General features: G+C 53.3%; 188 protein-coding genes, 2 tRNA genes, 1 pseudogene and 1 riboswitch (2 of these 192 running past the window's edge). Of the genes and pseudogenes, 99 read left to right on the top strand and 92 right to left on the bottom strand.

Going from position 1 to position 230686, the window contains the following annotated elements:
• The 3 genes from treY to QMG16_RS11960 all read right to left on the bottom strand — a co-directional run.
• A protein-coding gene (treY, locus tag QMG16_RS11970) for a malto-oligosyltrehalose synthase (protein ID WP_281794484.1) crosses the window boundary here: on the bottom strand, positions 1-125 show its beginning. It extends 2749 nt beyond the left edge of the window; 125 of the gene's 2874 nt are visible here — the first part of the coding sequence; its start codon is at positions 123-125; the stop codon falls past the left edge of the window.
• 277 nt (positions 126-402) lie between these two features.
• On the bottom strand, positions 403-2253 hold the full coding sequence (treZ, locus tag QMG16_RS11965; RefSeq protein WP_281794482.1) for a malto-oligosyltrehalose trehalohydrolase: 1851 nt from the start codon (positions 2251-2253) through the stop codon (positions 403-405).
• Positions 2254-2481: 228 nt separating this feature from the next.
• On the bottom strand, positions 2482-3393 hold the full coding sequence (locus QMG16_RS11960; protein ID WP_281794480.1) for a hypothetical protein: 912 nt from the start codon (positions 3391-3393) through the stop codon (positions 2482-2484).
• A gap of 899 nt (positions 3394-4292) precedes the next feature.
• Here QMG16_RS11960 and QMG16_RS11955 point away from each other — a divergent pair.
• Together QMG16_RS11955 and QMG16_RS11950 are read left to right on the top strand one after the other, a co-directional pair.
• Positions 4293-4553 carry a hypothetical protein gene (locus QMG16_RS11955; protein WP_281794478.1) on the top strand — a complete coding sequence of 87 codons (261 nt, stop codon included), beginning with the start codon at positions 4293-4295 and terminating at the stop codon, positions 4551-4553.
• 157 nt (positions 4554-4710) lie between these two features.
• Entirely contained in the window at positions 4711-6021 is a 1311-nt protein-coding gene (locus QMG16_RS11950; protein WP_281794476.1) for a lytic transglycosylase domain-containing protein, read from the top strand.
• A 14-nt stretch (positions 6022-6035) separates the two neighbouring features.
• On the opposite strand, the gene QMG16_RS11945 is transcribed toward QMG16_RS11950, so the two are convergent.
• The 6 genes from QMG16_RS11945 to lpxC form a co-directional block, all read right to left on the bottom strand.
• Positions 6036-6977, bottom strand: coding sequence for a hypothetical protein (locus QMG16_RS11945; RefSeq protein ID WP_281794474.1), 942 nt, complete (start codon positions 6975-6977; stop codon positions 6036-6038).
• Between the two features lie 214 nt (positions 6978-7191).
• A tRNA-Pro gene (locus QMG16_RS11940) sits at positions 7192-7269 on the bottom strand.
• A gap of 139 nt (positions 7270-7408) precedes the next feature.
• A complete protein-coding gene (locus QMG16_RS11935; RefSeq protein WP_281794472.1) occupies positions 7409-8791 on the bottom strand; it encodes a sigma-54-dependent transcriptional regulator in 1383 nt (460 codons plus the stop codon).
• Between the two features lie 129 nt (positions 8792-8920).
• Entirely contained in the window at positions 8921-11074 is a 2154-nt protein-coding gene (locus tag QMG16_RS11930; RefSeq protein ID WP_281794470.1) for a sensor histidine kinase, read from the bottom strand.
• Between the two features lie 66 nt (positions 11075-11140).
• Entirely contained in the window at positions 11141-11641 is a 501-nt protein-coding gene (locus QMG16_RS11925; protein ID WP_281794469.1) for a DUF4390 domain-containing protein, read from the bottom strand.
• Between the two features lie 457 nt (positions 11642-12098).
• Positions 12099-13046: a UDP-3-O-acyl-N-acetylglucosamine deacetylase gene (lpxC, locus tag QMG16_RS11920; protein WP_281794467.1), complete on the bottom strand. Its 948-nt coding sequence runs from the start codon at positions 13044-13046 to the stop codon at positions 12099-12101.
• 377 nt (positions 13047-13423) lie between these two features.
• On the opposite strand from lpxC, the gene thrC reads away from it, so the two are divergent.
• Both thrC and QMG16_RS11910 read left to right on the top strand, forming a co-directional pair.
• On the top strand, positions 13424-14926 hold the full coding sequence (gene thrC / locus QMG16_RS11915; RefSeq protein WP_281794465.1) for a threonine synthase: 1503 nt from the start codon (positions 13424-13426) through the stop codon (positions 14924-14926).
• A 66-nt stretch (positions 14927-14992) separates the two neighbouring features.
• Positions 14993-15550 carry a gamma carbonic anhydrase family protein gene (locus QMG16_RS11910; RefSeq protein WP_281794463.1) on the top strand — a complete coding sequence of 186 codons (558 nt, stop codon included), beginning with the start codon at positions 14993-14995 and terminating at the stop codon, positions 15548-15550.
• A 2-nt stretch (positions 15551-15552) separates the two neighbouring features.
• Here the strand turns inward: QMG16_RS11910 and QMG16_RS11905 are convergent, their stop codons facing one another.
• The 3 genes from QMG16_RS11905 to QMG16_RS11895 all read right to left on the bottom strand — a co-directional run bounded on the left by QMG16_RS11905 (position 15553) and on the right by QMG16_RS11895 (position 16954).
• The gene (locus QMG16_RS11905; protein ID WP_281794462.1) at positions 15553-15798 is read right to left on the bottom strand and encodes a hypothetical protein; all 246 of its coding nucleotides are present in this window, start codon (positions 15796-15798) and stop codon (positions 15553-15555) included.
• Positions 15799-15966: 168 nt separating this feature from the next.
• The gene (locus QMG16_RS11900) at positions 15967-16236 is read right to left on the bottom strand and encodes a hypothetical protein (protein ID WP_281794460.1); all 270 of its coding nucleotides are present in this window, start codon (positions 16234-16236) and stop codon (positions 15967-15969) included.
• A 484-nt stretch (positions 16237-16720) separates the two neighbouring features.
• Positions 16721-16954 (bottom strand): hypothetical protein, encoded by a 234-nt coding sequence (locus QMG16_RS11895; RefSeq protein ID WP_281794458.1) that lies wholly within the window; start codon positions 16952-16954, stop codon positions 16721-16723.
• A gap of 395 nt (positions 16955-17349) precedes the next feature.
• On the opposite strand from QMG16_RS11895, the gene recD2 reads away from it, so the two are divergent.
• Positions 17350-19599, top strand: coding sequence for an SF1B family DNA helicase RecD2 (gene recD2 / locus QMG16_RS11890; protein ID WP_281794457.1), 2250 nt, complete (start codon positions 17350-17352; stop codon positions 19597-19599).
• 147 nt (positions 19600-19746) lie between these two features.
• On the top strand, positions 19747-20733 hold the full coding sequence (moaA, locus tag QMG16_RS11885) for a GTP 3',8-cyclase MoaA (protein WP_281794455.1): 987 nt from the start codon (positions 19747-19749) through the stop codon (positions 20731-20733).
• A 34-nt stretch (positions 20734-20767) separates the two neighbouring features.
• Here the strand turns inward: moaA and QMG16_RS11880 are convergent, their stop codons facing one another.
• The 3 genes from QMG16_RS11880 to QMG16_RS11870 form a co-directional block, all read right to left on the bottom strand.
• On the bottom strand, positions 20768-21739 hold the full coding sequence (locus QMG16_RS11880; RefSeq protein WP_281794454.1) for an ROK family protein: 972 nt from the start codon (positions 21737-21739) through the stop codon (positions 20768-20770).
• A 107-nt stretch (positions 21740-21846) separates the two neighbouring features.
• The gene (locus QMG16_RS11875) at positions 21847-22470 is read right to left on the bottom strand and encodes a hypothetical protein (protein WP_281794453.1); all 624 of its coding nucleotides are present in this window, start codon (positions 22468-22470) and stop codon (positions 21847-21849) included.
• Positions 22471-22626: 156 nt separating this feature from the next.
• Positions 22627-23298 (bottom strand): CBS and ACT domain-containing protein, encoded by a 672-nt coding sequence (locus QMG16_RS11870; RefSeq protein ID WP_281794451.1) that lies wholly within the window; start codon positions 23296-23298, stop codon positions 22627-22629.
• Positions 23299-23411: 113 nt separating this feature from the next.
• On the opposite strand from QMG16_RS11870, the gene QMG16_RS11865 reads away from it, so the two are divergent.
• Complete coding sequence (locus QMG16_RS11865) at positions 23412-23828, top strand: hypothetical protein (RefSeq protein WP_281794449.1); 417 nt, start codon at positions 23412-23414, stop codon at positions 23826-23828.
• 241 nt (positions 23829-24069) lie between these two features.
• Here the strand turns inward: QMG16_RS11865 and QMG16_RS11860 are convergent, their stop codons facing one another.
• Together QMG16_RS11860 and QMG16_RS11855 are read right to left on the bottom strand one after the other, a co-directional pair.
• Positions 24070-25092: a rod shape-determining protein gene (locus QMG16_RS11860; protein WP_281794447.1), complete on the bottom strand. Its 1023-nt coding sequence runs from the start codon at positions 25090-25092 to the stop codon at positions 24070-24072.
• Between the two features lie 88 nt (positions 25093-25180).
• Positions 25181-26629, bottom strand: a complete 1449-nt coding sequence (locus QMG16_RS11855; RefSeq protein ID WP_281794446.1) for a GAF domain-containing protein — start codon at positions 26627-26629, stop codon at positions 25181-25183.
• 153 nt (positions 26630-26782) lie between these two features.
• Between QMG16_RS11855 and mutL the strand changes: the two genes are divergently transcribed.
• The 3 genes from mutL (at position 26783) to QMG16_RS11840 (ending at position 32011) form a co-directional block, all read left to right on the top strand.
• Positions 26783-28606, top strand: a complete 1824-nt coding sequence (gene mutL / locus QMG16_RS11850) for a DNA mismatch repair endonuclease MutL (protein WP_281794444.1) — start codon at positions 26783-26785, stop codon at positions 28604-28606.
• A gap of 34 nt (positions 28607-28640) precedes the next feature.
• On the top strand, positions 28641-29579 hold the full coding sequence (gene miaA, locus QMG16_RS11845; RefSeq protein ID WP_281794442.1) for a tRNA (adenosine(37)-N6)-dimethylallyltransferase MiaA: 939 nt from the start codon (positions 28641-28643) through the stop codon (positions 29577-29579).
• 125 nt (positions 29580-29704) lie between these two features.
• Positions 29705-32011, top strand: coding sequence for a dynamin family protein (locus tag QMG16_RS11840; RefSeq protein WP_281794440.1), 2307 nt, complete (start codon positions 29705-29707; stop codon positions 32009-32011).
• Here QMG16_RS11840 and QMG16_RS11835 read toward each other — a convergent pair.
• A complete protein-coding gene (locus tag QMG16_RS11835; protein WP_281794439.1) occupies positions 31920-32870 on the bottom strand; it encodes an RluA family pseudouridine synthase in 951 nt (316 codons plus the stop codon). The two genes, QMG16_RS11840 and QMG16_RS11835, sit on opposite strands and share 92 nt — an antisense overlap.
• Positions 32857-33228: an FmdB family zinc ribbon protein gene (locus tag QMG16_RS11830; protein WP_281794438.1), complete on the bottom strand. Its 372-nt coding sequence runs from the start codon at positions 33226-33228 to the stop codon at positions 32857-32859. Before QMG16_RS11830 ends, QMG16_RS11835 begins: the two co-directional genes overlap by 14 nt.
• Before the next feature lie 216 nt (positions 33229-33444).
• Here QMG16_RS11830 and hslO point away from each other — a divergent pair, with 216 nt between their 5' ends.
• Both hslO and QMG16_RS11820 read left to right on the top strand, forming a co-directional pair.
• Positions 33445-34326 (top strand): Hsp33 family molecular chaperone HslO, encoded by an 882-nt coding sequence (hslO, locus tag QMG16_RS11825; RefSeq protein ID WP_281794437.1) that lies wholly within the window; start codon positions 33445-33447, stop codon positions 34324-34326.
• A gap of 151 nt (positions 34327-34477) precedes the next feature.
• Positions 34478-36040, top strand: coding sequence for a 2-isopropylmalate synthase (locus QMG16_RS11820; protein ID WP_281794435.1), 1563 nt, complete (start codon positions 34478-34480; stop codon positions 36038-36040).
• Positions 36041-36131: 91 nt separating this feature from the next.
• Here QMG16_RS11820 and QMG16_RS11815 read toward each other — a convergent pair whose 3' ends face one another.
• The gene (locus QMG16_RS11815; protein ID WP_281794433.1) at positions 36132-37301 is read right to left on the bottom strand and encodes a class I SAM-dependent rRNA methyltransferase; all 1170 of its coding nucleotides are present in this window, start codon (positions 37299-37301) and stop codon (positions 36132-36134) included.
• Positions 37302-37378: 77 nt separating this feature from the next.
• The gene (locus QMG16_RS11810) at positions 37379-37648 is read right to left on the bottom strand and encodes a hypothetical protein (RefSeq protein WP_281794431.1); all 270 of its coding nucleotides are present in this window, start codon (positions 37646-37648) and stop codon (positions 37379-37381) included.
• Positions 37649-38346: 698 nt separating this feature from the next.
• On the opposite strand from QMG16_RS11810, the gene QMG16_RS11805 reads away from it, so the two are divergent.
• Complete coding sequence (locus QMG16_RS11805; protein WP_281794430.1) at positions 38347-39000, top strand: LOG family protein; 654 nt, start codon at positions 38347-38349, stop codon at positions 38998-39000.
• Between the two features lie 203 nt (positions 39001-39203).
• On the opposite strand, the gene QMG16_RS11800 is transcribed toward QMG16_RS11805, so the two are convergent.
• Genes QMG16_RS11800 through QMG16_RS11790 form a run of 3 tightly spaced genes read right to left on the bottom strand, consistent with a single transcriptional unit; the run spans position 39204 to position 45152 of the window.
• Positions 39204-40691: an Rne/Rng family ribonuclease gene (locus QMG16_RS11800; protein ID WP_281794428.1), complete on the bottom strand. Its 1488-nt coding sequence runs from the start codon at positions 40689-40691 to the stop codon at positions 39204-39206.
• 1 nt (position 40692) lies between these two features.
• Positions 40693-42072, bottom strand: a complete 1380-nt coding sequence (locus QMG16_RS11795) for a CoA activase (protein WP_281794426.1) — start codon at positions 42070-42072, stop codon at positions 40693-40695.
• Positions 42060-45152 (bottom strand): acyl-CoA dehydratase activase, encoded by a 3093-nt coding sequence (locus tag QMG16_RS11790; protein ID WP_281794424.1) that lies wholly within the window; start codon positions 45150-45152, stop codon positions 42060-42062. The genes QMG16_RS11795 and QMG16_RS11790 overlap by 13 nt, the downstream gene beginning before the upstream one ends.
• A 642-nt stretch (positions 45153-45794) precedes the next feature.
• On the opposite strand from QMG16_RS11790, the gene QMG16_RS11785 reads away from it, so the two are divergent.
• From QMG16_RS11785 to QMG16_RS11770, 4 genes are all read left to right on the top strand, one after another.
• Positions 45795-46634, top strand: a complete 840-nt coding sequence (locus tag QMG16_RS11785; RefSeq protein WP_281794422.1) for an ABC transporter ATP-binding protein — start codon at positions 45795-45797, stop codon at positions 46632-46634.
• Entirely contained in the window at positions 46631-47365 is a 735-nt protein-coding gene (locus QMG16_RS11780) for an ABC transporter permease (protein ID WP_281794420.1), read from the top strand. The genes QMG16_RS11785 and QMG16_RS11780 overlap by 4 nt, the downstream gene beginning before the upstream one ends.
• 272 nt (positions 47366-47637) lie before the next feature.
• Entirely contained in the window at positions 47638-51822 is a 4185-nt protein-coding gene (locus QMG16_RS11775; RefSeq protein ID WP_281794418.1) for a DEAD/DEAH box helicase, read from the top strand.
• A 391-nt stretch (positions 51823-52213) separates the two neighbouring features.
• Positions 52214-53929 (top strand): ABC1 kinase family protein, encoded by a 1716-nt coding sequence (locus QMG16_RS11770; RefSeq protein ID WP_281794416.1) that lies wholly within the window; start codon positions 52214-52216, stop codon positions 53927-53929.
• A 29-nt stretch (positions 53930-53958) separates the two neighbouring features.
• Here the strand turns inward: QMG16_RS11770 and QMG16_RS11765 are convergent, their stop codons facing one another.
• The 3 genes from QMG16_RS11765 to QMG16_RS11755 all read right to left on the bottom strand — a co-directional run bounded on the left by QMG16_RS11765 (position 53959) and on the right by QMG16_RS11755 (position 57254).
• Positions 53959-55056: a hypothetical protein gene (locus QMG16_RS11765; RefSeq protein ID WP_281794414.1), complete on the bottom strand. Its 1098-nt coding sequence runs from the start codon at positions 55054-55056 to the stop codon at positions 53959-53961.
• Between the two features lie 201 nt (positions 55057-55257).
• Positions 55258-56100 carry a 1,4-dihydroxy-6-naphtoate synthase gene (locus QMG16_RS11760; protein ID WP_281794413.1) on the bottom strand — a complete coding sequence of 281 codons (843 nt, stop codon included), beginning with the start codon at positions 56098-56100 and terminating at the stop codon, positions 55258-55260.
• 251 nt (positions 56101-56351) lie between these two features.
• On the bottom strand, positions 56352-57254 hold the full coding sequence (locus QMG16_RS11755; protein ID WP_281794412.1) for a phosphorylase family protein: 903 nt from the start codon (positions 57252-57254) through the stop codon (positions 56352-56354).
• Between the two features lie 647 nt (positions 57255-57901).
• Between QMG16_RS11755 and QMG16_RS11750 the strand changes: the two genes are divergently transcribed.
• The 5 genes from QMG16_RS11750 to QMG16_RS11730 all read left to right on the top strand — a co-directional run bounded on the left by QMG16_RS11750 (position 57902) and on the right by QMG16_RS11730 (position 62610).
• Positions 57902-58372: a nucleotidyltransferase family protein gene (locus tag QMG16_RS11750; RefSeq protein WP_281794411.1), complete on the top strand. Its 471-nt coding sequence runs from the start codon at positions 57902-57904 to the stop codon at positions 58370-58372.
• A complete protein-coding gene (locus QMG16_RS11745) occupies positions 58347-58496 on the top strand; it encodes a hypothetical protein (RefSeq protein ID WP_281794410.1) in 150 nt (49 codons plus the stop codon). The genes QMG16_RS11750 and QMG16_RS11745 overlap by 26 nt, the downstream gene beginning before the upstream one ends.
• 289 nt (positions 58497-58785) lie before the next feature.
• Positions 58786-59844 carry a tRNA dihydrouridine synthase DusB gene (gene dusB / locus QMG16_RS11740; RefSeq protein WP_281794408.1) on the top strand — a complete coding sequence of 353 codons (1059 nt, stop codon included), beginning with the start codon at positions 58786-58788 and terminating at the stop codon, positions 59842-59844.
• Positions 59845-59888: 44 nt separating this feature from the next.
• Positions 59889-61637: a 4-hydroxy-3-methylbut-2-enyl diphosphate reductase gene (ispH, locus tag QMG16_RS11735; RefSeq protein ID WP_281794406.1), complete on the top strand. Its 1749-nt coding sequence runs from the start codon at positions 59889-59891 to the stop codon at positions 61635-61637.
• A 130-nt stretch (positions 61638-61767) separates the two neighbouring features.
• Positions 61768-62610, top strand: a complete 843-nt coding sequence (locus tag QMG16_RS11730) for a glycosyltransferase (protein WP_281794404.1) — start codon at positions 61768-61770, stop codon at positions 62608-62610.
• 25 nt (positions 62611-62635) lie between these two features.
• Here QMG16_RS11730 and QMG16_RS11725 read toward each other — a convergent pair whose 3' ends face one another.
• On the bottom strand, positions 62636-63856 hold the full coding sequence (locus tag QMG16_RS11725; RefSeq protein ID WP_281794402.1) for an ABC transporter substrate-binding protein: 1221 nt from the start codon (positions 63854-63856) through the stop codon (positions 62636-62638).
• The gene (der, locus tag QMG16_RS11720) at positions 63853-65184 is read right to left on the bottom strand and encodes a ribosome biogenesis GTPase Der (protein ID WP_281794400.1); all 1332 of its coding nucleotides are present in this window, start codon (positions 65182-65184) and stop codon (positions 63853-63855) included. Before der ends, QMG16_RS11725 begins: the two co-directional genes overlap by 4 nt.
• Positions 65185-66011: 827 nt before the next feature.
• On the opposite strand from der, the gene QMG16_RS19590 reads away from it, so the two are divergent.
• The 7 genes from QMG16_RS19590 (at position 66012) to QMG16_RS11680 (ending at position 75819) form a co-directional block, all read left to right on the top strand.
• On the top strand, positions 66012-69233 hold the full coding sequence (locus QMG16_RS19590; RefSeq protein ID WP_373878673.1) for an FAD-dependent oxidoreductase: 3222 nt from the start codon (positions 66012-66014) through the stop codon (positions 69231-69233).
• A gap of 139 nt (positions 69234-69372) precedes the next feature.
• Positions 69373-69828 (top strand): hydrogenase iron-sulfur subunit, encoded by a 456-nt coding sequence (locus tag QMG16_RS11705; RefSeq protein WP_281794398.1) that lies wholly within the window; start codon positions 69373-69375, stop codon positions 69826-69828.
• Positions 69829-69877: 49 nt separating this feature from the next.
• Entirely contained in the window at positions 69878-71014 is a 1137-nt protein-coding gene (locus QMG16_RS11700; RefSeq protein ID WP_281794396.1) for a (Fe-S)-binding protein, read from the top strand.
• A gap of 57 nt (positions 71015-71071) precedes the next feature.
• On the top strand, positions 71072-72607 hold the full coding sequence (locus QMG16_RS11695) for a CoB--CoM heterodisulfide reductase iron-sulfur subunit A family protein (RefSeq protein WP_281794395.1): 1536 nt from the start codon (positions 71072-71074) through the stop codon (positions 72605-72607).
• Between the two features lie 14 nt (positions 72608-72621).
• Positions 72622-74319, top strand: coding sequence for a CoB--CoM heterodisulfide reductase iron-sulfur subunit A family protein (locus QMG16_RS11690; protein WP_281794394.1), 1698 nt, complete (start codon positions 72622-72624; stop codon positions 74317-74319).
• 40 nt (positions 74320-74359) lie between these two features.
• Positions 74360-74791 (top strand): hydrogenase iron-sulfur subunit, encoded by a 432-nt coding sequence (locus tag QMG16_RS11685; protein WP_281794393.1) that lies wholly within the window; start codon positions 74360-74362, stop codon positions 74789-74791.
• Between the two features lie 230 nt (positions 74792-75021).
• The gene (locus QMG16_RS11680) at positions 75022-75819 is read left to right on the top strand and encodes a 4Fe-4S binding protein (RefSeq protein WP_281794392.1); all 798 of its coding nucleotides are present in this window, start codon (positions 75022-75024) and stop codon (positions 75817-75819) included.
• 129 nt (positions 75820-75948) lie between these two features.
• Here QMG16_RS11680 and QMG16_RS11675 read toward each other — a convergent pair whose 3' ends face one another.
• The 10 genes from QMG16_RS11675 to rpsB form a co-directional block, all read right to left on the bottom strand.
• Positions 75949-76467 carry a YkgJ family cysteine cluster protein gene (locus QMG16_RS11675; protein WP_281794391.1) on the bottom strand — a complete coding sequence of 173 codons (519 nt, stop codon included), beginning with the start codon at positions 76465-76467 and terminating at the stop codon, positions 75949-75951.
• A gap of 140 nt (positions 76468-76607) precedes the next feature.
• The gene (gene tsaB, locus QMG16_RS11670) at positions 76608-77312 is read right to left on the bottom strand and encodes a tRNA (adenosine(37)-N6)-threonylcarbamoyltransferase complex dimerization subunit type 1 TsaB (protein WP_281794388.1); all 705 of its coding nucleotides are present in this window, start codon (positions 77310-77312) and stop codon (positions 76608-76610) included.
• 22 nt (positions 77313-77334) lie between these two features.
• Entirely contained in the window at positions 77335-78423 is a 1089-nt protein-coding gene (gene rseP, locus QMG16_RS11665; protein ID WP_281794387.1) for an RIP metalloprotease RseP, read from the bottom strand.
• Positions 78424-78533: 110 nt separating this feature from the next.
• Positions 78534-79709 (bottom strand): 1-deoxy-D-xylulose-5-phosphate reductoisomerase, encoded by a 1176-nt coding sequence (locus QMG16_RS11660; RefSeq protein WP_281794386.1) that lies wholly within the window; start codon positions 79707-79709, stop codon positions 78534-78536.
• A 6-nt stretch (positions 79710-79715) separates the two neighbouring features.
• The gene (locus QMG16_RS11655) at positions 79716-80552 is read right to left on the bottom strand and encodes a phosphatidate cytidylyltransferase (protein ID WP_281794385.1); all 837 of its coding nucleotides are present in this window, start codon (positions 80550-80552) and stop codon (positions 79716-79718) included.
• A gap of 81 nt (positions 80553-80633) precedes the next feature.
• Positions 80634-81380, bottom strand: a complete 747-nt coding sequence (gene uppS, locus QMG16_RS11650; protein ID WP_281794384.1) for an undecaprenyl pyrophosphate synthase — start codon at positions 81378-81380, stop codon at positions 80634-80636.
• 2 nt (positions 81381-81382) lie between these two features.
• Positions 81383-81940, bottom strand: coding sequence for a ribosome recycling factor (gene frr / locus QMG16_RS11645; protein ID WP_281794382.1), 558 nt, complete (start codon positions 81938-81940; stop codon positions 81383-81385).
• Complete coding sequence (gene pyrH, locus QMG16_RS11640; protein WP_281794380.1) at positions 81930-82670, bottom strand: UMP kinase; 741 nt, start codon at positions 82668-82670, stop codon at positions 81930-81932. Before pyrH ends, frr begins: the two co-directional genes overlap by 11 nt.
• Positions 82671-82831: 161 nt before the next feature.
• On the bottom strand, positions 82832-83458 hold the full coding sequence (gene tsf / locus QMG16_RS11635; RefSeq protein WP_373878739.1) for a translation elongation factor Ts: 627 nt from the start codon (positions 83456-83458) through the stop codon (positions 82832-82834).
• Positions 83459-83787: 329 nt separating this feature from the next.
• Positions 83788-84588: a 30S ribosomal protein S2 gene (rpsB, locus tag QMG16_RS11630; RefSeq protein WP_281797079.1), complete on the bottom strand. Its 801-nt coding sequence runs from the start codon at positions 84586-84588 to the stop codon at positions 83788-83790.
• A 250-nt stretch (positions 84589-84838) separates the two neighbouring features.
• A riboswitch (cyclic di-GMP riboswitch) is annotated at positions 84839-84924 on the top strand.
• Positions 84925-85298: 374 nt separating this feature from the next.
• Between rpsB and QMG16_RS11625 the strand changes: the two genes are divergently transcribed.
• The 14 genes from QMG16_RS11625 to QMG16_RS11565 all read left to right on the top strand — a co-directional run bounded on the left by QMG16_RS11625 (position 85299) and on the right by QMG16_RS11565 (position 100008).
• On the top strand, positions 85299-86759 hold the full coding sequence (locus QMG16_RS11625; RefSeq protein WP_281794376.1) for a hypothetical protein: 1461 nt from the start codon (positions 85299-85301) through the stop codon (positions 86757-86759).
• A 64-nt stretch (positions 86760-86823) separates the two neighbouring features.
• Entirely contained in the window at positions 86824-87408 is a 585-nt protein-coding gene (locus QMG16_RS11620) for a peptidase associated/transthyretin-like domain-containing protein (protein WP_281794374.1), read from the top strand.
• Positions 87405-89546: a hypothetical protein gene (locus tag QMG16_RS11615; RefSeq protein ID WP_281794372.1), complete on the top strand. Its 2142-nt coding sequence runs from the start codon at positions 87405-87407 to the stop codon at positions 89544-89546. Before QMG16_RS11620 ends, QMG16_RS11615 begins: the two co-directional genes overlap by 4 nt.
• Before the next feature lie 131 nt (positions 89547-89677).
• The gene (locus QMG16_RS11610) at positions 89678-89971 is read left to right on the top strand and encodes a hypothetical protein (RefSeq protein WP_281794371.1); all 294 of its coding nucleotides are present in this window, start codon (positions 89678-89680) and stop codon (positions 89969-89971) included.
• Between the two features lie 627 nt (positions 89972-90598).
• Complete coding sequence (aroF, locus tag QMG16_RS11605) at positions 90599-91621, top strand: 3-deoxy-7-phosphoheptulonate synthase (RefSeq protein ID WP_281794370.1); 1023 nt, start codon at positions 90599-90601, stop codon at positions 91619-91621.
• A gap of 115 nt (positions 91622-91736) precedes the next feature.
• Positions 91737-93212, top strand: coding sequence for an anthranilate synthase component I family protein (locus QMG16_RS11600; protein ID WP_281794369.1), 1476 nt, complete (start codon positions 91737-91739; stop codon positions 93210-93212).
• Positions 93213-93380: 168 nt separating this feature from the next.
• Positions 93381-93956, top strand: a complete 576-nt coding sequence (locus tag QMG16_RS11595; protein WP_281794368.1) for an anthranilate synthase component II — start codon at positions 93381-93383, stop codon at positions 93954-93956.
• Between the two features lie 14 nt (positions 93957-93970).
• The gene (trpD, locus tag QMG16_RS11590; protein ID WP_281794366.1) at positions 93971-94987 is read left to right on the top strand and encodes an anthranilate phosphoribosyltransferase; all 1017 of its coding nucleotides are present in this window, start codon (positions 93971-93973) and stop codon (positions 94985-94987) included.
• Between the two features lie 78 nt (positions 94988-95065).
• Positions 95066-95857, top strand: a complete 792-nt coding sequence (trpC, locus tag QMG16_RS11585; protein WP_281794364.1) for an indole-3-glycerol phosphate synthase TrpC — start codon at positions 95066-95068, stop codon at positions 95855-95857.
• A 3-nt stretch (positions 95858-95860) separates the two neighbouring features.
• Positions 95861-96586, top strand: a complete 726-nt coding sequence (locus QMG16_RS11580) for a phosphoribosylanthranilate isomerase (protein ID WP_281794363.1) — start codon at positions 95861-95863, stop codon at positions 96584-96586.
• The gene (gene trpB / locus QMG16_RS11575) at positions 96583-97815 is read left to right on the top strand and encodes a tryptophan synthase subunit beta (RefSeq protein WP_281794361.1); all 1233 of its coding nucleotides are present in this window, start codon (positions 96583-96585) and stop codon (positions 97813-97815) included. Before QMG16_RS11580 ends, trpB begins: the two co-directional genes overlap by 4 nt.
• 49 nt (positions 97816-97864) lie before the next feature.
• On the top strand, positions 97865-98662 hold the full coding sequence (gene trpA / locus QMG16_RS11570; RefSeq protein WP_281794359.1) for a tryptophan synthase subunit alpha: 798 nt from the start codon (positions 97865-97867) through the stop codon (positions 98660-98662).
• A gap of 256 nt (positions 98663-98918) precedes the next feature.
• Positions 98919-99233, top strand: coding sequence for a zinc ribbon domain-containing protein (locus tag QMG16_RS19585; RefSeq protein ID WP_373878672.1), 315 nt, complete (start codon positions 98919-98921; stop codon positions 99231-99233).
• A gap of 46 nt (positions 99234-99279) precedes the next feature.
• Entirely contained in the window at positions 99280-100008 is a 729-nt protein-coding gene (locus QMG16_RS11565; RefSeq protein ID WP_281794357.1) for a hypothetical protein, read from the top strand.
• Positions 100009-100418: 410 nt separating this feature from the next.
• Here the strand turns inward: QMG16_RS11565 and QMG16_RS11560 are convergent, their stop codons facing one another.
• Positions 100419-101012, bottom strand: coding sequence for a superoxide dismutase (locus QMG16_RS11560; protein ID WP_281794356.1), 594 nt, complete (start codon positions 101010-101012; stop codon positions 100419-100421).
• Positions 101013-101382: 370 nt separating this feature from the next.
• On the opposite strand from QMG16_RS11560, the gene QMG16_RS11555 reads away from it, so the two are divergent.
• The 3 genes from QMG16_RS11555 (at position 101383) to QMG16_RS11545 (ending at position 103815) form a co-directional block, all read left to right on the top strand.
• Positions 101383-102117, top strand: a complete 735-nt coding sequence (locus QMG16_RS11555; RefSeq protein ID WP_281794354.1) for a basic amino acid ABC transporter substrate-binding protein — start codon at positions 101383-101385, stop codon at positions 102115-102117.
• A gap of 185 nt (positions 102118-102302) precedes the next feature.
• Positions 102303-103088, top strand: coding sequence for an amino acid ABC transporter permease (locus tag QMG16_RS11550; protein ID WP_281794352.1), 786 nt, complete (start codon positions 102303-102305; stop codon positions 103086-103088).
• Positions 103075-103815: an amino acid ABC transporter ATP-binding protein gene (locus QMG16_RS11545; protein WP_309298882.1), complete on the top strand. Its 741-nt coding sequence runs from the start codon at positions 103075-103077 to the stop codon at positions 103813-103815. Before QMG16_RS11550 ends, QMG16_RS11545 begins: the two co-directional genes overlap by 14 nt.
• Before the next feature lie 348 nt (positions 103816-104163).
• Here QMG16_RS11545 and QMG16_RS11540 read toward each other — a convergent pair whose 3' ends face one another.
• From QMG16_RS11540 to QMG16_RS11530, 3 genes are all read right to left on the bottom strand, one after another.
• Positions 104164-104346, bottom strand: coding sequence for a type II toxin-antitoxin system HicA family toxin (locus tag QMG16_RS11540; protein WP_281794350.1), 183 nt, complete (start codon positions 104344-104346; stop codon positions 104164-104166).
• Positions 104343-104537, bottom strand: a complete 195-nt coding sequence (locus tag QMG16_RS11535) for a hypothetical protein (RefSeq protein WP_281794348.1) — start codon at positions 104535-104537, stop codon at positions 104343-104345. The genes QMG16_RS11540 and QMG16_RS11535 overlap by 4 nt, the downstream gene beginning before the upstream one ends.
• Positions 104538-104633: 96 nt before the next feature.
• Positions 104634-105566 (bottom strand): reverse transcriptase domain-containing protein, encoded by a 933-nt coding sequence (locus QMG16_RS11530; protein ID WP_281794346.1) that lies wholly within the window; start codon positions 105564-105566, stop codon positions 104634-104636.
• Positions 105567-106047: 481 nt separating this feature from the next.
• Between QMG16_RS11530 and QMG16_RS11525 the strand changes: the two genes are divergently transcribed.
• Both QMG16_RS11525 and QMG16_RS11520 read left to right on the top strand, forming a co-directional pair.
• Positions 106048-106935, top strand: a complete 888-nt coding sequence (locus tag QMG16_RS11525; protein ID WP_281794344.1) for a site-specific integrase — start codon at positions 106048-106050, stop codon at positions 106933-106935.
• Positions 106919-108010, top strand: coding sequence for an IS91 family transposase (locus QMG16_RS11520; protein ID WP_281794343.1), 1092 nt, complete (start codon positions 106919-106921; stop codon positions 108008-108010). The genes QMG16_RS11525 and QMG16_RS11520 overlap by 17 nt, the downstream gene beginning before the upstream one ends.
• A 382-nt stretch (positions 108011-108392) precedes the next feature.
• On the opposite strand, the gene QMG16_RS11515 is transcribed toward QMG16_RS11520, so the two are convergent.
• The 3 genes from QMG16_RS11515 to QMG16_RS11505 form a co-directional block, all read right to left on the bottom strand.
• On the bottom strand, positions 108393-109007 hold the full coding sequence (locus QMG16_RS11515) for a hypothetical protein (RefSeq protein ID WP_281794342.1): 615 nt from the start codon (positions 109005-109007) through the stop codon (positions 108393-108395).
• Positions 109008-109104: 97 nt separating this feature from the next.
• Positions 109105-109686, bottom strand: a complete 582-nt coding sequence (locus tag QMG16_RS11510) for a hypothetical protein (protein ID WP_281794340.1) — start codon at positions 109684-109686, stop codon at positions 109105-109107.
• A 21-nt stretch (positions 109687-109707) separates the two neighbouring features.
• Complete coding sequence (locus QMG16_RS11505; RefSeq protein ID WP_281792066.1) at positions 109708-110469, bottom strand: IS5 family transposase; 762 nt, start codon at positions 110467-110469, stop codon at positions 109708-109710.
• Positions 110470-110699: 230 nt separating this feature from the next.
• Between QMG16_RS11505 and QMG16_RS11500 the strand changes: the two genes are divergently transcribed.
• The gene (locus tag QMG16_RS11500; RefSeq protein WP_281797125.1) at positions 110700-110945 is read left to right on the top strand and encodes a hypothetical protein; all 246 of its coding nucleotides are present in this window, start codon (positions 110700-110702) and stop codon (positions 110943-110945) included.
• Entirely contained in the window at positions 110842-111801 is a 960-nt protein-coding gene (locus QMG16_RS11495; RefSeq protein ID WP_281797077.1) for an IS4 family transposase, read from the top strand. The genes QMG16_RS11500 and QMG16_RS11495 overlap by 104 nt, the downstream gene beginning before the upstream one ends.
• A 163-nt stretch (positions 111802-111964) precedes the next feature.
• Here the strand turns inward: QMG16_RS11495 and QMG16_RS11490 are convergent, their stop codons facing one another.
• From QMG16_RS11490 to QMG16_RS11470, 5 genes are read right to left on the bottom strand one after another with little or no spacing between them, the layout of a single operon-like run.
• A complete protein-coding gene (locus QMG16_RS11490) occupies positions 111965-114925 on the bottom strand; it encodes a DEAD/DEAH box helicase (RefSeq protein ID WP_281794339.1) in 2961 nt (986 codons plus the stop codon).
• On the bottom strand, positions 114922-118251 hold the full coding sequence (locus QMG16_RS11485) for a DEAD/DEAH box helicase (protein WP_281794338.1): 3330 nt from the start codon (positions 118249-118251) through the stop codon (positions 114922-114924). The genes QMG16_RS11490 and QMG16_RS11485 overlap by 4 nt, the downstream gene beginning before the upstream one ends.
• Before the next feature lie 15 nt (positions 118252-118266).
• The gene (locus QMG16_RS11480) at positions 118267-119544 is read right to left on the bottom strand and encodes a BREX system ATP-binding domain-containing protein (protein WP_281794336.1); all 1278 of its coding nucleotides are present in this window, start codon (positions 119542-119544) and stop codon (positions 118267-118269) included.
• Positions 119544-120878, bottom strand: a complete 1335-nt coding sequence (locus QMG16_RS11475; RefSeq protein ID WP_281794334.1) for a BREX system ATP-binding domain-containing protein — start codon at positions 120876-120878, stop codon at positions 119544-119546. The genes QMG16_RS11480 and QMG16_RS11475 overlap by 1 nt, the downstream gene beginning before the upstream one ends.
• Entirely contained in the window at positions 120875-121720 is an 846-nt protein-coding gene (locus QMG16_RS11470; protein ID WP_281794332.1) for a hypothetical protein, read from the bottom strand. Before QMG16_RS11470 ends, QMG16_RS11475 begins: the two co-directional genes overlap by 4 nt.
• 431 nt (positions 121721-122151) lie before the next feature.
• Between QMG16_RS11470 and dfsP the strand changes: the two genes are divergently transcribed.
• Positions 122152-122844, top strand: a complete 693-nt coding sequence (gene dfsP / locus QMG16_RS11465) for a DUF166 family (seleno)protein DfsP (protein WP_373878738.1) — start codon at positions 122152-122154, stop codon at positions 122842-122844.
• A 67-nt stretch (positions 122845-122911) separates the two neighbouring features.
• Here dfsP and QMG16_RS11460 read toward each other — a convergent pair whose 3' ends face one another.
• A complete protein-coding gene (locus tag QMG16_RS11460) occupies positions 122912-124609 on the bottom strand; it encodes a cation:proton antiporter domain-containing protein (protein ID WP_281794328.1) in 1698 nt (565 codons plus the stop codon).
• Between the two features lie 837 nt (positions 124610-125446).
• Here QMG16_RS11460 and QMG16_RS11455 point away from each other — a divergent pair.
• Entirely contained in the window at positions 125447-127282 is a 1836-nt protein-coding gene (locus QMG16_RS11455) for an LTA synthase family protein (RefSeq protein WP_281794326.1), read from the top strand.
• A gap of 136 nt (positions 127283-127418) precedes the next feature.
• On the opposite strand, the gene mtgA is transcribed toward QMG16_RS11455, so the two are convergent.
• On the bottom strand, positions 127419-128201 hold the full coding sequence (mtgA, locus tag QMG16_RS11450) for a monofunctional biosynthetic peptidoglycan transglycosylase (RefSeq protein ID WP_281794325.1): 783 nt from the start codon (positions 128199-128201) through the stop codon (positions 127419-127421).
• A gap of 389 nt (positions 128202-128590) precedes the next feature.
• Here mtgA and QMG16_RS11445 point away from each other — a divergent pair, with 389 nt between their 5' ends.
• A complete protein-coding gene (locus QMG16_RS11445) occupies positions 128591-130168 on the top strand; it encodes an efflux transporter outer membrane subunit (RefSeq protein WP_281794323.1) in 1578 nt (525 codons plus the stop codon).
• Positions 130169-130186: 18 nt separating this feature from the next.
• Here QMG16_RS11445 and QMG16_RS11440 read toward each other — a convergent pair whose 3' ends face one another.
• Positions 130187-130864, bottom strand: a complete 678-nt coding sequence (locus QMG16_RS11440) for a class I SAM-dependent methyltransferase (protein ID WP_281794321.1) — start codon at positions 130862-130864, stop codon at positions 130187-130189.
• Between the two features lie 591 nt (positions 130865-131455).
• Between QMG16_RS11440 and rbp the strand changes: the two genes are divergently transcribed.
• The gene (rbp, locus tag QMG16_RS11435) at positions 131456-131884 is read left to right on the top strand and encodes an RNA-binding regulator (RefSeq protein WP_281794319.1); all 429 of its coding nucleotides are present in this window, start codon (positions 131456-131458) and stop codon (positions 131882-131884) included.
• Positions 131885-132102: 218 nt separating this feature from the next.
• Here rbp and QMG16_RS11430 read toward each other — a convergent pair whose 3' ends face one another.
• Entirely contained in the window at positions 132103-133740 is a 1638-nt protein-coding gene (locus tag QMG16_RS11430) for a hypothetical protein (RefSeq protein WP_281794317.1), read from the bottom strand.
• Between the two features lie 511 nt (positions 133741-134251).
• On the opposite strand from QMG16_RS11430, the gene QMG16_RS11425 reads away from it, so the two are divergent.
• From QMG16_RS11425 to QMG16_RS11365, 13 genes are all read left to right on the top strand, one after another.
• Positions 134252-134818, top strand: coding sequence for a YybH family protein (locus tag QMG16_RS11425; protein ID WP_281794316.1), 567 nt, complete (start codon positions 134252-134254; stop codon positions 134816-134818).
• Between the two features lie 118 nt (positions 134819-134936).
• Positions 134937-135299: a hypothetical protein gene (locus QMG16_RS11420; protein WP_281794314.1), complete on the top strand. Its 363-nt coding sequence runs from the start codon at positions 134937-134939 to the stop codon at positions 135297-135299.
• Positions 135300-135332: 33 nt separating this feature from the next.
• A complete protein-coding gene (locus tag QMG16_RS11415) occupies positions 135333-136154 on the top strand; it encodes a hypothetical protein (protein ID WP_281794313.1) in 822 nt (273 codons plus the stop codon).
• Between the two features lie 5 nt (positions 136155-136159).
• Complete coding sequence (locus QMG16_RS11410) at positions 136160-137353, top strand: radical SAM/SPASM domain-containing protein (protein WP_281794312.1); 1194 nt, start codon at positions 136160-136162, stop codon at positions 137351-137353.
• Positions 137354-137507: 154 nt separating this feature from the next.
• Positions 137508-138797, top strand: a complete 1290-nt coding sequence (locus tag QMG16_RS11405) for an OmpP1/FadL family transporter (RefSeq protein WP_281794310.1) — start codon at positions 137508-137510, stop codon at positions 138795-138797.
• 214 nt (positions 138798-139011) lie between these two features.
• Positions 139012-141378, top strand: a complete 2367-nt coding sequence (locus tag QMG16_RS11400; protein ID WP_281794309.1) for a tetratricopeptide repeat protein — start codon at positions 139012-139014, stop codon at positions 141376-141378.
• Positions 141379-141451: 73 nt separating this feature from the next.
• A complete protein-coding gene (locus tag QMG16_RS11395; protein WP_373878737.1) occupies positions 141452-143965 on the top strand; it encodes an arylsulfatase in 2514 nt (837 codons plus the stop codon).
• Positions 143966-144373: 408 nt separating this feature from the next.
• Complete coding sequence (locus tag QMG16_RS11390; RefSeq protein WP_281794305.1) at positions 144374-145186, top strand: DUF2092 domain-containing protein; 813 nt, start codon at positions 144374-144376, stop codon at positions 145184-145186.
• 2 nt (positions 145187-145188) lie between these two features.
• On the top strand, positions 145189-145932 hold the full coding sequence (locus QMG16_RS11385; protein WP_281794303.1) for a hypothetical protein: 744 nt from the start codon (positions 145189-145191) through the stop codon (positions 145930-145932).
• 201 nt (positions 145933-146133) lie between these two features.
• Positions 146134-146571 carry a hypothetical protein gene (locus QMG16_RS11380; RefSeq protein WP_281794301.1) on the top strand — a complete coding sequence of 146 codons (438 nt, stop codon included), beginning with the start codon at positions 146134-146136 and terminating at the stop codon, positions 146569-146571.
• Positions 146572-146709: 138 nt separating this feature from the next.
• Positions 146710-147969: a paraquat-inducible protein A gene (locus QMG16_RS11375; protein ID WP_281794300.1), complete on the top strand. Its 1260-nt coding sequence runs from the start codon at positions 146710-146712 to the stop codon at positions 147967-147969.
• A complete protein-coding gene (locus QMG16_RS11370) occupies positions 147962-149632 on the top strand; it encodes a PqiB family protein (RefSeq protein ID WP_281794298.1) in 1671 nt (556 codons plus the stop codon). Before QMG16_RS11375 ends, QMG16_RS11370 begins: the two co-directional genes overlap by 8 nt.
• A complete protein-coding gene (locus tag QMG16_RS11365; RefSeq protein WP_281794296.1) occupies positions 149629-150237 on the top strand; it encodes a PqiC family protein in 609 nt (202 codons plus the stop codon). Before QMG16_RS11370 ends, QMG16_RS11365 begins: the two co-directional genes overlap by 4 nt.
• Before the next feature lie 179 nt (positions 150238-150416).
• Here the strand turns inward: QMG16_RS11365 and alr are convergent, their stop codons facing one another.
• From alr to QMG16_RS11345, 4 genes are all read right to left on the bottom strand, one after another.
• Positions 150417-151550 carry an alanine racemase gene (gene alr / locus QMG16_RS11360; protein ID WP_281794294.1) on the bottom strand — a complete coding sequence of 378 codons (1134 nt, stop codon included), beginning with the start codon at positions 151548-151550 and terminating at the stop codon, positions 150417-150419.
• A 44-nt stretch (positions 151551-151594) separates the two neighbouring features.
• On the bottom strand, positions 151595-153571 hold the full coding sequence (locus tag QMG16_RS11355) for an alanine racemase (protein ID WP_281794292.1): 1977 nt from the start codon (positions 153569-153571) through the stop codon (positions 151595-151597).
• A gap of 197 nt (positions 153572-153768) precedes the next feature.
• Positions 153769-154878 carry an ATP-binding protein gene (locus QMG16_RS11350; protein ID WP_281794290.1) on the bottom strand — a complete coding sequence of 370 codons (1110 nt, stop codon included), beginning with the start codon at positions 154876-154878 and terminating at the stop codon, positions 153769-153771.
• A complete protein-coding gene (locus QMG16_RS11345; RefSeq protein WP_281794288.1) occupies positions 154875-155351 on the bottom strand; it encodes a hypothetical protein in 477 nt (158 codons plus the stop codon). Before QMG16_RS11345 ends, QMG16_RS11350 begins: the two co-directional genes overlap by 4 nt.
• A 145-nt stretch (positions 155352-155496) precedes the next feature.
• Between QMG16_RS11345 and QMG16_RS11340 the strand changes: the two are divergent.
• Positions 155497-155793, top strand: a pseudogene (locus QMG16_RS11340) (transposase); the annotation flags it as partial.
• 71 nt (positions 155794-155864) lie between these two features.
• Complete coding sequence (locus QMG16_RS11335; RefSeq protein ID WP_281794284.1) at positions 155865-156833, top strand: REP-associated tyrosine transposase; 969 nt, start codon at positions 155865-155867, stop codon at positions 156831-156833.
• On the opposite strand, the gene oraE is transcribed toward QMG16_RS11335, so the two are convergent.
• The 7 genes from oraE to cmoA form a co-directional block, all read right to left on the bottom strand.
• Positions 156823-159018 (bottom strand): D-ornithine 4,5-aminomutase subunit OraE, encoded by a 2196-nt coding sequence (gene oraE / locus QMG16_RS11330; RefSeq protein ID WP_281794283.1) that lies wholly within the window; start codon positions 159016-159018, stop codon positions 156823-156825. The two genes, QMG16_RS11335 and oraE, sit on opposite strands and share 11 nt — an antisense overlap.
• Positions 159015-159362 (bottom strand): ornithine aminomutase subunit alpha, encoded by a 348-nt coding sequence (locus QMG16_RS11325; RefSeq protein WP_373878736.1) that lies wholly within the window; start codon positions 159360-159362, stop codon positions 159015-159017. The genes oraE and QMG16_RS11325 overlap by 4 nt, the downstream gene beginning before the upstream one ends.
• Positions 159343-160767: a 2-amino-4-oxopentanoate thiolase subunit OrtB gene (gene ortB, locus QMG16_RS11320; RefSeq protein WP_281794280.1), complete on the bottom strand. Its 1425-nt coding sequence runs from the start codon at positions 160765-160767 to the stop codon at positions 159343-159345. Before ortB ends, QMG16_RS11325 begins: the two co-directional genes overlap by 20 nt.
• The gene (gene ortA, locus QMG16_RS11315; RefSeq protein WP_281794278.1) at positions 160764-161078 is read right to left on the bottom strand and encodes a 2-amino-4-oxopentanoate thiolase subunit OrtA; all 315 of its coding nucleotides are present in this window, start codon (positions 161076-161078) and stop codon (positions 160764-160766) included. The genes ortB and ortA overlap by 4 nt, the downstream gene beginning before the upstream one ends.
• Before the next feature lie 19 nt (positions 161079-161097).
• Positions 161098-162138 carry a 2,4-diaminopentanoate dehydrogenase gene (gene ord, locus QMG16_RS11310; RefSeq protein ID WP_281794276.1) on the bottom strand — a complete coding sequence of 347 codons (1041 nt, stop codon included), beginning with the start codon at positions 162136-162138 and terminating at the stop codon, positions 161098-161100.
• A gap of 236 nt (positions 162139-162374) precedes the next feature.
• Positions 162375-163349 carry a tRNA 5-methoxyuridine(34)/uridine 5-oxyacetic acid(34) synthase CmoB gene (cmoB, locus tag QMG16_RS11305; RefSeq protein WP_281794275.1) on the bottom strand — a complete coding sequence of 325 codons (975 nt, stop codon included), beginning with the start codon at positions 163347-163349 and terminating at the stop codon, positions 162375-162377.
• Positions 163350-163381: 32 nt separating this feature from the next.
• Positions 163382-164116, bottom strand: coding sequence for a carboxy-S-adenosyl-L-methionine synthase CmoA (cmoA, locus tag QMG16_RS11300; protein ID WP_281794273.1), 735 nt, complete (start codon positions 164114-164116; stop codon positions 163382-163384).
• Positions 164117-164799: 683 nt separating this feature from the next.
• Between cmoA and QMG16_RS11295 the strand changes: the two genes are divergently transcribed.
• Positions 164800-165747: a prephenate dehydrogenase/arogenate dehydrogenase family protein gene (locus tag QMG16_RS11295; RefSeq protein ID WP_281794271.1), complete on the top strand. Its 948-nt coding sequence runs from the start codon at positions 164800-164802 to the stop codon at positions 165745-165747.
• Between the two features lie 28 nt (positions 165748-165775).
• On the opposite strand, the gene QMG16_RS11290 is transcribed toward QMG16_RS11295, so the two are convergent.
• The gene (locus QMG16_RS11290) at positions 165776-166309 is read right to left on the bottom strand and encodes a metal-dependent transcriptional regulator (RefSeq protein ID WP_281794269.1); all 534 of its coding nucleotides are present in this window, start codon (positions 166307-166309) and stop codon (positions 165776-165778) included.
• 334 nt (positions 166310-166643) lie between these two features.
• Between QMG16_RS11290 and QMG16_RS11285 the strand changes: the two genes are divergently transcribed.
• The 9 genes from QMG16_RS11285 to QMG16_RS11245 all read left to right on the top strand — a co-directional run bounded on the left by QMG16_RS11285 (position 166644) and on the right by QMG16_RS11245 (position 178856).
• Positions 166644-167936: an SEC-C metal-binding domain-containing protein gene (locus QMG16_RS11285; RefSeq protein ID WP_281794267.1), complete on the top strand. Its 1293-nt coding sequence runs from the start codon at positions 166644-166646 to the stop codon at positions 167934-167936.
• A gap of 539 nt (positions 167937-168475) precedes the next feature.
• Positions 168476-168970 carry a hydrogenase maturation protease gene (locus tag QMG16_RS11280; protein ID WP_281794265.1) on the top strand — a complete coding sequence of 165 codons (495 nt, stop codon included), beginning with the start codon at positions 168476-168478 and terminating at the stop codon, positions 168968-168970.
• Positions 168967-170439: a helix-turn-helix domain-containing protein gene (locus QMG16_RS11275; RefSeq protein WP_281794264.1), complete on the top strand. Its 1473-nt coding sequence runs from the start codon at positions 168967-168969 to the stop codon at positions 170437-170439. Before QMG16_RS11280 ends, QMG16_RS11275 begins: the two co-directional genes overlap by 4 nt.
• Positions 170440-170481: 42 nt before the next feature.
• Positions 170482-173553 carry an FAD-dependent oxidoreductase gene (locus QMG16_RS11270; RefSeq protein ID WP_281794262.1) on the top strand — a complete coding sequence of 1024 codons (3072 nt, stop codon included), beginning with the start codon at positions 170482-170484 and terminating at the stop codon, positions 173551-173553.
• A 10-nt stretch (positions 173554-173563) separates the two neighbouring features.
• A complete protein-coding gene (locus tag QMG16_RS11265; RefSeq protein WP_281797075.1) occupies positions 173564-174022 on the top strand; it encodes a hydrogenase iron-sulfur subunit in 459 nt (152 codons plus the stop codon).
• Complete coding sequence (locus tag QMG16_RS11260; protein ID WP_281794260.1) at positions 174007-174951, top strand: NADH-quinone oxidoreductase subunit B family protein; 945 nt, start codon at positions 174007-174009, stop codon at positions 174949-174951. Before QMG16_RS11265 ends, QMG16_RS11260 begins: the two co-directional genes overlap by 16 nt.
• Before the next feature lie 126 nt (positions 174952-175077).
• The gene (locus QMG16_RS11255; protein WP_281794259.1) at positions 175078-176490 is read left to right on the top strand and encodes a Ni/Fe hydrogenase subunit alpha; all 1413 of its coding nucleotides are present in this window, start codon (positions 175078-175080) and stop codon (positions 176488-176490) included.
• A 168-nt stretch (positions 176491-176658) separates the two neighbouring features.
• Entirely contained in the window at positions 176659-176898 is a 240-nt protein-coding gene (locus tag QMG16_RS11250) for a hypothetical protein (protein ID WP_281794258.1), read from the top strand.
• A 287-nt stretch (positions 176899-177185) separates the two neighbouring features.
• A complete protein-coding gene (locus tag QMG16_RS11245) occupies positions 177186-178856 on the top strand; it encodes a capsule assembly Wzi family protein (RefSeq protein ID WP_281794257.1) in 1671 nt (556 codons plus the stop codon).
• Between the two features lie 171 nt (positions 178857-179027).
• Here QMG16_RS11245 and QMG16_RS11240 read toward each other — a convergent pair whose 3' ends face one another.
• Positions 179028-180062 (bottom strand): ABC transporter ATP-binding protein, encoded by a 1035-nt coding sequence (locus QMG16_RS11240; protein ID WP_373878671.1) that lies wholly within the window; start codon positions 180060-180062, stop codon positions 179028-179030.
• Positions 180022-181005 (bottom strand): ABC transporter ATP-binding protein, encoded by a 984-nt coding sequence (locus QMG16_RS11235; RefSeq protein ID WP_281794254.1) that lies wholly within the window; start codon positions 181003-181005, stop codon positions 180022-180024. Before QMG16_RS11235 ends, QMG16_RS11240 begins: the two co-directional genes overlap by 41 nt.
• A gap of 487 nt (positions 181006-181492) precedes the next feature.
• Between QMG16_RS11235 and QMG16_RS11230 the strand changes: the two genes are divergently transcribed.
• The 4 genes from QMG16_RS11230 (at position 181493) to lpdA (ending at position 190260) form a co-directional block, all read left to right on the top strand.
• Positions 181493-184294, top strand: coding sequence for a glycosyltransferase (locus QMG16_RS11230; RefSeq protein WP_281794253.1), 2802 nt, complete (start codon positions 181493-181495; stop codon positions 184292-184294).
• Between the two features lie 438 nt (positions 184295-184732).
• The gene (locus tag QMG16_RS11225) at positions 184733-187456 is read left to right on the top strand and encodes a 2-oxoglutarate dehydrogenase E1 component (protein ID WP_281794252.1); all 2724 of its coding nucleotides are present in this window, start codon (positions 184733-184735) and stop codon (positions 187454-187456) included.
• 63 nt (positions 187457-187519) lie between these two features.
• Positions 187520-188836: a 2-oxoglutarate dehydrogenase complex dihydrolipoyllysine-residue succinyltransferase gene (gene odhB / locus QMG16_RS11220; protein ID WP_281794250.1), complete on the top strand. Its 1317-nt coding sequence runs from the start codon at positions 187520-187522 to the stop codon at positions 188834-188836.
• Between the two features lie 2 nt (positions 188837-188838).
• On the top strand, positions 188839-190260 hold the full coding sequence (gene lpdA, locus QMG16_RS11215) for a dihydrolipoyl dehydrogenase (RefSeq protein ID WP_281794248.1): 1422 nt from the start codon (positions 188839-188841) through the stop codon (positions 190258-190260).
• A gap of 21 nt (positions 190261-190281) precedes the next feature.
• On the opposite strand, the gene QMG16_RS11210 is transcribed toward lpdA, so the two are convergent.
• The 7 genes from QMG16_RS11210 to QMG16_RS11180 all read right to left on the bottom strand — a co-directional run bounded on the left by QMG16_RS11210 (position 190282) and on the right by QMG16_RS11180 (position 195687).
• Positions 190282-190893: a MarC family protein gene (locus QMG16_RS11210; protein ID WP_281794246.1), complete on the bottom strand. Its 612-nt coding sequence runs from the start codon at positions 190891-190893 to the stop codon at positions 190282-190284.
• A gap of 152 nt (positions 190894-191045) precedes the next feature.
• Positions 191046-191237: a hypothetical protein gene (locus QMG16_RS11205; RefSeq protein WP_281794244.1), complete on the bottom strand. Its 192-nt coding sequence runs from the start codon at positions 191235-191237 to the stop codon at positions 191046-191048.
• Positions 191238-191283: 46 nt separating this feature from the next.
• Positions 191284-191760: a YbhB/YbcL family Raf kinase inhibitor-like protein gene (locus QMG16_RS11200; protein WP_373878735.1), complete on the bottom strand. Its 477-nt coding sequence runs from the start codon at positions 191758-191760 to the stop codon at positions 191284-191286.
• 245 nt (positions 191761-192005) lie between these two features.
• The gene (locus tag QMG16_RS11195; RefSeq protein WP_281794241.1) at positions 192006-192503 is read right to left on the bottom strand and encodes a DUF3124 domain-containing protein; all 498 of its coding nucleotides are present in this window, start codon (positions 192501-192503) and stop codon (positions 192006-192008) included.
• Between the two features lie 236 nt (positions 192504-192739).
• Positions 192740-193576, bottom strand: coding sequence for an EFR1 family ferrodoxin (locus QMG16_RS11190; RefSeq protein WP_281794239.1), 837 nt, complete (start codon positions 193574-193576; stop codon positions 192740-192742).
• Between the two features lie 301 nt (positions 193577-193877).
• Positions 193878-194939 carry a hypothetical protein gene (locus QMG16_RS11185; protein WP_281794238.1) on the bottom strand — a complete coding sequence of 354 codons (1062 nt, stop codon included), beginning with the start codon at positions 194937-194939 and terminating at the stop codon, positions 193878-193880.
• Positions 194940-194949: 10 nt separating this feature from the next.
• Entirely contained in the window at positions 194950-195687 is a 738-nt protein-coding gene (locus QMG16_RS11180) for a DUF6345 domain-containing protein (protein ID WP_281794236.1), read from the bottom strand.
• Between the two features lie 726 nt (positions 195688-196413).
• On the opposite strand from QMG16_RS11180, the gene QMG16_RS11175 reads away from it, so the two are divergent.
• From QMG16_RS11175 to QMG16_RS11165, 3 genes are all read left to right on the top strand, one after another.
• On the top strand, positions 196414-197601 hold the full coding sequence (locus tag QMG16_RS11175; protein WP_281794235.1) for a hypothetical protein: 1188 nt from the start codon (positions 196414-196416) through the stop codon (positions 197599-197601).
• A 76-nt stretch (positions 197602-197677) separates the two neighbouring features.
• On the top strand, positions 197678-198859 hold the full coding sequence (locus tag QMG16_RS11170) for a hypothetical protein (RefSeq protein ID WP_281794233.1): 1182 nt from the start codon (positions 197678-197680) through the stop codon (positions 198857-198859).
• A gap of 43 nt (positions 198860-198902) precedes the next feature.
• Complete coding sequence (locus tag QMG16_RS11165) at positions 198903-200078, top strand: acyltransferase family protein (RefSeq protein WP_281794232.1); 1176 nt, start codon at positions 198903-198905, stop codon at positions 200076-200078.
• A 125-nt stretch (positions 200079-200203) separates the two neighbouring features.
• Here the strand turns inward: QMG16_RS11165 and QMG16_RS11160 are convergent, their stop codons facing one another.
• From QMG16_RS11160 to QMG16_RS11145, 4 genes are all read right to left on the bottom strand, one after another.
• Positions 200204-202237: a hypothetical protein gene (locus QMG16_RS11160; protein ID WP_281794230.1), complete on the bottom strand. Its 2034-nt coding sequence runs from the start codon at positions 202235-202237 to the stop codon at positions 200204-200206.
• Between the two features lie 28 nt (positions 202238-202265).
• Complete coding sequence (locus QMG16_RS11155) at positions 202266-202496, bottom strand: hypothetical protein (protein ID WP_281794229.1); 231 nt, start codon at positions 202494-202496, stop codon at positions 202266-202268.
• A gap of 98 nt (positions 202497-202594) precedes the next feature.
• On the bottom strand, positions 202595-203503 hold the full coding sequence (locus tag QMG16_RS11150; protein WP_281794227.1) for a PIG-L deacetylase family protein: 909 nt from the start codon (positions 203501-203503) through the stop codon (positions 202595-202597).
• 327 nt (positions 203504-203830) lie between these two features.
• Positions 203831-205585 (bottom strand): ABC transporter ATP-binding protein, encoded by a 1755-nt coding sequence (locus tag QMG16_RS11145; RefSeq protein WP_281794226.1) that lies wholly within the window; start codon positions 205583-205585, stop codon positions 203831-203833.
• A 752-nt stretch (positions 205586-206337) separates the two neighbouring features.
• Here QMG16_RS11145 and QMG16_RS11140 point away from each other — a divergent pair.
• Positions 206338-207300: a UDP-glucuronic acid decarboxylase family protein gene (locus QMG16_RS11140; protein ID WP_281794224.1), complete on the top strand. Its 963-nt coding sequence runs from the start codon at positions 206338-206340 to the stop codon at positions 207298-207300.
• Between the two features lie 192 nt (positions 207301-207492).
• Positions 207493-208227, top strand: a complete 735-nt coding sequence (locus QMG16_RS11135) for an SIR2 family NAD-dependent protein deacylase (protein ID WP_281794222.1) — start codon at positions 207493-207495, stop codon at positions 208225-208227.
• A gap of 128 nt (positions 208228-208355) precedes the next feature.
• On the opposite strand, the gene QMG16_RS11130 is transcribed toward QMG16_RS11135, so the two are convergent.
• Entirely contained in the window at positions 208356-209015 is a 660-nt protein-coding gene (locus QMG16_RS11130; protein ID WP_281794221.1) for a hypothetical protein, read from the bottom strand.
• 485 nt (positions 209016-209500) lie between these two features.
• Here QMG16_RS11130 and glgP point away from each other — a divergent pair, with 485 nt between their 5' ends.
• Positions 209501-212026 carry an alpha-glucan family phosphorylase gene (gene glgP / locus QMG16_RS11125; RefSeq protein WP_281794219.1) on the top strand — a complete coding sequence of 842 codons (2526 nt, stop codon included), beginning with the start codon at positions 209501-209503 and terminating at the stop codon, positions 212024-212026.
• Between the two features lie 625 nt (positions 212027-212651).
• The gene (locus QMG16_RS11120) at positions 212652-214409 is read left to right on the top strand and encodes a CehA/McbA family metallohydrolase domain-containing protein (RefSeq protein WP_281794218.1); all 1758 of its coding nucleotides are present in this window, start codon (positions 212652-212654) and stop codon (positions 214407-214409) included.
• Positions 214410-215151: 742 nt separating this feature from the next.
• Here QMG16_RS11120 and QMG16_RS11115 read toward each other — a convergent pair.
• Both QMG16_RS11115 and QMG16_RS11110 read right to left on the bottom strand, forming a co-directional pair.
• Positions 215152-215228, bottom strand: a tRNA-Arg gene (locus QMG16_RS11115).
• Between the two features lie 118 nt (positions 215229-215346).
• Positions 215347-216009 (bottom strand): TIGR04211 family SH3 domain-containing protein, encoded by a 663-nt coding sequence (locus QMG16_RS11110; RefSeq protein WP_281794216.1) that lies wholly within the window; start codon positions 216007-216009, stop codon positions 215347-215349.
• Positions 216010-216370: 361 nt separating this feature from the next.
• Between QMG16_RS11110 and QMG16_RS11105 the strand changes: the two genes are divergently transcribed.
• Genes QMG16_RS11105 through QMG16_RS11095 form a run of 3 tightly spaced genes read left to right on the top strand, consistent with a single transcriptional unit; the run spans position 216371 to position 218553 of the window.
• Positions 216371-217213: a TatD family hydrolase gene (locus QMG16_RS11105; protein ID WP_281794214.1), complete on the top strand. Its 843-nt coding sequence runs from the start codon at positions 216371-216373 to the stop codon at positions 217211-217213.
• Positions 217210-217839, top strand: a complete 630-nt coding sequence (locus QMG16_RS11100; protein ID WP_281794213.1) for a Maf family protein — start codon at positions 217210-217212, stop codon at positions 217837-217839. Before QMG16_RS11105 ends, QMG16_RS11100 begins: the two co-directional genes overlap by 4 nt.
• Before the next feature lie 18 nt (positions 217840-217857).
• Positions 217858-218553 (top strand): YggS family pyridoxal phosphate-dependent enzyme, encoded by a 696-nt coding sequence (locus QMG16_RS11095; RefSeq protein WP_281794211.1) that lies wholly within the window; start codon positions 217858-217860, stop codon positions 218551-218553.
• Between the two features lie 77 nt (positions 218554-218630).
• On the opposite strand, the gene rlmB is transcribed toward QMG16_RS11095, so the two are convergent.
• The 9 genes from rlmB to QMG16_RS11050 all read right to left on the bottom strand — a co-directional run bounded on the left by rlmB (position 218631) and on the right by QMG16_RS11050 (position 224437).
• Positions 218631-219443: a 23S rRNA (guanosine(2251)-2'-O)-methyltransferase RlmB gene (gene rlmB / locus QMG16_RS11090; RefSeq protein ID WP_281794209.1), complete on the bottom strand. Its 813-nt coding sequence runs from the start codon at positions 219441-219443 to the stop codon at positions 218631-218633.
• Positions 219444-219547: 104 nt separating this feature from the next.
• Positions 219548-220177, bottom strand: coding sequence for a guanylate kinase (gene gmk, locus QMG16_RS11085; protein WP_281794207.1), 630 nt, complete (start codon positions 220175-220177; stop codon positions 219548-219550).
• Positions 220178-220181: 4 nt separating this feature from the next.
• Positions 220182-220466: a DUF370 domain-containing protein gene (locus tag QMG16_RS11080; RefSeq protein ID WP_281794206.1), complete on the bottom strand. Its 285-nt coding sequence runs from the start codon at positions 220464-220466 to the stop codon at positions 220182-220184.
• A gap of 109 nt (positions 220467-220575) precedes the next feature.
• On the bottom strand, positions 220576-221457 hold the full coding sequence (locus tag QMG16_RS11075; protein WP_281794205.1) for a YicC/YloC family endoribonuclease: 882 nt from the start codon (positions 221455-221457) through the stop codon (positions 220576-220578).
• The gene (locus QMG16_RS11070; protein ID WP_281794204.1) at positions 221454-222017 is read right to left on the bottom strand and encodes a DUF4416 family protein; all 564 of its coding nucleotides are present in this window, start codon (positions 222015-222017) and stop codon (positions 221454-221456) included. The genes QMG16_RS11075 and QMG16_RS11070 overlap by 4 nt, the downstream gene beginning before the upstream one ends.
• Before the next feature lie 295 nt (positions 222018-222312).
• Positions 222313-223329, bottom strand: a complete 1017-nt coding sequence (gene rfaE1, locus QMG16_RS11065) for a D-glycero-beta-D-manno-heptose-7-phosphate kinase (RefSeq protein WP_281794202.1) — start codon at positions 223327-223329, stop codon at positions 222313-222315.
• Positions 223330-223340: 11 nt separating this feature from the next.
• Positions 223341-223514 (bottom strand): Trm112 family protein, encoded by a 174-nt coding sequence (locus tag QMG16_RS11060; RefSeq protein ID WP_281794201.1) that lies wholly within the window; start codon positions 223512-223514, stop codon positions 223341-223343.
• A gap of 105 nt (positions 223515-223619) precedes the next feature.
• Positions 223620-224114: a DivIVA domain-containing protein gene (locus QMG16_RS11055; RefSeq protein WP_281794199.1), complete on the bottom strand. Its 495-nt coding sequence runs from the start codon at positions 224112-224114 to the stop codon at positions 223620-223622.
• A 20-nt stretch (positions 224115-224134) separates the two neighbouring features.
• Entirely contained in the window at positions 224135-224437 is a 303-nt protein-coding gene (locus QMG16_RS11050) for a YggT family protein (protein WP_281794198.1), read from the bottom strand.
• Positions 224438-225259: 822 nt separating this feature from the next.
• Between QMG16_RS11050 and rplU the strand changes: the two genes are divergently transcribed.
• The 6 genes from rplU to nadD all read left to right on the top strand — a co-directional run.
• Positions 225260-225577 carry a 50S ribosomal protein L21 gene (rplU, locus tag QMG16_RS11045; RefSeq protein ID WP_281794197.1) on the top strand — a complete coding sequence of 106 codons (318 nt, stop codon included), beginning with the start codon at positions 225260-225262 and terminating at the stop codon, positions 225575-225577.
• Between the two features lie 61 nt (positions 225578-225638).
• Positions 225639-225905 carry a 50S ribosomal protein L27 gene (gene rpmA / locus QMG16_RS11040; RefSeq protein ID WP_281794196.1) on the top strand — a complete coding sequence of 89 codons (267 nt, stop codon included), beginning with the start codon at positions 225639-225641 and terminating at the stop codon, positions 225903-225905.
• Positions 225906-226366: 461 nt separating this feature from the next.
• Positions 226367-227383, top strand: coding sequence for a GTPase ObgE (gene obgE, locus QMG16_RS11035; protein ID WP_281794194.1), 1017 nt, complete (start codon positions 226367-226369; stop codon positions 227381-227383).
• A gap of 102 nt (positions 227384-227485) precedes the next feature.
• On the top strand, positions 227486-228673 hold the full coding sequence (proB, locus tag QMG16_RS11030) for a glutamate 5-kinase (protein WP_281794193.1): 1188 nt from the start codon (positions 227486-227488) through the stop codon (positions 228671-228673).
• Positions 228666-229916: a glutamate-5-semialdehyde dehydrogenase gene (locus QMG16_RS11025; RefSeq protein ID WP_281794192.1), complete on the top strand. Its 1251-nt coding sequence runs from the start codon at positions 228666-228668 to the stop codon at positions 229914-229916. The genes proB and QMG16_RS11025 overlap by 8 nt, the downstream gene beginning before the upstream one ends.
• A gap of 266 nt (positions 229917-230182) precedes the next feature.
• On the top strand, positions 230183-230686 hold the 5' portion of the coding sequence (gene nadD, locus QMG16_RS11020; protein WP_281794191.1) for a nicotinate-nucleotide adenylyltransferase. 168 nt of this gene lie beyond the right edge of the window; 504 of the gene's 672 nt are visible here — the first part of the coding sequence; it begins with the start codon at positions 230183-230185; its stop codon lies beyond the right edge, outside the window.

The raw sequence follows: 230686 nt of genomic DNA, 5'->3' as shown, positions 1-230686 counted from the left end.
AAAATAGGGGATGCGTAAAGATCGGAAATACCCAGTTCTTCAAGATAATTCAAGATATTCCCGGCATCCTGAAATCCGAATGCCGGATTGAACTGAATCCTGTATGTGGAAATGGGAATCCGCATGTCTTTGTCTTCCTCCCGTTTTCCCAGGAAACACTCCGCTGGAGGTATATGGTGGGTGTGGTGAAAACCAGCTTAAAATCAACCCTCACATCTGAACCACGGAGACACGGAGAGCACGGAGATTTCATTTGAAGGTTTTTCGCTGTGTCCTCCGTATCTCTGTGGTTAATGTGACAATGTCGCAGTAAGAATCCCACCTGCCCAGGATGAAAGAAAGGTTTCTTCATTTGCGAAAATCTGTGCAATCTGCGGATAATAACAGGATGAAAAGGTCCGATCAGGATTCCTCGGGGATTTTCCGGTACACCGCCAACCCATGGGGTCTCATGACAAGAACTTCGGGAGATCGGATTTTTTCAGGGAGCGATGTGCCGGGGCCTCTCCACTTTTCGTGGGAAGAATCCAGGATTTTCTGCCATTCCCCTTCAAAAGAAATTTCGGCAGCTTGAAGGGAAACCTCTTTTGAGTTGAAGCTGAAAAGGCAAACCACCTCGCTTCCCTCGCACCACCGCCGCACGTAAAGGATTTTCCCGTTTTCAAGGCCATGTACATCCAGTCGCCTTCGCGAAAGGGCTTTGAGAGCCGGAATTTCCCGCCTCAGGCGAATGAGTGTTTTGTAAAACTCGAGCAGGACCTTGTGATGCCCTTCCGCTCGCTTTTCCCAGTTGAGCCTGGACCTTAGAAAAGTCTCTTCCCCCGCGGGATCGGGTGGTTCCCCCTTACACAGGAAATCCTTGAATTCCTCTTTGCGACCCTTTCGAACGGCGGCCATGAGGTCTGCATCGCCATGATCGACAAAGTAGAGAAACGGAGCTTCCTCTCCGTACTCCTGCCCCATGAAGAGCAGGGGTACGGCAGGAGCGAGGATCAAGGCTCCTGCGATCACTTTCTCCGCTTCGAAAGAAATCAGGGTCGAAAGCCTTTCACCCAGCATCCGGTTGCCCACCTGGTCGTGATTTTGCGAGGCCACGATGAACTGCTCCGCAGGCCGGTCCACCGCGGAATTTCCGTGCCGCCTTTTCCTGAACCTTGAGTACTGACCGCTGTAGACGAATCCCTCCCTCATGGAATGAACCAGCTGTTCGACTTTTCCGAAGTCGGCATAATAACCGCGACGCTCGCCAGTGAGGAGCGTGTGCAAGCTGTGGTGAAAATCATCAGACCACTGTGCGTCCAGCCCGTATCCCCATTCTGGTCGAGGTCTTATCAGTTTGGCGTCGTTGAGGTCGCTTTCCGCAATGAGGTAGCGCTTCCTTCCGTTCCGGACCGAGAAGGCTTCCACTCTTTCCGCCAGTTCCTGCAGGAAGGGCAGGGCGCTCATGTCCGTGATGGCATGCACCGCATCGAGCCGCAATGCATCGATATGAAAGTATTGGAACCAGTAGATCGCGTTCTGGATAAAGTAGTTTCGGACCTCATCGCTGTGAGCGTCGTCGAAGTTTATGGCTTCGCCCCAGGGCGTCCTGTACTTGGGTGTGAAGTAGGGGCCGAAATCACGAAGGTAATTTCCTTCCGGGCCGAGATGGTTGTAGACGACGTCGAGGGTCACCCCAATGCGGTGCCGATGGCAGGCATTCACGAACCGCTTGAATCCTCCCGGCCCTCCGTAGGAGTTTTGAACGGCGAAAGGCTGGACGCCGTCGTACCCCCAGTTGCGTTCGCCCGGGAACTGGCCGACCGGCATGATTTCCAGGTGGTTTACTCCCAAGTCCTCGAGCTCCTTCAGGCGGGAAATGGCGGCGTCAAATGTCCCCTCGGGCGTAAAAGTTCCTACATGCAATTCGTAAAAGATGGCGTCGGAGAGAGGAATCCCTTTCCAGCTTTCGTCTTCCCACCCGAACTGCTGCTCTATGACCTGGGAGGGGCCGTGGACTCCCAGGGGTTGAAAGCGCGACGCCGGATCCGGACGTTCCCTTTCTCCATTCAGCCTGAAGCAATAAAGACTTCCGGGTTCGGTACCCTTCAGTTGAAGATCGAAATATCCCGAATCCCGCTCTTGCATGGGAATCAGACGTTCATGCGGAGACAGGATATGGAGATCCACTCTTTCGGCAAAAGGCGCCCAAAGACGGAAGCGGCAACGCCCCGCCCCCTCGTGGATCGCTCCAATGTCGACTTCGACATTCACGATTTTAACTCCCCCTTGGCGGAAAATATCAATGTCGCATGGACGCAAATTGTTGCGGTGCGCATCGGATGAAAAAACGCCGCAATCTGCGCCCCAGCAGGGCTTTCAAGAGCCCAAAGCCGAGCATATCCTGAAATCTGGGAGGAAATGTGAATTTTTCCATCGAGATCTTCCTCTGGCTGGAGTTGCTGGTGAATCGCTATTTGTCCTCAATGTCACACGAGGGGATCACAAGAGCGGCGCCAGAGCCTGACGGATGCGTTGTGCCTGAGCATCCGATACCAGGGCCCCTATGGCCGCCTGGTATCGGGGGTGTTCTACCCCGGAGAAAATGTACTGCCAGCGGTAAGCCTTCAGAACGCCCGATCTGAGGATCTCTATTTCCTCCGGGCGAAGTGAGACTCCGCCCGCTTTGAGAAAGTAATCCACATCGGACCCGCTTTGAAGCTGGAGAATGCCGTCGACATCGGCGACGATTCCGATCAATTCATCGACCGCCCGGTCCCTTTCGGCATCTGTGAGTTTCCTGTCTTCCCGGGGCCATTCCAGTTCATCCATGATGGCGTGAGTGGTCTCCTCCTTCCAGTGAAACAGGAATATGTCTTTATAAAGCTCTGAAAGGTTTTCGTCCGGTTCGATGGTTTGCTTGTAATGCTCCTGGGTAAAGAGTTCAATTTCGAGGATCAACCCGAGCACTGCCCAGGTCGAATTTTTCAAAACCGCGGCAGCCACTTGATTCGGGTCCGGAAGAAAACGGTACCCGGCCGGCATCCTGGAGGACATCATGGGTTCGATGCGCCGAAACAGTTCCTGGTGTTTCAGTTCTTCATCGCAGAAGCGCACCAGGGCCTCGAGGGCAACCTGGTCGTCCAGCCAATGATCTCGGGTGATCTCCAGGATTTTGGCGGTGATGAATCGCTCTACAAAACCAAACATGTTGGCATAGGTCCGACCCTGAATTTGGCTGAGAAACCTCTTTTGTTCCTCGTTCAAAAAATCGAATCGATCGACTTTGGAAATGCCGTCGGGCAGGAATTTTTTTGAAAAATCAAACGGTCTTCCCCGGATCACGTCCTTGTCGATATCCCACCGGACCCGTTTTGAAATTTCGATACATTTTGCGTAATCATATTTTTGCATTTTGATTTCCTCCTCATGAAGTGATGTTCCCGAAGAAGAAAGCCTGCTCTGAGATACATCGGGGTTCCGGTTGAGAAGGACATCGAAAACGGGGTGGATTCCGAGTAGATACTGAAGCGATTTGAGCCTGGACAGCGAGTGGCAGGCCGGCACGGGAGCGATCATGCTATGGCATAGCTTCCGGTCGGGTGCGTTCATTTTGATTTGTCGGTCATTCAAGTGTCATCTATTTAATCATTCTGAAACAGGTTTGCCAGGGGAATTGAATCGTTTAAAGGGATGAGAACTTCCGCGCCATGGGAGCCGTTGTCTTGAATGCCCCATCTGCTTCGAGCCTGATGCCGCATTCCTCCGTGGATTCCTTGGTATTCGGTTGAATTTTCGGCCTGGCGAAGGTATCTATCATCATCGGGATGAGTTGTTTCCATGGACGGGAAGAAGCAATTCTGCGAACAAGGTTTTACAGAAATTTTGCTAATGCGTTGACAGCAGATGGGGAAGGATATGATGGATTTTATTTTGCTCTTTTTGGGGGCGACATTCATTTATGCTGGTGTGCTCATGGTGGTGCAAGATTTATACGCCGGTTTTGTGAGTGGAGGGATTGGCATTTGCATGAGCGCCCGTCCCCTCTTTCATATCTGGATTTGGGGAAAAGAATTGCTTGGAATCGGAAGAAGGGGAGGGCGGGTTCGTGGAAACACGAAGCTCCGAATTGTCAGACCTCCTCAGGAGGACGATGAACGCAGGCCCCCGACGGTCCATTGAATGGACGATACGGGAGTTGACGGATTCCAATATTCGGTTATTCATCACTGAGACACGGAGGGAACGGAGAAGGTTTTGGAATTCTTATTGAATTTCTATGCGATCTCTGGTCTCTACTAATGGAGAGGACGATGGGACAGGGTTTATCGACGGAAAAGATGAGATTGCTCTTGGAATTGAAAGATTCTTTGACTCATTTGATGTGCGGTGGGATTCAGGATGATTCGAGCAGGAACGCCATGGAAGCCATGGTGAAAAAATACATCGAAGAAGAAGCCGTAAATTTCACCGAGCGCGAACTGGTGGTCAATTTCAGTACGGTGGAAGAGTCCTTCAAGCTCTTTTTCGGGTATCTGCTGGCCAAGGGCATGGTCGAGGTGGCTGAAAAATAGGTCTCTCACATGAATGGCAGGTTTTTTGCTCAACAGTTCAGCCTGAGATCGTGATCGGTAAAATCTTCCTTTAGGAAATTTCCCCTTCGAGGATGATGAAGGGGGATGTTTTCCGACTCCCAGGCGAAGAAAAAAAGCGCAAAAAATAGGTGGATTGATGAAACCTGAAAAAATATCCAACGCGGTTCCCTTGAACGATGCAGCTGCGAGGGATCTGGAGCGTACGGGAAAAAGAAGCGAAGACTTCGGAGTCCTTCTGGAAAGGAAGTTGGAGGAGAGGACCGGGCCGGGGCCTTTTCTCGAGAGCTTGCCTCATGGCGGGTCCTCATCGATCTTCTTTCCAAGCGAGCGTGCTTACTGGGTGGGTTCGAACCGGGTTCTTGCGGCCTATCAAGAGAATTCCCTTCCATGCCCGTCCAATCGAATACACGGCGTTTCGGTATCCCGGGAAGAGCTTTCGGATAGCCCTTTCGGAGCGAATGCTTCCACTCTTGCGGGAGAGAAAACTGTCAACGAACCCACCGCAGAGGTTTCCTCCACATCCGAACCGGATGCCGGCTTTTCCCGGGTAATCAGTGGGATGAAAGGTTTTTTCAGCCGGCTTTTTTCCCCAAGGAAGAGCGCTGCGTCGCCTGAAACGGCATCCATTGCTTTTTCGGAAGCGGAACCCGGGGGCCGGGAGGCCGCTCCGAAACCTGCGTTTGAATCCCTGGAGCATTTGTTTCAAAGCATCGGAACGCTGTTTGGGTTCCGTTCACGGTGCCGCCACGATTCTGAAAAACAGGAAAACCCGTTTGAAAATGCCTTTGCGGATAATTCGAGAACCGGGAAAGCCCCGGCTGGGAAAGGTGGTGCAAAGCGTGTCGCCACCCGGCAGAATTTGCCCATTCCAGACAATAGGGGTGCGGATTTATCCTTTGGTTTGAAACACGATTCCAAGAAGCATCTTTTGAGACCATCCGGGCGGAATGTCTCCAGCCCCACCGTATCAAGCAACGCAGGCAAAGGGGTCTTATCCATGGGGGGAGAAGGGGATAAAGGCCCTTCCGTTTCCGAACCCAAAAAGGGAATAGCGGAAAGCATGAGGCTCGAAATTCCGCCGAAGATCCTGGAAGTCATTCATGACACAGCCCATAAGTATGATTTGCCTGCCAACCTCGTTGCAGCCCTCATTAAAGTGGAATCCAATTTCAACCCCCGTGCCGTCTCGAAGGATGGCGCTCGAGGCTTGATGCAGTTGATGCCTGATACCGCAAAAAAGATGGAAGTGAAGAACCGTTTCGATATACGGCAGAATGTCGATGGGGGATGCCGTTATTTGAAAGATCTGCTGGAACGTTTCGATGGAAAGCTGGAGCTCGCTGTGGCTGCGTACAATGCGGGCCCCAGGGCGGTTGAGAAGCATAAAGGAATTCCTCCTTACAGGCAGACGCAGCGCTACGTAAGGAAGGTCATGGCCTATTGCTGAAAAGACCCCGTTTTCTAAAAAGCAGAGGACTGTCTCTCGATTATCTTTTGCTTCACATCGATCAGTTTCAGTTGACCGTTTACACGTTGAAGCTTCCAAATATTCTCCGTCTTTCCCATGGATGATTTCTTGTCGTTTTGGACGGAAAAAGCGGTGGTGAATTTCGCGACCCTGATGTCGGGCTGATCCAGAACGATCATTACCACGTCTCCATCGAGAGAGGTGCTTATCTTGTCCCAGTTTTTGAAGTAATACCCCAGGTCCCGCCTGATGTAATCCCTGTCGACAACACCCCGGTCATAGTAATCCACCTTGTCGGCGTAGAAGGGCATTACCGCAGACAGGTCTTTCTTTTCATTCAATTCCAAGAGGCGGCGTACGAATGCGGTGACTTCGTCCCGGCTGATTGTCTGGGACTGTTCCGGCATTCGGGGTTCCTTTTTTTCTTGGAAAACGGTTTGTTTTGAAGATGCCTGCGGTGCAGCGGGTTCAGCGACTTTCGGGGCTGTTTGCTCCCCGGACGGGTTCTTTACCGGTTTTTCCGGAGCACCACCGGCGAATTCTGGCGATACACGCCGTGGTTCTTTGGGACTGGACGCAATAGGTTTTTCATCTGCGGGGACAATTCCAACGAGCAAAGGGTGTTTGTCCTGGCTGAGGTCTCCCTTGGAAGAGTATGTGATGACCGCCTTTTTGTTGAGCAACCGGTCGGCTGTCTTCATGAGGGATTCTTTTTTCCGTTTTTCCATGTGTGTATCAAAATAAAAAATGAGATTGGGCGCATAGACCGAATACTGGTCGACATGGATCAAGGTGGTCTCAATTTCGTGCACATTTGCGGCCGGTGCGGATTCATCTGCAAAGGAATTCCCCATCCATGAGAAAACCCCTGCCAGAACAAGCAATGCGGCAAGGAATAGTATCTTGTGGCTCTTGCTCAATGACTTACGTTTCATTTTTTCCCTCGTTCATGACCTTCAATCGGTTCTGTTTCACGAAAACTATTCGAGACCGTGATTGAAAAGCCGGTCTCATAGATGGTTCCCCTTTACATGCAGGGGAGTGATCCATTTCAGGACGAATAATAAATAATAACGCAATATAGAATAAAAAAGGGCCTCTCTAATAGAGAGACCCTTTTTTATTTCTGGGGTGTTTTGTTCGTTTTCATGGTCGGGACGAGAGGATTTGAACCTCCGCCCTCTTGCACCCCAAGCAAGCGCGCTAACCAGTCTGCGCCACGTCCCGACAACGTGGATGCATAACTAGCACCTATCTGGAAAACTGTCAAGATGCATTCTTTTCGGCAATCTTTATTTTGAAAAATGCATATCCTTTCATTTCTCCCTGTTGAGGGATTCGACGGCGGAAAAGGCAGCGCCCGGGTTCAGCGCATGGGGCGAGCCGCATTGTTTTCACGGATGCCCAGGGCCTTCATTTTGCGGTACAAATGGCTGCGCTCTATCCCTATCTGGACGGCCGTCGAAGAAATATTCCAGGCGTGCTCTTCCAGCTTTCGAAGAAGGTATTCCTTTTCAAAGGAACATCGGGCTTCTTTGAGGGTGGAATACTGGAAATGGTCGTGCTGACGAAGCGGTTTTGAAAGCTGCGCCAGAAAGTCCTGCGGCATATCCTTCGGCCGGATCACCTGCCCCGGCGTCATAATGATCAGACGTTCTATGAAGTTTCTCAATTCCCTCACATTTCCCGGCCAGGAATATTGCTGCAGCAGTGTGATGACCTCCGAAGCGATTTGTTTGCGCCCCATGGCGCTCTCGTTGGCCATTTCATCGACAAAGTCTTCCACCAGCAATGAGATGTCTTCAAGCCTTTCACGCAGAGGTGGCGCATGGATGGGAATGACATTGAGGCGATAGTAGAGGTCCTGGCGGAAGCGCCCCGCCTCTATCTCTTTGCGCAGATCCTTGTTGGTGGCTGCGACCAGTCGGACATCCACCTTGACGGGTCTGGTTCCACCTATGCGTTCAAAGACTTGTTCCTGAATGATTCTGAGGATTTTTGCCTGGGTCCGGAGGCTCATGTCTCCGATCTCGTCCAAAAACAGAGTGCCCCCATTGGCTGTGTCAAATTTACCACGCCTCCGTTCATGGGCCCCCGTGAAGGCTCCTCTTTCGTGGCCGAAGAGTTCGCTTTCGATGAGTTCTTCAGGGATTGCCGCGCAGTTGACCTCCGTCATGGGGCGATGGTTACGCAGGCTCCGGGCATGAATCATTCGGGCCACCAGTTCCTTGCCCGTCCCGTTTTCTCCCGTGATGAGCACCGTAGCGTTGGTGGGGGCAGCCTTAAGAATTTCCGCCCGCAGCTTTTCTATGGCGGGACTCTTTCCCGTGATATGGTTGCGCCCGGTGGCCTTTTGTCGCCAAATGCGATTTTCTTCGGCCAGCCTCTCGAATTCGAGAGCGTTTTGAATGGAAACCAGCATCCGTTCCAGGGAGAGCGGTTTCTCGACAAAATCGAATGCCCCCATGCGGGTCGCCTTGACGGCCGTTTCGATATTTCCGTGCCCTGAAATGATGATGACGGGAAGCTGAGGAAAGGAATGCTTCAGCTCCTGCAGAACCGTGAGTCCGTCCATGCCTGGCATCCAGACGTCCAGCAACACAAGATCGGGAAAGTCTTTTCGGACAGTTTCCAGGGATTCCTCCCCGGAAGTTGCCACACTTACCCTGTAGCCTTCGTCTTCGAGAATCCCCCGGAGGGATTGCAGAATACTGATTTCATCATCCACTATCAGGATCTTCGATTTCATGGCATTTCTCATTTTTTCCTTTCGCAAGGCCCCCTTCCGAGGCTGACACAGGGGGGAATTCATATTGGAAAAATGCTTCTCCTGAAAGCCGCTGTCTTAAAACGGCGCATCGAGGTCCATCGAATTCTGTCACCCAGGTAATTCAATGATGATGACCGTTCCTTGAGGGGTATTGTCACGCACTCTCACAAAGCCATTGTGGTCGGACACGATGCTCGACACAATGGCCAGTCCCAGTCCGGTTCCCTTTTCCTTGGTGGAATAATACGGTTCAAACATTCGAAGTTTGTCTTCCGGGGAGAGGCCGTGCCCCGTATCGGCGCATTCGAGACGCACGATTTTCAGGGCCGGGTCAAAAAAGAGCCGCAGGGTTATGGAGCCATTCTGTCCATCCAGGGCGTGCAGAGCGTTTTCCAGAAGATTGATCATCACTTGTTTGAACTGATTGCGGTCGAGATTGACCGGAGGGATCCTGTTCTTTTCTTCCAGTAGGAAGGAAACATTCGGATGGGTATGCCTGTAGAGGGCGATACCCTCTTCAACGATTTCCGATAAATTGCAAGGGACCGGCTGAACGCGGGGAAGCCTGGCGAATTTGGAAAATTCGTCCACGAGCTGCTTCATGCGGTCAACCTGCTCAATGATCGTTGCCGTGCATTCATCGAAGACCGGAGCTTGCTCATGAATCTGTTCCAGGTAGCGTCTTCGAAGCCGTTGTGCGCACAGGCGAATAGGGGTCAGAGGGTTCTTGATTTCATGAGCGATCCGGCGGGCGACTTCTCGCCATGCGGCCATGCGCTGTGCTTTTTCCAGGTCTGTCAGGTCGTCGAGGACCACTACAACCCCCATGTACCGATCCCGTTCGTCTCGCAAAACAGACACCTTGATGAGCAGGACCATGGGCCGGCTGCCCATCATCACCTGAACTTGCTGCTGAAAATTGATCTGCCGATTCTTGCGGTATTGGTCGAGGAAAGAATGAACGATCTCCATGTGCGCCGGCTGGAGAAATTCCGAATAGAGGCGTCCTCGGGTTTGGTCCGCCTGGAGCCCGAAAGTCGATTCGGCGGATTTGTTCATGGTCATGATCCTTCCCTCTGCATCCACGCTGACCACGCCAGCGGCAATGTCTTTGAGCACGATCTCCATGTAGCGCCGGCGGTCTTCCAGTTCCAGGTTGCTTTGCTGTAGCGCCTTACAGGCATTGGCCAACTGTTCCCGGCTTTCGCGCAGGTCGCCCACCATCTTATTGAAGGAAGTCATCAACATTCCGATTTCGTCCTGCCGTTCCGGTATGAGCCGGATGTTGAATTCACCCTCGGCAATGTGTTGAGTGGCGGAGACGAGGGCCTGGATGGGCGTCGTGATGTTCTTGGCCAGCGAAAATCCAAACCAGATGGCTGCGAAAATGACCAGGAGCGTGACGATGGAAAAGGTAATGAAGTGGGTTTGCTTGAGAGGAATGTGAAGCATTTTGAGTTGGAGATAGTCTTCATAGCCCTTGGTGATGGCGCCCAATTTTTCCGTAATGCTGGGAGGCAGAGTGCGAAGCAGGATCAGACTGCCCCCGGCCTCGAGCCCGGAAAGGTCCCCCGGGGGAAGTTCAATCCGAGTGACCAACCCTTCGGCCCCGTCCTCCAGAGTGATGGTTTCCACTTCCGAAGGAGCGGTGATTCTTCTTGAAATGGAATGATTCAACAGCTCAGGATTGTTCCGCGACAATGGCCCGCTTTGGACCTGCCGGAGCATTTTCCCCTGGGAATCCGCTAGAAAAATTCCATCCAGGTGGTATCGGCCGAGAAGCGCTGCCGCTGGTTTTTCTTCTTCGATATCCGGCGAAAGGGGAGATTTGAGCCATTCCTCTCGAAGTGTCAGGCTGTCGAAGATAAGGTCTTTTTTTTCCTGTTCCAGGTAATCTTTGGCCAGGGCCACCGACTGCTCCAGGGATTGCTCCACCTGATGGCTGAACCAGTAGTCCAGGCTGGAGAAAATGAATTGTGTGGCCAGCCAGAAGAGAGGCAGTGTGGGAATGAAGGTGAGTCCCACGAAGGCGATAACGAGGCGCGTTCGCAGTTTGTGGCCGAGAATGTTGCGCTTTCGTTCGAAGATCAGTTTGACGATGTTGCGCAGCACCAGGTAGGCGAGAAGGAGCAACAGGATGACATTCAGGTTGATGAGTCCAAAGAGGAAGATATTGCCGAAGAGGGGGAGTTCGGGCTGAAGCTGAAAGAACCACCCTTCCAGGAATCCGAAAAAGATGATGAGAATAAAAACGAAAGTCACCCAAAATCGCTCTTGCTTGCGGCGTTTGATTTTGGACGATGTGGGGGATGAGGTCATGGCTTTGACTTAAGGTGAAAAAGTGATTTTTTGCCAATCGGTTTCAAAGTCCCACAGCGAGACAAAGAAAAAAATATAGCGGAAAAAGAGGGGAAGGTGAACTTTCGAGAGCTCGGCCTTCATCCGGAGCTGGTAGGTTTGACCTTCCTGCAATCGCCACAGGGGGATCAGGGGAAGATCTTCCACGGAGCTCATCCATTCTTTGGCTTCTTCAAGGTCTTTTGTGGTGCGCAAACGATCTGGATGTTCCTGGAGTTCGACGCGGTATTCATTCTCGAGCCGGTCATACTTGATCGTTCGCTCGAGAACGATGTTCAAATACTGTGATCGCAGGAAGGGAATTCCAGGCTTTTCCAGAATCAAGCGTATGCGAAAAGTGGTGGGAACGCCGTTACCGATGGCTTCTTCCATTTTGGGAGTGAAACAGTTTTCAATTTTGAAGCTCACTTCCAGATTCTTTCTCTGCATAGTGACGGCAATGTCCACGATATCGGCTTTATTCTTGGCCATGGCGGGTCCCGCTAGAAAGCCGATATAAAGGGCGCACAGACAGCATGAAAGGGATAAGGGCGTTTTTTTTGCCATGATTTAAAAAGCTTGCATTATGGGATTTGAATTCGGCGTGGGGAGAATTCTAGCCAATGGAGGAACGGATGACAAGGAGTTTCTGATCCCGCTCTTTCCAAACGGAGGGGAAGCGGCTGGTTTGATGAAAATCGGGCTGGATCCGCAGATTACGCAGACCAGATAAATCCTTCCGCGGCAGCGAACACACCCCTTCACTTCCCTCCTCGAAGGGGACTAAAGGGGGTGTTCCAAAGTCCACAAGAGATTTCCGGATAGGTTCTGAGCGCGACATTTGTCACATCAACCACAGAGATACAGAGGGCACAGAGAAAAACCTTCCCAATGAAATCTCTGTGTTCTCCGTGTCTCCGTGGTTCAGATGAAATCCGACAATGTCAAGTTAGAGAGGTTTGACCACCTGCTGCAAGGGATCCAGGAAGGTCGGAATTGCAGCGGATGGAAAAAAACAAGTGGGAATGGCTGCGGGGGTCAGGACTGTGAAATATCCGGGCTTGGTCATGAGCTGCTTCAGAAAGCGATTGTGCAGGGCATGCCCCGCCTTATGCACCTCAAAATTGCCGACCATGCGCATTCCCGTCAGAGCCAGATCGCCCACAAAATCCAGGATCTTGTGCCGAACACATTCGTTGGAATAGCGGAAGCCGTCCCGATTCAGAATCCTGTAGTCGTCGAAAACGACGGCATTGTCAAGAGAACCCCCTTGAGCCAGCCCCATGCTTTGAAGCTTTTGGACGTCCTTGAGGAAGCCGAAAGTTCTGGCCCTGGCGATGTCCTTGCGGAAGGTGTCGGTATCGAAGTCCCAGGAATACTCCTGGCGGCCCACCAGGCGATGAGGGAAATCGATGGTGTAGCGGACACGGAGATGCTCCGAAGGGACTGCCTTTATATAGGAATCCCCTTCCTGCACGTAAAACGGCCTCTCGATTTTGAGATACTGGCAGGGAACCCCCTGCTCCCTCGTTCCGGCTTCCTGGACGAGGTCAAGATAATGAGCGGCACTGCCGTCGAATATGGGAACTTCCGGTCCGTCCAGCTCAACCAGCACATTATCTACGCCACTTCCCAGCAATGCGGCCATCAGATGTTCAACAGTGGAAACCGTGACGCCGTTGAACCCGATGCGGGTAGCCAGCATGGTATCCACTACATGGTGATAGTGTGCGATGATGGTCGGGGAACCGGACATGTCCACTCTGCGAAATCTGACCCCGTAGTTTGCAGGCGCAGGTTTCAATTTCATGGAAACCTTTGCGCCGGAATGCAAACCTATCCCCTTACACCGCACCTCGCGTTCGGTAGTGCGTTGTCTGCAAAATTTATAATTCACGCCCCTTTTCCTCCTCGGTCAGGCAGGTGAAGCACTGATTGTGCCAACAGCTGTGTTTTTAGAAACTCTTTTTCTTTTTGCCGGAAGCAGCTGTTTTTCAAAGCTCTTTTACAGAAATTTCATTGGAAGGTCAAGCCGCAGATGGTATGAAATGCTCCGGTAAGTGTTGTATAAAAGAAACAAAAAATCGGGATGTGTATTTTTTTTGCAACAATCCGGACGAAAATTTTGATGACGGGGATTGCGACATTGATCTTGAGTGCCTGATATGGAATATTGGACCGATGTACTCCGTAAACAGACGATGAAAGTGAAAATGGAATGTGGGATTCAGTACCACTTGATGAAAATTGCAAGAGCAACGGGAGTTATAACCCATGAAAACAGAGCAGTTTCCATTGGAGATGCAGCCTTATCTGGTGCCGACACCCAGTGGAAAATACATCTACGAGTGTTCCGGGTGTAAAGGAGAATATGGAATCGAGAAGCTTCTCTATACGTGTCCCGAATGTAAAAGTGTTCTAATGATAAAAGACAGGGAATGGGAACGCCTCAAGGCCATCCCCGGTTCCATGTGGAGAAAGATTTTCGACTATCGAAGCATGTCGACCCTTCCCGCACTTCGAGGTATCTATCGCTACCATGAACTGATCGGTTCCATGATGCCCCTCGATTCCATCATTTGCCTCGGCGAAGGACATACTCCCGTTGTGGCCGCCAACCAACGCCTGGTGCAATGGGTGGGGATTCCTTTTCATTATAAAAACGACGGACAAAACCCCAGCGCCTCTTTTAAAGACAGGGGAATGGCAAGCGCCTTCAGTTATCTCAATTATCTGATTCGAAATCGCGGCATGTCGGATGTCCTGGCCATCTGCGCCTCGACGGGGGATACCTCCGCCGCCGCCGCTCTTTATGCCTCCTATCTTGTAGATGGAGTGAAGTCTGCGGTGCTTTTGCCTCATGGAAAGGTGACCCCCCAGCAATTGGGGCAACCTCTGGGAAGTGGAGCGAAGGTCATAGAAATTCCGGGTGTTTTTGACGACTGCATGAAGATTGTCGAATACCTCTCTGAAAATTTTTCCGTTGCTCTCATGAATTCCAAGAATGCCTGGCGCATTCTGGGGCAGGAATCCTACAGCTACGAAATCGCCCAGGCGTTCGATTACGAAGTGGGCAACCTGGTCGTGGTGGTTCCCATTGGGAATGCCGGCAACATAACGGCTGTTTTACAAGGGTTTCTGAAGCTCTTTGACCTGGGAATCATTGCTTCGCTCCCAACCATCATTGGGGTTCAATCGGAACACGCCAATCCCGTCTACCTCTATTATCTCGAGGCGCAGCCCCAAAAGCGGCAATTCCGTCCGGTGACGGTCCGCCCCAGTGTGGCCCAGGCCGCCATGATAGGAAATCCCGTATCCATGCCGCGGGTGGTGAAGCTCGTGGAGCAGTACCGGGAGCTGGCCGGGGAGGATGCAGTCCAGGTATTGGAAGTGAGCGAACAGGAAATCATGGATGCCATGCTCATGGCCAACCGCAATGGCCATATCTCCTGTACTCAGGGAGGGGAATGCCTGGCGGGAATTCGTAAAGCGGTTCAGGGAAAGATCATTTCGGATGATCGTATCGCCGTCCTGGATGCTACGGCGCATGCTCTCAAATTTGCAGTATTCCAGGAAAAATATTTTTCAGACCGTTTCGAGCCGGAATTTGAGGTGGTTCCCAAAAAAGAACTGCAAAATGCCCCGGTGCTGGTCTCTCCTCCCGAGAGCGTACCGAGTCCAGGGCAGGGAAAACCCCTGGATCCAGAGGAATTCAAAACTTTTGTGGAATATACGGCCAAATCCGTGGCGGATCTCCTGGGGTTGAAAATCCGCTAGCAGAAGGATCGCCTGCTGAGAGGAAGCCCGTCTTTGGCATGTCTCAGGGAAAGGATGAAAATCAGGATGACGAGTGTTCTACCTTACAAAGGAATTCTTCCGACGATAGGAGAGGGGGTGTTTATCGCTCCCGGCGCATGGGTGATCGGTGACGTGGTGATCGGTGAGCGCAGCAGCATCTGGTTCAATACGGTCGTGCGGGGGGACGTCCATTATATCCGTCTTGGCTCGGAAACCAATATTCAGGATAATTGCACCCTTCATGTCACTGGAGGGAAATTCCCCCTGGAAGTGGGGAATCGCGTCACCGTGGGGCATGGAGTGATCCTGCACGGAAGTGTCGTGGACGACGATTGTCTGATCGGTATGGGGGCCATTATTCTGGATGGCTGTAAAATAGGAAAGGGATGCATCATAGCCGCCGGTTCCGTACTTCCCCCCGGCTTCGTGGCGCCCCCCGAATCCATCATCATGGGGTCTCCGGCCCAGGTGAAAAAGAAGGTGTCCGAGGCTCAGCGGGAACTCCACAGGGGAAGCGTTTTACACTACCTGGAACTGACTCAGGATTACCTCAACCCCAAGAATCCCGATGAACATACAAGAATCAAAGGGTTTCTCGGGTAGAATCACTGCCAGTCACTTTTGGCGTTGATGTAAAGGGTGGTTTCTTCCGTGAGAGGGAGTGTCGCTTTGAGAACTCCCCTCTGGATGAGCTCTTTCGCACCCTTGGCTAGATCCTCCTCGGCGCCATTCCAGAGGGGCCTTGCGACCTTCAGGCTGAGGGACTGACCCCGGTCGGAAAGGGCGCTGAGGAGGATATAAAGAGACGTTGCTTCAACACTGGCCTTCAAATCGAAAATAGCTCGGTCCATCCTTTTGACCTTTCATGATATGGAAATTCTTATGCGCCTTCCTCGATTCTCTTGTCGTTTGATCCATCATCGGTTGCCAGCGTAACAGAGACGAATCGGAGTGTCAATCGGGCTGCATTCGGATCCGGAAAAGAAGATCTTACATCTGCTCTTCCGGATCCGGTTAAATCATTGCTTTGCTGCGGGGGTATCCGTGCTTGTCGGGGAAGTTGTCGTCTGCCACGGGCAATTCTGTGCGTTTCTGTAATGCTTCCTGGCCCTTTGGCCGCAGCGGTTTCCTTGACCCGCCTGCATCACCTGGCCCGTACGGGGACAGACCCAGGTACCCTGTTGCTGAGAGGGAGCCGGAGTATTCTGTTGTGCAGAACAAACCATGGGCAGGCTCAAAGATGCCGTCAATGCAAGTACTCCTAGCAGGTAAAACAATTTCTTCTTCATGATTTTTCTCCTTTGTCTGATGTGTCATCGATTGAATTATCGAGTAAACTTCCACGGTTTTTTGCTTTGTATTCCCGCTTGTAGGTATACTTAGGCAGAAAGCATGCCAGTGAGAAGCTTGCTGGTTGTAACTTATTATGATTAATAATAATATTTGTTTCTTTGGCTTCCGTTTTTTGTTGAATTTTGCTTTCTTGATCCCTGTAGATGGATAAAAATTACTCAGATGGTGCATTTATTTAGAGGTCCTGGATAAAATTTATCCATTCTGCACAAGAGGATCCGGGAATAATGCTGAAGGGATTGGCGGATTCCGATATCCCGTTATTCACCACAGAGACACGGAGGGCACGGAGAATATTTTGGAATTCCTATGGAATTCCTCCTGAAAAGGGGAGGGAAAAGAGTGCAGAAATTGAATCGGGATGAGGGGATGGCTTGAAGGGGTACTCAATGAAAGAGGACACTTCGGACGCGCCCTCTTTCAGGCCTGCTGGCTGTTTTCTGAGGCTTTCTTGAAATATCGACGTTTCTTGGATCGACGCGTTGGCCGGGGTTTCAGGAAATCCACTCGTATGTATTCGTGTTTATTGACGAAAGATACGAAGACCTTCTCCATGTTGAGCTCCTTTTGCACCACGGCTCTTATCACTTCAAGGTCAGAATATTTGCTGATGCCATACTCTTGATAATCTTCAGTCTTTATATAAAGAGACATCGGGCTGCCTTTCTCTGCTCAAGATGGAGGTTGAGAACTTCAAGCGCCTTTCACAAACCCGAACCGGTTTATTCAAGGGGAGGTTTATGCCGCAGAGCGCACTCATGCCGACTAAAAAACCCGTTTCATGGCCTCAATTCGACATTGTCACATTCAGAGCCTATCCCCTAAAACACTGGCCTCAACCCCGCTCGTGCTGAGTATCGAAGTACGAACGGAGGAAGCTTTTGGATAAGCTTTAAATAGATATTAACACGCGCTTTGGGATTGTCAAAATATAATAGAGTGCGCGTCGCTGGCTGAAGATGCTAAAATGTTTGTTGTATTTCGGCAGAAGTCCGGCAGCCTGCGCGATGATGAAAGGTTGGCGGATACACACATATTTGGAAGGAAAGATGACTGAAATCATACAGGGAACGGTTGAGCGGGTCACCTACTGCAATGAAGAGAACGGGTATTCCGTGATCAAAGTCCGGATGCCGATGCGCAAGGATCTGGTGTCGGTGGTGGGAAACTTCGTTTCGGTCAATCCCGGTGAAGTGCTGCGAATGGAAGGGGATTGGAGCTTCCATGCCCGGTTTGGTGAACAGTTCAAGGTGGAACGCTACGAAACCGCCGCTCCGGCCACAGTGGAAGGCATCCGTAAATATCTTGGGTCCGGCTTGATCAAGGGTATCGGGCCTGTCATGGCCAAACGAATAGTAAACCGTTTTGGGGACCGGACGCTGGAGGTGATCGATGCGGAGCCGCAAAAACTGGCAGAGGTGGAAGGGATAGGCTCCTACCGCCTGGAGCAGATACGAAAGGCGTGGGAGGATCAAAAAGACATTCGGGACCTCATGGTTTTCCTGCGCAGTCACGGAGTCAGTGCGGCTTTTGCCGCGCGGATCTTCAAGCACTACGGCAAATCGTCCCTGGAAAAAGTTCAGGAAAATCCCTATCGCCTGGCCATGGATGTATCCGGAATAGGATTCATAACGGCCGATAAGGTCGCTCGGAACCTGGGTTTTTCCGTGGATTCCCCCCTGCGGGCGGAAGCAGGCATTCTCTATGTGCTTCAGGAGGCGACTGATGAGGGACATGTGTGTGTCCCGTCATTGTGGCTTATGGAAAAATCCCGAGAACTTCTGGAAATTCCTTCCCCCGTTCTGGAAGAAGCCGTCCTCCGTCTTGTGTCCGAAGGCCGGTTGGTGAAAGAAAATATCCCACGGGGACTCAGCCCGTCTTTTGAATCCGATGCAGCCATTTACCTTCGTGGATACCACATCGCTGAATGCCAGATCGCTCAGCGCCTTCTCTACCTTCAGGCTTTTAAGCCTTTGCAGCGCAAAGTCGACCCCGAGGCCGCCATTGACTGGCTGCGTGATAAGCTGCCCTTCAAACTGGCGCCGTTGCAGGAAGAAGCCGTAAAGAAAGCTCTGACGGAAAAAGTCGTAGTGATCACTGGGGGACCCGGAACGGGAAAAACCACGCTCATTCAGGCTATCCTGGCCATTTACCGGAAACTTGGCGGGCACGTTTGCCTTGCAGCTCCTACGGGGCGGGCGGCCAAGAGGCTGAACGAGTCCACCCGCTATCCAGCCGGCACGCTGCACAGGCTTCTTGAATTCAGTCCTCAGCTGGGAGGTTTTCAGCGAAACGAACAGAAGCCCCTTTCCGCCGACCTGATCATCGTGGATGAGAGCTCCATGTTGGATACGCTTCTCATGCATTACCTGCTCAAGGCGGTTCCAAGCGATGCCACCCTCGTTCTGGTGGGCGATGTGGATCAGCTTCCCTCTGTGGGCCCCGGGAATGTTCTCCGGGACATCATCGCCTCCGAAAGATTTCCCGTCGTGAGACTCACGGAAATCTTTCGGCAGGCTCAAAAGAGCAGCATCGTGACGAATGCCCACCTCATACAGCAGGGGAAGTTTCCGCGACTTCAAAGGGATTCGGAGGACCTCCAGGATTTCTATTTCATCGAAAAGGAAGATCCCGAAGAAGTCTCCAGGATTATTTTGAAGTTGTGTAAGGAGCGTATTCCCGCCCGTTTCGGTCTGGACCCCGTCGAGAGTGTCCAGGTGCTGAGCCCCATGCACAAGGGAATCATCGGAGCGCAGCGTTTGAACACTGTCTTGCAGGAGGCGTTGAATCCCCAGAAGATTTCCATCGAGAGGGGGGGGAGGATCTTTCGCCTCCACGACAAGGTGATGCAGATTCGCAATAACTACGACAAGGATGTCTTCAATGGCGACCTGGGACGGATTCAGAAAATCGACATGGAAAACCAGGAAGTGCAGGTGGAAATCGACGGACGGTCCGTTCCCTACGACTTCTCGGAACTGGACGAACTGGTGCTGGCCTACGCCGTGAGCGTCCACAAGGCTCAGGGAAGCGAATATCCCGCAGTGGTCTTTCCCCTCCTGACACAGCATTATCTCATGCTGCAGCGCAACTTGCTCTATACCGCCATCACGCGGGCCAGGAAACTCGTTGTCATTGTCGGGAGCAAGAAAGCTCTGGCAATCGCGGTTCGCAACAACAAGATGCAGCAGCGCTACACCCTCCTCAGGGAACGGATCATGGGGGGCGGATCTCTTACATCGAATGGGCCGCCGGCCTGTGCCTCGGACTCGGGTTCGGACGAAACAGCCAAGATTTGAGCCCTTGCCACTTGATTAATCCTGGTGGATAGGTAATGTTGTTCGTTATGCCAAACAAAGCCGTTTGGTTCGGTTTTAAAAAGTAACTTGCCGACAGGCCTCTGTCTGACAATCATTGGAATGTCCCACCATGAAAAGGATCGATCCATGTTCCAGCCTCCCACTGATTCCTACCATCGCAGGATAGATTACCTCAGGCTTTCCATCACGGACCGCTGCAACCTGCGTTGTCTCTACTGCATGCCCGCGGGAGGGATCCCGAAGCTGGATCACGATGGAATTCTGAGGTACGAAGAAATCATGCGCATCGCGCGCATCGCCGTGCACATGGGAATTTCAAAGATCCGCATCACGGGGGGCGAGCCCCTGGTACGAAAAGACGTCCTCTATCTTTGTGAGAATGTCGCGAAGATACCCGGGCTGAAGAGCCTGAGCCTCACCACCAACGGTGTGCTGCTTTCGCAATTTGCCGACAGCCTTTTCCGGGTGGGCATCAAACGCATCAATATCAGCCTGGATACGTTGAATCCCGCCAAGTTTGAAATGATCACGCGGCGGAACCTTTTTCACGAGGTCTGGGAGGGCATCGAAGCGGCCCAAAAGGCTGGATTTGCTCCTATCAAACTGAACACGGTAGTGATGCGGGGAGTGAATGACGATGAAATCGAAGACTTGGCCCGTTTGACTTTCCGCTATCCTTTTCACGTGCGATTCATAGAGTTCATGCCCTTTCGCCCCGATGAACAGTGCCGGAAGTTTCTTTCATCGGACGAAATTCTCGACCGCCTGTCGAAGGTCGCTCCCCTTCTTCCCGCTCAAAGCATCAACAGCAACGGCCCGGCCTTGCATTACCGGTTTCCGGGAGCACTGGGGAAAGTGGGAATCATCAGCCCCATCAGCCATCATTTTTGCTCCAGCTGCAATCGGCTGCGGGTGACGTCCGACGGAAAGCTCCGTACCTGCCTCTTCGCATCCGAGGAAACGGACCTGCTCTCTCTTCTCCGCCAGGGGGCGTTGGACGAGGACATCATCCAGCACATGCGTCAGGCTATTGCTCGAAAGCCTGAAAGGCACGCTCTCGGAGATGTCCTCCGCAAATGCATCAGCCGTCCCATGTTCTCCATAGGCGGATAGAAAATAGGGAGAAAGCCCCTCTGCCCGGCAACGATCAAACCGTCAGGTCCATAGCGAGTTTTGCCGCACCCACCAGGGCCGCATCATCCTGCAATGAGCTCCTGAGAATCACCATTTCTTCGGGCGAGAGGAAGCTGGAGTGATTTGCAAGGCTTTCGCGCAGGGGACCGACGAAAAGGTCCCATGATGCGCTGACCCCTCCTCCTATGATGGCGTGACGGATCCCCAGGGCAGTGAAAAGATTGGCAATAGCCAGCCCCAAAGCCCATCCCATGCGGTTGAAGAGTTTCAGGGCGGTGGGGTCTTCCTGTAGTGCACACTCGTAAATGACTTTTGGATTCAGCGCATTCCGTTGCCATTTTTCGAAGAGTGGGCCGTTGCTCAATGCCCCCTGTTCTACGGCTTCTTCGACTCCCTGCATGAGGGCCCTGCCGGATGCGTGGGCTTCCAGGCAGCCTCGCAATCCGCAGTTACAGAGCGGCCCCCCGGGCTGTACGATGATATGGCCGAGTTCTGCTGCAAATCCCAGGTGATCCCCCTCCCACAGGCGGCCTTCCAGAATCAGGCATCCTCCCACCCCTGTCCCCAGCGTGAGACCGACCCAGTTGTCGAGAGCGTGCCCCGCACCGATCCAGTTTTCTCCGATGCCGAAAACGTTGGCATCGTTTTCCATGACTACGGGAATACTCAGCCCCTCTTCCAGTTCGATCCCCAGAGGATAGTTCCGCATACAGGGAATATTGGGAGAGAAAACGACCAGGCCTTCCTTAGCATTGATTTTACCGGCTACGCCCATGCCGATACCCACAACATTTCCTCCCCATTCCGGGGATTTTTGCACCAGCGACCGGCATGTCTCCACGAGTCGTTTGCTGGCATTTTCGGCTCCCGCTGCATTATCGGTAGGGATCTTGTTCAATTGCAGGATTTTGCCCTGCTTGTCTATCAAGGCCGCCCGCATATTGGTGCCGCCTATATCTATGCCGATGAACATCCTTTTTTTCATGGAGACTCCCCTCCTCATATGATGTTACAAAACAATGTTGAAAGACTTTGGGTGCGGCTCTTTTGAGGCGGCGTATGGATTCTCACCCTCTTCGATCCCGCGAAGGTTCAGTTCCCCTGAGATTTGAGGTTTGGCGGCAGAAAACTTTCCGGCAGGTAAAAGACATAGGATTGGGAGAGAATGTCGAATTGTGCATCTGTTTCCGATTCGATCTCGTTGTAGAGAGCTTTGAGGGATTCCGCATTGGCGATTTTATGGCGAAGGAGATTAGGGTTGTGCAGTTCCGTATGCAGGGGGAGGAGAAAGTGCACCACATTTCCTCGCCACACAACGTTGAGCGCTTCACGTTCTTCCAGGATGGTTTTGTAGAAACGCCTCAGAAGGTCCGTGCGGAGGATGGGAGATGAGGCGCCCGTCACGCACTCCATCATGCCCGCCAGGCGATAGACGCGGCGCATCATCACTTCATCGTCTCGGTAGCGAAAGAGGCCCAGAACCGTGTAGTGGTAGCCTCCATCCAATGTAAAGTGATTCGGAACGAATGCGATATGCCTGTGTCCATGGGCGCGGAAAGCTTCCAGCCTGTGGGCTTCATATCGGGTTGATTCCGCCCGTGTACACATCAAGGCGTACCCACCGTGCCAGTCTCCGCGGCGAAATTCCAGTGGGCGGGCGGTGATGAGATTACCCTCTTTGGGAGCTTTACGAGTCAGATCGATGACTTCACCCATGGCCATATTCCGTCGTATGGAAAAGTTGAGCGAAAAAAAGTGGGGAGCCTGGAAGATACATATCAGGCCTTACCCCACGAAATCAGATGAACGAGCATTCTCGAAATAATCTAAGTTAAGTGTTTAAGAATGTTATAAAAATCTTAAAGAGCGGAATCAGGTTTCCAGGTAAGGGGTAGGGTCTTCGACATAATCCACGACCACCTTGAAGCCCGCCTCCTTGAGGACTTGTACGGCACTTTGAAAGTTGGTCTGATTGACGCGCAAAATCAGCTGCCAGTAGTCCGCATGACCGCGCAGGGGAACAAACAACACGCTGCGGATATTGATGTGCGCTTCCGCCATATGCTTGCCGACTTCGGCCAGAACGCCGATGCGGTCTTTGACCAGCAGGGAGAGTCTTTTGCTGTCATCGCTCATGCCCAGGGCAGTCAGGAGGATTTCCGTCAGATCGCTTGTGGTGATGAGTCCGACGAGCCTGTCATCCTTTACGATGGGCAGGGCACCGATTTTGTTGTCGAACATGATGCGCGCAGCACGCTCGATGGTCATGTCGGGTGTTCCCGTGATGACATCTTTGGTCATGACATTTGCTGCAGTGAGTTTTTGCAGCACGTAAGTGAGTTCATGAACACTCAGGGTCGTAGCCGGTGAGGCCCATGCCTGTTTCAAGTCCCGGTCCGTCACGATTCCCAGAAGGTGCGCCTTTCCATCCGTGACTGGAAGATGAGAAATCCTGTGCGTGGTCATCATCTCTCGTGCTTTGAATATGGATGTGTCGGGCGATATGGTGATCAGGTTCGTTTTCATGCTCCAGCCAACATACATTGTCCCCTCCTCATTTTTTTGTTTCAATCATAATTGCGCGTATATAGAATATGGAAACAAAGATTGAAGTGTCAATGTCAAAGTGATTTGCCCCGGCGAAAAGGAGCGAAAAGGTGGCCGAGCACGAAGGAACCGGACGTCAGCAACTTTTTACCAAGCTTTCCAGGGCCATCGAAGAATGGGAAAATTCGCCCTACTATCTCCAGGATGACGAACTGTTTGATTTGGAAGGATTCCTGGTCGATGAAAATGCGGAGGATGTGAAGGTTGAGCTGGAGGAAATCTATGGAACCCCCCTGAACCGGAAGTTCTGGTCTTCGTTTCTCGCTTATCAACGGCTCAAACGGGCCCGCGAAGAAATCAAGGCCCAGGACGCCCTTCAGGAAGAGAAGCGCAAGCGGTACCTGGAAGCGCTGGAAGAAGAAAAGAAAGCCGGCCAGAACAGGCTGAAAGAGTGGTTCCATCAACAGAGGCGGCATCGGATTCGAGTGATCAAGGGTGGACGAAAGGACGACCCCTCCGAGTCTTAGAGGGTGGATCGTCCTTCTGCTTTTCGTAACCGTTCACTACAGAGGACCCAAAGAGCGCAGAGGATAAGGAAAGCTCAGGAACCGGGTGCTTTTTTTCCCTTTCTGCGATATCTGCGCAATGCTGAGGGCGGTGAATGGTTGCTGCTGTCCAGGATGATGGCTTGCAGGGGATGGAGGCATCTTCCGCCCGCAGGGATGGCCTTACATGTTTTGCAGCGGGTCCATTGGAGTCCCTGAGGGGTCAGTTGATGAAGACCTGCCGAAAGAAGTCGACGTGTTCGATGACGCTGCCTGCTCCACGGGCTACGGCGGTGAGAGGGTCATCGGAAATGTTGACTTTGAGGCTGGTGCTTTCGTGCAGCAGCTGATCGAGTCCCCGGATGAGGGCTCCACCACCGGCCAGCCAGAACCCTCTTTCATGAATATCCCCGGCCAGATCGGGAGGTGTTTTCTCCAGGGCCCTCTTTACGGCTTCCACTATGGTCATGATGGGTTCTTTGATGGCTTCGCGGATTTCTTCATCGGTTATGGTGAAGGTCTTGGGGATGCCTGTGAGAATTTCTTTACCCGTTATATCCATGGTTTCGGGTTGAGGTAGAGGGGCGGCCGTGCCGATTTTCATCTTTATATTTTCCGCCAGAACTTCACTGATCACCATCTGGCGTTCCCGCTGAATATATCGCAATATGGCTTCGTTGGCTTCATCTCCGGCCACCCGCACCGACTCGCTGTACGCCACTGCAAACATGGAAATGACCGCCACTTCGGTTGTTCCTCCACCGATATCCACGATCATATTGCCGAAGGGTTGATCAATGGGCAGTCCAGCGCCGATGGCCGCCGCCATGGGTTCTTCGACGAGATGAATGTGGCGGGCGCCCGCCTGTTCCGCCGCCTCAATGACGGCGCGCTTTTCCACAGAAGTGATCCCCGTTGGAACGGCTACTACCAGCCTTGGGCGAATGAACTGTCTTCGGTTCAGGACTTTGGAGAGAAAGTACTTGATCATCACACTGGTGACTTCAAAATCCGCGATGACCCCGTCTTTGAGAGGACGGATGGTTACGATGCGCTGTCCATGACGACCGATGATATTGCGCGCATCGTGCCCGACGGCGATGACCTGGTGAGTATCTTGATTGATGGCCACTACGGAGGGTTCATTGAGAACCACACCTTTCCCGCGCAAGTAAATCAGAGTGTTGGCAGTACCGAGATCCATCGCGAGATCTTTGGAAAAATATGCAAGTAGTCGATTAAACATGTGTGACCCTTTTTTCTGCCGTTCCATTCACGAGTTGCCTTATGACCGCAAAGTCTATAGGCAATGTGTCATCCGGTCAAATATTTTATTATGAGGAGATGTTTTCAATACCGGGATTCAAGCTTGCAAGAAGACGTTGATAAATCAGGGACCATAATTGTTCACTGTTGGAGCCATCCTGGGGAAAGCCCACCCAGGCGATATGGGGGCGTATGCGGGTTCCTCGGAGCTTCCCCGAAAAAAACTGCTGTCCGAAATCCATCAAGCGGGAAATAGGACGCTTGGCTTCCTGGACCGTCATTTCCGGAAAGAGAAAAGCGAATCGATTTTCCGCGATTTGCCCCACGAGAATGTTGGGTGCGAGTTCACCGCAAAGCCCTACGGCCAGTTCCATCTGCCACTGACGCACCTGTTTGGGTGGAAATGTCGTGAAAAGGTTTTGCCAGGGTTCGAACTGAAAGAGAGCCAGAGTAAACGGATTGCTTTTTTGCATGGAACTGGTGACCGCGGAATCCAGTCTGGTTTCGAAAGCCAGGACATTCAAGACGCCCGTGGAAAGGTCGTAAGTTTGGAGCTGTCTGCATTCTTCTTTGAAATAATATTGCTCCAGCAGCAATTGAAAGAAATGCAGCATATGTGTTATAGCCTTCCGGCAATCTGCGCTCCACTCTATGGTTTCTCTGGAGAGAAATGCCAGTACGACGGTCTGTCCCAGAGACATGGGGGCGGGAAGTCCCCATAGGGTTCCATGGTGGGGAAGACCTTCTCCTGAGGAAAAGAGAAAATGCTCCGGGGCATGAGGGTTCAACCGGGAAATCAGGAGAGGTTTCCGTGTCTGGAATATGTGTCCGATCAGTCCTTGCTTCAGCAGAAAATGCTGATGGATGAAATTGCGCGGGACATTGGATGTGACAGCGAATAAGTGGTATCGATCTTCTCCCCGTTCCTGCAGCGCCAGAAAGCCGTATTCGGTCCCGAGAAGCTGCGAGCATTCATTGATGACCATCTGGCAATAGTCTTCAAAGGCTGCTCCCTTGAATGCCGCCTGATCCATACGCTGCCAGAATTCGGCAATGCGCGAATATTCTATCTGCTGTGCGACTCTTTCCTGCTGAACCAGCAACTCCTGAAGAACGGCAGCAAATTCCAGAATCCATTTCTGCTGCTTATCGTTGAAGCCCCACCCGTATTTGGTGTCCACGTAGAGCACTCCCGCACCATCACCCACGGGGACGGCGAGGAGCCCCTTGATGTGTCCCTCTCCCTCACGATAAAAGGGCAATGTCGTAGAGATGGACTGTGTTGACTCCTGCAGTTTATCGATACGAATTCTCTGGTTCGCCTTCTGCACTTGGGAAATGATGCCGCTTTGATCCAGGGGAAGGCTAAGGCCCGGAGAAAGATACCTGCTCAGAGTTTCGACGGCTACCAGGTTGAGGAGACGTTTTTGAGGATCGACGACAAAAAAAGCGGTAGTGTAGGCCTCTAAAATGTTGCTGAGAAGACTGACAAGAGACTGGTAAGGACTGAAACGCATATGGACTCGCCCTTTTAACTATCCTATCTTGATGCTGTAAGACATGGGAGATGTTTGGGGATTGACCCCTTCTAACGATTCAATGAAATTGCATACTGGAACCATCTAAATCTGTCAACAGATTAGAAGAATGAAAAGTAAAGTGAGAACTCAATGAGTAGAATAACGATCTTGCCGGATACCCTCTGCAATCAGATTGCTGCGGGGGAAGTGGTGGAAAGACCCGCCGCCGTCGTCAAGGAACTGGTGGAAAACAGTATCGATGCCGGAAGCCGGAAGATATCTTTGAACCTCCTTCAGGGAGGGCGAAAGGAGATCCGGGTGGTGGACAACGGCGTGGGGATGGACCCCGACGATGCTCTGCTGGCCCTGGAACGCCACGCTACCAGCAAAATCAAGACACTGGATGATTTGCAGGCCATCCATTCACTGGGGTTTCGCGGAGAAGCCCTCCCCAGCATCGCTGCGGTCAGCCGCTTTGAACTCACCACACGGGAAGCCGACGCCCTGTCCGGGAGGCTCATTCGAGTGGAAAGCGGCATTTTGAGGGATATTCGCGAGACGGGGTGCCCACCCGGAACGATGATCACGGTGAGAGACCTCTTCTACAATATTCCCGCCCGCCGCAAATTCCTGAGATCCGTGGAGACGGAAATGGCTCATATCGGGGACCAGTTCCTCCGCCTCGCCATGGCTCACCCGGAGATCCATTTTCAGCTCACTCACCAGGAGCGGCTTCAATACGATTTTCCTAGGGCCGGGGATTTGATCCAGAGAGCCGGACAGGTCCTAGGGTTCGATAAGATCAAAAAGCTGAAACCCTTCTCGGTGCAAACCCCATCCATTCGCCTCGAAGGGCTTGTGAGCCCTCCGGATGTTCAGCGGGCCAGCGGTCATTCCCTGTTTGTCTACGTGAATGGAAGGCCCGTTTGGGATCGCACGGTCAACCGGGCCATCCTGGGGGCTTATGATTCCATGCTCCCCAAGGGCAAGTTTCCCATGGTGGTTCTTTTCATGGAGATTCAGCCGGATCTTGTGGATGTCAATGTCCATCCCACCAAGAGGGAAGTGCGCTTTCGAAACCCCGGTGAGATTCTGGAAACCGTACGCAACGCTCTTCTGAAAGGGCTGCTGGATTCCGGACGCCGAGGTAGCCTTGACGCTCCGCAACGCCCTTTGAGTTCCCATGAGCAGCCGTTGCCCCAAAGGAGCTATTGCCTCAGGGAAACTCAAGTCTCTCTGGAAGATCTTCTGCTCAGGCAAATCGAACGGGAATCTTCATCCAGTCCCGTGCAGGTGAAGGCCTTTCCGGATATGGCTCCGCCTGCAGCACACATGCTTTCGCCATTGGAGGATTCCGAACCCGATGCTTTCCCCGAAGAATCCGCTTCCGGCGGGGAAATGTTTTTTTCCCGGCTGCCCGTTCTCGGACAACTGGCCAATTCCTATATCCTCCTGGAATCCTCCGACGGATTGATCCTGGTGGACCAGCACGCCGCTCATGAAAGGGTGATCTACGACCGGCTCTGTGCGGATGGACCTCAAGAGGCGGGCCAGCGGCTCATGCAATCCGTGGTCCTGGAGCTTCTTCCCAAAGAGGCCCTCATGCTGAAACGGTGGATTCCCTCCTTGAGGGAGATCGGTTTTGAAATCGAATCCTTCGGAGGCAACAGTTTCGTCATTCACACGGTTCCCGCCATTCTCAGCAATCATTCTCCGGATGTCCTCATTCGGGAACTGCTGGAAACGGCTCACGAGGATGAAGATGCGCCGCGATGGGACCTCCTTGCCGGTTTGGCCAAAACGGCCTCCTGTCACGGAGCCATACGCGCCGGCCAGAAACTCAGGACGGAAGAGATACACCATTTGCTGGAAACCCTTGACCGGACACGTATCTCTGCCACATGTCCCCACGGTCGTCCCCTCTGGTTCAAACTTACCCTTGACGAAATTGCCCGGCTTTTCCATCGAACATGAAAGTAGGTTGCAGAAAGAAAATCAGGAAAAAAACATGATTCAACACAGGGAATCCCTTCCCATCATTTTATTGGCCGGTCCTACGGCTGTGGGAAAAACGTTCCTTTCCATGGAACTTGCCAGGCGTCTGGGAACGGAAATCGTGAACGCCGATTCCATGCAGATCTACCGCTATATGAATATAGGAACGGCCAAACCGACCCGGGAGGAGCGGGCATTGGTGCCGCACCACCTTCTGGATGTCGTGGATCCGGATGAGGCTTTCGATGCCGCCCGGTACTTGGAACTGGCCGCTCCCGTTGTGGATGGCTTGCATGCCCGCGGCAAAATCCCCCTGGTTGTGGGGGGAACCGGGCTCTACCTGAAAATCCTCACTCGGGGTATCTGCCCTGCAACACCCGGAAATCCCGACATACGTGAGGCATTGAAACGGGAGGAGAAAGAGCGGGGACTTGCGGAGATGCATGCGGAGCTGCTTCGAGTGGACCCCGTTCTTGGACGGAAAATTCATCCCCATGACCGTCAGCGTGTTCTGCGCGCCCTGGAAGTTTATCGCATAACGGGAATTCCCCTTTCGAGCCGGCAGGAGCAGCATGGGTTTCAGGAAACCATCTATCCGAGCATTAAGGTTTTTTTGTACCGTGAACGCGATGAGATTTACAAACGCATCAACGAACGCGTCCTCATGATGATGGAAGAGGGATTCCTGGACGAAGTACGACATCTCATGGAGATGGGCTTCGGGCCCGAACTCAGGCCCATGCAGTCGCTCGGCTACAAACAACTGGTGCGGCATCTTCTGGGCGAAGGCACACTGGAGGAGGCCGTCGAACAGATTCAACGCGAGACCCGCCGTTACGCCAAACGGCAGATGACCTGGTTCCGGGGAGATCCGGAGTTCCGCTGGTTTCATGTTCACGATGTGGAAGAGATCATGGAATGGATTCAAAACGTTGTGGCGGGCATCTCCTGAAGTATGCCAAAATGTATTTTGGATGCTTTGCCTTGATTTTTGGGAATGTTTCCGGATAAGGTGAAAAAATCTGATGATTTAGGGAAAGAATACGCATAATCACGCCCGTACTACGACGGAGAGCCATGAACGAATATCTGCAATTCAAAGGAAAAATCCAGCAGCGAGTGGAGATGCTTGAAGGCGCCGTCCGCGAATTGGAGTTGTCGGGGTTGGCGAAAAGAGGCGTGCTTTCGCGCTGGTCGGAGTCTTTGGACCAGGTAAAAACTTCCCTGCAGGATTCCCTGGTGCGCATTGCGGTGGTAGGGGCTGTCAAATCGGGCAAGAGCACCCTTATCAATACGCTTCTTGGAAGGGATCTCTTGATGCGGGGAGCAGGAATCATCACGGCGTTCATTACCCGCATTCAGACCAACGGGCGGGTCGGCGGCTGGGTGGAGCTCAAACCATGGGCACAGATTCAAAAAGAGCTCAATGCAAGCCTTCGCATGTTCCCTCTGTACCAGGAAGAGATGTCGGAAAGCGACGCCCTGGACATTCGGTGCGCCGAGGACCGCGAGCGGCTCAAAGCTTTCCTTGACAGAGCTCAGATAGAGTGGCAGCAGAACCTTGGGCGGCTCGACCCCCATTTCATCCTGCTGAAGGGATATCTTGAAGGATACTTTCAGCTCAGGGACGAGATGGACGAGGATGTCCGCCGCCTCGTTTTGGATGAAGATTCCATAGGACGGCACCGGCATTATGTCGGGCGGGAAGGGCAGGCCGTTTACGTTCGGGACATGGAATTGCACTACCCTGTACCCTGGCTGGGGCAGAGGGTGGAAATCGCCGACTGCCAGGGGAGCGACTCTCCCAACTCTCTTCATTTCGAATTGCTTCAGCGGTATCTTTTGAAAAGCCAGTTCATTCTTTATGTGATCAGCAGCCGCACGGGGCTCAGGGAAGCCGATTTCAAGCTCCTGGATTTCATCAAAACCCTTCGCATGTTTCCTCAGACCTTTTTCATTTTGAATGTGGATCTCGATGCACACCCTCATGTGGAGGATTTGAACGCTCTTGTGAATCGGGTCCGAAGCGAGCTCTCCTGGGTGGTTCCCCGGCCGGCTCTTTTCGCCTTTTCGGGGCTCTATCACCTGATCGACCAGCTGCATGAAGAACTTCCCGAACGCGAGGGGCGCCGTCTCGAGTTCTGGAAGGAGGATGCGGCCCTTGCCCGCTGCACGGAAGGCGACTTTGCGGCTTTTCGCGAAGAGATGCGCCGAAGGATTGTCAGTCAGAGAACACGCATTCTACTGGGAAGCGGTCTGAGCCGCCTCAGCATGGTCGCCGCCGGCATACTGGATACGGCTCGAGCCCAAAAGCGATTCATTGATGAAAATCTGGGCAGCCTCAAAGAGTTCACCGGCCAGTTGAAAACGAAGCAGAAAGCGCTGCAGGGAACTCTGAGGACTCTCGAAAACGCCATTGCAGGGCTTCAGGATTCCGTCAAGCAGGAACTGGATCAGGCTGCGGATGGGTATTTTCACCTGAAAGAGGGGCTTCTGGTGGGGGAAACTCTGGATATGGTGGAACATTATCCCATCAGTGAAAAATATTATCGGGAACTGACCGATTACCGCCAATTTTTGCATAAACTTTATCACTTTTATCGCGAATTCAGGCAGTCCATTTCACGGTATTTGGTGGAAAAGGTGAATGTACGGGTGATTGAATTTGCTAAGGAGCAGGAAGCCTTCCTCCATGACAGGCTTTCCGAGTCTTCCCAATCCTTCTGGGCTTTGTTCGGGAGCGCTCTGGAAGACTACCGGCGTGAAATGGCTCAGTTCCAGATCGATCTGCGGGCTCCGGGGGACCTTCGCCACTGTCAATGGCCTTCCATGGAAATGATCATCCCTCCCACCTTCAGTCCCTTCATGGATCAGGAAGCCCTCGGGCCCGGTGTGCTCCTCATGAAGTTCGGACTGGGGTGCTTCACCCGCTTCCTCACGGGCATCAAGTCACGCATGGGAAAGCAAAGAGACCTTCTCCAATGGAGGCCTCAGGAAAGTGAAACCATTCAGGAAGCCGTCAGCCTGGTGAAGTCGGAAACCAAATCGGAACTCCTGCATGCGTTTCAAGAGTACCACAAGAGCTTCAAATTTCGATATCTCCACCGGCTTCTGGATGAGATGACCCGCTTTCTGCTGGAAGAATTTCGATTGCGGGCGGAAATGACGGAACTGGATTTTGTCGGTATTCTCAAGCAAAGCGAAGTGGAGGGAAAAGGACGGGCCGCCATGCGGGACCTTCTGATCCGGACGGTCGAGCTGACCGAGGGCATGGCGGCGGAACTGGATGAACTCAGGTGCCTGGTTCAGCTGGAATGGTTATCGAGTGAGGGGGAGGCCAGTCCGAAGGCACGGGAGCCGTCAGAACCAGTTCCGATTTCGTGATGGGGTGAGGGAGAGTCAGCCGGTAAGCGTGGAGATAAAGCCTTTTGGACGGAGGGCCTCCGTAGAGACGGTCCCCCAGAATGGGATGGCCTGCAGCTGCCAGATGGAGCCGTATTTGATGAGTGCGGCCCGTGAGAGGGCGGGCGCGAAGAAGCGTGTGATCCGCCTCCGCGTGGATGACTTGAAAAGCGGTTTCGGCATGTTTTCCGTGTCCCCTGGGGAAGACGCAGTATCGCCCCCCCTTCCGTCCGATATCCTCGTTTGAAATCCAGCGGGCTTCTGAAGGCTTTCCTTTTACCCACGCCAGATAGTCCTTCTCCACCTTGCGATGTTCAAAGGCTTCTCCCAAGCTGCGGTTGGCCGACCGGTCCAGGGCGAAGACCATGACGCCGCTCGTTTCCTGATCGAGGCGATGGTGGAGAGCGACATAGGGGCTCAAGGCATCTTTCCTTTCGAAATGGCGGAAGAGCGCGGCGAAGAGGTTGTTGTAGCCGTCGGCCGGAGTCTGCTGGCTGGGGACTCCCGGTTCCTTGTCGTAGGCCAGAAGATAGCGATCCCGATACAGGATGCGGCCAGGATCGATTTCATAAAAGCGGTGCACCCCGTTCCACGGCCAATAGAGGCGGATTTCCTCGTTTCCCTTGAGTCGCCGTGTGGGATTTCTTTCCTGTCGACCGTCGACCTGGACCGACCCGAAGTCGATGAGGTCCAGGGCTTCTTCATTGGATATGAGGGCTTCCCCCGCCAGGTGATCCACCAGAGGAACATTGCGGCATGCCATGTCCACATGCCAGTGAGTGAAATGGGGAAGGCCTGCGGAGGGAGGGGCGGGCCTTTTTCCGCCATCAGAAATTGTCATCGGCTGCGCTTCCTCCTGCATCGATGCCGCCTTTGGATTCTTCTTCCATGGCTTCTTCGACCATGGCGTCTACGTCCATATCTTCGCCCAGGTCGTCTCCCATTTCCCGCCCCATGGCCTTCATCCATTTGGCCATGCTTTTGGGATCGTTTTCATCCAGGCTTCCCAGCCGGGAGGGATCCGCCAGACGCTCCAGCCGGGTTTCTTCGGACATGCGTACTCTCACCCGGGATGGAATTCGGTGGATGCCCTCACTGCCGCAGAACTTACAGACTTCCTGAACGGGTTCGGAGACGCGAAAGGTGATGAATTCATTTTTCTTCCCGCAGTGCTTGCAACGGTATTCGTAGATGGGCATAAATCCTGACTCCTTGTTCCTGCAACGCATCCAATCGTTCGAATCCTTTTCCAGATCTTGATTTTATATTTTATTATCCCGATAAGGTTATGGAGACAAGCAAAACGTTCGGCAATTCTCATGCTGAAAAGCTCACACCTCCGACTGAAGCGGGAAGGTGTGTGGGACTGCGTTGAAGCAGGGCGCATCGAAAACCAATCATTGAGGATGAGGAGAATGTCTCAAATGGATTACCTGGTGAGGGTCATTTCCGAGGAAGCAAATGTAAGGGCTCTGGCCTGTGTCACGACCAATCTGGTGAATGAAGTCTGCCTGCGCCACGACACGTATCCTCTGGCCACTGTCGCTCTGGGGCGCGCCCTGGGAGGCGGGGCCCTGATGGGGGCTCTCCTGAAGACGGGGCAGACGGTGGCCCTCAAATTCGAAGGGAACGGCCCTCTCAAAAAAATCATCGTCGAAGCTGAAAGCAACGGGGTGGTCCGTGGCTATGTAGGGGAACCCAAAGCCGATCTTCCTTTAAAGGATGGGAAACTCGATGTGGCAAACGGCCTCGGACGGTCAGGCTTTCTCACGGTGACCAAAGATCTGAGGATGAAAGAACCTTATAAAGGAACGGTGCAGCTTTACACGAGCGAAATCGCCGAAGACCTTGCGTTTTACTTCATCGAATCGGAACAGATTCCATCGGCGGTGGGGTTGGGGGTCTACCTGGAACCGGATGGAAGAGTCTCTGCTGCGGGCGGTTTTCTGATTCAATCCCTTCCCCCTTCGAATGAAGAGATTGTGGATAAGCTGATCAAACAGATCGGCAAGCTGCCATCCATCACCGAACTTCTGCGGAGCGGGAAGACCCCTGAGGATTTGCTCGCGCTTCTTTTCGAGGGCATCCCCTACCATACGCTGGAAAAGCGCGCTATTGCCTTCCGATGCTCCTGCAGCAGGGAGAGGGTCGAAAGGGCGCTTTTTTCCCTGGGGAAGAAGGGGGTCGAATCCCTGCTTGCCGATCGGCAGAAGATCGAAGTTACCTGTGAGTTCTGCCGAGAGCACTATGTCTTCGATCCGGAGGACCTGACATGGATCCGTGGAGAAATGCAGTGATGCAACGTTGACTCCTTGACTCCTTTAACCTTATGCTTTTTTTTTGAAAAAAGTTGACAAGACCCTTTTTGCCTGCAACTATCACGAAAGAAAAGGCGTCAGAAAATCCAGGCCGGAAAGCTGATTGTTCCTAAGAGATGAGGAGGAGCCAATGGGGCAGGTTCTTATTTATGATACCACACTGCGCGACGGCATAAAATCACCGGGGACCATTTTAACGGTCGAAGAAAAGCTTCGAATTGCCAAGCAGCTTGCGCGTCTGCAGGTGGATGTTCTCGATATCGGATTTCCCGCAGCTTCGGAAGAACAGTACACGGTTGCGGAACGGATAGCCAAGGAGATAGAGGGACCGGTGCTGACGGTGCTGGCCCGGGCCACCAATTCGAGAGATTTCGATATTGCCTGGAGTGCCGTCAAAGATGCTCCGCGCGCGAGGATTCATACCTTTGTGCCCGCATCGCGGGAATACCGGGAACACTTCCTGAAAAAAAGCGCGGAACAGGCCCTTGAACTGGCTGTTGCCGCTGTCGAGAAAGCCAAAGGATTTACATCCGATGTGGAATTCTCGCTGGTGGACGCTTTTCGGGCGAATCCCGACGAGGTAGTGCGGTTGGTAAAGGCCGCCATTGAAGCCGGTGCCACTACGATCAATCTGGCCGATACCATCGGATGTGCCGTTCCTGCCGGTGTCAGTAATCTTTTCGGACGCCTGCGCAAAGAAGTGGAGCATTTCAACGAAGTCGTTTTCAGCATCCACTGCCACAACGATTTGGGACTTGCCGTAGCCAATTCTCTCACGGCTGTCACCGAGGGGGCGAAACAGGTTCAGTGTACGGTAAATGGAATAGGTGAACGCGCAGGAAACGCGCCTCTGGAAGAGATAGTGGTAGCCTTGCGTACGCATTCCGCTCATTTCAACGCTCAAACCAATATTCAACTGGACCAGATCTATCCCACATGCCGCCTGCTGAGGCGCCTGACCGGTATCACCATCCAGCCTCATAAGCCGGTAATTGGAGCCAATGTGTTTGTTTATGAATCCATTGTCCCTCAGCTGGCGGATTCCACGGAAAAGCCTCCTTTTGAAATCATCAATCCGCAAGATCTGGGCATTCAGAATGTGGGCGACCTTCTGAACTCGGAAACCAGCCTTGCGGTCTTCAAGACCCGGGCTGCAGAGCTCGGCTATGAAATGGAAGAGCCAAAGCTCGAAGAATGCTATGAAGCTTTCCTGGACTTGGCTGCCAAGAAGGAACTCGTTTACGATGCAGACCTTGAACTGCTCCTGGGGGAAAGAGCGGCTCTGGAACAGGTGCGCTATAGACTCCTTTATCTCAATGTGACTGCCGGTTCCATTTCCGTTCCCAATGCCACGGTCCAGCTGGAGGTGGACGGTCAGGTCGTCCAGGACGCGGGGTTCGGCCACGGACCCGTGGATGCCGCTTTCAAAACCATTTGCAAGATGGTCAAAAGGTTCCCTCGCCTGGTGCGGTATGAAGTCAATGCAGTGACTTCCGGCACGGATGCTCAGGGAGAAGTCACCATCCGCCTGGAGGAAAATGGATGCCTGGTCAACGGGCGCGCCGTGGATACGGACATTGTCCTGGCAAGCGCCAAAGCGCTGGTAGATGGTTTGAATAAATTGGAATCCATGCACGTGGAACCGGTCATTTCAGAATTCACCGACGAGGAAAGTTTTATGCCACGTCTCTAAAATGCGCCGGAACCCAAAAATTGAGACATCCGTAGCAAAAATATGGGATCATCAAATCGGGGCGGTTTTTTACCGCCCCGATTTATTCCTGTCAGAAAGCTTCGAGGAAATAACACTTCAGATAGTGAGTTTCGGGCATGGAGAGCAGAACCGGATGGTCCATGGCCTGGCCTCTCGCTTCCAGGAGCCGCAGCTGCCGGCCGGCAGCCTGAGCCGCTTGCAGGAGCATTTCCCTGAAGAGGCTTTCATTGAGGTGGTAAGAACAGGAGCAACTGACCAGGATTCCACCGGGTTTGAGAGCCATGAGGGCCCGTCGGTTGAGGTCCGTGTATCCCTTTTTGGCTTCCGCCAGGGCACTCCTGGTTTTCACGAATGCGGGCGGATCCACGATGACCACATCGAAGGCATGCCTGTTGGCACCCTTGAGGAAATGAAAGACTTCATCCCTTTGAAACCTGCATGAACTTTCGACTCCGTTGCGCAGGGCATTGTTTGCAGCCTGTGCGATGGCATCGGCGGACTGATCCACTCCCACCACTTCTTCCGCTCCGCCCAAGGCTGCGGAGAGACTCCACGCCCCATTGTAGCAGAAGAGATCCAGGACTTTCTTGCCCCTCACCCAGCGGCGCAGGGCCTGACGGTTATCCCTCTGATCCAGGAAGAGCCCGGTTTTTTGCCCTTCCAGCGGGGATACCTGAAATGCGATTCCATCCACATCCACCCAGTGTTCCGGAGGAATTTCCCCGAAGGCGATGCCTTTTTCCAGGGGAAGCCCTTCGAGGGTTCTCACTTGAGCATCGTGACGAAAGACCAAAACCCGCGGCTGCATGATCTCCATCAGAAGTTCCTGCACCAAAGGTTCCATGAGGGACATTCCCAATGTCGTGATCTGGTAGACCACCATGTCTCCATATCGGTCCACCACCAGCCCCGGCAGGCCGTCCGATTCCCCATAGACAGCACGATAGCACTGGGAATCGGGATATAAAAACTCGGCGCGGCGGGCTATCGCCTTCCGGAGAAGGCTGTGAAAGTAGTCTCGTGAAGGTTTTTGCCCCGCAGGGCATACCAGCCGGACCGCAATCAAAGAACGTGGATTGATGTATCCCGTGCCGAGAGGAACACCTTTGTGTGAAAAGATCTCAACCCAGCTTCCCGGTTCGAAATCCGAAAGGCTGTTCGAAATTTCATTGCTGAAGATCCAACGGTGCCCTTGAAGAATGCGCCTCTCTCTTCCCGGATGGAGTTTGACAGGTTTCATTTTCTATTTCTTGTCCCTTCTAACAAAAAAAGCGCCCGTATGAGGGCGCTCCGGTTTGCCGCTGAAAATCTTTTCCATCAACTGGCTTCAGCTTTGATGGACTCAAGGATGATGTGATAATCTTCAATCATGTCCGCCGAACCCTCTATGACCTCGTAAAGGTCGTCGAGATCCATATTGATGACGGCGTCCTTGTCCGGAGATTCTTCCTTCAGTTCAATCCATATCCAGTCCAAGAGCATTTCTTCAGAATCGTTGTAGCCTTCTTCGTGCTTATCTAGAGATCCATCAGCCAATTTCTTGCTGACATTCTTGATAGCTGCTTTCACAAAATCCTTCATTTCCATTTCAAACGGCCTCCATTATGATTTTGCACCTCAACCCCTCTTTTCCATTGAAATACCGGGAAAAAGAATCCAAATCCCATGGGGTCGACGATTATATCCTAGGCTTCATAGCTTATTTCCCAAGGTGATTCAATCTATTTATCCCCCTATTTCCCGGATTCCTCTCTTTTCAAACTCCTTGCAAAGCATCAGCAATTCCCATTTTGGGTGTCTCCCATGATCTTGTCGTTTCCGACATCTCCCAATACCCTTTCAAAAGGGGGACTTTAGGGAGTTGGCGGATTCCAATATCCAGTTATTCACCACGGAGACATGGAGGGCACAGAGAAGATTTTGGAATTTTTATGGAATTCCTCTGTGATCTTTGTGTCTCCATGGTAGATGGGGGATTTCAAGAGCAATTCTCTCTCTTATCCTAAAAATCCCTTGAGAGGGGGCAATGCATTTAGCTTCTTGCTTTTCCAGGACTCTCTTCTTAATATGACCTCTTTTATCACGATACCATAATGCAGTCCCTGCAAGGGTCTTTCAATGCCGTTCCCCTGAGAATGGACGGCAAAGTGGAGCTTTCGTCCGAATCTTCGTTTCCAGGCCAAAGTAAGGGGGACAAGTTATACTTGATAAAGATCCGGAGCAACATTTTTCAGGGGCATTTTGTCCAATGTGTGAGGTCGAATATGCAGAAGAGGAATTCGCAAATGTCTGAAAAACAGTATCTCATCGATGCCATGACGGTGAGTGATTCATGGAGGCTTTTTAAGATCCTGGCTGAATTGGTAGATGGGTTTGAAACCCTCTCGGACCTGTACCCTGCCGTATCTATTTTTGGTTCAGCCCGTGTGAAACCAGGCGACGAAAACTACGAAAAGACCGTCCTCATTGCTAGAAAACTGGCTCAAAACGGTTATCACATCATCACGGGCGGAGGGCCCGGGATCATGGAAGCCGGCAACAGGGGCGCAGCCGAAGGGGGGGCCAAGTCGGTAGGGCTCAATATCGTGCTTCCCCTGGAGCAGAAACCCAATCCCTACTCGAACCTCAAGATAGACTTCCAGTATTTTTTCGTTCGCAAGGTAATGTTCGTCAAGTATGCTCAGGCCTATGTCGGCATGCCCGGGGGATTCGGCACCATGGATGAGGTCTTCGAGGCGTTGACCCTCATACAAACCAAGCGCATCAAGCCGTTTCCAGTCATACTGGTGGGAAGCGATTACTGGGGAGGGCTGCTGGATTGGGTGCGAAGCAATCTGATCAAGAATGGGTACATATCTCCCGAAGATCTGGACCTTCTCACGGTCCTCGATGATCCCGACGAAGTGGTCCACACCATCAGGCGATATGTGATCGTTTAGGGTGGTAGAGGGTTTCCATGAAATCCATTCGATATGAAAAATCGGTGAAAGGGTGAGTCGGTGAATAGGCTGACTTATTTACCGCCCCACCGGTTTTCGTGGTTCGTTGTAACCCACAGGGTCATGAGGGAGGGCAATAGGTAGAGGGGAGAATCAAAGATCTCCCCTTGTTCTTATCCTTACTTCGAAAAATTTTCGTCCCATCAGGCGCTTGGGGGAGCTTCCTTGAGAACAAATTCCAGATGCCCTTCATGCGGCAAGAGAGAGGAAGATCCTTCAATGGTAATGGTAGCTTTGTAGCGATCTTCCAGATGGATGAGATCCTGTCGCTTTTGGTTGAGCAGATAGTTGGCCACGTCGATGGCAAACGTCCCTTTGATGGATGTCGGCTTTTTCTGCACGAGGGCCAGCCAGATCTTGCGGAAGTAGCAAAGGGCCGTTGCTTCGGGGGAGCGTATCAAGCCGGAGCCCTGGCATGTAGGGCATTCTCTGTAGGACCCTCGAAGGATGTTCAGGCCCAGGTGCTGGCGCGAGAGTTCCAGTAGTCCAAAGCGCGAAATGCGCCCTACCGTGATTTTGGCCTTGTCTTTTTTGATCTCTTCCTTGAGCCGCCGCTCCACATCGCGCATATGCCGGTTTTCGCGCATGTCGATGAAATCGATCACGATCAACCCCCCCAGATCCCGCAGGCGCAGTTGACGGGGAATTTCCGTGGCCGCCTCCATGTTCACCTTGAAGACCATTTCTTCCAGAGCACCGTCGCTGCTTGTTCTACCCGAGTTGACATCTATGGCCACAAGAGCCTCGGTGGGGTCGATGAGCAAATGGCCTCCGGATTTCAGGGGTACCTTCTTGCGAAAGATCTGTTCGATCTGGTCTTCCAGGTTGTACTTGCTGCAAATGGGAGCTTCTTCCTTGTAGAATTTTGCTAGGCGCTGATGCTTGGGGCTGATGATACGCAAGAAATCCTTTACCTGACGAAAGACTTCCCGGTCATCCACCAGGATCGATTTGATATTGGGGGTGAAGTAGTCTCGAATGACCCGTATGGCCAGATCCTGTTCTTTATAGATGATCGCGGGGGCAGGGGTTTCCTGGACGATTTTCTTGATTTCCTCCCAGATCCTCAGAAGATGATTGAGGTCCTTGGCCACTTCGCGTTTGGTTCGGTTTTCCGCGGCCGTGCGAATGATGATTCCCATCTCCTCGGGAATCCTGAGATCACGGGCCAGTTCCTTGAGGCGGTCCCTCTGCGTTTCATTTTCGATCTTCCGGGAAACCCCCCTCTGGGCCTGTCCGGGCATCAGCACCACATCTCTGCCCGCAAGGGAAATATAAGTGGTGAGCAGCGCCCCCTTGTTGCCGATTTCTTCTTTGACTACCTGGACGAGCACTTCCTGGCCCGGCTGAATGACGTTTTGAATGCGAACGGGTTCCACGGGTTCCTTGACATAATATTCCGGATGAATTTCCGGAAAAGGGAGGAAACCGTTCCGTTCTCTTCCGTAATTTACGAAAGCCGCCTGCAAGCTGGGTTGTACGTGTGTGATGATTCCTTTATAGATATTCCCCACGACTTTGCCGCGGGTTGCCGTTTCAATGAAGAAACTTTCCAGGGTCTGCCCTTCGACGAGGGCGACCCGGAATTCTTCCGGGTGAACGGCGTTGATGATCATGGTCTGTTGGCTCATTTCAATGCCTTAAAGTTTGTCCCGTTTTGCGGGATGCCAGATGCTGTCTGGCTTGATAAGCGAAAGTGCGCAGGGCCACCTCCCGATTGGGCTGAATGCCTCCGTCGTAAGGCGCATCGATGTATGGAACCTTCATCTTGTGCAGCAGGGGTTTCAAGACGGCGGTACAAATGGTGCTGGGCATACAGGTGAAGGGAAAGACATTTACGATCCCATCGAATCCGTGATGCACATATTCCAGAGCCCCCCCGATGCTGAGGGCCGCCTCGGTTCCGATATCGAAGCTGTAGAGGCGGTTGCGGTCCAGACGGCGCTCGATACTGCGAATGGTGTGGTCGGCTTCGATGTCCAGATGTTTCAGAGCACACCGATAGACCTGGTTCTGACGTCGGCTCTGGTATAGGATCTCTATTCTGTTGGCCAGCCATTGGCGTGAAATCTGCCGCATCGCTTTGTGGTCGCGGATCTTTTGGGCCAGTTTCCATTGGCGTTGGAGCTTTCTGGCCTGAACGAAAGTAATGAAGTTGATCCATTCTCCAATGGATGCGTCCACCACTTCCGCACCGAAGCGTTCCAGTTGTCGCACGATATTTTGGTTGGAATCCGGATGGCTGCGCAGGTAAATTTCTCCGACAATGCCGATGCGGGGGCGTCTCGGTTGATGTGGATCGATGAAGGAAGCCGCTGTGGCGACAATATCTTCCAGCATCCGGTACATCTTCTTGAAGTTGAGGTCAGCTCCCACCGTTTCAATCATTGAAACCATGGCTTCCAGGGCTTTTTTCATGAATTCGTCGGTCATCCCCGGACGCCACTCGTAGGGACGGACTCTCCAGACGGTCCGGTCCAATACATCGGCAATGATAATAGCCACATAACTGAGTCTCCGGAATGCTGAAGCCCGTTCGGGCGGCATAATGCTCCCCGTGGAATAAGCATCCTCCGTAGACAGATAGACAATGGGGACCTCCTTGAATTCTTCAAAGCGATCCAGAATCAAACGCTGCAGTTTGTTGTACATTCCGAAGCGGCACGGTCCGTCGGCTTCGGGGAGAAAATAAACATATTGTTCTGGGGAGAAGGCGGGCCCGAGGCGTTCCTTCTCCTTGCGAAGATGGTGTAGAATATCGCCCAAAGTGACCTGGCAGGGAAAACATTCCTTGCCCGATGTGAATTCTCTTCCCAGATTCACCCCCTTGTAGGTTTCCATTACGACCGCATCTGTGCCCATAGCGCGGAAACATGCCGCGATCAAATGCGATCCAAAAGGAGCCATTTCCGGGATCAGGAGGGTTTTCCCTGAAACGTCGGAAGGTTTTACTCCGACATCCAGACGATGGAAAGACGATGGGGGAGCAGGTGAGAGGGTTACAGATTCCATACCGCATCTCCTCCTGTTTTGGGGACGCAAAGGTTTTCTTCCGCACGGCAGCTGCGTGTGCTCGACCGCTCCTGAAGATTTTTTACGACATTCCGGTAAGCTTCCACCCGGGTCAGGATTCCCGCTACCGCGCTGTGTTCGTCCAGTTCCAGGATAAGAGCGGGTTTTTCCTTTAAAATGTGCCGATAAAAGTGTTCGATGAAAGAATCCGCTCCACAACTGAAATTGGTGAGGTGTACGCCATACCAGTTGGGGGTACGGGCGATTTTCTTGGCCGCCCGCAGGATCTTTGCGCCGAGGCCCCAATACATTTTGGGAAAATCCTTCAGATCTTCGGAATCCAGATCCAGGTAATCCTGGGGCAGGGCTTTGATCCCTAGCTTGGCGAGATGCCTCCCCAGCTGGAGGTTCAATCTTTCATCGTGCAGGTTGTAAGGCCGGCCCGTAATGATCCAAAGGGGTTCGTCCGGCGGGATCTGTTCGATAAATGCCCGGCCACGGCGAAGCAGTTCTTTACGGAAGTCATCTTGAGCCTTCCACGCCGCGGCTATGATCTGTTCCAAATGTGATGGATTGGGGCTGAGCTGTTTCGGCAAGCTCTTCAGAAAGGGCTCTACGAGGTTTCGCGGGCCGTCTTTCAAGTAGAGCGTCGGCCGAATCAAACGGTGGTCGGGGATCGTCAGGGCAGCCTTTACCATGTACTGCGAGCTCTCCACCAGAGGACAGAAAAAACCGCTCTCATGGGGTTCGGGCGCCGGCATGGTGATGACGTTGGGCAGAAAAAGGTAGTCGGTCCGTTCCATCAGATAACGCACGTGCCCGTGGAATACCTTCACGGGAAAACAGGTTTCCGCCGTCATGCTTTCAACGCCGCTCAATGCCAGTTTTGTGTCGGTCCGCGGACTGAAAACGACCCGGCACCCGAGTCCGGCAAAAAGATGCGACCAGAAAATTCCCCATTCCAGAGCGTGCAAAGCCAGCGGGATCCCAACTGTTGGGCTGGAAGAAGAAGTCTGGCTCTTGGCTGTTTCCGATGGAAACAGCGTCTTCTTTTCCAATGTCTCCTGAAAGAGCTGCTGCCGATCCAGGAAGAAATTCTTTTCGGGAAGCCCATCGTAGCGACTCACTTCGTAGCGCCCGCATTCCCCCCCCCAAATGCTTTTATGGCCTCCGAAATTATAAACCTTCAGCTTGCATTCATTGTGGCATTTTTTGTCCGCCCGACAGATGGTTTCAGAAAATTCCACTTGAATGTGTGCCAGTTCTTCCATCGTGTGGGCGGCATGAGTGATTTTTCCCTGTCGAAAGATTTCACGTACCTCCAGGGCTGCTCCATAGGCTCCCATGACTTCGCGGTGCTTTGGCACCAGAATCGGACGGTTCAGAACATTTTCGAAAGCGGCTACAATTCCCTGGTTGAGCGATGGTCCGCCGAGAAACATCACACGTTCGCCGATAGCCCGCTTTTCCACCACCCGGTTGAGGTAGTTGTAGACGATGGCATAGCAGAGGCCTGCGATGAGGTCTTCCCTCCGGGCTCCCTTCTGAGCATACCCCGCCAGATCGGATTCCATGAAGACCGTGCAGCGTTCCGCCAAATGAACGGGATGGGAAGAGGAAAGGGCGATTTCCTGAAATTCCTGCACGATATTGATCTTCATCTTATTGGCCAGTTCGTGAAGGAAACTGCCTGTCCCCGCGGCGCAGACCTTGTTCATATCGAAGTCGAGGGGATGTGTATCCTCGATGCTGATGTACTTGGAATCCTGGCCCCCGATTTCAAAGATCGTATCGATTTTCGGGTCTACGGCAACGGCGCCCCGTGCGTGGGCGGTGATTTCGTCTATGATAAGATCCGCGCTGAGAAAATCTCCCACTACATTGCGCCCCGATCCCGTGGTGGCGACAGCCATCACGTGGACCTTTTGTCCCACCTCCTGAAGGAGTGTTCGAATGAGGCTCTGGGTGACTTCAATGGGTTTTCCTCGCGTGGGAACATAACATTTGTGAAGAATATTTCCGGCATCGTCGATCAACGCATACTTGGTGGAGGTGGAACCGATATCCACTCCCAGGTATGCGGGAATGGGGCCATTTTCCTGGGATGGCCAGGGGGAAAGGCTGTTGTCGGTATTGAATCGCGTCTTTTTCAGCTCCAACCGGTCGGCATGGGGGAAAAGGAGGTTCGCCGACTTGTCCTTGCGTTCCAGGCGAGAGAGATCCACACGGTTCTGCCTGCCTTCCCGTTGAGTCTGTAAAGCGGTTCCCAATGCTCCCAGGGAAGCATGATAGGGAGGGACTTGAAGATGGGGAAAATAGTGCTGAAAGGCCCGGACTTGAAGCCGGTTCGATGCCATACCGCCGATAAAGACAATGGGTTCCGCCAACTTGCGGTTGCCCACAATGGTGCTCAGGTAATTGGCCGCATTGCCGTAGTGCAATCCCGCGATGATGTTGGGAAGTGTTTCACCCTTGTTCTGCAGATGGATCATGTCGGATTTGGTGAAAACGGTACAGCGGCAGGCGACGGGAGCGGGATAGGTGCTCTTCATCCCCAGGGCGATGAAGTCGTCCAGAGTGCCCTGCAGTTTTTCCTGGTTCATCTCGAAGTCGGCTCCATACATCGACATGGCCAGTCTTTCCGCCTGCTGGTCGATGAATGAACCTGTTCCGGAAGCGCATGGGCCGTTCATATTGAAAGCTTCGATGCGCCACAGGTCCCCTTCATAAGACAGTTGAAAAAGAGCGGCATCCTGACCGCCGATACTGATGATGGTGCGTACGCCTGGAAGGATCTGAGTGACTCCCGCTACTTGGGCAATGGATTCGACTTCGTAGGGGGCTTCAAGGATTTCGGCAAGCATTTGTCCATGGACGCCTGTGAAGGAAACAGACCGAATGTCGTCCATACCTTTCAGGAAAGGGGCCTGGAAAATAGCCTGGAGGATTCCAAGGGTTTCTTCATTGATGAGGCCGAAATGACGGAGGTAGGGAGTTTCCAGGACCACCTGCCGGTGTTCGTCAATCACCATGCAGTTGATGCTCACGGATCCAACATCAATTCCTACATCATATGCCATTCGTACATTCCTTTGTTTTCCACTCCCGCCCGCCGGCGCGGCGCGTTATTCGGTTTATCTCAAAACTTGCTAAGTACTGATCGCCATAAATTCGCGACCATTTGTGTAGAGGGTGAGCGGAAGTTTCTTAAGAGGTGTTTCAACCGGGCGTAAACCTGCTTCCACTATTCAATCCTGTCGCCAAATGAAACTCCAATGGAGATCACAGGCACAAAACAACCGTAATATAAAATTTTTATGATAATCGTTCAATCCTGTATTGAAAATTAAGTTTTCAAAGATTCCAGACTCATACAGCGTTTCCAGATAAAACTCTCTTGACATGAATGCACCATGACGAGAAATTGCTCCGGGTACAAAAAGCGAAGGCACCGGCCGGTGAAGGCTCCCGTTTTTTATGCTCCCATCAATAGAAAGCTTATGGACCGCCGATTCAGGTTTGGCCAAAGTGAATGACTGTTTGAGGGGATATGCGAAAAGAGCGGGCTTGTCAACGGAATTGCCGTTCGGGCGGATAAGAATTTGCCGGTTCCTGTGGGGTTTTCAGAGCCTGCCGGTACATTTTGTCAACATGCATTCCCCGCCCGGGCGGGTAGCGGGGCGACAACCAGAGGCCGGGAATGGAAACGAGATATTCGAAATATGATCCGAATAGAAAACCTGAAGAAGAATTACAAGAGCATCCAGGCGCTCAAAGGAATCCATCTCCATGTCAAGGAAGGTGAATTGTTTGCGTATCTGGGCCCCAACGGTTCCGGGAAGACCACTACCATCAAGATCCTGACGGGCCTCGCCAAGCCGACCTCGGGGGATGCCTATCTGCATGGGTTTCATATTCTGCGGGAGACTCTGGACGCCAAGCGGCAGTGCGGACTGGCACCTCAAACCATCAATCTGGATCATGAACTCACGGTTTATGAAAATCTGAACATTCACGGCAAGCTGTTCCATATGCCCCGCAGAAAACGGATGTCCAGGATCGATGAACTGCTCGAATACGTGGACATCAAAGATCGCAAGAACAGTCCGGTCAAACAGCTTTCAGGAGGAATGAAGCGAAGGGTGATGGTAGCCCGCGCCCTCATGCATTCCCCCAGGATTTTGTTCCTGGATGAGCCGACCGTCGGGCTGGATCCCACCATTCGGAGGAAGATCTGGTCTCTCATCAAGAAAATTCAACAGAACGGGGCGACTATTTTTTTGACGACCCATTACATAGAAGAGGCCGAATTCCTGGCGGATCGCGTGGCTTTTCTGGAAGAGGGGCGCATCGTGGATATCGACGCACCTCAAAACATGATGGCTCGACTGGGAACCTGGGCTTTAGACCGCATCGTGGATGGCGAAATGGAAACCGCCTACTTCAAGGAGAGAGAAGAAGCCAACAGGCACGTCGCGCAGCAGGAAGGAAGCTTTGCTTTGAGAAGGGTGAACCTGGAGGACGTCTTCATTTCCGTTACAGGGAAAAAGGTGCAATCATGAGAGGCTGCCTGGCTATCTACGAGCGGGAACTCCTGATTCTCAGAAAAAAATTTTTCAGGCAGGTGGCGTCCATGTCCGTTGGGCCCCTCCTTTACCTCATCGCTTTTGGTCTTGGAATGGGGAAAGGCGTGGAGGTGCAGGGGCATTCTTATATGGAGTTTCTGATTCCCGGGCTTGTGGCCATGAGCAGCATGATTCAGGCCTTTGCCATTGCCAGCGAAATCAATATAGCCAGGTTTTACTGGCGCATTTTTGAAGAATTTCAGGCGGCCCCCATTCGAAACATTGCCTATGTGACGGGAGAGGTGCTGGCGGGCATCACCCGCGCACTCCTTTCCATCGGAATCATTCTTCTCATTGGTCTCTGTGCCGGGGTTTTCCTTTCCTACAACATCTTTTTTTGGCTCGCCGTCGTCCTCAACAGCTTTCTGTTCGCATCCCTGGCGGTCTGCATGGCGATGCTCGTCAAATCCCATGCGGACCAGGCATTGCTCACCAATTTTTTCATCACTCCCATGGCCTTCCTGGGGGGGACTTTTTTCCCCGTGGACCGCATGCCTCCATGGGCCCAGAAAATTCTCCATTTCCTGCCGCTCACCCATGCCGCCCATGCCATTCGAAGCGCGGCCTTTGGCCTGCCTCCCGAATCCTTTTCTTACCTGCTTCTTGCCATTACGGGATCCATTCTCTTTGTTCTGGCTTTCTATTGCGTCAACAAGGCCAAGGAATAACCCCGGAAGGGCTTCGCAGAAAGGCTGTCTTATTTTACAAAGTGTGCAGAAAAGGCTTCCGAGGAAAGCCGTGCCGCGATCCAAAAGATATTTTCGAGAGTTTAAACTAAAAGAATTATTTGATATATTTTTAATTTGGAATTTCAATCCAGCCTTTTCCCACGTGTTCCGCGCGGGGGAAAAGGCTGCCTTGCCGGGCCGATCTCGTTGCCGAGTGGGTTGAGGTTCCGAATTGTCTTTAAAATGAGTGAAATCAAGAAGGACTCGATTTGTTGAACAACAAGGAAATAAGCGAAACTCTTCTCGAGGCGTACGAAACACTTTCACCCGTCGAAAAAACGATCGTTCAGCTCTGTTCGGTTATCTATGAACCGACGACCCCGGAGATGATTTTCAAGTGTCTTCTCAAAACGGATATCACTTTGGGGAGAGGCAAACAGCAGAAAATCAAATCGGTTGTCCCATATCTGAACCACCTGAGGTCCCTCAAGCTCTTGAACAAGTCTTATCAGTGCCACGACGCTTTTGTGGAAGTGGCCACGAGAAAAGCGCTCGCTACGGCGGCGGATGGTCCTTCCGCTTTCGGGCATTACGGACTCATGGTGAATGCCGTTCAAGGAGTAAAACCCCTCAAAAGTTACTACTCCTACGGCAGTCAGGGGCAGTATTGCTGGGTTGTGATGCGCGATCTTCGTATCGGGATCTATACTCATGACTTCAAGCTGTATTCGGAACGGTTGAACCAAATTTATTCACAGTGTTCCAAAACTTTTACAGAAGTGCATCCTCTGGTTCGAGTATGCAACAATCCTTTTGACGGCGAATGGTTTCGCACGCTCCCCCCCGAACTGCAGCACGAGGCCCTGGTTCAGATATTCTTTATGGCGCTGACTCAGATGGTTCCGGATGAAGATGCGCTTTCATACGCAATGGATGCGAGCAACCGAAGTATCATCCCCGAGGAGAAGAAACCCGTATTGGATTATATCCTGTCTTTCCGGCTCCTCATGGGAGGGCGCCCGGAGGAAGCGCAGCACATACTTTCGGAGATGGGGGACTCTCTTTACAATCTTGGAGTACAGGGCGGGATCCATTTTATGCAGGGCAGAAACGAAGAAGCCATTGAATCTTTTGAATCGGATTTGAAACGGCTTCGCAAATGGTCGGGAAGAAGAAAGGAGTATTTTAGAGGTTTTTTCGGCCCGATCTTCATCCTGGCATTGCTGAAGACGCAGGATACCTCGCATGAAAGGAAAATCGATGGGTATATCGATACCGCTCTTAACAACGAAGGGGAAAATCCCTTTCTTTCTTCGGTTTATAATGCCTTGAAGGTTATGTCCCTCTTGCAGCGCTATGAAGTGGACGTAGCGCGCCTGTTCCTGGCCAGGAATAAAGAATACGGGGAAGGCCTTTCCACGCTTTTTTCCGCCATCGCTTCTTATTGGCTGGAAGGTGAATTGAGTCAGGAAAAGATCGATTTAATCAGTAAAATATTCATAAAGGCCCGCGACAGGGACATGAAGTGGGTTGCCATGGAGTGTGCGGAACTGCTGTCCCGTGCCGAGCAGTCCACCCCCATCCGTTCCAATTATATCCAGAAGATCCGGGAAGAGACGGGAATGCCCTCTTTCGTATCGACCCTCAAAGTAGAAGAAGCATGGAAAAAGGGTCTGAATGCTCTCGTTCACATTTCTTCCCTCGACCGCTCGGACAGTGCGAAATCGGCTCAAGCCCGGCTGGTCTGGCTTGTAGATTACGATGGAGGCAATCTCACCCTGAGGCCCCTCGAACAGAAGCTCACCGCGAAAGGGACCTGGAGCAAGGGCCGCGCCGTTTCGCTCAGCCGGCTGCAAAGCGGTACCAACCTGGACTACATCACGCGCCAGGATCACCTCATTCGAGCCACACTCCACAAGGAATACGATTACTATTACGACTCCGGCTATGAGTTCGACATGGAAAAAGCCCTGCCCGCTCTCGTGGGACATCCATTGATCTTCCTGGAAAAGTCTCCTTCCATAAATGTGGAGTTTGTGAAAGGGGAGCCCGAAATCCTTGTGGAACAAGCCGGATCGAGGATCAGGGTCAAGTTTTCCACGCCCCTGACGGGTGGGAATGTGGAGCTCGTTCGGGAGACTCCCACGAGGTTCAAGGTCATCGAACTTTCCGAAGAACACAAGCGTATTGCAAAGATTCTCGGGGAGAGGGGGTTGAGCGTACCGGAAACGGCTAAAGAAGAGGTGTTGAACGCCATCGGGAGCATTTCGTCCCTGGTCACGGTGCATTCGGATATCGGCGGAAAATCAAAAGACATTGTGGAAGCGGAGGCGGACCCGACGCCCCATCTCCATCTCCTGCCCGCCGGCACGGGCTTCAGACTGGAGATGTTCGTAAAGCCATTCAAAGATGCCGGACCGCATCTCAAGCCCGGAGTCGGAACGGCAAACGTGATTGCCGAAATAGACGGCAAGAGGATGCAGGCTCACAGGGATTTGGTCCTGGAAGAGAGCCTAGCGGAGACCGTGGAGGGGGGGTGCTCCATTCTTTCAAAACTTCCCGAACCCGATCGGCTCTGGTTCCTGGAAGATCCGGAGGATTGTCTCCAGGTGCTGCTGGACCTCAAGGAGATGCAGGAAAAGGGCTCCCTCATCGTGGATTGGCCGGAAGGTGAGAAGCTGAGGGTCACGCGGGAAGTGGCCTGGGACCATCTCCGCATGAAAATCCGTGGCAGGAGCGACTGGTTTGAACTGAGCGGCGACCTGAAGGTGGATGATAACCTGGTTCTCGATATGAAGCAGCTTTTGGAACTCCTGCAGAGCGGCAGGAGCCGCTTCATTCCTTTAGGCGACGGACAATTCCTGGCTCTGACCCGCGAATTCCGCAAAAGACTCGAAGAACTGAACAGCTATTCCGAGAGGCGTGGGAAGGCCCTTCGTGTTCACCCCCTTGCCGCGCTGGCCATCGAAGATTTTACGGATCGTCTCACCCATCTGGATGCGGACGACGCATGGAAGTTTCGCCTCAAACGCATCAAAGACGCTCAGAATTTCGTCCCTGTGGTCCCTTCCACGTTGAAAGCCCAGCTTCGGGATTACCAGGTGGAAGGCTTCAACTGGCTTGCCCGCCTGGCTCACCTGGGGGTCGGAGCTTGCCTGGCCGACGACATGGGCCTTGGCAAAACATTGCAGGCTCTTGCCATCATTCTGGACCGCGCCCCGCAGGGGCCCACCCTCGTGGTGGCCCCTACCTCCGTCTGTATGAACTGGATTTCCGAAGCCAACCGTTTCGCTCCCACTCTGAATCTCATTTCCTTCAGCGGCGGCAACAGGGAGAGCATCGTCAACGATCTGAAGGAAATGGATGTGCTTGTCACGAGCTACGGCCTCCTGCACCAGGAGGCGGAGTTGCTCTCCTCCGTGGAATGGCGCACCATCGTTTTAGACGAGGCTCAGGCCATCAAAAATATCGCCACCAAGCGTTCTCAGGCGGCCATGGGGCTCAAGGGTGAATTCAAGCTCATCACGACAGGCACTCCCATAGAAAACCACCTGGGGGAGTTCTACACCCTCTTCGATTTCATCAATCCCGGCCTTCTGGGATCACAGGATCGTTTCAACGCGCGGTTTGCTATTCCCATTGAAAAATACAAGGATAAGGATGCCGGAAAGCGTCTAAAGAAACTGATCCGGCCCTTCATTTTGAGGCGCATCAAATCGCAGGTTCTGGAAGAACTGCCACCGCGTACCGAGGTGATTCTGCGGGTGGAAATGGGTGTTGAGGAGATGGCTTTTTACGAGGCCTTGAGACGTCAGGCCCTTGAAAAGCTGGAAATGGATCAGGGTCCCCCGGGCCAGAAGCACCTCAAAATTTTGGCCGAGATCATGAAACTGCGGCAGGCCTGCTGCAATCCCAAACTGGTCTTGCCCGAAAGCAATATTTCCAGTTCCAAACTGCAACTCTTCGGAGATGTGGTCTCCGAAATCCTGGAAAGCGGGCACAAGGCTCTCGTCTTCAGCCAGTTTGTGGGGCACCTGTCGCTCATCCGGGAATATCTCGACGAACGGAGCATCGATTACCGCTACCTGGACGGGAGTACTCCCCCCAAGGAAAGGAAAAAGCAGGTGGATGCCTTCCAGGCCGGAAAGGGGGATCTCTTTCTCATCAGTCTCAAGGCGGGCGGATTGGGGCTGAATCTCACCGCGGCGGACTACGTGATCCACATGGACCCCTGGTGGAACCCCGCAGTGGAAGACCAGGCCTCCGACCGTGCCCATCGCATCGGGCAACTCAATCCCGTCACGGTCTACCGGCTGGTGACCCAGAACACCATCGAAGAGAAGATCGTCAAATTGCACCAGGACAAAAGGGATCTGGCCAGCAGCCTTCTGGACGGAAGCGATATCAGCGGCAAGATTTCTGCGGAGGAGCTCCTCAAACTGATCCGGGAAGACTGATGGTTCATGGCTCATAGTTCATAGCTGATGGCTCATGGCTTGTAGATGGAGAAAACATGAGCCAAGCAGCTGCGCAAGAGTTCCTTCACATTTCATGCTCACACGTGTCATGCTCGCAAAGGCGGGCATCCGGTTTTAGAGCCATCTTTCTGGATTCCTGCTTCCGCAGGAATGACGGATAAGATATTAAAAAAATATATGTTTTTGAGTGCTTACTGTGACATTGTCACATGGACTACGGAGACACGAAGGACACAGAGAAAGACCTTTAAATGAAATCTCCGTGTTCTCCGTGTCTCCGTGGTTCAGATGAAATCTGACAATGTCAACTTACAAGACATGAACCCTCAGCCATGAGCCATGAACTACGATCCGCGAAGGAAAAATGGGTATGAAATTTTCCAGAAGATTATCCAGTATAAGGGGAATCAGAAGATTCGGAACCATTACCCGAGTGCTCCTGAAACACGGAATGGGTGACGCGGTGGAACGCCTTTTCAGTGTGAAAGAGAGGAAAACGCGCGGCTCGGAAGATGGAGACATCCTTTTAAAATCCGGATTCCCTTCCCCCAGGCGCATTCGTCTGGTACTGGAAGAGCTGGGGCCGAGCTTTGTCAAACTGGGGCAGCTCATGAGCACGCGGGCCGATCTTTTCCCGCCCGACTACATTGAGGAATTCAAAAAACTTCAGGACCATGTTCCTCCAATCCCCTTCGACGATGTGAAGGGTGTGATCGAAAGGGAACTGAAACGCCCCCTGGACGAGCTCTTTGCCGAGTTCGATCCTCAGTCCATCGCGGCGGCTTCCGTGGGGCAGGTGCACATCGCCAGGCTCTTTACGGGGGAAAAGGTTGCGGTGAAGATCATTCGGCCTGGAATCGATAAAAAGATCCGGGAAGACATCCAGCTCATGTACAACCTGGCGGAAAAAGTCGAAGGCTCCTTTGAAGTCGGAAGAATCATTGGAGCGGTCAATCTCGTGAAGGAGTTCGAACGGATCATCTTCCGGGAGTTGGACATGCTCATCGAGGCTGGAAGCATCGAGAAATTTGCCGGCAATTTCAAAGAAATAGACGAGATTTACATCCCTAAGGTCTACTGGGATCAGACCACAAAATCCGTTCTGGTCATGGAACACATCGATGGTATCAAGATGGACGATGTGGAAACCATTCGAGCCCATGGCATCGATCCCAAAGAAGTGGCCCTCATCGGTCTGCGGTCCTTTTCGCGGCAGCTCATGAAGTTTGGATTTTTCCACGCGGACCCGCATCCCGGAAACACCATCGTCATGTACGACGGCCGCGTGAGCCTGGTTGACTTCGGAATCACCGGCTACCTGGACGACGAAACCATGCGCCAGATCGCCAACCTCTTCCTGGGTTATGCCGAACACGACTACGACATGATCATGGATGCCCTTCAGGAAGCGGGACTCATCAATGAAGAAACCATGGATCTGGCCGCTTTCCGGATCGATCTCAAGGACGTGAGTGAAGCCTTCTACGGGCGCTCCCTCCAGAACATTTCCGTGCGGGATGTCTATGACCAGGTGATGGGGCTGGTGCTCAAGTACCATGTTCATCTTCCGAGAAATCTCATGCTCCTTCTCAAGACCTTCATCCAGACGGAGGCCCTGGGAAAAATTCTCGGCAGCGATGCCAGCATTCTGGAAGTCACCAAACCCTATGCCAGGGAATTGCTCCAGCGGGGGATCGATGCCAGAAGCATGCTGAAGAACATGGGTAGAGACGCCCGTATTACGGGCAATTACATGAAATCGGTGCCCAAGTTCGTCCATGACATCCTGAGGCAGACCGCCAAAGGGAAGCAGCGGGTGGAAATGCAGCACACGGGATTTGAAGACCTGGGTGGGCAGCTGGAAAAAGGGGTGAACCGGCTGACCGTCGGCATGATCATTGCCGCATCCATCATCGCGGGGGCCATGGTTCTCAATTCCGGCCAGAAAATTCTCGATCTCACCATAGATTTCATGGGACTTCAGACCCTTCCCCTCACCGCCCTACTGGGAGTCCTGGGTTACATGGTCGCTACGGTCCTGGGGCTCTGGCTCGTCCTCTCCATTTTTCGTTCCGGGAAATTGTGATCCAAAAATGAAGGGGCAAGTTGTTTCCATCAGCCCAGGCAGAGAAATACCGGCAAAGATTTCGGCAGATTTGCACCTTGCCCGGCACTGTAACCCTTCTTATCCAGGCTTTTCCACAGTTCGTCATGAGTGCAATTTTCGAGGGCAGTGAGGGTCAACGCGGTCTCTCCAAGTTGTGCCGATCCGGCTTTGCTCAAAAAGTTCGTCACCCTTTGACGCAAATTTTCGGCTGACGCTGCAAATTTTTCACGAAGAGTTGTATCCCGCGGGGCGTTCAGCAGATCTTCGAGGCTTTGGAAACAGGATTCTGTATCCTTGGATTTTTCCACTTCTTCCAGTAACTTCCGGTATGTGTCCGTAGGCAGGCAATCCAGTTTGGGGAAGCTGAATAACGGAACCTGAAGTGTTGTGAGCGTGTTTCCGGAACGCTTGAATGCGCTTTCAACCGTTTCCAGAAGATCTTCAAGCACTTCCCGGTTACTGGCCACAAAGATGGGGTGCTCTGCCGGGTTTCTCTTGAAAAACAAACGGAACCAGCAGGTGATTCGCTGCGGGAGCATAAAATTGGAGGCGCTTCTCTCGGAAACAAGAGGTGGTGTCAATGTTCCAAGGGTGTCCTCCCCTTCATCACCGCTCTCGATTCCCAGGATATCTAGGAATTCCTTTTCCAGGTGTTCCACCTGAGCGTAGCTTTTTGAAAGTTCCAGGTCTCTTTCTTCCAGGTCTCGGGCCATTTCCATGAAGACTGCCGCTTCTACGAGGCGCTCCCTTTCGCTCTGCAGGCTTTCAAAACCCTTGCCTTTCAGCTTGCTCTGGATTTCGAGGCGGCTTTCTTCGGAACCTGTGGCGATCCAATCATGGGCCATGGACGCCATGATGCTGTCTCCGCCGCGAAGCCCTGTAAGATCCTGATAACCTTTCAAATGGTGGCCGATCCTCTCCAGTGTTTCGGACTCTTCGATGGTGGGGCAGCCTGAAAAATGTGCTTCCGCCCAGGGTGGGATGAGAGGCGGGCGCAGCACCTGGAGGAATGACATGGGGGGGGAAAGCACGGAAAGGTTTCGAAATCCACCTTCGGACAGGAGCATGCAGGGAAACAAAAAATAGCGCAGAGTGTTTGATCTCATTCTTTTTTCTTTCTCGTTACGGTTGAATTTGAACGCGCAAAGAGAGTTGAGTTCACTCTCATGCGAGACGTATAATTTTAAATTGTAATATGTTCCACATCTTATGCAGTCGATCTTTCCACCTGGATGGAGCGAGGGGGTGAGAGCAGGGCCGGGCAAAGGGGAGGGACAGGTTCTAAATCCACAAAATGTGCTCCTGCCTCAGCTTTGATCCCAAAAAATTCCTTTGGTGGGCATGGGCAGATTCTCCTGCCTGGCGGCCGCTTCCAACAGGAACCGTGTGGCCTGCTCCCCCTCCGCTCCCACATCGACGCTGAAATCGTTGACGAACATATCGATGTGCCTGCGAATGATTTCCGGTTCCATCTCCTGAGCATGGCTTTTTATATAGGGCCAGGCTTCCTGGAGGTTGGTTCTGGTGTAAAGCAGGCTTTCACGAATTTTTGTTTCCACGAAGCGGGCGGCGTCATGCCCCAGGTCTCGTTTCATGACGATTCCCCCCAGAGGAAGCGGAAGCCCCGTCTCCTTTTCCCACCAGCTTCCAAGGTCCAGCACCAGGTGCAGCCCCAGGCCCGAATAGGTGAACCGGCCTTCGTGAATGATGACCCCCGCGTCCACCCGCCCCGCGGCCACAGCAGGCATGATATCGTTGAAAAGCATTTCTACACAGGGTCCGCGGTGCGTTCCCTGCAGTTGAAGGAGCAGATTCGCCGTGGTGAGCTTTCCTGGAATGGCGATGGTTTTGTTCCTGAGCTCCTCCATCGTTGTGGGCCGCTTCGCCACCACCAGGGGACCGCAGCCCCGTCCCATGGCTCCCCCGGCCCTCAGCAGCCAGTAATCCTCCAGGAGACGCAAGATGGCATGGATGGATACCTTGGTGATGTCCAATGCCTTCTGTCGTGCCCGGCGGTTGAGCTCCTCCACGTCGGCCAGCAGGATCTCGAAACGGCAGGGGGCGAGATCGATCCGGCCTTCGGCCAGTGCGTAGAAAATGTAGGTGTCATTGGGGCAGGGTGAATATCCAAGGTTTAGAGACCGTTTCATTTATCCCTCATCTTATTACAGATCCCGACAAATATCCGGTCCAATCTTTTCTGGAGCTCCTCTGCGTCGCCTCCGCTAAGCCGCATTGGCGCACACTCCAAGAACGGGATGGAATGACGTTTTGTGTGGGGAGCAAACGAAGAATCATGTATTCCTCGAGACCCACATCCTCCGGAAAGGGAGCGCCGCCTTCCATGGCGGCGAAAAGTATCCGGCATTTTTGAGGTAGAAGCATACATCGAAATCCTTCATTAAATGATCCGCAGCCAGTTCAAAACGATGCTGCGGCAGTGAAACATGGCTTTTCCCAGTTCCCAGTTTTTCTTGTCCCGGTCTCCCGCCATGTTGCTGATTCCACGGCACTCCATAACGGGTACATCGAATCGGAAACAGGTCTGCGCCACGGCACTGCCTTCCATATTTTCGGCAAATGCTTCATACCGTGAAAAGCGGGCATGCGCAACCTCTGCATCGCCGCTCACCATTCCCACCGTGAGGCTGGGGCCGTATACAAGGCGGAAGCATTTTTCTTTCCGGCCTTCCTTAGAGGACGACGGCTCCAAGCAAGAAGCGGCAGGCAGGCAGGAATCCGATACCCCGGAACAACTCTCATGGAGGCATCTACCGCCATGTCCCTGATCTTTTATTGAATCACGTCCGGGAAGAGGCTGACCGTTCATTCGATACAGCCCTTCAGGCATCTCCTCGTGAACTCTATGAAACAAGGGGGCACGATCCATAGGAAAGGCATCGTAGAATGTTTCTTCCCCCTGGAGCAACAGGGGAAATCCCATCTCCCTCGAGGAATGAATGCCGTCTGTAGTGAGAATGCCCTCATCTCCGCAGAGGGCATTCTGCGTCACCAGGACGTCTCCCACCCGCAACGGCCCTTCAGAGTAGGCTCCCGCGCATCCAACATTGACGACGGTATTTACGGCAAAACGTTCCAGAAGTGCAGCGGTTGTGACGGCCGCATTCACCTTTCCGATTCCCGTTGTTCCCATTATGAGGAAGCGGCCCGCCCATTCGCCCAGCCGAAAAGATTCTCCGCACAATCGATGCGTTCGATATGAACCGAAAAGCTGGAAAAAGGGTTCCATCTCCATGTGAACGGCACCCAGTATGGCAAGACCGATCGTATCAGAGGAATTCATGGGATGTCTGCCCTCTGCTCCGGAATTGGGGGAGATAAAGGCATATTGCTTGCTCCACTCGGAAAAATTCTTTTATCTTCCCATATCAAAAAGGCGCGAGAACCTGACCCGATGGCCATCAGGAAATGCGGCCACTGGAACAGGAGGGTACCTATAAAAAATTTCGTTTTTAGATCCTGTTTGCCAGCATCCTCGAGTATACACTCTCAAATGACATAATTCGAATTGAAATGTTCTGCAAAGGCTTCACAAACTCAAAACAGCCAATTTCCCAGCCGGGACTAATAGGTCGGAATTCCTTCATAGTTCTCATTGCAGCTCTCTCTTTGTTGGGAGTATTGTATCCATAAATGTTGTTTATATGAAAAAAGGCTCATGGTTTATAGCTCATGATAATATCGCTTCTCAAGAGCGCTTCCCGCCTTCCCTGTCGCCTTGCATCGCATTGCCTTTTTTCATTCTTCATTGTGACCGCCCCGTCATTGGGGGATAACCTATAATTGTCATGTGTGTTTGTCGTTCAGGGGCGGATGCGGAGAAGAGCTTTTTCAGCAGGGGAGCCGATTTGCCTTTTTTGGGCCGCCCCGCCGGTTATCCGTTCATTTTGGGGTGCTTTGTGCTTTGCATAAAGAAAGGCATGAGAGTTTATGAATCTCTACGATGAATTTTTCTCGATGATTTCAATGCTCAATAAGCTTGGAATCAGGTATGCGGTAGTAGGTGGCATTGCTCTGGCGTTTCATGGTAGACCTCGGTTCACCAGGGGCGTTGATTTCTTGGTACATCACAAGGATATGGATCTTTTGAAGACGGCTTTAGAGAGGCTGGGTTATGAAGAGACGGCTGAGCCTTGGATGCTGACCAATACAACCCTCATACTTCATCGATTTCTGAAGGTTGAGGGGCATGACGAACTCATGATCGATATTTTGCTGGCCAGTGACGATGAGCATTTGAGGGTGATCCAAGATGCCGTTGTCGCTGAATCGGAGGTAGGGCAGGTGCCAGTTGCCGCGAGGCGGGATATTATCTGGATGAAAAGGTCCCGAAACTCGGATCAGGATCGTGTCGATATTTCGGAGTTAGAAGAAAATGACGAAAATAGAGAAAGCAGTTAAGATTGTCAGTGACCTCTACGAATTCTACCGGAGAATTCCCAAAGTCTCCAGCCACGGCTCAGCGAGAGACGAGAAGTACAACCAGGCACTCCAGCGGACGGCGCGGGAACGTGATCGCCGCTGACCTTTCAGGGGGTCAGTTTCAGGGGGTCAGCCCTTGACATTAGACATAGAGCATCCCCGCTATCTCGCCTGCACGGGAAGTTTTTCATATGGAAGACCATTGTCTGTCTCTTCGTGCACAGGGTCCGAACTGCCTGTTGAAAGAATTCAACTTCCACTGGGCGAAGTGTTTCAAGGGCACAGCCGGATTGCTGGAAGGCAGAGCCCCTTGTTGTCAATGTGCTGCAAAATTGTTAGGATACGCATCTTCTTTGCCGGAAACTCGAATAAAGATGAAAACGGGACAGCAGATGCAATCGAATTCTAACGGATTTCAGCCTTCGCCTCTCCGGATCGGCAATGTGGTCGTGGACCCTCCCTTGATCCTGGCGCCCATGGCGGGTGTGACGGATAAGGTCTATCGCCACCTCATGGCGCAACATGGCGCGGGCATGGTCATGACGGAAATGGTCAGCATTCAGGGGTTAGTGCGGGAGCAGCCCGCCACATGGGAGCTTTGCAATCAGGACCCCCCTGTGAAAGTGCCTCTTTCCGTTCAGCTTTTCGGCCGGGATGCTTCGGTGATGGCGGAGGCGGCAAGACGGCTGGAAGGAAAGGGTGTGGCTCTGCTCGATATCAATGCCGGCTGTCCCGTCAAGAAGGTTGCCAGGCAGGGTGCCGGAGCGAGCCTCATGAAAGACCCCGATCACCTGGCTTTTATGGTGGAAGAGACCAGGAAGGCGGTTTCGATTCCCGTAACGGTGAAAGTCCGTCTGGGTTGGGACGAACGTTCCACAAACGTTGTAGAAGTGGCAAAGCGTCTCGCTTCGGCGGGAGTGGACGCCATTACCGTTCATGGCCGCACCGCCGTTCAGTTTTATGGAGGCAAGGCGGATTGGAGCTGGATTCAGAAGGTCAAGGCGGCTGTGGATATTCCCGTCATTGGAAACGGAGACATCACCAGCCCCTTTCTGGCGGATGAAATGTTTCGGCAAACGGGATGCGACGCCATCATGATCGGCAGGGCAACTCAGGGAAATCCCTGGCTTCTCGGGGTCATCGCCTCCCGTTGGGGATATGCGGTAAACGGGGATCTTCTGCCGGGATGGACGCAATTCCTTGAAACGGTCATGGCTCATGTGGCGGCTTTCAGGGAAAAGAGGCCGAAATCAGCCGGCCATTTCAAGAAGCTGCTCCTCTGGTATTCCAAGGGTTGCCCCGATTCTGCAAGACTCCGCGGCCACTTGTCGCACCTGGACCGGCAGGATGAAATGATGGAAGTATTCCTTCGCTGGGTTCAGGATCTGATGGAGAGGGAGGCGCCTTTCCTGTCGTTCAAAGTCCCCGAGGTGGAGACTGCCGATTGTTGAAACTCGTGCCATTTTAAATTCCTGGAGAGAGAGGACAAATATCGATGCAAGTGATTGTAGCCAGAACGGCGGGTTTTTGTAAGGGGGTGCGGAAAGCTCTGGAGGTGACTCTGGAGGCCATTCAGAAACGTAAGGACGGAGAGAGCATCTGTACCTACGGTCCTCTCATCCACAACAAACAGGTTCTGGCCATGCTGGAGGAAAAGGGAATCCGGGAGGAAAACCACATTGAAAATTGCGCCAACAAACACGTGGTCATACGGGCTCATGGAATTCCGCCTCAGGAACGGCAGGAGCTGCACCGCCTGGGAGCGACTCTTCTCAATGCGACCTGCACACGTGTGGCAAGAGTCCACGGAGTCATCAAACGGCATGCGCGCAGGGGATATCATACGGTCATCACCGGAGATGCGGATCATGCGGAAGTCATCGGCCTGATGGGATACACAGATGGCCGGGGTGTCGTGATCAGCAAGCCCGAACAGGTGGAAGCGCTCCCTGCGGATTGGGATAAGGTGCTCCTGGTGGCCCAGACGACTCAAAACGAAGAGATATTCAATGAAATTCAGGACCGTTTTCTCAAACGCTATCCCAATGGAATCGTCAAAAATACCATCTGCGGGTCAACTCATGAGAGGCAGGCAGAGGTAAGGGAACTCTGCTCCCAGGTGGATGCGATGGTTATCGTTGGGGGGCACCACAGCGGCAACACCGTGAGGCTGGCTGAGATCGCCCGAGAGAGCGGCGTGCCCACCTTCCACATCGAAACGGAAGCCGAACTCGATAGGCTGGAGATGGCCCGTTATTCCCGCGTGGGTGTTTCGGCGGGCGCTTCCACGCCCAACTGGATCATACGGGATGTGGTTCGATTTCTGGAATCCATCCAGCCACAAAATTTTGATTTTAAACATAAAATCAAAACGATACTGAACCTTCTGGTGTACGGCAATTTTTTTGTTGCCCTGGGGGCGGCCTTGCTCCCTTCCATTGCTCACTCCTTGACGGGGCTTTCCGGATCTCTTGCCGAGAGCAGCGGAATGGCGGCTTGTTATGCCTTTGCCATTCACTCACTGAATATTTATCTGGATCGCAATGCCATTCAGCTCAATGACCCGGGACGCGCCGCTTTCTACCACAGATGGCGGTATGCATTCACCGGCCTGAGCATTGCCGCCACCATGGTTTCCCTGTGGCTGGCTCTGAACATCGGGATTCTGACTTTCCTGGCCATGACGGTTTTCGTGCTGCTGGGAGTCCTTTATGCCGTACCCCTGATTTTGCCTGCTCGGTGGCAGAATCTATCCGCTCTCAAAATCAAGGATATTCCCACTTCAAAGACTTTTTCCGTTCCCATAGCGTGGGCCTGTGTTACGGTGCTCCTCCCGCATCTGCCGGACCTTTTCCGGTCGTTTTCCGTTCTGATCTATGCTTTTTGGGTCGTTTTTCTCCTGGTGCTGGCCAGAACGGCTCTCCTCGACCTGCTTGCCGTGCAGGGAGACCGTCTCGTAGGGAAGGAGACGCTGGTGGTCCTGGTGGGGGAAGAGAAGACCAAGCGTTTCATCATGGCAGTGCTCGGACTCCTCTGCCTTTCTCTGCTGGTGGGATCTGCAACCGGCGTAGCGCATTCTTTCGCTCTTTTAATGGTTTTTCTCGTGGGAGTTTATGTCTGGTACCTGGGAGCGTCCTACAGAAATCCTTTGAAAGAAGACCCAACCCATGAGGCATTGATCGAATCGGGTGTGATGGGAATAGGAATGCTGTCACTGCTCTGGAATGCTGTTGTGGGGATTTAGGGGGCGTTCTGCTGCCGTTTCAACCTGACCGGAGGATGGAATCAGGCTTTTCGTCCTGTTTTGATTCACAGATTGCGCAGATTTTCGCGGAAGGAATATTCGGCTTTGATTTGGGATGGATGCCAGGAGCATGGTGACGGTCGTTATTCCCACATATAATCGCAGCCGGTTCGTCCGGGAGGCCGTGGCCTCGGTCCTTGCTCAGAGAGAGGTTTCCATGGAAGTGATCGTGGTGGATGACGGGTCCACGGATGATACCGCTTCTGTGCTGCAGGCTTTCGGCGGAGCCATCGTTTCGGTTTTTCAAGCCCACCGCGGGGTGAGCGCTGCGCGAAACAGGGGCATTCAGATGGCCGGTGGCGAATGGATCGCTTTCCTCGATTCGGATGACCTCTGGCTGCCCGGAAAGCTCAAGGCGCAGCTCGATTTTTTTTCTCAAAATCCCGGGATCCGCATCTGCCAGACGGAAGAAATCTGGATGCGGAATGGGAAGCGCCTGAATCCCAAAAAGCACCATCGGAAACCTCAGGGGCACGCTTTCCCCCTCCTTTTGGAACGTTGCCTCGTAAGCCCTTCGGCTGTTGTCATCCACCGTGAGCTGTTTCAGGAAGTCGGGACATTCGATGAATCTCTACCCGCATGCGAGGATTACGACCTCTGGCTGCGCATCGGGTACCGTTATCCTCTCGGTCTCCTTGATGATTCCCTCATCGTCAAACGGGGAGGGCATGCCGATCAGCTTTCCTTTTCCGTCGAAGCGTTGGATATCTACCGCATCAGGTCGCTGGTCAACCTGCTTCAACGGGAGCCCTTGAATGCGGAGCAGCGGTGCCTCGCTTTCCGTGCTCTCGAGAACAAATGCCGTATTTATGCGACAGGTTGCAGGAAGCGAGGAAAAATGGAGGAAGCGGAATCGGTTCTGTCGCTTCCTCGCAGACTCTCTTTGGAATTGGATAGCCTTGGAAGTGCATAAGACGTTGGGCGGGCGGCTTTTTTCATCATCCCTCCCGGTCCGGCGCGGGAACAAACTTGCCGTCCCGATAAATGGTGACGACCATGGGGCGTTGGATGCGTCCCTCCGTATCGAAGAAAATCTTTCCTGAAACTCCCTGGTAAGGCGCCCCTGCGTTGGTGCCCTTGCGCAGGCGATCCCAGAGCTCTTCCTTGCTCAGAATTCCCTCTTTCAAGGGAGATCCCACCCAGCAAACGGCGTCATAAGCCAGCAGGGCCAGTTCATTCGGTCTTTTCCAGTAAGCCTGCACAAACGCTTTCTGAAAATTTTCCAGGGCGGTATTTCCCGATTCCTTGATCACTACGGGTTTCAGAACATACAGCCGGCCGGCGAAATGCTCCGAAAGGTCCTCCAGGGGCATTCTTTCGTAGCTCTGGGGCAAGAGAAGGCGCCCTTTATAATCCTGTTCCGCGAGGATGTCCGCAACAACTGTTCCCCAAAGAGGGGAGCCGGCCAGCACGACAAGGGATGTTTCCGGATGGAGCTTTTCCGCAATCGTTTTCTGAAGGGAGGGATCGTCTGTCTTACATGGAATCTCCTGAAAATCCAGCATCTTGCTGTTCGCGCCTTTTCGGAACCCCTGAAGAAGGATTTCTCCGTAAGGACTGGGATCAAAAAGGATCGCGGTCTTTTTTCCGTCGGAAAGATCTCCCGCAACCAGAGCCGCGTAACGGCCTTCACTGCTGTCGGATGGAATGAAAGAAACCACCCGGGGTTTGTCGACCAGGTTTTCATGGGAGCCGGCCGGGGCCACAAGGATGATTCCCCGCCGTTCACAATCCGGAATGATTTTTGAGAGAACAGTCATGGGAAGGTGAGTCATCAGCACGGCCGACTTTGGGTTGGAAAGGAATTCCTCTACCGACCGGATGGTTTCAGCATCTTCCTTTCCGCTGTCCAGAACGGTCAGATCTCCATGGACCCCCTGGCTCTGAAGTTCTTTCCAGGCCAGTTCGGCGCCCTGCCTGAAAAATTCACCTTCCCGCTTGAAGGGCCCCGAGAGAGGGGTCACCAGGCCAATGACGGGACGGTCCAGTGGTTCAGATTCACTTTTCATCGTTTCCTGAGCTGGCTGAAATGTCTCTTTTTGGGCTTGAAACCGGGAGAAAACCATGTATGAAACGCTTACTGAAAGGAAGAGCGCCAGCAACAGGATGAGGATGCGCTTTTTCTTGTTCTGCCGTGGTTTGCCCAAATAGTAGTTCACTCCTCTCCCGCTCCTTTCTGTCGTCCTCTGAAGAGCAGACGGATGGGCGTTTTGTCCAGGTTGAACGCCTCCCGAAATTGATTGGTCAAGAACCGTTCATAAGAAAAATGAACCAGGTCGGGATAGTTGCAAAAGAGCACGAACGTGGGTGGACGGACGGATGCCTGGGTGGCATAGTAAAATTTGAGCCGGCGTCCTCCCACCATGGGAGGTTCATGGCGTTGCAGGGATTGTTCGAGGGCGCGGTTGACGATACCTGTGGTGATGCGCTGGTTATACTGGGCGAATACTTCGGAGACGGTAGGGAGGATTTTCGACACCCTTTTGCCCGTCATGGCGGAAAATGTCAAAATGGGGGCGAAGGGAAAGAACCGGAAGCGGTCCCGCACTTCTTCCATGAATCTCTTGGTGCGTTTGGGATCTTTGTCTATGGCGTCCCATTTGTTGATTCCGATCACACAGCCTCGAGCGCGGTCCTGAATGTACCCTGCAATGTGGAGGTCCTGGTCTGTAACTCCTTCAGTGGCATCGATGAGAATGATGGCTATGTGACTGCGTTCAATGCTTTGCAATGCCTTGATGATGCTGATTTTTTCAAGTTTTTCCCTGGTTTTTCCCTTGCGCCGGATTCCTGCGGTATCGATGAGCACAAACCTCTGCCCATGGCGTTCGAAGGCCGTGTCTACGGCATCGCGTGTCGTGCCGGGAATGGGGCTGACAATGACGCGCTGAGTCCCCAGGATCTGGTTCACGAGGGTCGATTTTCCCACGTTGGGACGTCCCACGATGGAAATGCGAATTTCGTTGGTTTCAGTCTCCTCCACTTCTTCCGGAGGGGCGGGAATCAATTCCGCAAGGTCTGTCATCAGTTCGCCGATTCCGAAGCCGTGGGCGGAACTGATGGGATAGAGCCGGTCGATACCCAGTTCATAAAATTCGGCCAGGTGCCTCGTCTGTTCCGGACCGTCGATCTTGTTGACGGCATAGAAAATGGGCTTGGACGTGCGGCGCAGGATGTCCACAAGGAGAGTGTCCTCGGGATGAAGTCCTGTTTTTGCATCGGCCACGAAAAGGATGATGTCGGCTTCTTCCAGTGCCAGCAGGACCTGTTCTCTGGCCTGTTTTTCGATGAAGGAACTGTCGGTGCTCACATAGCCGCCCGTATCGACAAAAGCGAAGGATTTCCCCTCCCATGTGATTTGCGCATAGTTCCGGTCGCGGGTGACTCCGGGGAAATCATCCACAAGAGCACTGGTCTTTCTGCTTATTCTGTTGAACAATGTAGATTTGCCTACATTGGGTCTTCCTACAATTGCCACAAGTGTCATGAGTGCTGCTTTCCTTTGACTGGGATTCACGTTGTTTCTTCAAGATATCTTTTTTTCAGTAAGCTTTTAACAGGTTATGCGGTTAACAGTAAATGGTCAAGGTGGAAGGAGGGAATAGATCTGATCCATGTGAATTATTTGCGGGTAATAGATATGCTCGCACTGGTTGATAATTTTCGATTTAAGTCTGCTCTTTTCAGCCACCGCGCATGTGGAAGATTACCGTGAAAATCCACCGCCTGCGAGTTGGGATTCTTTTCCCGACCTGTGATTTTCATTGTTGGAGGTGAACATTCCGGATGTTCATGACATGTTGGGGAGTGAGTCGTTCTTGAAATCCCCATTTACGCTTCTGCATGATCGATTCGAAATAATTGCATTCCTACAAGAGTTGTGTTAACCTAAGTCCGTCAATTTTGGGTAAATTTGAGAAGTGGTTTTTTTATAGCCTTTTCAGCAAGAATGTGTTTTAAAAATATCGTTTGCTGATCTGAATCGGTTGTGAATAACGTTCAAAGTTCATTTTTCTCGATGCTGTGTTGTGGTGCTTGAATTCTCCTCTCTTATAGACCCGTAGATCCGTTCTTTCCCGAAATCTTACTCCGTCTGGTTTGTTTTCATTTCTCGGTTTCCTTTTTAATTCAGGGTTTGTACGCGGTGATTTCCCCGTTTTATTGAGAAAAGTTCCACAAATCGCCTTTCCTACACCGGATGTCGCTTTTTCTGAAAAAGGCGGCATTCGGATTGTGATCGGCTTCAAGTAAGGCTGGGTTATTCTTCAAGAAAAAGGCCTTTTGCCTCCAAATCTTTTTCGCTCGGGAGGAAGTATGACGACCAGAGAGCTCGGCAAAGGAAACATCGGTTCGGTTTTGGTGATCGGGGGAGGGATCGCGGGGATGCAGGCATCCCTGGACCTGGCCAATTCAGGTTATTATGTTCATCTTGTTGAAAAGGGCCCGGCCATCGGGGGCGGTATGTCTCAGTTGGACAAGACCTTTCCCACCAACGATTGCGCAATGTGAATTATCTCACCCAAGCTGGTCGAGGTCGGCCGGCATCTGAACATCAACCTTCTCACGAATTCAAAATTGGAAAGCCTTGACGGTGAAGAAGGGCATTTCCGGGTCAAAATCCTTCAAAAACCCCGATACGTAGATCTGGACAAGTGTATTTCCTGCGGAGCGTGTGCCGAAAAGTGTCCCACCGTGGTGATAGATGCCTTCAATGAAGGACTTGGCAAACGCAAAGCCATTTACAAATACTATGCGCAGGCCATCCCCTCGGGATATGCCATCGATGCTGAAAACTGCCGTCAACTGGGACACGGCAAGAAGTGCGGCATTTGTGCCAAGGTCTGTCCCGCGGATGCCGTCAATTACGAACAAAAGGAGCAATTGCTGGATTTGGAGGTGGGAGCCGTCATTCTCGCCACGGGATTCAAGTCTTTCGATCCAAGCCGTTTTGATACTTATGCTTACAGCAATCATCCCAACGTGGTTACTGCCATGGAGTTCGAGAGATTGCTGAGTGCGGGTGGGCCCACCGGCGGGCATCTCAAGCGTCCTTCCGATATGGGGATCGGGGAGGAAATTGAAAAGGCTGAGAAAGAGCTTCAAAAATTGCAGAGGCAGTTGAATCAGGCGGAGGAAAAAGGCGGCGAAAAACCTCCTGAAATAATGAAAAAAAAGGAGCATCTCGAGTCCGAGATCGCCAGGCTCAGGAAAAAGCAGGCAGATGCTCATGAACCGAAAAGGATTGCCTGGCTTCAATGCGTGGGGTCGCGCCAGCTGAATAACTGCGACAACGGGTACTGCTCGGGCGTCTGCTGCATGTATGCCATCAAGGAAGCGGTCATCGCCAAGGAACACGCCAAAGGGGACCTGGAGGCCGCCATCTTCTTTATGGACATGCGTACTTACGGGAAGGAGTTCGAACAGTATTACAATCGCGCCAAGGAACTGGGCATCCGTTTTGTGCGTTCCCGTGTTCATAGCGTGGAGAGCGTTGCCGGTTCGGACGATTTGCGCCTTGCTTATGTAAACGACGAAGGCGTCAAGATGGAAGACGAATTCGACCTGGTCGTGCTTTCCACCGGCCTGGAATCTCCTCCCGAGGTTCGAGAGTTGGCCAAGAAGCTGGGTGTAGAACTGAACGATTACAACTTCGTAGCGACGAGCAGCTTTTCTCCGGTGCAGACATCCAGACCGGGGATCTACGCGTGCGGTGTGCTCCAGGGGCCCAAGGACATTCCTTCTTCGGTCATGGAAGCGTCGGCGGTCGCCGGTGCCGCGGCAAGCAAACTCTCCGATGCGCGCCACACCCTGGTTCATGAAAAGACGTTTCCCCCGGAGCGGGACATCAGGGAGGAACCCACGCGTATCGGGGTTTTTGTCTGCAACTGTGGGGTAAACATTTCCAACGTCGTGCGGGTGCCGGAAGTGGTTGAATATGCCAAAACCCTTCCCAATGTCGCCTATGTTCAGGAAAATCTGTTTTCCTGTTCGCAGGATGCCCAGGACAAGCTGGTCCGGGTCATCAAGGAACAGAACCTCAATCGCGTGGTCGTGGCGGCCTGTTCGCCCCGCACCCACGAGCCCCTCTTTCAGGAAACACTGCGCAACAGTTCCCTCAACAAGTACCTTTTCGAACAGGCCAACATTCGGGACCAGTGCTCCTGGGTTCATGCATCCGACCCCGACAGGGCCACGGAAAAGGCAAAGGACCTGGTGCGCATGGCCGTCGCCAGGGCCGCACTCATCGAACCCCTTCCCATGCCCTCGGTTCCGGTCAACCCGGCGGCCCTGGTGGTGGGCGGCGGGGTGGCGGGCATGGTGAGCGCCCTCACTCTAGCCAAACAGGGATTCAAAGCTCACATTGTAGAGGAAAAAGAAAGACTTGGCGGTCATGCCCTCAAGATTCACCGGACCTGGAAAAATGAGAGCGTACCGGATTTCCTGGGCGATCTCATCCGTGAGGTCGAGGAGAATGAGAACATCGATGTCTACTTGGGGGCTCGTGTCAAGAACGCCGGCGGTTTCCTGGGGAATTTCAAAACGACGATTGTTTCAAATGGAAGTGAGAGCGAGCGCGAGTTGGAGCACGGAGTGACCATTCTGGCCACCGGCGCCCATTCCATCAAAACCGACGAGTATCTCTACGGCAAGAACGAGCGGGTTTTCCGCTGGCATGAATTGGACGAGGCCTGGGAGAGCGACCTCGTGAAGAATGCCCGGAGCGCCGTTTTCATTCAATGCGTCGGGTCGCGGGAACCTGATCGCCCTCACTGCAGCAGGCTCTGTTGCACTTTTTCCATTCAAAAGGCGGTTGAACTGAAGGAACGCAATCCGGATATGGATGTCTATGTGCTTTACAGAGACATTCGAACGTACGGAGAACGGGAAGACCTTTACAAGGAAGCCCGCAGGCGCGGCGTGATTTTCATTCGCTATGGGCTGGAACAAAAACCCGTGGTGAAGGAATCCGATGGAGGGGCACTGGAAGTCACCCTGGTGGACCATATACTCCGGCGGCCCATCGTTCTCAGGCCCGATTTCATTACACTGGCCACAGCCATTGAAACGCGGGGAGCTGAAGAGCTGGGTCAACTCTTCAAGGTGCCCCTCAGCCAGGACGGTTTTTTCCTGGAGGTTCACATGAAGCTGAGGCCTGTAGACTTTGCCACGGACGGTATTTTCCTGTGCGGCCTGGCCCATTATCCCAAGCCCATCGATGAAAGCATTGCCCAGGCTCAGGCCGCTGCGGCTCGAGCGGCCACCATCCTCGCACAAAAGAGCATCGAAGTGGAAGGGGTGGTGTCGCAGGTAGACGAAAGCCTTTGCCGGGGGTGCGGAGAATGTGTGCAGGCGTGCCCCTACGGGGCCCCTCAATTGGTGGAGGTGAGCGAAGGCGTGTACGTCTCCAGAATTCAGGAAGCGCTCTGCAAGGGGTGTGGCGCCTGTGCCGTGGCATGCCCGACAGGAGCGGCCGCCATCCGCCATTTTAACGACAAGGAAGTGCTCACCATGGTGGAGGCTGCCCTTTGCAAGTAAGCGGTGCCGGATGAGAGGGGAGTAATGCCGAGCTGTACGCTCTACGAGGCCGTTGCACTCGGCATCCATCCACCCGGTGGGAAATCGGTGTAGAGGGAAACCTGGTAAAAATATGCGGAGAATAGAGGAAGGGACATCAATGAGTACGGAGTTTGAACCCAAATTGATTGCATTTTGCTGCAACTGGTGTGCTTACGCCGGTGCGGATCTGGCGGGAGTCAGTCGGTTGCAATACCCCCCGAACATTCGGGTGATCCGGGTGATGTGTTCCGGCCGGGTTTCTTCGGATTTTATTCTCAAAGCATTTGAATTGGGGGCCGACGGCGTACTGGTCAGCGGTTGACACATCGGGGACTGTCATTACCTGGATGGTAATGTGAAATGTCAGAAAGTGATTGAAGATACCTGGAAAATCCTCAAACTTCTTGGAGTGGATGAAAGGCGCCTTCGTTTGAAATGGATTTCGTCGGCGGAAGGGTCCATCTTTGCGGAAGAGGTGCGTTCTTTCACTCAGTTGCTGAAAGAGTTGGGCAGGAATCCCCTGGCGGAAACGAATACAGGTCCTGAAAGTGAGAGTCTGAAAGCAACGGCCTGAAGTCTTGGCCTCTCGCCTTATGCCCCTTAGCCTGTTGAATGGATATGCTATGAAACTCAGTCAGGAACAAATCAATTATTGTATGGAATGTGGTGTATGCACGGGAAGTTGTCCCGTCAGCCGGGTTCTGCCCACCTTTTCTCCTCGTCAGATGATCAAGCGGACCCTGATGGACCGGGATGAAACGGTATTGCAGGGAAGGGAACTGTGGGCATGTCTCACCTGTGCCCGATGCAGTGTCCGGTGTCCGGTGCAGATCGATTTTCCGGAGTTTGCCCGCACGCACCGCGAATTGGCCAGAAAGGAAGGCAATCTCCCGCATTTGACCCATCATGGGACTCTGCAGGCCATCAGTTCCCTGCAGACGCGCAATGTAAAACAGCATCGCACGGATTGGGCCAAAGAGGTGGGAAAGTTTCAGCCGACGGGAGACATCTTTTATTTTGTCGGTTGCGCCCCTTACTTTGATGTGGCGCTGCCCTTCGGAGGCGGGTCCCTCGAGACGGCTAAGAGCATTCTCGTTATTCTCAACCGGATGGGCATTGTGCCTGTGATGAGTGAGGATGAACGCTGCTGTGGCCATGATGCCTTGTGGAGCGGGGACGAAGCCACCTTCCGAAAGCTCGCCGAGAAAAATCTCGAAGCTATTCGAGCTTCGGGGGCGAAAACGGTTCTCTTCGGGTGCCCTGAGGGTTATACGACTTTCAAGCACCAAATCCCTAAGCATTTTGGGAAACTCCCCTTCGAAGTGCTTCACATCACGGAATTTCTGGCGCAAGAGCTTCCGGGCGCCGGCATTTCGTTTCTGCCGGTATCCGATGAGGATGGCGCCGTCACTTACCAGGATCCTTGCCGCCTGGGGCGCAATGCGGGGATTTATGAGCCTCCAAGGGATCTTTTGAAGCTCATTCCCGAAATTCGCTTTGAAGAGATGGGACGAAACCGGGAAAACGCTCTCTGCTGTGGCACCAGCGCATGGATAGAGTGTACCAAGTGTTCCAAGTCCATGCAGATAGAACGGCTTGAGGAGGCGGTGGGAACAGGGGCTCGAACACTGATCACTACCTGCCCCAAGTGCCGTATTCACCTCACGTGTGCTCAACATGATACGGACATGAACCTGAATATAGCGGATCTTTATACCTTTCTTTTGAAGTACATGGAATTTAAGGGTGAAAAGGAATAATTGGGGTTCTTGCACCCCAATCCCCCCTTTCCTTGGACCCGGAAGGAGATCCTAGTCGTGAATCGGGATGTAGTTGTAATTGGCGGCGGTATTGCGGGTATCCAGGCTTCCCTGGACCTTGCCGAAATGGGATTCAAAGTGAATCTGGTGGAGCGTCTGCCGAGTATTGGCGGTAAAATGGCTCAGCTGGACAAAACATTCCCCACCAATGATTGTGCACTCTGAATTCTGGCTCCGAAACTGATGGATGTCGGTCGACATCCCAACATTCGGTTGCTGGCCTATTCGGAAGTGGAAAAGGTTGAAGGAAAGCTCGGTGATTTTCGGCTCACGGTCCGGAAAAAAGCCCGTTACGTGGACGAGAACAAATGCACGGGCTGTGGAGCATGTGCAGAAAAATGTCCAACAGTCACCAGGGATGCCTTTAACGAGGGACTGGGCACTGCCAAGGCGATTTATCGGTATTTTGCCCAGGGCATTCCTTCGGTATTCACCATCGATGCGACCCAGTGTCGCAATTTTCAGCCTGGAAAAAAATGTGGAGTGTGCGCCAAAGTCTGCCAGGCTGGAGCCATTGACTATACGCAGAAAGACCAGATGCTGGAAGTTGAGGCGGGAGCCATCATCCTGGCCACGGGTTACGACCTTTTTGACGCACGAAGAATTCCGGAATACGGCTACGGGCGTCTCCCCAATGTCGTTACCGCTATCGAGTTCGAGAGGCTTCTATCCGCCAGCGGCCCCACCCATGGTCATCTCTATCGCCTCTCCGATTTGAAGCTCAAGAATGAACTTCCCGAAATGGAGAAGTCCCTTCAGAAGATGGGGCGGGCGCTGGAGCGGTTTGAGAAGCAGTTCAATCTGAGTTCGGACGCATTCTATTCCCAGTATGAATCCGGTTCTCTTCAAGGGGATGAATACGCCAAATGGGCCAACGAGGTAAAGGCCTACCGCAAGCTGGAGAAAGAAGTCGAAGTGGCGCGGGAGAAGGTCGCCCATATCGGTTCTGCCCGCAAGCTGGCTTTCATCCAGTGCGTGGGTTCGCGCGACAACCGGTTCAATCCTCATTGTTCAGGCTTTTGCTGCATGCATGCCATCAAGGAAGCCATCATTGCCTGCGAACACGACCGGGAAGCCGAAGTCTTCATTTTTGGAATGGACATTCGTGCGGTAGGGAAAGGATTCGAGGAATATCGGAACCGTGGAGGCACAGAATCGGGTATCAAATACATACGAAGCCGTGTGGCCGAAATCACGGAGAAAAAAGACCATACCCCCGTGATCTGGTATGAAGACACCATGCTGCGTGAAGTGAAGCAGTTGCCGGTGGACCTGGTGATCTTGGCCACGGCCTGTGAGCAGACGGAATCGGCAAAGAAAATGGCAGAAATAGTAGGGGTTTCCACCAACGAATTCGGTTTCTTTGCGACAAGTCCATCACAGCCGCTGGATACGACGCGTCCCGGTGTCTTTGTGTGTGGTTGCGCTCAAAGCCCCATGGATATTCCGGAATCGGTGGCTCAGGCCAGCAGTGCGGCCGCTCGCGCGGCACAGGTTCTGTCAGGTTCAGGGACGTTGCGTCTTGCATCCTGAAGGAGATCATTTTCATGAACGGAAAGAATGAAAAAATCGGGAATCCGAACCCTGAAGAGCTGCGGATAGGGGTCTTCATCTGCGACTGCGGTTCTAACATTGCCGGCTATCTGGATTGCAAGGCGGTGACCGAATACGCTTCCACGCTGCCAGGCGTGGTGTATACGAAGGAAAACCTCTATACCTGTTCAGAGGCGGGCATTTCGGAAATCCGCAACGGGATTGTGGAGCATAAGCTCAACCGCGTCGTGGTGGCATCCTGTTCGCCCCGCACCCATCAGCCCCTCTTCAAGAGTGCGTGCGCTCAGGCCGGGCTCAATCCGTATCTCTTTGAAATGGTGAATATTCGGGACCAATGTTCCTGGGTGCATATGCAGGAACGTGAAGATGCCACCCAAAAAGCCATGGATCTCGTGCGGATGGGAGTGGCCAAAGCGGCCTTTCTCGAACCTCAGGTGGACATCGAGTCGTCCCTTGTCCGCAGGGCCCTTGTCATCGGCGGCGGTCTGGCCGGTCTTTCGGCTGCGGAGGCTTTGGCCGACATGGGCATGGAAGTGATGGTCGTGGAAAAAGAACCGCAACTGGGAGGACTTCTGAGGCGTATCAACCTCCTTGCGCCCCAGAAGCAGAAGGCATCGGAACTCGTTGAAGAAGTGATCCAACGGGTCACATCGAAACCCAATCTGAAAATCTACCTCTCGTCTCAGGTGACCGCTGTGGAAGGGGTCATCGGAATGTACGAAGCCACGGTGCGCGACGAAAAAGGGTCGGAAGTCGTGGAAACGGTGGGCTGTATCGTAGTGGCTACGGGTGCGCAGCCCCTCAAGCCCGTCGGACTCTATGGCTACAACGGTCAGAACGTCATCACTCAGATAGAACTGGAAGAAAAACTCAGCAAGGGCCCTCTCGATGCCAAACGGATCGTCATGATCCAGTGCGTTGGGGCAAGGTCGCCCGAGCGACCCTACTGTTCCAGGATCTGTTGCCTCACGGCAGTGAAAAATGCTCTCTACATCAAAGAACAGAATCCCGATGCGTATGTGCATATTCTCTATCGCGATATGCAGATGTACGGGTCGGACAATGAGCGAATGTTCTGGGAATCGCGCGGAAAGGGGGTCCATTATGATGTGTACGATGTCACCCGCCCGCCCGTGGTGAAGGATGGTGTGGTAGAAGTCTATCAACCCCTCATGGGAGAAGTGGAGAAGATTCCATTTGATCTGCTCGTTCTCTCCACCCCCTTGGTGGCTAATGAAGATGTTCCGGCCATTTCCCAGCTCATGCGCATTCCCATAGATCAAAATCACTTTTTCCTCGAAGCCCATGCCAAGCTGCGTCCCCTGGATTTTGCAACGGACGGAATTTTTCTTTGCGGAACCGCCCGCTACCCTGCGACGGTTCCCGAAGCGCGGGCACAGGGACTTGGCGCCGCATCGAGAGCCGGTACTGTTCTTTTCAAGGATAAGCTGATTACGAGCCCTCTGGTGGCGGAAATCAATGCCGATACCTGTGTGGGGTGTAAAGGATGTCTGGAAGTCTGCCCGTATGGAGCCATTCAGTTTGTCGCGGAAAAGGGCGTTTGCCGGGTGAATACGATTTTGTGCAAGGGATGCGGAAATTGTGCGTCAACCTGTCCCTCGCAAAGTGTTACCCTCAAAGGGTTTACTCCGAGACAGCTCCTGTCTCAGATTCGGGTCATGGTATGCTGATGATTCTGTCCGGTATCGATCGGGCAAGAAAGGGTTTTATATGAGTGAAAGCGGGTTTGAACCCAAGATATTGTGTTTTCTCTGTACCTGGTGAGCATACGCCGCTGCTGACCTGGCTGGGGTCAGTCGTATGCAGTACCCGTCGAATGTCCGGATCATCCGAGTGATGTGTTCCGCGAGCGTATCCCCGCACCATATCCTGCGGGCGTTTCAGGAGGGCGTAGACGGTGTCTACGTCGGTGGGTGACACCTCGGAGACTGCCATTACCTGTACGGTAATTATTCGACCAAAAAGCGAGTGCAATTTTTGAAGCAATTGTTGGCTTTCAGTGGAATAGAGGAGGAGCGGCTTCGCGCCAAATGGGTTTCTTCGGCTGAAGCTCCGGAATTTGCCGCCGAGATCAGGGACTTTGTGGATACCCTCAGAAAATTGGGTCCGTCTCCGCTCAGAAAGCTGAAAAAAGCGGGATAAGACACAGCAAACATCGAAGCGCATCAGCAATTTTTTCTCATGGGCTATCTCCAGAATGTCGCAGGACCTGTTTGCTTTATGATGTTGCTCATGGATCCATTTTGTTTAAAATCGAAAGAGATCGTTCCCATGGGTCTTAATGTCCAGAACATCTGGGCAGGAAATATCGTTTGGCGTGAGGTCCGGATGGGGATGGATTGTGAAAATCATGTGAGAGATAAAGGCGGAACATGAAACAGAAAGTCATCGATCGCGTAAAAGAACTTTTGGGAGAGGGGAAAATCCAGGGTTTTCTCGGGCTTCGAGAACAGAACGGACACATTCAGCCGCACCTCTTCACGAAGCCGGAGGAACTTGAGGATCTCAGTCTCGGGGATAAAAATAAACCGGGCGATGCACGTTATCCTCTCAATATGATGCTCATCCATTTGGCCCAAAGTTATCCTGATGCAACTTTCGCAGTTCTGGTGCGGGGCTGCGATGAACGGGGGCTGATCGAACTCTATAAGTGGAATCAATTACAAGAAGAACGGGTGATCCCCATTGGGATCGCATGCGGTGCGGAACTGGCTCAGGCGTGTTCCTGCAGCAAGCCTTACCCGGACCAGTGTGTTGCTGGGGAGAAAACCGAGGGCGTGGCAGGCAATCCCAGAGTGCAGGAGATCGACTCCATGACCGTTGAGGATCGGTTCCGGTACTGGATGGCCCAGTTCGACCGGTGTATCAAATGTTATGGCTGCCGTAACATTTGCCCCATGTGTTTTTGCAAGGAATGCAGTCTGGAAGAACCTGAACTGATTCAAAAGGGAGAACTTCCCACGGAGAATCCCATTTTTCACCTGACCCGTGCGATTCATATGATCGGCCGCTGCATCGACTGTGGGCTGTGTGAAGAAGCCTGCCCTGCGGATATCCCTTTGCGCACTCTCTACAAGAAAGTGGCGGATATCATCGCTGTGGACACGGGTTTTCGAGTGGGGGAAAATCGGCATGAAAAATGCCCCATGAACGTATTGGGCGCTTCCTGATAAAGATCTTTCGGAAACCTCCTGTGGACTTTGGAATACCCCCCTTCAATTCCCCCCTCGAGGGGGGACTAAAGGGGGGTGTTTCGATGATGCTGACTGCTGTGGTTCAACAGACAGCAGGACAAGATCTCATCCGGCATCAATCAAACGTAACAAGAGACGGCATGTTCGATCCACCCATTTACGGTCCGAGAGTCTCTTAAAATCGGGATCGTTCATCAGAAACTCACATTCCTCTTTTTCAAATGCTCTGCAGGGATGGGATCGCCACGGATGAATGGAACACAGGCTTGAGCCGGTGCTTTTTTCTTCCCAGAGAAAGGGGCAGAAGCGATGCCCCCTGCCGAGCCCCTCTCCAAAAATCCTCTGCCAGCGGACGGGAATGAGTGTTTCCTCAGGGAAATCAGGAAACCCGCTGGCTACTTCGCAGCATCCCCCACAATGAGTGCAGTAAGAGATCGCATCCGGTGGAGTTCCATCCTCTATGTGGATTTCCTTTTTTAAATGCTTTCGGTATTGGGGAGCCAAGGACATCCAGTTCCTGACTTCAAGGAAGAATGCGCCTCTCTCCTCGAGCAGCCTCCTGATTTTTGCCTTTTGCAGGCGGGGAGGGGAGTGTTTCCAGCCGGCTTCTTCAGTCAGTGTCATCACGTTCCGCATGAAAAATGTGGTTGGAAAAAATGGATGAGCCAGGGCTTTCAAGACGCCCCGGCGGATCTTCTTTCCCCTGCAGGCAATCCTCATCTTTCCGATAAAGAATTTGAAAAATGCTTCTCTTTCCATGATGCCTATGAGGAACGGGTGGTTAAGTGAGGGTTTTGTATTTCCGCCTCTGAGGGGCGCACATAGAGCGGAACGCTCGCCATGGGGTTTTCAGCTTCCCCTGCCTGGAATTTAGCATGAGCCAGTTCTGCTACGAAGCTTGCCCGGATTACGTGGAAAGGAGCAGGAGCTTCCAGCGCAAAGTCTCCGAGGAGGTCTATGAGAATATCCCGATAGAGGAGCCATCCGTCACCGCAGAAGATTGTAGGACCTTTGACGTGATCGGGAACACGTTCCGGGGAGAGCACGAAATGCCTCTCCTTCAGAAGAGGAAAGCCCTTCCCGTCGGGTTGATAGAAGGCGCAGTAGACTTCTTTTTTGCGTGCATCAATAATGCTGCAGACAGGCAGACGGGAGAAGCGGAAAGGGGCCGCAAGGGCATCCAGGGAAGGGATTCCTGCATAAGGCTTCTGTAATGTCCATGCAAGAGTCTTTAAAGTCGTCAGACCAATCCTGAGACCTGTAAAACTACCGGGGCCGGTGGTCACAGCAAAGCCTTCCACCTGATCCAGGGTCCAACCAACCTTTTGCAGCACAAAGTCGATGTTTTTCAAGAGGAGGCGATTATGCGTTATGTTCGATTGGAGGATCCATTCAGCTATAACGCGACGACCTTCCAATAGCGCGACACTGCCTGTGGCAGTGGAAGTATCTGCAGCAAGAATTTTCATGATGAAGGTTTTGAATGCCTGCCTACGGCATGAAATCGGGTTTATGGCCGGGGAGCAATCTCATGATATCGTTGTAAAAGACGAAAAGCATGAGAACGAGCAAAATGATCATACCGATCTTCTGTGCGGTTTCGATTTTCTTCTCGCTGAGAGGTCTCCCCATGATCGCTTCGAGAGTGAAAAACAGGATGTGCCCCCCATCCAGAACAGGAATGGGAAGCAAGTTCAAAACAGCCAAGTTGACACTGATGAGAGCCATGAAGTTGATCAGGTTGATGAAACCTTCCTGGGCCTGCTGCCCCGCCATCTGGGCTATGAGAATGGGGCCGCCCAAAGTTTTTACCGAGATGACGCCTTCAACCATTTTCACGACAGTAAGGAAAAACAGCTTGCTCAAGTTCCATGTCTGAAGGAGACTGTAATACCCGGCGTAAAGAGGATTGACTTTCTCGATGGCGACTTTGCCGGATGCCGTGACACCCATGACCGGTCGTTTGATCGGTTCACCGAAGAGATTCTTGACTTCGGTTACAGAGGGAGTCACTTGAAATGTCATGATTTTTTGATCGCGTTCTATCGTCAGGGTAAGAGGATTTTCCCCCGATCGTTCAATGATGCTCGAGAGATCATCCCATGTTTTTATGGGCTTGGCGTTGATGGAGAGCACCTTGTCTCCCGCCAGGATGCCTGCCTTTTTCGCAGGGGAGTTTGCAGCTACCGAACCGATTTCCGGGGTAAGCTGCGGAATGCCTGAAAAGGCATAGATCAGGGCGAAAATAAAGATGGCGAGGATAAAATTCGAAAGGGGGCCGGCCAATACAATGCAAATCCGCTTGAAAACGGGTTGGGCGGAAAAGCTGGTAGCGACTTCTTCTTCGCTCACTTCATCTTCCGCGCCTTCTCCCAGCATCTTCACATAGCCCCCCAATGGGATGAGGGAAAGGCGATATTCCGTACCTCCTCTTGTGATACCGATGAGCTTCGGGCCAAAACCGAGAGAAAAACGCAGTACGGTCACACCGGACCATTTGGCGACGAGAAAATGGCCCAATTCATGGACGAAGATCAGCACACCCAAAACGACAACCGTTGAAACAATCGCTGTCAGCAAGATACTGTCCTTATTTTAAATTAACGCCGATGACCCATGGTCGGTCATGAAAGTTAATCATAACATAATTTTCAAGAGGAAGTGAAATCAGCAACGATTTGTGATCCTGATCAACGCTTCGAGAGGCTTTGTGCCAGACGTCCAGCCTCTTCTCTTGCCCAGCGGTCCGCCTCGATGATCCTTTCAAGGGTGAGGGAGCCCGAGGCCTTATGCTTGTTCATAGTTGTTTCGATGAGATAGGGAATGTCGGAAAAGCCTATTTGCCCGTCGAGAAAAGAGTGAACTGCCACCTCATTGGCCGCATTCAAAACCGCAGGAAGCGTGGAACCCTTCTTGCTCGCATCATAGGCGAGACGAAGGCATGGAAATTTCTCCATATCCGGCGGATAGAAAGTAAGTTTTCCCAGACGGAAGAGGTCGAGATGAGGCCCTTGGACGGGGATGCGGTCGGGATAGGAGAGAGCATAGGCGATGGGGATTTTCATGTCCGGCATACCCAATTGAGCAATGACCGACCCATCGATGTATTCGACCATGGAATGGATGATGCTCTCGGGATGGATATGTACGGCGATCTGGTCCACTGGAACGTCGAACAGCCACCTGGCTTCTATGACTTCCAGGCCCTTGTTCATAAGTGTGGCGGAATCAATGGTGATCTTGCGTCCCATGGACCAGTTGGGGTGACAGAGTGCTGCTTCGGGTGTAACCTTTTCAAGCTCTTCTGCACCTTTGTTGAAAAAAGGTCCCCCGGATGCAGTGAGGAGAATGCGCTTGAGGGCACTGCGATGATTTCCCTGGAGAGACTGAAAAATGGCGCTGTGTTCACTGTCCACGGGGAGAATCCGAACGTTCTTCTCGGCGGCAAGGGCCATCACGATTTCACCGGCTATGACCAAAGTCTCCTTGTTTGCCAGCGCAATATGTTTGCCGGCTTCGATGGCCGCCAGAGTGGGCAGGAGCCCGGCAGCCCCCACCATGGCTGAGACCAGCATTTCGGCTTCGGGTATCGTCGCTACCCGTTTGTAGCCTTCGGGGCCGAATACGATCTGCGGGGGGGTGTTGAGATCCCTCAGGGATTGGCTCAGTTTATCGGCAAGCTCCTCGTCCATGACTGAAACCAGACGTGGGCAAAATTCTTCGATTTGTTCTCGAAGCAGTGTGATGTTGCGTCCGGCAGCCAACGCGGCTACCTCGAATCGGTCAGGAAATTGCCGAACAACCTCTAGAGTGCTTACTCCTATGGAACCCGTACATCCAAGAATAGTCAGATTTTTCTGGTTCATGATTTTCTATGGTAATCCTTGATCCAGCCACTGCAGGAAAAACCAGGTGGCGGGAAAAGCAAAAAAAAGGCTGTCCAGGCGGTCCAGCAGGCCACCGTGTCCTGGAAGAAGGTTGCTGGAATCCTTCTTGCCGTAGAGTCTCTTCATCAGGGATTCCACCAGGTCGCCAAGTTGCCCGACGATGGCGAGAAATCCGCTTAGAAAAAGGAATTCCCCGATGCTGGCGGTGCCAATGAAAAGAATGCCGAACAAGGTCCCGAAAAGGAGGCTGGCAAGCAGCCCCCCGGCCGATCCCTCCAGGGTTTTCTTCGGGCTGACTCGTTCATAGAGTTTATGCTGCCCCAGGCGTTTCCCTGTATAAAAGGCTCCCGCATCACTTGCGACGATCACGATGAGTGTAAAAAATATCCAGGGTCTTCCTTGATCGGCTTGTCCGATGAGCAATACATATGAGAGGAGGTAGGGGATGTAAAGCCAGCCCAGACTGAGCCGGGAGAGCTTGGCGATTCCCTGCGAATCCTGGGGAGAAAAGAAGAGCAAAGTGAGAAAGCCCGCAAAAAGACAGAAAACGAGGGCGCTATGGAGCCCGGTCGCACCTCCCATGGCCGCAGCCGATGGAAAGACAAGGCCCAGCAGAATATAACCGAATCTCCAGTGTTGAGGCAGCTCGGAAGGGAGAACCATCCTTTGATATTCCCAGAGGCCGACCCCTGCGGCCAGGCCCAGCAGGAGACACCAGCTCCAATACGGCCCGAAGGCCAGCAGAATGAGCACGGGGATGGCCATCGACAATCCCGTTACCAATCGCTGTTTATGAGAATTCCACTGGCGCCAGTCCCACATGAGTTAATCCTGAGAGGGTTTGATCCTGCAGAAAACGAGCGAGGCAACGCCTTGCCCGTGGGAAAAGAAACGTTTTCGAGATCAGTTTGCGAGTTCCCTTTTGACTTGATCTCCGGTTTTTCCAAAGCGGCGTTCTCTTCCCTGGTAATCGGTCAGCGCTTCCATAAACTGATTCTCGCGAAAATCGGGCCAGAGAATTTCGGTGGTGTAGAGTTCCGCATAGGCCAACTGCCAGAGCAGAAAATTGCTGACCCGGTATTCTCCGCCCGTACGAATGATAAGATCCGGATCGGGGTATTGGGCCGTGAAGAGATAGTTGGAAAAGAGTTCGGAGGTGAGATCGCCCGGCTGATGGCGGCCTTCCTGAACATCGATGGCAAAGAGTCGTGCCGCCCTCACGATTTCCTGCCGACCGCCGTAATTGATGGCGAGGCTGAGATTCAACTTGTCAAACCCGGCGGTGTGCGCCACAGCGGTCTGCAGCTTTTTGAAGACCTCTTCCGGAATACCGTCGGGGTCTCCGATGTGTCGCAGCCGGATTTCCTTATCTACCATCTCTGGGAGCTCGGATTCCAGGAAGCGATTGAGAAGGTGCCAGAGGGCTGAAACTTCCGTCAGTGGTCTTTGCCAGTTTTCTTTGGAAAAGGCATAGAGAGTCAGATAGGGAATTTCCAGTTTTCGGCAGCATCGCACCACTTCCCTGACGGAGTTGGCTCCCTCCTCATGGCCGAAAACCCGGTTTCGGAGTCTCTGCCGCGCCCATCGCCCATTTCCGTCCATGATGATTGCCACATGACGTGGAAGCTTATTGGGATCGATTCGATACATCCTCAAATTTCCAGAATTTCTTTTTCTTTGGCATTATAAATTTCATCGACCTTCTTGATGAATTCGTCGGTTATTTTCTGAGTCTCATCCTGAGCCTTGAACCCTTCATCTTCGGAGATCTCTTTTTCTTTCTTGAGGTCCTTGATCATTTCATTCACATCCCGCCGGATGTTGCGAACCGCCACTTTGCTCTCTTCGGCCATTTTCTTGGCGAGCTTCACCAGTTCTTTGCGGCGGTCGGCTGTGAGTACGGGAATGTTGATGCGAATGATTTTACCGTCGTTCATGGGAGTGAGCCCCAACTCGGATTTCAGGATGGCTTTCTCCACTTCGGCGATGACGGTAGTGTCCCATGGCTGAATCGTAATGGTGCGGGGTTCGGGGACCGTCAGTGTGGCCAGCTGATTGAGGGGGGTCGGTGTTCCGTAATATTCCACACGAATCCCGTCCACCAGAGAGACCGATGCTCTACCTGTACGCAGTCTCTTATATTCTTGTTCCAGGTTTTCCAGAGCCTTAGTCATACGATCCCGGGCATCTGCATAAATATCATTCAACATGGTCAAATCCCTCCACCACGGTTCCTATGGGGTCCCCTAAAATCACTCTCTTGATGTTGCCTTTCTTCAGCAGGTTGAAAACGATGATGCGCATGTTCTGGTCTCGTGCAAGAGATATGGCTGTGGCATCCATGACGCCGAGGTTTTTCTGGAGTACTTCAGAAAAACTGATGCGGTCGAACTTTACCGCCGAGGGATCTTTTTCAGGGTCGGTTGGATAGACGCCGTCCACTCGAGTGGCTTTCATCAGAACGGATGCGCCGATTTCGATGGCTCGAAGGGCTGCGGTTGTATCTGTCGTGAAGAAAGGAAGGCCGGTTCCCGCTGCGAAAATGACAACACGGCCTTTTTCCAAATGACGTATGGCACGGCGGCGAATGTAGGGTTCGGCCACTTCTTTCATATCAATGGCCGATTGCACGCGTGTGGCAATACCCACTTTTTCCAGGGCCTGCTGCAATGCCAGACCGTTCATCACCGTAGCGAGCATGCCCATATAATCGGCGGTGGAACGATCCATCCCGCGGGAGGCTCCGGAAACGCCCCGGAAGATGTTTCCCCCTCCAATCACCACCGCCACCTCGACCCCCAGTTCGTGAATTTCGCCAACCTGCTCGGCGACTTCCCCCAGCACATGAGAATCGATCCCGTAGGGTTCTCTTCCCATCAGTGCCTCACCGCTCAGTTTCAAAAGAATCCTTTGATACAGAGGTTTTTCCGTCTGATTCATTCTTGTATCCCTATGGCTTTATTTTGTCCACTTCTTCCCCGTGCCCGTCCTCATGAGAGGAAGGGCACTGAAATTTTCTTACATCCGGTGCGGGGAGAAGAATTCACAGGGCTGCGATGGATTCCTTCCGACGCTGTGATGATGCAGTTGCATCCGGCGGACTATTCGCCCAACTGATACCTGGCAAAGCGGCGGATAATGATCTTTTCCCCAATCTTTGCCACCAGTTCGTTCAGGTAGTCCTGAATCGTCTTGTCGGGGTCCTTGACATAGGCCTGCTTCATGAGAACGGATTCCTCGTAAAATTTGCGCATCTTGCCCTCGACCATTTTTTCGAGGATATTTTCGGGCTTGCCGGATTCCCTTGCCTGCTCCAGGTAAATGGCGCGTTCTCTTTCCACTATATCCTGGGGGACATCTTCTTCGACGATGGCCAAGGGGTTTGCGGCTGCAATGTGCATGGCCACATTCTTGGCGAATTCATTGAAATCTTCGCTCTTGGCGGCAAAATCCGTTTCGCAGTTGACTTCGATGAGGACTCCTATGCGCCCCCCTCCATGGATGTAGGAGTGGATCACCCCTTCCATGGCTTCCTTGCCAGCGCGTTTCATGGCCTTGGCCAGACCCTTCTTGCGAAGCAGGTCGATGGCTTTTTCCATGTCGCCGCCGGTATCCGCGAGCGCCTTCTTGCAGTCCATCATACCGACGTTTGTCTTTTCCCTCAGTTCCTTGACCATTCCAGCTGTGATTTCCAAGAGATTCCTCCTTGAATATTCTATGTAACCCATGAGCGAGATCTGAACGATCTTCAACATTTTCCCGGATGAGAGTTGTTTGCAGTAAAAGTCATCATAACTTCAGCATTATTTGTGGGTGGGGCAGGAGTCTCACACCACGCGGCGGCCCGGATCGGTTAAGGGGGACTTGAGCGGTCCCCTCCCTGAATGAAGATTCCGAACCCAATCCCGCCTTTTTACCTGCACACAATCTTTCCATAGCCTGGTAGGAAAATTGGAGAGGATCTATCAACAATGCATTTCATACAGGAGACCCGAAAACTTGAAAAAGAGACCCCGGAGGGGGTCTCCATCAGGTTGCTCAAGATCGGAGATCGTTTCTATTCGTTTTTGGATTCTTCGCTGACGATTTCTACTTCAGGCCCGCTTTCTTCTTCCTTGAGGATTTGACCTGCTGGAACCTCTTCCAGGGATTCCATGCCCTTGTCCTGTTCAGCCTGCTGCTTTTCGGCAAATTCCCGTCTGCCATCGATGCATGCGTCGGCGATTTTGGATGCCATGAGGCTGATAGCGCGAATGGCATCGTCGTTGCCGGGAATGACATAGTCGATCATGTCCGGATCACAGTTGGTATCGACCACGGCGACAACGGGGATACCCAGGCGGTTGGCCTCCTGAACAGCGATGTTTTCCCTGTGAGTGTCCACGACAAAAAGAGCTCCCGGCAGCCGGGTCATCTCCTTGATGCCCCCCAGGTTCTTTTCCAGCTTGGTGCGTTCATTCAACAGCTTGATGACTTCTATCTTGGGAAAGCGGTTGATGCTGCCATCTTCAACCATCGCATCCAGCTCTTTCAAACGGTCGATTCTCAGCTTGATGGTTTTGAAGTTGGTGAGCATCCCGCCGAGCCAGCGTTGATTGACATAGTACATCCCGGCCCTTTGGGCTTCCTGGGCGATGGTATCACGGGCCTGCTGCTTGGTTCCCACAAAGAGTACGCTTTCTCCGGCCGCCGCGGTTTGTGACACAAACCGGTAAGCCGTGTGAAAAAGCCTGACCGTACGCTGCAGGTCGATGATATAGATCCCGTTGCGCGCACCAAAGATGTAGGGTTTCATTTTGGGGTTCCAACGGCGTGTCTGGTGGCCGAAATGAACACCCGCTTCCAACAATTGTTTCATACCCACTACTGCCACATTCATCTCCTTCTGGTTGTGACCTCCACCCCCTTTTGAACTTCCCGCGAACCATCTCGTCGGGCACCAAAAGGTTTGAGGGGGTGTGCGGCTTAAGTAAATCGCACCCTTCTAACATGTTTGGAGAAAAGGAGGCAACAGAAAAAACAGTCTATTCGCCGACCTCCGGAATGACCTTGAAAGTTGATTTCAAGAGCCTCATATAGTAAACGTGAATTATCAATTTTCTTCACTCGTTTGAAAAAGGCAAACCATTCGAAAGAACGGGACGCAAAGCTTCTGACCTAAGTCCTTAGGGGATAGGGTAGCAGGGTTGCCGGGCGAGCACAGCACCTCCGACCTGTGCCGCACATTTGGTGAGCAATATGTGGTCGGTCTGAGGGGTGTTGCCACCCCAACATTTTTTTTCGCATTTAAATTCATCAACACGCTGTCCTGCATTCAGCATCTTTGCTGACTCTCTTTTTCCGCTTTCGTCCGGCCTGCCTTGTGCTGTTTTTGTCTGGAGACGCTCTCTGGATCGAGGCCGATCTGCCTTTTTATGCTGCCCTGCCCCTATGGTGAAATCCGTCAACCGAGTGCAGTGATCCCGATATGAAGAAAGCTTCTCTCGCCGTGTACCCTTTCCTGACGAAAGGTTTCAGTTCATTCAGGTCAATGACTTCTTTCCGAATTGTTCCAGGAGGAGAAAAACCATGCTCAAGAAGTTGCTTCGTCTGCCCGTCATCCCTTTATTTGCGATCTTTTTCATTCAACCCGTCTTGGGAGGGGAGTCCACTGTTTTTGGGCCTGCCTGTTTTGAACGCGGTGCAGGCACGCCGGCAACCGAAAGCAAGACATTCGTCAGTCCTTTCAGTGGCCCCGGTTATGTTCTGAAAGTCCATAACGGCGATAATCAAAGTGAAAATCGCACATCCGGCGCCACCATCGCCTTGAATGGACAGACGGTCGTGAAACCCTCAGATTTCAACCAGCAGATCGAATGGATCGAACGAATGGTTCCTTTAAGCCTTACCAATGAATTGGCTGTAACCCTCGCAGGACCTCCCGGAAGCTTCATCACACTCACCATCACGGGGGAACATCCAGTGCCCGAGGTTAGTCTTTCTGGCTTTCCTGAAACGATCCACAGAGGGGACCCCACCACCTTGAGCTGGAATTCGACGAATGCAGCAAGCTGTACGATCGACCAAGGCATAGGAAATGTTCCTCTGACGGGTTCGGTCAGCGTCTCTTCTGCCCAGACCACCCGTTACACGATCACGGTCAAGGGTCCTGGAGGAACGGCAACAGCCTCTGTGACCGTCACGGTAGTGAGCCCGATTTCACTGGCGATCACCTCTCCTTTGGATGGCGAACCGGTGAGAGGCGCCAAGGCGCTCGTTGAAGGAACCATTGTTCACAGGAAAGGCGCCGAGACCGGAGTTACCGTTAACGGAGTTCCGGCCGTCATCTACGACGGCAAATTCATTGCAAACGAGGTCCCGCTCCAGAAAGGGGAGAACTCGATTACGGCCGCTGCAACTGATGCAAATGGCAACAGCCTGAGCGCATCGATCACTCTGAATGCCGAGACCTCGGCCGATTGCGTCAGGATCGAATCCGTCGCCTACTGGGGTGTATCGCCATTTGAAACGACCCTGATCGTCAGGGGCGCGCACCAGGAGCCGTCTCTCACCCACACCGGCCCCGGACCGGTTGAATTCCTTTCGAGCACAAATGAAGAAGAATACCCGATAAGGATCACTACGGAGGGCGTCTATCATTTCACCGCAGAAGCCCCGGACGCTCAGGGTGAGACGTGTTCGAATACCCTCGCAATCGTTGTGCTCAACAAGGCTGATCTGGACGGGCTGCTTCGGGCGAAGTGGAGCGGCATGAAGTCCAAGCTGGCCCTCGGGGAAATCGAACAGGCCCTGAGCTATTTCCGGGAGGGGTCGAAAGAGGATTATCGGCAGATTTTCACCGCTCTTGCTGCCAATCTTCCCAGGCTCGTCTCCGGCATGCAGGATATCGAGATGATCGGTGCCGAAGACGGTAGAGCCAAATATCGGATCAGACGGGTTCATGCCGTCGATGGTAAGCCGGTGACCATCACGTACAATATCTACTTCATATTGGATGAAGACGGACTGTGGAAACTGGATCGGTTCTAGCGGAATGGAGCAGATCCCCCTTGAACGGCAGGGGGAGGACCGGCAGGGGAGAGGAGATCGTGCGATGCGTCATAAAACGAAGATGAGGCTTGTCTGGATCATTCTGGCAGGGTTAGTGCTGACGGCGGTCGGTCCCTGTACCATAACCCACAAGTATGGCCCCTACTCCGGAAAAGTGATCGAGAAAGAGACGGGGGACCCCATAGAGGGGGCATACGTGCTGATGATCTTCTATACGGAGATGTATACTCCGGGGGGGTTCGTAAGCAAATTCGTCGAGACCAGGGATGCCACGACGGACAAAAACGGCGAATTTAAAATAGGAGCTTACAGGGCATGGGCTTTCAGGTTCCCGCAAAGATGGAAGAAGGATTGCTTCGTTACGATCTTCAAGCCGGGTTATGGAGCCTTCCCTAACAATGCTAGTCTCATACCGGAGTATATTCCATTCTATTCAATTCCAGCAAAGGACCATGTAAAAGTCTCATTGCCAAGATTAAGAACATACGAGGATCGGTTGAATAATCTGCATTCCATCCCACCTGTTGGTATACCTGATGAGAAACTAAATAGTCTAATGAAGTTGATAGATAAAGAATACAACAACTTAGGATTTGGAAACAGGGATCGAAAGGGGATGAAGAGATGAAGAGCCGTTTTAGGATGCTTTTGCTGGTCAGCCTTTTGTTTCTTGTTCAGAGACAACCATTTTCCTTTGCCTATGATGTGGATGTAGTGCATCCCAACATAAATCAGGTTGCTGCCTCCAAATCTAATTTGGATACGTTTATGAAACGTCAGCTTGGCTTTGGGGCTGGCATAGAAACCGAGTTCCAAGGTAAGAAAGTCTGGATATGGTTCAGAGAAGGAGGCAGTCTTGAGGATGACGATGCCCGCTGGTTGAACCATTTCCACGACCCGCTGAAGTCATGGGATAGCTCGGGGCTGGATATGCCTTTATTTCCCACGGGTATATCATCACTGGTCTGGGCGCAGAGCTCGGATGATCCGGAAGGTTACACCTACAACGGATTTTCCTGGATTGCGGCAAGGAAGTCATACTACAGGGCTCTTATCACTGGTTCCGAAACCGATTGGGCGCTCACTTTTCAGGCAGTCGGGCGGTTGATGCATTTGGTTTCCGACGCTGCCGTTCCCGCACATGTGAGGAATGACCCGCATCCCTCTGGCGATCCTTACGAGGCATGGACAGCGGCCAATGGTAAGATGGATGACGATCTTAACTCTAAGCTTAACTACAAGAGTCCCTATCCCGTCGATACCGGCATATTCAACAGAGCGGTCCACGATTCCACATCCGATTCCCTGGCGCCGGTATCCATCTCCGCTTTATGGGACCAGGATGTCTATGTTCCGGGAGGGAGCCCTTCAGACGGTCTTGTGGGCCTTGCCGAGTACACGAACGCGTATTTCTTCAGCGAGGACACTAGAACCCATGAGTATCCGCATCCCAACTTAACGGATACCGATTTTCCTTCTACTGATTGGAGAAATCCGGAACAGGTCGATGAGAAGGATGGCGTCATCGAGAATAAAATCTATCTGCATCACTTAACGACAGATAGACCGTATCGTGTTGCCGCAGCAAGCTATTGGTTGTGGGATTGTCTTCCGCCTCAAACTTGTTGGGGCTATAGTTGGCTCCTCGATGACAAGGTGTATGAAGACTATGCGGGGAGGCTTATCCCCCGTGCGGTAGGCTATTCGGCGGCGCTCCTCGATTATTTTTTCCGCGAGACGATAGAAATCACCGCCGGCTCGGACGGAATCTATGCGCTCTACAACCCCAATGACCCCGCAGGAGACTTCGGGGGATTCGGAACGATTACCCTCAAGGCACGCAACAGCAGTGCGTATGCTGGCGAGGTCATGAGTGACGGGACAATTGAGCTCATTGTCAAATACAGGGTTGCCACAAGCGATCCCTTTGTTTCGGCCTGGGTTCCTGTGAGCGAACCGCTCCCGAACATTGTCGCTCCCGAGAGAAACGGAGTCCGTTCGATCCCGAACGACCACTTTGTGGAACTTGTATTCGATCTTCCACAAATCATACCGAAGGAGGCCACGGACCTCTATATCCAGGTAATCTACAAGGGCGTCATCGGTGCGGAACAGGAGGGCGTGGCCATGGGATTCAAGGATATCGGCGAACCGACCCCCTACGATATCTTCAACAATATGGACTGGGTTTGTATCAACGGTTCCTGGATCCCCGCAGGAAGCCAAACTGCTGTAAACCTGGCCGATGCCGATGGAAACGGGAGAGTGGATTCGAATGAGTGGGATATCTTCCCTCACGACTTGAACAATCTCGGTGTCAGGTATTTCCCTTCCGATGCTCCTCTATACCCTCCTCCGGCTCATTTCAGTGTCGTCACCCTTGGACCCGGCCGGTCTTACCGCGTATTCGTCCTTGGCGATGCCTATTTTGGGTCCGGCGTATCGTCATGCTCCAACAGCCCAACCAGTTCGTATGGTTGTATCGACCATGGCCGGCACGGCGGCTTTCTTGGGACAGTCAGGGTCTACCCCAGCTTGAAACGTCAGACGGATTGGTACTACAAACCGGAGGAATGCGCCCCTTACGGTTTGAGCCCACCCTGTGAAGTGTCCTGGTGGCCGATGTTTTTAACATTCAGAGGAAAAGACGGTTTTTGGGCGCTTAGAAATCATTACCAGATCTTCCCGCCCGGCAGCGCCTGCTCCTGGGACACGCTGCTCCCAACGCCGCCGCAACCGGGACAGAGTCCGTGCACGGGGCAGTGATCGTCCTGAAAGGACTCTCTACGATTCATCCCTTGGAGCAAGCCGGCTCGCTTCGATCGAGCCGAGCCAAATGGCCGAAAGTCAAATCGAAATGCGTTCACAGACAACTGCCTTCAAGAAAGGAGTAACCCATGTATAAGCTCATGGCCCTGATCACGCTGCTGATGCTCACGCTCTCTTCTCCAGCCTACTGCAGGAAATTCAAAGTGCGGAGTGTCGAACATCCCTCCAGAAAAGCCGTTCTGGTTGACAACGATACGGGAGAGGAATGGCTTGTAGGGGAAGGAGACAGCATGGAGGGATGGATCGTCCGTAAGATAGGCCCAACCCACATAATCCTTTTTCATCAGATAGATGAACATCGGGGAGAAAAGGTGATGGTACCTGCAGTACCCATGGTTGAAGAGGCAATCCCTACAAGGTGAGAATCTCCAGTAGAACCATAGATTGCCAGGGGGGCCTGTGCCTGGGTTCAGTAAGCAAGGAACGCCCATTATGGTATGATTTTTTTGACCCTTTACCCAAAACACAACCATCGAGTACTCATTGGGGCCTGATGTCCCGAACAAAATGAACTACCAGTAACATTTTGCTCCGACCCGTGATGCCTGGTTTCAGCAGGGCTCCCCTTTCGCCTCCGGGGAGCACTATATCGAATATCCAGGGATTGAAAAAATGGTTGACAAATTTTATTTGTTTTGGTTACAGTTATCCAAAATGTCAAAACTTAAAAAGGATTGAATGAATGTCTGAATGTCTGATCACGAAAACCTGTTTTTGGCGTTGGTGGCGTAAATCCGGCAGGGAGGTGTGCGCCGTCAAGATCTAGCCTGATCAGAATATCAGCTGAATGAATAGATCATGGGGACTGTGGGCCACACCTGGCTCACAGTCCTTTTTTTGTTTTTCCAGAGGGGATTGTGGGAACTTCACACAATCCCCTCTTTCTTTTTGTGATTTTGGAAAACTCAAAGGTTTACCGGGTGGCGCCGCAGGACCTGGACAAAAGAAAACAAGCCGTTAACGAAACATAAACGCAGGGGAGTCAAAAGATGCTGATCGTCATGAACAAAAAAGCTTCACCTTCGGAGATCGATGCAGTGGTATCCGTCATAGAGGCAAAGGGATACACGGCGCGGCCCATGCCGGGGGGGCAGAGAGTGGCCATATGCGTGCTGCACAATCCGGGACCGGTGGAAGCCGGCCCTTTTCTGAGTATGCCGGGAGTCAAGGAAGTCATTCCCGTGACCCATCCGTACAAACTGGTGAGTCGTGAATCCCAACCCGAGGATTCGGTCATTGATGTCGGCGGCGTGAAGATCGGCAACGGCCACCTGGTGATGATCGCCGGCCCCTGTGCCATCGAGAGCGAAGAGCAGGCCCTGACCATCGCTCACAAGGTCAAGGCGGCGGGAGCGGAGCTCTTCAGGGGGGGCGCCTTCAAACCCAGAACGTCTCCCTATGCATTCCAGGGACTCGGCGAAGAAGGCTTGAAGATCCTCGCCAAAGTCCGTGCGGAAACGGGCATGCCTGTTGTGACGGAAGCCATGGACCACGATGTGTTCGACCTGGTGGAAGAATATGCCGATGTGATTCAGATCGGCACGAGGAACATGCAAAATTTCAGCCTGCTTCGACGCGCCGGCCGGGCCAGGAAGCCGGTCGTCCTCAAACGCGGCATGGCCGCTACCATAGAAGAATGGCTGATGGCCGCCGAATACATCATGGAAGGCGGAAATTCCGACGTGATTCTCTGTGAGCGGGGAGTACGCACTTTCGCGCACCACAGCCGAAACACTTTGGACCTTTCCGCCATTCCGGTGGTTCGCAAGGAAAGCCATCTTCCCATCATCGTGGATCCGAGCCACGCAGCCGGACGCCGCGACCAGGTGATCCCCTTGAGCCGGGCTTCCGTTGCCGTGGGGTGTCACGGATTGATGGTGGAAGTACATCACCAGCCCGAAAAGGCTCTGAGTGACGGGGCTCAATCGCTCTATCCCGAACAGTTTGAAAGCCTGATGCAACAGATCAAACCCATTTTTGAAATCTTTCGCCCCCTGGGAAACCTGGATTGATTTCCAGGAATGTGAAGAAAAAGAGGTTTTCGTAAGGAGCCTTCCGAGAGACATCGGAGGGGTACCCTGAAACCGGGCAGGAATCAAACGATCAGCCGTCAAAAGCAGAGGCCATATGAAACTCAAATTATATCCCGAAAAAAAAGAATTTTTGAAATTGACCGAGCGGGGAAACCTCATTCCTGTCTGTCTGGACATCCTGGCGGACACGGAAACACCTCTTTCCGCTCTTGCGAAGATCTATGACGGCAAGGGGCCGGTTTTCCTCCTGGAAAGTGTGGAAGGTGGGGAACGCTGGGGCCGGTACAGCTTCCTGGGACTTTCCTCTCGCTGTACCGTTCGCGTCTACCGCGAAAAAGTGGTGGTGGAGGAAGGGAGCGCACGCCGTGAAGTGCTCCACCACGGGGATCCCCTCTCCGTCATGCGTTCCCTCATGTCGGGTTACCGGCCGGTTTCCCTTCCCGGGCTTCCCCGTTTTTGGGGCGGGATGGTGGGTTTCCTCACTTATGAAGCGGTTTCCTTCTTCGAAGAAATCCCCAATCGTTGTTCGGATGAGACGCTCCTGGCTCATTTCGTGATTCCCGACCAGTTGTTTGTGTTCGACAATATCCGCCACACACTCTCTCTTGTGGCCTATGCCATGGTCGACGGCGAGGACCCGGGAGAGGTCTACGATGCAGCCTTGAAAACCATCGACTTCATGCAGGGGCTGCTCAGGAAGCCTTTGCCCGAAGAGCGAGCCATGGAGGAGTGTCCTCTGAAACTCGAGCCCATTGTAGAGCCCGAATCCTTCCGCAACCAGGTGAGCCGCATCAAAGAATACATCACCGACGGCGATGTGATTCAGACAGTGCTCTCTCAGCCTTTTGTGTGCACTCCCCCGCCCGACCCCTGGCTGCTTTACCGCGCTCAACGCTACGTCAATCCATCTCCTTACATGTACTTTCTCCATTTCGGCGATTCGGTGCTGGTGGGCTCTTCCCCCGAAACCATGGTGCGGTTGGAAAACGGTGTGGCGACTCTTCGCCCCATTGCTGGTACGCGTCCCCGTGGAAAAACGGAACAGAACGACCGGGCCCTGGCGGACGAACTCCTTCAGGACCCCAAAGAACGGGCCGAGCATCTGATGCTCGTGGATCTCGGGAGAAACGACCTGGGCCGTGTGGCTGAAATTGGAACGGTCCAGGTGACGGACCTCATGGTGGTGGAACGCTATTCCCATGTGATGCATCTTGTTTCCAACATCACCTGTGACCTGAAGACGGGTTCCGACGCATGGGACCTGCTCAAGGCGACCTTTCCGGCGGGGACTCTTACGGGAGCCCCCAAAGTGCGGGCCATGGAAATCATCGCCGAACTGGAAAAGGAACCCAGGGGGGCTTACGGTGGCGCCATCGGATATGTTTCCTTCACGGGGAACATGGATCTGGCCATCACCATTCGAACAGCGTGCATACAGGATGGGCGCCTCACAGTGCGGGCCGGGGCCGGAATCGTGGCTGATTCGGATCCCGAGAGGGAGCGTCAGGAAACGATCAATAAGGCCATGTCCATTCAGAGGGCGCTGCAACTGATCTGTCAGAACAAATGAGGCAACGAAGGCCTCTCGATCGTTGTCGTATTCAAAGCATAATATAAAAGCCATTCCGGAAAACTTCCTTGGCAGCGGACACCCCCTTCAATTCCCCCCTGGAGGTGGAACTAAGGGGAGGGCCAAAGTCCACAGGAGGTTTCCGGATAGGTTCTAAGGGAGAACCCCATGATCGTAATGCTCGATAATTATGATTCTTTTACATATAATTTGGTCCAGTATCTTCAGATGCTGGGAGCGGACGTTCAGGTTTACCGCAACGACAGGATTTCCGTTGAAGAGATCCGGGCCATGAATCCCGAGGGGATCGTGATCTCTCCCGGCCCCTGCCGCCCTGAGGGTGCCGGGATTTCCGTCGCTTTGATTCAGGCCTTTTCGGGAAAAGTACCCCTTCTGGGAGTGTGCCTGGGGCACCAGGCCATCGCGGTTGCTTTCGGTGGGAGCGTGGTACACGCCAAACAGTTGATGCATGGAAAAGTCTCTTCGGTGCAGGCGGACGGCAAGGCCCTTTTCAAAGGAATAGCCAGTCCCTTCCAGGCCATGCGCTATCATTCCCTGGCCGTTTCACGCGAGAGTTTCCCCGAGTGTCTGGAGGTGACGGCGGAATCGGAAGACGGTGAAATCATGGGAATCCGTCACCGGGAACATCCCACGGAAGGCATTCAATTCCATCCCGAATCCATTATGACTCCCGTAGGAAAACGGCTGCTTCGCAATTTCCTCAACCGAACCAAAACACGATAAGGAGCAAACCGCCAATGTTTCAAGACAGCCTCAAGAAAATCATTCAAAGACATGACCTGGACGAAGCGGAAATGGCTTATGTCATGACGGAAATAATGTCCGGCAACTGTACGGACGCTCAAATCGGGGCACTCATGGGCGCTCTGGCCACCAAGGGCGAGACCTTTTCGGAACTGGCTGGAGCGGCCCGGGCCATGCGGCGCAAAGCCACTCGCATCCAGACGACAGCGGACACGGTGGTGGATACCTGCGGAACGGGCGGGGACCGGGCGGGGACGTTCAATATTTCTACCACGGCCGCCTTTGTGGTGGCCGGCTGCGGAGTCACGGTCGCAAAACACGGCAATCGGTCCGTTTCCAGCAAGTGCGGCAGCGCGGACCTTCTGGAGGCCCTGGGGGTGCGGTTGGATGTGGCTCCGGAAGTTGTGGAGGAAGCCATCGAAGAGATCGGGATCGGTTTTCTCTTCGCCCCGGTCTTTCATGGGGCCATGCGCCATGCGGCCCGGGCCAGGAAGGAGGTGGGCGTGCGTTCCATTTTCAATATGCTGGGGCCGCTCACGAACCCCGCCGGCGCCAACTGCCAGTTGCTCGGAGTCTATGCTCCCGGACTGACAGAAATGTTCGCCCAGGCTCTGCGCCTTTTGGGAACGCGGCGGGCTTTCGTGGTGCATGGACACGACGGGCTGGATGAAATCACCGTCTGTGCCCCCACCCGGGTTTCCGAACTCAAGGACGGCATGATTCGAACCTACGATATCACTCCGCAGCAGCTTCTGGGAAGGCAGGCTCGCCCCCAGGATCTCGCAGGGGGCGATGCCGCCGAAAACGCGGAGATTTCGCGCCGGATTCTGGCAGGTGAAAAAGGTCCCAAACGGGACGTGGTGGTGGTGAATGCTGCGGGGGCTCTCATTGCTGCAGGCGTGGCGGCCGATTTTCCCGAAGGCATTCAGAAAGCGGAAGCGGCCATTGATAGTGGAGCCGCGAGTGCCAAGCTCGATGCTCTCGTGCGCTATACCAACGAAAATGCCTGAAATGCTCAATAAGAATTCCAATGAATCCCTTTTTGCTTCAGATGGCCTCATTCTTACCAGGCGGAGAGCGAGATTGAAATGTCACAGGATTTTTTGAGCAAGATCCTTGAAAAGAAAAAAGAGGAAGTGGAAGCGGCTCGAAGGATGATTCCCGAAGACCGCCTCAAGGAAGCGGCGCAAAAGCCCAGAGAGCGGCATTCGCTTTTGAAAAGACTCTCTGCGCCCGGGCCGTATGGAACGAATATTATCGCTGAAATCAAGCGGGGATCCCCGTCGCGCGGAGCCATTCGGGCGGACCTCGATCCGCAGGCGTATGCAAGATCCTACGAAAAGGCGGGAGCTGCAGCCATTTCGGTGCTCACGGACGAGTCGTTTTTCATGGGCAGCCCGGAGGACCTGAAAAAGGTGCGTGCTGCGGTAGATCTTCCTCTTTTGCGTAAGGACTTTGTGATTTCTCCCTACCAGATCTACGAAGCCGTGGTTTGGGGCGCGGATGCCGTGTTGCTCATCGTGAGGGCCCTCTCCCCGGATCTGCTCAAAACATGCATCGAGCTGAGCCGGGAGTTGGGCCTAGATGCTCTGGTGGAAGTCCATTCGGAAAAGGAGCTCGAGACAGCGACGCGGGCCGGAGCGCGCCTGGTGGGAATCAACAACCGGGATCTCACTACTTTCAAGACGGACATTCGGACCTCGGTGCGGCTCTCCCGCCTTCTCGAATCCCATCAGGTGGCCGTTGCCGAGAGCGGAATCCATGAACGGGCTCAAATCGAGGAGCTTCTGGATGCGGGAATATGGAACTTTCTCATTGGCGAGAGCCTGGTGAAGGCGCCTGATCCGGAACCCGTTCTGAGAAGTTTCCTGGGGCAGTGAAAAATGAAACCATTCGATTCTCAAAAGGATGTTCGTGGAGCGCGGTATGAAAGATCGCTTTTTGCGTCGGGCATGACGCCGCAGGTGAAGATCTGCGGGTTGAAGCGCGTGGAGGAGGCTCTCGCCTGTGTGGAATTCGGGGCAAGCGCCGTCGGCTGTGTGTTCTACCCGCCAAGCCCGCGCTTTGTGAGCGACGAAGAGGCCCGCGCCGTCTGTTCGGTCTTGCCGCCCGAGGTTTGTGGAGTGGGCGTCTTCGTGGATGCATCCTTTCGCGACATTATGAAAAAAGTGGAACGATGCGGGCTCAAAGGGATCCAGTTGCACGGCAGGGAATCCCCGGAGTTTGTGATGCGGTTGCTTCAGGAGGGGCTCCTGGTCATCAAGGGGGTGTACGTGAATGGAATACCTTCCCTTGAAGCGGCGGAATCTTTTGGAGCATCGGCGTATCTGGTGGAATGCGGTGGAGGGGCCCTCCCCGGTGGGAACGCTCTCCAGTGGGATTGGGGAGCAGCCCTGGATTTTTCAAGAAAACATCCGACCGTTTTGGCGGGTGGTCTCAATCCTGAAAATGTCGCCCAGGCCATCGGTGCGGCTTCCCCCGATGCGGTGGACGTGAGCTCCGGGGTGGAAGCCGAGCCGGGCAGAAAAGATATGGACAAAGTGAAACGATTTCTGGAGGCGGTCTCTCGGAGCACCTGTTCCAGAAAACCGAGGAGGATTTTCAAATGAAGACGTCAGTCCAAACAGCGACGAAAATTCAGCTGTCTCGAACCATTACGGCTCTTCCCGACCTCAAGGGGCATTTCGGTGTTTTCGGGGGCAGGTATGTGGGAGAGACTCTCATGCCGGCGCTCCTGGAACTGGAGGCAGCCTACGAAACCATGAGCCGGGAGCCCGCTTTTCAGGAGGAGCTTCAGGAGCTTCTGAAACACTATGCGGGGCGCCCCACGCCTCTGTTTCTTGCCAAACGGCTCAGTGCCAAAGTCGGTGGAGCCGCCATTTACCTCAAGCGTGAAGATCTGGCCCACACCGGTGCTCACAAGATCAACAATACTTTGGGGCAGGCCCTTCTGGCCCGCTGGATGGGAAAAAAGAAGGTGATCGCCGAAACGGGTGCCGGTCAGCACGGTGTGGCCACGGCGACGGCTGCGGCGCTCTTCGGCATGGAATGCCGCATCTTCATGGGGGAAGAGGATATTCGGCGTCAGGCGGCCAATGTGCAGCGCATGCGGTTGCTGGGGGCGGAAGTGGAATCCGTATCCTCGGGAACGGGGACTTTGAAGGATGCCATGAATGAGGCCATGCGCTACTGGGTGGGGGCGGTTCGGGACACCTTTTACGTGATCGGTTCCGTGGCGGGGCCGCATCCCTACCCCAAAATGGTTCGAGATTTCCAACGAGTCATCGGGGACGAGGCGAAACAGCAGATCCTGCAGGCCGAAGGGCGCCTGCCCGACATACTCGTGGCCTGTGTGGGCGGTGGAAGCAACGCCATGGGCCTTTTCTATCCCTTTATCGAGGATCCCGTGGAAATGGTGGGAGCCGAAGCAGCGGGGCTCGGTGTTGCCACAGGGAAACATGCTGCGACCCTGGGGGCCGGAACGGTGGGGGTGCTTCACGGTTCCAAATCGTACGTGCTGCAGGATGCCGACGGCCAGATTCAGGAAGCCCATTCCATCTCTGCCGGCCTGGACTACCCGGGAGTCGGGCCGGAACATTCCTACTTCAAGGATTCCGGGCGGGCCCGTTACGAAGCGGTGGATGATTTTCAGGCTCTGGCGGCTTTCAAGGAACTCTGTGCGATGGAAGGGATCATTCCCGCGCTGGAAAGTTCCCATGCCCTGGCACAGGCCATGATCGAGGCCGCCAAACGGCCCCAGTCGGATATCATGATTGTCTGCCTGTCGGGTCGGGGAGACAAAGACCTTGGAATCGTTTCGGAACACATGAACAAATGAGGGTGCTTTTTTTCGGAATGGAGACTCATTAAAAGAGAGAGGAAATCTCGTGAATCGCATACAAACGACTTTTGAAACGTTACGCCAAAAGGGCGAAAAGGCTCTGGTGGGATTTGTATCCGCAGGCGATCCCTCCGTGGAAAAATCCCTGGCCATCATCAAAGCCATGTGCAGGGAGGGGGTGGACATCCTGGAACTGGGCGTTCCCTTTTCCGATCCCACCGCCGATGGCCCGGTCATCCAGCGGTCTTCCTCACGAGCTCTGAAAGCAGGGATCAATCTTGGAAAAGTTCTTGAAATGACCCGTGAAATCCGTAGGGAAACGGAAATCCCCATTGTTCTTTTCAGTTACTACAATCCCATTCTCGCCTATGGCGCCGCACGCTTTTACAAAGATGCCCTCGATGCAGGGGCTGACGGGGTCCTCGTGGTCGACCTGCCGCCGGAAGAGTCGGAAGAGATGACTTCTCAATGGGCCGGAAACGACTTGGACCTCATTCGCCTTGTAGCTCCAACCACGCCGCCGGATCGCATGTCCGCCATTGCCGATGGGGCGTCCGGCTTTTTATACCTCGTTTCCATGACGGGAGTTACGGGCAGCGGCGGCCTGGATTTGGCAGAGATCTCCGCAGTGACGGAAACTCTCAAGTCCCGCTGCAATGGAATCCCCATCTGTGTCGGCTTCGGCATTTCCACGCCGGAACAGGTTCGAGCCATAGGCGTTCTGGCAGACGGCATCGTGGTGGGCAGCGCCTTTGAACGGCTCATAGAAAACAATCTCGAAGATCCGAACCTGGCGGACAAGGTGGGTGCAGCGGTAAAGGCTCTCAAAGAGGCCACCCGCTGAAAAGTTCTTGATCTGTCCCACGGCGACGGAGGGTTATATCTCACAAGACCTGTGGGGCAGACTTTGCAGACTGCCTTCAAAAAGTGGATTTCCAGGTGATTTTTTTCCCCTCTTGTCTTCATATCGGCACATTCTTTCCCTATTTTTTATTTCGATCACTGATCCAATAGCCATTCTCGGCAATGTGTGTTATAAAATGCGGCTAGTTTTTGGTGCTTGAGCAGGGTTGCCTCCCGACAGGTGGAGTAGAGAGACTATGTTTTTCTTTATAGGGGGAATTCAACCTAAGACTGTTGAGCTGGAAGAAATTCCAAGGCTTTGTCCAGCTTGTGGATTGGCTCAGGCGCGGTTGCGACGGGTGGACTACTATTTGAGCCTTTTTTTTATTCCTTTGTTCCCTGTGAAGCGTGGAGAGCCCGTTCTCATTTGTGACCGTTGTGGCGCCGTATCCTCGCCGGATGCCCCTTTTGACGCGCGTCCTTCAGTATTGAGCAAAAAAGAGTGCCCTCAGTGTGGACAGCCTCTGGATCCGACATTCAAGTATTGTCCGCATTGCGGGAGCCGGATATAGATGGTCATTAAAGATTGCGAAAATGTGAATCCTGCGGGTGAGAAAGATGAAAAATAGCAAAAATGTTCTGTACTTTCCAAGAATTGCCGAACCTAATATCGAAAGCGTTTTAACGGAGTTTCTGCGGGATCAACAGAAGCGGTTGAAGACTCGGTCGTTTCACCGTTATGAGGAAGTGATCGATTTGCTTCGGCACTGCCTCAACGGGTATGGGTATCACGAGCTGGATAATTCTTCGGATATCGCTCTTTACGAGAAGCTTTACTTTCAGAAAAACCGGGAATTTTGCGTCATCTTCGGTCCGGACAAAATCCTTCCGTCTCTTTCGAATTTTATGAATTATTTCATGATACGCAAAGTCATGGCATCCGAAGCGCTCCTCCAGGTGACGGGGACCGTGGTCAAAAAACTGATCAAGTGGCTTGAAGAGCAGGGATATATCGATAGGGAATACGCTTTGCGTGGGCTGCGTATAGCTACCGAAGCCGCGAGAGAATTGCCTGCTGCCGAACGGCTGGCAAGGCTCCTCTATGAGTTCGCTCAGAATCACGCGCCCCGCTACTGGACATCCGAACTGGACGACTATTTCATTCTCGAGAAGGTCCGCCCGGGAATTCTTCTGCTTTCAGGGTCCACGGTGTCCGGGGTTGTGGAAGTGAGGGTTCCCAAGGAAATTACAGATCATTGCAGGGAGGGCTGGCAGATCAACCTGCTTCTCGGAAAAACCCGAAACGGATGGTGCATTCTGGAAACGGGGAATGTTTATCCCAGCTAGGAGCGGTCGGGTACGGACCGATATCAATTACGCAGTCACATGTTTTCTGGTATTCACGCCTGATCCCCCTGCGGATACGGGAAGGATTAGGTTCGGCGAGTGTGCCTCGCCCACCGTCTGAAGGCTTTGTTTCATTTTTTGTTGTGACCTTTCCGGTCATGGGAATCAATGAAAATCCCCCTGTAAATGCCTTGCATGAAGGGCCCTTTTTATTTACGTGAGACCTTCCTGCCGTAAAGGGCGACTGCACAGGGGGATGAAGCAGTTCAGGCTATTCTTCTGCGCCTTCTGCGATTCTTAAAGCCTATCCGAAAACTTTTCTCGGCGACGAACACCCCCCTTTCATTCCCCCTCGAGGGGGGGACTAAGGGGGGTGTTCCAAAGTCCACAGGAGGTTTCCGGGCAGGTTCTTACCCAAAACACGAATTCACGAAATCCCAGTTGATCAATTTATCAACAAATGTGATGAGATAATCGGGCCTTCTGTTCTGGTAATCCAGGTAATAGGCATGCTCCCAGACATCTACCACCAGCACCGGCTTCATTCCCTGAACGAGAGGATTCTCGGCATTGGGGGTCTTGGTTACCTGAAGACGGTCTCCATTAAGGACCAGCCATGCCCAGCCGCTGCCGAACTGTGTGGCGCCGGCAGTCTTGAATTCCTCCACGAATTTTTCGTAGCTTCCAAAATCCGCATTGATCTTCTGAGCGATAGCTCCGGTGGGAGTGCCACCCCCGTTTGGCTTCATGCATTTCCAGTAGAAGGTATGATTCCACACCTGGGCTGCATTGTTGAAAATGCCGGCTTTGGAGGCATCTCCCGCCACTTTTTTGATGATCTCTTCCAAATCCAGATTGGCCAGATCAGTTCCTTCTATCAGTTTGTTCGTGTTGTCTACATATGCCTTGTGGTGCTTGTCGTGGTGAAATTCCAAGGTTCTGGCGCTGAGGTAGGGTTCCAGGGCGTTTTTTGCGTAAGGCAGATCGGGTAACGTGATGGCCATAATTCCTCCTCTAATAAAGTTAATGGTTGTTTTCCAAAACAGTTTCGAGACGGACAATGGATTGAGGCGCGAGAAAGATATGAAGACTGCCGAACAAAGCTTATGAGCATATTCTAAGATAACATTGCGCCATCTGTCTCTCCGCTCTGATGCACAATCGTTCAATTCTATTAAGCATCGTCTGAGAGAAGCTCAAGAGTCTTACTGAAAATGAAAGGAATGGAATGATCTTGACATAGTCCGTGTGCTCTGTTTATATCTTTTGACCTCATTAGGAGGGCACGTCCTGAGACTTTGGACAAAAGTATTCCAACCTGTTTTACTTACCGCACCCAATAAAAAAAATTCATCGAAGGGGGAGGGGCGAATAATGATGAAGAGAGTTCTGTTGACGCTCATCGCGGCTGTCATGCTGACATCTTCTGTCTGGGCGAAAACCATTGTCGTTGCACAGGATGCCACTTGGCCACCCATGGAATTCATGAACGACCAGAAAGAAATCATTGGCTTTGATACGGACTATGTTCGGGCTGTAGCCAAAGAAGCCGGTTTTGATGTGGTTTTCAAGAATGTGGCATGGGATGGTATATTTGCCGGCCTGGATGCGGGGCAGTATGACGCTGTTTGCTCGTCGGTCACCATTACCGAAGAGAGAAAGAATGCAATGGATTTTGGAATTCCCTACTTCAAAGTGCGTCAGGCTCTCGTCGTTCCCAAAGAATCCACTGCAAAGACCCTCGAAGAAATGAAAGGCAAAACCGTGGGCGCCCAGATCGGCACCACCGGCTACTTTGCCATCAAGAAAATCGAAGGGGTTACGGCCAAGTCTTATGACGAAATCGGGCTCGCCATGGAAGATTTGTTCAGCAACCGCATAGACGGTGTGGTCTGCGACGATCCCGTAGCAGCCCAGTATGCTCTTCAGAAGGCAGAGTATGCGGCAAAACTGAAAATAGCCGCCGTTCTGGATACCGGCGATGAGTATTATGGAATAGCCGTCAAAAAGGGAAACAAGGAAGTCCTCGACCTCATCAACAAAGGCATCGCAGCGGTACAGGCCAAAGGTATCGATAAGGAACTTCGCGCCAAATGGATGGGGCAATAGGCTGTCGAATTCAATGTCTAAGGGATAAATGAACAATAAGCGCGCTCGAGAATCCAATGCTCGGCGCGCTTTTGCGTGTATGCCCATTGCACCGTTTGGAAAGGCGCGGCGAAGCCCGTTTTACCTGCAAGGATTATTCTTGCTGTTTTTGCAGTGCATGATTCATTTGAGAAAAGTCGGAAGCGATGCCTATAGACAAAAAGATCATCGATGTCACGGATGGTGCGGCCATTCCGAGAAAAAAAGATGCCGGGCTCTTTTCCGCCTGGCGTATCTCTTTTGTGGGGGCTTTGATCATTCTCGGCAGTCTGGTTTTTTTCCAGCCGGACCCCTACCTCAAGATCGTCAAGTTCTTGCCCGATGGGATACTCATCACCTTCGAAGTCACCTTCTTTTCCATCGTTTTCGCCGTATTCCTGGGGCTCATCACCGGCCTTGGCCGCATATCGAAGAATGCTCTCATCAATGCCGTTGCATCGACTTATGTGGAAGTCGTCCGGGGGATTCCGCTTCTCGTTCAGCTCTTCTACATCTATTATGCCCTGGGAAGATTCGTGCGACTGCCGGATATGGTGGCGGCCATCATCGCCATGTCCCTGTGCTACGGCGCTTACATGGGAGAAGTCTTCCGGGCGGGTATAGAATCCATCGACAAGGGGCAGATGGAAGCCGCCCGGTCGCTCGGATTCAACCGGACTCAGACTATGTTCTACGTTATCCTGCCCCAGGCGTGGCGGACCATTCTTCCTCCTGTGGGCAATGAGTTCATCGCCCTTCTCAAGGATACCTCCCTTGTCTCCATCCTGGCGGTAGCGGACATGCTGCGCCGGGGAAGGGAATTTGCTTCGGAAACATTCACCTACTTTGAAACCTATACCGTCATTGCCCTGGTTTATCTTTTGATCACGCTCCTCCTTTCCAAGCTTGTAAGCCTCATGGAAGAAAAGCTGAATTACTATGACCGATCCTAAGCCCATCATCACCATTGAAAACGTCAATAAATATTTCGGGCAGTTGAAGGCTCTCAACAACGTTTCTCTCTCGGTCCGGCCGGGTGAGAAAGTGGTCATCATCGGTCCCAGCGGTTCTGGGAAAAGCACTCTTCTGCGTACGATCAACCGCCTGGAAGAAATCGATTCCGGACGGATCATCGTGGATGGTTTCGATATCATGGACAAGCAAAATGATATCAACCGGATCCGGATGGAAGTGGGAATGGTCTTTCAGAATTTCAATCTTTTTCCCCACAAGACAGTTCTCCAGAACCTGACTCTCGCTCCCACGAAGCTCAAGAAAATCCCCTTGGCGGAAGCTGAAGAGAACGGCCGGCGCCTTCTGCGGAAAGTGGGGATCGAGGAAAAGGCCAATGTCTATCCTGCGCAGCTTTCCGGGGGACAGCAGCAGCGGGTCGCCATCGCTCGGGCTCTGGCCATGAACCCTAAGATCATGCTCTTCGATGAACCGACTTCCGCGCTGGATCCCGAGATGATCGGCGAGGTACTGGACGTCATGGTCCATCTGGCCCGCGAGGGGATGACCATGGTGGTGGTGACCCATGAAATGGGGTTTGCGAGGGAAGTGGCGGACCTCGTGGTTTTCATGGACCAGGGGGAGATCCTGGAGGTGGGAACTCCCGAACATTTCTTCCAGGAATGTCAGCATTCTAGGGCCAAAAAATTCCTCAGCCAGATCCTGTAAGAAATCGGGGTCAGCCCTTGACATAGGACATACACTGAAATCAACAAACGATTGCACTCTTTTCGCAGGGTATTTCTTGACGCGATATTGGTGAAGGAATCCAGTGTGTGCTATAAATACAGGCCTACCGCACCTATGCAAAATGGCAAAATGCCGCTGAATAATTGTGACATAGGACCCAATCCACGCTTTCCGGTACTCTCCATCAAGCTTTCGAAACAGTACCAATCATGGGCTTGAGCATCCTAACACGAAGCCAACTGGCCGGGCGCCACGGAACCACCCAATCAGCCTCGCCACATTCCCGCCCGCTCTGGTTGAGCGGCAGGTTCGACTCTGTCACCGTGTTCATTTTATGAGACCGAGGTGCTTCTTGATGTGTTTGGCCAAAGCATCATCGATCTCGGTGTGTCGCGGCACTGGCTGCTTCCGGCTGGTTGCCGGATTGAGGTAAATGTCGTGATTTGTCCCATGGCGGTGCAGGTTACAGCCTGCTTCCGTGAGTTGACGGATCAATTCAGCGCGCTTCATACAACAATAATATCTTTGATCTGATAGCCATCGGGAACATCTTCCATAACCATCATCCTATAGGCATCCTTCAAGTTTTCCTCTAATTCCTCGAGGGTTTCTCCTTGGGTCATGATTTCCGGGTGCTCAAGGAGTTTTCCCAGCCAGAATTTCTCACTCTTCCAATAGATCATAGTAAAACGCTTGCTCATGTTACTTTTCCTTCTCGACTTGGATGGGTCTTTTACAGGCTCTGAGGGACGGAAGACATTGAGCGACTCCCCTATGAACAATAACCATTGGCATCGTCACTGCATCTCACTGTTCCAAATCGTCCGATATGCTTTCCACTTGAGTCGCCATCTTTCTTCCCAAAGCGACTGCCGAAGCCTCTGCGGCTTGCTCATAAATCGACTTCTTCCATGACTCGGGCAGATCCTGAAGTCCTGCCTCCCAAAGAGCTTGAAATACCTTTGGCTTGGCATGGGTATCGAACATGCTTTATTTACCTTGAGCTTCAGCTTGCAGGAAAGATATCGGGTGATGCTCTCCATTACCCTCTGCCCTGCTCGAAGGCTCCGCACGTAAATGTTACAATCATCAGCATATCTCGCGAATCGGTGTCCTCGTTTCTCCAACTCCCGTTCCAACTCGTCCAGGAGCAGATTACTGAGTAGCGGGGAAAGTGGGCCGCCCTGCGGGGTACCCTCTACCGTCTCATGCAACGCATCGTCATCCAGGACTCCTGCTTTCAGGAAACTTCGGATCAGCGTGAGAAGGCATTGATCCTTCACCCACTTGGATACCTCACTCAAAAGCTTATCGTGGTTGACTCGGTCGAAAAACTTTTCCAAGTCCATATCCACAGTGTACCCATAACCACTTCTCAGATGCTTCTGCGTCCATTTGAGGGCCTGATGGGCGCTGGGTCCGGGGCGAAAACCTAAGCTCGACTTCGAAAACGCCTTGTCCCGTTCAGGCTGCAATATCTGCAAAACCGCTTGCTGGATCAGTCGATCCACGGCTGTGGGAACTCCTAATTTTTTTACACCTCCACCGGGCTTTGGTCTATTCACCCTTTTGACCGGTTGAGGTTCATAGGTGCCCGCAAGCAATGTCTCCCGAAGGTATGGCCCCAACTCCTTCACCGTCATCCCATCTATGCCGGGACTCCCGCCATTTCTCAGAACCTGTTTGTACGCCTTCAGCAGATTGCCTTCACTGACAATCTGCTCCATCATCTGCATTTCTTGCAACGGACTCTCGGTTGCAATTTCAACATAAACCTGTGGCTGCCCTTCTTCCCGAAGGGCAGCCACATTTGAATTGCCGGCTTACAGTTCATCCGATCTTGCTCCAATCATCCACTCCTACCGTTCAGGCCTTCAGTTTCCTGGTTTCCGGCTCGCATATCTGTTCTCTCCGCCTTTCGGCTTGCGGAGTGCCTCACTAGCTTCGCCTGTCAGCAAACCTAATATGCCCTCTGCTGACTCCTGCACAGCGGTCAGACTCGATTGCTCTTGCCTCAGTTCTCTCCTCCGGTTGCAGGCTGTTGTTCAAGTAAGCCGCTACGAGGCAGGTTTACCCGACGCTCCTAATCCTTGTCATCTCGTCAACATCCCTGCCTTGCCAGCCAATTTGCAGTAACCCTGATGGATTCATGGTAACCTTCCTACACGCAGTTCTTCGTCCAATTCCACATCAAAAATAAGGAGAGTTACCATGAAAGACTATTACGAGAAGTCCATCAGAGCCCTTCAGCTCGCCGGAATGAGCGAGCTCACTCAAGAGTGCTACACGCGCGCAGTACGTCTGCTTGTAGACTTCTACAAGAAGCCCCCCGATCAGATCAGCGAGTCCGAACTGGAAGACTACTTTCTCCACCGCAGAAACACCGACAAATGGTCTGCCGCCACACTTCGTATCGCATACAGTGGCATCAAGTTCTTTTTTGTCAACGTGCTTCAACGCGACTGGCACATTTTTGCCTATCTGAAGGCCAAGCGGGAACAAAAACTTCCCTGCATTCTAAGTAAAGAAGAGGTCTTCTCCATCCTGCATCACCTCACCACTTTCCACAACTACGTCTTCCATTCCACTGTGTATGCCTGCGGGTTAAGGATTTCCGAAGCCCTCGCCCTGCAAGTATCCGACATAGACGGCAAACGCATGATGATCCATGTCCACCGCGGCAAGGGAGCAAAGGACCGCTATGTTCCCCTTCCTCAAGACACCTATCAGTTGCTCCGCAGGTATTGGGTAACTCACAGAAATCCCGTCTTCATCTTCCCTGCCCTGGGCAGAGGAGGAAACGAAGGACCAACCGCCAAAACGCATATGGCTCTTGACAGTGCGCAGGGAGCCTTTCGACGGGCCAAGTTCGCCGCCGGCATTACCAAGCGGCGAATATCTGTCCACAGTCTTTGCCATTGCTATGCCACCCACCTCCTGGAAGCCGGCGTCAACCCCAGAATCATCCAAAGATATATGGGGCATGCAAGCCTCGAAACCACCATGATCTATTTTCATCTCACCCAAAAGGGAACGGAAGATGCCTGCAGGATCATCAACACCACCATGAAGGGGTTCCATTATGGCGACAATCAGTGAGATCTTCCGTACCTTCAGCCCCGAGTATGTCGATCGCTTTGGAGACTCCATGCCTCAGGAGCATCGCAAAGCAATGAATGCCATCATCGACTGCCGCACCGAAGCGGCCGGCATTGCCGTTTATGAGTGTCAAGAGTGTGGAGAGCTCCATAGGGTCAACAGATCCTGTGGGAATCGCCATTGTCCAACCTGCCAGAATCACAAAACCAGCCAATGGCTGCAAAGACAGATGCAACGGCAGCTTCCCGGACACCATTTCATGATGACCTTCACCGTTCCCGAAGGATTGCGACGCTTCATACGATCCAACCAGCGGGTGGGCTATTCCGCCCTGTTCACGACCTCATCGGACGCCATCAAAAAACTGGCCAGGGATAAAAAGCACATGGGAGGAGACCTTCCAGGTTTTTTCGGGGTCCTCCACACCTGGGGACGCACCCAGGAGTACCATCCCCACATCCATTATGTGGTTGCAGGAGGAGCCCTGTCGATCAGGGATCGCACCTGGCATCCCTCGCGCATAGACTTTTATCTGCCGGTAAGGGCACTCTCAAAAATCTTTAGAGCCAAGTTCAAGGATGCAATGATAAAGGCCGGGCTCTTCGAGCATATCCCCGCCGAGGTCTGGCTCCAAGATTGGAACGTCAATTGTCAGGCAGTGGGTGAAAGCCAAGCCAGCCTGAAGTATTTGGCTCCCTACGTCTTTAAGGTGGCGATCTCCAATCATCGCATTGTGAAAGTCGAAGAGCAGACCGTCTTTTTCCGCTACCGCAAAACTCACAGTAACCGGTGGCGCACCATGGCCCTGGATGCCATGGAGTTTATGAGACGGTTTCTGCAGCATGTGCTTCCAACCGGGTTCATGAAGGTCCGTTACTACGGATTCTTGAATCCCAATTGCAAAGTCGAGCTCGATACCGTTTCTACTCTGATCGAGCTCTCCCGCGGCTTTGAGATCAGCAGGCCGGAAGTTGAGATCGAGCCATGGAAGCCCATCACTTGCAGCAAGTGCGGTGGAACCCTCAAGCTGCGGGTGATTATTTTGCCCTGTGGGACTGTGATCAAGCCTGGATAGGCTCCAGTCGCCGCATCACAAGACATCTACATGATCTTTGAATCTTCGCTTCAAACAGATCCTTGAAGCGACACACTTGAGGTACGCCCAATCAATGAAGATTACTCAAATAAACCCCTATCGTGAAGGCTCTCTGATGCGCTGAATGAGTCTGGCTTGACCACAATCACGGCAATCTGCTTGCTTATCTTCCCCCAAATTGGCTGGAAACCGTGAACCTTTCATTGCTTCCAGTCAATCGACTCTCCTGCAAATCGAACCAATACCCTATACCAGAATCGATGCTAGTCCGGGCTTCTTGAACAATGGATAGAGGGGAGCAATAGAGGGGTGGGGAAAAGCATCCCACCCCTCTATTGCTCCCCTCTATCCTTGTAGGTTCTCACAGACCGAGCCCTTTGTCCGCGCCGTATCGCCATAGAATTACATCAACTGCGTGACGTGACATTCCGTATTTATCGCTAAGGAAAGCTACAAGTTCTTCTACCGATGTCGCGCAAGCGTCTGCTGCTCGAACAAGCCAAACATCAGGCTTTGCTTCATCTGCCAAGCCTATATTTTTAGCGAGGTGAAACTTTGTGATTGGTCCAATTCCAGGCAGCTCCTCAAGCATGTCAGTACCTGCATTCTGTAGGCGTTTCTTGAAGGCAGAAAATCCCTCTTTTGCAATAGCTTTGCTACCCTCTAAAAATGAACTCGCCTTCCGTTCATTGTTGAAGACGGCAAGAACAGGCTTTATAGATTTCATTTTGGCTAGACCTTCCAGTTCAAACTCTTTGAAAGCCGACTTTAGATTTGGAAAGATTGCCTCAATCGTTGACACTTTGAATCCGCTTGCATAGACAACCCAGCAGTATTCAGAAAGAAACCGTTTTGCTCTCAAGTTTTTGAATGTTTCTGGGGTAATGGAATTTGCCCAATCAACTTCATCCGCGTGCTCTGCCTCACAATAGGCTTTCGCAGATTCAAACATTTGTATTGCTGCATTTTGCTTCATGAATCCTTCCTGCGGCTAACGTGAAGTTCTGCGGACCCAAAAGCGGAGCGAAGCGAAGCTTTTGAGGGTCGGCTGGAGCAACTCGTTATGTGTTCAATCACGGGTTCGTTTGGAAAAGATTAGTTCCTTGTGACCTAAACCTATCATTCCATACGAGATCAAAAAATATACGCGCTTCCAGGCCAAGTCTGTCGGCTTTCTTCCGCAGGAAGATTTGGACTTGTGTGTATTTTGATCTTGTTGTGACATCCTTAAATGTAAAATTGCGCCGAAGTCCGAGGCTAAAAAGTTCGGAGTCAGAAAAAACGAATTCTGATTGAAACATCTGGCTATCCAGCGGCAGAAATAAGTGTTTTGTAACATCTGGCCTCAATAGCTCAAAATCCTCGCCCATTGACACCATGTGCTCTAAAACAATATCTACTGGTTTCCGGATCTTGTTATAAGATTGAAGCTGAGTTTTGACGATATTGTTACTTAATCCATCGATCAAGCGTTTGCAGATTTCATCAGAATATTTGTCAAGATCGTCGTCACTTTTTACCTTACTGAGGTTCGATATGATTTCTTGTTTGCTTCTCGTAAAAAATAAGTCAAAAACATCCTTTGCCCCTGGTTTTGCCTTGTCTATCCGGTGAAAACCACGATATGTGTTGGATGCCAAACTACCCGTTGCCAAGCTATAGGTTCTGTTGACATTTCACCTCAACCAGATGAGAGCTGCGACAAAGCCAAGAAAGCCCAAGAAGCTTCTGTCGAGCTTGTCGAATCTGGAGAAAATGCGTCTGAAATGTTTGATCTTGCTCATAAAGCACTCGATCAGATGTCGTTCGCGGTAGCGGCATTGGTCGTATTCGCGGGGCTCTTTGCGATTGGACCGGGGTGGAATCACAGCAGTAGCTCCAGATTGGGTGATCGCCTGGACGAAGGCATCCGAATCATAGCCCTTGTCTCCCAGTGCATGAGCGAAGGTGAAGCCCTCGATAAGAGCCGGTCCCTGTTCGATGTCACTCTTCTGACCGGGAGTGAGAATGAACCTCAGGGGATTTCCCAAGCCATCTACCGCTACGTGGATCTTGGTGGAAAAACCTCCTCGGCTGCGCCCGAGAGCCTGTGTCTCTTGTCCACCGGATCTTTTGAGGGCTCCGGCAGCACAGGGATGGGCACGAACAATGGTGCTGTCAAACATGAAGTTCTCCATATCGGGATCATCTATGAAGTGCTCGTGCATTCTGGAGAAGATACCCTTGTTACACCAGCGGGCGAATCGTTTATAGACACTGTTCCAGTTACCGAATTTCTCCGGGAGCAGTCTCCACTGAGCACCACTTCGTGTAATCCAAAGGAGTGCCTCAATGAAAAGACGGCAATCACCTTCTTCTCCTACGTAAACATCCACACAGGAGCGAAGGAATTGGAGGATCTTCAACCATGTTTCATCTTGTAGTAGTGCTGTTGACATCTATTAATTAGAACCCAAATGTCAACAGAACCTAGTAAGTCAATTGAGGTCTTGGTCTAAAGAAGACCCGCTCCCCGGTCTTGTTGATTTGCTTGACAAGTTCGTGCTCTTTCATTTCTTTCCCCCAGCCTGACTACCGGACACTTTTTGGGGTGATCCGAAGGGGGGCTTGCCTGACGGGATAAGCTTTGATTTTGACGGAGAACTTCAGAATCAAAGAGGAAGCCCCCATGAGTGATACCCAGAAACGCCACCGTGCAGTGAGAAATGCTTTGAAAAGAATGTACCCGGGAGCCCCCAAGGGTAATCTGGCCCGACACCTGAACACCTTGGCCTCCATGATCGGTGGGATCGTTGGCAGCCAAAGTACGAATCTTCCCGACGTGGCCAAGAAAGCGACGGTCGAGCCATACGCCAACAAGAAGCGCCAACCGGGAGAGCCGTGTCAAACGGTTTTCCCGCTGGATAGACAATGAGCGCATCAGCCAGGAAATCTACTTCATGCCCTTTGCTCAGATCCTGATCGCAGCTTTGGCGGGCATGCCTCTCGTTCTGGCCATCGACGGGAGTGCTGTCGGCATGGGATGCACAGCCTTGGTCATCGGCATTGTCTACAAAAAGAGACTGTTTCCCCTGGCGTGGATCGTCAGAGAAGGTAAGAAGGGGCATTTCCCTGAAGAAATCCATCTTGAACTTCTCGATCGTGTTCACTCCATCCTTCCCGCCGAGGCTCAAATCATCCTGGTAGGGGACGGGGAATTTGATGGTGTTGACTACCAAAAGACCGTCAACCAATGGGGCTGGCAGTATGTATCACGTACAGCTTCAACCATCATGCTCAGCACGGAGGATCACGAGTTCTCCTTTGAGGACATGGCCTGCAACCTCCAGGCGGGAGAAACGCTCGTTGCTCCCCAAGTCTCTTTTTCCAGGGAGGAATATGGGCCTGTTACGGCCATCGCCTGGTGGGGAAATGGCTACAAGGAGCCCATCTTTCTCGTCACCAACATGGAATCCGTCGAAGACGCCTGTAGTGTTTACAAAAAGCGATTTAAAATCGAAACGTTCTTTTCCGATCAGAAAAGCCGTGGTTTCTACCTGCACAAGAGCCATTTATCCGATCCAGCCCGCTTGGGCCGTCTGATGATCGCAGCGTGCCTGGCCTACTACTGGATCATCTGTTTGGGAGTCGAGGCCGTGCGCCAAGGCTGGCACACGATCTTTCACCGAAAGCATCGGTGTGATCTGAGTCTCTTTCAGATTGGACTCAATGCACTTGAGTACCTGATCGAAAAAGGTAGGGCCATCCCTGTTGCCTTCAACTTGGGCTAAGCGGCCATCTCATGGCCGCTCCCCCTGAAAAGTGTCCGGTAATGAGATTTGCAACACAAATTATCACAAGCGTGGCACTGGATCAACGGCATTTTCGGGGCAATTCCCCCATCTTCGTCAATGATGTTCCTCTGGTAGTGGAGTCGTAAGGTTCCCCCTCTTTTCAATCTCTGTTCCATGCAAACAGGCTCTTCTTATCTTTGCAATGCTGGAGGAATTGTTTGAAACAGGCGTTGGCCGCCAGGGCTTCTTCATTCTGCGGTACCGTCAGAAAAAAGGAGCGGCTTCCGACGACGATCAGCTTATGCCTGGCGCGGGTGATGGCAACATTGAAGCGGTTGGGATTGTTTAGGAATTCGCTCATGACATGGTCGGGGTCGGAAGTCGTCGTGGAGAAGAGGATCACGTCCCGTTCCGCCCCCTGGAGCCTTTCCACGGTGTCGATGACCGGAAGTGCATCGTCGCTCTCCTGAAGGAGTTGGCTCAGGCGGTTCGCCATGGCGTTGTTCTGGGCCCGGTGGGGAGAAATGAGCGCCAGGCGGTTCGGGCCGAGTCCATGGTGGGTCATCAAGCGGTGGGCCAGTTGAACCATGATTTCCACTTCTGGGTCCGATTTCTGGTAGTTGCCCTGGTGGTCGGTGAGGACGAGGGCAATGGGTTTTTCCGGATCGAGGATGCGGTTTATCAGGCCTCTGTGAAGCGATTCATTCCCGTCCCGAGACGATGAAGCGGGAAAGGAAGTAAGTTCGAGCCTGGACGCCGCGTTGCGGGGGTCGCTCTGGAGTGTGCTCTCGTACCACATGCGACTGGGAAAGGCGCAGAGTTCAGCGTTCATGCGATAGGTGCGATCCAGCCGCACCCGGTGCTCCGGACCATAGCGATCCAGGAGCAGCCCGAGAATCGACCGGTGGACATCCGGAGAGGCCGCTTCGTATCTTCCCAGCACGATGGGGGGCAACTGCTTCACGTCGCCGAGAAAAAGGAAGTTTCCTTTGCCGTAGAGGAGGCTGAGGAGCGCATGGGGGAGGAGCACCTGCGAAGCCTCGTCGAAAACAATCCAGTCGAAGACTTGGGGGAACGTTCCATTCCTGCCGTCCAGGAGATTGTAAAGTCCGAATCCCGTGGAACCCAGAATGAGATAAGGACTTCCCGAAATGTCTTCGGCGTTGTTCAGGGGCTCGATCCGAATGCCGGGCCACCCGGACGATCCATCCTGTGCATTTCCGCCCGCTTCCCCTTCTTTGTAACGCCCCCATTTCATGATACGCCCTCGAAATCCTTTGATCCGGTGGCGGTTGACGAGATTCACTACCTTTTCAAGCATCCCGTCGATGGCCTGGTGGGTCAGGGCGCTCACCGCGATGCGAAGGGGTTCGCCCGTCTCCTGGGCTTGCAGTATGAGGGCGATGAGAATCCAGGCCAGAAGATGGGTCTTTCCCGTGCCGGGCGGCCCCTCGATGAGGCTCACCCGCTTGCGGAAAGGAAGTTCGAGGGCCGCCCGCTGTGCCGCGTTGAGCCCTGAAACGGGTTCGAAGCTTTGCATCCAGTTCCGCACCCACAAAAACTTTTCCCGTTCTTGTTCCAAGGGACTCTGCAAAAATCTCCCTTGCCCCTTTGGGTTCGGAGGCGGGCAGGTTCCTTGAAACAGCCGCATATCTTTCAAGAACACCCCCCTGAGTTCCCCCTCAAGGGGGGAATTGAAAGGGGATGTTACCTCAGAAAAGGGTGAGTTTCCCGATTTTTCCCAAGGCTGTTCACCCTTGAATCCTTTGGGAGAGCGGACCGGGGTGAGGGGGACGGGAATAAACTCCGGATGCCCTTCACCGGCGAGGAGCTTCAGAACGGAATGCCTCCCCTCGGCAGAGGATTCCGTGGAGAATATCGCGCGGACGGCGTGGGTGAGCTTCGGATGGTTCCAGTCGGTCAGGTCCTCTTCCAGGGAATAGGCCAGTTGCCTGTTCAGAGGCAGCCTGCCCTGGCGGGCGAGCACCGACAATTTCCCGGCCGCAGGGTTATAGTCGGCCAGAATGACCGGGAAGCCGCCCTGGATGTCCTGGGTGCCGACGACCGCCAGCTTGAGAAAATCCCCCTCCCGAAACTTGGAGAGTTCGTTTTCGGGTTCCATTTGAAAATGGTAAAGGAAACGCCCTTCCTCGTCGAGGGATGTTCGAAGGAATGTCAGCGGCCCGATGGCTCGAAAGCGATCCACCCGTTCCGCCAGGGAATATTCCTGCAGGGCGAGGATATTTTCCTCGCGCAGCCGTTTTTCTTCTTCAAGAAAATGAAGATAATGCGCTCCGGGCGAGCGCCCTTCGGCGGGTTCTTCCCCCCATTCCGTCTGTTCCCAATCGCTTTCGAGGTGCGGATGCGCCCACTTCCAGACCTTTTCCTGCAGGGCAAGAAGGGCTTCGTGGTAGCGGATGAGCTCGCTTCGCCGCTTTTCGTCCTCTTCCCATTCCTCCCGGGGGATATACGGCTCTGGGTCCGGGTGGAAAAGGCTTTCCGGCATTCGGGGGAAAAGGTCCGCCATGTTCTCTTTTTCCGTGGAAGAGGTCAGGCCCAGGACATGATCCAGGGCGAAAAGAGTCAACCTGCCGGGAATGGGAAGGTCGAAGCGCTCCCGGATCAGACGGCGAAGGTCCGTATGATGGCAACGCCCCGGTTCCCAGAGAAAACTGAGCCGGTTGGGACTTCCTGCCTCTTCTGCCCATTCCCGGAGTCCTTGCCAGGTTCCTTCCCCAAAATGGAAAAGGTGCGGTCCCTTTCCATCGGCAATGGATTTTTTCCAGGCCGTCAGAAACCGGTTCGAAAACGACTGCCGGACAGCAGGCAGTTCGTCTTCCCTTACAATCGCCCAGCAGGCGGCATCGACCACTCTTCCTCCTTCATCCACGGCACGATAGGCCAGGACCTGCGGCAGCCCCAAAACGGGGTCCCGCACCAGGTTTACAAAGAAGGCCGTGGAAAGGTTCATTGGGAAAAGCCGTGTTCCAGGATCCCGAAGGTAGATCTGCCGGGTCTTGAGAGCATGAAGACATTCTTTGAGCCTCTCCCTCTGGTGGGGAGTGAAGGATGCGCCTTTATGGCTGTCAGGCGGTGTTGCCGATGCAGCTTTATCTTTCATGAAACGATTTCCTCAAACCAACTCGAAGCATCGTCGATGCTTTTGAATCCGAGCCGCCTCATTTTTTCGAGCGCTCCGGGGCTCAGCCGGGGCAGGAACTGGATCTCTTCGTCCAGCAGGGCCTCCCGGTAACAGGTTTCAAAATAGGGGCAGGTCGTGCAGTGTTCCTGAAGCCGCCAGGTCGCCTCGGACGGGGAGCGTTGGAGCACTGCCGCCATGTTTTGGAAAAGTGCGGGGAATGCGGCCAGGTATGGATCGAGATCGAAGCGATGAATGACGGGTTCCACGCTTCCCCGGGCCGGCCGGGTGATGAGAAAACCGGCATTGGAGACCCGGGCGGAAAAAAGAGCCCCTTGGGAATGCATCCAATCCTTCAAGAGCAGGGCATAAAAGGCCACCTGCCATTTCTGGCTGTAATAGGGGAGGGGGCTGTCCTTGATGTCCCCGACCTCCAGGAGGGGGCCGTCGGGTGCCAGGGATATTCGAATGAGGTCCGGAATGCCGATGCCCTCTATCCGTGCCGGCAAGGAATCCATTTGGAGCTCAGGTTGGGGCTCTGGCCCCGGGTCACCCTGAGAGGATGCATCGGTCTCATGGATCTGCGGTTCATAATGATCTGCCAGGAGAGATGGGACAAGGAGCACCGCCTGGGCGATGCAGGCGGATTCTTTGGGCCGGATGCGTTGAATGGCGTATTCCATTTGCCTGCGGGTTTCGTCGAGACGTTCTTTCAGGGAGCGCGGTTTGCCGTCTTTATCCGTTTCTTCGATGACGATGAGAGTCTCGTGCGCCTGCCGGATATGGTCGAGGACGCGCTTTTCGTGCAGGAGCCCCCGTTCGGTTCGCACCGTTTCGAGGTCCGTATCCACTCGCACTCTTCCCGGGGGCTGCGCCTCGGGGGGCAGAAAATGGAAGCTCAGCCAGCGCCGGCACTGCTCGTGGCGCATGTATTCGCCGACCATCGTTCCGGTGAGGGGGCGTGAAAGGTGTCTTAGGCCCGGCTGCAGGGTAAAGGAAGGCCTTCCCTCGTGGATGGACCATCGTTCTTTTTCAAGGGCGAGGAGGGGGATCGAGTCCGCCACCTGCAGAAAAACCGGTTCCCGGTTCACCGGTTGCTCCCGGTATGGGTCGAGGCAGCCGGGATCGCCGGATACGACTTCCGAGGAGAGGGTCAAATACCGCGAAAAAGCTTCAAATACGCGGCGGTCATAGAGAAAATCCGTCAATTCTTCCACGAGGAGGGGAGGCGGCAGCGCATCGCAAAAAGTATTGAGGGGGAAAAGGGCCCGGAGCATTCGCAGGTGCTCCCTGACCCAGCGCTCCAGTGCGTCGCGGTCCAGGGGCAGTGACAAATCTTTGAAGGGAATACGGTGGGAAGAGGTGATCCCGATTTCATCCGAGGTGATGTAGAGGTCTTCCAGCGTTCCCATGTCCCGTGCAATGGTGTAGCGGAGAATCAGGTTCCCCAGGGAGCCCAGGAAAGTCCGATAGCGGTAGAAGCCGCCCCGCTCCCGCAGGACTTCGATGCCGTTTGCCAGGATCGCCGTGCGCCGGTTCCTCTCCAGTTCTTCCTGCAGCAGTCTGCGGGTTCGGGCGAAGAGACCGAGAGCGGTCGCGTCCGCCGTTTCCTCCGGCGATTTCAAAATGGCCCGTATGGATTGGGCCACCTCGAAGGAAACCTGAAAACCGGCTCCGAGCCATAAAATCTCCTTGTCGTCTATCTGCTCGGCAGGCTGCGCCAGAACGCGTTTCCGTTCTCCTGCATCCACGATCTGCAGGATCTGGATGCGCTTGCCCGCCAGATGGACGCGGTCTCCCGGTTCCAACTGGCGAACGATGGATCGGGGAAGATCGGCGACGGCTTTGCCCTCCAGTTCCAGCAGGTAGTCCTCTTCCGTTTCCGGAAAGTTGCTCCAGATTTTTCGATCCAGGAGAGCGTTCCTGTAGCGCCATCCGCCGTGGAAAAGCGCCCTGCTCCCGACTTCTTGAAGTTTGCCCTTCGAGCTTATCCGGAAATCTTCCTTGTTCCTCAGCCATCCCTGCTTTTCCATGGAGTCGAAAAGGAGCTCCAGGGTCTCCCTGTGGTCCGGAAAGAGCGCCTGCATGGCCGGAAGGGAAAGGTGCTTTTTTTCGTAAAGGCAGGAAAGGATCTGCTGGACCATCACGCTGGGGGAGCGGTTGGGCAGTGGTTTTTCGACGGCCCCGCGCCGTGCCAGCCGCAGCAGGGCCAGGAATCGGAGCAGTTCTTCGCCGGCCCGTTCTCCCCGGCAGATTCCCCAGAAGTGGGTGTGGCTCCGGCGTCGATTGGATCTCCCGATGCGCTGCAAAAAGGCGGATACGGAATCGGGAGGTCCGAAAAGAAGGACCGCGTCCACGTCCCCGATATCGATGCCCAGTTCGAGGGTGCTCGTAGCGATGCAAAGAGCCCGGTCCCGACGGCGGAAACGGTTTTCTATTCCCCGGCGTTCTTTTGGCTTGAGGTTGGAATAATGGAGTTCGGCGACCCCTTGAAAACGTCCCTCCCGGCCGAGAATGGAGTACAGACGGTCGCACTGTCCGCGGCTGTTGGCAAAGAGCAGCGCCTTCCGGTACTTCCAGGTATCGTGGAGATCGTTCAGGAGGGCGACGAGTTCTTCTTCCCGCTTGATATGGATGAGGTGGGGAACAATCTCGCGCTGCAAGGTGCTCAGGAGGTGCACGGCATCGGGGCGAAAACCGAAAAAATCCATGATGGCCCCGACGTCGGAAATGGTGGCCGAAAGGGCGATCTTCTGCACCGGGGCGCCGATGCGGCGTTCCAGGCGCTGGAGCAGGCAGGCCAGCTGTCTGCCCCTGTACTGGTGTACGAGAGGGTGCACCTCATCGATGATCACCGTGCGCACTCGCTGTACAAAACGCTGCAACTCTTTGTTCGAGCTTCCCATGAGGACGTCGAGGGATTCCGGGGTGGTGAGCATCAGGTGAGGGTGTCCGCCGCCGGTCCGTTTGGCGTCGCCCGTGCGGATTCCGAAATTCAATCCCAGGCGTTGACCGAGTATGGGAGCAAGGCGCCGCTCCAGGTCAATGGCCAGTGCGCGCGTGGGAACGATGTAGAGAACGGCGTCAGCCCCTTTTGACCGGATCACCTTTTCGATACAGGGAGCCAGGACGGCTTCGGTCTTGCCCGACCCCGTGGCCGACTGCACCACCAGGTCGCGGCCGGCGAGCACGGGTTCGATGGCCTCCTTCTGGATGGAGTGCAGGTGTGAAAAACTCCCGTAAAAAGTCCGGTAGGTGTTGGGGAGCAGTAAAAGGGGGGAGTCGAATGTGTCGTGAGCTGAAGGCATAGGATACAAAGCTTTTTATAAAACCTGCTCCTGGTACGCCAGGTCCAGGCAATCCACCAGGGCCTTCAGCTTGAGACGGGTTTCCTGGCGGCTCATGGTGCTGAGCCGGTTGGCCATCTCCCGGTGCACCTCCGCTTCGGGAGGCTGCCAGCGGTAGGCCCTGGCATGGAGGTCCATCAGCTTCCGGGAGAGATCTTCCCATTCCTCGCGAGACAGATCGCTCAGCCGGTAAACCGTGAGTTCCCTCCATTCTTGGGCGTAGTTTCGATCGAAATAGGGAATTTCCACCTCTCCCCGTACCCTGACCTGGTCATAATCCTCCTGCCGCACCTGGTGGAAAAAATCTTCGGTGAAGGCAAAGACGGGATAGAGGAACGAGGGATCGGGCTCTTCTGGCGAAAAGAAGCGGTGCAAAAGCTTGTAGGCCTTGCTGCGAAGGAGAACGTTCGCCTGCACGATGGATTCTCCTTCATCGAAGAGAAGGACCCAGCCCCGGTAGCCCATGTTGCGCAAGAGGCGACCCAATGACCGGGTCATTTGGAAGAAGGGTTCCGTGCCGCAAAGGGTCAGAGGCGCTTCCTTGAAGAAGGGAACCCGGCGGTATTTGAAGACGTTTCGCAGGCGATGATACGGTACGGTTTCGCCGGCCAGTGCGCGGGCCAGAAGAACGGGAAATTCCTTCGGGCGGAACGCAGCATGTTTTTTCAGCCGCTTTTCCTTCTCGGAAAGGGGGAGGTTCCTGTGAGCCATGGCCACCAGTACCGATTTGAAAAGATGCGGCATTTCTTTGGGAAGCACATCGGCCGGAGCGTTGACAGGATCTTGACTTTCCGCCATCTGCTGCTGGGCCCACCTCTTCCACTGAACGATGAACGACGCCTCGGTGTCGGGAAACCTTAGGCCGGCCGTCAGCGCCCGGTAGACTTCGCGAAAGTTCTGAAAGGGGACCTCCCGGGGATCCAGGTTGACCATGCTGGTCACGAAGCCTTCCCTCGATGCCCGGTCCTGAATGTAGGTGAGGCTGTGTGATTTGCCCTGTCCGTAGGCCCCCACGACGCAAAGGTGGGGAGATTTTCCTGCGTCCACCGCCCGGAATCCCCGTTCGGTTTCTTCCCTCAGGCGATTCTCATGGGCCGTCAGGAGTCGAACGGCGACGGGATCGAAGAGCCCCTCACGAAGCCGTTCCACGGCGCGGCGGATGCGGAAATCGCTTTCCCTTTCCAGGGCTTCCCGAAAGGATCTGTTTTCCCTGTCCGATGCCTGAATTCCCCCGCCTTGAAGTATGCTTTCCATCACGTATCCCACCTGGGTTGAAGTTGTTCCATCTTTTCCTGTTCCATCTCCCGCCGGCTGGTGAGGATCTGCTCCGTGAGGTCCAACGTCTCATCGGGGGCCTCCCCCTGTTCGGCCATGTCCAGGATGCGGATCACCTGTTTGATAAAAAGGCGCACTTCGCTCAGAAGCCCCATCTGTTTTTGATGCATGCAGATCTGTTCGATGAGGTTTTCCTTCACTATTTCTTTTGCTTCCCAGCGGTAGGAGATTTCGTGAATGCGACGCAGGGCAAGCCCCAGTTCAATGAGCTCCGAAGTCTCGAGGGGGGTCTTGTGCAGATCGATGAGGATACTGCGGTAGTTCAGCCGCTTGCTCTCGCCGATGGAACGAACGCGGCTCCATAGGGCATCGTAGGATTTGAAGCCCTTCTCGGAAAGAATGACGTCGGGGATGATGGAAAAGAAAATATGGAGATGCCGCGCCTGTTCCGTGTTGTCTATGAGGAGGCGGACGTTTTCGTAAGCCGCATTTCGGACGGAGGTCGACTGCGCGACGACGGTTTCCAGTTCATCCAGGAGCAGGATGAGCCCCTTGTAGCCGAGGTACTTGAGGAAAGCCATGAGAGAGCCGAGGAAGCGCTTGCTGTTGGTTTTGTTGAGGGATTCGAAGATCTGAAACGGCTTCAGGTCCTTCTTGGCGACCTTTCCCCCTTCGAACCACTGATAAAGGACTTCGCGTTTCTGAAGGCGCTCTTCCTCCATTTCCCCTTCCTGCGGGGGAGTCAGGCGGTTTTCGAGCAGGCTCATGATTCCGTTGGCAAAATTGGCCTCCATGCCGGGAAGGGCGCGAAGCTCCTCACCCGTGAGGAGCAATTTTTCTTGCAGGGAAGGCCCTTCCTCCAGCGCCATGCCCAATGCCAGGCTGTCGGCCCATGCGTTCAGAAGGCTTCGGATGCCGGCTTCCTCCACCTTCAGGCTCCCGCCTGTCCCGGAACCTGCCGGGACCCGGAGTTGTTTGACGATTTCTCTGTAGACGATTTCAAACTTCTGCATGGGCACTTCGCGTGTGAGAACCACGAAGGAAACGGCAAAGCCCTTCTCCAGGGCCATATGGCGGATGACCGACATGAAGTGGGTTTTCCCGTCTCCATAGTCGCCGTTGATGAAGCGGACCTTGGCCCCGCCTTCCGCGATGTAGTGATCCAGATCGTCTTCTATGAAGGTCAGCCAGTTTTCGCGTCCCACGGTGAAAAAGGAGACATAGTCCATGGGGACGCTTCCCTTCCGGAGTTCCTCGATAATGGCCCTGGCCTGGAAAGGCTTCAATGCGTCGATTTGTTCTTTGGGTATCATGGTTCGGCTTTCTGAAAAGAGATTCCGGTGATCTGGCGCTTTTCGCCGTCGCTGTCGATGAGCCAGAGGGAATTGTTTCTTCCCGGCCTCAACTGCAGGGCGTATCCATCGGACGTTCCGCCCGTGCCCGCCTGAAAATAGCGCCAGAGATCCACGGCAAACTGGTCCAGGCTGTAGCCCCGGAATTTTCCTTTGTCCATGTCCTGAAAGAAGACTTTGCTCTGGAGAGACATGACATATTCGAAATAGAATCGCTGGATGGGAACGGAGTCTCCCTCCGCCCAGCCTTCCTTCTTGAGGATTTCACCATAAGTCTGCCGGAGGCTGTCGATGAAGGCTTGAGGATCGTAAGGACGGTCGTAGAGTTCGCGCTTGGCCCTGAGGAGCGCCGAAATGATCCGCTTGGGATCGATGGATTTGAGGACTTTTTTGTTGATGGTCGTGGTCCGTTTGCTGAAATCCACCGTTCCTTCTATTCCCTTCAGGCAACTGAGGCGGGGAAAATCGATCTCCAGGGGAAGACCGGCCTCTTCGGCCCGTGCCAAGAGATCTTCAATGAAATGGATGCGGTACCGTTCCACTTTTTCATCGGCGTAGGTTCTCAGTTGACCGAAAATCCTCCCGCAGCCCTCGAGCCCCTCTTCCCGCTCTATTTCTTCCACCATTTTGCTCTGAAGGAGTTCATCGAGCAAAATGAAATCGTCTCGACCGGCGCAGCGCATGCACTGATTGATGAACTCGGCCATCCGCTGCCGTTGCATCACCTGTTTTTGATAGGGCTTGAGTATCTCCGAAAGGTCATCCTGAATTTCCTGGAGGAATGATTCGCTGTTATCCATCATATCTCTGGGGTCCTTTAAATTGGGTTAGGCATGGGCTACGAGTTATGAACCATGAGCTTTTTCATATAAAAAAACCACAGAGACACGGAGGGCACGGAGAAAGACCTTCAAATGAAATCTTTTTATTCTCCGTGTCTCTGTGGTTCAGATGAAATCCGACAATGTCAAGTTAATAATCATAACAAAGCTTCGGCCCTGGATCATCAAGATTCTCGAAAGTTATCTGGTGTGATTCTTCCCCTTGGTTGCATCCGGTCAAAGATTTGGGCCGGTGTGGACCCGCTTGTTCACAAAAGGCATCAAATCATATATGATTTCCGGCAACCCCGAAACATGCTCCAGGGGAGGGGCAAAGCACCCCCTGAATGGGCGACGTATGTGCCTTTGAATCCTAACGATAAAAATTTCAAGGACGGATCATGGACGATAGAATGGCAAGGGAGGAAACGGAAGCCCGGGGAGTTCAAAAAATAGTGGTCTTTCAGCAAAACGGTAGTGGTGAATCCAAGATCGCAGGCATTGGAAGATTTGGAGGAGAGCTTTTTCTCCTGGAAGTGCTCTCCATCGATGGCGCACTCCCTCCTATTATCGATGATCCCGAGGAATACCTTCCCGAATCGTTTCATGCGGACCTGGTGCTGGACTTCCTGCGCCATCCAGACCTCTCTTATGAGCTGGCGAAACGGTGCGCGCAACGCTCCATACCCGTCATTGCCTCCGGAAAGAAACTGGAAATCAAGGAAGCTCTGACGCCTCCCACCTGATGTGGTCTGGCCCGGCAGGTCGGCCTGGGCAAGTACGGCGAGCGCTTTGGCGCTCCGGATTTCGAGGCGGCTTTGGATGCGGAAGGGCATATCCTTTCCCTGCGAGTGATTCGCGGTGCTCCATGCGGTGCCACCTGGGATGCGGCGGAGCGCGTCCTGGGAATGGCTGCGGAGGAGGCCATAGTTCGAATCGGCCTCGAGACCCAATTCTTTTGCACCGCCAATCCCTCCGGGTGGGATCCCCTGTACGGCAAAAGCCCGGTCCATTTTGCCGGAGAAGTGCATAAGAATGGTCTCAAGCGGGCGGTGGAAAGTTGCCTCCAGCCGCACAAAATCGTTCAAGAAAAAGGCGGCTCATAATCGCTTTCTCACTTCTTGACAGGATATATGGAGTCGAACCTCTGCACCGTTGACCGTCTCCATAGGCTTACGGTCGAACCGAGGCGCTTATCAAGGCCAGGAAATCCGTGAAGCTTTGCATGCGAAGGACGCGGCTGAGCATGTGGGGGTCGCGAAAGAGCCGCGCCAGTTCGGAAGTGATCTCGAGTTGTGCGCTGGGATCGGCGGCCGGCGTGAGAATAAGAAAGATCGCATGCGCCAGCTTATCGTCCGGCGCGTCGAAGTCGATTCCTGTGTCGGAAAACCCGACTACCACCAAAGATTCTTGCAGTCCTTCGATGCGGGCGTGTGGGAGCGCCACTCCATTTCCAATACCGGTGCTGAGCGCTTCTTCCCGCGTCCAGACGGCCGCTTCCAGAGCTTCGGCATCCAGCCCTACCGCTTCCCCCACCGCCGCTGTCATCTCTTGGATGGCCTCGCGAGGGGAGCCGGCCTTTAGTTCCCGCAGAAAAAGCTTCGATGAGAGGGCATCCCGCAGCCGCCACTTTTTTGTAGGCCGGAGAATGAGCCGCATGGCCGGGCCGCCCATCATCGATGTGGCCATCGCCATGATGACCAGGGCCACAAACAGCCGCTGACGGATGATCCCTGCTTCCAGGGCCAATAGTCCCACAATGATCCCCATCGCACCGACGGAAACCATGGCAAAACCGACCGCCCGGGCTTCGCGGGGAGGCATTCCGCCCCACCGCGCCCCCAGGATGCCGCCGGCAAGTTTGCCCACGCAGGTGATCAGCAGCACCGTCAGCACCAGCGGACCGTCGAAGTAAGTCAGAAAATTCACCTTGAGTCCGATACTCGCGAAGAAGATGGGAGCAAAAATGAATGACACGAACTGTTCAATAGTAGCCCGGGTGCGCTCGCGCAGGTGGGAGGAATCGCCCACAGCGGCGCCCACGAGGAAGGCTCCGAAAATTGCATGAATTCCGATCCATTCCATACAGGCCGCTCCCAGCATCCCAAGGATCAGCGCAAAGCTCAGTTCGCCGCCCGGCCACCGGGTGTAGGCCTGCACAAAGGGCAACGCCTTGTGAATCAGCCAGCGGCCGAGCGTGAGCATTGCCCCTACAAAAGCCAGTGTCAGCGCAATCGTCAGCATGATGCTGTGGCCGCTCCCGGCTGGGTTGCCCATGAGTCCTAAAACAACGGCGAAAACGATCCAGCCGGCAAGATCGTTGAAGATTGCTGCGCTGACGACCACCATCCCTATATCGCTGCGGTAAAGGTCCATGTCCATAAGCGTTTTGGCAATGATGGGCAGTGCGGTGATGGAGATGGCAATCGCCAAAAACAAGGCAAATATCATTGGATCGGCATCCGGTTGCCGACCAAGAGCCTGCGGCGCCAGCCAGGCGGCGGCAAAGCCTAAAAGAAATGGAATGGCGATGCTGGCTATCCCGACCTTGCAGCCGACCCTGCCTTGCCTCCAGATAGTTGACAGATCCACCTCTATGCCCGCAACCATCAAGAACAACACAATGGCCAGAGTCGCTATGGCCTCCAATGCTATGGCGTTTGGCCCCTGCGGGGGAAAGAGAAATGCGCTGAACTCGGGCGCTATGCTTCCCAGGACGGTCGGGCCCAGCAGAACTCCAGCGAACAGTTCTCCCAATACCGCGGGTTGGCGCAATCGCTGAGCCAGTTCGCCCAGCACACGGGCCATGCCGAGCAAAATTCCCAGAGAGAGGAACAAAACCATGAAATGATGCTGCGTCAGATTTTCCATCGCGTCGCTTTCAATACAGTGGATGGAATTTAGGGATCTTACCTGTTTTCCTGGTGGACATTGAATAACATGCCCATTTCGCATCGGCATTCGACTCAATATGGATCGAAGGAGCGATTTTTTCAGCTTCCAAATTTTTGCTCTATAATATCGGGTAAATCCTTGAATGTCTAACGTGAAAGCCGGACCTGAAGTCCGTTGCGGACCGGGGTGACCCATTCGTCCAGGCGATAATGTCCCATACGTGCAAAGTGTCCATTCCCTCAAGGGACCTGCGCCGCACGGAAATGGATCGATTTTGCGGTAAAATTTTGTATCGATAGCCATTTTTCTTAAAATTATATATTTGAGTCGGCATTGTCGGATATCCTCTGAGAGGATGTCTGAAAATTCCCCCCTTGAGGGGGGGGTAGGGGGTGTCAAGATTTCGCGAACCAGAAAAACACCCCCCTTGGCCCCCCTCAAGGGGGGAATCGAAGCAGGTTCGGCTCCCAAGCAGAGGAATTTTCAGACAGCCTCTAAACCACAGAGACATGGAGGACACACAGAGATTTCATTGGTGTTTCTCTGGGTCCTCCGTGTCTCTGTGGTTAATAGAGTGCATGAAAGACTGCGGTCTCAGTGCGGCTCAATCTCGATTCGCTCGGAAAAAGCAGGTTGTTGAATGTCTTGTGCTTGATATCAACTTCCCGTTGTTTTATTTGTGGGTAATATTTGGTGAATCGGGATATTCATTTTCACTTTTTCCAGTCCAGGGGAGTTTTCAATTCGGCACCCATGGGTTGTCTTGGATCTCTATAGAACGAGCATGCATTGATCGTAGGCAAGGAATCCTCCATGAATTCATTGGTAAAATTGTTTCTGTTCCTCGTCGCGGGGATTGTGTCCCTGGCGCTGCAGGAAGGGCTTGCACAAAGCGGTGCGGCTAAACTCCTGGCATGGCTTCAGGCCTATCCCCATCTCGCCCTTTTCAACTTGTTTCTCATTTACAGTCTCATGGTTCTAGGGGTTGCGATAGTGGGCAAATGGATACCCGGAACAATCGTTTCCTTTGCGCTGTTGACTGTCCTTTCACTGATCAATTACGCAAAACTGGTGAACCTGCACGCCCCATTTTTTGCCTGGGACCTTTTCTATTTCGAGCAGATCATCGTTTTGCTGCCGGCCCTGCCCATCAAGGCAATGCTTTTCCCGACGGCTCTCTCGGTCGGTGTCGCCAGCGGGGCATGTCTTTATGGTCTCGTCAAATGGGAGCAATTTATCGGCATCAAACAGCGTCTGCTCCTGTGCGTTCTGCCTTTCATCGTTTTAGGAACGCCGATCTACTATCGTCATTTGCCGGTGAACATACTGTCTCGCCTGAGGATAGAAAACACCACATGGAACCAGCGCGCAAATTATGCGAGGAATGGTTTCTTGCTGGCCTTCAGCTTGAATTTTCAACCCTTATTGATTGATGAACCGTCGGGCTATGGTGCTGAAGAGGTACGTACTCTCTTGCAGTCCACAACGCCGCCCCCTTCTGCCGCACCTCCGGAAACTGCCGCCGAAGCTGTCAATCTGTTGATTTTTGTTAATGAATCTTTTTCTGATTTGCGCTATGTCCGGTACACTCCGGCTGAGGACCCGCTAGAGAATTTCAAGCAGCTCCGGTTGCGATTCCCCGGTTTTTACATGATTTCCCCGGTATTCGGCGGGAACACGAGTGTTTCCGAGTTCGAGATCCTGACGGGGTTGAGCAATGCTTTTTTACCTCCCGGCGCCATTCCATTTGATCACTACCTGAACAGGGATACTCCCTCCATTGCCCGAATACTCAAGGACCATGGCTACCGAACCACTGCGATTCACCCTTATCATGACTGGTTCTGGAACAGAGCCCATGCCTATCCAAGGCTCGGATTCGATGAATTCATTTCGCTGAAGGACTTCAAGGGAGCTCAGGAGCGGGGCTGGTTCATTTCGGATGAAGCCCTTGTCGACAAGATCATTGCGAAAATCCAAAACGGTGCCGGCGATCCTTTCTTCATCTACGCACTGTCGATTCAGAATCATGGGACGTATGCCCCCCATCGTTATGCGACCGGCGAAATCGATGTTAAGGGAGATTTTTCAAAGGAGTTGCAGCTTTCCTTGCAGACTTACGCGACCGGTTTGCGGGATGCAGACCGCGCCCTGGGGCGGTTGGTGAGGTATCTGGAAACCCGACCGGAGCCGATCATCCTGCTTTTTTGCGGGGACCATTTGCCAAGTTTCGGTCCGGAGTTTGCCTTATACCGCGAATCTGGAAGCGTTGTCTCTGAACCTGGCGAATACAACTACGAGGAGCTATACCGGATGGCCGGCGTTCCCTGCGCGACTTGGACGAATCGACCGAAATTGCTGGATGATTTAGATGTCCCGTCCCATCTCAGCCCCATTTACCTTGCGCCGACGTTGTTGCGCCGAATGAATATCGAACTGCCTTCCTACATGGACTATCTGGTTCAGGGCATAAAGGATTATCCTGTCATCCATCGCGAGTTTTTCCAGCAAAAAGATGGCAGCCTGGTGGATTTTTCAGAGGTGAGGGACAATCCATTCCTTCAGGGACTGGGAATATTGCAGTATGATATTTTATTTGGTGAGAGATATTCCTGGCCCAGTCACTCCGGAGGGCAGTCATTGTTTTAAGGGGCGCTTTTTGTTGACATCATGGTTGAATTTGTTTGCATGTACGATTTTCATTTATGTACGAGCCGTGGGGTCACTGCTGTTTGAGCACCTGTTTTTATAGGGCTTCAGTATCTCCGATGGAACATGGTTTTTTTCATTCGGTAAGATTCTTCAGATACGCGTCCCCCAGGTTCCTCATCTGTTTTTCGATATGCCGCGCTCGCCTCATTACATACTTCGAAGGCGCTTTGACTTTATATTTTTGAGGATTGGGCAGGACTGCGGCGAGAAGCGCTGATTCGCTCTTGGTGAGTTCCCCGGGCTGCTTCTTAAAAAAAGCCTGCCCGGCTGCATGCACTCCGTAAATGCCGTCTCCGAATTCTACGACGTTGAGGTAGATTTCCAGAATGCGTTTCTTGGGCCACATCAGTTCCAGCAAAACCGTGAAATAGGCTTCGAACCCTTTGCGGATGTAGCTCCTTCCGTTCCAGAGGAAAAGATTCTTGGCCACCTGCTGGGTGATGGTGCTTGCTCCCCGGTAGCGCCCCCTTTTTTGTCCATCCTTCAATGCGTCGGCAATGGACTTGAAGTCGAATCCCCAGTGATACGGGAATTTCTGGTCTTCCGAAGCGACCACCGCAAGGGCCACACAGGGTGAAATTTTATCAATTTTTATCCAGTTATATTGAATGGATACTTTTTGGTCGGCATTGAAGAGCCCCGCAAAAAACCTTTCCACCATGAAAGCGGTCGTAGGGGGTGGGATAAAACGGAGGATGAGAATGACTCCCAGGGAGAGGAATACAAAAAGCAGGGTTACTTTCCCGAAGAGTCCGAAGAAATTGTTGAATTTCTTCTTCTTTTGATTGGATACCGTCTTCTTGAGAGATCTGTTTTCTGCCGGTTGCGGGCTTTTCGTTTTTCTTCTTATCAACATCAGCTTTCAAATGAGAGGATCGGTGTTTGATTTGGATTGCCCCCATCCAAGGGGCTCGTGCTCATGCGGAGATGTATCAAAAACTTATTCTTAGCTTACTGAATCCTATATTTCTACCATATAGTTTCATGGAAGCATGATAGAGTCAGCCGGGAAAGGATACTTCACCACATGCATGACCTTTGGTCATGTTGACGTTTGAGCATAGAAGGTACGTTATGGTAGTATTTTGGGCAGCAAGTATCTGAAAAATCAAGGGGGAGGATATGCAGCGTCCGGGCGAAGCCATCAAATGTTCATCGGCGGGAAAAAACTGTAAAAAACGTTCCAGCCTCTGCCTTTGCCTATATCCGCCAAGTCTTTCACGGTCGATTTTTCAGGCACGATTCATGGTGGGGGTTATTCTGCTTTTTCTGACTTTTGGATGCACCACTGTTGGACCTGATTTTACAAAGCCTTCGGCTCCCATAGCCGGTGAGTGGATTGAAGAGGGGAACCCCAAGGTCAAGACGGAACCGGTCAACTATAGCGACTGGTGGACTGTTTTTGGCGATCCCGTGCTCGACTTCCTCATCAAGACCGCATACGATGAAAACCTTGATTTACAAGTTGCCGGACTCCGCATTCTTGAGGCTCGTGCCCAATTGGGAATTGCAGTGGGGAATCAGTTTCCTCAGGTGCAAGAGGTAGGAGCCAGCTATTCGTATAATGAAATCAGCAAGAATGCTCCTGGTTCGGCCGGAGGGGACCTTCATCTTCAGACCTACAGCTATGCCCTCGACGCCAGTTGGGAGTTGGATTTCTGGGGGAAATTCCGTCGAGCGGTAGAATCTTCCGACGCGGCGCTCATTGCCTCCATTGCTGATTACGATGATGTTCTGGTTTCTCTCACTGCCGAGGTGGCATCCACGTATGTTTTGATCCGGATTTTCCAGGAACGGTTGGCGGTCGCCAGAGAAAACGTCAAAATCCAGGAGAATTCCTTTGAACTTACAAACGTGCTCTACACCAACGGGGCGGTGACTCAACTGGATTATCAGCAGGCCAAGAGCCTTCTCCGGGAGACTCAGGCTTTGGTCCCCACCCTCGAAGCGGGTCTTCGGCAGGCTCAAAATGCTCTCTGTATTCTGCTTGCCATACCTCCAAGAGATTTGAGCGAACTTCTTGAAGGTTCCAAGACGATTCCCAAAGTGCCTTCCGAAGTAGCTGTCGGTGTTCCAGCGCAGCTCCTTCTCCGGCGTCCGGATATTCGCCGTGCAGAGCTTCAGGCTGCAGCGCAATGTGCTCAAATCGGTGTTGCAAAAGCTGAGCTCTTCCCTCAAATTTCCATTCTTGGAACATTCGGCTTCGAATCGAGCGATTCTCCTTTCACGCAAGCGGGCGGGAGTGACTTCAGCGATCTTTTCAGCTGGCAGAGTTTCACCATGTCTACGGGCCCATCCATTCAGTGGCCTGTTTTGAACTACGGGCGAATCAAGAACAATGTTCGCGTTCAGGACGCGCGCTTCCAGCAGCTCCTGGTCGTCTACCGAAAGACGGTTTTGCAGGCGGCACGGGAAGTTGAAGATTCCCTCATCGGCTTCCTGCAGGCACAGGAGCTGGTTGCATTCCTTTCCGAGAGTGTAGAGGCGGCAAAGCGTGCCGTGGAGGTTTCCCTGATTCAGTATCGTGAAGGGGCTGCGGACTACACACGGGTCCTCAACTCGCAGCAGTTCCTCGTGCAGGCTGAGGATCGCCTGGTACAGAGCAGGGGTGCCGTTCCCACCAATCTCATTAGCCTTTACAAGGCGTTGGGAGGCGGCTGGCAGATGCGCGAAGGGAAAGGCTTCGTTTCGGAAGAGACCATTAAAACCATGGAATCGAGAACGGATTGGGGAAATCTGCTGCCCCCGAGAGATCTTCCGAAGAACCTGGATGTTCCTCCCGCAGCGGATGTTCGCAGTCTTCCCCGCATGCCGGACTGGTAGGAACCTGAGGAAAATTTTTCAGCGGCTGATCCTGGGTGCTATTGCATACACTGTTGTTTTCTGAAGGTATTTCCCAACAAGGTCGACATCTGAAGGGGCCTGGTAAGATGCGAGAGGTTCGACGGGGGTATCCTTGATATTGCCCCGCGAAGGGTCTCCCAAGAGGATTTTCATGCCACGTGCCGTCAGTGCCGCGAACCACGAGAGAACTGAGCGGCTAAAAGCGGGATCATAGAACATATCGCCCGCAAGAAGGACATCGAAGCCCGTCAGAGGGTCTCCCACAAGGTCCCGCGTTGTGGTCTCCATGGAAACACCATTGACAAGGGCGTTCAGTCGGGTCGCTTCCACTGCCAATGGATCGATATCTGAAGCAAGCAGAAAAGCGGCGCCGGACATCATGGCAGCAACAGCCTCTACGCCACAGCCGGCTCCGAAGTCAATCACGCGTTTTCCTGCAACCTCTTCCGGATGGTCCAGAAGATATCGCGCCAGGGCCTGTCCTCCGGCCCAGCAAAACCCCCAGTAGGGATCCCCGATTCCAAGCCTTTCAATATCGGGTTCCGTTGCGTGCCAGAGGGGGCAGGAATCTGTGATCAGGTGCAGTTGGATCTCGGGGCAGAGATGCGGCGGTGTGAGCTGTGTGTTTTCGAGAATGAAAACTTTTCTTTTGCTTGGGGTCTGGCCGATCTTCATGGGTATCCTTATATATAAAAAAAGCTCATGGTTCATAGCTCATGGCTCATGATAACATCGCTTTTCAAGAGCATTTCCCGCTTTCCATATTGGCTTGCATCTCTTTGCCTTTTTCATTTTTCGTTGTGACCGTTCCGGTCATGGGGGTTACTTGAATCGCAAAGTGCCGATGGTTGGGGGCGGAAAATAAAAGCGCGATTCAGTCTAGAATATCCTTCTCCCAGGGGCAATAGATAGTTCCGACAAGGCGGGCAATTCGTTTTTTCTCCTTGGGAACTCTTGGAATTTCAGGATCAAGTCGACGCTATTTCAAATCTTTCCTCAATGTCGCCTCTTGTTGCTTGATTTGCTTGGACTTTACAGGTTAATATATTCCAAAGATATTACGGCGATTATCTTGTTCACATGTCTCATCTCCACCATGTCTATGGACCTTTGAGGGAAAGTGTCACTGCGCCGATTTCACTTTCACCCAAAACTTGGCAATGCCTCAGAGTGGCTATTTTCGGTGAATGCTCCTGCCGACATGCAGGGCGGGCAAATTTATCGGGATCAGTTACCGGCATTTCTTTCTGAAAGAGAAGGATTTTTATGAATATTTACGTAGGGAATTTGTCTTTTAAGACCACAGAAGAGGGATTGCAGAAGTTTTTTGAATCGTTTGGCGAAGTGAGTTCGGCCAAGATCGTTACAGACAGATACACCGGGAAATCCCGTGGATTTGGCTTTGTAGAAATGCCGAACCGTGAAGAGGCTCTGGCCGCTATCGGCGGACTCAATGGCAAAGAATTGGATGGCTTTGCGCTCACGGTCAACGAAGCCAAGCCGCGTGAAGGTGGTGGCGGAAGACCGGGAGGCGGTCCTCGCGGCGGCTACGGTGGTGGGCAGCGTGGTGGCTACGGTGGCGGCGGCCGCAGCGGTGGAGGACCAGGAGGCGGTCATCGCGGCGGCGGATATGGCGGTGGGGGAGGTAAAGGCGGCAGGGGCGGCGACAGAGGTGGAAGTCGTCGGGCCTACTGATCCTCAAGATCTGCCGGGTGATGGTAAATATATTGAATGAATGATTCGACAGGGTCATAAGGGGCATGGTTGGTCATGCTCCTTATTTGCTTTGAGCCTGTCGCCTCTGCAATCTTCTCCATGTCTCCGTGGTGAATAACGGCCTATTGGAATCCGCTTGGCTTTCGCGATTTCTTCTCACTACCATGGCTCCCAGCCTACGCTCCACTCGGGATGGCTCACGTCTTGAGCCCCGCTTTTCGCAGACCATCGAGAGTGGCTTCGATCAGGGAAGGGGGCTTGACATAAAAGCCGATCAGGCGGGACCCACAAGTGGGGAAGTCCGGCCGCAACACGAGCAGCCTGTCAATTTCCGATCCAGCCTCCGACTCCCTTCCCATTTGACCCAGGGCGGCGGCCTGCAGCAGCGGGTCCCAGAAGAGCTGGGCCATGTTGAATTGTCGAGCCTCTCGAAAGGCTTCCGGGTACCTTCCTTGTCGATAGCAGTCGAAATAGGGTGCAAGGTGATACCAGCCCGGAAAATGGGGATTCAGCTCAATCCCTTTTTCCAGCAGAGCAAGACCGTGTTCCCAGTCACCATACAGTGCCGTTGCCCACCCGATAAAACCGATGATGGCTGGATTGTTGGGATTGAGGGCAACACATTCCTCAGCCTCCCGGAAAAAATTGTCTTTGTCGTTCTGTAAAAACAGGACAAAGGCAAGAATAGCGCGGACCAACTGGTTCCCGGGGTCCAGAGAGGCTCCTTTACGAGCCATGGCCATGGCCGTCTCAAGGGTTGTCTTCATCTGAGAGTGTCCCAGGGCATAGTTGTTGGCGTAGAGGTTCGCGAGAAGGGACCAGGCAAGTCCACTCTCCGGCTCTTCGACAGCAGCATCCTCCAGTGCCTTGAATGCTCTTGCGAAAGCCTCCGCAGACAGTGATGTTTGATAATGGTGGTACCTGAGCAATGCGTCGTAAGCGGTCAACGTCCCTGGTGGTTTTTTTTGGGATTCCTTGGACAGTTGTGTGGAGATGATTCCAAACAGGTCCCCAACCTTACTCGCCACCCTCCTGCCGATATCTTCCTGCAAGGTGATGAGGCTTTCAGCTCTAAGCTCACGGCGATATTGTTCCCCCCAGATTTGCAATCCGGTCGTCGTGTCGATCAATCCAACAGAGATTTTTACCTGATCGGCTTCCTTGCGCACACTTCCCTCCACAAGAAACCGAGCCCCCAACCTCTGCCCCATCTCCCTGGCGCAAGCCTTCACTCCCTTCATTTGAAGGGTGGAGTGACTGGCTACGACGCGGAGGTTCTGAAACCGTGCAAGCTCACGGGTAAACTCTTCGCTCAAACCGTCGGTGAAGTATTCCTGTCCCGGGTCCCCTGTCAGGTTGACCAAAGGCATGACGGCCACTGATGGTCCATGGGATAGGGTGAACGCAGGACCTCCCCGTTCCGGCCGGGATCCTCCCTTGCCGGATTCCGGAGTGGAAAACCTATGGAACCTCGGCTCATAACTTCCCTTGGGTATTTCGATTTTCACCGGATCTTGCACGCCATAGGACAGGTAATAGCGTTCCAGCGCCCGGCGAAGTCGCCCGGCCTGGATGCGAACAACAGAATCTTTCTGGCCGTCAAAGTTCTCGTTCCTGCCGAACACCTCGGTGGCCACCGTATAACCCTTGATTTCATGGCTTTGCCCAGCCAGGACTTTTTCCACCACAAAGGAGAGAAAGCTTCGCAGCACAGGCCTCCGGGCAAACTCCGGGCTTGCAAGCACCGTTGCGAGCTGACCTCTAATGATCTCCTCGGGGAACTCCCTGTCACTGCCCAGGGCAGTTGGGGGGGAGCCTGACTGCTCTGCACTCATTGGGAAATCCTTGTGGTGGAGAGACGTCAAACCGACATGTTTTACACGATGTCACCAGCAGGCGCAGGTTCAATCCTGTCACCCATTGTAACTGTTACATACCCTATGTAACATTTAAATTCATGCAATGTTTTTTTAACTTGTAATTCATTAAACTTGAAGCAAGAACTCAAAAATCAGAGTTGCCCGTCCTGATTTCGGCCGTTTTGACTCGTTGGCCTTCCCGACTTCGTTCTCGTTTGGCGCGTCAATCCATCTTACTTACACAGAACGCTTTCTGACGATCATGTTTCGACTCCTGGTGAGAAAAGCTCTTCGAGCAGTTGGCATGCGTGCATCTTTTCTTCCGTCCGGGCTGTGAGCGAGCCGAAGGGCCTCCTTCCGCAATCTTTGGCGACAACGATTGGGGAGACATTGATGACAAGCAAAACCCCATGTCTTGTATTACTCCCTGGAAGACGAAATGGGCTGCCGGTAATGAAGTGAGTAGGGGACTCCATGAAAGTTCCCTATGACCGGGAAACCGGATTTCGATTTTCGCTCATCACCCACACGAAAAGAGAGGAAAGATTATGGTCTTGAAAAAGGTTTGCTTTTTATAGTGCTGGTCTCCTTTGCCATGGTTTCGCCCTGCTTTGCGCGAAAGCCGGACACAAATGCCAATGCCGATGTCAAGGCCCTGGTGATGGAGCACAACAAGGCGTTCAATGCCCAGGATCTCAAGGGAGTGATGGAAACCTACGCACCCGGCCCGAACGTCGTGCTTATGGGCACCGGCCCGGGAGAGATTTACGTGGGAGAAGAAGCCATCGGGGGAGCCTACAATCAGTTTTTCAACAGGTTCGACGCAAATACCTTGAATTTTAAATACGATTGGATTCATGCCGCCTCCAGGGGCAATTTTGCCTGGTTTGCCGCTACGATCAACATGGAGGGCATGGTGAAGAACGAAAAAAGGGAGCGTGCGTTCAACATGTCCGGTGCTCTCGAAAGGATCAAGGGCAAATGGCGAATTGTGAGTATGCACTTTTCCAGACTGGGTGCTGAGCAGCAGCAAGGTGCCGAGCAACCCAAATAATACTGATGCGAATGCGGCATCTAAAGACAATGCGTCCGGTTGTTGTCGGAGGAGCCGGAGACTACTTTTTTGCCGCCTTCTTGGCTGGGTTCATTCGATGGAGAAATGGAGGCTGGGTATGGATAAGGATTTCAAAGGGCCGCAGAGTGAGGAAAACGGCAAAAGAGAAGAAGAGTTGATGGATCGAAGGGGGTTTCTGCTCGGGCTCGGGAAGTGGTCGATGGTCGTCATTGGAAGCGTTCTTTTGGGAGACGCACTGTTGGGGGCGGAGCGGGAGGCGAGCGCCGGAGCCTGGGCCAACCGTGTCGGGGGTGGCGGCTGGGCGAACCGTGTAGGTGGCGGAGGTGCTGTGGTCACGCCCGGTGGCGCCTGGGCGAATCGAGTCGTAGGGGGCGGCGCCTGGGCGAATGGTGGGGGGGCCTGGGTCAATCGAGGTGGCGCCTGGGCCAATCGCGGGGGTGCCTGGGTCAATCGGTTTTAACGTGAGAAGAAGCATCTTCCAGGATGAACGACCATGACGGATTCTGTTGTCTACAACATTCCTGTCTCAATGGTTGAGACATACGCCGGTCGAAGCCTGATCGTCCGCTCCCGGGACCCTGCAGAGATCGTGGAAGGGCTTTCCATGGAAGATCTGGCAAGGGTTTCGTATGTCCAGGTGCTTTCCATTCACCCTGATCTTGAGCGATTGACGCTATGGGGACAGAATATTCCCGTAGATCTGGTGGTTCAAGATCCGGAAAGGGATCTCCCCCTGCTTTATCAGTGCTCGCCGCTCCTGGCCAGGCACCCGGTCCGCGTGAGTGTCCCCGTCGCTCCCGGGTTCAGCAAAGTGGTGAAGCTTGCGGTTTCATTGAACTTTGCGGTTAAGTTGCAAGTATTCCAACCCGATCCGTTCCTCTTTGAAGAGCTGTCACGGGCAGCGCACTGGTATCTGCGTCATGCCACGGTTTCTCAACCCATTGAATATTTCCACAGCCTGTTCCTGGCTTTCTATCGGGGAGACCCTGTGACCCTTTGGGCCATACAGGAAGAAGACCCTTCTCATAATCGTTACATCACGGATGAGGGAAAGGAGACTCTTTCCAAACGATTCGCGGAGGGCGATTTGAAAGGTGAAGTCACCTCGTTTGTGACGCGATTCAGAGACGAGCTCATTGCTGAAGAACGCGAGTGCAGCAGTTGCGAGTTCCTTGGGAATTGTTCCTGCTATTTCAAATGGCCCAGCCGGGAATATCGATGTGACGGCGTGAAGGCCCTCTTTGAGACCATCAAGGACGCGGCAGAGGAGCTGCGAGGGGATCTTGCGGCATTTCACTCCATGGGCGGAAAGTAACGGTCATGACAGGCGACCATTTTTCTCTCATCCTCCTTCCTACTTTGAACTGCAACGCCGAATGCGATTACTGCTTCGAGACCAAGACCAACCATCGCCTCGGCCTGGATCAGCTTTCGGAAGTGGCACACAAGGTCATGGATTACTTGAGTCGGAACCATATCGAATTCCTGTCCATTTACTGGCAGGGAGGAGAGGTCATGACCCTGCCTCCCGAATGGTTTGAAGCGGCTAACGAAATCATTCAGAGAATTGCCGATGGGAGAAACAAGGGGGTTGGCCATTTCCTCCAGTCCAACATGATCGCATACGGCAAGAAATGGAATAGGGTGCTCTCGGAAATGTTCGGAAACAGTGTGGGCTCTTCCATGGACTTTCCCAATCTCCATAGAAAACTCAAAAATGGTGGCGCCAGGGAATACGAGAGGGTTTGGACCCGGAACATGCGGGAGGCCGTCGATGCCGGCATCGAAGTCGGAGTCATATCGATCCCCAATGAACAGACTCTCGAGCTGGGCGCGGAGCGCTTTTATTCCCATTTCGTCGATGATCTGGGAATCCGTGATCTTCAGATCAATACGCCCTTTCCAGGAGGGTCTCTTAACGATGTGAAGAAAGGCTTTCCCCTGGACCACCATCGGCTGACCCGGTTTTTTGTGGATCTTGCAACCATCTGGTTTGAACGGGGCTTTCAGAAGGGTGTGAGGATCGGTCCTTTCAGTAAGCTGATGGATTATTTCCTCCGCGGGAACAAGGACTTCGTCTGCATCTGGCGGGAAAACTGCGTCAACGAGTTCGTCTGCATCGACCCGAGAGGACACGTCGCTCAATGCGACTGCTGGGTGACGAGTTACCCGGAATTTCGGTTCGGCAATATCTTTGACGATGTCGGCCTGTCCGATCTGTTGAAGAACAGCCCTGCCCGCCGAAGCCTCCAGTTGCGACCCGGCCTGTTGATCCAGAGAGAGGATTGCCTGGAGTGCGACTATCTGAGCATTTGCCACGGAGGCTGCCCGGTGCGGGCGTACACGGTCCACGGCGACATATTTCGCAAAGATCCTTATTGTCTGCTCTACAGAAATCTTTTTCAGATGATGCAGGAGATGACGGTAAAGCCACAACCGAGAATCGGTTCACCACCAGCCAAACCCCAAGGACAAGGAGAATCAAAAGATAAGGTTGCATACCGGCAAGTATAGAACGGCTTCGGCTTGTTTGGTGACAGCCATCCTGTCGTTCATCTTAGGAGCTGTAAAAGAATAACTTCCTGTTGAGGGTTAATTTTTTACAGCCCCTTATTGTTCCTGACCGGTTGGAGGGGCCATTGGGAGAAAGCAAAAGAGGAGGGAATTTATGAAATCGCTTTTGTTCTGCACCTTTGCTCTGGGAATATTTTTGAAGTTCGTGTCAGGAATGGCCTGGGCGGGTGGGCTGATTGTCTATGAGAACGATTCCCCCACTACCGGTACGGCTTCGGCAGGCTGGGCTGCACTTGCGGACGATGCGTCCACCTCCTTTACCAATCCGGCCGGAATGACCCGTTTGGACCGTTCACAACTGCTCGTGGGAGCGCAACCGATGATTATTACGTCAGAATTTAATTCCGGTCCTTATACGAGGTTAGCCGGCGGCGGCGGTGAAGGAGGCAATGCAGGCGGGGTTTTGCCTTCACTGGGTGGTTACTACGTTCACAGCCTTTCTGATTGCTTCAAACTGGGCATCGGCTCGCTTTCCTACTTCGGAGCCGCAATTGATTACGGCGATACCTGGGTAGGACGGTATCGAGTCGAAAAATCGACTTTCCTAACCGCTGCACTTTCTCCATCCGCGGCATATCGAGTCAACGATTGGTTTTCCGTCGGAGCCATGTTCAACGTGGTGTATGGATATCTGAGCAATGACGTGGGCATCAATAACCTTCAGGATAGCCTTTCGGACGGAAAGCTTCAATACAAGGACGAAGATTTCGGCTTCGGTGGCGGGGTTGGGGTGCTCTTCGAACCGACCCGAAGTACCCGCTTGGGTGTGACGTACTATTCGCCGGTAGATCTTACCTTCACGGACACTCCGTCCTTTGAGAATACGGGGCCGATTTTGACCCGGCTATTGACCCAAAGAAGTCTTATCGGCAGTGAGCTGGAACTGGACTTTACCATTCCTCAATGGATCATGATGAGCCTTTATCAACAGGTCAATGATAAGCTGGCGTTTGTGGCGAATTTTGGCTGGCAGGACTGGAGCGAGTTCGGCGATGTGGATATCTCTTTGACTGTTGATCCCGTCAATCCAGGAAGCCTGACGGCGAACCTGAAAATGCAGGATACTTATCATTTTGCTCTGGGGGGGCAGTATCGAATCGCGCAACCCTGGCTTCTTTCTCTTGGTTTTGCCTATGATACCTCTCCGCTGAGTGATGCCAATCGCTCGGCGTCTCTTCCTCTCGATCGCAACATTCGCTACGCTGCAGGGATCCAGTACGATTGGAATAAAAACCTGACGCTGGGCCTTGCCTATGAATACATAGACCTCGGCTCCGCCAACCTCGCACAGTTGGGTCTCCCGGCCGTGCGCGGAACGCTGCAAGGGGACTACGATCCCAACAACATCAATGTCGTCAATTTGAACCTGGTTTATAGATTTTGAGCCGGAGCTTAGCCGTACTTAGAGCCTATCCGAAAACCTACCTCGGCAGCGGACACCCCCCTTTCATTCCCCCCCTCGAGGGGGGACCAAGGGGGGTGTCGCAAAGTCCACAGGTGGTTTCTGGATAGGTTCTTAGACCGTGTCCCTTACCCGATCGACTGCTCCTTGAAGAAGATAGAAGCGCTGCTCAAACCCTCAAGGAAAGGTGGCTTTAATGAAAACATTGAAATCGCCCATGATGGTTCTTCTCGCCATGATTCTTATGGGTTCAGCAGTGGTGGCGGCTGAAAAGAAACAGAACACACGCCCGCCTGCCTCCGGTTTTGCCGGTTCGGTGAGCTGTCGGGGATGTCATGAGAGATTTTATCAGCTCTGGTCTACGTCGTTGCATGGCCTCGCCATGCAGCCCTATACGCCTGAATTTGCCAAAGCCCGGCTTACTCAGCAGCAGAATGCAGTGGTGATCGGGGAATTTAAGTATCAGGCCGATCTCAAAGGCGGTGTGGTCATTGAAACGGCTCCAAAGGGGAAAAAGAAGTATCCGATCGAACATGTCCTCGGCGGAAAGAATGTTTGTTACTTCCTGACGCCTTTCCCTAAGGGGAGACTCCAGACCCTGCCGGTTGCCTATGATCTGAACAAGAGGGAATGGTTCGATACGGCTGCCAGTGGAATACGCCACTTCCCGGCAGGGGAGACGGATCGGCCGGTTCACTGGAAGGAATCGCCCTACACCTTCAACACCGCGTGTTACTCCTGCCATGTGAGTCAGCTCTTGACGAACTATGATCTCAAGACCGACAGGTACAAGACTACCTGGGCGGAACCGGGCATCAATTGTGAGTCTTGCCACGGCCCCTCGGTAGAGCACAACCGGGTTTTCCGGGAGACCCCCGAGGGACGGAAGCTCCAGGATCCCAAGATCATCAGTTGGAAGAATTTCACACCTGAGCAAAAAAACGCTGCATGCTCCATATGTCATGCAAAGATGTCCGTAATCGCGGAAAACTTTGAGCCGGGTGATCGATTCTTCGACCATTTCGATCTCGCGACGCTGGAGGACCCCGACTTTTACCCCGACGGTCGAGACCTGGGAGAGAACTACACGTACACCTCATGGATGATGAGTCCATGTGGCAAGGCCGGGACACTCCATTGTGTAATCTGCCATACTTCGAGCGGCCGCTACCGGTTTAAAGCCGACGAGAAGGCAAACGAGGCCTGCATGCCCTGTCACGAGAAAAACGTGAAGGATGCACCGGTTCATACGCATCACAAGGAGGGGAGTGCGGGAAACAAGTGCATCTCCTGCCACATGCCCATGACCTCCTTTGCTCGAATGAACCGGACCGACCACTCGATGCTGCCGCCCACACCCGCGGCGACACTTGCCTTCAAGTCGCCGAATGCCTGCAACATCTGCCATACCGATAAGGATGCCGCCTGGGCCGACAGGGTCGTCCGTGAATGGCGCCCGCGGGACTATCAGGCGCCGCTGCTCGCACGGGCATCTCTCGTTGACGCCGGGCGCAGGCGGGACTGGAGCAAGCTTCCGGAGATGCTGAGCTACGTGATGAGCAAGGACCGTGACGAGGTTTTTGCGACATCGCTCATCCGTATCATCCCGGCTTCCGGGGACCCTCGGGTCGTTCCGGTGCTGATCGAGGCCATTGAGGACCCTTCGCCCCTTGTGCGCTCTGCAGCTGCCGCCGCCCTGCAAAATGTACCCACGAAAGAAACCGTGCAAGCCCTTGTAGATGCGACCGGGGATGACTATCGCCTCGTTCGTGTTCGGGCTGCCGCGTCTCTTGCAGGATATCAAAACATTCCCCTGGATGATGCTCAAAAGAAAACTGTCGAATCAGCAACCAGGGAGTACCTCTCCTCGATCCTCTCCCGCCCAGACCAGTGGAGCTCCCATTACAATATGGGCAACTACTACATGGATCGCGGTGACATCAAGTCGGCCCTTGCCTCGTATGACACGGCCCTGAAGTTGGAGCCGCATGCGCTGCGGGCCATGGTCAACGAATCCATGGCGTATGCCCGCCTGGGCGAGAACCGGAAGGCAGGCGACATGCTTCGGAAGGCATTGAAGATGGCGCCCGACAATGCTGAGGCAAACTTCAACATGGGGTTGCTCAAGGCCGAAGAGAACGACACGCAGGGGGCGGAGAGGCATCTCAAAGCGGCACTCAAAGCCGATCCCCAGATGGCCCAGGCGGCGTACAACCTCTGCGTGATTCTCTCCAGGGACCGTATCGATGAGGCGATCGGTTTCTGCCGGCAGGCAACGGAGCTCAGGCCCGGCGAGCCCAGGTACGCTTATACCCTGGCATTTTATCAGGAGCAGAAAGGAGACAGCGGGAGCGCAGCCATGGTGTTGGAGGACCTTGTAGACAGGATTCCCGTTCACTCAGATTCCTATCTCCTTCTTGGCAGCATCTATGAAAAGCAGGGGAAGAAGGAAGAAGCAGAGAGGATCTACAAAAGGGCATTGGAGACCAAGGGGATTCCGGACATCTACAAGTATTCCATTGCGGTGCGGCTGAATTCGCTGAAGCAGGAGAATGAACCATAGGATAGGAAAGGAGAAGAGCATGAAATCAAGAAAAGAAACCTTGAGAGTAGTGATCGCTGTGGTTGACTTCACCATGGTGTTCATTGTTGCTGCTTTACTGGCAAGCATGCCGGTCATGGCCCAGCAGGTGACCGGCGAGCTGGGCTCGCCCAGCGCCACCACCACCATCGATGGAAAGCAGCTCCCGGCGCCCGACCCGAAGTTCGGAGGTGTGATCGAGGAGGACGCCCTCAAGTCCAAAGCCTGGTGGGCGCCGCGCATTGTGCCTCCCAAGAAGGCGCCCAACATCCTGCTCATCATGACCGACGACTCGGGCTTCGGCGTGCCGAGCACCTTCGGTGGCGTCATCCCGACCCCGACGATGGATCGCATTGCAAAGACAGGGCTGCGCTACAACAACATCCACTCTACGGCCCTCTGCTCGCCGACACGCGCGGCGCTCATCACCGGCCGCAATCATCATTCGGCCGGCTTTGGCGTGATCTCCGAGCAATCCACAGGCTTCCCGGGCTACAACAGCATCATCCCCAGGGATAAGGCCACCATCGGCCGCATCCTCAAGGAAAACGGTTATGCCACCTCGTGGTTCGGCAAGGACCACAATACGCCCGCCTTTGCCGCCAGTCAGGCCGGTCCGTTCGACCAATGGCCGACCGGCATGGGCTTCGAGTATTTCTACGGGTTCGTGGGTGGCGATGCGAACCAGTGGCAGCCGAACCTTTTCCGCAACACGACGCAAATCTACCCTTTTGAGGGCAAGCCGGAATGGAACCTGATTACCGGCATGGCCGACGACGCTATCGATTATTTGAACCGGATCAACCAGATCGATCCGAGCAAGCCGTTCTTCCTCTATTACGTCCCCGGTGCCACGCACGCGCCGCATCACCCGACCAAGGAATGGGTCGAGAAGATTCAGGCCATGCACCTCTTCGACGACGGCTGGAACAAGCTGCGCGAGCGGATTTTCGAGAACCAGAAGCGCCTCGGCGTGATCCCTAAAGACACCCAGCTGGAGCCCTGGCCCACGAAGGTCCTCAAGAACTGGGACGATTTGACGCCCGAGGAGAAGAAGCTTTTCATTAAGCAAGCCGAGATATTCGCCGCTTATGAAGCCTACACCGACCACGAAATCGGCCGGGTCATTCAGGCCGTGGAGGACATGGGAAAGCTCGACGACACGCTCATCATCTACATCAACGGCGACAACGGCACGAGCGCCGAAGGGGGCCCGCTCGGCACACCCAACGAAGTGGCCTTCTTCAACGGCGTCAACCAGATGCCGGTGGATGTTCAGATGAAGTGGTACGACGTGTGGGGAACCGAACAGACCTACAACCACATGTCTGCCGGCTGGTCCTGGGCCTTTGACACGCCGTTCACCTGGTTCAAGCAGAATGCCTCGAAGCTCGGCGGGGTCCGTCAGTGCATGGCGGTCTCCTGGCCCGGCCACATCAAGGATCAGGGGGGGCTGCGCGAGCAGTTCATGCACATCATCGACGTGATGCCTACCCTCCTCGAGCTCACCGGCATCCCCGCGCCCGAATACGTGGACGGCATCAAGCAGGCGCCCATCGAAGGCACGAGCTTCGCCTACACGTTCGACGAGAAGAACGCCAAGGCACCGTCACGGCACAAGACCCAATATTTCGAAATGTTTGGCCAGTGGGCCCTGTATCACGACGGCTGGCTGTTGAGCACCCAGGTGAACCGCGCGCCGTGGGAGGCCTTTGGCGCCGCCAACCCCGACCCGCTCAACAACCAGGTGCTCGAGCTCTACGACCTGAACAAAGACTTCAGCCAGTCTCAGAACCTCGCCGACAAGCATCCGGAGAAGGTGGAGGAGATGAAGAAGATGTTCATCGAGGAGGCGAAAAAGCACCAGGTCTTCCCGCTGGACGCCTCGGTCGCGGCTCGCATCGTGGCTCCGCGCCCGAACATCACCGCCGGTCGCACCGAGTTTGTCTATACCTGCCCGATGGTCGGCCTGCCGCAGGGCGATTCCCCAATGTTGCTTAATTCCTCCTATACCATCACGGCGGACATCACTGTTCCTGAAGGTGGTGCGGAAGGCATGATCCTGACCTCCGGCGGACGGTTTGCCGGTTACGGCTTCTACCTGCTCAAGGGCAAGCCGGTGTTCCTGTGGAATCTCATTGACTTGAAGCGCGTGAAGTGGGAGGGACCGGAGGCGCTCACAGCCGGCAAGCACACCCTCGAGTTCGATTTCAAATACGACGGCCTCGGCATCGGCACGCTCGCTTACAACAACATGAGCGGTCTTGGCCGTTCCGGCACCGGCACGCTCAAGGTGGACGGCAAGGCGGTCCAAACCATTACCCTGCCGCACACGCTGCCGATGATCCTGCAATGGGATGAAAGCTTCGACATCGGTTCCGACACCCTGACCGGGGTGAACGACGCCGACTACCTGCCGCCGTTCCCGCTGACCGCAAAACTCGATAAGCTGACGATCAAGGTGGACCGTCCAAAACTTACGGAGGAGGACGTCAAGAAGCTCGAAAATGCGGAAGCGATCGCGGTTGACGGCAGTCCGATTCATCATCTGCAGAGCGGGCCGCAATAGTGCCGCATCACAGCGCAAACCGCGGCGGAGCTTCGGTTGTTAAACGCACGGGCCGCTCTCGGCGAGGTGCGGCCCACCGTTTATGGTCAACTCGCTCATCACCCCCGGCTTTGGCGGTCGATTCTATTTTACGACCGGCAGGGGATTTATCGTATTGCAGGTTATGCCGAAACGATTGAATCGTGTCTGAACGTGTCCTAATCGAACGCCAGCTTGAATTTCAGTCGGCGGTCTTGAAAGCCTTGTATCGATATATATCTTAATAGTTAAACCTAAGCATCTGATCAGAAGTTATTTAACACTCTCGAGCCTTATTGATTATGTCATTCCGGCATGCTTTTAGCCGGAATCCAGTCTCACGACAAATTCTCTGGATACCGGCTTACGCCGGTATGAAGGAGTTGGACAATGAAGAGAATAAAATTAGGGATGTTGTTTGCGTGGGTTCTAACTCTGTTGTTGGTTGGTGCACCCTTGCATGCTCAGGAAGGCGGCACTGCTGATATGGAAAAGAGCGGGGAGCAGGCGATGGCTGTCGCAAAGCGGATGGCTGAGTTCCTGTCCAAGGCCCAGAGCTTTAGTGTTACTGTGGATACCGGGTTCGATGTGGTTCAGGATTCCGGACAGAAGATCGAGTTCGGCGAAATACGGAACATAGTGCTCCGCCGCCCTGACCATCTTCGCATCGACGAGACGAAGCGCAACGGTGTAAAGGGCGGAATGATGTTCGACGGTAAGGACCTTGTCGTCTTCAACTTGAAGGCAAACGTCTATGCGACGGATGCCAGAACCGACAAACCCGGAACGGTGGACGAGGCCATTGCCCACTTCATCAATGATCTCGATATGCGGCTGCCCCTGGCCGAGCTGGTGGACAGCAATCTACCCAAGATGTTGGAGGCTGGCGTGCGCGAAGCCGCCTACGTCGAGCAGTCACAGATTGCGGGCGTTCCCTGCGACCACATAGCGTTGCGTGGGAAGAAGGCGGACTTGCAGTTGTGGGTTGCGCAGGGTGATCAACCCCTGCCGTGCCGACTCGTGATTACTTACACTCGTGAAGACGGCCGCCCGCAGTACTGGGCTCAGTTCAGTGACTGGAATCTCTCACCCAAGGCCCCCAATTCGTTGTTTGTCTTTACACCGCCCAAGGGCGCGGTGAAGATTGCGTTTTCCCCACGGATGATTCAGCCCGTAGGAACAGGAATGAAAGAAGGGAAATAACCATGAAAACTAAAATATTGGGACACCTTATAACTTGGAGTGGCCTCTTCCTGATGATCGTTTTTGTGGCCACGCAAGGGGAAGCCTTTCGTGGAGGCGGTGGAGGATTTTCCCGGGGTGGTTTTGCCGGTGGAGGGCATTTCGGTGGAGAGGGTGGATTCGGTGGCGGCGGCTGGGGAGGTGCCGAGTCGAGAGGCGGTGGTTGGGGAGGTGGTGACCGTTTTTCAGGTAGCGGAGTCGCAAGCAGCGGGAATTGGCAGGCCGATCGCTCCAGCATGGAGTCCGGCCGCCAGTCCACGGCAGAACAAATGCAGTCCAGTGCCCAGTCCAGCCGGGAATCCGGTCGTGAATCCTGGCAAAGTTATGGACAACAGGCTCAACAAAGCCGACAAAGCTATGGAGAGCAAGCCCAGCAAAGCCGACAAAGCTATGGGCAACAACAGGCGCAATCCTGGCAAAGCTATGGGCAGCAGGCTCAGCAAAGCCGACAGAGCTGGGCGGACGACTACCATCCTGGATACTATGGTGGTTATGGCTATGGCTACGGCGGCACGTACGCAGCCGGGGCCGTTACCGGTATGGCCGTGGGTAGCGTCTTGACGGCTTCTGCGTTCAATGCGCTGGCGGTCCCTCCAAGCATGATGGTTGTGAACGGTATTACCTACTATCAGTCCGGCTCGACCTGGTACCAGCCTGTATATCAAGGGGACCAGGTAACTTATGTAATTGTGAATCCTCCACAATAAGGGAGGCGGTGAGTGTGACCCCCAGATTATTCCGAGGGGAGCCGATGCGGAGTAACTTCTGAATATGCGTTCGTGGCAGCGGCACGCACACTATGGGCGCCAAATATTTTCATTACAAAACAAGTTATTCAACACTACCCAATTGAAAGGAGACTTCAAATGAAAAGAACGACTTCTACATGCCATTTGAGGAACAAAAGAATGATCAACATCTTTTTTTTCCTTGTTCTGATCGTGGCAATGGCACTGAGCGCGGCGGCCGTTGCCGAAGAGAAAACGCCTTCGGGAACGGTGGAAATCAACGAATACGAACTGGCCTATATTTTCAACGGCCAGATGGGTGGAGGAAAATTACAGTTCCAGGGAAATACCTATGATTTTAAGCTGGGAGGGGTTGGCGTCGGAGGAATCGGAGCCTCTCATATAAGCGCTTACGGCGATGTGTATAACCTTACGGATGTGTCGCAATTTCCAGGAACATATGTTCAGGCGAGTGTCGGTTATTCTGCGACCGACCAGGGAGAAGGGCATCTCTGGCTCCAAAACGGAAATGGTGTCGTTTTGCACCTGACAACAAGCCAGCAAGGACTGGGACTCACCGCAGGAGCCGATGGAATTCAAATAATGATGAAGCAATAAGCCGGCTGGAGGTTTCAATTGATGTTGGGATCGATGGATTCTTTATCGAGGCAAGAGAGGGGGAGTATGCTCAAAATGGTGGCAGGCTTGCTTCCGAGTTAGGATTTTAGCGTCTCTATCGAGAGAATACAAACACGTATGAATCTTGTTCATGCAGGCAAAAGACCGTTGATTCGTTGCCAGGAATGCGATGAGCTTTTTGTCGTTCCCGATGCGCCGGATAAGACAACGGTCAAGTGCGCTCGCTGCGGTGCCGTGCTTTATAAACGAAATACACGCAGTATTGCCAACGCATTCATATTCAACCTCACAGCGCTGATTCTGCTGTTGCTTGCCAATAGCTTTCCGTTCCTTTCCATGTCCATCGAAGGGAGTGTGCAAACCAGCAAACTCATTTCCGGCGCATTGGCCGTGTATCGCCAGGGGATGTGGGAAGTCGGCCTGTTGGTTCTTCTGGTCATGATTGTCGTACCCTTGGCAAAGATCCTGACCAACCTGTACGTACTGGCTCCACTCCATTTCGGCCGGCGTGCCCCGTTTGCTGAACAGGCTGCCCGGCTTGTGGAACTGATCAGCCCCTGGTCGATGGCGGAGGTCTTTCTGCTTGGCGTGCTGGTAACGTGCGTGAAGCTGGCAGATTTGGGGACCATAAAGGTCGGTGTTGCTCTTTTCTGCTTCGTTGCCATGATCGTGGCGATGGCGGCCGGCGATGCCGCCAACGAACCGCGTGAAGTTTGGGAGCGGTTGGAACGCTCGCGGCCGCAACCATTGCCCGATCCCCGAGAGCGAAAGCGGCTGCTCAGCTGTCACGTATGTCACCTGGTTTGCCGTGTCGATCCCCACACAGAGGATGAATCGGCTTTCTGTCCCCGGTGTGGTGCAACGCTTCACCAGCGTAAACCGGACAGCCTCAACCGGACCTGGGCACTGGTCATTGCTGCGGCGATTCTTTACATTCCCGCCAATGTTTATCCGGTGATGACGGTGGTCTCTTTCGGCAAGCCTTTCGTCAACACCATTCTAGGCGGTGTCCAGGAACTGATCAGCTCTGGGATGTGGCCGCTGGCTGTGCTGGTCTTCTTTGCAAGCATTACTGTACCCATGCTGAAACTGGTCGGCCTCATTTTCCTTCTCATCTCGATACACCGCAGATCGCGCTGGAGGCCGGCAGACAGGACGCGTCTTTACCGGATCATCGATGCCGTAGGACGCTGGTCGATGGTCGATATCTTCGTTCTTGCAATCACAGCAGCCCTCGTACAAATGGGCTCGATTGCTACAATCGTTCCCGGGGTCGGTGCGATGGCCTTTGCCTCCGTCGTCGTACTGACAATCTTCGCTGCCATGAGTTTCGATCCGCGTCTGATCTGGGACGCAGCTGGAGCCAATCGTGACTGAAGAGAAGCCTGCCGTCTCACAGGATGATTTGCCGCAAGCGGCTATTGTCGAGAAAAGACGCTTGCCGTCGATCGTCTGGCTCATTCCGCTGGTCGCCTTTCTCATCGGGGTTTGGCTCGTCTACAAAACCTACTCCGAGAAAGGCCCAACCATTACCATTGCTTTTGAAACGGCCTCAGGCCTGGAGGTTGGCAAGACCAGGATCAAGTATCGTGACGTCGACCTTGGTCTTGTCGATTCGGTTGACCTCAGTAAAGATCTTAGCCGGGTGGTGGTCACCGCTGAAATGCGCAAGGAGATTGCCGACCAACTGCGTGAGGGAACCACTTTCTGGATCGTTGAGCCACGATTGACGGCATCGGGGGTTTCAGGCCTCGGCACTCTGGTTTCCGGCACCTACATTGCCATGCGCCCGGGACCGGGTAAAGCAGCAAGGAAATTCACCGGCCTCACTGAGCCGCCTGTGCTGACCGTGGATGTTCCCGGATCCAGATATAAGCTTCATGCTTCCAAGGTCGGATCGATTTCAGCGGGGTCGGGCATTTATTATCGTGGCATCCAGGTCGGCCAGGTCCTCGGCTATTCTCTCGATGACGACGGCCGCGGCGTTACCTTTACTGCCTTTATCGCGGCGCCGCACGATAAACTTGTCAGGGATCGGAGCCGTTTCTGGAATGCCAGCGGCGTCGACATGTCGCTTACTTCGAGTGGAGTGACCGTCCGTACCGAGTCGCTGCAATCCGTGCTGACCGGCGGTATTGCCTTCGATACCGCTCGTGAGTTCAGCCATACCGAGCAGAGTCCCGAAGGCAAGGGGTTTCCACTCTACGAGTCGTTCAGTCAGGCTGAAGAAGCCGGCTTTCACCTCAGACGGCCATTCCTGATCTATTTCAATGGCCAGTCCCTTTCCGGGCTGGATGTGGGGGCGCCGGTTTTGTTTTACGGCATCAAGGTCGGGCAGGTTAGCGACGTTCGCATCATGATCGATCCAAAAACCGGGCTGATAAAAGTTCCGGTGACGGTCGAAATGGAACCGCAACGGCTGAATTTTACGGGCGCATTTTCCATGACAGAAGCGGAAATGGAGTCTTTGCACTGGAAATACATGAAGGAATGGGTACACAAAGGCCTGCGAGCGCAGTTGCAGTCCGGCAATCTCCTGACCGGACAACAGGTGATCGCTCTCAAGTTTTTTCCTAAGGCTGCCCCGGCGGAGCTTGATACAAGTGGAAAGATCCCGGTTATCCCGTCGGAACCGTCGGAATTCAAAGAACTCAGCACCCAGGCAAGTAATTTCCTGGCTAAACTCGAGTCGCTCCCGCTGCAGGAACTGATAAACGATCTGCGCCATACAATCCAGTCAACGGACCGGCTGATCAATTCGAAATCGGTAAAGGATGCGGTGACTTCCTTGAAAGAGGTTGGTCCCCTGCTCGATAGTCTGAAAGCAACGTCGGATACCGCCCGCAAAACATTAGCCAAGGCAGAGACGGTGATGACCGACGCCGACCGGATGGTCGGTGAGGACTCCCAACTGCGCTACGGCCTGGTTCAGATGATAAAGGAGCTGACGGATACCAGCCGAGCTGTGAGGACCTTGGCGGATACGCTGCAGCGTCATCCGGAGGCATTGATTCGAGGGAAGGAGGGTTCCAAAAAATGATGAACCGAAAGAGATGCCTCTTGCTTGCACTGTTGATGCTGTCACTCGCTTTGACCGCCTGCAGAAGCCCGCAGACCTGTTTTTATACGCTTACAAGCGTCGTTGATCCAGGCGTGAATATACAGGCACATTCCCCTCTGACGATCGGAATCGGACCGGTCAGCATCGCAGGCTATACCGACCGGCCGGAGATCGTTATCCGTGAGAGTCCCTATGTTGTTCGTCTGCGGGACTTTCGGCAATGGGCTGAACCGCTTGCCAATGGGCTGCCGGCCGTTTTGCTTCAAAATATTGCGAATCTTATGCCCGGCGACCGCGTCGATGCCTTTCCTCAGGCAACGCCGTCACCGCTCGATTACCGTGTCCAGGTCGATTTTACCCGCTTTGATGTCAGCAAAAGCGGGCAGGCAACGCTCGCTGCCCGTTGGCAGATCTTTGACGGCAAAACCGGGCAACTGGCATTTTCACGCACATCCACGGTCAGCGAGCAGGCGGCCGATACCAGTGCGGACGCCGCTGTTGCTGCGCTCAGCCGGACAGTGGGGAAGCTGGCCGTAGAGATCGCAGAGCAAGTTGCGATGCTCGCCGCCACTTCCACCTCCTGAGCGGCTTTGAACCTGAATTAACTCCCATGACCGGAACGGTCACAACGAAAAATGAAAAAGGCAAAGAGATGCAAGCCAATGTGGAAAGCGGGAAACGCTCTTGAAAAGCGATGTTATCATGAGCCATGAGCTATGAACCATGAGCCTTTTTTCATATAAACCTTGAGCCATATAAGCCCCTAAGCCTTCAAGGGGATTCGAGGCACGCGTTTCGCGATGTTGGTCACAATTTCATAATTGATGGTGCCAAGAGTTTGGGCAAGATCATCCACCGTGATTTCATCGTTGCCCTGTTTTCCCACGATGACGGCTTCATTTCCCGGTTCCACCCTGCCGCGGAGCGCGGTCACATCCACCAGGCATTGATCCATACAAATCCTCCCCACCTGTGGGCATCGGATCCCATGAATCAAGAATTGCAGTTTATTGGAGAGCAGCCGGCTCATTCCATCTCCGTAACCCAGAGGGATGGTCGCGATCAGAGACGGAGTTTGAGTATGAAAGGTGTGCCCGTAGCTCAGCCCCGTTCCAGCGGGTACCTCCTTCAGAAAAGTGATGCGGCTTTTCCATTCGAGGACCGGTTTGAGTTCCTTTACCCGTGGGTTCAACATGGAAAGAGACGGTTTCAGACCATAGATGGATATCCCCGGGCGTGCGGCATCGAAGTAAGCATCCGGCAGATCGAAGATAGCCGCACTGTTGGCGAAATGATACACGCTGATTCCGTATCCTCTGGATGCTTCTTTCACCTGCCGAAACAGGTCGATCTGGCGTACGGCAAAGGATTTGTCCTCTTCGTCGGCCATGGGGAAATGACTCATGATGCCCTTTACAGTGACCTCGGGGTAGTCACGGCAACGATCGAGAAACTCAACGACCTGATCCGGGCGAATCCCCACGCGGCCCATGCCGGTATCCACCTTGAGATGTACTGCAACCTTTTTCCCCGTTCTGGAAGCGACCCTTGCGATCCCTTCCACCATTTCAAGAGTGCAGACGACGGGTTCGCATCCGTAGGCCACCAGGTACTCACTGTTTTCCGGTAAAGTGGCTGAGAGTACGATGAACGTTGCGTTCAGCCCCGCTTCCTTCAGATCGATGGCTTCCGAAACATGAGCGACGCACAGGGTTTCATATCCCATGTCCATGAGATGGCGGCCGACGATTTCTGCGCCATGGCCGTACGCATTGGCTTTGATGGCCGGCCAGAGGGGGCGGTCGCCTACCAGGCTTTGAAGCAGATTCATGTTGTGGGTGAGATGATCGAGGTGGATGAATGCCTGAGTCAGATGACTCGACCGATGATGATCCAAGATAGGCCTCCTGCTGTGATCGCCTTGCAGTATTCAGAGATTGTTTACACTGTTCCAAGAATCTTCTTTCCAAACAAGGAAAGAATATACTCCACTGCGGTTCGCTCTGTGGAGCCATTTTTGTCCCTCTCCTGAGAGAAACCTACCACCGCCAAGGATCGAAGAAGTTCCGACCGGGCGATCATTTCCATCACGAGGTGCCCCTCCCGGTAGGAGAGGCCGCCTTTGGCAGGCTGAAGGACTGCGGGTGCCACGCCGGGATCTAAAACATCCATGTTCAGGTTCAAATGAATGCCCGCGGTGCCCATTCCCGCAGTATGCAGAGCACGATCCGCGACCTCGCGTATCCCAAGGGCATCGATCTCTTCCATGGTGTAGACGGTTATGCCTGAGTGGATGATCCGTTGAGCTTCCTCGTCCTCTACTTCCCGCAGGCCGATCAAAACGACCTGTTCCGGTTGGAGGCAGGGTTGAATGCCTGCAAGCGCCGCAGTTGTGCCCACGTCGAAGCCAAGAGCTGATCCAAGTGCCGAGTGCCGAAGGGGCACATCGGTACGGGGGGGCATGAAGCCGCCGTGAGCGCTGAGAATGATCGTGCCGCAGGACGGCAGAAATCGGGCCAATCCCTGGTAGACACCAAGGCAATGCCCGGGATCATTTGCCAGAACCAGGGGAATGCAATCTTGCGCAAGAGCTTCGACCACCCCATCAGCCACTGCCGGTGCCATTTCAAGGATCTGCCGGTTTTCCGCGGAAGGGGAATGCCTTTCATGGCTCTGCGTTTCTCCTCCCGAGGGAGAGGAGATGTTCTTTTTTATGACATTCGAATATCCCAGAACTTTCAAGCCCTTCTCAAGTCTTTCAATATCAAATACCGTGAAGGGGGCTTTACCGTTGGCTCCCCTGATACACAAAATCATCACCCCGGCACGAAGTCGTTCCATTTCGAGACCTCTCAGAGGGCGTTTTTCCACATACTGGGAAGTCATGGCAGCCAAAAGTGCCCCGTAGTTCATGGAAAAGGCCAGGTCCTCCCCCAGATGAACGGCTTTTTGTGCCCGTGTGACGTCCAAGATGAGGTGGTCGCTGGATGCGCCGAGGATGGAAAGTCCTAGATCCACCGGCTTGATGCCTTCGATGTCGACATCTTCCCGCCCGATGTTCAATATGGCCCGGATCATCTCACCCTTATCTTCAAAAACGGGTTTACCTCCGAATGCGTCCTCGCTTGTCGGCCCGATGGGCATGGATGGCTTTTCTTTCAACTCGATCACTTCCGCATGGAGCATAAACGCATCCTGAAAGGTGCCGGGCCAGGCGGTCCGGTTTATGGTTTCGCGGCCAAGGAGAATCCCTTCGCCGATACGCACGTGATTGATCCGCTTGGGCATCTTACCCGAAGCAATGAGGTTGAGTGCGCTCGAATTCCCACCTGAAATATACTGCAGATCGATGCTGAAACTCTTTTCGATCATGCAGGCGTATTCGACCAGCCGGTTCATGTTTTCTGCCGTGGGAATTACACCTCCGTAACAACTGAGATTCGTTCCGAGACCCACGATGCGGATTCCGGGAAGGCCCACTGCGTCACGGACAAACGGGAGAAGATCGTCCGGCCACACTCCCTCGCGAAGGTCGCCAAGATCGACCATGATGATGATCTTATGAACCAGCCCTCTGCGGCATGCGGCATCCGAAAGTGCCGAGATCACTGGGAGTTCTGAATTCAGACTGATATCTGCCGAGGCTACGATATCGTCAGCCCCTGAAAGGGGTGGGATCCTGAGAAGCATGAAGGAAGTGTTGACTCCATTGGCTTTCAGGCGGTGAATATTCTTCATTCTGGATTCGCCGATGGAAGAGACGCCGCCGCGAAGCATGGCTTTGGCCACCTGGGGCATGCCGCAGGTCACCTTGGTGACACCGGTGACTTCAATGCCGTGTGCCCTGCAGAGCCGGGTTATTGTACGGGCATTGTGTTCAATTTTTTCAAGATCGATGGTGATGTAGGGTCCGTACATGTTCTTTTTTCCAAGGGACTCGCCGGTTTTTTCAAGAGAAAAATTCACTCGGCCCAGATCTGATGTGATGAAAATCAGGCTGAATTGATCCGCAAATTAAGCAGATTTTGGAAGATTAAGAGATCATCTATCTTGGGTTGGCGGGATTATTTAGCCTGCTCAATCTGCGGATGAAAACGGAATGGAAAAGTCCAATTTCAAGGGCTGACCCCTGAAAGGGGAAGAGAGATGAAAAAGGTTGTCCCCTCTCCCTCTTTGGTTTCAAACGTGATGCGCCCTTCATGAGTTTCAATCATTTCTTTGGCGTATGACAAACCGAGCCCGGATGCCAGCTTCTTGGTGCTGAAAAGCGGTTCGAATATCTTGTTTTGTATCTCCGCTGCAATTCCCTGACCGTGATCCTGGATAGTGAATACGACGCAGTCTCCTTCCTGAAACATCCGCAGTGAAACTTCGCCATGCTGTGGAGAGGCTTCAATGGCATTTACAAAAACCTCCTTGAGCGCCATGACGATCGAATCCTTGTCAACGATCAGCTGTGCTTTGACCGGCTCTTTCTCTGTCAGCACCCTCACCTGCGCAAGTCGGGCTTTACCTTGGACCGACTCTAACAATGCTTCAAAGATCAGATCGGGATTTGTCTCTTGCAGTTCGGTAGCCATCTCATGACCCGCCTTGAGGATCCCCGCCACCAGCTGCTCCAGCTTTTCTGTTTCCGCCAGGATGATTTCCAGTTTCGGACCCAGTTCGAAGTCACAGGCAAATTTACGCTGCAGGATTTTGACAAACCCGCCTATGGAGAGTATGGGGTTTCTCGTCTCGTGAGCCAGGAGGGAGGCCATGCGGGCGGCTGTGGCGCGCCTTTCCAAGCGGATAATCTTTTCCTGGTCCTCCTTGATTTCCTGGTAGGCTTTTTCCAGTTTGTCATAGGCTTCAGTGATTTTTTTTGCGTAGTTCTGAACGACATAAAACGTTTTCTCGACCTTGTGGTAATAAAAGGTAATGGAGGCGATAAACATAAAGGTGGCTGTATTGATTGCCCCGCTAATGGGCGCGATTTTTTCCCATGCAGATTGTTTTCCCATGGAGATAAGAACGATCTTGGCGATATGTCCCGCGCCTCTGCCTATGGAAAAAGCGGAAAAGACCAATGCCAGGACGACCAGGTAGGACCAGATCAGATTCTCCGGGTCCTTCCTCGATATTTTGAAAGCATAGCGCAGCGACAGGAAAGCAAAAATGATCATTACGCTCGAGCCGAACAGATCCACGGCCCAGACAGGCCAAATCGGCAATCCACTGATCATTTCTGCTCCTCATACAAGGTTTTGATGCCCCAAAAGAAGAAAAGAATGGCGGGCATGCAAATGAGATGGTCGAATTTTAAAATGTAAAAAGGAATTCCAATCCTTGCGGGCGCTTCCGCTAGAACCTGATGCCAGACCCCGGCCTTTCCTGTAAAAGACGGAGCCGGCATGAGCTCTTCCAGGATGTGCCCTACAAAGGCGTAGAGGTTCCAAAGAAAAAAGAACGCACAGGAAATCTTGATGCGATTCCAGCCTTTTCCTGTAAGCAGTGGATTGCGATGCAGTCTTGAAAATAGAAAAGCGGCGGCGGCCAAAAAAAGAAGGTGTCCCAGCTGGTGAATGTAAAGACCCTCAGGAGCCTTATGAGTCTGGGTGGCGTAAGCCGGCAGGGCGGCAACAAACAAACTGAAAATGACGATGCATGTAATGAGTCCGGACACCCTGCTGGTCCACTTGAGTCTTCTACGCCACATTAATGCAACCTCATATTATTTTGATTTTTAAGCCACAAGTATGAATGAAATCCCTCACAATGCAACCATTTTTGTATCCATGGGGTCAGCCCTTGACTTGAGACATTCCCCATGCTAAAGGTTTCGCTTATATGGGAGGTTTTTCATGGCGAGACCTTTGCGGATTCAACACGAAGGCGCTTTTTATCACGTCACGAGTCGCGGAAATGAGCGCAAGAGGATCTTTTTTTCCAAGGCGGATTACGATCGGTTCAAAACCTATCTTGAGGAAGCGCGGGAAAAGTACGCATACCGCCTCCACTGCTATGTCCTGATGCCCAATCATTATCATCTGCTCATTGAAACCCCCGGAGGAAATTTGAGCAAGGTGATGCATTACATCAACGGATCCTACACCAACTACATCAACAGGAGAAAAGGCCGGACGGGGCATCTTTTCCAGTATCCATGGGGTCAGCCCTTGACTTGAGACATTCCCCATGCTAAAGGTTTCGCTTATATGGGAGGTTTTTCATGGCGAGACCTTTGCGGATTCAACACGAAGGCGCTTTTTATCACGTCACGAGTCGCGGAAATGAGCGCAAGAGGATCTTTTTTTCCAAGGCGGATTACGATCGGTTCAAAACCTATCTTGAAGAAGCGCGGGAAAAGTACGCATACCGCCTCCACTGCTATGTCCTGATGCCCAATCATTATCATCTGCTCATTGAAACCCCCGGAGGAAATTTGAGCAAGGTGATGCATTACATCAACGGATCCTACACCAACTACATCAACAGGAGAAAAGGCCGGACGGGGCATCTTTTCCAGGGCAGATACAAAGCCATCCTGGTGGATAAGGACAACTACCTCCTGGAATTGAGCCGATATGTCCACCTGAATCCGGTAAGAGCGGGGATAGTCGAAAGACCCGAGGCCTATCCTTACAGCAGTTACAAGTCATTTATTCAAAAAGAGGGGGAAGAGATAGTTTATCGGGATCTTATCCTGGCAATGCTTGCGAGCGACCCGGCTTTGGCCCGGAGTAAATATCGTGCCTTTATAGAGAGCGCTATATCGGAAGAGCTGGAGAGTCCTTTGAAGGATGTCTACGGGGGAGCGATTCTGGGCGGAGAGAATTTTATTCGGAAGACTCTGGGGCGGCTGAAGGATGAAACCCTGAGCAAAGAGGAGGTATCGTCCCGGCGTGAGCTGCAAAAATCGATGGGAGCTGAAGAGATATTGAAAATAGTGTCGCATCATTTGGGGATCTCCATCGAAGATCTGGCAGTGCAGAAGGATGACAAGAGGGACCTGACGATTTATTTACTCAAAAAGTATACGGGGCTGACCAACCGCCGGATCGGAGATTTGTTTGGCGGTTTGAGCTATTCCGCAGTTGCGAAGGTGTATGCGAGGTTCCCGGAAAAGGCCGAGAAAGATAGCGCACTTGGCAAATTGCTGGCTGTGTTCTCCCTTGCAATTTCCAATGTCAAGGGCTGACCCCACTAAGGTTTCTGACAATGAATGTGGCCACCTGGCGCCCCTTGGCGCCCCTTCCGAATCCTGCGTCCATGCCGCAGGCCCTGGCCATTTCGTCGGTCACCTGGGTGCCGCCGGCGATGAGGAGCACCTTATTCCGCAAGCCCCGTTCGACGGCCAGGTCATGGAGTTTTTTCATGTTGGTCTTGTGAATGTCGTTGTGAGTTACTATGGTGGAGATCAAAACAATGCGTGCGCCCGTCTCCTCAACGGCATCCAGGACCCGGGAAAGAGAAACCGAAGTTCCCAGGTAGTGGCATTGGAAGCCGTACCTTTCAATGCCTCCATGCTTGATGTCCAGAATCTCTCTCAATCCGACGGAATGTTCATCCTGCCCCACTGTGGCCCCCACGACATGGATGTCTCTTGGCCGGACATAGGCCTCGATTTCCTTGTCGGGTAAGCTTTCCTCTTTTTTCTGAAGGACCAGTTCATCCCTTTTCACCGCATAATCGAGCCTTCCCTTGACCTCAAAGAGGCTTCCTTCCGCAGGGTGCATGAGCCGCCTGCTGATCACTTCCGGGTTCAAGAGCCCCATTTTTTCCGCCATCTTGAGGGCCGCCGCTTCCGCCACTTCGGGTTCCTCGGGGATAAAAAGGGTGACGCACACTATACCGTCCCCGGACCATTCGACTTCGGGCCGCACCCATCCGGCGGCTTTTTCCTCGAGGGGTTTTTCAAGGCGTTTGTGTACATTGTCCATTGGGTCCAGTTCATCGATATACTGAATCTTGGAGGGATCACAGAGGGTGCATCCCCCGTATGAACCGCAAGGCTTTTCGTCCTTTGGTGCATAAACGTTGTCACCGAAATGGCAGCAGACGGGAGCGCCGTAATCGGGTTCACGCTTTATGATGGAATCGGCGGCAACTCCGCCGTGGGGATCTCGGACGATTCCATCTCCCTTTCTTTCGGGAAAACAACCCGAATCCACGAAATGCCCTTCTTCCACCGCAGCAAAATAACCTCCCGCTTCAAGGATTTCCTCCAGGAAAAGAACGGCGCGTTCCTTCAATTCCCGAACCTTTTCAGGCAGGCTGCCCTCCCTTTTCAGTTCGACCATCTCCATGAGTCCGTCCGTTCCCATGAGGGTCTGCCGGCCGGTATTCACTCCCAGGATGTTGTTGTAATGCCAGGGCACGTTGCGTCCTTCATCCGGGGTGATGGTGCTCTGAATGTCGGTGGGAGTCATGCTGGTAATCAATGTGTCGAGCACATGGGTGATGGTCGCTTCGGCCATGTCCGCTTCCATGTACCGTGTGTTCTGTTGAGCACGGAATTTGAACCCCTTGAAAATCTCCCGGAGCGCCACGGCATAGGGGAGGTCGAGACGCATTTTGGGTGCGGGGGGTGCAGTGGGAGGGACCGTGGAAAGAGCGATGAATTCCCTCGGCATGCCTACCGCCAGGGAAAATGCCGCATTGACGGCGTGCTGCACGAAGAGCTCCGGCATGACCTTCCAGGCTTCTTTGGCCGTGGCATTGGCATTATGCGCCCCGTCGATCTGAAGGATTCCCGCTCCGGCCATGATCGTTTTGGCTTCGGCGGCATCCACGAAGGAACGGTGCATGTTGATGTTTCTGTAGAGCACGTTGTACTGGGGGTCCTGGTGGGCTCCATTTACACCTTCTTCAGCAAACATGACGGCAATTTCCGGGCCCGCGACTCCGCTCACGTAGGAATGGAAGTTGATGGGCCTCCCCACCTCCTCCTCGATGGCGTCCAGGGCTTTGCGCGTTGCTCGAAGCTGCTTTCTCGTGATGGGGATTCCACCCACTCCCTCCGGTGTGCCTTCAATGAGTCCGTCGAAGTGCGACTGGCCCACGGTGCGGATGACCATGATGTGGTCCGCTCCGTGCCATGCCGCCATGCGCATGCGCCGGATATCGTCTTCGAACCGCCCGGATGCGATTTCCGTCGTGATCACCACATCGCATTGAGGATCTATGTTCCCCAGGTGCCGGGCTGAAGGAAGCGGCACGGAATTTTTGAGGTTTTGCGACGTTTCCTTGAAGACGAAGGGGCCGATCTCCTGGTTTTCAATATGCCTGCGCCAGCTCCATCCCTTTCGCTTGGGGCGGTATTTGTCCAAATCCTCGAGCACTTCCTGGATGTCGATTTTCTTTTCCGGGACCAGGGATTTCATCCTGCCACCTCCTCCCAATATTTTCCGTCCATCAATGCAAGCCCAGCCTCCCGTACGGCAATGCCCTTCTTTCGTGCGAGCCGAAGGATGAGGTTCCCCGCGCCGTGGCCGAGAATTCCCTTCTCGAGCATAGTATTGACGATGGACTTTGCTTCCAGACTGGAAAAGCCCATCCGCAGGAGCACCGACCGTTCGATGGAAGGAGAAGTATGGGTTTTGGCTTCCTCCACGAGGGGCTGAACGATCTGATTCACCAAAGTCCAAAAATACGTGTGCAGTTCCTCATCGGACATTTTTTCTAAATGTTGTCGCCGGGTTTTGAAGTCATCCGCTCTTTCCGTAATGCTCATGAATCACCTCCCGAACATAGTCCTGAGTTGATTTTGTATCGGCTGCCAAAAATCGCACATCGGTTTCGGTGGGAAACCGCTTCTCCCCAAGGGAATGAAGGGCATTTCGCAGGTAGGACCTTCTGAGCCGGTCCAGGTCCACATCCACGGCCTCAATTTGAGCGGGATGCTCCGGGATGACGATGGATTTTCCCGGCTTGCTCGCTCCGGGATCCCCACGCACCACCTCAATGCCCATTTGTTTTGCGAGATTCAATTGTGCGGATGGATGCTTGCCGGCTCCCGTGTATTCGGTTTCCTGCACGACGATGATCTGGTCCCGCTCCATCCGTCGCGCCATGGCAAATGCGGCGGCGAGCGAGGTGTTTCCCGCCGGGCCGCGTTCCAGTCCCTCGATTTCAGCGAGGACCTGCGTGATATAAAAGACCTCTCCTTGAGTCACTGTAACGAAGCGGTCCATGTAACGAAGGGCCCGTGCCGCGTTTCTCGGCACGTCCGCCCTGTCGGGCCAGGTGGAAAAGGGAATGGAAAAGCCCGTATGGCCGGTGGTGAAGGACTTGCGATTGAAATCGCGGTCCGAAGCCATATGGAGGCCGGAAAGGTCCACGCTTGCGGCAACCACTCGGGTCTCCGCCGCACCCGCTTTCAGGAGCCCTCGGGCCGTGCCCGTGACGTTCCCGCCCCCCGCATGCGTGGCGACCACCACATCGGGAAATCTTCCCTCCCCAGTCTGGATCTGCAGGGCGAGCTCATAGCCCAGGGTTTCGATTCCGAGGATGGAGTAGGGGGTGTAGAGGGAAGCGTTGAAGTACCCGGTTTCTTTGAGCACCGCAAGAAAGACGTAAAAGAGTTCCGGACCTACGGAGAGCCGGACGACTTCCGCTCCGTATGCTTCGCAGGCCCTCGTTTTTTCAGCGATTTCCGGCTGCGCGACCCCTTTGCTGTCAAAGGCTTCCTGCACGATGATGCATCGAAGGCCCGCTTTCGCCGCCTGTGAAGCCACCGCCGCACCGTAGTTGCCGCTCGTCGCCGCGGCAATTCCTCTGTAGCCGCGCTTTTTCGCTTCATGAGCTGAAAGGGAGGCCCTGCGGTCCTTGAACGACCCCGAAGGGTTGGCTGCTTCGTCCTTTAAAAAGATGCGCGCTCCCATTCCCGGCTTGGAAACGGCGCGGGCAAGCCCGGTGAGATTCCTGAGTTCGACCATGGGGGTGTTGCCCACTCCGGTCTCGCTCTGGATGGAACGGATCGTTTGAAGGTCATAACCGGTGTCGGCGAGCAGCCTTTCGTAATCGAAGGAAAGGGGGCCAGTGATGTATCGAGCGTAATCGATGCCGACGGAAGAGCGCATGATTTCTGTGCGCTGAGCCATTATGGATTCATAGCTATCGCGGGGATTCATTGTGCCTGCCCCTTTTCCCTGAGAATCGCCCGTACTTCGCCTCCTATGCGTGAGAGTTCGGGAATCGGGGAACCAAACATGTGCGTGTACGGCGGATTGACCGCTGTGAGTTTTCCCCTGAGCGTCCGGCCGGCGGGCGTGACGATTTCAGCTTCCCCGCCCACCACGGCGTCATGGACCAGAAATCCCTTGACCTTCATTTCCAGAGGGACCCTTTGCGTGTCCTCGGGAACCTGTGGAGCTCTTTCACCCTTTTCCAGCACGATGCCGTGAATTTCAACCCAGGAACCTTTCTCTGCGCGTTCAGCCATTGGCCGTCTCCCTTCGATTTTATTGGAGCAGTGTACGTATGTCCCCCATGAAGGCTGCGGGTACGGGGAGATCCGCCATGGATTTCAGCCCGGGGGGAGCATTGACGACATGGGGAATCATGTTGACGGCCAGGGCGATCGTGCCGATACCACCGGGGATTTCCGGACTGCCGGAAAAATGGACATTGGGCTCGCCCTCTATTTTTATGGAATCCCCCGTTTCGACGCCTTCCAGGTGTGGGTGCACCTGTTGAGGGTGCACCAGGTGGATGACCGGATTGCCGTCACGATAGGCCAGTGCAGTGTGGTTACAGCCTGCGGTGAGCCCCGGTTCGATTTTCACGAAAGGGGTTTCGCGCTTCACCCTGGAAACGATGGGGCTGCGGATCTCTTCGATCCTGTCGATTTCCCAGCCGAGAGCTTTGGCAATCATGCCGATGGATTCGGGAAATCCCATGTGTCCGACGATGGAACCCTCCGCCACGCCTTTTTGGAACGCTTCAGGGGTGACACCCACTCCCTGGGCCGCCAGAACGGATGGGCCGTAAGGAGAGAGGTCGTTCACCCGCTTTGCCGTAATGGATTCCACTTTCCAGCACACGCCTGTGAGAGCGATCACCAGAAGATCGAGCACGAATCCCGGGTTGATGCCGGTTCCGAGGACGGTCACTTTCTTTTGCAGAGCGAGCGCATGGAGTTCTTTGGCGATGAGCGGGGATTGGCAGGCGGGATATGCCATTTCTTCTGCAATGGAAATGACGTTTGCTCCCTGGTGAAGAGCGGTTCTGATTTCTTCCGCAGCCTCGGAGACCCTGGAGCATGTGGCCTGGATCACCACGTGAGCTTTTGCCTTTTTCAGCAGAGCCGGAAGGTCGTTCGATATTTTGATCCCGATTTCCTCTGCAAGTCCCACTGCCTTTCCGATATCGATCCCTGCCCGGTCGGTTCTACGACCGTAAACGCCGGTCAGCTCCAGCCCTTTTTTTTGAAAGAGAAGCCGGATGATGCCGCAGCCCATCCGCCCTGTACCCAATACGGCAACTTTCAGAGGTCCTTGCATGTAAACAGCCTCCCGTGGTCTGCTTCAAGCGTTGCGGATGCAAAGGTGTTATGGTCTTTTGTTAGGCATTGATGGAGGGAAAAGCATCTCTTTTGGAAGAAAAAATTTTGAAACGATAAGCCTCACCTGCCCCGGCAGAATGAAGGGAAGGGAAAGAGCGGACAGAGTCTGTTTGGGGAATCCGGGGAGCGTGGGAAAAAGAGTCGGAAATCCTGGTTTTGAAAAAATCTCATTCGTCAGGGGCAGGTGGCCAGAAAGATTGCCCTTCTCGGCGCCGGCAATCCTTCCACGGTCAGCCGGCGGTCTTTCGGGTCGAGATAATCGGGCAGGGATTCGTAGGTCATCCAGCCGGTAGAGCGCTGTTCTTCGGTGGTGGTCTCACAGACATTGACCAGCCGGACATCCTTGAAGCTGCAGCGTTTCAGCCAGAGTTCGAGGGTGGGGCAGGAGGGGATGAACCATACATTGCGCATCTTTGCATAGCGGCCTTCCGGAACCAGCACTTCCCCGGTTTTTCCCTCGATGACCAGTGTTTCCAGAATGAGTTCCCCGCCGCTTCGAAGGCAGGATCTCAATTCCATCAAGTGGTCGATGGGGGAGCGGCGGTGATACAGCACCCCCATGGAAAAGACACTGTCAAACCCTCCCGGATTCTGCGGCAGGGCCTCGATACCGAGGGGAAGCAGATGGACCCGGTCATCGCGCACGAAACGCTGCAGTGCTCTGAACTGCGCAATGAACAACAGGTAGGGATCTATGCCGACAACGAGTTGAGCTCCGGCGCCTGCCATGCGCCAGCAGTGATAACCGTTGCCGCAGCCCACATCCAGTACCAGCCTGCCCTTCAGCGGTCGAATGTGGTCGCGGAGGCGTTCCCATTTCCAGTCCGAACGCCATTCCGTATCGATATGGATGCCGAAGACCGAATAGGGTCCCTTCCGCCAGGGGTGAAGCTGCCGCAGCAGTTTTTCAAGGTTCTCCCGGTCCAGGGGATCGCAGTCGGTGGCATTCCCGATGCGCACGGTGCCGGTATTCAGATCCACGGATGAGGGTGTCAGTTGAGGCATTTGCTCGATGATGGACTCCCACCTGGGCCAGTCGCCGTGGGGTGAGTCGTTGAAAGCTCTTGCCACTTTGGAAGGCAGGATCTGGAACCACGGAGCCAGCGGCGTTTGTTCTATTTTTTGGTACAGGCCGGTATAATCGATCATTTTCGCGCAAAGAGGGAGGCAAAATTGAGGCATTAAAACCACACGTCGCACCGGGCGAAACCGGCGGCGAGCAGACGCTCCCGGTGTTCGGTCAGAGTCTCCGGAATCAGTACCTTCTCCAGCGCTGCGCGCTTTTGACTGATTTCAAGATCGCTGTAGCCGTTGTCTTTCTTGAACGCATAGTGCATTTCCGTGTGGAATGTCTGCTGTTTGAGATCGGAAAAACGGATCTTTTCCGAGAGAATCAAAATTCCTCCCGGCAACAGACCTTGGTAAATGTTCGAGAGCGCCTGGAGGCGCTGTTCCGGATGAATGAACTGCAAAATGAAGTTGAGGACCACCACCGAGGCGTTTCGAATTTTGACATCCAGGATATCGGTGCACAGGATATCGACGGGGGGGGCGGAAGCGTCGGCATCGATATTTTGCCGGCAGCGTCTGATCATGGCCTCGGAATTGTCCACCGCAACGATGCGGCAGCCGGGCTGGTGCAGGCGCCTGCGCATGGAGAGCGTGGCGGCTCCCAGGGAGCATCCGAGATCATAGCAGGTGCTGTTTGGCTGTGCGTAGCGGCCGGCCAGGACGCCGATCAGGGAGGTGATCGTGTCGTATCCCGGCACGGATCTCTGAATCATATCGGGGAATACATCCGCAACGGTTTCGTCGAAGACGAAATCCCCTATTTTTTCTCGCGGCGCCGCATAAACGGAGTCGCGAGACCGGTTGCGTTCTTTCGGGAAATTTTGATGAGATTCTGGTGCATTCATTGCGCTGCTGCATTCCACCTTTTTGATTACTTTGAATATAAGTTAACGAGTTCTGAGCTTATAATAAAGTGGAACGGACAAAGCAAGAGGCTCCGTAGTTCCGTCACCAATTCTCATTTTGAAAACCTCCCCCCCCTTGAGGAGGGAGATTTAGTATAAAATCCTCCTTATGAAGGGGGATTGAGGAGGATGCCGGAAATGCCAATCATGAGAGCCATCCAAAAAATGAGAATTGCTGAAAACCTTCAAAAGGTTCTTGACAACCCGGGTTTGTTTTGTTTAAGAATCAGCTGACATTGATACGAAACAGCGAGGGAACTGAATGCGCACTCTGCATGCCTGTTATTATTGCTATTATTGCAGCGGCTCTTACCGTGGTGTTCGGGGTGCACGCAGCGACTAGGCTCTAAGCGAAAAGCATATAAGCCGTGGGGATCCCGAAGATGCCCACGGCTTTTTTTGTCCGGTTTTCAAAACGTTCAGGCCGTGGGTAAGAAATTGCTCGCGGCTTTTGTTTTGGGAGAGAAAGCGATATCTCTGCCCTGGCAGAAGCGATTTTTGCACAGAGATCATGAGCTTTTAAACGTACTCCGGGAGGAGAAAGTCCCGAGCGGCAAAAGTCCTGCCGCCCGATGGAACGGGAATCTGCTGCGAATCCATGTGCATCGCAGAAAGGAAAGGTTATGTCAGACAGTAAGGTTTTGTCCGATTTTGATGCCTTGAAGAATGCGGCACCCTCTTCGCGATGGGGGCCTGGAGCTCGCATGGGAGTCATCGGGGGCAGGGGGGAAATGGGCCGCCTGTTCGCTCGCTTTTTTGAAGAGTGGGGGTACAGGATTTCGGTTGCAGATCGTTCCACGGTGCCTGGCAACCGGGAGGTGGTGGAAAATTCGGACGTTGTCCTGTTTGCCGTGCCTCTCCATGAGACGGTAGCCGTCATACGCGAACTGATTCCTTATGTCCGCCCGGACCAGCTGCTGATGGATCTTACGAGTCTCAAGGAACCCCCCATCCGGGAGATGCTGCGCTCTCAAGCCAGCGTCGTGGGCCTTCACCCCATGTTTGGCGGACGCATTTCCTCCTTCAAAGGTCAAACCCTTGTGGCTTGTCCCGTTCGCATCGAACCTGCGGATTGGGCCTGCCTGCGCCGTCTTTTCGAGGAGAGAGGGGTGAAGGTCAAGGAGGCCACGCCCCGGGAGCACGACCGCATGATGAGCATCATCCAGGTGCTTTTTCACATGACCACCATGCTTACGGGGAGAGTGCTTCGGGATTATGGGGTGGATATAGCCGAAACGATGGAATACACAAGCCCCAGTTATCGCCTGGAGATGAATATGCTCGGGAGAATTTTCGCCCAGAATGGAGCGCTCTATTCGGCCATCACTCAGATGAATCCCTACACGAAAGAAATTCTCGGGTTGCTGAGGGAAGGGCTCGACCGCTATGAGGAATGGTACGACCAGCAAAACCTGGACGCTTTTGTGGAAGATTTCCAGCGGAGCGCCGAGCACCTGGGAGACTTCACCCGTAGAGCTTATCAGGAAAGTGCCGCGATTCTCGATTTTACAGTACAGCTGGCCAATTCAAACCAACCCGATACAAAGCAGGTTGCGGATCGCTCGGGATGATTTTTGCTGAAGGGAATGGTCAGGCAGGTCAAGAGGATGCTTCAGTCTTGTCTTCCGGACAATCGACCTTATCCATGCATACTTTGAGGCAGTTTTCACAGTTGGATGTTTGAATGCCTTTTTTGCAGTAGCGTGCGAAGGCCTCAAACCAGTCAATCCCCGTGCGTGGGCAGATTTGGATGAACTCCAAAAAACGGACCAGCCGATCTATGGCCACGGGATCGATGGCATGTTCGATGCGGCAGGCATTTGCCTCGGCGTCGTCGGGATTCATCTGAAGGGCCGTCAGGAAAAATTCCTTGAGCGTATCATGGCGGCGGATGATGTCTTTGGCGATATTGCGCCCAGTGGCTGTGAGAGTGATGTAACTGTAAGGACTGTAGTTGATCAGCCCTCGACTCGCCAAAGCCTTCAACGCTCCCGTCACGGAGGCTCGCTGAACATTCATTTGGTCGGCGATATCTTTTGCGCGCGCCACGCGATTCGACTGCTCCAGGTGGAAGATGACTTCCAGGTAGTCTTCCAGGCTGGCAGAAAGCCCTTCCGCAATATCAGAGATCATCTCTCGTCCCTCTCTTCATTGAAATTTTCAACTTCAGCTTATCCATTTCCTACCGGTGCGTCAAGGCCCATTGGAGGTGAAATCCCTTTCCTGTGCCTGCCAGTGGGATGGCCTTCGGAACATGGCGGAGGTTTCCGTCCGTTCCTGGAGCCTGTCGGCATTTCGGGTATGTGCAAGAATTTTTGTGAGATTATTCGTGTGAGCGCTGATAGTTTTGACAGAAACGGGAAAAGCTGTTAAAAAGCCTTGCACATTGAACCCTTACGTGAGAGGATGGACCGTTTGAAGATGGTCGCGCCCAAACACGCCATACTATATTTGAAAGGAACAGGAAATGGAAAGCAACCAGCAGTCCCCTCAGAATCCCCTTCGACCTGTAATAGAATTGCTTCAGGGCGGTGACCCCGATGCCATTGCTTCAAAGTATAACATGAGCCGGGAGGAATTGGAAAAGCTGCTCCGCGAGTACCAGGAATCCCGGCGGCAGATGGCCCTTGCGGATCATCTTGTCATCCACAAGGCGGGGCGAAATGACCCATGCCCCTGTGGATCGGGGAAGAAATACAAGAAATGCTGCCTTCCCAAACATGAGGAAGCCCGCAAGAGGATGCCTCCCGACCGGTTGCAGGAAATGGAGGAGCAGGCCAAGCGTAAGGAAAGGTTGGAAAAAGATGTCGAAAAAGGCTTCGACCTGCTGTTTTCCCAGGAGTTTGAGAAGGCTCAACGCCTTGCAGAGCGTCTCCTTGAATCCTACCCCGACGAGGATCGGCTCCATGATATCACCGTGATGACCGCATTGGTTCAGGGGGATTACGACAGAGCCTTCCACATCGCGCGTGAACGGTGGCAGGTGGCTCAGGAAGAAAAGGCCTACTATCAGGAAAACGGGTTCCATAAGAGAGAAGGAGTGGAAAAGAAAAACCTTGTCTATTTCTATTCCCCGTCGACCTGGCTGGAAAAATTCTGGATCGCTCAGCGGGCGCGAGTCTACCGCGACCTGTTTCCCTCAAACGATGATCAGCGGCTGAAGAAACTGGTGGATGGCCTCAAAGCCGCAAATGATCCCAAGAGATTTCCGGGCCGCCAGGAAGAGGGATATGAAATGCGGCGCCGGGCTCTGGCGGGCAACCTGGATCAGTTGGAGCAGGAGGGGCCCAGCGCCATTCCTTACCTTTTGCCGCTGACGTATTCCTTTTCCTGGGCGAGCCTTTTTATACCTGATCTTCTCTATGCCTACGGCAGCGACGAGAGCATTCTTCTGCTGGCGGAACTTTCCATGTTCCGGTTTCCCTATTTTGCTCAGAAGTGCCTGGTAAATCTTGAGAAACTTGGAGATCGCGCCATTCCCGTGATTGAAAAGGTGCTTTCGGAAAACCCGGCCTTCGATGAGCTCAAGGTGGGATTGATCAGTGTTCTCGGGAACCTGGAGACCCCGGAAAGCTTCCGCATTTTGGTTTCTCTCACGGAACATGAGAATCCTTACATAGTGAATTTTGTCGCGCAAGCCCTCGGAAATCACAAAAACCCCGAAGCCTTGCCTTACCTGGAGAAGGCCAGGGAGCGGGTGGGGGAACTCAGCAAAATCGCCGGAGCCATCAAGGATCTGGCGGGGGAATTGAACCGGTAGAATTTTAAAATTTCAGCGTAAACGAGGTTGCTTCAGGCTGCTTGTACCCCCTGATGGCTTATCTGAAAAGTGTGTCCCGGACCGTCCCCCTGCGAAAGGGGGGATGGTCTTTTATTTTCTTGATTTTTTATCTTTCATATTTTTGAGTTTTCCGCACCTCTTTTTCTCCTTTGAAAACCTTCTTTTCTTTTTCAAGAGAATTGGCGGATTTCAATATCCCGCTATTCACCACGGAGACACGGAGAGCACATCGCGTAGGTCGCATTGAGTTTCGAAACGCAACCTACGCACTGCGCATTCACTCCCCAAACTTCCCCTTTCAAACCTTTCCCGATTCGAAGAGCACGTATGGTCCGTTCATTTGATGTATGCGGGTGCTTGCCGGTCCGTTGCAAACAGAGTTTTTTCAAAAAAGAAACCTGTTGACACAACATTGCTTGAATAATATTTGTGATCCGAAGATTGCACAACCTGCACAAAATGCCTGTGGCTTGGGCTGGAATGTGCAGACCTCAGAAAGATTTTTGTCGGATTATTCCATGATTCAAGAAATTTTCAGTCATCCCGTCCTCATTTTCGGATGCGGAAACACGCTCCTGGGAGACGATGGGTTTGGACCGGGTGTGATCGAACATCTTCTTCAGGATTATGTTCTTCCTGATCATGTCTTTGCCGTGGATGTGGGGACGGGTGTTCGCAATGTGCTGCTCGATTTGCTTCTGATGCCCGAAAAGCCCCGAAAAATCTTCATCGTGGACGCGGTCATCCAGGCCAACCGCAAGGCGGGAGAACTCTTCGAGATAGAGCTTGAGCAGATTCCTCTTTATCAGAATGCCGCTTTTTCATTGCATCGGTTTCCTTCGGTGAATTTGCTTACGGAGCTTCGGGATGCTGCAGGCGTTGAGGTCAGAATCCTGGCGGTGCAGGCCAAACATATACCTGCAGAGGTGTCTCCGGGGCTCTCGGCGGAAGTCGATGCCTCCCTTCGCGGTGCCTGTCTATGGCTTTTGGATCATGTGAAGGAGGGAGCATGATCGTCATTCGTGTGGGAGAGCTGGCAAAGCATCTGGGCGTCCATCGCAATACGGTGCGCAACTGGGTGAACAGTGGGAAACTCCCTGCCCGAAGTGTTGCCGGGAAACGCTATCTCATATCTGAAAGCGATTTTGCAAAGCTCTGTGAAGAATTTGGGATAGACCGGTCCTCCATGAAATTGAAGTTCGTGCCAGGCAAACCTGTCATGAGCCGTGAAATGACCTTCCCGCCGGAAGATCTCAAGGGGGTCGGAAAACGTTCTCAGCGCCTTCTCCCTACTGCCCAGTGGGGAGATGTATGTCTCACGTGCGGCAGTTGCGCCGGTGCCTGTCCCATTTCCGGTGTGGATGGCCTCGATCCGCTCAAAGCCGTTCGCATGGCCATACTGGGGCGTGAGGAGGAGTTGATCGCATCCCAATGGCCCTGGAAATGCACGCTTTGCGGCAAGTGTGAGGAGGCCTGTCCCATGAACGTCGAAATCGTGGCCCTTTTACGTACTGTTCGAGGACTGCGGGACCGCAAGAAGGTTCCGGGGGCTCTCCAAAAGGGTGTGCTCTTGTGTCTGGAGAAGGGCAACAACCTGGGTATTCCCAAGGAGGATTTTCTTTCTTTGCTCCAGGAAATGGGGCGCGAGATGCGGGAAGAAGGATATGCCGGCTTTGAAGTCCCTGTCGATGCGAAAGGGGCAAACCTCCTGGTGACTGTGAATTCCAAGGAGGCTTTTGCCGAACCTGAAAGCATGAAGTTCTGGTGGAAGATTTTTTATGCCGCCGGGGAATCCTGGACCGTTCCTTCGGAATACTGGGAGGGGCTCAACTGGGGGCTCTACACGGGAGACGATGAAGCTATGAAAACCATGGTGGGGCGATTGGTGGAAAACATGCACCGCCTGGAGTGTAAGACGCTTCTCCTGCCGCAATGCGGTCACGCTTATTACGCAACCCGTTATGGATTGAATCGCTGGTTCAAGGAAGATTTGAAGCATTTCAGAGTCCTCTCCGTTGTGGATCTCCTTGTGCAATATCTTGAGCAAGAACGCATTCATGTGGAACCGTCGCTTCCTTCTGATCTGACCACCTATCATGATCCCTGTCACTATGGTCGAAAGTCGCTGAAGGCGTTCGGGCAGGGCTACTTTGAGGAACCACGAAGGATCGTTCGGCAGTGTGCTCCAAATTTTGTGGATATGGTTCCCGACAGGGAAGGAAGCTACTGTTGTGGTGCGGGCGGAGGAGCCTGGGCCACGCCTTTCAAGGAGGAGCGGGTTTTCCATGGGAGGCTCAAAGCCAGGCAGATCCAAACCAGCGGGGCAAAATGGGTGGTGACTGCCTGTCAGAACTGCAGGGACCAGATCCTTCGAAGTCTCAAGAAAGAGTACGACCTCGATATCGGAGTGAAATACCTTTGGGAGTTGGTGGCCGATTCCCTTATTTTCAAGAATTCCAAACCCTCGGGTTCTTCTCCCTGAGAAGAGAATGGATCTCGATCCCGACTGTGGGAGCGCGTCGAAATGATTTTACAGGAAAAAACCGGTGCAGTCATGGTGGTGGGCGGCGGTATCGCAGGCATGCAGGCCGCCCTGGATCTGGCCAACAGCGGCTTTTATGTCTACCTGGTGGAACGGACAGGCGCAATAGGCGGGTCCATGACCCAGTTGGACAAAGTCTTTCCCACCAACGATTGTTCGGTCTGAATCCTCTCACCCAGACTGGTCGAGTGCGGTCGGCACTTGAATATCGAGTTGATGACCCTGACGGAGGTGGAGCAGGTCGAGGGGGAAGTGGGGCATTTTGTAGTCAGCCTCAAGGAACATCCACGCTACGTGGATAAGGAAAAATGCATCGCCTGTGGAGAATGCGCGCGGGTTTGCCCCCGTGAAGTCAAAGACGGGTACAACGAAGGAATCAAGGTCCGCAAGGCAATTTATCTGAAGTATCCTCAAGCGGTTCCCCTCAAATATCAGATCGATCCGCAGGAATGTATTGGAATACAGGGGGGCAAGTGCGGGGCGTGTGAGAAGGCCTGCCCTGCCGGAGCGGTCCGTTTGAATGACGCTCCTCGACATGTGACCCTCGAAGTCGGTTCCATCATCCTTTCTCCGGGCTTCCAGACGTTTGACCCCAAAGGTGCCCGCACCTGGGGATATGGCCTTTTGCCCAACGTGGTCAAGTCCATGGAACTGGAACGTATTCTCTCGGCGTCGGGACCTACGAGAGGGCGGCTCATCCGGCCCGGGGACGGCAGGAAGGTCAAAAAGATGGCTTTTCTGCAGTGTGTGGGGAGCCGGGATTACAATAAATCCTCTCATGGCTATTGTTCGTCCGTCTGCTGCATGTACGCCATCAAGGAGGCCATGATCGCCAAAGAGCTTGAGAAGGACCTGGATGTCTCCATTTTTTACATGGACCTGAGGACATACGGCAAGAATTTCGAACGCTATTACGAACGGGCTAAAGAAAAAGGCATCCGTTTTCACCGGTGCAGGGTGCATTCTCTGGAGCCCTCCAGTGAAAATCAGAGGATTCTTTGCCGCTACATCACCGACAACGGGAAACAGGCGCAGGACGAGTTCGATCTGGTGGTCCTGTCGGTGGGCATGGAGGCGCACTCGGGGTGCAGGTCTCTCGCCCGGTGTAGCGGGGTGGAGCTCAATCACAATGGATTTGCCGTCACTTCTTCTTTTTCACCCACGGAAGCCGGTCGCGCCGGGATCTATGTTTGTGGGACATTTTCCGGCCCCAAGGATATTCCCCAGTCTGTCGTGGAAGGGTCTGCAGCGGCTGCGGCGGCAACCATGTCCCTCATGGATGTGCGCTTCAGCCGTACAGTGCAGAAAGAGTTCCCTCCAGAACGGGATGTGAGGGGAGAGGAGCCGCGAATCGGGGTTTTTGTGTGCCACTGCGGTTCCAATATCGCGGGGGTGGTGGATGTGAAGTCTCTTGCGGACTATGCGAAGTGTTTGCCGCACGTGGTCCATGTGGAGAGGAATCTCTTCACCTGTTCGCAGGATTCCCAGGAAATCCTGCGCCGGAGAATACGGGAAAAGGCCTTGAACCGGATTGTGGTGGCGGCATGCACCCCTCGGACTCACGAACCGCTTTTTCGCGAGACGCTCAGAGCATCGGGGCTCAATGAATGTCTGTTTGAGATGGCCAACATTCGCAATCATGGGGCCTGGGTTCACGCGGCGGAACCCGAAGCGGCAACGGCCAAAGCCAAAGACCTGGTCCGCATGGCTGTTTCCAAGGCTGCACTCCTGGAAGCGGTTCCTCCCGTTTCGATAGGAGTGATTCCGCAGGCTTTAGTGCTCGGCGGGGGTGTTTCCGGAATGGTTGCGGCATTGGGGCTGGCCGATCAGGGGTTTTCGGTGCATCTCGTGGAAAAGAGTTCTGAACTGGGAGGAAATGCCCGCCATCTCTCCGAGACGTGGAAGAAGGAATCCATACCCGATTTTGTGGAAAATCTCATTGCCCGGGTCAAAAGTCATGAATTCATTTCCCTTCACCTCAAGAGCACCGTCAATCATGCGGAGGGGGCTGTAGGGCATTTCCGTTCCATCATTCAAAAGCAGGCAGGCAACATCACGGTGGATCATGGGGTGGCGATTCTTGCTACGGGCGCTCAAGCCTTCAAGACCGATGAATACGGCTATGAATATTCCCAAAGGGTGCTCACGGCCCTTGAATTCGATAAACTGCACCTGGTGGGGGACGAACGGGTGAAATACGGGCGTGATTTCGTTTTCATCCAGTGCGTGGGCTCAAGAGAACCGGCGCGCCCTTATTGCTCCAAGGTTTGCTGCACCCACTCCATTCAGTCGGCTATTGTCCTCAAGGAAGAAGATCCGCGCCGTAACGTTTATATCCTTTACCGGGATATTCGAGCATATGGGCAGCGTGAAGAGCTTTACACAAAGGCCCGTGAACTGGGGGTCGTTTTCATCAGGTATGACCTGCACGAGAAGCCCAACGTCCTCATTCAGGACAATGACGTGAACGTGGTGGTTCGGGACCACGTATTGAACGAACCACTGCGCATTCCGGCCGATGTGGTGATTCTGGCCACAGCCATCGTTCCCAACCCGGATATTGCTGATTTGGCAAAGCTCTACAAGATTCCCATTGATGCGGATGGCTTCGTTCAGGAAGCTCACGTCAAGCTTCGTCCCGTGGATTTTTCAACGGACGGACTGTTCCTGGCGGGGCTTGTACATTACCCTAAACCCATAGAAGAATCGGTGGCCCAGGCGCAGGCGGCCGTGGCCAGGGCGGTGACGGTGCTCTGCAACCAGCACATGATCCTCGATTCCGTCAAGGCTCGAGTGAATCCCGAAACATGCGACGGCTGCGCCCTCTGCGTGGATGTGTGCCCTTACCATGCCATCACCCTCGAAAATGTTCCTGGAAAAAAGGATCAAAAAATCATTGTGGTGCAGGCGGCGCGGTGCAAAGGTTGTGGATCCTGCCAGGCCACATGCCCCAAGGAGGGTGTGGACGTTGGAGGATTCACCTACCGGCAGCTTTCCGCCCAGGTGGAAGCGGCGCTGGGAGAACAGGCAGATGCCGGGGCGAGAGTTTCTTAATATGCCAAAAATGTCTTTTGAACCCAGGATTCTTTCTTTCAACTGCCATTGGTGTTCCTATGCGGCTGCGGATCTCGCGGGTATTATGCGCATACAGTATCCCCCCAACGTGCGCATCATTCGCGTCATGTGTTCCGGAATGGTCCATTCGAATTTGGTGGTGGAGGCCTTTCAAAAGGGGGCCGACGGTGTGATGGTCACCGGGTGCCGGCAGGGGGAATGCCATTATGTGGACGGCAATCGGAAAGCCGAGATGCGGATGGTGGTGGTGGAGGAGATGCTCGATACCCTTGGATTGGAGCAGGAGCGCTTTCGCCTGGTGTGGTGTTCCTCTTCTGAGGCGGACCGTTTTGTGGCGGCGGTTCGGGAAATGACGGAAACCGTGAGGGCCCTGGGGCCTTCACCCTACCGGTCGAATGGCGGCCTGGATCGCGATGATACGGAGGAGTTCCCATGCCCCTCACGGTAGCCCTGGAATGCTTGAACAGTTGTTCGGGATGCGAAATGGCCATCCTCAATATGGGAACGGCTTTCCTGGATCTTCTGCCGGAACTGAATGTCGTTCACATGCCCCTTCTCATGGACCATAAATATTACGGCGAGAAGGGAGGCGGGGCCGCTCTGACGATACCCGAAGCGGATGTGGGGCTTGTGAGCGGAGGGGTTCGAAACCGGGAACACATGAACGTGGCGGAGGAGATGCGTAAAAAGTGCCGGATCATCGTGGCATTGGGGACCTGCGCCACTCATGGCGGCATCCCCGCATTGATCAATTCCTTTTCCAATGAAGAGCTTCTGTTGCGATATTTCGGCCCATGGGAGAAAGATGGCCCGCCGCCTTCGCCCCATGAAAATGTCCCCCCGTTGTTGGACCGAACCTATGCCCTGGACGAAAAAATAAAGATCGATATCTATCTTCCGGGCTGCCCCCCTCATCCGGATTCCATTCGGAATGCAATCCAAGCCTTGTTGCTGGGAGAGAGGCCGACGGCAAACGCAAAAAGCGTCTGTGATTCCTGTCCGGCGCTGCGGGAAGGGAAGAGCATCGTGAAAGAAACGAGGCGGTTCACCGAAAGTGCGGAATACTCGGCGGCAGAGCCCCTCAGTCGGATGCGGTGCCTGCTGGAGCAGGGTTTCATCTGTATGGGCCCCGTGACTCGTGGAGGGTGTGCAGGGTCTTCCGGGGGAGCTCCCCGCTGCATCATCGCCAGGGTTCCGTGCAGGGGATGTTTTGGGCCCATAAAGCAAAACGGAAACCAACTGCTGGATTTGATGAACGCCCTCGCCGGCAGGGGAGTGGACATCCGCGGAATTCCCGACCGGACGTCGATCCTGAGATTTTCCGGAGCGCATCGGCGGTTGGTGAGGCTCAGCCGTAAGTCCACGGCCTTGAAATAAGACAGGTCATTTAGCTTGAGATTGTCAAATTTGATCTCCACGGAGACACGGAGGGCACGGAGAAAGACTTTCAAATGAAATCTTTGTGTTCTCCGTGTCTCCGTGGTTAGATACGAAGGTTTTCAGATGGTAAAAAAAACTCCTCCAGGAGCTGAAGAAAGGTCGGCTGAGCGTGAAGGGACGCGCGGCGGCAAGGTCATCCATATTCAGCCCGTCACCCGTATTGAAGGTCACGCCCGCATTTCCATTCACCTGGATGCGGAGGGGGATGTGCAGGATGCACGTGTGCACATTCTCTCTCTGCGAGGCTTTGAAAAATTCATCGAGGGAAGACTTGCCGAAGAGGTTCCTCGCATTGTGAGCCGGATCTGCGGGATCTGCCCCTGGCAGCACCACATCGCCTCCTGCAAGGCGGTGGATGGTTGCTTTGGAGCGAACGTACCTCACGCAGGGCGCAAGCTGCGCGAACTGATGCAGGTTATGGCTCACCTGAGCGATAAGATCCTCCATTTTTTCTTCCTGGCGGCACCCGACTTTGTGATGGGAATCGGGACTGAACCCGCGGAGCGAAACATCATGGGGATGGCCCGAAGGGATCCCGAGTTGACTCAAAAGGTCGTGACGGCCCGGTACCGGGGGCAGATGATGATGGAAAAGTTTGCCGGGAAAGTCATTCATCCCGTGGTGGTCGTGCCGGGCGGTTTTGCCAAGCCCATGCTGGAAAGGGAACGGTTGGATCTGCTGGCTGAATCCAGGGAGCAGTTGAAGTTTGCCCGTTTCGCCATGGATTATGTAAAGGAAAAGGTCTTCTCCAGGTTCAATGATGAACTCCTGGAACTGGGAGAGGTTGCCACGGGATTTCTGGGCACGGTGAATCCTCACGATGGTTCCTTGAACCTTCATGAGGGAGTTCTGCGGCTCATGAAACCGGACGGTTCCTTCGAAGAATTTGCCCCCGAGGATTATGCGGACTTTCTTGAAGAGCATGTGGAATCCTGGTCTTACGGGAAATTCCCCTACGCCGCCGGCTGGGGGGAAGGGTTTTCCATGGAGCTGGAGGAACCCCGGGGGATTTACCGGGTCAACTCTCTGGCGCGGCTGAACGTTTGCGATTCCATGGGAACGCCTCTCGCGCAGGCCGAACTGGAAGAATTTCGGTCCCGGTTTGGAAGGCCTGCCCAATCGACCCTGCTCTATCACTGGGCGCGAATGATCGAACTCCTCTACGCTTCCGAAAAAACGGTGGAACTTCTGGAAGATCCCGACATCACGGATCCGCGAGTCCGGGATGAAGTGACGCCGCGAGCCGGACGGGGAATAGGCTGTGTGGAAGCGCCCAGGGGAACGTTGATTCACGACTATTCAACCGATGAAAACGGGCGCATCACCCGGGCCAATCTCATTGCAGGGACCAACCACAACCTCGCTCCCATCAATATGAGCGTCAAAAAGGCGGCTCAAAGCCTCATCCGGAAGGGAAACATCGAAGAAAGCCTGCTGAACCGGGTGGAAATGGCTGTTCGCGCTTATGACCCCTGAATTTCCTGCGCGACCCACCGCCTGGATGGCGGACCCGCAATGGAAATCACCGTGACGGATGCGAAAGGAAACCTTGTGGCAGTGACTCCTCTTTCATGAGAACTCCCCAGCTGCTGAATTCTCTGCGAATGTCGGTCTCCCTGCCATCAAGTCAAATCGGAGTGGTTTATGAAGACGCAAGATGAAAAAAAACGAGTGCGAGTGGAACGGGTGGACACGAAATGCGGCTCCATTGGTCATATGACTGTGGATCAGATCAGGGAACGAACAGTCGGGGAAAATGTCAACGTAGCCTGCCCCGAATGCGGCGAGATTCACCTCACACTCGAGGAAGTGGAAGAGGCTGAAGCAAGAAGGATCACCTCAACACGAAGGTTTCAGAAGATCAAAGAAGAGGCGGAGGCGTAGTTCCGTTCTTTCTCGATCTTTGTTTTTGTGTTTGGCGGGGAACAGTTGCTTCGGAAATAGAACTTGATCTTTTCCCACTCCTTGGGTATTCCTCTTATCCGTTACTGGTTTGTTTTCGCGAAAGATTTTCCCATAAACTGAGCTCGATTTCTGAGCCAGTCGATAAATAAACCCCATGGATTCGCGATCTTATTGTAATCGTCTCTAAAATCATTTCGACCGATAGCATCAAATCCTTGTGGCCGGCTTTCGACAAAGAGAGAAGCGAACTTTGCAAGAGGTGAGGGATGTATCGAAAATCCAGCGATATCTTAACCAGGAAAGATGGAATTCGGAAATATTACGCCGGAGTTATTCTTTCTTGTTTTATTCTGCCTGTATTCTTCGTCTGCTTCGCTGCCGTCACAAGTACATGGGCCGTTTCTTCGGTGAATGTTCCCCTGGACCATTGGTCTTATGGAGCTATTGAAAAACTGGACGGTTTCGGTTTGATTCATTCCGATATCCAGGGGATGCGGCCTTTTACCCGGATAGAAATGGCCCGGCTCGTTAAAGAAGCGCTTCTTCAGAAGGAATATGCTTCCGGAGAATTTCCTTCCATCGTGGAATACCTTTTGTCGAAACTTCAGAGAGAATTCCAGGATGAGATGGGAGCTCTGAAGGTGGGAGGCAACGACCATGCCACAACCTTCATCAAACCCCTTGAGGAAATAGAGGCGCGTTATGTCTATTCGGAAGGGCAACCGCGGGAATTCGTGGGTTTTCCCGTCCGGCCGAACCGCATCAAAGCTACCGAGGGAACTCCCCTTGTTTACAATAATGATGGCGTCATTTATGGAGAGCACCATAATTTCACCCTGCAGTTTTCATCCTCCATGAGGCTTGGGAACATCCTCTCCGGGTATATCGAACCCATTTTGCTCGTGCGGGAAAATGACGGGGACGTGGCAAACATCGATGATGCGGAACTCGATATACTTAAAGGATACGGGAAGCTTTCCCCTTGGAACATAGAACTCGAGGCCGGACGCGACAACCTTTGGTGGGGACAGGGGTACCATGGGTCTCTCATCCTCACAGACAATGCCACTCCTCTGGACCTTGTGAAACTCTCAAATCCCGTACCGTTTCTTCTTCCATGGTATTTCAAATACCTGGGGCCATTCAAGTATACGGTTTTCATTTCAAGACTCGAGGAAGACCGGGAAGCTCCCCATGCGTTGTTCGGTGGTATCCGGTTCGGCTTTAAACCCTTTCCCATTCTTGAAATGGGACTCAATGCTACGGCTATATTCAACGGAGATGGGCAGCCCAGCATCAATTTCAGCGATTTTCTGGATTTCATCGGTTTTCAGGGAGGGGAGTCCAATAAAAAGTTCAACCAGATAGCTGGGCTTGATTTTCGATTGCAGCTTCCGTTTCTGCGGAACGCTCAAGTCTACGGCGAATACGGCGGGGAAGATTCAGGTGGCCTGGAATATCCAGAAGAATTTCTTTTCGGTGACATCGGATACCTGGTGGGGATTTATTTCCCCAGGCTGACCTGTGACGGGAAAACGGACTTGAGGTTCGAGTACGCCAACAATGCCCATCGAGTGGACAGTACTCCCGGCTACTGGTATGGCAATGCGGTTTACAGGTCCGGCTATACACATAATGGAATGATCATGGGACACCATATGGGACCGGACAGCATGGATTTTTTCGCTCGTGCCACATATTATTTGACGAACGATCTCAAGGTGGGATTGGACTACGATTATATGGAAACGGGGGTTACCTTGAGCGCCACGGAGGAGAAGATCAACCAGATTGGAACGGACGTGACGTATGATCTCACGGAACGTATCTCTCTTTTTGCCCGGTACGGATTTGAAAAGGTGGAAAACTTCAACCTGTTGCCGGGGGAAGACCGCGAAAACCATCTCTTGATGACGACATTCAAGTTTGATTTTTAGGGAGTTGGCCGATTCCAATATCCCGTTTTTCACCACGGAGACACGGAGGGCACGGAGAAGATTTTGTAATTTCTCTGTGATCTCTGTGTCTCCGTGGTAAATGGGGATCTCAAAAGCGACTCACTTCCTTAGACGGTTTGAAATCTTTTGAACCTTTGCCGTCGGAGCGCCTTACTCTTTTCCCGCATATTGGAAGCACCTCACCCAATGGCCGGGACGGTATTCATGCAAGGGGGGAACTCGATCTTTGCAGCTTGCTGTTGCTTCCGGGCACCTCGGTTCGAAGAAGCATCCCTCAACTGGGCTTTGGGCAGCGGGAGAATCTGCCAGTATCTTGTCGCGTTTTTTCCTGGCGCCGGGAATGGGGATGGGAATGGCCTTCAGGAGTGCCCGGGTGTAGGGATGGTATGGGGTGTCAAAAAGTTCATTTTTCTCAGATAGTTCTACAAGCCTGCCCAAGTACATGACCGCCACCCGGTCACTGATGTGCCGCACCACTGAAAGATCGTGGGAAATAAAGAGATAAGTCAGACGGTATTTTTCTTGAAGGTCCTGGAGCAGGTTGATGACCTGCGCCTGAATGGAAACGTCCAGGGCCGACAGGGGTTCATCGCAGATGATGAACTCCGGATTGAGTGCAAGAGCCCGGGCAATGCCGATGCGCTGACGCTGGCCGCCGCTGAATTCATGAGGGTAGCGGTTGATATATTCCGGACGCAAGCCCACAACCTCCATCATATCTTGCACCCGTTCCCGCCGTTCCTTAACGGAGCCGATTTTGTGAATGTTGAGCCCTTCAGCGATGATCCAGCCGATGGTTTTGCGGGGATTCAGTGAAGAGTAAGGATCCTGGAAAACGATCTGCATCTTTCTGCGAAGGACCTGCATCTCTTTGTGAGATGCTTGCAGGATATTTTGACCTTCAAAGAGGATTTCACCTTCCGTGGGTTCTTCCAATCGCAGGATGACTCTGCCCAGAGTGGATTTCCCACAACCGCTTTCTCCCACCAGTCCCAATGTCTCACCCTGATGGATGGTGAGGTTTATTCCATCCACCGCTTTGACACATCCCGCTTCCCGGTGCAGTATTCCCCGTGTGATGGGATAATGTTTCCTGACATTTTTTAGAACCAGCAGGTTGCTGGTCTCTTTCCATTCTACCACGTCATTTCTCCTCGTAGAGCCAACAGCGTACGGGATGTCCATTTTGGGGAAGCAGAAGACCGGGTTCCGGATCGTGAAAGCATCGGTCAAAGGCGTGAGGGCAGCGCGTATTGAACTTGCACCCGGCGGGGAGGTCCAGCAGGCTGGGAACAACGCCCGGAATGGCGTCCAGCCGTTTTTTGTCCTTACAAACGATGCGGCCGGGTATGGACTGCATCAACCCTTGCGTGTAAGGATGGAGGGGATTGTCGAACAGGTCCTTCACGCCGGCTTCTTCCAGGATGCGTCCGGCATACATGACCAGCACCCTTTCGGTGATCTCCGCCACGACCCCTAAATCGTGGGTGATAAGAAGAATGGAGGTGCGAGTCGACTCGCGAAGGTGTTGCAGAAGTTGCAGGATCTGGGCTTGGATGGTCACATCCAGCGCGGTGGTGGGTTCGTCGGCAATGATAAGTTGCGGGTCGCAGGCGATAGCCATGGCGATCATCACACGTTGGCGCATTCCGCCGCTCATCTGGTGCGGGTAATCCATGATCCGCACTTCGGGGGAAGGGATTCCCACCTTTCGAAGAAGTTCGACGGTCCTCTCCATGGCTTCCGGCTTCCGAACTTTTCTGTGGCGCACAATGACTTCACTGATTTGATCTCCCACCCTGAAAACCGGGTTGAGGGCCGTCATGGGCTCCTGGAAGATCATGGAAATCCTGTTGCCTCGGATGGCATTCATTTCTTCCTCGGAAAGAGAGAGCAGGTCCACTCCCTCGAAGAGGATCCGTCCATTGACGATTTCGCCGGGTGGTGAAGGGATCAGGCGCATAATGGATTGAGCCGTCACTGTTTTTCCGCAGCCGGATTCTCCTACGATGCCAAGAGCCTGGCCCTCGGAAAGGCTGAAGCTCACCCTGTCGACGGCTTTGGCAATGCCCCGTTCCGTATAGAAATATGTTTGAAGGTCCTTTACTTCAAGCAATGGCGTATCCATGCAAAAGAGGTCCTTATCGTCTATATGAAAAAAGACTCATGATTCATGGCTCATGGTAACATCGTTTTTCAAGCGCGTTGCCCGCTTTCCCTGTTGTCTTGCATCTCTTCGCTTGTTTTCATTTTTCATTGCGACCGTTCCGGTCATGGGAGTCAAGGGAAAATAGCCTGCAACCCGGCTTGAAAACAATGGATTTTTCGATCTTCTTTGAATCCCCATTTTTCCCTGAATTCTTATACCACTCCGACCGTCACGTGCAAAGAGGATGAAGCATTGCGCACGTATCGTAACTCGTGTGCGCAAGAATCGTAACCCAAGGGCTATTTAGAGAGGGTTTTGATTAATAATTAAATGATTTTATTATTTAAATTTACTATGGCACGCCTTTTGTATAAAGGCCGACTGTGATATATCTTGCAGGTTGGAATGCGTACATAGAGATATGTGGAACGGATAGAAACTTTTTAAAAATAATAGTGAGGTCAACATGGCAAAACTTGCATTGAACAGCATCTTGGGTTTGGTCACCGGAGGTTTGGCAGCTAAAGATCGTACCGAAAGAGATCAAAGCGAAAACGCATCGGAGACCGAATGTGTCTCGGAGACTGCGGCTCCTGATTCCGGCGGTGATTCTTTTGCTGAAGGCGAGGTCGTGCCCCCGGTGGATCGGGATGGCAGGAATCTCGACATCGATTTCTTCAGGGTCCAATCCGATGATTCCAAAATCGTACGGCCGGTATTTCCCCGGGTGGAACCCTCGACGGGGATTGCGGAGTTTTACCTGAATCCTCCCAAGGCCATTCCCGTTGTAGAAGGCGTACGCCCCAAGGTTAAGGGGAAATTCATCTTCGTCGGCGATGAAAAGTTCTACATGCGCGGTGTAACGTATGGCCCCTTTCGGCCGGATGAAGAAGGTTGTGAGTATCACACTCCGGAACTGGTTGAAAAAGACTTCGCCAAGATGGCTGAATACGGCATCAATGCGGTGCGTACTTACACGGTTCCTCCCCGCTGGCTGCTGGACGTGGCCCAGAAATACGGTTTGCGCGTGATGGTCGGCCTTCCTTGGGAAGAGCACATCGCTTTCCTGGAAAACAGGAAACTGGCTCGGGATATCGAAGACCGTGTCCGTGCCGGCGTTCGGGCCTGTGCCGGTCATGCTGCGTTGCTCTGTTTTACCGTGGGCAACGAAATTCCCGCATCCATTGTGCGCTGGTATGGCCGTCGGCGCATTGAACGCTTCCTGGAACGCCTTTACAACGCAGCCAAGGCCGAGGACCCCGAAGCGCTCGTGACCTATGTGAATTTCCCGACCACGGAATACCTGGAGCTTTCCTTCATGGATTTTGCCTCCTTCAATGTCTACCTGGAAACGAAGGAAAAGCTGGAAGGATACCTGGCACGGCTCCAGAACATCGCGGGGGATCGCCCCCTGGTGATGGCCGAAATCGGCCTCGACAGCATGAGAAACGGCGAGGAAGCTCAGGCCCGAATGCTGGATTGGCAGATTCGATCCACATTCGCAGCCGGTTGCTCCGGTGTTTTCGTCTTCTCCTGGACCGATGAATGGCACCGTGGTGGTTTCGATATCGATGACTGGGGCTTTGGAGTAACGGATCGTGACCGGAATCCCAAAGCATCCCTGGAAACCATTCGCAAGGCTTATGCCGAGGTGCCGTTTGCTCCAGACCTGAACTGGCCGAGTATTTCCGTCGTGGTCTGCACATACAATGGAAAGCGGACTATTCGGGACACTTTGGACGGGCTTCGCAAGCTGGAATACCCCAATTTCGAAGTCATAGTAGTGAATGACGGTTCCACGGACGGGACGGGGGAAATCGCCAAGGAGTATGGTTTCAGGGTGATCTCCACTGAAAACCGCGGACTGAGCAGCGCACGCAATACGGGCATGCGCGCCGCCAAAGGGGAAATTGTAGCGTATATCGACGACGACGCCCGGCCCGATCCTCACTGGCTGACCTATCTGGCGGCTACTTTCCTGAATTCGGATCATGTGGGAGTCGGCGGTCCCAACCTCCCTCCTCCTAATGATGGCCCCATCGCCGATTGCGTTTCCAATTCGCCCGGTGGCCCCCTCCATGTGCTCCTCACGGACCAGGAGGCGGAACACATCCCTGGCTGTAATATGGCTTTCCGCAAATTTGCCCTGGAAGCTATCGAGGGCTTCGACCATCAATTCCGTATCGCGGGCGATGATGTGGATCTCTGCTGGCGCCTCCAGCAGAAGGGTTGGACCCTGGGATTCAGCCCGGCGGCCATGGTTTGGCACCATCGCCGCAATTCGGTGAAGGCCTACTGGAGGCAGCAGAAGAATTATGGAAAGGCGGAAGCGGACCTGGAGAAGAAATGGCCTGAAAAGTACAATGCAGCGGGCCATATTCCCTGGGCGGGACGCCTCTATTTCAAGGGGTTCGAACAGTTGCTGGGGTCCATGCGGGGAAGGATCTACCAGGGGACATGGGGGAGCGCTTTGTTCCAGTCCATTTATCAGCCGGCGCCGAGCCTTCTCTGGTCGTTGCCCATGATGCCGGAATGGTATGTGGTCATCGCAGCGCTTGCGGGGCTTTCCCTCCTTGGCATTCAATGGGCTCCGCTGCTTCTGGCTCTGCCCCTGCTGGTTTTCGCCGTTGTCGTTCCGGTGCTGCACGCCGGCCTCTGTGCGGCAAGAGTGGACTTTCCAGCGGCAGGAAAATCGCGCTGGGAACAGTTGAAACTGAAAGGTCTGACGGCTTTCCTGCACCTGCTTCAGCCCCTTGCGCGCCTGGTGGGGCGTATCCGTCTGGGACTGACTCCCTGGCGCAGTTGTGCCGTAACGGGCATTTCTCTTCCCCTGCCGGTACCCAAGACGTTCACTGTCTGGAGTGAAGAGTGGCATTCTCCCGTTGACTGGCTGGAATCTCTTGAAAACAGCATGAAGAGCCTCCGCAAGGTGGTTTCCCGCGGAGGAGATTACGATCATTGGGATCTTCAATTGCGCGGCGGCCTTTTGGGTTGCGTTCGAGTGCTCATGGCAGTGGAAGAACACGGCGGTGGCAAACAGTTTGTACGGTTCCGCACCTGGCCGCGCATCGCACCGGCGGGAATCCTGCTCACTCTGCTCTTTGCGGCCCTCGCGGCCGGGGCGGCCTTCGCCCAGGCATGGATCGCCTCCGGTGTGCTCATGGCCACGGCGTTCCTTTTCATGATGCGCATCTTCAAGGAATGCGCGGGCGCCCTCTCCGCCATGGTCTGCGTGTTCAAGCCCATGCAACTCCAAAAGAAAGACTGATCAGTACCCTCGATGTACGGAAGCGCCCCTGCAAGGGGGCGCTTCTCCTGCCCATCCTCCCGCCCTGCGGGCAGGTCAATAGAGTATCCCATCCCCCCCATCGACGAAGCCTGCCGGTAATTTCAGATCGGCAGTTTAAATCCTTTTTTCATTGCCTGAGCTTGACAAGTTTTGCAGAGCGGTGCTAGCTTTTTTCAAATCAGCGTTCTCATTTACTCATGTCCATTTTCCTGTGTCCTGGCATTTCTTTCGGGAGCGAGGGTTGATTCTCAGATCCATAAACATTCTGGAATTCCGGGCGGAATGATCCTTGCTCTATAACTTGTCCGATATGTTTGCCGGTGAAGGTCTCTCCTTCCTCCAAATGAAGGGGCAAAGTTGAACCGTCCCTCACCGGTTTTATGATCCAGATACGACTTCTTGAAAGGTCATACCCATATGGACGTCTCACTTACCTGGAATGCCGATTTCATCGATTCGCAATACAAGCTTTGGAAATCAGACCCCAAGCGGGTTTCCCGAGAGTGGCGGATCTTTTTTGAAGGGTTTGAACTGGCGGCCTTTCCGGAACGGGAAGCCGTGGGAATTTGCCACAAAAGCGAGGTATTGCGTCAGGCTCGAGTGAACGAACTCATTCATCGCTACCGGGATCTGGGGCATCTGCTTGCGTGCCTTGATCCCCTCGTGAGCTGTCCGACAGATCATCCACTGCTGAACCTTACGGCCTTCAATCTCTCCGGCGAGGATCTGGAACGGTCTTTCTATGCAGAAAATTTTTCGGACTCCGGGCAGGCTCCCTTGAGGGAAATCCTTCAAGCTCTCAAGGAAACCTATTGCCGTTCCATCGGAGTGGAATACATGCACCTGCAGGACCCTGATGAACGAAGCTGGCTGCAGGAACGTATGGAACCCGGTCGAAACCGTCCGCATCTGGAAGCCCAGGACAAAATCCGCATTCTGAACAAGCTTTGCCAGGCGACTCTCTTTGAAGAGTTTCTTCATACTAAATACGTGGGTCAAAAACGTTTTTCCCTGGAAGGGGCCGAAGTAGTGGTTGCCATGCTGGACGGACTCATTCAGCATGCCTCGGAACGGGGGTGCCGGGAAATGATCATGGGAATGGCTCATCGGGGGCGTCTGAACGTACAGGTGAACAACCTGCTCAAGCTGTACGAAACCATCTTTTGCGAGTTCGATGACAACTACGATCCCGAATCTCTCGTAGGCAGTGGAGATGTGAAATATCACAAGGGGTTTATGGCCGATATTCAAACGCTCCATGGGAAAGCGCTGCGCATTCTGCTGGCGAGCAACCCCAGCCACCTTGAAGCGGTGAATCCAGTGGTGGAAGGCATTGCCCGCGCCCGGCAGGATCAAGCGGGCGATCTGGACGGAAAAAAGATCCTGCCTCTCCTCATTCACGGGGATTCAGCCTTTGCCGGACAGGGGATCGTTGCGGAAACACTCAATCTTTCGCAATTGGAAGGTTACCGGACGGGGGGAACGGTTCACATCGTCATCAACAACCAGATCGGTTTTACGACGCTTCCCGAGGATGCCCGCTCCACACGATATGCCACCGATGTGGCCAAGATGCTCATGGTTCCCATCTTTCATGTTCATGGGGAAAATCCCGAGGCCGCCCTCCATGTCGTCAAGCTGGCCTGCGACTACCGCATGGAGTTTGCCAAGGATGTGGTGATCGATGTCGTCTGCTATCGCCGCTATGGCCACAACGAGGGGGATGAACCCTATTACACGCAGCCCCGGATGTATGATCGCATTCGGGAGCGGCCGCCGGTCTATGAAATTTACGCAGAGAAGCTTCAGGACGAAAAGGTCGTTGTCAAAGAAGACCTGGAGCAGATCAAGAGCGGCATTAACGAATGCCTGGCGAGGGCATACGATTCGGAACGGGACAAAACGTGCGGTCCTCCCGAATCCCCATTTTACGAGAGTTGGAGCGAAATTCGCGGGAACTATTCACACACGCCGGTAGAAACAGGCGTGAAGAGAGAGGAACTTGTCTCCATCGCCCGCAAAATGCATCATGTGCCTAAAGGATTTTCCGTCCACCGGAAGCTGGAACGCATTCTGGACCGGCGCCTGGAGGTGGTGGAAAAAGGGGAGGGGATCGACTGGGCCACCGCGGAGCTTCTGGCTTTTGGGTCCCTGCTGCTGGAAGGCACGCCCGTCCGGCTGAGCGGCCAGGACTCTCGGCGGGGAACCTTCAGCCAGAGGCACAGTGTTCTGACCGACATGCACTTGGGCGAACACTATACGCCTTTGAATCATTTGAGCGAAGACCAGGCGCTCTACACGGTGTACGACAGCATGCTTTCGGAAAATGCCGTGCTGGGATTTGAATATGGGTATTCCCTGGCGAGCCCTCGATCCCTGGTGATATGGGAGGCCCAGTTCGGGGATTTTGCCAACAATGCCCAAGTGATCATCGATCAGTTCATTTCCAGCGCTCAGTACAAGTGGAATCGGCTGAGCGGCCTGGTTCTCTTCCTTCCCCACGGTTTTGAAGGACAGGGCCCGGAACATTCCAGCGCCAGGCTGGAACGCTACCTCCAGCTTTGTGCTGAAGACAATATTCAGGTCTGCTACCCCACCACTCCCGCTCAGCACTTTCATATGCTTCGGCGCCAGGTCAAACGCGATTTCAGAAAACCGCTCATCGTCATGACCCCCAAGAGCCTCCTGCGCCATCCCCTCGCTGTTTCAAGTCTTGAGGAGATGGCGTCGGGTCATTTTCAGGAAGTGCTGGACGATGCATTGGAAATCCAGAACCCGAAACGGGTGATTTTCTGCAGTGGAAAGGTCTACTACGATCTGCTGGAACGACGCCGGGATTTGCAGATTTCCAATATTGCCATTCTGCGCATCGAGCAGTTTTATCCCTTTCCGGAAAAACCTCTCGAGAAGATCATTTCCCGGTACGGCAGCGCGGAAGAATGGTGTTGGGTGCAGGAAGAGCCCGAGAATATGGGTGGTTGGAGCTTCATGAGACACCGCCTGCAGGATCGGGTGGGAAAAGCCCTGCAATACATCGGTAGAGCGGCGGCGGCGAGTCCCGCCACTGGCCATCTTGTGACCCATAAGCTGGAACTTACGGCGCTGCTGGACCTGGCCATCGGCATCAAGGCGCAAGGATAAATGGGGGCATTCATTTACAACAGCCCTTCCAACTCTTTTTCGAGGAAGCGGGGAGCGACCACCATGAAAATAGATATCAAGGTGCCTGAAGTAGGAGAATCGGTACAGGAAGCTGTCCTGGCCGAGTGGTATGCAAAGAATGGAGATCGGGTTCGAAAGGACCAGATACTGTTTTTGATCGAAACCGACAAGGTCACTTTGGAGATATCCGCCGAAGCGGACGGGATTCTTGAAATCCTCGTTCCGGAGGGGCAAACGGTGGCTGTCGGCGCCGTGGTGGGGACCCTTGAAACGGAGGTTTCTGCGGCGCGGGGCAAAGAGCAGTCTCCCGTGAAAGAAGCTGAAAAGGAAGCTCCCGAGGTGGAAAAGCCTTCAAAGGCCCCCAAAATCCCTCCACAGGCCGGGAGGGCTTTAGAAGCGGAGCCGAAGCGGCAGGAGGTTCCAGGCATGGATATAGCTCCTTCGGTGCGGGAGATGTTGGAGGAAAAGGGACTCGACGCGTCTAAAATATCGGGAACAGGTCCGGGAGGGAGAATCACCAGGGGGGATGTTCTCTTGTATCTGGAGGAAACTTCCGGGGAAAGGGGTGAGGAAAAACCCCGACCGGCGCCGGGGAAGGTAGCCAAACCACCTGCTGCTGCAGAAACCGGCACAAAGGAGGAAGAGGGGCCTTCCCTCGAAGAAAAGATCACCCGCAAAACCATGACCCCCATCCGGCAGCGCATCGCCGCCCGTCTTCTCGAAGCGCGGCAGAACACGGCTATGTTGACCACTTTCAATGAAATCGACATGAGCCGGGTGAAGGAGATTCGAACGCGATTCAAAGACATTTTTCGTGAAAAGCACGGGGTTTCCCTCGGGATCATGTCCTTTTTCATCAAGGCTTCCATTGCTGCCTTGAAGGAGTTTCCCGAAGTCAACGCTTTCATCGAAGGAAAAGAAATCGTTTATCACCACTATTATCATATCGGAGTGGCCATAGGAGCGGAACGGGGGCTTGTTGTTCCCGTCATTCGCCATGCGGACCGGCTCAGTTTTGCCGAACTGGAACAGTCCATTGTGGATTATGTCCAGAGCATCAAGGAAAATCGACTGCAACTCTCGGACCTGGAGGGAGGCACCTTCACCATCAGCAATGGAGGGGTGTTCGGGTCGCTCCTGAGCACTCCGATTCTCAATACGCCTCAAAGCGGCATCCTGGGGCTTCACAAAATAGAAGACCGCCCCGTCGTTGTGGACGGCCAGATCGTGATTCGGCCCATGATGTACGTGGCTTTCAGTTACGATCACCGCATCATCGACGGCCGTGAAGCTGTGAACTTTTTGAAACGTATCAAGGAATGCATCGAAAATCCCGAGCGGATCATGATGGAGATATAAAAATGGGCGGCCAGGACAACCACGATCTCATTGTCATCGGAGCGGGCCCCGGCGGATATGTTGCCTCCGTTCGTGCCGCTCAGTTGGGTTTCAAGGTGGCCTGTGTGGAGAAAGATCCTCACCCGGGTGGTGTCTGCCTCAATGTGGGCTGTATCCCCAGCAAAGCCCTCCTGGACTCGACGGAATATTATCATCTGGTAAAAGAGCGGCTGGCGGAACACGGCATTCAGACGGGAGAGGCAACGTTCGACCTGGGTGCCATGATGTCCCGCAAGGAGCAGGTAGTCCGGGAGCTCACCGAAAGCGTTCGCAACCTTCTGGAAGGAAACGGGGTCGAGATCGTCCGCGGGGTGGGGCGCCTGGCGAGCGAAGATACCGTTGAAGTGATGGCCGGAGAAAAATCTAGGTCGGCAATACGGAAACTGAGAGCCGGAAAAATCCTCCTTGCGGCCGGGAGTGAGCCGATTTCCATACCGTCCCTTCCTTTTGACGGGGTGCATATCATCACTTCCACGGAAGCGCTGGCGTTAGATACCGTGCCCGGGCATCTTGGAATTGTCGGCGGCGGGTATATCGGCCTGGAACTGGGTTCCGTGTGGCGGCGTCTGGGAGCGCAGGTGACCGTGATCGAGATGCTGCCAAGGATCGCCTCCACTCTGGATGCCCAGGTGGGACGCGCCCTGGAGCGGGCTCTCGGCAAACAGGGATTCAGCTTCCATTTCAAGACCAAAGTGACGGAAGCCCATGTGGAGGGTGGAGAAGTCCGCCTCACCCTGGATTCCGAAGGGCAGGAAAAAACGATGACCTGCGATCGTTTGCTGGTGGCCGTGGGACGCAGACCCCTCACGCGAGGGCTCGGCCTGGAAGAACTCGGGATGAAACTGACGCAGCAGACGCGGAAGATCTGGGTCGATGGGCAGTATCGCACCAGCATCCCTTCGATTTATGCCATAGGAGACCTCATCGACGGTCCCATGCTGGCTCACAAGGCTTCGGCCGAGGGCATAGCAGCCGTGGAGTGTATGGCGGGGTTGCCGGGCGAAGTCAATTACGACGCCATTCCTGCTGTGGTTTACACGTCCCCCGAAGTGGCTGGCGTCGGTCTCACCGAGGAAGAGGTGAAATCTCGAGGCGTCGAATACAGAGTGGGGACTTTTCCCTTCGCGGGCAATAGCCGGGCGCGATCCCTGGGAGAAAAGGAGGGTTTTGCCAAAGTGATCGCCCATGCGAAAACGGACCGTCTTCTTGGGGTGCACGTCATTGGTCCGCGAGCGTCCGAACTCATCGCCGAATGCGTTGTAGCCATCGAATTCAATGCAAAGTCCGCGGATATTGCCCGGGTGGTCCATGGACATCCGACTCTTTCTGAAACCCTGCATGAAGCGGCGATGGCTGCGCGCAAGAGCTCCCTCCGTGGGTCTTGAGCTGGAAAGCCTGATCCGTCCTCAATGGTTCAGTAGCACACTCCTGATTCCCGTAAAGACGATCTGGGCCGCCAAGGCAGAGAGGATCAGCCCTGTCAGTTTGCTGAGGATGTTGAGTCCTCTGCGGCCGACGATGCGTTCGATGGAAGATGCCATAAAGAGCATGATTCCCACACAGAGTACGGCGACGGTGAGTGCCCCGCAACCCATCACTTTCAGGAAGGTATCCTGAGTTTCTGCTCCCATGACGAGAAGTGCGCCTGTCGTAGCCGGTCCGACGATAATGGGGACAGCCAGGGGAACGACCGTGATGTCGTTGTTATCTTGTGTGAGAGGTGCAGCGCTGGAAGTCTTTCGCACGAGATCCACGGCGGAGAGAAACAGGAGGCTTCCCGCACCGATGCGGAAGGAATCCAAAGTGATGCCGAATACGTAAAAGATACTGTTACCGAAAAAATAGAGGACAAAGCAGGCTACTATGACGGAACCGGTAACGCGCAGGGCGATGAGACGTCTTGCTGCTGCTTCCAAATCGGCTGTCAGGGAGAGAAACATGGAAAGCGCAAAAAAGGGGGTCAGTAGAAAGAAAAATTTGATCCAGACACTGATAAAGAATCGAACGGCATCGCTCATGATCTTGGGGTCCCATACTCCGCTTTTCGCCTAGCTTGGGTAGATAAAATCTTTTTTGTTAACATAAAAATATAATAATTTAACTACAGTTACACTGTAGTTTGGCAGTCGCAGGGAAATCGTGATACCCGATGGGCGAACCGGTCAGGTTTTCAGTCCTTGTTTTTGGATGCGTAATATTCCTCGTAGCACCACTCACAAATCAGGTTCTCATTCTCATCCATTCTTTCAACCATGATGTGGGGATGAAGCAGGGGAAGTGCCCGTCCACACCTGTGGCAGTTCATTTCCAGTCCCGTGCGCCGGGGAGCATTCTGTTTTTTAGCGTCATCTTGTGATTTCATGAACCGTTGCTCCGTGAGATAAGGTATTTTGGGCTATTGCCGGGTATCAGCGGGAACGTTGATAGGTTCCCACAAGTTCACACTGTTCCAGGATGTGTCCCTGCATCGCTTTTTCCAGCTGAGCCTTGGTGGGTTTGCCGAGATCGGGCAGGACCGTATCGAGAGCATAAAGCTTGTGGAAGTAGCGGTGTCGCCCGATGGGGGGGCAGGGTCCTCCATAGCCGGTTCGTTTCCAGTCATTGAGGCCTTCCCGGGTGCCTTCCGGGAGGTCCTTGGCCTTTACTCCTTCAGGCAGACCGGTAGCGGTGGGGGGAATGTTGTAAAGCACCCAGTGCACCCAGGTCATTTTGGGAGCTTTGGGGTCGGGGGCATCCGGGTCATCGACAATGAGTGCGAGGCTTTTGGTTCCCTGCGGTACACCGGACCATTGGAGAGGAGGGGAAGCATCCTGGCCGTCACAGGTATAACGACGGGGGATGGAACCATCCTGCGAAAAGGCTTGCGAGGTGATCTCAAGAGACATGGCGTATTCTCCTTTCTGAGCTTTGGATTCAGCCGCCGCAAAAGGGGCGGGAATCCCGTCCATCAGCATAAAGGCCAGTACCGTAATGAAGCATAGAATGGATGGGCTTGGAAAGCGCCGCAAATGAAAAGTCCCGGCATGACGCGTTGGAACAAAACAAAATCGTGGCATGTCCTTTTCTCCCTTTTTCGGTATTTCTTAAATGAAGGAAAACAGAGCCGAAACTCATTGCCGCTCAGTTGCTTTCAATCCCGGTGTTCCATGATTTCCTTTCCAGGGCAGACAAACGAGATGCCCTGACCCGATTCCACTCCCGTCATCACGGTTTCGATGATGGGACGGTTCACCCCGCTTTTTGCGCTCCAACGCACTATGAAGTTTGCGCCCGAGCCTCCCCTGGTGTCCTTTTCCTCGACATAGAAGTAGGTTGAAGCCAGGGGCTTGAGGACCTGTGGCGCTTCCATGAAATCCCGGATTTTCCTGCCGTCTGAATCATAATAGTCGGCCGATTCAACAGTGATGGGAAATTGAGGATCCGTATTGCGAATGCTCAGAGTTGCAGCCAGAGGAAATGGACGGACTCGAGGCCCGTAGTAAATATTGGAATACACGGATACGTAGACCATGGCGCCTGTCGAGAGGTCATCCTTTGTCCCTCCGAAAGCCGAGAGCGTCAGAACAAGAACGAAGAGGGGTACTGCTGCTACGAAAAGCCAGCGGGGAAAAAATCTCGTAAAAACCATTCCGTCTGCTCCTTTGGCGGACCCTGTTCCGTGAGCGGGTACTGGATCCGTTTAAGTTTTCCTGGGCTTTCTCTTTTGGGAGTTGGCATATTTCAATATCCCATTACTCACCACGGAGACACGGAGGGCACGGAGAAGACTTTGGAGTTCTTACGGAATTTCCCTGTGATCTCTGTGCCTCCATGGTAAATGGGGATTTCAAGAGCGACTCACTTCCTTTCACTACATTACGCGACTCAGAAAAAGATCTGAGTAGGGGGCTTTTCGTGGTTTTGTCGAGCCATATTTCGAAGGTGTTCATCGGAGGAGGAGAGGTCTAGAATGATGGCGGATTCCGGGCAAATGCGGGCACAGCTCCAGCATGCGAAACAATCGTTGCCGAACCGGGGATAGGGGTCCAATGAAATGGCGTGTGCCGGGCAATTTTCCGCACAGATTCCACATTGAGTGCAAAGGCTTGCATCGACTCCAAATTCCGGGTGCATCTTCTTGGCCATTCCTATGTTTTTGCCCTGAGCGGCGCTTTTCCTCTCGGGTGGAAGATAATCCAGAACACTCAAGGAAATGGGCGATCTTTGCTCTCCTGCAAGCTTTGCCAGCACCTGATCTACGAGACTCTTTACCGCAGCGTCATCGTTCTCATCCGGATGTCCCATCCCCAGGGGTTGTTCACATTGCCACATGGAAGAGTGCGTCGCTACGACTTTTGCGGCGCCGAGCAGGAGAAATCCCTTTTCTTCAAGCATCTGACCCATCTCAAGCAGGGCCACGCCGCTGCTGACGCCTCCCCAGGTCACAAACGGCACGGCATACCCGCCTTTTCGCGATGGCAAACCTCTCAGAAAGGCTTCCACCGGAGGAACCGCGTGATCGACGTAAACGGGAGAGGCGACCCACAGGCAGAGAGATTTTTCATCTTCGATGAATGTTTTTGAAATTGCCTTCAGGTCGTCTTTTCGAGCCAGGTCGCATTTCAAAACGGTGCACTCCATTTGCCTGAGTCTTTGACCAATTACTTCGGCCACATGCCGTGTAGAACCAGCGGGCGAACTGTACGCTATGATATGTCTCAAGGTCTATCCTTTATTTTCTGATGGAGCGGCCATAAAGAGTTCATGAATGTCGCTTGCCGACATTGAACAAATCTATATATCGGAAAGTTGATAAATCTGAAGCACATTTTCTCCAAAAAAGGAAAGGATTTTTTGTCTCCAATCTCTCTTATACCTTGCCGTATCCGATCTCGGACAAGCGCCTGGAGATGGAACAAGACTCAGCGCTCACTGAAAAGTACCCACCGACACAGTGTAGCCCTTCCAAGAATGTTGGAAGGGCTACACTGATGATGAGCTGTATATTCCCCTCCGCCAATGCTCAATCGGGATCCTTATCCTCTAAAGTGAAAGGAGATGTGGGCTGAGATGATTCATCCGACATTTTTTGTACTTTCGAGCTTTGGCGTGGCAGAGCCTTGCGCCTCCTGTCGGATTTATATTCTTCTCCCTCTTGCCATAGGGGCTCCGGCTGTTTGGTCAGAGCCGCCACATACCTGGTGTATCGAGTGCCCTCGGCCTTTTCCGTGCCTTTGTAAAAGGCGGTACAGTCAAATACGTAGATGGGCTGGAGATAGTTCTGGGACTGGTTGATCCCGCGCTCCAGGTAGGCGAGAGTGATGTTGTTTACGTTTACCTCTGATATGTCGGCCAAAAGCGTATCACCGAGAGGGTTCTTATTGAACTCATCCCTGGCGCCGAAGACACCGATGAGCGGTTTCACGCTTTCAGCTTTCAGGGAGCGCCACACGCGCAAATAACCTGCCACCATCCCCTCTGAATCATGAAAGATCTTGATCTTACCGCCAGGACCAATCACCTTGTAACCATTGAGAATCCGCCGGTAGGTAATATTGGCTCCCAGAGGAAGCACCTTCTGCTTGCCTTCTTTGTCAGTGAGCTCGACAGAATCGGTGGAGAAGCGCCTCACAGTCTTTTCTTGAGGGTTTCCATTGATTTCATATAGAAAGGTTGCTGTTGCCGCTAGGATCTGCTTCCTGTTGAGGGGCGGCACTTCATCGTTGAATCCAGGCACTCTTGCCCAGAGTCTGTTGAGGTCCGCCGCAAATATCCCCCCCGAAGCCTTCTGCATGTCCACGACCATGTTGCTTTCGCTGCCGAAAAATTTCTTGACGGCTTCCATCTGGGATTCTCCACCCTGGTCGGGACTGGTACGGTAAACCATCAATCTTCCGGGTAGCTTCTTTGCCAACTGCTCCAGGTCGACCTTGTAAACGACCTTAATTTCCGTAGCAGTTACATTGGGTTGTGAAGCGGAGCCATGCCGGACTGCTTCTTCTTTGGCCCAGGCTTGACTGTCCATCAGGAGGAAAGCACTGATGATTGCGACGACAAAAAATCCGGACAATTTGGTTGCTTGCATCGATGCCTCCTTAGTCGCAGTCATGGAATGAGCACCAGTATGAATCTGCAGGATACGGGTCAGCGCTTTGGGATCCGAATCCCCAGATATGATCGGACGCAGGACTGATGCTGCCCTTATTGGCTCCCATGACGGAAGCGAACGTTCCAGCTCCTTCCGTCTGCTCGGCGGCATAAAACCATGCCTGCATGAGGGTCCATCCATCCACCAGCTTATTGGCGAAGTACTCACCCCGATCGCACATGTCGTGGGCATTGGTATCGAAGCTGGCTATTAAATGAAGTCCCCGGAAGGCATCTTCCCAACAGGTCCACTGGAAATCATGCTGGACGCAAGAGCAGTCGTCAAAGATGATCCACTCGAGATCCTTATTTCCCCATCCCGCCTCGTCAGCCCAAAGTCTGCAGTCATCGTGAGTTGTGTTGCCGAAGGCGAAGCGGCACCGGTTGCCGTGATCCGCATGCAAGGCGATATCTGCTTTATCTATCCAGTTCTGGTCACCGGGTTCCTTGAAATCGCTCTCCCAGGCAAGCGAGTTGCCGAAGTTAAAGAGCCCTACGTATCCATTGTCGCGAAGGATATTGTAAAATCGAACCGCTACGTCATCACGACAGGAAAGATCGTTGTTTCCACATGGATTGCAGATGTTTATCCATTCCACAGCGACCTCTCTGTCGGCGTCACACCAACCCGATGTGGCCATCCCTCCCAGGAGGAAGAGCACTGCCAGGATTGAAGTCTTTTTCATTCTATCCTCCATTTGTCATTCATGGTAATAGCTGACCCCAGGTGATGTCGGTACAGGAGAGAGCAAGATGAGAAAGAGCCAGAGCTCCCCTGGAGTAAATTCCCCCTTCACGAAAGCTGCACATCCAGGCCACACCGGATTTGTTCGTGACCCGGAACATCATATGGCCCTCCCATTACTCAGAATCGATTCCATTTTCATCCTCATGGGTGAAATGGACCGCAATTCATGGCATGTTAGGTTAGAAGAAAAATAACATTGGTTGAAATGATGAGACGTCCGCTCAGTGGATTTTCCTCTTGAAGTCTCTCACCTCCTTTGCGTGGAATTGTCAAAGGGTGAAGTTGACACAAGCCTGCAAGCAAGAACATCATCTCAGATCATTTAAGGAGAGCTGGTTTCTGGATCAATGGATAAAGCGAGAAAAATGAAATATAAAAAACTTTTTAAAAATCTACTACTTATCATTAATAATGTCAAGAAAGTTTTTGCTTTGATCAGCAATTCTCATTTTGGATGTCTCTCGTGATTTTGGGATTTTCGACATCCCCCCTCAAACCCCCTTCAAAGTGAGACTTTATCCTAAAAATTCCCCTCCCTCGAGGGAGGTAGGGGGCACAAGTTTTTCAAAATGAAAACTGCTGATTGCATGATAATTAAAGATGTTTTTCTGGATTGGTGTGATATTCTAATAATTTTATTCGTTCATTATGGGAGGGAAAAAGAATGGGAACTTCGCGTCTTCGTATTATTGTTACGGGCTTGGTCGGGCTCTATCCTGTGGGCGGTGTGGCGTGGGACTATCTGCAGTATGCGATCGGCTTTGCCCGGATGGGGCATGACGTGTACTATCATGAAGACACATGGAGCTGGCCCTATCATCCGCTCCAGAAAACCTATACCGAGGATCCGGGGTACTCGGTGAAGTATCTGGAAGACTTCTTCAAGAACTATGCGCCGGATCTATGCAGCCGCTGGCACTATCGCCATTTGCACGCGACCAGTTACGGCATGGACAAGGCGGCTTTCGATGCAGTGGCCGGGACGGCCGATATCTTTCTCAATGTCAGTGGAGCGTGCATCATACCCGATACGTTGTCTCCCCGCTGCACCAGGATATTTCTCGATACGGATCCCGGCTACAATCAGATCATGCTGAGTGAGCGTCTGGAGTGGTCGGAAAATGTCGAAAGGTGGTGTGCCGGTGTCGCCGAGCACGATCAGCATTTCACCTATGCCGAAAACATATACGGGGCCGACTGTACCGCCCCTCGACTGGATTTCAAGTGGAAGACCACCCGCATGCCCATCGTAATGGATTTATGGGAACCTCTTGCACGGCGCGTTTCTCACGAAACGTCTCCCTGGTCGACCATCATGACCTGGAACGCATTCAAGGGAAAGCTGATCTACAAAGGCGTCGAGTATGCCAGCAAGGGGGCTGAGTTCGAAAAATTGATCGACCTTCCCCGCCAGGTCGGGGTTCCTCTCAAGGTTGCCGTGGGGGGAGTGAACGCCCCCCTGGAGCGTTTGGCTGCGGCAGGCTGGCAGGTGGTCGACGGCCCTGAAGCCACAGTGACTCCAGCCAAATATCAAGATTTCATCCTGGGATCCCGGGGAGAGATTTCCCCGGCAAAGCATGTGTATGTGGCCATGCGAACCGGATGGTTCAGCTGCCGTTCCGCCTGCTACCTGGCAGCTGGGCGGCCCGTGGTGGTCCAGGACACGGGATTTTCATCTTTGATTCCCTGCGGGAAAGGCATTCTCGCTTTCAACAGTGCGGAAGAAGCTGCAGATGCGCTCCGTAAAGTGGAGAATGACTACGCCTTCCATGCAAAAGCCGCTTTCGCTGCCGCTCGCGAGTATTTCGACTCATCCAGAGTCCTCGGAAAAATGATCGAAGATGCATTATAATCTTTTTTGTTAGAGAGCGGATTGGGTTGGTTAATGTGACAATGTCAAGCTAAGAGTTTAAAAAGGAAAACGAGCCATGAGCCCGGCAAAACCTTGTAAGGGAAAGATTATCGTTTTTGGAATCATCTTCTGGTATCCGCTGGCAGGAGTGACCTTTCAGTTTCTTCATTACTTGATGGGACTTCGACGCCTGGGTTATGATCCCTATTACGTGGAAGATTCGGGGCGTTGGATTTATAATGCCCGAACATTCGAGTTCTCCCCCGACGCCTCGGAAAATATTGCGGCGGTGGCTCCCGTTCTCGATCAGTACGGCTTCAAGGACCGGTGGGTTTTTAGAGGCAATTATGAAGGGGGACGGTGCTACGGGATGAGCGAAGCGCAACTGCTGCAGCTCTACAAAGATGCCGACGCATTCCTCAACGTGACGGCATCCCAGGAGCTCCGCGAAGAACACATGAACGTTCCACGCCGCATCTATGTGGAATCCGATCCGTTCGCCGTGCAGGTGAAGGTCGCTCAGGGAGACCAGCCCACTCTGGATGCTTTGGCTGCACATGATACCCATTTCAGCTTCGGAGAAAACTTTGGTGCTCCCGACTGCGATCTTCCCCTGGAGGGTGTGGACTGGCTCCCCACGCGCCAGCCGGTCCTTCTCGACCTGTGGGATAATCCTTATGCCCCGTCACGCGATTCGGCTTTCAGCACCATCACCACATGGCACAACAAGGGCAAGAACATCGAGTACCGAGGGAAGACCTATTACTGGACCAAGGATCGCGAATTCTTGAAATTCCTGGATCTTCCCCAGCGCCGGAATGTCCCCTTTGAACTTGCGCTGGAAGTGGATGAACCCACCCATCGGCTTCTCACGAAAAATGGCTGGCGCCTGGTGCATTCCCTGGACGTGTCCAAGGATATCCATGACTACCGCAGATATATCCAACAATCCCACGGAGAATTCACTGTGGCCAAGGAACAGGTGGTGCGGCCCCGCACCGGTTGGTTCAGTGACCGGAGTTGCTGTTATCTGGCGGCGGGGCGCCCCGTGATCACGCAAGAAACGGGCTTCAGCAACATTTTGCCCACAGGGAAAGGACTTTTCGGATTTCTCACCATGGAAGACATTCTTGCCGCAGTGGACATCATCGAAAGCGATTATGAAGGAAGCTGCCGGGCCGCACGCGAAATCGCTGAAGAATACTTTGCTGCGGAAAAGGTTCTGGCAAGTCTCCTGGAACGAGCTGGGCTGACGTGATTTTCAGCCGTTCCCGGGCGCTTTTCCCTCTCTGGAGAATCATGTGAAGATTTCATCAGTCGTACCCGCCGCTCAAAGACTGACATGGCTCGATACCATGCGCGGGATATGCATTCTGTGGATCGCTTTTTTCCACTTTTTCATCACTTATGACAATGGCAGGTTTCCCTGGCCTCTTAACCTGAAAACCTTCTTTCCTTTTGTGTCTGATTGCGGAGCTGGTTCGGGCATTCTGAGTTGTACGCTGGATGCCCTGCTTGCCGCCCTTTTTGAGCGCGGCCCGCAGGCAGTCGGGGTTTTCATCATCTTGAGCGGCTTCGGTCTCACCTATTCCCTGACACGAACGGGGTTTCCGAAAGATGGCTGGGCTGGCTGGTACGGAAAGCGTTTGCTGCGCCTTTTCCCTATGTACTGGCTGGCGCACCTGATCTACCTGATTTCTCCTCTTGTGTACAAGCATGACCCCGTGGATTACCGGTTTCTTTTGAGTTTCCTTGGGGACCGGGTTTTCCCCGTGGACGCCATGTTTTATTACATCAACCCTGCGTGGTGGTATTTCGGTCTGATTCTGGAACTCTGCGTCGTTTACCCGCTCCTTTTTCGCACGATGCAAAAAGTGGGGGTTGCCTGGTTTCTCGTGCTGAGCGGCCTCATAACCCTCTCCAGCCGTTTTCTGCTTCACTTTGTCTTCCATGCGCATTGGAATTATGTCCAGGGGGCCTTTTTCGGAGCCAGACTCTGGGAATTCGCGGTGGGTATGGCTCTTGCCTTCTTCTTTCGCAAGCGCCCGGAAGACGTGATACGGCATCTTTTCTCCTGGCCGATGCTGCTGGCTGGAATCCTTGTCTACAATCTCGGCGTTTATGCATATCAGCCGAACATCGCCTTCATTTGCAGTGATGCGCTCATGGGGACCGGGCTGTTTGTCATTATAGCCCATGTCGCCCGGTGGATAAGTGCCGTGCCTCTCCTTGGCCGGGCCCTCCCCCCGGTGGGTGTGTATTGCTACAGCGTCTACCTGCTGCACCAACCCTATGTCATGTATTTTGGAAAACAGTTCGTCGGCCTCAGTATGCCCCTCTATGTGGTCTTCGCCTGCATCGTGTTGGCGGTCATCTGCTGGAGTGGCATCGCATTGGAGCGCCTGGTGAACCGTTGGGTGAGCCTGATGGAGGGGCGGCTGAAATTGATTTCGTCGCCACCGGCCATTGCGGGTTAGCACCGAAAACCTGTCCGAAAACCCTTCTCGGCAGCGTCCCCCTTTAGTCCCCCCCCCGAGGGGGGGGACTAAAGGGGTTGTTTCAAAGTCCACAGGAAATTTCCGGGTGGGTTCTTAAGTGAGCTTCAATCGTTCTGCGCACGCTGTTCCGCGGTAGAATCCCGCAGCACAACGATCCGTAGAGTTTCCGGGTCCTCGGCGCTCTTCAGAGTGGGGGCTCCGAACCAGGTCATGGTCATTTCCCTGTAGTAACTGGCAGCGGTGATATTCATCTTCAGTTTCATTCCGTCCTTCAGAGCTGGGATTCCGAGCCAATCCGAGGGGAAAAAGGCTTCAACGGCCATATGAGGCAAAAACTTGCGGAGTCTCTGGACATGCCCCTGAATCGGCATGCGCTCCATAGGACCGTTTTCTACCTGACGGTAGAGTTGAGGATTGATTTCAAAACCGTCCGGAAGAGCCGGATTTTTTTCCGGTATGAGATAAATGACGAAATGGTTGAGCCTGCCGCCTTCCGCCTCTACCTGAAGATGGATCTGGAAGGCTTCGGCCTGAGGAAATTCTCCCTTGTAGTCGAGGAAAAGCGGATCCACAAAGGTGTTGGCGATACTTGCCAGATAAAGTCCCTCCGGTTTCCAACAGAGATGAAAGTCGCCAAAGGGGACATAGGGTTGTGGGGTCTGGAGCCCCTGCAGTCGCGTGTTTGCCTTGTCCCAATCCACGAGGGATTGGTCCGTCACGTCGATGGAGTGCAGCGGCTTCAGAATGGTTGGTGTTCCTGCCGAAGAGGAGGGGATTGCAGGGTTTTGCGCCTTTACAGGAATTATATTTTCGTTGAGTAATGAGGCGCGAGGGTGCCCTTCTTTGTGGTATGCCTCGAGCACGGGGTTCAGCCGCTGGAAGAGGTCCGTGACCTCTTCATACGGTCGGTTTGCCGTATCCACGAGGCCCATATTGTAGTCTTCCCCGTCCTCACGCCCGCCGAGAGGCTCGTCCGCGTACTGGAACCAATGAACGCCCACTATGTTGGGAAATCTTGCAAAATTGACCAGGGCTGCAGCGGCTCCCCAGGCGCGTTCCGCCTGAGTATCCACGGTCATGAGGTGACCGGGCTTGGGGTGTTCCTTTCGAGCCGTTTCATTGCGGTTTCCGCTTCGATTTTCTTCTGCGGCAAAGAAAAATTCCGTCACCAGAACAGGTTTTCCCGTCAGCCGTTGAAGACCTTCAAAGTAGTAGGGGGCGATCCATCCATCGGGGGTGTCCACGTTGTAGTTCGTGGATATGACATCCACATTGTCTCGCATGGCTAGAACGGCATCCTGGTGATAGTAGAGGGGGAGGCGGTCTCCGAGAATGAGTGCGCCCGGATGTGCCTTGCGAATGGCCTGGGACATCAACTGATAGTAATGTCCGGCACAAAGTGCCATGAATCGATCGACGAGGTGTATGCCTTCACCGCCTGCCCTCAACTTGAGTTGGGAGCCGGCGCGCTTCAATTCTTCGAAACTTCCAAGACCACCCTGGGGAACCCAGTCTTTGAGCAGAAGGTTCCAGTCGCCGCCATAGTGATCGTGGAGAAGCTGCCAGAGCACTCGTTTCGTATGATTTTCCCAGCCGGCTTTGAGATACCATGTGAAAAGAGGCGAATTCCACCATCCGACTTCGTTGTCTGAGTAATAGCCGATGAGAAGAGGGTCATTCTGGTAAGGGGCGGTGAGTTTTTTGGCCCACTCCAGGGTCGTGGCTTCCATGGCGGGGTCAAAGGGGTCAAACCAGTGAAACTTCGCATTCCTGCCAAGTTCCAGGTCTACCGTGAGGGCAAGTCCCATATCGGGAGAGGGGTCCGACCAGCCCCCCCGGGTATTGAACCCCCATCCGTCGAGCTGGCTTCCAACAGTTTTGCGCCATGCGTCGAGAGAAGGGTAAAAGTTTTTCCAGTAATAAGCCTGGTTCTGGCGGCTTTTTTCCGTTTCCATGGCCCCCGACACGATGTTCACTCCCTTGGAAAAAAAAGGCCGTCCGTCCGGTGTCCGCAGCCATTGGACTCCGTCCGCCTCCATGGTCGTCCAGCCCTGGGAGGGGACCTCGGAAGTCTGCGCCGCCACGCTGCCGGCTGCCAAAAGGAATGTAAGAAGTATAGAAGCTAATAGACGAATCATATATTTCCTTTTTTACATGAATGAGGGCTCATGATGATTTACTATGAACAGTTGAAACCTTGACTTCTGTAAGTTTTGTAGGAGCGCCTTCCAGGCACGATTTTTTTGGGAACAGGCTATTTTTGTCGCGGCTGGAAGCCGCTCCTTGTATCATCAAGAAGTCATGATCTCGTCCGCATGGAGTATAACTTCGCTTTTCAAGAGCGTTTCCCGCTTTCCCTGTCGCCTTGTATCTCTTTGCCTTTTTCCATTTTTTCATTGTGATCGTTCCAGCCATGGGGCTGATGAAAAAGCGGGGAGATGATCGGAAGAACAGGCACCCCGCACCAGGAGCGCGGCAAGGTCCGCTGCCGGCGCTCAACTCCTGGACCGCTTGAAACGTGCGGCGTATTCTATCGGAATATTAAGTGTTTGTGTTGAGCTTAGCTGGCAGAAGAGTTCGTCGGAGCGCATGAACTCCTTGAGGAATTCTCCTAGCACCTGTATTTGCGTGTGATGTGCTGCAAGGGCACGTTTTTTCCCTTCCAGTTCATTGGCGGTAAGATGCAGATTGTACCATTGAGCTGAGGCAAGTACCTTGCCGGCAGCCCTTGTGCCGCCAATGCCGGTTACACTGATTTCCTTGATCCACTGGTTCGAGGATGGGTAGTCAAAGTAATGGACGAGATAGGTAAAAATTTTTGTTTCGCTGAAGGAAATATCACCTTTTTCATTCAATTGGCGCACCGCGTCCAGCACGAAAACTCCCGTGGTGCAATGATCCGGATGGTAATCCCGTGGATCCGGCAGAACAATCCAGTCGGGTATGAACCCTTCCAGCGTGCGGCTGATCTCTTCTTTCAAGTCCATTCCCGCATATTCCGTCCATCGGCTGAAGCGCTCTTTGTATTCCGGTCGGCTGTAACGGGTATAAGGCGATGTATAGGGTCTGATGCTGGACCAATGTTGTGACCACAGGTCATCGATGCCGTCGTCGGGAAACCCCAGAAAAATACCGTTTTCAGGTTGAAGCCCCAGGGCCCGCAGAGCTCCAAGGGCTTCATCGTGGCGTTTCTCCCCATATTCGATGAAATCGTTGGAGGATGTGTTTTTCTCCTTCAGGCTGGTTCGCACTCCTTCTGTATAGCCATCTCCATTGGTCACAAATACGACCCGAACACTGCCGCCCTTTTCCAGTACTCTCTGGATGAGACCTCCTGCGGCCAATGTCTCGTCGTCCGGATGTGGAGAAAAAACCATCAGGCGCAAGCCAACGGGGATTTCCATTTCTTGGCTGGCAATCGGCCACGGGACAGAAGTATTCGTCGGAATGGATAGAGATTTTTTGGGAATGAGAGACCTTGCAATGCTGTTGGAATTGTTCCATGACCGTGTGCCATCGTTTAGCGGCACGGCTGGTTGTATTGTATGCGAGGTGTCGTGAGTCCAGAGAATCCAGCTTCCAAGTATCAAAAAAAACAGTCCGGATAAGAGTCTGATAATCCAGGTTCGCATGGTCTTTTGCCTTCCGTCGCAAAGGGGTCAAGAATGAATTCGCTACGAACGAAGCGAAAAACAGCCGAAAAGTTCCATATCTTGCTACGGTATTTATATTTATTCTTCCAGGCTGAATTGACTGCGGTAAAGAGATGCAAAAGGACCTTGTCCCTTCACCAGTTCTTCGAAATCACCTTTCTCCACGATTTCGCCGCCCTTAACGACAATGATGACATCTGCCTGCCGGACGGTGGAAAGGCGGTGAGCAATGATGAAGGTCGTACGCCCTCTGGTGAGTTGGTTGAGCCCCTCCATGATGAGCGCTTCTGTTTCGGCGTCCACAGAGGAGGTAGGTTCATCCAGGATCAAAATGGGTGCGTTCCTCAGGATGGCCCGGGCAATGGTGATGCGCTGCCTTTCCCCTTCGGACAGAGTGGCTCCCTGCTCTCCGATCACCGTGTCGTATTTGTTCGGAAGGCGGTCTATGGATTCATGGATGCGCGCCAGACGGGCGGCTTCGATGACTTCCTCCAGAGTGGCCTCAGGGCGGCCGTAGGCAATGTTTTCCCGAACGCTTATGGGAAAAACAAGGGGCGGCTGAAGCACCATGGCGATCTGCTGACGCAGGGATTTGGTCTGGAATTCACGGATATCCGTTCCGTCAATGAGCACTCTGCCCGCCTGTGGTTCATAAAAGCGGGGAAGAAGGCTCACCATGGTGGATTTCCCCACGCCCGTGGGACCCACAATGGCGACTCTTTGCCCCGGTTGAACGTGAAGATCGATCTTCTTGAGAATCGGCTGCCCCGGCATATATTCAAAGGAAACAGCCTCCCAGGCGACTTCACCCTTTGCTCCCTCTCGGGGAAAAGTCCGGTGCCCCTCTTTGATGTCCCTTTCTACGTCAAGGATTTCAAAAACCCTTTGCACTCCCACTTTCGCGCCCTGGATGATTCCCCAGGTCTGGCTGATGGTATTGATGGGGGCGTAGAGGGAAGCGAGGTATGTGGTGAAAACAACGATTTCGCCAACTGTCAGGGAACCGGAGAGAACATGGCGTGCTCCCACCCAGACCACGAAAGCCGTTCCGAGTGCCATGACTACATTGATCACGCCGGAATAAAAGGTCTGCAGAGTGTAAAGCCTCAAACTGGCATCCAGGCTGAGATCACTGGCCGTCATGAATTTTCTGTGTTCGTCCTCTTCCTTGGTGAAGGCCTGCACGATACGCATGGCGGACATGCCTCTCTGCACTATGGAATAGACTTCGCTTTCCTGCTGGCGGGCGAGGGTTGCTGCGGTGGAGATGCGCCCGCTCAGAAGTGAAATGGTGACAAAGAGGGCAGGGACTACGGCGAGGGAGAGCAGAGTGAGTTGCCAGTCGATTTTGACCATTACGAAAAACATTCCCCCCAAAAGCGCGGCTGCCGTAACGATGGGGAAAACGCCATTCATGGTGAGGCTCTGAATGGCATAGGTGTCCGCCGTGACCCTGTACATGAGGTCACCCACCTGGCGGCGGCTGTGAAAGGCCAGGGAAAGGCGCTGCAGATGGCTGTAAATATCACGCCGCAGGTCGTTGACCATCCGCTGGCCGATTCTGATGGTGGTATAGTTGTTGAGGAGTGTGATTCCCCCCAGGATGAGGTAGATCATTACCAGCCCCAGACATGACAGAATGAGAATCGTCTGGTGGGAAAACCCGGCCGCAAATTCCCAGGGGATGGGTTTGTTGCCGAGTACATTGTCGATGACGATTTTAATAGGCCATGGCTTCAGAATTTCACAGGCACTCATCAGAAAGACCTGGGTCAAAGCGAAAAGAAACGGTAAACGGTAGGGCAAAAGATAAGGCATAACCTTGCGTATCATTTTTAACCATCACCTTTGGGGATGCGCGGAAGCGACAGCGTCCGGGAAGTAGTCTTTCCATCAGGATAAATGTTCACCCCTCGGGTCTGTCAGCTCTTCTCTGCAGGAAAGAAGGCGGAAAGATGCAGGAGGGGGCGAACTGCTTCTAAGAGCCTATCCGGAAACCACCTGTGGACTTTGCGACACCCCCCTTGGTCCCCCCTCGAGGGGGGACCAAGGGGGGTGTCCGCTGCCGAGGTAGGTTTTCGGATAGGCTCTAAATAGAGAAATCCCTCCTTGGGATTCAACTCAGCTTGATACCACCTTAAAGAAAAGGATTACATTTCATCTTTTTTAAGGGAACGGGAGGATTTCTAACCTAACCAAATGAGGTAATCAACTGTAAATTTTGTGACTTCCTGTATTATCCGTTGTGGCAAGGAGCGGGCTCATTCTGCCATGAAAAAATTCCTCCTCAAGTCAATACTGCTTATACGAACCGTTGAGGGTTTGTGGTTGTAAGTTCCAATCAATAGTCTAAAATATTAACAATTGCAGATAAATATGATCCAACGAAATTTATCGAATGGAGTGTATTATTTTCAGCAGAAGACATTGTAAAAATTCAGGAGAAGATTTACATTTAGCCAACTGCTGGAGTTGTTTGGCCTTTTGAGATTAAGTATTGGAAATAATTTAAAGAAGTTTATGGTTTGTCTTGTCGAGAGAACTGACGGAAGATTTCATTTTGATCCTTTGGGAAAGGAATTTTCATGCATATTCGTAAACGTTGTGCAGTAACCGGCGGCGCCGGATTTTTGGGTTCTCACCTGTGCGAAAGGCTTCTCAAGGATGGCTACGATGTGCTCTGTATCGACAACTTTTATACGGGCAGCAAACGCAATATTTTGCATCTTTTGAATAATCCCTATTTTGAATTGTACCGGCATGATATCACCTATCCTCTCTATATAGAGGTGGATGAGATCTACAATCTGGCCTGTCCCGCATCTCCCATCCATTATCAGAACGATCCGGTTCAGACGACCAAAGTGAATGTGCATGGCTCCATCAATATGTTGGGATTGGCAAAAAGAGTGCGGGCTAAAATCATGCAGGCATCCACATCAGAGGTTTACGGTGATCCCAAAGTGCATCCTCAGCAGGAAAGCTACTGGGGCCATGTGAATCCCATCGGTCGGCGTTCCTGCTATGATGAAGGCAAGCGTTGCGCCGAAACCCTTTTCTTCGATTATCACCGTCAGCATAAGTTGCTCATCAAAGTGGCCCGTATATTCAATACCTACGGCCCGCGTATGCATCCGCAGGATGGCCGTGTGGTGTCCAACTTTATCGTCCAGGCCCTGGAAGGGAAACCCATCACCATTTATGGCAAGGGGACCCAGACCCGCTCTTTTTGCTACGTAGACGATCTGATCGAGGGTTTTATCCGGCTCATGAACACGCCTGACAGTTTCACAGGGCCTGTAAACCTGGGGAACCCTGGGGAATTCACCATCCTGGAACTGGCCGAAAAAGTGATCGCCATGACAAAATCGAAGTCGGAGCTGATCTTCAAACCTTTGCCCGAAGATGATCCCACCATGCGGAGACCCGATATCACTCTGGCCAAGCAGCATTTGAACTGGGAACCCAAAATCCCGCTGGAAGAAGGTCTGCGCAAGACCATCGATTATTTCGATGATCTCATGAGATCCGGGGGATCGGCCAGCTGATTCCTTCCCATGAATAACGATTGGAACCGTCAGTTTTTTTGTCTTCTTTCCCTGTAAATGGGAGGGGAAGGGGCGGCCGCTCTCTTCCACAGTCGCCTCTTCGAGGCTGCAATCGCTTTCTGCAGCCTCGAAGAGATTTCTCTCCGCGTTTTTTGCCCTCTTTTTCTCACCTTCGAACAGGAAGGATCGGTCATGATCGAACAGTCCGCTGAAGAAAAAATCCGTGTCGTGAAAGAAAAGCTGGCACAGTCCAAACGGGTCGTTGTTCTGACGGGTGCCGGCATTTCGGCGGAATCCGGAGTCCCGACTTTCAGGGGTGAGGGCGGTTTGTGGCGGCAGTACCGGGCAACAGATCTTGCCACTCCGGAAGCCTTTGCCCGCGACCCCAGGCTGGTCTGGGAATTTTATAACTGGCGCAGGGAACTGCTGGCCCCGCTCAAGCCCAATGCTGCGCATTTTGCCTTGGCTGAAATCGAAAAGAAAGTGCCCCACTTCACTCTCATCACTCAAAACATCGACGGTCTCCACCACAAGGCGGGCAGCAGAAATATTCTGGAGCTTCACGGCAATATCTGGTGGCTTCGCTGCACCGGTTGCAGCGGCCTGGTGGAGGACCGGACGGTGCCCCTTCCGGAACTCCCCCTGTGCAAGGCTTGTGGATCTCTTTTGCGTCCCCATGTGGTCTGGTTCGGGGAAATGCTCGACCCGAAAATTTTGGATCAGGCGTACAGTACGGTGCAAAAATGCGATTTGATGATGGTGATCGGCACTTCAGGGACGGTGCAGCCGGCGGCTTCCATGGGAATGCAGGCCAAGAATGCGGGAGCCATGGTGGTGGAGATCAATCTGGAGCCGACCCCTTACACGGCTGCCTATCACTTGAGTCTTATCGGCAAGGCGGGAGATATTGTTCCTCTGCTGAAATGACGGCTGTTCATATAAATTTTATGAAAGAAGGCTCACGCCTCATGATGACATCGCTTTTCAAGGGCGTTTCCCTCTTTCCCTATCACCTTGCATCTCTTTGCCTTTTTTCATTTTTTGTTGTGACTGTTTCATTGTGGAGCGGGAACCAAATTCTTCACTTCTGAGATGAATTTTTCGCGCTCCTCCGGATTGGGGATGGCCATGCCGACCACATGATCCAGACTGTCCAGGATCTCTTGCTTCACTCTCATTTCCCTCTCGTTTCCCGGTTCTCCCTTCGTTTCGAGCTGCAAGTAAATGAGGCGGGTGAGCACGAGGGCGAGGTTGGCCGTCGCATCGTGAACGGCGATCATCTGCTCCTTCGTATTCTCTGCAAGCCCCTGAAGTTCCCTCATGCGCTGTTCCTGAACTTTCAGCCCGTCATCCAGCTTCTTTGCAGCTTGTATGAGCGTTTCATCCATCTTTTTCTTCTCTTCCAGGTTTTGGGAAGCGCTTTTCACATCTTCAATCATAGCCGCAAGAGCTTTGCGGCGAGCATTGGATTCCTCTTCAATGGCCGAGATCGCTTCCCGCTTGATGCTTTGGACCTTGTCTTCAAAAGGCTGGATGCCCGGGACCTCCCACCGGACGTTCCGCATCCAGTCATGGTTGGCGATGCTCCAGCCGGAAATCAGTGCGAAAGCCAATAAAATGGCAGTGAGACCATTGCCGATGTGCTTTTTCAGGACAAGGAAAATGACCAGTCCCGTCAAAATCAAAAAGACGCTCAATGCGATAATTTCTCTCATTTTCTGTACCTCTTGCAATTGAACCGAATCGTTCGATGAGGCCAAAGATTTATTCCAATACCCCGAGGTTGGAATGAGCGGTTTGCCGATGAAGTAACTGCCTTACCGACTGGAAAAAAACGTTTTTCTTTCTACACAACAATCAGGAAAAATCATATGTAGTTAGGGAGTGAGCCGCTCTTAAAACTTTTATTTTACCACGCAAGCACAGAGATCACGGAGGAATCCCATAAGAATTCCAAAATTTTCTCCGTGCCCTCCGTGTCTCCGTGGTGAATAAACGGGATGTTAGAATCCGCCAATTCCCTTAGAAGACGTAGAAATCTTACATTTCGCATCGATGGATCGGCTTGCCATCGGGAAACAGCTATTGCCAAAAATGTGGATTTCAACATCGTTCGACTATAGCATTTTAATGTAGTTTGACAATTTCTACGTGCACCCCCAGTTTTTCCGTTTGACTTCTACGAAAGGATACCCCAGCTATGGAGCGTTTAGATCTTCTGTTTCCCGGAATTCAGGTCGAAGGGATGGAGCCCCTCGCTGAAATCGCTCTGGATCTACATTGGTCGTGGGATCACTCCTTTGATGAGCTATGGAGTGAACTGGAGCCGGAACTCTGGTCTCTGACCCGAAATCCGTGGCTTGTGCTGCTAACAGCATCACGGGCCCGGCTTCAACATTTGGCCAAAGATTCAAATTACCTCCGAAAGATAGAGGCGACATTGGAAGCTAGACGGCAGGATAAAGACCGGTCCCGATGGTTTGAACGGATGTATCCGAACGCTCCCTTGACTTCCATCGCATATTTCAGCATGGAGTTCATGCTGAGTGAGGCCCTGCCTATCTACTCGGGAGGGCTGGGCAATGTAGCGGGAGACCAATTCAAGGCCGCCAGTTGTCTGGGGATCCCGCTGGTCGGCGTCGGGCTGCTTTACCAGCAGGGCTATTTCCGTCAGATGATCGACCGGAACGGAAAGCAGCAGGCACTATATCCCTACAATGATCCGTCGCAATTGCCCATTTTACCTGTTCGGGATAAAGCGGGGGAGTGGGTGCGGATCGAGATTTCCTTGCCGGGTTCCAAGGTGTGGCTGAGGGCATGGCAGGCACGAGTGGGACAGCTCACACTCTACCTGCTCGATACCAACGATCCGGCCAATCCTCCCGTACATCGGGGCATTACCGGAGAACTGTACGGTGGCGGGCCGGAACTGCGGCTCAAACAGGAACTCGTGCTCGGCATCGGTGGCTGGCGGCTTCTTCAAACACTCGGAATTCGACCGGAGGTTTGTCATCTCAATGAAGGACATGCCGCCTTCGCCGTACTCGAGCGCGCCCGGTGTTTCATGGAGGAAAACGATCAGCCGTTCGACATCGCTCTTGCCGCCGTGCGTCCAGGCAACCTTTTCACTACTCATACGCCCGTAGCCGCCGGGTTCGATCTCTTTCCTCCAGCCCTTATGGAACAATACCTCGGTGCTTACGCCCAGCAGCGGCTCGGCATTTCCATTGATAAACTGCTCGCTCTGGGCCGTGCGAATTCGAACGATTCCCTCGAGCCGTTCAACATGGCCTATCTAGCGGTTAGAGGCAGTGGCGCGGTCAACGGAGTGAGCCGCCTCCACGGGCAGGTGAGCCGGCGCATTTTCCAGCCTCTATTTCCTCGCTGGCCGGAAAAGGAGGTACCGATCGGACATGTGACCAACGGTATCCATGTGGCGACCTGGGATTCAGCCATGGCCGACCTTTTGTGGACCAATGCTTGTGGAAAAGAACGCTGGCTCGGTGAGATGGAGACACTGGAAACGGACCTTCGAAGCGTTTCGGATGTTGATCTCTGGCAGATGCGTTCGCAGGCTCGCCAAATCTTTGTGGAAAACGTGCGAAATCGTCTGTCGAGGCAACTGGCCGAGCGGGGGGCAGCGCCCGAAGAAATCGCTCGGGCGCGCCGGATTTTCGACCCGGACATTTTGACCATGGGCTTTGCACGCAGGTTTGTCGCATACAAGCGACCGAACCTGTTGCTCCATGATCCGGCGCGGTTGATTCGCATCCTGACCGACCCACAGCGTCCTGTGCAGCTCGCCATCGCCGGAAAGGCCCATCCGGACGACGCATCGGGGCAGGCCATGATTGAAGACTGGATGAACTTCATTTGCAGGCAGGAAGTGCGTTCGCACGTGATCTTTCTGAGCGATTACGACATGGAACTCACTCAGCAGTTGGTACAGGGGGTGGATCTCTGGCTCAATACACCGCGCCGCCCCTGGGAAGCATGCGGCACAAGCGGTATGAAGGTCCTCGTGAATGGAGGTCTCAACCTCTCCGAACTCGATGGCTGGTGGGCGGAAGCTTACACTCCCGAGGTCGGTTGGGCGCTGGGCGATGGAATGGAGCATGACGATGACCCCGGCTGGGACGCATTTGAAGCGGACCAGTTGTACACCCTGTTGGAACAGGAAGTGATCCCCATGTTCTACATGCGAAACCACGACGGCATACCGGCAGAATGGATTTCGCACATGCGCGAAAGCATGGCGCGGCTCACAGGGCGTTTTTCCGCCAACCGCGTGGTGCGCGAATACACTGAAAAATACTACCTGCCAAGTGCTGCAGCCTATCAATCGCGTGCTTCTGAAAAAGGACGGTTGGGCGCCAGGATTGTAGACTGGCAGCGAACCCTTGAACAGAACTGGCTGCAGGTTCGGTTTGGCACAGTGACTGTCGAGACGGACGAGAAGCAATTCCGTTTTGAGGTTCAGGTTTATCTTGGCGATCTTGACCCGAATGCAGTGTGTGTAGAGATTTACGCCGATGGGAATCAGGACGATCGTCCAGTGCGGCGGGAAATGGAGCGAGGGCGGCAGCTGAGCGGCGCTCACGGCTATGTGTATCATGCTCGGGTGCCTGCCGTGGGTTCAGTCATGGACTACACGGCACGAGTGATCCCAAAGGGGCCGGATGCCGCAATTCCACTCGAAGCCCCCTACATTCTCTGGCAGCACTAGGCGCTGTTGGCATTTCAGATCGAAACGTTCTCGTAGAGGCCGAATCCATAAGGCATTGCACCGGCAAGGACCGCTTCGAGGCAGATCAAGCATCTATTTGAAAATGTTGAACTTTAATCAAATGTCAACAGAACCCAACGACGCCGGGAAAATAGTCCCAAATGGGCGGTGAGAAAATCGGCCGCCATGGCGGTTGAAAATAGACCAGCCTTTCCCCGTCCCCTCAAATTCCTTTTACTTCACTCCTTTTTATTAAAAAATTATCTCAAAATTCGTTCATACCGTCACCCTGGCGGAAGCCAGGGTCCAGCTCTATCGAGAATGCCTGGATTCCGGTTTCCATCGGAATGACGATCAAGGGTATTCGGACCGTTTTGAGATAATTTCTAAGGAAAAACTTGCCCATGATCCCGACGCTAGCTTCATGAGGTTTCGCATCCGTCCCCAGCGCGAACGCCTTTTGATACGCAAACGACACGAATCTGACATTAAATGGCCTTCATTCGCCTGCATACTGGCATCGCTATGAACATTGGAGGTGCGGCACTACCTGATGGATCGTCCGCACGAGATGGGTATCAGTTTTTCCATGGCCGGTTCTAATCACACTAGGGAGGAATGAAAAATGATTGGTAGTCCTTGGTTAAAGAAAGCTACGACGTCCTTCGCGAAGGTTGCTGCCGTAACAGCGGCCTTCTCGCTGCTCTGCGGCGGGCTGAGTCCGGCGTCGGCCAAGCATTGTCCAAAGCCTGCAGAAAGGTGGCTGGCAGGCGATTTTCATCAGCATACGCTTTACACTGACGGCAGCACCAGCTTTGACTTCGTGATGGAGAAAGACAATGAGTTCGGTTTGGACTGGTGGGCCAATTCCGAGCACGGCGGGAGCCGGAACCGGGACGGCGATGGTGTCAAGTGGCTCGATACCACGAAGTACCCGGTCAACCCAATTCTGGGCGATAACGCAGCATCCGGCAACATGTGGCGCTGGCAGAGCCTGAGAGACTTCGTTTTTCCCGACATTTTGGATGCTCGGGCGCTCTATCCTGACAAGAGGATCTTCTCCGGCCTCGAGTGGAATGTTCCTGGCCACGAACATTGCAGCACGGCTATCGTCGCCAAGGATGCCGGCGCGATCAGTGCTTTCGAGTATCAGTTCGACAAGAGCGATACGGACAAGAGCCGCACCGGCGAGGTCACTCCCTACGGGATTCTGGCCAAGCAAAATGGACGAGACCCCGACACACAGGCAACAAAACCTCTTGGCTCGGACCGTCACGCAGACGCTGTTGCAGCTTGTAAATGGATGGAGGAACAATACAAGGCCGGAACGATTGACAATGGCTGGATCATTTTCGCCCATATCGAACGGGCCGGTGTGTTCAAGACCGGTTCAAGCGACGGCGGATATAACATCGAGCATTTTCGCGATTTCAACAACACCGCTCCGGACGTCTGCTTTGGCTTTGAAGGCGCTCCGGGGCATCAGGTCAACGATTTCCGCGGTCTCGGAAATAAGGTCACCTGCGTGGACGGCGTTTGCACCTCCAGTGATTTCGGCGGCACCTACGGTGGCGTTGGCTACTATACGGCCAAGGTGGGCGGTCTGTGGGATGCCCTGCTGGGAGAAGGACGGCACTGGTTCAACTACGCAAATTCCGACTATCACACCCATTGGACGGCAGGCGGTGATGATTTCTATCCCGGCGAATATCAAAAGACCTATGTTCATGTCATTGACAAAAATCGGAACGGCGAGCACGATCCCGACGAGATCGCCGACGGCCTGAGGTCGGGTGATGCTTATTTCGTGCACGGTGACTTGATCGACCACCTCGAATTCAGCGCCCAGAGCCGCATGGAGCTGGCCTCCATGGGCGGCACCCTCCGTATCAAAGACCGGTACCAGTCCAGAGAGCCACTGGTTCTCACCATCAAATTCAAAAGCCCCTCGACCAACAACTGCGTAGCCGACGGCACTTTCGTTACATCTTGTCCGGCCCCCGTGGTGGATCACATCGACCTCATCGCCGGCAAAATCACAGGTAAAGTCGATTCGTCCAGCCCGGACTACACAAAAGCCACCAATGAAACAACCAAGGTCATTGCCACCTTCACAGCTGACGACTGGCGCACCGATCGCCAAGGCTACAACGTGATCAGTTATCGGATCAAGGATCTTGACGACAGCATGTACTTCCGGCTCCGCGGAACAAACGTGCCGGTGAATACTCCCCATGAGACCGATGAGGCCGGCAACCCGCTGCCGGATGCTCTGGTCACATTAGATAAGGATGCTAATGGGGTCCGCAAAATCTCCGCTGCTCAAGAAGCATGGAACGACCTCTGGTTCTACTCCAACCCGATCTTCGTCTACGTGAAATGATGTCGTCTCGAAGCAAGGTTTTCTTCTGAGACACCTGGAGGGGGGACATGTGTCCCCTCTTTTCGTTTTGTTCATAACCTGGAACGATTTCTTGCATGAAGCTCAGGATTCAAATCCTTATTTGTGTTCTTTTCTTATCGGGCTTCGCGGGCTTCCACCTTATTGCGGCCAACGAAGCGTCCGCACTGTACCCAGGCGTCCGGGAAGTGTCGAATCCGATCCTTGCCGAAGAGCAGTCTTAGAACCTATCCAGAAACCACCTGTGGACTTTGCGACACCCCCCTTGGTCCCCCCTTGAGGGGGGACCAAGGGGGGTGTCCGCTGCCGAGGTAGGTTTTTGGATAGGCTCTTAGGTCGCGTTGAGCCCGCGAAACACGACATCATGTCATACCATCTTTCGAGGGGGCAATACTTTTGTTGCGTTTCATTCCATTCAACGCACCCTACATCCCTGTGTCATTGAGTATACGATTCTACACGAAAACCTTCGAAGCTTGGCCTGCCCAGAGCGTAACTTGCCGATTTTAAAGGCAAACAATCAGTGGCTACTTCTGCCGTAGTGTCAAAGTGGAATCTTGTAAAATCAATCACTTACATAGAATTTCCCACTGTCCAGTTACGAGAACGAGCTGTAGAGCGTGATGTACGTTACATCTTTTCAGGGTGATGCACGCAAGGGTTGAAGAGCACAAAAAAGGAACTTAAGATTTCTCATAAGTTCCCGTAGGCATTGTGTTTAAGGTGGTGCCCCCGACAGGATTCGAACCTGTGGCACCAAGATTAGGAATCTTGTGCTCTATCCACCTGAGCTACGGGGGCCTTTTCATGAAATCCATTCAGTCAATAGCATAGGGGGTGAACGGCTGTCAATATAACCTTTCGAGTTTGAAGTTTCATCGAAAAGAGAAAGTAAAATTATATTAAATATCTAATATGTTTAAAAAAAATAGCTGGAACGGCGCTTTTTGCCTTGGCGCCCGGTGATCCATCCGATAAACCAGCCTAAAACGAGCACCAGCCCCCCGGCCCCAAACCATTTGATCTTCTGAGAAAGCTTCAGGTTTTCATTCTCCTGCATGAGTGTTTGAATGTTTTCCTGGGCAGAACTCAGAGTCGATTTGGCCGAATCGTATTCCTGCTTGAGTTTCAGGTAATCTGCAGAACCGTTCTTGAGTGATTCGTAAGAGCCTGTCAGTTTGCCCAACTTTTCACTCAGTTCATTTTGCTTCTGGGTCAACTCGTTTTTCTCACGTTCAAGGTTTGCCAGTTTTTCTTTGAGGGCGGAGTTTTCTGCTTCCAACTCTTTAGTGAGCGTTTCCTCGGGGGGGCGCGACCCGATGGATGAAGTTGGAACCCAGCCATTCTTTGGGTCGCCGGATTCCGGAGTATAGCGCACCATGGTCCATTCGGGTGCTTTTAAAACCTCTACACTGGTGCCGGGCGGAAGGGTGGCGATGGCTTTTTTCTGCTTGTTGGGAGCTGAACGCAGAGGAACGGGTGCGGAATCGGTGATATATGCCCTGGCTGCCCAGCTTGCCTGTGACATGAAAATCATGATAAGAAGCATGATGAAAACAGTAGGTATTCGGCTCTTTTTCATTGCGTATAGTCCCGTCGGGTCGAGAGTCATCGTTATTGGCATTTGAAACATCGCTCAAGCGTAGCTGACTGCGTAAAACAGCGTCGAAAAAAATATCGGGGCAACGGCGGCAGAAGCCATTGTGCACATGAGCCATGGCCAATGTCCGTTATAATGCTGTTGCCCGATTCAATCCTGTTGCTCCCTGGATGGAGACCCATGGAGCGGACCACGGTTTTTAAACTGCGTGGTGCGCAACCAGAAAACTGGTTGAAATGGGAGACATTATAGATGGAGAATAGGGGGCGAGCAAGGCAAAAAGGCAGAAGGCATGGAGCCGGGATTCCGTAGTTGCTTGGAGTGGCTCGTTTTTTAAGGAAAGTTGTCCTCTCTGAAGAACATGCAGAAAGAAGATACGAAATTGGAAAAACTCATCGATACTCACGCACACCTGGATTTTCCAGAATTTTCAACCGACCTCGATGCAGTGCTTGATCGTGCCGCTCAAAAGGGGGTCGAGGAAATCGTAACCATAGGCATCGATCTTTCCACCAGTCGCAAAGCGGTGGAACTGGCGCAGAGTCATCCTCAACTCTATGCCGCCGTGGGGATTCATCCCCATGATGCTTTTGTGCTGGATAAAGATTCCCTGGACAGTCTGCGGAATCTGGCGCGCCAGGATCGTGTGGTGGCTGTGGGAGAAATAGGGCTGGATTACTACCGGGACCGCCAACCCAGAGCACTTCAAAAGGAATGTCTGCACCGGCAGCTGGAAGTGGCCTGCGAAGTGCAACTCCCCGTGGTTTTTCATATCCGGGAAGCCTATGGCGATTTTATGGGGATCATCACGGAGTACGTCTCTTCTCTCAAGGGCGTCGTTCTCCACTGTTTTTCGGGAGATTGGCCCATAGCGAAGCGCTGCCTGGATCTGGGCTTTTACCTCTCCGTTCCGGGCACCGTCACCTTTCCCAAGGCCGGAACGCTTCAAGATGTCGTGCGCCGGGCTCCCCTGGAACGCCTGCTGGTGGAAACCGATGCCCCTTATCTGACGCCCGTGCCTTTCCGTGGAAAGGCCAATGAACCTTCATATGTCTTTTATACGGCACAGAAGGTGGCCGATTTGCGGCGGTGTTCCTTTGCCGAGGTGGCTTTTCAGACCACCTGCAATGCCCACAGAATTTTCGGAATAGAACAGTCTAAAGTTTTGCGAGCTGTGATAAAATGACGACCCTATCCTCAAGGGAAAAAGCCATATTTCGTAACCTTGAACCATTGGTGCTGGCTTCGTCTTCTCCGCGGCGAAGGGAATTGCTCGGTTCCATGGGGCTTAGTTTTGAGGTTGTTCCCAGTGGAACCGAAGAGGCGGGAGGAGAAGGTGAAGCGCCTGAAACACTTGTGGTGCGGTGGGCGGAAGAAAAGGCTCGCGTGGTTTCGAAGATGTACCCGGATCGCTGGATTTTGGCCGCAGATACCATCGTGGTGCTCGAAGGCGTGCTTTTTGGCAAACCCCGGGATGCCGCTGAAGCGGTCTCCATGCTCAGACGGCTTTCCAATAGGACCCACGAGGTGATCAGCGGGGTATGCCTCCTGCATTCTTACCGGCAGATTGTCTACGTTCGTTCCGTGCGGACGTTTGTCCATTTCAAGGAATTGAGCGCCGCCGAAATAAGCGCCTACGTCGATACGGGAGAGCCCATGGACAAGGCTGGAGCCTACGGCATCCAGGGGAGGGGCGCATTTTTGGTGCATTCCATCCAGGGTTCCTACACCAATGTGGTGGGGCTCCCATTATGTGAAACCCTGGAATATCTGATGCAACACCGGGTCATAGCCCCTGCAGTGGTGAAATGACACAAGGATGGAATAACCATGACCGCTATTGCTGAAAATCTGAGCGTCGTTCGAAAAAGAATCGAAGAAGCCTGTCTGCGGTGTGGGCGTAATCCCTCGGATGTGCGGCTTGTGGGAGTGACCAAGACCGTTCCCGTGGAACGCATTCGGGAGGGCGTACTGGCAGGAATAACGATTCTCGGGGAAAACTACATCCAGGAGGCCCGAAAAAAAATCGAACTTCTGTCGGATATGAAGGTTTCCTGGCATTTTATCGGACACTTGCAGTCCAACAAGGCCGCAGTGGCTGCGGAATGCTTTGACTGGGTGGAGACGGTAGACCGGGAAAGCCTGGCCCGCGAACTGAACCGGCAAGTCCAGAAGCGGGGAAAGCGCCTGTCCGTTTTGCTGCAGGTGAACGTGGGGGAAGAAGAGAGCAAAAGCGGTGTTTCACCCGGGGGGCTTCCGGATCTTTTCCGGGCTGTTTCCCAATATGACGGCCTGATTGTTCGGGGACTCATGACTCTGCCTCCCTACTTTGACGATCCCAACGCAGTGCGGCCCTACCTGCGCATGCTTCGGCAACTCCTGGAGCAACTCCGTGAGGCCGCCTCACGGCCTGAAGAATTGACGGAGCTTTCCATGGGGATGAGCAATGATTTCGAGGTCGCCATCGAAGAGGGGTCCACTCTGGTTCGTATCGGTACGGCGCTTTTTGGTTCGCGGTCTACTTGATCCGGTTTCCGTGCCGGGCTTTGGAACAAGGATGCTTCTCTCCGGATTGAGGGAAAGATGGACGGGGTGAGGACCGCCTACTTTCGCTTTGTGAGCCGTTGGCGTTGCACCTCCGCCAGAGCGATGGCGCCGGCGGCTGCGGCATTGAGGGATTGAATGGGGCCGAGAACCGGAATTTGCACCAGGAAGTCACAATGTTTGCGCACCAGGGGGCGCAGCCCCTTCTGTTCGTTTCCCACCACCAGACCCAGAGGGAGTGAGAGGTCCGCTTCGTAGAGGGATTGGTTTCCCGCTACATCCAGGCCCACGATCCAGAGTCCCGATTCTTTCAGGGTTTCCAGAACACGCGTCAGGTTGGTCGCTTGCACGATGGGGATATAGGAGGTCGCGCCTGCAGCCACCTTGATGACTGCGGCGGTGACCCTGGCCGATCGGTCCGAGGGAATAACGACCGCCTTCGCTCCGAGGAAACAAGCGCTCCGCAGCAATGCCCCGAAGTTTTGAGGATCCTGAATGCAGTCCAGAATAATGACCGGTTCACGCTCGCCTGCAGCCCCTTCCAGGATGGATTCCAATGAAGCGTAAGGGTATTCGTTCGCGCGCAGAGCTACTCCCTGATGATGATCGTGCCCCACCTGCGTTGACAGAAATTCCCGGGTTTCATGCCGCAAGGCAATACCCTTTTGCTTTGCCCAATCCATGAGCTCCTGAACTCTCTGGTCCGTTCTGGCAAGAATCATCTCCCGGATCACCATGCGATCCGCCCGGAGTGCTTCTCGAACCGGATTTATCCCCGATATCCATAAATCCTGGGGCGGGTGTTGAGGCCCTTTCCCCGAATGCCGTCTCGAGGCTGTTTCGGTGTGTCTTTCTTTGCGTTGTCCCTGCATGGTAAAAATTCCGTAGTGTGAAAAAATGATTACAAGAATCTGTCAGATGGAAGTTGAAATCTCCATTGCCCTCCCGAAGAGGGAATCCATTTGCCGGACGGAAATTAGAAAGGCGTTTGGGGAATCAGGAAGGTTCTTACTTTTTCCAGTTGAAACATTCTCTTGCAGCGGCAGGAACGCAAGATGGCCTGCAGGTCGGCGATGGCGTCTTCGAGAATATCGTTTACGACAATGTAATCATACCAGTGAGCTTCTTGGATTTCCTTCCGGGCGGCGGTCAATCGTGCGGCCAGTTGTTCAGGGGATTCGGTGTTACGGCCTCGAAGCCTTTCTTCCAGGGCCTTCATGGAAGGTGGAAGGATGAAAATGCTCTGTACGCCTGGATGGGCACAACGCACCTGGCGGGCTCCCTGAACATCAATATCCAGAAGCACATCTTCGCCGTCGATCAGCCACTCTTCGATCTGTTCACCGTCCGTTCCGTAGTATTGGCCGTGTACCTGGGCCCATTCAAGAAACCGGCCCGACTGGATGCCCCTTTCAAATTCTTCATGGCTCAGAAAGTGGTAGTCCTTGCCCGGAGTTTCCCCAGCGCGAGGGGAACGGGTCGTGCAAGAAACGGAAAAACGCAGGCTTGGCCATTGCGCAAGGATGGTCCGGATGATGGTGGTTTTGCCTACGCCCGAAGGGGCTGAAATGACAAAAAGCTGACCTCTCTGATCCTGTGGAAGCATGATTCTATTCTTTTTCCGCCTTGAGAAGGTTGACATCCTTGGGGTTGTTGTCGGTCAACAGCCTTTGAGCGATGGTTTCGGCCTGTACGCCCGAGAGAATGACATGATCGCTGTCGGTGATGATGATGGACCGTGTGCGACGGCCCATGGTGGCGTCTACAAGCTTGTTGGCCAGCTTGGCATCCTCTTTGAGACGCTTCATGGGAGCGGATGCAGGAGAGACAATGGCAACGACTCGATTGGCGAGCACGGTATTCCCAAAACCGATATTCAACAATTTGACTTCCATAAGAACCTCACTTTGGCATGGGTCTCAAGCCATCATATTTCGCAGGTGAACGAAACGTTTTATCCCGGCGTCTGTTTTTCGCCCGACGGAGTGGGCCTGAACGCATTGTTTATTCCACATTTTGGACCTGCTCTTTCAATTTGCCGATTTCGCTCTTCATGCGCACAACCGCCTGAAGGGCCTCCAGGTCACCTGTTTTGCAGCCGATCGTGTTGACTTCACGGTGCAGTTCCTGGGTAAGAAAGTCGAGTTTTCTTCCATCCGCCTCCCTGGATGTGGTCAGGAGCGTCTCCAGTTGGTCGAAATGACTGTTCAATCGGACAATCTCCTCATTGATGTCCGAGCGCTCTGCAGAACAGGCCGCTTCCTGCAAAATGCGGTTTTCATCCACCTGGATATCGCCCAGAAGTTCTTGAATCCTGTCCCTCAGCCTCTGCTGATATTCCTCCAGGATCAGATCCTTCCTGCTGTCGATCACCGCCAATTCCCGGCGCAGTGTCGACAGGCGGTTGAGGCAGTCCTGCAAAAGCGCTTCGCCCTCACGGCATCGCATCTGACGGACTTGTTCGAGGGTTTCTGCAACGGCGTTCATGAGGATCTTTTGAAGAACGTCTCTATCCCCTTCTTCCTTGTGGGATTCGAAAATGTGGGGGATCCTGAGAAGATGTTCCATTTTGGGAGGATCGATTCCGGGAAGTTCCCGATGCAGTTCCTGAAGTTGTGCCCAATAGTAGCGGGCCAGTGGGATATGCAGGCGGGGTGCTTTTTGTTCAATCTGTGTGGTTTCGATTTGCACGAACACTTCAACCCGGCCGCGCCGCGCAACTTGGGCGATCTGCTTGCGCAGAGGCTCTTCAAACTCCAGATAGTTTTTGGGCAGGCGCAAAACGATATCCAGATAACGGCCGTTCAGGCTCCGAATTTCAACTGTAACGGAGTAACCGGATTCTTCCTTTTGGGTCCGTCCAAAAGCGGTCATACTGCAAATCAAGGGTTTTCTCCTTTTGTTATGTACTTTCGAGGCAATCGCCCATTTCGTTGAAAGGCAAGCTTCATTCTCAAGATGCCGAGGAAATGGCGCAATTCCGGATTCTGGTAGTCGGGGTACGTCCAAGGCAGGCTCTGATAAGCCCCACCCTGATAGATAAGAGTCAAATCGGCATAAATCCCGTCTCTCAAATGAATGCGGTGCGTGTAGTTTTTCCCCGTGGCAAGGATCAGCCTTTCCTCACTGAGCAACCCAGGATCCAGATTGATCTGCCGTCTGCCATCGAGAGAATTTTCCTTTTCCAGCGCATTGGTGAAAAACTTGATGTCCGGAAGGCTTTCCAGCGGCGCCAATTGCAGGAAGCTCACCGTCTGGCGATAAATCCCGGCTCCCATTTCCCGGTCATAGTAATGTGTGTAGGAAAAGGGCTCAGGTTCCGTCAAGAAATCCATGGGGCCGAACTCTTCGCACAGACGCTTCAGCACACGTCGCTGCAGGTCGAAATCGCGAAAAAGGATCCCCATCATGAGCTTGGCAGGTGAGGGCTTTCTGGGTTCACTCATGATTATCTCGCAATAGAGCTGAACAGGTCGCCATCCACATCTCCATTTCGTGCAAAGCAGGCATCGATACCGCAAACTGCAGAACCTGCGATTTCCCCATCACGCTTTTGTTCCTCAGACGAAGGCCCTCTTTCATGAGCCATGAGAGCGCTTTTATTGGAGCTGGCGGATTTTAACATCCCGTTATTCACCACGGAGACACGGAGGGCACGGAGAAGATTTTGGAATTCTTATGGGATTCCTCCGTAATCTCTGTGTCTCCGTGGTGAATGGGGATTTCAAGAGCGACTCATCCCTATTCGCTCTGAGCCTTCTCGACCGTTTGGAAAAGTTGGGACGCTGCGACGGCGGTGGTTCCCACCTCACCGACCACGATTCCTGCGGCGAGATTGGCCAGAAGAGCCGCTTCCACCATGGACAAACCCGCGACGATACCAAGAGCCAGAGTTGCAATGACCGTATCGCCCGCACCCGTCACGTCAAAAACGCGTCTCGCCACCGTGGGGATGTGAAATACCTCCCCATCTTGATGAAAAAGGCTCATGCCTTCCTTCCCCCGTGTGATGAGAACCGTTTTGCATTGAAGGCGCTTCAACAGGATTCTTCCCGCCTCAACCAGTGATTTTTCATCGCGTATTTCAATACCGCTCATTCTGGAGGCTTCGTGATGGTTGGGGGTGATCATGGTGAAATGCCGGTAGAGCTCAGTATGCTGCACTTTGGGATCGACAATCACGGGGAAGCGGCATGTGGCGGTAAGAGATCTCAAGGCGTCCATGAATTCCGGGGTCACCACACCTTTGGCATAGTCCGAAACGATGATACCGTCAATATTTTCCAGGTTGCCTGCAATGTGAGAAAGAATGTCTCCGACGGACTCTCTCCGCAGCGGGATCCGGCATTCACGGTCGAAACGGACCACTTGCTGATTCTGAGCAATAATCCGTGTCTTTATGGTAGTCGGTCTGCCCGTTTCGACGACGAGGCCCTCGGTGGGGACATGGATACTCCGCAAAAGCTGCATCAGTTCCTCCCCCGGCCCGTCGTCTCCGATGATTCCCGTTACGAGCACTTGTCCTCCCAAAGAGGCGACATTGTGCACCACATTCGCTGTGCCTCCCAGAAGCCGGCTTTCTTCACACACTTCCACTACCGGCACAGGAGCTTCGGGGGAAATGCGGCGTACCTCCCCCCAAATGAAGAGGTCCAGCATAAGGTCGCCGACTACCAGAATGCGGCGGTGAGGAAATCGTTCTATGGCTTCCAGGAGATGTCGCTTCTGTTCCCGCGAGAGATGAAAATGGTTGTGCATGGAAGAGGGCCTTACTCTTGTAAGGGCTTGGCCTCATCAATCAGCATGATGGGGATACCATCCCGGATTTCGTAGATGAGTTTGCAATTGTTGCAGATCAGACCATCTTGCGTCTCGTTGAGAATGATGGTTCCCTTGCATTTGGGACATGCTAAAATATCCAATAATTCTTTACTGATAGCCATCTTTTTTCCCCATATATTACCTGGAAAACAAACTTCCGGGGGCTTTTCATCGTGCTAGGGTGCCTCCCGGAATGACAATTTATTTGAAAAGAGTCAATGCCGGTTTCAGCGGCTCAACAATGTAACCTTGGCAGGCTGTTCATCCTCTTTCGCATCTTCTTTTTCCAGATCGAGCAGTTGCTGATAGGATTCCAGGACAGAACGCAGTTTGCTCTCCAGCTGAAGCCTGTGCCGTTTCAGCTCGCCGATCTCTTCATGAAGTTGAGTCAAACGCTGATTGGCTCCGCGCAGGATATTTTCCGCATTGAGTTCCGCCTGGGCCACAATCAGTTTGGCTTCTTTCTCTGCATTTTCCTTGATTTGTTCGGCGCTTTTGTGAACGCTCATCAAGACGTTGCGGATGGTCTTTTCACGTTGCTTGTATTCCTTGAGTTCCTCTTCGCGCTCCTGAAGATCTTTTCGCAAAGAGGCGTTATCTCTTTTTTGGATCTGTAATTCTTCCGCCATCTGCTGAGCGAACATCTCGACTTCGTGTGGATCCAGGCCCATCCAGCGCATGCGAAAACGCCGATGCTGTATTTCGACCGCATTCCATCCCATAACCCGTTAATTCCTCCGAACTAACCGCCCATCATCACAGCCAACTGCGCCAGAGTCCTCACCAAAAAACTGTCCAGAAAGATGATCGCCAGAATCACGATCATGGGTGAAAAATCGATCCCCCCGAAGCTTATCGGTATGCGGCGCCGAATAGTTAAAAGAAGGGGTTCCGTCACGCTGTAGAGAAATCGGACAATGGGGTTGTACGGGTCCGGGTTGACCCAGGAGAGAACAGCCCGCGCAATGATGAGCCACATGTAGGCATTGAGAACTATATGGAGAATTGTGGCCAGGGCAGTGAAGAGATTGCTTATTATGAACATGATTCACCTGTTTTTGATGGAAAAAGCAGACCGATGAAAAAACATTTTCACTCTTTGCAGTGCTGAAACTACTGTTTTTCTCTCAGACTGTCAACTTCGTAGCTGTTCATCACCATTTGCATGTCCGCAGACTACGCACATGTCGCAGAAAGCGGGAGAACGTCTATTTTTCTGAACTTCCCTCAGAACCTTTTGTAAGTTTGATTTCGCCCTTCGATACCTCAGGGCGACCGGTCGTCCGAGATCACGGGTTCGTTACTGGTTTTCCGTTCATGGTGAGGTATCGGATTATGAACGAAAACACTTTATCCTCTGCGTTCATACCCTTCTGGTGAGTAATTATCTATTAGCAATTCTCATTTTGGATGGTCCTCATGGTGCTGTCACTTCCAACATCCCCCTCGATCCCCCTTCAAAGGGACTTTATCCTAAAAACCCCCATTTAAGGGGGCATGGGGGGTGTTCACTTTTCAAAATGAGAATTGCTGAGTTATCTATAAAAAGGCCTTGACACGATCTCTTGCTGTCAACTATATAAAAGTGTTCCAATATTTTTTGAGGAGGTGTCAGCATGCTCAAAAGCCCGTGTATAACTTGTGACCGTGCGAATGAAGATAAGAATAAGTGCTTGGAAGAATGCGAGAAGTTGCGAGAATACCAGGAACTGATCCTAAAGCAAGGCATTTATGCAACGATGTGACAACAGGGTGGTTCCGCCATCCCCTTTGGGCGGCCTCATGGCCGCTTTTTTTGTCGAGATGATGGTAGGTACTGCCGGAAAACCGGAGCAGTGGTAAAGAGAGAAGGTCGGAGGATTTTCCTATGTATGCAATTTTTAAATCGGGTGGCAGGCAGTACGAAGCCAGGCCCGGGGCGGTCGTGAAGCTTGAAAAACTCCCCGGTGAAGTGGGCGAGAATTTAACGTTGGACCAGGTGCTTTTGTTCTCTGATGGCGAACAGGTCCAGGTGGGACAGCCCCTCGTGCAGGATGTGGCCATCCGGGCTCGTATTGTGGAACAGGGGCGCCATCGCAAGATCATTGTCTTCAAGTCCAAAAGACGTAAAGATTATCAGAAGAAACAGGGGCATCGCCAGTATTATACGGCGGTGCGCATCGATGGAATCGAAAAGCAGGCATAAGAGAGGCCGTTTTTCAACGGAACGGTTTCCGCTTTCAGGCGGATAACGGAAGGAACAGACCATGGCACATAAGAAGGCGGGCGGAAGTTCCCGAAATGGCCGCGATAGCGCCGGTCAGCGGCGTGGCGTCAAACGCTTTGGGGGTGAATTGGTTCGGGCCGGAAATATTCTGGTGCGACAGGTGGGAACGCAGTTTCACCCTGGGAAAAATGTCGGGATGGGCAGAGACTATACCATTTTTGCTTTGATCGATGGTATGGTGGCTTTTGAATACAAGGACAAAACACGCCAGAAGATCAGCGTTTATCCTATTCCCACGCAAGAATAAGTTTTTCCCCTTCCCAGAATTCCGGGGAAAGCCCGGCGCAGATCAGCTTGCCTGGCCAGGTGAGCTTGGTCTTGCGGCGCTTTCCTTTGGGCCGCATCTTTCTTTCACTCGAAAATAGGGTGGCAGAAGGTTGCGGCCCATGCCTACTTTTTCCCCATGCTGAAAGGCAGTGGTTTGAAATCATCCCATCGACCGCACTGTCCAACGGTTCCAAGGTGGAATGCTGCAGGTTTGTTGCAGCTTTTCAGTGAGGAGTCGGATGGGTCTTTTTCACCTCATTTCCCGATCATGTTCAGGGCTTGCATGATCGACGGAATCGTTCCGTGGGCTGCGCATGCCTTACGCCGTTCGTTTTTTCCCGAAGGAAGATAAACTACGGCCCGGGTTCTTCTGTCGGCCGTTATTCCCCATGAGGGGAGCTCACAACTGAAATTCATTTTTATTTTGAAATATGGTGGCTTATGAAATTTGTGGATGAAGTCAAAGTCCGGGTCAGAGCAGGAAATGGCGGGCATGGTTGCGTGAGTTTTCGGCGCGAAAAATATGTGCCCAAAGGGGGCCCGGATGGCGGAGACGGGGGGAAAGGCGGCGATGTTATTCTGGAAGCTACTGAAAAGAAACATACCCTCCTGGATTTTCGTTATCGGCATCTCTTTCATGCGACGTCCGGAAAACACGGATCCGGTCAGAACCGGCACGGCAGAAGTGGTGAGGATCTGATACTGGAAGTGCCTCTGGGTACCGTCGTCAAGGATGCGGAAACGAAGGAGACCCTGATAGACCTCACTGAACCCGGACAACGCTGGCTCGCTGCGAAGGGCGGGTTGGGAGGGCGGGGCAATGCCCGGTTTGTCTCCTCCACTCGGCAGGTGCCGCGGTTTGCCCAGGACGGTCAGGAAGGTGAGGAGCGGGAATTTGTCCTGGAACTGAAGCTCATTGCTGATGTAGGACTGGTGGGCCTTCCCAACGCAGGAAAGTCTACCTTGATTACAGCCATTTCAGCGGCACGCCCCAAAATTGCCGACTATCCTTTCACCACCCTTGTTCCCAATCTGGGCGTCGTTCAATATGGAGATGCTCCGCCATTTGTGGTGGCGGATATTCCCGGCTTGATCGAAGGGGCGCACCAAGGGGCCGGCTTGGGCATTCGGTTTCTGCGCCACATCGAGCGGACACGCATCCTGGTCCATCTAGTCGATGTTTCACAACTCCCCCAGGACGACCCGCTGCATCCCTATCGGCAGGTGGATAATGAATTGAAAAATTATTCGGACGTGATTCAAGACAAGAAGAAGATCATTGTCCTCAACAAGATCGATATGATTCCCTCCTCCGGGAAACTCTGTGCGATCACCGAAGCATATGGCAAACTGGGCTATCCGGTTTTACTTGTTTCCGCTCTTCGCAAGGAGGGAGTCAAGGAACTGGTGCGCCTTTTGGCTCAAATGCTCCATGAAACCGAAGAGGAGTCGGGTTGATTCCAGGGGACTCTGCGTTACGTGCCAGGACGGTTGTCTGCAGATTTTGAAGATGATTTTTCCGTATGCTTTCTCAAGAAAAGGAGAGGGAGGAGTTTAGAGGTGACGTTAGATCTTACGGACCGGAAGTCGTTTTTCAGCCGTTGTCGTCGGTTGGTCATCAAAGTGGGAAGTGCCGTTTTGACGGGTCCGCGTGGATTGAACCGGGTCATGATTCACCGTCTCAGTGATCAGATTGCGGAACTGAGGGAACGCAACGGGGATTGCCAGATTGTCATTGTTACGTCGGGTGCTGTCGCTTCCGGAGTGCGGAAGATCGGTTTGTCCGAACGCCCTCGTACCATTCCTCATAAGCAGGCAACGGCTGCGGTCGGCCAGGGGGTCTTGATGGAGTCCTGGGAGGCCGCATTTGACAAATACGAACTGCTCGTGGCTCAGTTGCTGCTTACCAGTGAGGACCTGGCGCATCGTCATCGGTATCTCAATGCGCGCAATACCCTGGAAACCCTCCTGGATTGGGGAATATTGCCCATCATCAATGAAAATGATACGGTGGTCGTTGAAGAGATCAAGTTTGGAGACAACGACCAGCTTTCCGCCATGATTGCCGGCCTCATCGGAGCGGATCTCGTGATCAATTTGACGGATACGCAGGGGTTGTATGACTGTGATCCCCGAACACATGCTTCGGCACGCCTCATCCCGGTAGTAAATCGAGTGGATGCGAAGCTGCTGGCATGCGCCACTCCGCAGCCCGGCGCTGTGGGAACGGGGGGCATGTTGAGCAAGGTCAATGCGGCTAGGAAGTGCCTCGCTTCGGGGATTCCCATGATCATTGCTCCAGGAAAAGAGCGTGATATACTCCTGAGGCTTTTTGAAGGGGAAGAACTCGGGACGCTCTTCCTGCCGCGCAAAAGACTCTATCACGGCAAGAAGCTGTGGCTGGCCAATCTGCCCAAGCCGGCAGGAGATCTTATCCTGGATGATGGAGCGGTATTGGCTCTTCAAAAAAGGGGGAAATCCCTTCTCCCCATAGGAATTCGCGAAATCCGCGGCACATTCGGTGTAGGGACACCCGTTCGCTGCCTGGATCAGGCGGGGAACGTCATCGGAATAGGCTTGTGCAACTACAGATCCACTGAAATCGACCAGATCAAAGGGCGGCACACGGAAGAGATCGAAGGGATCATCGGCTATAAGCATTCAGACGAGGTGATCCACCGGAATAATTTTGTCCTGTCCGGTGAAGACATCGAAGAAGAGAGGGCTGAGGGAGGAACCGATGCGTGAAGAAATCCTCATGATGGGTAAGCGGGCGCGCGAGGCGGCTCGTCATATGGCAAATGTGAACAGTGGCGTCAAGCGGCAGGCGCTGGAACTCATGGCGGTTGCGCTGGAAAGAGAAAGTCAGGCGATCGGATCTGCCAACGAGAAAGATATACAGGCGGCTCTGGAAAAGGGACTTTCCAAGCCCAAAGTGGACCGGCTCCGTTTGACCGACAAAGTTGTCGGAGAGATGGTGAGCGGCTTGCGTGAAGTGGCCATGTTGCCTGATCCCGTCGGAGAAATCACCCGCATGTGGACCCGCCCCAACGGACTGCGTGTGGGCAAAATGCGAATTCCTCTGGGAGTGATTGGAATCATTTATGAATCCAGACCCAACGTGACTGTGGATGCGGCGGCCCTCTGCATCAAGGCCGGCAATGCCGTTTTTCTTCGGGGTGGCTCTGAAGCCTTTCACTCCAATCGATGTCTGACAAACATTTTGCAGGGGGCTTTGAAGGATGCGGGGCTTCCCGAAACAGTGGTCCAGCTTGTGGGAACAACGGACAGGGACGCCGTCCTCGATATGCTCAAACTGGAGGAACAGATCGATGTCATGATTCCGCGCGGGGGGGAAGAATTGATCCGCTTCGTGACGGAGCATGCCCGTATGCCCGTGCTCAAGCACTATAAAGGGGTCTGTCACCTTTATGTGGATTCTCAAGCGGACCTGTTCATGGCCGAAGAGATCGCCTTGAACGCCAAGGTTCAGCGCCCCAGCGCGTGCAATGCCCTGGAAACCCTTTTGGTTCACCAGGAAGTTGCCGACAAGTTCCTGCCCCGAATGGCAGCCGCTTTTCGGAAGGCCGGGGTGGAGCTGCGCGGCTGTGAGCGGACCCGGATGTATGTCCCTGATTGCGTTCCCGCTACGGAGGAAGATTGGTATGCGGAATACCTGGATCTCATCCTGGCTGTGCGTGTGGTGAACGGAATGGATGAAGCCGTTCGGCACATATCCACTTATGGGTCTGACCATACGGAAGCCATCATTACCGAGAATTTTCATAGGGCCCATCGTTTCCTTCAGGAGGTGCAGTCTTCTCTGGTCCTTGTCAATGCTTCCACCCGGTTCAATGACGGCTTTCAATTGGGATTGGGGGCCGAAATCGGTATTTCCACGTCCAAATTGCACGCCTTCGGTCCCATGGGCATCGAAGAACTGACCACCACAAAATTCATCGCACTGGGCAATGGTCAGGTGAGGAGCTGATTTCAGATCGTCTTTAATCCTCATGCACGAAACGGTTTCAGCGAAAAATGAAAAAGCGCAAAGGGAATGCAAGGCGACATGGAAAACGGAAAACCCTCTTGAAATGCGATGTTGTCATGAGCCAAGAGCTATGAACCATGGGCTTTTTTTTCATATAGGCGTGTTGTGGGATGCTCCGTGTGTGGGGGGCCGGATCAGCCGTTTTACCTCCTTTGCATTTCGGTTTATGTGGCGATGACTCCTGGGGGGAGGAGAGTTTTAGGGAGATGCCTGAGCGGGTGGGAATAATGGGAGGCACTTTCGATCCCGTACACATTGGACATCTCAGGGCGGCGGAGGAAACGGTTGAGGCGCTGAACCTCGATGCTCTTTTTTTTATGCCCGCAGCAGATCCTCCCCATAAAACGGGAAAGAAAATTCAGCCGTTCAAACACCGCTGGCGTATGCTTCAGCTCTCTTTGGAAGGACACCCGCGCTTTCATATTTCGGATCTTGAACGGCGGTTGCCCGGAAAATCTTACTCGGTGATCACTCTTCGCAAGCTGCGTGAAGAGGTGCTGCCGGGTGCCGAGCTTTTTTTCCTCGTGGGGCTGGATGCCTTTCTGGAATTGGATACCTGGTGGCATTATAAGGAGTTGTTCCAACTGGCTCATATTGTAGCTCTGCGAAGGCCCGGGTACAGCGGAACCGAAATAGCCGGCTTTTTGAAACGAAAAATTTCCGACCTTTACACTCTGAATGCTGAAACCGCTCAGTTTGATCATCCTCAG

The organism is Desulforhabdus amnigena (assembly GCF_027925305.1).
In the GTDB taxonomy this organism is placed as follows: Bacteria; Desulfobacterota; Syntrophobacteria; order Syntrophobacterales; family Syntrophobacteraceae; genus Desulforhabdus; species Desulforhabdus amnigena.
This window is presented reverse-complemented; position numbering and strand designations above follow the sequence as displayed.

Bases quoted from the DNA above. Each gene is read 5' to 3' on its own strand.
- QMG16_RS11960 (WP_281794480.1), bottom strand. From the start codon at position 3,393: ATGCAAAAATATGATTACGCAAAATGTATCGAAATTTCAAAACGGGTC.
- QMG16_RS11955 (WP_281794478.1), top strand. From the start codon at position 4,293: ATGGGACAGGGTTTATCGACGGAAAAGATGAGATTGCTCTTGGAATTG.
- QMG16_RS11950 (WP_281794476.1), top strand. From the start codon at position 4,711: ATGAAACCTGAAAAAATATCCAACGCGGTTCCCTTGAACGATGCAGCT.
- QMG16_RS11945 (WP_281794474.1), bottom strand. From the start codon at position 6,977: ATGAAACGTAAGTCATTGAGCAAGAGCCACAAGATACTATTCCTTGCC.
- QMG16_RS11935 (WP_281794472.1), bottom strand. From the start codon at position 8,791: ATGAAATCGAAGATCCTGATAGTGGATGATGAAATCAGTATTCTGCAA.
- QMG16_RS11925 (WP_281794469.1), bottom strand. From the start codon at position 11,641: ATGGCCAAGAATAAAGCCGATATCGTGGACATTGCCGTCACTATGCAG.
- thrC (WP_281794465.1), top strand. From the start codon at position 13,424: ATGAAAACAGAGCAGTTTCCATTGGAGATGCAGCCTTATCTGGTGCCG.
- QMG16_RS11910 (WP_281794463.1), top strand. From the start codon at position 14,993: ATGACGAGTGTTCTACCTTACAAAGGAATTCTTCCGACGATAGGAGAG.
- QMG16_RS11905 (WP_281794462.1), bottom strand. From the start codon at position 15,798: ATGGACCGAGCTATTTTCGATTTGAAGGCCAGTGTTGAAGCAACGTCT.
- QMG16_RS11900 (WP_281794460.1), bottom strand. From the start codon at position 16,236: ATGAAGAAGAAATTGTTTTACCTGCTAGGAGTACTTGCATTGACGGCA.
- QMG16_RS11895 (WP_281794458.1), bottom strand. From the start codon at position 16,954: ATGTCTCTTTATATAAAGACTGAAGATTATCAAGAGTATGGCATCAGC.
- recD2 (WP_281794457.1), top strand. From the start codon at position 17,350: ATGACTGAAATCATACAGGGAACGGTTGAGCGGGTCACCTACTGCAAT.
- moaA (WP_281794455.1), top strand. From the start codon at position 19,747: ATGTTCCAGCCTCCCACTGATTCCTACCATCGCAGGATAGATTACCTC.
- QMG16_RS11880 (WP_281794454.1), bottom strand. From the start codon at position 21,739: ATGAAAAAAAGGATGTTCATCGGCATAGATATAGGCGGCACCAATATG.
- QMG16_RS11875 (WP_281794453.1), bottom strand. From the start codon at position 22,470: ATGGGTGAAGTCATCGATCTGACTCGTAAAGCTCCCAAAGAGGGTAAT.
- QMG16_RS11870 (WP_281794451.1), bottom strand. From the start codon at position 23,298: ATGTATGTTGGCTGGAGCATGAAAACGAACCTGATCACCATATCGCCC.
- QMG16_RS11860 (WP_281794447.1), bottom strand. From the start codon at position 25,092: ATGTTTAATCGACTACTTGCATATTTTTCCAAAGATCTCGCGATGGAT.
- QMG16_RS11855 (WP_281794446.1), bottom strand. From the start codon at position 26,629: ATGCGTTTCAGTCCTTACCAGTCTCTTGTCAGTCTTCTCAGCAACATT.
- mutL (WP_281794444.1), top strand. From the start codon at position 26,783: ATGAGTAGAATAACGATCTTGCCGGATACCCTCTGCAATCAGATTGCT.
- miaA (WP_281794442.1), top strand. From the start codon at position 28,641: ATGATTCAACACAGGGAATCCCTTCCCATCATTTTATTGGCCGGTCCT.
- QMG16_RS11840 (WP_281794440.1), top strand. From the start codon at position 29,705: ATGAACGAATATCTGCAATTCAAAGGAAAAATCCAGCAGCGAGTGGAG.
- QMG16_RS11835 (WP_281794439.1), bottom strand. From the start codon at position 32,870: ATGACAATTTCTGATGGCGGAAAAAGGCCCGCCCCTCCCTCCGCAGGC.
- QMG16_RS11830 (WP_281794438.1), bottom strand. From the start codon at position 33,228: ATGCCCATCTACGAATACCGTTGCAAGCACTGCGGGAAGAAAAATGAA.
- hslO (WP_281794437.1), top strand. From the start codon at position 33,445: ATGTCTCAAATGGATTACCTGGTGAGGGTCATTTCCGAGGAAGCAAAT.
- QMG16_RS11820 (WP_281794435.1), top strand. From the start codon at position 34,478: ATGGGGCAGGTTCTTATTTATGATACCACACTGCGCGACGGCATAAAA.
- QMG16_RS11815 (WP_281794433.1), bottom strand. From the start codon at position 37,301: ATGAAACCTGTCAAACTCCATCCGGGAAGAGAGAGGCGCATTCTTCAA.
- QMG16_RS11810 (WP_281794431.1), bottom strand. From the start codon at position 37,648: ATGGAAATGAAGGATTTTGTGAAAGCAGCTATCAAGAATGTCAGCAAG.
- QMG16_RS11805 (WP_281794430.1), top strand. From the start codon at position 38,347: ATGTCTGAAAAACAGTATCTCATCGATGCCATGACGGTGAGTGATTCA.
- QMG16_RS11800 (WP_281794428.1), bottom strand. From the start codon at position 40,691: ATGAGCCAACAGACCATGATCATCAACGCCGTTCACCCGGAAGAATTC.
- QMG16_RS11795 (WP_281794426.1), bottom strand. From the start codon at position 42,072: ATGGAATCTGTAACCCTCTCACCTGCTCCCCCATCGTCTTTCCATCGT.
- QMG16_RS11790 (WP_281794424.1), bottom strand. From the start codon at position 45,152: ATGGCATATGATGTAGGAATTGATGTTGGATCCGTGAGCATCAACTGC.
- QMG16_RS11785 (WP_281794422.1), top strand. From the start codon at position 45,795: ATGATCCGAATAGAAAACCTGAAGAAGAATTACAAGAGCATCCAGGCG.
- QMG16_RS11780 (WP_281794420.1), top strand. From the start codon at position 46,631: ATGAGAGGCTGCCTGGCTATCTACGAGCGGGAACTCCTGATTCTCAGA.
- QMG16_RS11770 (WP_281794416.1), top strand. From the start codon at position 52,214: ATGAAATTTTCCAGAAGATTATCCAGTATAAGGGGAATCAGAAGATTC.
- QMG16_RS11765 (WP_281794414.1), bottom strand. From the start codon at position 55,056: ATGAGATCAAACACTCTGCGCTATTTTTTGTTTCCCTGCATGCTCCTG.
- QMG16_RS11760 (WP_281794413.1), bottom strand. From the start codon at position 56,100: ATGAAACGGTCTCTAAACCTTGGATATTCACCCTGCCCCAATGACACC.
- QMG16_RS11755 (WP_281794412.1), bottom strand. From the start codon at position 57,254: ATGAATTCCTCTGATACGATCGGTCTTGCCATACTGGGTGCCGTTCAC.
- QMG16_RS11750 (WP_281794411.1), top strand. From the start codon at position 57,902: ATGAATCTCTACGATGAATTTTTCTCGATGATTTCAATGCTCAATAAG.
- QMG16_RS11745 (WP_281794410.1), top strand. From the start codon at position 58,347: ATGACGAAAATAGAGAAAGCAGTTAAGATTGTCAGTGACCTCTACGAA.
- dusB (WP_281794408.1), top strand. From the start codon at position 58,786: ATGCAATCGAATTCTAACGGATTTCAGCCTTCGCCTCTCCGGATCGGC.
- ispH (WP_281794406.1), top strand. From the start codon at position 59,889: ATGCAAGTGATTGTAGCCAGAACGGCGGGTTTTTGTAAGGGGGTGCGG.
- QMG16_RS11730 (WP_281794404.1), top strand. From the start codon at position 61,768: ATGGTGACGGTCGTTATTCCCACATATAATCGCAGCCGGTTCGTCCGG.
- der (WP_281794400.1), bottom strand. From the start codon at position 65,184: ATGACACTTGTGGCAATTGTAGGAAGACCCAATGTAGGCAAATCTACA.
- QMG16_RS11700 (WP_281794396.1), top strand. From the start codon at position 69,878: ATGAAACTCAGTCAGGAACAAATCAATTATTGTATGGAATGTGGTGTA.
- QMG16_RS11690 (WP_281794394.1), top strand. From the start codon at position 72,622: ATGAACGGAAAGAATGAAAAAATCGGGAATCCGAACCCTGAAGAGCTG.
- QMG16_RS11680 (WP_281794392.1), top strand. From the start codon at position 75,022: ATGAAACAGAAAGTCATCGATCGCGTAAAAGAACTTTTGGGAGAGGGG.
- QMG16_RS11675 (WP_281794391.1), bottom strand. From the start codon at position 76,467: ATGACACTGACTGAAGAAGCCGGCTGGAAACACTCCCCTCCCCGCCTG.
- tsaB (WP_281794388.1), bottom strand. From the start codon at position 77,312: ATGAAAATTCTTGCTGCAGATACTTCCACTGCCACAGGCAGTGTCGCG.
- QMG16_RS11660 (WP_281794386.1), bottom strand. From the start codon at position 79,709: ATGAACCAGAAAAATCTGACTATTCTTGGATGTACGGGTTCCATAGGA.
- QMG16_RS11655 (WP_281794385.1), bottom strand. From the start codon at position 80,552: ATGTGGGACTGGCGCCAGTGGAATTCTCATAAACAGCGATTGGTAACG.
- uppS (WP_281794384.1), bottom strand. From the start codon at position 81,380: ATGTATCGAATCGATCCCAATAAGCTTCCACGTCATGTGGCAATCATC.
- frr (WP_281794382.1), bottom strand. From the start codon at position 81,940: ATGTTGAATGATATTTATGCAGATGCCCGGGATCGTATGACTAAGGCT.
- pyrH (WP_281794380.1), bottom strand. From the start codon at position 82,670: ATGAATCAGACGGAAAAACCTCTGTATCAAAGGATTCTTTTGAAACTG.
- tsf (WP_373878739.1), bottom strand. From the start codon at position 83,458: ATGGGTTACATAGAATATTCAAGGAGGAATCTCTTGGAAATCACAGCT.
- rpsB (WP_281797079.1), bottom strand. From the start codon at position 84,588: ATGAAACAATTGTTGGAAGCGGGTGTTCATTTCGGCCACCAGACACGC.
- QMG16_RS11625 (WP_281794376.1), top strand. From the start codon at position 85,299: ATGCTCAAGAAGTTGCTTCGTCTGCCCGTCATCCCTTTATTTGCGATC.
- QMG16_RS11620 (WP_281794374.1), top strand. From the start codon at position 86,824: ATGCGTCATAAAACGAAGATGAGGCTTGTCTGGATCATTCTGGCAGGG.
- QMG16_RS11615 (WP_281794372.1), top strand. From the start codon at position 87,405: ATGAAGAGCCGTTTTAGGATGCTTTTGCTGGTCAGCCTTTTGTTTCTT.
- QMG16_RS11610 (WP_281794371.1), top strand. From the start codon at position 89,678: ATGTATAAGCTCATGGCCCTGATCACGCTGCTGATGCTCACGCTCTCT.
- aroF (WP_281794370.1), top strand. From the start codon at position 90,599: ATGCTGATCGTCATGAACAAAAAAGCTTCACCTTCGGAGATCGATGCA.
- QMG16_RS11600 (WP_281794369.1), top strand. From the start codon at position 91,737: ATGAAACTCAAATTATATCCCGAAAAAAAAGAATTTTTGAAATTGACC.
- QMG16_RS11595 (WP_281794368.1), top strand. From the start codon at position 93,381: ATGATCGTAATGCTCGATAATTATGATTCTTTTACATATAATTTGGTC.
- trpD (WP_281794366.1), top strand. From the start codon at position 93,971: ATGTTTCAAGACAGCCTCAAGAAAATCATTCAAAGACATGACCTGGAC.
- trpC (WP_281794364.1), top strand. From the start codon at position 95,066: ATGTCACAGGATTTTTTGAGCAAGATCCTTGAAAAGAAAAAAGAGGAA.
- QMG16_RS11580 (WP_281794363.1), top strand. From the start codon at position 95,861: ATGAAACCATTCGATTCTCAAAAGGATGTTCGTGGAGCGCGGTATGAA.
- trpB (WP_281794361.1), top strand. From the start codon at position 96,583: ATGAAGACGTCAGTCCAAACAGCGACGAAAATTCAGCTGTCTCGAACC.
- QMG16_RS19585 (WP_373878672.1), top strand. From the start codon at position 98,919: ATGTTTTTCTTTATAGGGGGAATTCAACCTAAGACTGTTGAGCTGGAA.
- QMG16_RS11565 (WP_281794357.1), top strand. From the start codon at position 99,280: ATGAAAAATAGCAAAAATGTTCTGTACTTTCCAAGAATTGCCGAACCT.
- QMG16_RS11560 (WP_281794356.1), bottom strand. From the start codon at position 101,012: ATGGCCATCACGTTACCCGATCTGCCTTACGCAAAAAACGCCCTGGAA.
- QMG16_RS11555 (WP_281794354.1), top strand. From the start codon at position 101,383: ATGATGAAGAGAGTTCTGTTGACGCTCATCGCGGCTGTCATGCTGACA.
- QMG16_RS11550 (WP_281794352.1), top strand. From the start codon at position 102,303: ATGCCTATAGACAAAAAGATCATCGATGTCACGGATGGTGCGGCCATT.
- QMG16_RS11545 (WP_309298882.1), top strand. From the start codon at position 103,075: ATGACCGATCCTAAGCCCATCATCACCATTGAAAACGTCAATAAATAT.
- QMG16_RS11540 (WP_281794350.1), bottom strand. From the start codon at position 104,346: ATGAAGCGCGCTGAATTGATCCGTCAACTCACGGAAGCAGGCTGTAAC.
- QMG16_RS11535 (WP_281794348.1), bottom strand. From the start codon at position 104,537: ATGAGCAAGCGTTTTACTATGATCTATTGGAAGAGTGAGAAATTCTGG.
- QMG16_RS11530 (WP_281794346.1), bottom strand. From the start codon at position 105,566: ATGATGGAGCAGATTGTCAGTGAAGGCAATCTGCTGAAGGCGTACAAA.
- QMG16_RS11525 (WP_281794344.1), top strand. From the start codon at position 106,048: ATGAAAGACTATTACGAGAAGTCCATCAGAGCCCTTCAGCTCGCCGGA.
- QMG16_RS11520 (WP_281794343.1), top strand. From the start codon at position 106,919: ATGGCGACAATCAGTGAGATCTTCCGTACCTTCAGCCCCGAGTATGTC.
- QMG16_RS11515 (WP_281794342.1), bottom strand. From the start codon at position 109,007: ATGAAGCAAAATGCAGCAATACAAATGTTTGAATCTGCGAAAGCCTAT.
- QMG16_RS11505 (WP_281792066.1), bottom strand. From the start codon at position 110,469: ATGTCAACAGCACTACTACAAGATGAAACATGGTTGAAGATCCTCCAA.
- QMG16_RS11500 (WP_281797125.1), top strand. From the start codon at position 110,700: ATGAGTGATACCCAGAAACGCCACCGTGCAGTGAGAAATGCTTTGAAA.
- QMG16_RS11490 (WP_281794339.1), bottom strand. From the start codon at position 114,925: ATGAAAGATAAAGCTGCATCGGCAACACCGCCTGACAGCCATAAAGGC.
- QMG16_RS11485 (WP_281794338.1), bottom strand. From the start codon at position 118,251: ATGCCTTCAGCTCACGACACATTCGACTCCCCCCTTTTACTGCTCCCC.
- QMG16_RS11480 (WP_281794336.1), bottom strand. From the start codon at position 119,544: ATGGAAAGCATACTTCAAGGCGGGGGAATTCAGGCATCGGACAGGGAA.
- QMG16_RS11475 (WP_281794334.1), bottom strand. From the start codon at position 120,878: ATGATACCCAAAGAACAAATCGACGCATTGAAGCCTTTCCAGGCCAGG.
- QMG16_RS11470 (WP_281794332.1), bottom strand. From the start codon at position 121,720: ATGATGGATAACAGCGAATCATTCCTCCAGGAAATTCAGGATGACCTT.
- QMG16_RS11460 (WP_281794328.1), bottom strand. From the start codon at position 124,609: ATGGAAAATCTGACGCAGCATCATTTCATGGTTTTGTTCCTCTCTCTG.
- QMG16_RS11455 (WP_281794326.1), top strand. From the start codon at position 125,447: ATGAATTCATTGGTAAAATTGTTTCTGTTCCTCGTCGCGGGGATTGTG.
- mtgA (WP_281794325.1), bottom strand. From the start codon at position 128,201: ATGTTGATAAGAAGAAAAACGAAAAGCCCGCAACCGGCAGAAAACAGA.
- QMG16_RS11445 (WP_281794323.1), top strand. From the start codon at position 128,591: ATGGTGGGGGTTATTCTGCTTTTTCTGACTTTTGGATGCACCACTGTT.
- QMG16_RS11440 (WP_281794321.1), bottom strand. From the start codon at position 130,864: ATGAAGATCGGCCAGACCCCAAGCAAAAGAAAAGTTTTCATTCTCGAA.
- rbp (WP_281794319.1), top strand. From the start codon at position 131,456: ATGAATATTTACGTAGGGAATTTGTCTTTTAAGACCACAGAAGAGGGA.
- QMG16_RS11430 (WP_281794317.1), bottom strand. From the start codon at position 133,740: ATGAGTGCAGAGCAGTCAGGCTCCCCCCCAACTGCCCTGGGCAGTGAC.
- QMG16_RS11425 (WP_281794316.1), top strand. From the start codon at position 134,252: ATGACCGGGAAACCGGATTTCGATTTTCGCTCATCACCCACACGAAAA.
- QMG16_RS11420 (WP_281794314.1), top strand. From the start codon at position 134,937: ATGGATAAGGATTTCAAAGGGCCGCAGAGTGAGGAAAACGGCAAAAGA.
- QMG16_RS11415 (WP_281794313.1), top strand. From the start codon at position 135,333: ATGACGGATTCTGTTGTCTACAACATTCCTGTCTCAATGGTTGAGACA.
- QMG16_RS11410 (WP_281794312.1), top strand. From the start codon at position 136,160: ATGACAGGCGACCATTTTTCTCTCATCCTCCTTCCTACTTTGAACTGC.
- QMG16_RS11405 (WP_281794310.1), top strand. From the start codon at position 137,508: ATGAAATCGCTTTTGTTCTGCACCTTTGCTCTGGGAATATTTTTGAAG.
- QMG16_RS11400 (WP_281794309.1), top strand. From the start codon at position 139,012: ATGAAAACATTGAAATCGCCCATGATGGTTCTTCTCGCCATGATTCTT.
- QMG16_RS11395 (WP_373878737.1), top strand. From the start codon at position 141,452: ATGGTGTTCATTGTTGCTGCTTTACTGGCAAGCATGCCGGTCATGGCC.
- QMG16_RS11390 (WP_281794305.1), top strand. From the start codon at position 144,374: ATGAAGAGAATAAAATTAGGGATGTTGTTTGCGTGGGTTCTAACTCTG.
- QMG16_RS11385 (WP_281794303.1), top strand. From the start codon at position 145,189: ATGAAAACTAAAATATTGGGACACCTTATAACTTGGAGTGGCCTCTTC.
- QMG16_RS11380 (WP_281794301.1), top strand. From the start codon at position 146,134: ATGATCAACATCTTTTTTTTCCTTGTTCTGATCGTGGCAATGGCACTG.
- QMG16_RS11375 (WP_281794300.1), top strand. From the start codon at position 146,710: ATGAATCTTGTTCATGCAGGCAAAAGACCGTTGATTCGTTGCCAGGAA.
- QMG16_RS11365 (WP_281794296.1), top strand. From the start codon at position 149,629: ATGATGAACCGAAAGAGATGCCTCTTGCTTGCACTGTTGATGCTGTCA.
- QMG16_RS11355 (WP_281794292.1), bottom strand. From the start codon at position 153,571: ATGTACGGACCCTACATCACCATCGATCTTGAAAAAATTGAACACAAT.
- QMG16_RS11350 (WP_281794290.1), bottom strand. From the start codon at position 154,878: ATGATCAGTGGATTGCCGATTTGGCCTGTCTGGGCCGTGGATCTGTTC.
- QMG16_RS11345 (WP_281794288.1), bottom strand. From the start codon at position 155,351: ATGTGGCGTAGAAGACTCAAGTGGACCAGCAGGGTGTCCGGACTCATT.
- QMG16_RS11335 (WP_281794284.1), top strand. From the start codon at position 155,865: ATGGCGAGACCTTTGCGGATTCAACACGAAGGCGCTTTTTATCACGTC.
- oraE (WP_281794283.1), bottom strand. From the start codon at position 159,018: ATGAAATCCCTGGTCCCGGAAAAGAAAATCGACATCCAGGAAGTGCTC.
- ortB (WP_281794280.1), bottom strand. From the start codon at position 160,767: ATGAATCCCCGCGATAGCTATGAATCCATAATGGCTCAGCGCACAGAA.
- ortA (WP_281794278.1), bottom strand. From the start codon at position 161,078: ATGGCTGAACGCGCAGAGAAAGGTTCCTGGGTTGAAATTCACGGCATC.
- ord (WP_281794276.1), bottom strand. From the start codon at position 162,138: ATGCAAGGACCTCTGAAAGTTGCCGTATTGGGTACAGGGCGGATGGGC.
- cmoB (WP_281794275.1), bottom strand. From the start codon at position 163,349: ATGATCGATTATACCGGCCTGTACCAAAAAATAGAACAAACGCCGCTG.
- cmoA (WP_281794273.1), bottom strand. From the start codon at position 164,116: ATGAATGCACCAGAATCTCATCAAAATTTCCCGAAAGAACGCAACCGG.
- QMG16_RS11295 (WP_281794271.1), top strand. From the start codon at position 164,800: ATGTCAGACAGTAAGGTTTTGTCCGATTTTGATGCCTTGAAGAATGCG.
- QMG16_RS11290 (WP_281794269.1), bottom strand. From the start codon at position 166,309: ATGATCTCTGATATTGCGGAAGGGCTTTCTGCCAGCCTGGAAGACTAC.
- QMG16_RS11285 (WP_281794267.1), top strand. From the start codon at position 166,644: ATGGAAAGCAACCAGCAGTCCCCTCAGAATCCCCTTCGACCTGTAATA.
- QMG16_RS11280 (WP_281794265.1), top strand. From the start codon at position 168,476: ATGATTCAAGAAATTTTCAGTCATCCCGTCCTCATTTTCGGATGCGGA.
- QMG16_RS11275 (WP_281794264.1), top strand. From the start codon at position 168,967: ATGATCGTCATTCGTGTGGGAGAGCTGGCAAAGCATCTGGGCGTCCAT.
- QMG16_RS11265 (WP_281797075.1), top strand. From the start codon at position 173,564: ATGTCTTTTGAACCCAGGATTCTTTCTTTCAACTGCCATTGGTGTTCC.
- QMG16_RS11260 (WP_281794260.1), top strand. From the start codon at position 174,007: ATGCCCCTCACGGTAGCCCTGGAATGCTTGAACAGTTGTTCGGGATGC.
- QMG16_RS11255 (WP_281794259.1), top strand. From the start codon at position 175,078: ATGGTAAAAAAAACTCCTCCAGGAGCTGAAGAAAGGTCGGCTGAGCGT.
- QMG16_RS11250 (WP_281794258.1), top strand. From the start codon at position 176,659: ATGAAGACGCAAGATGAAAAAAAACGAGTGCGAGTGGAACGGGTGGAC.
- QMG16_RS11245 (WP_281794257.1), top strand. From the start codon at position 177,186: ATGTATCGAAAATCCAGCGATATCTTAACCAGGAAAGATGGAATTCGG.
- QMG16_RS11240 (WP_373878671.1), bottom strand. From the start codon at position 180,062: ATGGACATCCCGTACGCTGTTGGCTCTACGAGGAGAAATGACGTGGTA.
- QMG16_RS11235 (WP_281794254.1), bottom strand. From the start codon at position 181,005: ATGGATACGCCATTGCTTGAAGTAAAGGACCTTCAAACATATTTCTAT.
- QMG16_RS11230 (WP_281794253.1), top strand. From the start codon at position 181,493: ATGGCAAAACTTGCATTGAACAGCATCTTGGGTTTGGTCACCGGAGGT.
- QMG16_RS11225 (WP_281794252.1), top strand. From the start codon at position 184,733: ATGGACGTCTCACTTACCTGGAATGCCGATTTCATCGATTCGCAATAC.
- odhB (WP_281794250.1), top strand. From the start codon at position 187,520: ATGAAAATAGATATCAAGGTGCCTGAAGTAGGAGAATCGGTACAGGAA.
- lpdA (WP_281794248.1), top strand. From the start codon at position 188,839: ATGGGCGGCCAGGACAACCACGATCTCATTGTCATCGGAGCGGGCCCC.
- QMG16_RS11210 (WP_281794246.1), bottom strand. From the start codon at position 190,893: ATGAGCGATGCCGTTCGATTCTTTATCAGTGTCTGGATCAAATTTTTC.
- QMG16_RS11205 (WP_281794244.1), bottom strand. From the start codon at position 191,237: ATGAAATCACAAGATGACGCTAAAAAACAGAATGCTCCCCGGCGCACG.
- QMG16_RS11200 (WP_373878735.1), bottom strand. From the start codon at position 191,760: ATGTCTCTTGAGATCACCTCGCAAGCCTTTTCGCAGGATGGTTCCATC.
- QMG16_RS11195 (WP_281794241.1), bottom strand. From the start codon at position 192,503: ATGGTTTTTACGAGATTTTTTCCCCGCTGGCTTTTCGTAGCAGCAGTA.
- QMG16_RS11185 (WP_281794238.1), bottom strand. From the start codon at position 194,939: ATGCAAGCAACCAAATTGTCCGGATTTTTTGTCGTCGCAATCATCAGT.
- QMG16_RS11180 (WP_281794236.1), bottom strand. From the start codon at position 195,687: ATGAAAAAGACTTCAATCCTGGCAGTGCTCTTCCTCCTGGGAGGGATG.
- QMG16_RS11175 (WP_281794235.1), top strand. From the start codon at position 196,414: ATGGGAACTTCGCGTCTTCGTATTATTGTTACGGGCTTGGTCGGGCTC.
- QMG16_RS11170 (WP_281794233.1), top strand. From the start codon at position 197,678: ATGAGCCCGGCAAAACCTTGTAAGGGAAAGATTATCGTTTTTGGAATC.
- QMG16_RS11160 (WP_281794230.1), bottom strand. From the start codon at position 202,237: ATGATTCGTCTATTAGCTTCTATACTTCTTACATTCCTTTTGGCAGCC.
- QMG16_RS11155 (WP_281794229.1), bottom strand. From the start codon at position 202,496: ATGAAAAAATGGAAAAAGGCAAAGAGATACAAGGCGACAGGGAAAGCG.
- QMG16_RS11150 (WP_281794227.1), bottom strand. From the start codon at position 203,503: ATGGAAATCCCCGTTGGCTTGCGCCTGATGGTTTTTTCTCCACATCCG.
- QMG16_RS11145 (WP_281794226.1), bottom strand. From the start codon at position 205,585: ATGATACGCAAGGTTATGCCTTATCTTTTGCCCTACCGTTTACCGTTT.
- QMG16_RS11140 (WP_281794224.1), top strand. From the start codon at position 206,338: ATGCATATTCGTAAACGTTGTGCAGTAACCGGCGGCGCCGGATTTTTG.
- QMG16_RS11135 (WP_281794222.1), top strand. From the start codon at position 207,493: ATGATCGAACAGTCCGCTGAAGAAAAAATCCGTGTCGTGAAAGAAAAG.
- QMG16_RS11130 (WP_281794221.1), bottom strand. From the start codon at position 209,015: ATGAGAGAAATTATCGCATTGAGCGTCTTTTTGATTTTGACGGGACTG.
- glgP (WP_281794219.1), top strand. From the start codon at position 209,501: ATGGAGCGTTTAGATCTTCTGTTTCCCGGAATTCAGGTCGAAGGGATG.
- QMG16_RS11120 (WP_281794218.1), top strand. From the start codon at position 212,652: ATGATTGGTAGTCCTTGGTTAAAGAAAGCTACGACGTCCTTCGCGAAG.
- QMG16_RS11110 (WP_281794216.1), bottom strand. From the start codon at position 216,009: ATGAAAAAGAGCCGAATACCTACTGTTTTCATCATGCTTCTTATCATG.
- QMG16_RS11100 (WP_281794213.1), top strand. From the start codon at position 217,210: ATGACGACCCTATCCTCAAGGGAAAAAGCCATATTTCGTAACCTTGAA.
- QMG16_RS11095 (WP_281794211.1), top strand. From the start codon at position 217,858: ATGACCGCTATTGCTGAAAATCTGAGCGTCGTTCGAAAAAGAATCGAA.
- rlmB (WP_281794209.1), bottom strand. From the start codon at position 219,443: ATGCAGGGACAACGCAAAGAAAGACACACCGAAACAGCCTCGAGACGG.
- gmk (WP_281794207.1), bottom strand. From the start codon at position 220,177: ATGCTTCCACAGGATCAGAGAGGTCAGCTTTTTGTCATTTCAGCCCCT.
- QMG16_RS11080 (WP_281794206.1), bottom strand. From the start codon at position 220,466: ATGGAAGTCAAATTGTTGAATATCGGTTTTGGGAATACCGTGCTCGCC.
- QMG16_RS11070 (WP_281794204.1), bottom strand. From the start codon at position 222,017: ATGAGTGAACCCAGAAAGCCCTCACCTGCCAAGCTCATGATGGGGATC.
- rfaE1 (WP_281794202.1), bottom strand. From the start codon at position 223,329: ATGCACAACCATTTTCATCTCTCGCGGGAACAGAAGCGACATCTCCTG.
- QMG16_RS11060 (WP_281794201.1), bottom strand. From the start codon at position 223,514: ATGGCTATCAGTAAAGAATTATTGGATATTTTAGCATGTCCCAAATGC.
- QMG16_RS11055 (WP_281794199.1), bottom strand. From the start codon at position 224,114: ATGGGATGGAATGCGGTCGAAATACAGCATCGGCGTTTTCGCATGCGC.
- QMG16_RS11050 (WP_281794198.1), bottom strand. From the start codon at position 224,437: ATGTTCATAATAAGCAATCTCTTCACTGCCCTGGCCACAATTCTCCAT.
- rplU (WP_281794197.1), top strand. From the start codon at position 225,260: ATGTATGCAATTTTTAAATCGGGTGGCAGGCAGTACGAAGCCAGGCCC.
- rpmA (WP_281794196.1), top strand. From the start codon at position 225,639: ATGGCACATAAGAAGGCGGGCGGAAGTTCCCGAAATGGCCGCGATAGC.
- obgE (WP_281794194.1), top strand. From the start codon at position 226,367: ATGAAATTTGTGGATGAAGTCAAAGTCCGGGTCAGAGCAGGAAATGGC.
- QMG16_RS11025 (WP_281794192.1), top strand. From the start codon at position 228,666: ATGCGTGAAGAAATCCTCATGATGGGTAAGCGGGCGCGCGAGGCGGCT.